The sequence below is a fragment of the uncultured Roseovarius sp. genome (assembly GCF_913057115.1).
In the GTDB taxonomy this organism is placed as follows: Bacteria; Pseudomonadota; Alphaproteobacteria; order Rhodobacterales; family Rhodobacteraceae; genus Roseovarius.
This window is the reverse complement of sequence record NZ_CAJXNN010000001.1, coordinates 1-224,438: the sequence shown is the minus strand read 5'-3', so window position 1 is coordinate 224,438 and position 224,438 is coordinate 1. Positions and strand designations below refer to the sequence as shown.

At 59.7% G+C, this 224,438-nt stretch carries 222 protein-coding genes, 1 tRNA gene, 1 rRNA gene and 1 riboswitch; of the genes, 119 read left to right on the top strand and 105 right to left on the bottom strand.

Features of this window, described 5'->3' with window-relative positions:
• Positions 1-108: 108 nt before the first annotated feature.
• Positions 109-510: a Cu(I)-responsive transcriptional regulator gene (gene cueR / locus QZ498_RS01120; protein ID WP_294619357.1), complete on the bottom strand. Its 402-nt coding sequence runs from the start codon at positions 508-510 to the stop codon at positions 109-111.
• Positions 511-520: 10 nt separating this feature from the next.
• Complete coding sequence (locus QZ498_RS01115) at positions 521-3,028, bottom strand: heavy metal translocating P-type ATPase (protein ID WP_294619355.1); 2,508 nt, start codon at positions 3,026-3,028, stop codon at positions 521-523.
• Between the two features lie 272 nt (positions 3,029-3,300).
• Here QZ498_RS01115 and QZ498_RS01110 point away from each other — a divergent pair, with 272 nt between their 5' ends.
• From QZ498_RS01110 to QZ498_RS01085, 6 genes are all read left to right on the top strand, one after another.
• Positions 3,301-3,915: a ribonuclease D gene (locus QZ498_RS01110; RefSeq protein ID WP_294619352.1), complete on the top strand. Its 615-nt coding sequence runs from the start codon at positions 3,301-3,303 to the stop codon at positions 3,913-3,915.
• A 41-nt stretch (positions 3,916-3,956) separates the two neighbouring features.
• Complete coding sequence (gene lptC, locus QZ498_RS01105) at positions 3,957-4,529, top strand: LPS export ABC transporter periplasmic protein LptC (RefSeq protein WP_294619350.1); 573 nt, start codon at positions 3,957-3,959, stop codon at positions 4,527-4,529.
• 5 nt (positions 4,530-4,534) lie between these two features.
• Positions 4,535-5,026 (top strand): lipopolysaccharide transport periplasmic protein LptA, encoded by a 492-nt coding sequence (gene lptA / locus QZ498_RS01100; RefSeq protein ID WP_294619348.1) that lies wholly within the window; start codon positions 4,535-4,537, stop codon positions 5,024-5,026.
• Between the two features lie 3 nt (positions 5,027-5,029).
• Complete coding sequence (gene lptB, locus QZ498_RS01095) at positions 5,030-5,788, top strand: LPS export ABC transporter ATP-binding protein (protein WP_294619347.1); 759 nt, start codon at positions 5,030-5,032, stop codon at positions 5,786-5,788.
• A gap of 232 nt (positions 5,789-6,020) precedes the next feature.
• Positions 6,021-6,584: a ribosome-associated translation inhibitor RaiA gene (gene raiA, locus QZ498_RS01090; RefSeq protein ID WP_294619346.1), complete on the top strand. Its 564-nt coding sequence runs from the start codon at positions 6,021-6,023 to the stop codon at positions 6,582-6,584.
• Positions 6,585-6,635: 51 nt separating this feature from the next.
• On the top strand, positions 6,636-7,100 hold the full coding sequence (locus tag QZ498_RS01085; protein ID WP_294619344.1) for a PTS sugar transporter subunit IIA: 465 nt from the start codon (positions 6,636-6,638) through the stop codon (positions 7,098-7,100).
• Positions 7,101-7,111: 11 nt separating this feature from the next.
• Here QZ498_RS01085 and QZ498_RS01080 read toward each other — a convergent pair whose 3' ends face one another.
• The 7 genes from QZ498_RS01080 to cysQ form a co-directional block, all read right to left on the bottom strand.
• Positions 7,112-8,542 (bottom strand): sulfotransferase family 2 domain-containing protein, encoded by a 1,431-nt coding sequence (locus QZ498_RS01080; RefSeq protein ID WP_294619342.1) that lies wholly within the window; start codon positions 8,540-8,542, stop codon positions 7,112-7,114.
• A 6-nt stretch (positions 8,543-8,548) separates the two neighbouring features.
• Positions 8,549-10,249, bottom strand: coding sequence for a beta-1,6-N-acetylglucosaminyltransferase (locus QZ498_RS01075; protein ID WP_294619340.1), 1,701 nt, complete (start codon positions 10,247-10,249; stop codon positions 8,549-8,551).
• 17 nt (positions 10,250-10,266) lie between these two features.
• Positions 10,267-11,253, bottom strand: a complete 987-nt coding sequence (locus QZ498_RS01070; protein WP_294619338.1) for a glycosyltransferase family 2 protein — start codon at positions 11,251-11,253, stop codon at positions 10,267-10,269.
• A gap of 158 nt (positions 11,254-11,411) precedes the next feature.
• Positions 11,412-12,434, bottom strand: a complete 1,023-nt coding sequence (locus QZ498_RS01065; RefSeq protein WP_294619337.1) for a glycosyltransferase family 2 protein — start codon at positions 12,432-12,434, stop codon at positions 11,412-11,414.
• A gap of 82 nt (positions 12,435-12,516) precedes the next feature.
• Complete coding sequence (galU, locus tag QZ498_RS01060; RefSeq protein ID WP_294619336.1) at positions 12,517-13,410, bottom strand: UTP--glucose-1-phosphate uridylyltransferase GalU; 894 nt, start codon at positions 13,408-13,410, stop codon at positions 12,517-12,519.
• A gap of 143 nt (positions 13,411-13,553) precedes the next feature.
• Entirely contained in the window at positions 13,554-14,354 is an 801-nt protein-coding gene (locus QZ498_RS01055; protein WP_294619335.1) for a 3-deoxy-manno-octulosonate cytidylyltransferase, read from the bottom strand.
• Positions 14,354-15,151, bottom strand: coding sequence for a 3'(2'),5'-bisphosphate nucleotidase CysQ (gene cysQ / locus QZ498_RS01050; protein WP_294619334.1), 798 nt, complete (start codon positions 15,149-15,151; stop codon positions 14,354-14,356). Before cysQ ends, QZ498_RS01055 begins: the two co-directional genes overlap by 1 nt.
• Before the next feature lie 137 nt (positions 15,152-15,288).
• Here cysQ and QZ498_RS01045 point away from each other — a divergent pair, with 137 nt between their 5' ends.
• Complete coding sequence (locus tag QZ498_RS01045) at positions 15,289-16,110, top strand: ABC transporter permease (protein WP_294619333.1); 822 nt, start codon at positions 15,289-15,291, stop codon at positions 16,108-16,110.
• Positions 16,111-16,170: 60 nt separating this feature from the next.
• Here QZ498_RS01045 and QZ498_RS01040 read toward each other — a convergent pair whose 3' ends face one another.
• Positions 16,171-16,779 (bottom strand): alpha-ketoglutarate-dependent dioxygenase AlkB, encoded by a 609-nt coding sequence (locus QZ498_RS01040; protein ID WP_294619381.1) that lies wholly within the window; start codon positions 16,777-16,779, stop codon positions 16,171-16,173.
• A gap of 211 nt (positions 16,780-16,990) precedes the next feature.
• On the opposite strand from QZ498_RS01040, the gene dnaK reads away from it, so the two are divergent.
• The 9 genes from dnaK (at position 16,991) to gyrB (ending at position 28,654) form a co-directional block, all read left to right on the top strand.
• Positions 16,991-18,910 carry a molecular chaperone DnaK gene (gene dnaK, locus QZ498_RS01035; protein ID WP_294619332.1) on the top strand — a complete coding sequence of 640 codons (1,920 nt, stop codon included), beginning with the start codon at positions 16,991-16,993 and terminating at the stop codon, positions 18,908-18,910.
• 75 nt (positions 18,911-18,985) lie between these two features.
• A complete protein-coding gene (dnaJ, locus tag QZ498_RS01030) occupies positions 18,986-20,146 on the top strand; it encodes a molecular chaperone DnaJ (protein ID WP_294619331.1) in 1,161 nt (386 codons plus the stop codon).
• 240 nt (positions 20,147-20,386) lie between these two features.
• Positions 20,387-20,650: a 30S ribosomal protein S20 gene (gene rpsT / locus QZ498_RS01025; RefSeq protein WP_294619329.1), complete on the top strand. Its 264-nt coding sequence runs from the start codon at positions 20,387-20,389 to the stop codon at positions 20,648-20,650.
• A gap of 474 nt (positions 20,651-21,124) precedes the next feature.
• On the top strand, positions 21,125-22,516 hold the full coding sequence (dnaA, locus tag QZ498_RS01020) for a chromosomal replication initiator protein DnaA (RefSeq protein WP_294619327.1): 1,392 nt from the start codon (positions 21,125-21,127) through the stop codon (positions 22,514-22,516).
• 166 nt (positions 22,517-22,682) lie between these two features.
• Positions 22,683-23,801 carry a DNA polymerase III subunit beta gene (gene dnaN / locus QZ498_RS01015; protein WP_294619324.1) on the top strand — a complete coding sequence of 373 codons (1,119 nt, stop codon included), beginning with the start codon at positions 22,683-22,685 and terminating at the stop codon, positions 23,799-23,801.
• A 53-nt stretch (positions 23,802-23,854) separates the two neighbouring features.
• Complete coding sequence (gene recF, locus QZ498_RS01010; protein ID WP_294619322.1) at positions 23,855-24,967, top strand: DNA replication/repair protein RecF; 1,113 nt, start codon at positions 23,855-23,857, stop codon at positions 24,965-24,967.
• Positions 24,964-25,398: a VOC family protein gene (locus QZ498_RS01005; protein ID WP_294619320.1), complete on the top strand. Its 435-nt coding sequence runs from the start codon at positions 24,964-24,966 to the stop codon at positions 25,396-25,398. Before recF ends, QZ498_RS01005 begins: the two co-directional genes overlap by 4 nt.
• A complete protein-coding gene (locus QZ498_RS01000; RefSeq protein ID WP_294619318.1) occupies positions 25,395-26,015 on the top strand; it encodes a LysE family translocator in 621 nt (206 codons plus the stop codon). Before QZ498_RS01005 ends, QZ498_RS01000 begins: the two co-directional genes overlap by 4 nt.
• Positions 26,016-26,236: 221 nt before the next feature.
• Positions 26,237-28,654, top strand: a complete 2,418-nt coding sequence (gene gyrB, locus QZ498_RS00995; RefSeq protein ID WP_294619316.1) for a DNA topoisomerase (ATP-hydrolyzing) subunit B — start codon at positions 26,237-26,239, stop codon at positions 28,652-28,654.
• Between the two features lie 34 nt (positions 28,655-28,688).
• On the opposite strand, the gene QZ498_RS00990 is transcribed toward gyrB, so the two are convergent.
• The 7 genes from QZ498_RS00990 to QZ498_RS00960 form a co-directional block, all read right to left on the bottom strand.
• A complete protein-coding gene (locus QZ498_RS00990) occupies positions 28,689-30,002 on the bottom strand; it encodes a pitrilysin family protein (protein ID WP_294619379.1) in 1,314 nt (437 codons plus the stop codon).
• Positions 29,999-31,330: a pitrilysin family protein gene (locus QZ498_RS00985; RefSeq protein ID WP_294619314.1), complete on the bottom strand. Its 1,332-nt coding sequence runs from the start codon at positions 31,328-31,330 to the stop codon at positions 29,999-30,001. Before QZ498_RS00985 ends, QZ498_RS00990 begins: the two co-directional genes overlap by 4 nt.
• A gap of 88 nt (positions 31,331-31,418) precedes the next feature.
• The gene (locus QZ498_RS00980; RefSeq protein WP_294619312.1) at positions 31,419-31,946 is read right to left on the bottom strand and encodes a DUF3035 domain-containing protein; all 528 of its coding nucleotides are present in this window, start codon (positions 31,944-31,946) and stop codon (positions 31,419-31,421) included.
• Between the two features lie 52 nt (positions 31,947-31,998).
• Complete coding sequence (lspA, locus tag QZ498_RS00975) at positions 31,999-32,472, bottom strand: signal peptidase II (RefSeq protein ID WP_294619309.1); 474 nt, start codon at positions 32,470-32,472, stop codon at positions 31,999-32,001.
• A 57-nt stretch (positions 32,473-32,529) separates the two neighbouring features.
• On the bottom strand, positions 32,530-34,119 hold the full coding sequence (gene purH, locus QZ498_RS00970) for a bifunctional phosphoribosylaminoimidazolecarboxamide formyltransferase/IMP cyclohydrolase (protein WP_294619307.1): 1,590 nt from the start codon (positions 34,117-34,119) through the stop codon (positions 32,530-32,532).
• A gap of 31 nt (positions 34,120-34,150) precedes the next feature.
• The gene (locus QZ498_RS00965) at positions 34,151-35,902 is read right to left on the bottom strand and encodes a heparinase II/III family protein (RefSeq protein ID WP_294619305.1); all 1,752 of its coding nucleotides are present in this window, start codon (positions 35,900-35,902) and stop codon (positions 34,151-34,153) included.
• A 202-nt stretch (positions 35,903-36,104) separates the two neighbouring features.
• A complete protein-coding gene (locus QZ498_RS00960) occupies positions 36,105-37,373 on the bottom strand; it encodes an RsmB/NOP family class I SAM-dependent RNA methyltransferase (protein WP_294619303.1) in 1,269 nt (422 codons plus the stop codon).
• Between the two features lie 65 nt (positions 37,374-37,438).
• Here QZ498_RS00960 and QZ498_RS00955 point away from each other — a divergent pair, with 65 nt between their 5' ends.
• The 4 genes from QZ498_RS00955 to thiD all read left to right on the top strand — a co-directional run bounded on the left by QZ498_RS00955 (position 37,439) and on the right by thiD (position 40,018).
• Complete coding sequence (locus QZ498_RS00955; protein WP_294619301.1) at positions 37,439-37,624, top strand: DUF1674 domain-containing protein; 186 nt, start codon at positions 37,439-37,441, stop codon at positions 37,622-37,624.
• Positions 37,625-37,669: 45 nt separating this feature from the next.
• Positions 37,670-37,762, top strand: a riboswitch (TPP riboswitch).
• A 59-nt stretch (positions 37,763-37,821) separates the two neighbouring features.
• A complete protein-coding gene (thiM, locus tag QZ498_RS00950) occupies positions 37,822-38,610 on the top strand; it encodes a hydroxyethylthiazole kinase (RefSeq protein ID WP_294619299.1) in 789 nt (262 codons plus the stop codon).
• Entirely contained in the window at positions 38,607-39,218 is a 612-nt protein-coding gene (gene thiE / locus QZ498_RS00945) for a thiamine phosphate synthase (RefSeq protein WP_294619297.1), read from the top strand. Before thiM ends, thiE begins: the two co-directional genes overlap by 4 nt.
• The gene (gene thiD, locus QZ498_RS00940; RefSeq protein WP_294619295.1) at positions 39,215-40,018 is read left to right on the top strand and encodes a bifunctional hydroxymethylpyrimidine kinase/phosphomethylpyrimidine kinase; all 804 of its coding nucleotides are present in this window, start codon (positions 39,215-39,217) and stop codon (positions 40,016-40,018) included. The genes thiE and thiD overlap by 4 nt, the downstream gene beginning before the upstream one ends.
• A gap of 38 nt (positions 40,019-40,056) precedes the next feature.
• On the opposite strand, the gene QZ498_RS00935 is transcribed toward thiD, so the two are convergent.
• From QZ498_RS00935 to QZ498_RS00925, 3 genes are all read right to left on the bottom strand, one after another.
• Positions 40,057-40,911, bottom strand: a complete 855-nt coding sequence (locus tag QZ498_RS00935) for an SDR family oxidoreductase (protein WP_294619377.1) — start codon at positions 40,909-40,911, stop codon at positions 40,057-40,059.
• A gap of 243 nt (positions 40,912-41,154) precedes the next feature.
• Entirely contained in the window at positions 41,155-41,910 is a 756-nt protein-coding gene (locus QZ498_RS00930; RefSeq protein ID WP_294619293.1) for a class II aldolase and adducin N-terminal domain-containing protein, read from the bottom strand.
• A 72-nt stretch (positions 41,911-41,982) separates the two neighbouring features.
• The gene (locus tag QZ498_RS00925; protein WP_294619291.1) at positions 41,983-42,405 is read right to left on the bottom strand and encodes a VOC family protein; all 423 of its coding nucleotides are present in this window, start codon (positions 42,403-42,405) and stop codon (positions 41,983-41,985) included.
• A 96-nt stretch (positions 42,406-42,501) separates the two neighbouring features.
• Here QZ498_RS00925 and QZ498_RS00920 point away from each other — a divergent pair, with 96 nt between their 5' ends.
• The 3 genes from QZ498_RS00920 to QZ498_RS00910 all read left to right on the top strand — a co-directional run bounded on the left by QZ498_RS00920 (position 42,502) and on the right by QZ498_RS00910 (position 45,359).
• Positions 42,502-43,977, top strand: a complete 1,476-nt coding sequence (locus QZ498_RS00920) for an AMP nucleosidase (RefSeq protein ID WP_294619289.1) — start codon at positions 42,502-42,504, stop codon at positions 43,975-43,977.
• Between the two features lie 138 nt (positions 43,978-44,115).
• On the top strand, positions 44,116-44,403 hold the full coding sequence (locus QZ498_RS00915; protein ID WP_294619287.1) for an HU family DNA-binding protein: 288 nt from the start codon (positions 44,116-44,118) through the stop codon (positions 44,401-44,403).
• Positions 44,404-44,486: 83 nt separating this feature from the next.
• Complete coding sequence (locus QZ498_RS00910; protein WP_294619285.1) at positions 44,487-45,359, top strand: DMT family transporter; 873 nt, start codon at positions 44,487-44,489, stop codon at positions 45,357-45,359.
• On the opposite strand, the gene QZ498_RS00905 is transcribed toward QZ498_RS00910, so the two are convergent.
• The gene (locus QZ498_RS00905) at positions 45,356-46,036 is read right to left on the bottom strand and encodes a UTRA domain-containing protein (protein ID WP_294619283.1); all 681 of its coding nucleotides are present in this window, start codon (positions 46,034-46,036) and stop codon (positions 45,356-45,358) included. The genes QZ498_RS00910 and QZ498_RS00905 overlap by 4 nt on opposite strands.
• A complete protein-coding gene (locus QZ498_RS00900) occupies positions 46,033-47,394 on the bottom strand; it encodes a formimidoylglutamate deiminase (protein ID WP_294619281.1) in 1,362 nt (453 codons plus the stop codon). Before QZ498_RS00900 ends, QZ498_RS00905 begins: the two co-directional genes overlap by 4 nt.
• 79 nt (positions 47,395-47,473) lie before the next feature.
• Here QZ498_RS00900 and hutI point away from each other — a divergent pair, with 79 nt between their 5' ends.
• Genes hutI through QZ498_RS00870 form a run of 6 tightly spaced genes read left to right on the top strand, consistent with a single transcriptional unit; the run spans position 47,474 to position 53,722 of the window.
• Positions 47,474-48,664, top strand: coding sequence for an imidazolonepropionase (gene hutI, locus QZ498_RS00895; RefSeq protein WP_294619279.1), 1,191 nt, complete (start codon positions 47,474-47,476; stop codon positions 48,662-48,664).
• Complete coding sequence (hutH, locus tag QZ498_RS00890; protein ID WP_294619277.1) at positions 48,661-50,196, top strand: histidine ammonia-lyase; 1,536 nt, start codon at positions 48,661-48,663, stop codon at positions 50,194-50,196. Before hutI ends, hutH begins: the two co-directional genes overlap by 4 nt.
• Positions 50,196-50,990: an N-formylglutamate deformylase gene (gene hutG, locus QZ498_RS00885; RefSeq protein WP_294619275.1), complete on the top strand. Its 795-nt coding sequence runs from the start codon at positions 50,196-50,198 to the stop codon at positions 50,988-50,990. The genes hutH and hutG overlap by 1 nt, the downstream gene beginning before the upstream one ends.
• Positions 50,987-52,657: a urocanate hydratase gene (hutU, locus tag QZ498_RS00880; protein ID WP_294619272.1), complete on the top strand. Its 1,671-nt coding sequence runs from the start codon at positions 50,987-50,989 to the stop codon at positions 52,655-52,657. The genes hutG and hutU overlap by 4 nt, the downstream gene beginning before the upstream one ends.
• The gene (locus QZ498_RS00875) at positions 52,612-53,067 is read left to right on the top strand and encodes a DUF1810 domain-containing protein (RefSeq protein ID WP_367117608.1); all 456 of its coding nucleotides are present in this window, start codon (positions 52,612-52,614) and stop codon (positions 53,065-53,067) included. The genes hutU and QZ498_RS00875 overlap by 46 nt, the downstream gene beginning before the upstream one ends.
• A 1-nt stretch (position 53,068) precedes the next feature.
• Positions 53,069-53,722 carry a flavin reductase family protein gene (locus tag QZ498_RS00870; RefSeq protein ID WP_294619268.1) on the top strand — a complete coding sequence of 218 codons (654 nt, stop codon included), beginning with the start codon at positions 53,069-53,071 and terminating at the stop codon, positions 53,720-53,722.
• Between the two features lie 4 nt (positions 53,723-53,726).
• Here QZ498_RS00870 and QZ498_RS00865 read toward each other — a convergent pair whose 3' ends face one another.
• Entirely contained in the window at positions 53,727-54,095 is a 369-nt protein-coding gene (locus QZ498_RS00865; RefSeq protein WP_294619266.1) for a histidine triad nucleotide-binding protein, read from the bottom strand.
• Between the two features lie 10 nt (positions 54,096-54,105).
• Complete coding sequence (locus tag QZ498_RS00860) at positions 54,106-55,683, bottom strand: DUF5928 domain-containing protein (RefSeq protein ID WP_294619264.1); 1,578 nt, start codon at positions 55,681-55,683, stop codon at positions 54,106-54,108.
• Positions 55,684-55,828: 145 nt separating this feature from the next.
• Here QZ498_RS00860 and QZ498_RS00855 point away from each other — a divergent pair, with 145 nt between their 5' ends.
• Together QZ498_RS00855 and QZ498_RS00850 are read left to right on the top strand one after the other, a co-directional pair.
• Positions 55,829-56,647 (top strand): sulfotransferase family protein, encoded by an 819-nt coding sequence (locus QZ498_RS00855; RefSeq protein ID WP_294619262.1) that lies wholly within the window; start codon positions 55,829-55,831, stop codon positions 56,645-56,647.
• Positions 56,648-56,819: 172 nt separating this feature from the next.
• Complete coding sequence (locus tag QZ498_RS00850; RefSeq protein ID WP_294619374.1) at positions 56,820-57,575, top strand: phosphate ABC transporter ATP-binding protein; 756 nt, start codon at positions 56,820-56,822, stop codon at positions 57,573-57,575.
• Positions 57,576-57,579: 4 nt separating this feature from the next.
• Here the strand turns inward: QZ498_RS00850 and QZ498_RS00845 are convergent, their stop codons facing one another.
• Both QZ498_RS00845 and nth read right to left on the bottom strand, forming a co-directional pair.
• A complete protein-coding gene (locus QZ498_RS00845; protein ID WP_294619260.1) occupies positions 57,580-58,566 on the bottom strand; it encodes an adenosine kinase in 987 nt (328 codons plus the stop codon).
• Positions 58,563-59,207 carry an endonuclease III gene (nth, locus tag QZ498_RS00840; RefSeq protein WP_294619258.1) on the bottom strand — a complete coding sequence of 215 codons (645 nt, stop codon included), beginning with the start codon at positions 59,205-59,207 and terminating at the stop codon, positions 58,563-58,565. Before nth ends, QZ498_RS00845 begins: the two co-directional genes overlap by 4 nt.
• Before the next feature lie 100 nt (positions 59,208-59,307).
• Here nth and QZ498_RS00835 point away from each other — a divergent pair, with 100 nt between their 5' ends.
• Both QZ498_RS00835 and QZ498_RS00830 read left to right on the top strand, forming a co-directional pair.
• A complete protein-coding gene (locus QZ498_RS00835) occupies positions 59,308-60,147 on the top strand; it encodes a bifunctional helix-turn-helix domain-containing protein/methylated-DNA--[protein]-cysteine S-methyltransferase (protein ID WP_294619256.1) in 840 nt (279 codons plus the stop codon).
• 123 nt (positions 60,148-60,270) lie between these two features.
• A complete protein-coding gene (locus QZ498_RS00830; protein ID WP_294619254.1) occupies positions 60,271-60,930 on the top strand; it encodes an OmpA family protein in 660 nt (219 codons plus the stop codon).
• 73 nt (positions 60,931-61,003) lie between these two features.
• On the opposite strand, the gene QZ498_RS00825 is transcribed toward QZ498_RS00830, so the two are convergent.
• Positions 61,004-61,963, bottom strand: coding sequence for an L-malyl-CoA/beta-methylmalyl-CoA lyase (locus tag QZ498_RS00825; RefSeq protein WP_294619252.1), 960 nt, complete (start codon positions 61,961-61,963; stop codon positions 61,004-61,006).
• A gap of 350 nt (positions 61,964-62,313) precedes the next feature.
• On the opposite strand from QZ498_RS00825, the gene QZ498_RS00820 reads away from it, so the two are divergent.
• From QZ498_RS00820 to QZ498_RS00805, 4 genes are all read left to right on the top strand, one after another.
• Entirely contained in the window at positions 62,314-63,543 is a 1,230-nt protein-coding gene (locus QZ498_RS00820; protein WP_294619250.1) for an MFS transporter, read from the top strand.
• A gap of 127 nt (positions 63,544-63,670) precedes the next feature.
• Complete coding sequence (gene dgcN, locus QZ498_RS00815) at positions 63,671-64,672, top strand: N-acetyltransferase DgcN (RefSeq protein WP_294619373.1); 1,002 nt, start codon at positions 63,671-63,673, stop codon at positions 64,670-64,672.
• A 75-nt stretch (positions 64,673-64,747) separates the two neighbouring features.
• Complete coding sequence (dgcA, locus tag QZ498_RS00810) at positions 64,748-65,713, top strand: N-acetyl-D-Glu racemase DgcA (protein ID WP_294619248.1); 966 nt, start codon at positions 64,748-64,750, stop codon at positions 65,711-65,713.
• Between the two features lie 10 nt (positions 65,714-65,723).
• Positions 65,724-66,587, top strand: a complete 864-nt coding sequence (locus QZ498_RS00805; RefSeq protein WP_294619246.1) for a D-amino-acid transaminase — start codon at positions 65,724-65,726, stop codon at positions 66,585-66,587.
• Positions 66,588-66,671: 84 nt separating this feature from the next.
• Here the strand turns inward: QZ498_RS00805 and QZ498_RS00800 are convergent, their stop codons facing one another.
• Positions 66,672-67,340 (bottom strand): SGNH/GDSL hydrolase family protein, encoded by a 669-nt coding sequence (locus tag QZ498_RS00800; protein ID WP_294619244.1) that lies wholly within the window; start codon positions 67,338-67,340, stop codon positions 66,672-66,674.
• 114 nt (positions 67,341-67,454) lie between these two features.
• Between QZ498_RS00800 and QZ498_RS00795 the strand changes: the two genes are divergently transcribed.
• From QZ498_RS00795 to QZ498_RS00780, 4 genes are all read left to right on the top strand, one after another.
• Positions 67,455-67,769: a DUF1244 domain-containing protein gene (locus tag QZ498_RS00795; RefSeq protein ID WP_294619242.1), complete on the top strand. Its 315-nt coding sequence runs from the start codon at positions 67,455-67,457 to the stop codon at positions 67,767-67,769.
• A gap of 60 nt (positions 67,770-67,829) precedes the next feature.
• Positions 67,830-68,279: a peptide-methionine (R)-S-oxide reductase MsrB gene (msrB, locus tag QZ498_RS00790; RefSeq protein WP_294619240.1), complete on the top strand. Its 450-nt coding sequence runs from the start codon at positions 67,830-67,832 to the stop codon at positions 68,277-68,279.
• Positions 68,276-68,782: a peptide-methionine (S)-S-oxide reductase MsrA gene (gene msrA / locus QZ498_RS00785; protein ID WP_294619238.1), complete on the top strand. Its 507-nt coding sequence runs from the start codon at positions 68,276-68,278 to the stop codon at positions 68,780-68,782. The genes msrB and msrA overlap by 4 nt, the downstream gene beginning before the upstream one ends.
• 180 nt (positions 68,783-68,962) lie before the next feature.
• Complete coding sequence (locus QZ498_RS00780; protein ID WP_294619236.1) at positions 68,963-69,886, top strand: DMT family transporter; 924 nt, start codon at positions 68,963-68,965, stop codon at positions 69,884-69,886.
• Positions 69,887-69,986: 100 nt separating this feature from the next.
• On the opposite strand, the gene QZ498_RS00775 is transcribed toward QZ498_RS00780, so the two are convergent.
• From QZ498_RS00775 to QZ498_RS00755, 5 genes are all read right to left on the bottom strand, one after another.
• Positions 69,987-71,312 (bottom strand): FAD-binding oxidoreductase, encoded by a 1,326-nt coding sequence (locus QZ498_RS00775; protein WP_294619234.1) that lies wholly within the window; start codon positions 71,310-71,312, stop codon positions 69,987-69,989.
• The gene (locus QZ498_RS00770) at positions 71,309-72,124 is read right to left on the bottom strand and encodes an ABC transporter permease (RefSeq protein WP_294619232.1); all 816 of its coding nucleotides are present in this window, start codon (positions 72,122-72,124) and stop codon (positions 71,309-71,311) included. The genes QZ498_RS00775 and QZ498_RS00770 overlap by 4 nt, the downstream gene beginning before the upstream one ends.
• 79 nt (positions 72,125-72,203) lie before the next feature.
• Positions 72,204-73,094: an ABC transporter permease subunit gene (locus tag QZ498_RS00765; RefSeq protein ID WP_294619230.1), complete on the bottom strand. Its 891-nt coding sequence runs from the start codon at positions 73,092-73,094 to the stop codon at positions 72,204-72,206.
• A 3-nt stretch (positions 73,095-73,097) separates the two neighbouring features.
• Entirely contained in the window at positions 73,098-74,222 is a 1,125-nt protein-coding gene (locus tag QZ498_RS00760; protein WP_294619228.1) for an ABC transporter ATP-binding protein, read from the bottom strand.
• A 64-nt stretch (positions 74,223-74,286) separates the two neighbouring features.
• Complete coding sequence (locus QZ498_RS00755; protein ID WP_294619226.1) at positions 74,287-75,372, bottom strand: polyamine ABC transporter substrate-binding protein; 1,086 nt, start codon at positions 75,370-75,372, stop codon at positions 74,287-74,289.
• 149 nt (positions 75,373-75,521) lie between these two features.
• Here QZ498_RS00755 and QZ498_RS00750 point away from each other — a divergent pair, with 149 nt between their 5' ends.
• The 3 genes from QZ498_RS00750 (at position 75,522) to radC (ending at position 78,520) form a co-directional block, all read left to right on the top strand.
• Positions 75,522-76,211, top strand: a complete 690-nt coding sequence (locus tag QZ498_RS00750; protein ID WP_294619224.1) for a GntR family transcriptional regulator — start codon at positions 75,522-75,524, stop codon at positions 76,209-76,211.
• A 100-nt stretch (positions 76,212-76,311) separates the two neighbouring features.
• Entirely contained in the window at positions 76,312-77,709 is a 1,398-nt protein-coding gene (locus QZ498_RS00745; protein WP_294619222.1) for an aspartate aminotransferase family protein, read from the top strand.
• A gap of 46 nt (positions 77,710-77,755) precedes the next feature.
• Positions 77,756-78,520, top strand: a complete 765-nt coding sequence (gene radC, locus QZ498_RS00740) for a DNA repair protein RadC (RefSeq protein WP_294619220.1) — start codon at positions 77,756-77,758, stop codon at positions 78,518-78,520.
• A gap of 63 nt (positions 78,521-78,583) precedes the next feature.
• On the opposite strand, the gene QZ498_RS00735 is transcribed toward radC, so the two are convergent.
• From QZ498_RS00735 to QZ498_RS00725, 3 genes are all read right to left on the bottom strand, one after another.
• On the bottom strand, positions 78,584-80,143 hold the full coding sequence (locus QZ498_RS00735; protein ID WP_294619218.1) for a phosphate ABC transporter substrate-binding/OmpA family protein: 1,560 nt from the start codon (positions 80,141-80,143) through the stop codon (positions 78,584-78,586).
• A 24-nt stretch (positions 80,144-80,167) separates the two neighbouring features.
• On the bottom strand, positions 80,168-81,202 hold the full coding sequence (locus tag QZ498_RS00730; RefSeq protein WP_294619216.1) for a hypothetical protein: 1,035 nt from the start codon (positions 81,200-81,202) through the stop codon (positions 80,168-80,170).
• A 255-nt stretch (positions 81,203-81,457) separates the two neighbouring features.
• Positions 81,458-81,889: a DUF6641 family protein gene (locus QZ498_RS00725; protein ID WP_294619214.1), complete on the bottom strand. Its 432-nt coding sequence runs from the start codon at positions 81,887-81,889 to the stop codon at positions 81,458-81,460.
• Between the two features lie 190 nt (positions 81,890-82,079).
• On the opposite strand from QZ498_RS00725, the gene QZ498_RS00720 reads away from it, so the two are divergent.
• Positions 82,080-82,553 (top strand): hypothetical protein, encoded by a 474-nt coding sequence (locus tag QZ498_RS00720; RefSeq protein ID WP_294619212.1) that lies wholly within the window; start codon positions 82,080-82,082, stop codon positions 82,551-82,553.
• Positions 82,554-82,746: 193 nt separating this feature from the next.
• Here QZ498_RS00720 and QZ498_RS00715 read toward each other — a convergent pair whose 3' ends face one another.
• Positions 82,747-83,070: a hypothetical protein gene (locus QZ498_RS00715; RefSeq protein ID WP_294619210.1), complete on the bottom strand. Its 324-nt coding sequence runs from the start codon at positions 83,068-83,070 to the stop codon at positions 82,747-82,749.
• A gap of 10 nt (positions 83,071-83,080) precedes the next feature.
• Entirely contained in the window at positions 83,081-83,368 is a 288-nt protein-coding gene (locus QZ498_RS00710) for a hypothetical protein (protein WP_294619208.1), read from the bottom strand.
• A 251-nt stretch (positions 83,369-83,619) separates the two neighbouring features.
• On the opposite strand from QZ498_RS00710, the gene QZ498_RS00705 reads away from it, so the two are divergent.
• From QZ498_RS00705 to QZ498_RS00695, 3 genes are read left to right on the top strand one after another with little or no spacing between them, the layout of a single operon-like run.
• A complete protein-coding gene (locus tag QZ498_RS00705) occupies positions 83,620-84,195 on the top strand; it encodes a site-specific integrase (protein WP_294619206.1) in 576 nt (191 codons plus the stop codon).
• A 42-nt stretch (positions 84,196-84,237) separates the two neighbouring features.
• On the top strand, positions 84,238-85,920 hold the full coding sequence (locus tag QZ498_RS00700) for a hypothetical protein (protein ID WP_294619204.1): 1,683 nt from the start codon (positions 84,238-84,240) through the stop codon (positions 85,918-85,920).
• On the top strand, positions 85,920-87,200 hold the full coding sequence (locus tag QZ498_RS00695) for a hypothetical protein (protein WP_294619202.1): 1,281 nt from the start codon (positions 85,920-85,922) through the stop codon (positions 87,198-87,200). Before QZ498_RS00700 ends, QZ498_RS00695 begins: the two co-directional genes overlap by 1 nt.
• Positions 87,201-87,270: 70 nt before the next feature.
• Here QZ498_RS00695 and QZ498_RS00690 read toward each other — a convergent pair whose 3' ends face one another.
• The 4 genes from QZ498_RS00690 to secA form a co-directional block, all read right to left on the bottom strand.
• On the bottom strand, positions 87,271-88,110 hold the full coding sequence (locus tag QZ498_RS00690) for a BsaWI family type II restriction enzyme (RefSeq protein WP_294619200.1): 840 nt from the start codon (positions 88,108-88,110) through the stop codon (positions 87,271-87,273).
• Positions 88,055-89,251 carry a DNA cytosine methyltransferase gene (locus QZ498_RS00685; RefSeq protein WP_294619198.1) on the bottom strand — a complete coding sequence of 399 codons (1,197 nt, stop codon included), beginning with the start codon at positions 89,249-89,251 and terminating at the stop codon, positions 88,055-88,057. The genes QZ498_RS00690 and QZ498_RS00685 overlap by 56 nt, the downstream gene beginning before the upstream one ends.
• 153 nt (positions 89,252-89,404) lie before the next feature.
• Positions 89,405-90,694 carry a site-specific integrase gene (locus QZ498_RS00680; RefSeq protein WP_294619196.1) on the bottom strand — a complete coding sequence of 430 codons (1,290 nt, stop codon included), beginning with the start codon at positions 90,692-90,694 and terminating at the stop codon, positions 89,405-89,407.
• A 93-nt stretch (positions 90,695-90,787) separates the two neighbouring features.
• A complete protein-coding gene (gene secA, locus QZ498_RS00675; protein WP_294619194.1) occupies positions 90,788-93,499 on the bottom strand; it encodes a preprotein translocase subunit SecA in 2,712 nt (903 codons plus the stop codon).
• Positions 93,500-93,627: 128 nt separating this feature from the next.
• On the opposite strand from secA, the gene QZ498_RS00670 reads away from it, so the two are divergent.
• The 5 genes from QZ498_RS00670 to QZ498_RS00650 all read left to right on the top strand — a co-directional run bounded on the left by QZ498_RS00670 (position 93,628) and on the right by QZ498_RS00650 (position 97,284).
• Positions 93,628-94,548, top strand: a complete 921-nt coding sequence (locus QZ498_RS00670) for a peptidylprolyl isomerase (RefSeq protein ID WP_367117607.1) — start codon at positions 93,628-93,630, stop codon at positions 94,546-94,548.
• A 3-nt stretch (positions 94,549-94,551) separates the two neighbouring features.
• The gene (gene argJ / locus QZ498_RS00665; RefSeq protein WP_294619192.1) at positions 94,552-95,781 is read left to right on the top strand and encodes a bifunctional glutamate N-acetyltransferase/amino-acid acetyltransferase ArgJ; all 1,230 of its coding nucleotides are present in this window, start codon (positions 94,552-94,554) and stop codon (positions 95,779-95,781) included.
• Positions 95,778-96,176 (top strand): 8-oxo-dGTP diphosphatase MutT, encoded by a 399-nt coding sequence (mutT, locus tag QZ498_RS00660; RefSeq protein WP_294619190.1) that lies wholly within the window; start codon positions 95,778-95,780, stop codon positions 96,174-96,176. The genes argJ and mutT overlap by 4 nt, the downstream gene beginning before the upstream one ends.
• 90 nt (positions 96,177-96,266) lie before the next feature.
• Positions 96,267-96,905, top strand: coding sequence for a DUF5671 domain-containing protein (locus QZ498_RS00655; protein ID WP_294619188.1), 639 nt, complete (start codon positions 96,267-96,269; stop codon positions 96,903-96,905).
• Positions 96,895-97,284 carry a hypothetical protein gene (locus tag QZ498_RS00650; protein WP_294619186.1) on the top strand — a complete coding sequence of 130 codons (390 nt, stop codon included), beginning with the start codon at positions 96,895-96,897 and terminating at the stop codon, positions 97,282-97,284. Before QZ498_RS00655 ends, QZ498_RS00650 begins: the two co-directional genes overlap by 11 nt.
• 1 nt (position 97,285) lies before the next feature.
• Here QZ498_RS00650 and QZ498_RS00645 read toward each other — a convergent pair whose 3' ends face one another.
• The gene (locus QZ498_RS00645) at positions 97,286-98,026 is read right to left on the bottom strand and encodes an N-formylglutamate amidohydrolase (protein ID WP_294619184.1); all 741 of its coding nucleotides are present in this window, start codon (positions 98,024-98,026) and stop codon (positions 97,286-97,288) included.
• Positions 98,027-98,216: 190 nt separating this feature from the next.
• On the opposite strand from QZ498_RS00645, the gene pyk reads away from it, so the two are divergent.
• The 9 genes from pyk (at position 98,217) to pheT (ending at position 106,452) form a co-directional block, all read left to right on the top strand.
• Positions 98,217-99,662, top strand: a complete 1,446-nt coding sequence (gene pyk / locus QZ498_RS00640) for a pyruvate kinase (RefSeq protein WP_294619182.1) — start codon at positions 98,217-98,219, stop codon at positions 99,660-99,662.
• Positions 99,663-99,703: 41 nt separating this feature from the next.
• Positions 99,704-99,928 carry a hypothetical protein gene (locus QZ498_RS00635; protein ID WP_294619162.1) on the top strand — a complete coding sequence of 75 codons (225 nt, stop codon included), beginning with the start codon at positions 99,704-99,706 and terminating at the stop codon, positions 99,926-99,928.
• A gap of 253 nt (positions 99,929-100,181) precedes the next feature.
• Positions 100,182-100,382 (top strand): 50S ribosomal protein L35, encoded by a 201-nt coding sequence (gene rpmI / locus QZ498_RS00630; protein WP_073036992.1) that lies wholly within the window; start codon positions 100,182-100,184, stop codon positions 100,380-100,382.
• Between the two features lie 19 nt (positions 100,383-100,401).
• The gene (gene rplT / locus QZ498_RS00625; RefSeq protein WP_294619160.1) at positions 100,402-100,767 is read left to right on the top strand and encodes a 50S ribosomal protein L20; all 366 of its coding nucleotides are present in this window, start codon (positions 100,402-100,404) and stop codon (positions 100,765-100,767) included.
• Between the two features lie 200 nt (positions 100,768-100,967).
• Positions 100,968-101,129 carry a hypothetical protein gene (locus QZ498_RS00620; protein WP_294619158.1) on the top strand — a complete coding sequence of 54 codons (162 nt, stop codon included), beginning with the start codon at positions 100,968-100,970 and terminating at the stop codon, positions 101,127-101,129.
• Positions 101,130-101,164: 35 nt separating this feature from the next.
• On the top strand, positions 101,165-102,049 hold the full coding sequence (locus QZ498_RS00615; RefSeq protein WP_294619156.1) for a fatty acid desaturase: 885 nt from the start codon (positions 101,165-101,167) through the stop codon (positions 102,047-102,049).
• A gap of 67 nt (positions 102,050-102,116) precedes the next feature.
• On the top strand, positions 102,117-103,190 hold the full coding sequence (gene pheS, locus QZ498_RS00610; RefSeq protein WP_294619154.1) for a phenylalanine--tRNA ligase subunit alpha: 1,074 nt from the start codon (positions 102,117-102,119) through the stop codon (positions 103,188-103,190).
• A 257-nt stretch (positions 103,191-103,447) separates the two neighbouring features.
• On the top strand, positions 103,448-103,729 hold the full coding sequence (locus QZ498_RS00605; protein ID WP_294619152.1) for a YrhK family protein: 282 nt from the start codon (positions 103,448-103,450) through the stop codon (positions 103,727-103,729).
• Positions 103,730-104,052: 323 nt separating this feature from the next.
• Entirely contained in the window at positions 104,053-106,452 is a 2,400-nt protein-coding gene (gene pheT, locus QZ498_RS00600; RefSeq protein WP_294619150.1) for a phenylalanine--tRNA ligase subunit beta, read from the top strand.
• Positions 106,453-106,455: 3 nt separating this feature from the next.
• Here pheT and QZ498_RS00595 read toward each other — a convergent pair whose 3' ends face one another.
• Entirely contained in the window at positions 106,456-106,911 is a 456-nt protein-coding gene (locus QZ498_RS00595; protein ID WP_294619148.1) for a hypothetical protein, read from the bottom strand.
• 142 nt (positions 106,912-107,053) lie between these two features.
• On the opposite strand from QZ498_RS00595, the gene QZ498_RS00590 reads away from it, so the two are divergent.
• The 4 genes from QZ498_RS00590 to QZ498_RS00575 all read left to right on the top strand — a co-directional run bounded on the left by QZ498_RS00590 (position 107,054) and on the right by QZ498_RS00575 (position 110,052).
• Complete coding sequence (locus QZ498_RS00590) at positions 107,054-107,503, top strand: YtoQ family protein (RefSeq protein ID WP_294619146.1); 450 nt, start codon at positions 107,054-107,056, stop codon at positions 107,501-107,503.
• Between the two features lie 124 nt (positions 107,504-107,627).
• Positions 107,628-108,434: a mechanosensitive ion channel domain-containing protein gene (locus QZ498_RS00585; RefSeq protein WP_294619144.1), complete on the top strand. Its 807-nt coding sequence runs from the start codon at positions 107,628-107,630 to the stop codon at positions 108,432-108,434.
• Between the two features lie 135 nt (positions 108,435-108,569).
• Positions 108,570-109,355, top strand: a complete 786-nt coding sequence (locus QZ498_RS00580) for an ion transporter (protein WP_294619142.1) — start codon at positions 108,570-108,572, stop codon at positions 109,353-109,355.
• Positions 109,356-109,494: 139 nt separating this feature from the next.
• Positions 109,495-110,052: a hypothetical protein gene (locus QZ498_RS00575; protein ID WP_294619140.1), complete on the top strand. Its 558-nt coding sequence runs from the start codon at positions 109,495-109,497 to the stop codon at positions 110,050-110,052.
• A gap of 5 nt (positions 110,053-110,057) precedes the next feature.
• Here QZ498_RS00575 and QZ498_RS00570 read toward each other — a convergent pair whose 3' ends face one another.
• Positions 110,058-110,987: an ABC transporter ATP-binding protein gene (locus QZ498_RS00570; protein ID WP_294619365.1), complete on the bottom strand. Its 930-nt coding sequence runs from the start codon at positions 110,985-110,987 to the stop codon at positions 110,058-110,060.
• Positions 110,988-111,061: 74 nt separating this feature from the next.
• On the opposite strand from QZ498_RS00570, the gene QZ498_RS00565 reads away from it, so the two are divergent.
• The 3 genes from QZ498_RS00565 to QZ498_RS00555 are packed head-to-tail and all read left to right on the top strand — an operon-like array spanning position 111,062 to position 114,795.
• Complete coding sequence (locus QZ498_RS00565) at positions 111,062-111,250, top strand: zinc-finger domain-containing protein (protein WP_294619138.1); 189 nt, start codon at positions 111,062-111,064, stop codon at positions 111,248-111,250.
• A gap of 53 nt (positions 111,251-111,303) precedes the next feature.
• On the top strand, positions 111,304-114,108 hold the full coding sequence (gene polA / locus QZ498_RS00560; protein ID WP_294619136.1) for a DNA polymerase I: 2,805 nt from the start codon (positions 111,304-111,306) through the stop codon (positions 114,106-114,108).
• A gap of 24 nt (positions 114,109-114,132) precedes the next feature.
• On the top strand, positions 114,133-114,795 hold the full coding sequence (locus QZ498_RS00555) for a hypothetical protein (RefSeq protein ID WP_294619134.1): 663 nt from the start codon (positions 114,133-114,135) through the stop codon (positions 114,793-114,795).
• A 52-nt stretch (positions 114,796-114,847) separates the two neighbouring features.
• On the opposite strand, the gene QZ498_RS00550 is transcribed toward QZ498_RS00555, so the two are convergent.
• The 10 genes from QZ498_RS00550 to QZ498_RS00505 form a co-directional block, all read right to left on the bottom strand.
• Positions 114,848-115,621: a 5-oxoprolinase subunit PxpA gene (locus QZ498_RS00550; RefSeq protein ID WP_294619132.1), complete on the bottom strand. Its 774-nt coding sequence runs from the start codon at positions 115,619-115,621 to the stop codon at positions 114,848-114,850.
• Positions 115,622-115,765: 144 nt separating this feature from the next.
• Complete coding sequence (locus QZ498_RS00545) at positions 115,766-117,049, bottom strand: TRAP transporter large permease (RefSeq protein ID WP_294619130.1); 1,284 nt, start codon at positions 117,047-117,049, stop codon at positions 115,766-115,768.
• On the bottom strand, positions 117,049-117,594 hold the full coding sequence (locus tag QZ498_RS00540) for a TRAP transporter small permease subunit (RefSeq protein ID WP_294619127.1): 546 nt from the start codon (positions 117,592-117,594) through the stop codon (positions 117,049-117,051). Before QZ498_RS00540 ends, QZ498_RS00545 begins: the two co-directional genes overlap by 1 nt.
• A gap of 27 nt (positions 117,595-117,621) precedes the next feature.
• Positions 117,622-118,653 (bottom strand): TRAP transporter substrate-binding protein, encoded by a 1,032-nt coding sequence (locus QZ498_RS00535; protein ID WP_294619125.1) that lies wholly within the window; start codon positions 118,651-118,653, stop codon positions 117,622-117,624.
• 35 nt (positions 118,654-118,688) lie between these two features.
• Entirely contained in the window at positions 118,689-119,507 is an 819-nt protein-coding gene (locus QZ498_RS00530; RefSeq protein ID WP_294619123.1) for a putative hydro-lyase, read from the bottom strand.
• A gap of 73 nt (positions 119,508-119,580) precedes the next feature.
• Entirely contained in the window at positions 119,581-120,477 is an 897-nt protein-coding gene (locus QZ498_RS00525) for a LysR family transcriptional regulator (protein WP_294619121.1), read from the bottom strand.
• Positions 120,478-120,541: 64 nt separating this feature from the next.
• A complete protein-coding gene (locus QZ498_RS00520; protein ID WP_294619119.1) occupies positions 120,542-120,988 on the bottom strand; it encodes a cytochrome c in 447 nt (148 codons plus the stop codon).
• Positions 120,985-121,899 carry a cytochrome c gene (locus QZ498_RS00515; RefSeq protein ID WP_294619117.1) on the bottom strand — a complete coding sequence of 305 codons (915 nt, stop codon included), beginning with the start codon at positions 121,897-121,899 and terminating at the stop codon, positions 120,985-120,987. Before QZ498_RS00515 ends, QZ498_RS00520 begins: the two co-directional genes overlap by 4 nt.
• A gap of 2 nt (positions 121,900-121,901) precedes the next feature.
• Entirely contained in the window at positions 121,902-122,519 is a 618-nt protein-coding gene (locus QZ498_RS00510; protein ID WP_294619115.1) for a cytochrome c, read from the bottom strand.
• A gap of 56 nt (positions 122,520-122,575) precedes the next feature.
• Positions 122,576-122,869: a hypothetical protein gene (locus QZ498_RS00505; RefSeq protein WP_294619113.1), complete on the bottom strand. Its 294-nt coding sequence runs from the start codon at positions 122,867-122,869 to the stop codon at positions 122,576-122,578.
• A gap of 208 nt (positions 122,870-123,077) precedes the next feature.
• On the opposite strand from QZ498_RS00505, the gene QZ498_RS00500 reads away from it, so the two are divergent.
• Positions 123,078-123,491, top strand: a complete 414-nt coding sequence (locus QZ498_RS00500) for a universal stress protein (protein WP_294619111.1) — start codon at positions 123,078-123,080, stop codon at positions 123,489-123,491.
• 176 nt (positions 123,492-123,667) lie between these two features.
• On the opposite strand, the gene QZ498_RS00495 is transcribed toward QZ498_RS00500, so the two are convergent.
• The 6 genes from QZ498_RS00495 to QZ498_RS00470 form a co-directional block, all read right to left on the bottom strand.
• A complete protein-coding gene (locus tag QZ498_RS00495) occupies positions 123,668-124,135 on the bottom strand; it encodes an Hsp20 family protein (protein WP_294619110.1) in 468 nt (155 codons plus the stop codon).
• Between the two features lie 136 nt (positions 124,136-124,271).
• Positions 124,272-125,078 (bottom strand): trypsin-like serine protease, encoded by an 807-nt coding sequence (locus tag QZ498_RS00490; RefSeq protein ID WP_294619108.1) that lies wholly within the window; start codon positions 125,076-125,078, stop codon positions 124,272-124,274.
• Positions 125,079-125,135: 57 nt separating this feature from the next.
• Entirely contained in the window at positions 125,136-126,467 is a 1,332-nt protein-coding gene (gene glcF, locus QZ498_RS00485) for a glycolate oxidase subunit GlcF (RefSeq protein ID WP_294619106.1), read from the bottom strand.
• Positions 126,468-126,833 carry a hypothetical protein gene (locus QZ498_RS00480; RefSeq protein ID WP_294619104.1) on the bottom strand — a complete coding sequence of 122 codons (366 nt, stop codon included), beginning with the start codon at positions 126,831-126,833 and terminating at the stop codon, positions 126,468-126,470.
• Positions 126,830-127,990, bottom strand: coding sequence for an FAD-binding protein (locus QZ498_RS00475; protein ID WP_294619363.1), 1,161 nt, complete (start codon positions 127,988-127,990; stop codon positions 126,830-126,832). The genes QZ498_RS00480 and QZ498_RS00475 overlap by 4 nt, the downstream gene beginning before the upstream one ends.
• A 33-nt stretch (positions 127,991-128,023) precedes the next feature.
• A complete protein-coding gene (locus QZ498_RS00470) occupies positions 128,024-129,463 on the bottom strand; it encodes an FAD-linked oxidase C-terminal domain-containing protein (RefSeq protein WP_294619102.1) in 1,440 nt (479 codons plus the stop codon).
• Positions 129,464-129,545: 82 nt separating this feature from the next.
• Between QZ498_RS00470 and QZ498_RS00465 the strand changes: the two genes are divergently transcribed.
• Both QZ498_RS00465 and QZ498_RS00460 read left to right on the top strand, forming a co-directional pair.
• Positions 129,546-130,253 carry a DUF599 domain-containing protein gene (locus QZ498_RS00465; RefSeq protein ID WP_294619361.1) on the top strand — a complete coding sequence of 236 codons (708 nt, stop codon included), beginning with the start codon at positions 129,546-129,548 and terminating at the stop codon, positions 130,251-130,253.
• A gap of 37 nt (positions 130,254-130,290) precedes the next feature.
• Positions 130,291-130,650, top strand: a complete 360-nt coding sequence (locus tag QZ498_RS00460; RefSeq protein WP_294619100.1) for a hypothetical protein — start codon at positions 130,291-130,293, stop codon at positions 130,648-130,650.
• Positions 130,651-131,027: 377 nt separating this feature from the next.
• Here the strand turns inward: QZ498_RS00460 and QZ498_RS00455 are convergent, their stop codons facing one another.
• From QZ498_RS00455 to QZ498_RS00440, 4 genes are read right to left on the bottom strand one after another with little or no spacing between them, the layout of a single operon-like run.
• Positions 131,028-133,079: a hypothetical protein gene (locus QZ498_RS00455; RefSeq protein ID WP_294619098.1), complete on the bottom strand. Its 2,052-nt coding sequence runs from the start codon at positions 133,077-133,079 to the stop codon at positions 131,028-131,030.
• Positions 133,076-135,826, bottom strand: coding sequence for a DUF4159 domain-containing protein (locus QZ498_RS00450; protein ID WP_294619096.1), 2,751 nt, complete (start codon positions 135,824-135,826; stop codon positions 133,076-133,078). Before QZ498_RS00450 ends, QZ498_RS00455 begins: the two co-directional genes overlap by 4 nt.
• Positions 135,823-136,707: a DUF58 domain-containing protein gene (locus tag QZ498_RS00445; protein WP_294619094.1), complete on the bottom strand. Its 885-nt coding sequence runs from the start codon at positions 136,705-136,707 to the stop codon at positions 135,823-135,825. Before QZ498_RS00445 ends, QZ498_RS00450 begins: the two co-directional genes overlap by 4 nt.
• Positions 136,704-137,711, bottom strand: a complete 1,008-nt coding sequence (locus QZ498_RS00440) for a MoxR family ATPase (RefSeq protein ID WP_294619092.1) — start codon at positions 137,709-137,711, stop codon at positions 136,704-136,706. The genes QZ498_RS00445 and QZ498_RS00440 overlap by 4 nt, the downstream gene beginning before the upstream one ends.
• A gap of 69 nt (positions 137,712-137,780) precedes the next feature.
• Between QZ498_RS00440 and QZ498_RS00435 the strand changes: the two genes are divergently transcribed.
• Entirely contained in the window at positions 137,781-138,359 is a 579-nt protein-coding gene (locus QZ498_RS00435; protein ID WP_294619090.1) for a DUF1285 domain-containing protein, read from the top strand.
• 6 nt (positions 138,360-138,365) lie between these two features.
• Positions 138,366-139,109, top strand: coding sequence for a TIM barrel protein (locus QZ498_RS00430; RefSeq protein ID WP_294619088.1), 744 nt, complete (start codon positions 138,366-138,368; stop codon positions 139,107-139,109).
• Between the two features lie 64 nt (positions 139,110-139,173).
• On the opposite strand, the gene QZ498_RS00425 is transcribed toward QZ498_RS00430, so the two are convergent.
• The gene (locus QZ498_RS00425; RefSeq protein ID WP_294619086.1) at positions 139,174-139,884 is read right to left on the bottom strand and encodes an META domain-containing protein; all 711 of its coding nucleotides are present in this window, start codon (positions 139,882-139,884) and stop codon (positions 139,174-139,176) included.
• Between the two features lie 298 nt (positions 139,885-140,182).
• A complete protein-coding gene (locus QZ498_RS00420; RefSeq protein WP_294619084.1) occupies positions 140,183-141,655 on the bottom strand; it encodes an NAD-dependent succinate-semialdehyde dehydrogenase in 1,473 nt (490 codons plus the stop codon).
• Between the two features lie 100 nt (positions 141,656-141,755).
• Between QZ498_RS00420 and QZ498_RS00415 the strand changes: the two genes are divergently transcribed.
• Positions 141,756-142,547 (top strand): alpha/beta hydrolase, encoded by a 792-nt coding sequence (locus tag QZ498_RS00415; protein WP_294619082.1) that lies wholly within the window; start codon positions 141,756-141,758, stop codon positions 142,545-142,547.
• On the opposite strand, the gene QZ498_RS00410 is transcribed toward QZ498_RS00415, so the two are convergent.
• Genes QZ498_RS00410 through QZ498_RS00395 form a run of 4 tightly spaced genes read right to left on the bottom strand, consistent with a single transcriptional unit; the run spans position 142,544 to position 146,427 of the window.
• Positions 142,544-143,473, bottom strand: a complete 930-nt coding sequence (locus tag QZ498_RS00410; protein WP_294619081.1) for a metal ABC transporter permease — start codon at positions 143,471-143,473, stop codon at positions 142,544-142,546. The two genes, QZ498_RS00415 and QZ498_RS00410, sit on opposite strands and share 4 nt — an antisense overlap.
• The gene (locus QZ498_RS00405; protein WP_294619079.1) at positions 143,470-144,669 is read right to left on the bottom strand and encodes a metal ABC transporter permease; all 1,200 of its coding nucleotides are present in this window, start codon (positions 144,667-144,669) and stop codon (positions 143,470-143,472) included. The genes QZ498_RS00410 and QZ498_RS00405 overlap by 4 nt, the downstream gene beginning before the upstream one ends.
• A 3-nt stretch (positions 144,670-144,672) precedes the next feature.
• The gene (locus QZ498_RS00400) at positions 144,673-145,467 is read right to left on the bottom strand and encodes a metal ABC transporter ATP-binding protein (RefSeq protein ID WP_294619077.1); all 795 of its coding nucleotides are present in this window, start codon (positions 145,465-145,467) and stop codon (positions 144,673-144,675) included.
• 3 nt (positions 145,468-145,470) lie between these two features.
• Entirely contained in the window at positions 145,471-146,427 is a 957-nt protein-coding gene (locus QZ498_RS00395) for a zinc ABC transporter substrate-binding protein (protein WP_294619075.1), read from the bottom strand.
• Positions 146,428-146,631: 204 nt separating this feature from the next.
• Between QZ498_RS00395 and deoC the strand changes: the two genes are divergently transcribed.
• Together deoC and pncB are read left to right on the top strand one after the other, a co-directional pair.
• Positions 146,632-147,579 (top strand): deoxyribose-phosphate aldolase, encoded by a 948-nt coding sequence (gene deoC, locus QZ498_RS00390; protein ID WP_294619073.1) that lies wholly within the window; start codon positions 146,632-146,634, stop codon positions 147,577-147,579.
• A gap of 60 nt (positions 147,580-147,639) precedes the next feature.
• Entirely contained in the window at positions 147,640-148,932 is a 1,293-nt protein-coding gene (gene pncB, locus QZ498_RS00385) for a nicotinate phosphoribosyltransferase (RefSeq protein ID WP_294619071.1), read from the top strand.
• Positions 148,933-149,077: 145 nt separating this feature from the next.
• Here the strand turns inward: pncB and QZ498_RS00380 are convergent, their stop codons facing one another.
• From QZ498_RS00380 to QZ498_RS00350, 7 genes are all read right to left on the bottom strand, one after another.
• On the bottom strand, positions 149,078-149,791 hold the full coding sequence (locus QZ498_RS00380) for a DUF3800 domain-containing protein (protein WP_294619069.1): 714 nt from the start codon (positions 149,789-149,791) through the stop codon (positions 149,078-149,080).
• Between the two features lie 141 nt (positions 149,792-149,932).
• Complete coding sequence (locus tag QZ498_RS00375; RefSeq protein WP_294619067.1) at positions 149,933-150,223, bottom strand: type II toxin-antitoxin system RelE/ParE family toxin; 291 nt, start codon at positions 150,221-150,223, stop codon at positions 149,933-149,935.
• Positions 150,220-150,465, bottom strand: a complete 246-nt coding sequence (locus QZ498_RS00370; RefSeq protein ID WP_294619065.1) for a type II toxin-antitoxin system ParD family antitoxin — start codon at positions 150,463-150,465, stop codon at positions 150,220-150,222. The genes QZ498_RS00375 and QZ498_RS00370 overlap by 4 nt, the downstream gene beginning before the upstream one ends.
• Positions 150,466-150,520: 55 nt before the next feature.
• Positions 150,521-150,940 (bottom strand): alternative ribosome rescue aminoacyl-tRNA hydrolase ArfB, encoded by a 420-nt coding sequence (arfB, locus tag QZ498_RS00365; RefSeq protein WP_294619063.1) that lies wholly within the window; start codon positions 150,938-150,940, stop codon positions 150,521-150,523.
• Between the two features lie 368 nt (positions 150,941-151,308).
• On the bottom strand, positions 151,309-152,235 hold the full coding sequence (gene mepA / locus QZ498_RS00360; protein WP_294619061.1) for a penicillin-insensitive murein endopeptidase: 927 nt from the start codon (positions 152,233-152,235) through the stop codon (positions 151,309-151,311).
• Complete coding sequence (locus QZ498_RS00355) at positions 152,214-153,599, bottom strand: MFS transporter (RefSeq protein WP_294619059.1); 1,386 nt, start codon at positions 153,597-153,599, stop codon at positions 152,214-152,216. The genes mepA and QZ498_RS00355 overlap by 22 nt, the downstream gene beginning before the upstream one ends.
• Before the next feature lie 57 nt (positions 153,600-153,656).
• Entirely contained in the window at positions 153,657-154,193 is a 537-nt protein-coding gene (locus QZ498_RS00350) for an acyl-CoA thioesterase (protein ID WP_294619057.1), read from the bottom strand.
• A gap of 131 nt (positions 154,194-154,324) precedes the next feature.
• Between QZ498_RS00350 and QZ498_RS00345 the strand changes: the two genes are divergently transcribed.
• From QZ498_RS00345 to yaaA, 3 genes are all read left to right on the top strand, one after another.
• A complete protein-coding gene (locus QZ498_RS00345; RefSeq protein ID WP_294619055.1) occupies positions 154,325-154,612 on the top strand; it encodes a YggT family protein in 288 nt (95 codons plus the stop codon).
• A gap of 78 nt (positions 154,613-154,690) precedes the next feature.
• Positions 154,691-156,730 (top strand): DNA helicase RecQ, encoded by a 2,040-nt coding sequence (gene recQ, locus QZ498_RS00340; RefSeq protein ID WP_294619053.1) that lies wholly within the window; start codon positions 154,691-154,693, stop codon positions 156,728-156,730.
• Between the two features lie 33 nt (positions 156,731-156,763).
• A complete protein-coding gene (gene yaaA / locus QZ498_RS00335) occupies positions 156,764-157,525 on the top strand; it encodes a peroxide stress protein YaaA (RefSeq protein WP_294619051.1) in 762 nt (253 codons plus the stop codon).
• Here the strand turns inward: yaaA and QZ498_RS00330 are convergent, their stop codons facing one another.
• From QZ498_RS00330 to QZ498_RS00310, 5 genes are all read right to left on the bottom strand, one after another.
• A complete protein-coding gene (locus QZ498_RS00330; RefSeq protein ID WP_294619049.1) occupies positions 157,526-159,715 on the bottom strand; it encodes a response regulator in 2,190 nt (729 codons plus the stop codon).
• Positions 159,716-159,867: 152 nt separating this feature from the next.
• Entirely contained in the window at positions 159,868-161,043 is a 1,176-nt protein-coding gene (locus tag QZ498_RS00325; RefSeq protein WP_294619048.1) for an acetyl-CoA C-acyltransferase family protein, read from the bottom strand.
• Between the two features lie 106 nt (positions 161,044-161,149).
• Positions 161,150-161,881: a metallophosphoesterase family protein gene (locus QZ498_RS00320; RefSeq protein WP_294619047.1), complete on the bottom strand. Its 732-nt coding sequence runs from the start codon at positions 161,879-161,881 to the stop codon at positions 161,150-161,152.
• Between the two features lie 105 nt (positions 161,882-161,986).
• Positions 161,987-163,582 (bottom strand): phosphoglycerate dehydrogenase, encoded by a 1,596-nt coding sequence (gene serA, locus QZ498_RS00315; RefSeq protein WP_294619045.1) that lies wholly within the window; start codon positions 163,580-163,582, stop codon positions 161,987-161,989.
• An 85-nt stretch (positions 163,583-163,667) separates the two neighbouring features.
• Positions 163,668-164,822, bottom strand: a complete 1,155-nt coding sequence (locus QZ498_RS00310; protein WP_294619043.1) for a phosphoserine transaminase — start codon at positions 164,820-164,822, stop codon at positions 163,668-163,670.
• 258 nt (positions 164,823-165,080) lie between these two features.
• On the opposite strand from QZ498_RS00310, the gene serB reads away from it, so the two are divergent.
• The 11 genes from serB (at position 165,081) to QZ498_RS00255 (ending at position 173,719) form a co-directional block, all read left to right on the top strand.
• Positions 165,081-165,953: a phosphoserine phosphatase SerB gene (serB, locus tag QZ498_RS00305; RefSeq protein ID WP_294619041.1), complete on the top strand. Its 873-nt coding sequence runs from the start codon at positions 165,081-165,083 to the stop codon at positions 165,951-165,953.
• A 113-nt stretch (positions 165,954-166,066) separates the two neighbouring features.
• A complete protein-coding gene (locus tag QZ498_RS00300; protein ID WP_294619039.1) occupies positions 166,067-167,278 on the top strand; it encodes a hypothetical protein in 1,212 nt (403 codons plus the stop codon).
• A 90-nt stretch (positions 167,279-167,368) separates the two neighbouring features.
• Positions 167,369-167,728: a CidA/LrgA family protein gene (locus QZ498_RS00295; RefSeq protein WP_294619038.1), complete on the top strand. Its 360-nt coding sequence runs from the start codon at positions 167,369-167,371 to the stop codon at positions 167,726-167,728.
• The gene (locus tag QZ498_RS00290) at positions 167,725-168,441 is read left to right on the top strand and encodes an LrgB family protein (RefSeq protein ID WP_294619037.1); all 717 of its coding nucleotides are present in this window, start codon (positions 167,725-167,727) and stop codon (positions 168,439-168,441) included. Before QZ498_RS00295 ends, QZ498_RS00290 begins: the two co-directional genes overlap by 4 nt.
• A gap of 15 nt (positions 168,442-168,456) precedes the next feature.
• Positions 168,457-169,065 carry a cob(I)yrinic acid a,c-diamide adenosyltransferase gene (gene cobO, locus QZ498_RS00285; protein WP_294619036.1) on the top strand — a complete coding sequence of 203 codons (609 nt, stop codon included), beginning with the start codon at positions 168,457-168,459 and terminating at the stop codon, positions 169,063-169,065.
• A 132-nt stretch (positions 169,066-169,197) separates the two neighbouring features.
• Positions 169,198-169,788 (top strand): PRC-barrel domain-containing protein, encoded by a 591-nt coding sequence (locus QZ498_RS00280; RefSeq protein WP_294619035.1) that lies wholly within the window; start codon positions 169,198-169,200, stop codon positions 169,786-169,788.
• Positions 169,789-169,969: 181 nt separating this feature from the next.
• Positions 169,970-171,370 (top strand): selenium-binding protein SBP56-related protein, encoded by a 1,401-nt coding sequence (locus QZ498_RS00275; protein WP_294619034.1) that lies wholly within the window; start codon positions 169,970-169,972, stop codon positions 171,368-171,370.
• A 92-nt stretch (positions 171,371-171,462) separates the two neighbouring features.
• Positions 171,463-172,125, top strand: a complete 663-nt coding sequence (locus QZ498_RS00270; RefSeq protein WP_294619033.1) for a hypothetical protein — start codon at positions 171,463-171,465, stop codon at positions 172,123-172,125.
• 51 nt (positions 172,126-172,176) lie between these two features.
• On the top strand, positions 172,177-172,530 hold the full coding sequence (locus QZ498_RS00265; RefSeq protein ID WP_294619032.1) for a Lin0512 family protein: 354 nt from the start codon (positions 172,177-172,179) through the stop codon (positions 172,528-172,530).
• Positions 172,527-172,892, top strand: coding sequence for a Lin0512 family protein (locus QZ498_RS00260; protein WP_294619031.1), 366 nt, complete (start codon positions 172,527-172,529; stop codon positions 172,890-172,892). Before QZ498_RS00265 ends, QZ498_RS00260 begins: the two co-directional genes overlap by 4 nt.
• A gap of 59 nt (positions 172,893-172,951) precedes the next feature.
• Entirely contained in the window at positions 172,952-173,719 is a 768-nt protein-coding gene (locus QZ498_RS00255; protein WP_294619030.1) for a FadR/GntR family transcriptional regulator, read from the top strand.
• A gap of 78 nt (positions 173,720-173,797) precedes the next feature.
• On the opposite strand, the gene QZ498_RS00250 is transcribed toward QZ498_RS00255, so the two are convergent.
• Entirely contained in the window at positions 173,798-175,006 is a 1,209-nt protein-coding gene (locus tag QZ498_RS00250) for a glycerophosphodiester phosphodiesterase family protein (RefSeq protein WP_294619029.1), read from the bottom strand.
• A gap of 170 nt (positions 175,007-175,176) precedes the next feature.
• Here QZ498_RS00250 and dddP point away from each other — a divergent pair, with 170 nt between their 5' ends.
• On the top strand, positions 175,177-176,517 hold the full coding sequence (gene dddP / locus QZ498_RS00245; protein ID WP_294619028.1) for a dimethylsulfonioproprionate lyase DddP: 1,341 nt from the start codon (positions 175,177-175,179) through the stop codon (positions 176,515-176,517).
• A gap of 10 nt (positions 176,518-176,527) precedes the next feature.
• On the opposite strand, the gene QZ498_RS00240 is transcribed toward dddP, so the two are convergent.
• Positions 176,528-177,262, bottom strand: a complete 735-nt coding sequence (locus tag QZ498_RS00240; RefSeq protein WP_294619027.1) for a GGDEF domain-containing protein — start codon at positions 177,260-177,262, stop codon at positions 176,528-176,530.
• 213 nt (positions 177,263-177,475) lie between these two features.
• On the opposite strand from QZ498_RS00240, the gene QZ498_RS00235 reads away from it, so the two are divergent.
• Positions 177,476-178,687: a bifunctional alpha/beta hydrolase/OsmC family protein gene (locus QZ498_RS00235; protein ID WP_294619026.1), complete on the top strand. Its 1,212-nt coding sequence runs from the start codon at positions 177,476-177,478 to the stop codon at positions 178,685-178,687.
• A 96-nt stretch (positions 178,688-178,783) separates the two neighbouring features.
• Here the strand turns inward: QZ498_RS00235 and pyrF are convergent, their stop codons facing one another.
• The 3 genes from pyrF to QZ498_RS00220 form a co-directional block, all read right to left on the bottom strand.
• Positions 178,784-179,485 carry an orotidine-5'-phosphate decarboxylase gene (gene pyrF / locus QZ498_RS00230; protein ID WP_294619025.1) on the bottom strand — a complete coding sequence of 234 codons (702 nt, stop codon included), beginning with the start codon at positions 179,483-179,485 and terminating at the stop codon, positions 178,784-178,786.
• A gap of 60 nt (positions 179,486-179,545) precedes the next feature.
• Positions 179,546-179,719, bottom strand: a complete 174-nt coding sequence (locus tag QZ498_RS00225; protein ID WP_294619024.1) for a hypothetical protein — start codon at positions 179,717-179,719, stop codon at positions 179,546-179,548.
• A 224-nt stretch (positions 179,720-179,943) separates the two neighbouring features.
• Positions 179,944-180,222, bottom strand: a complete 279-nt coding sequence (locus QZ498_RS00220; RefSeq protein ID WP_294619023.1) for a hypothetical protein — start codon at positions 180,220-180,222, stop codon at positions 179,944-179,946.
• 236 nt (positions 180,223-180,458) lie between these two features.
• Between QZ498_RS00220 and clpB the strand changes: the two genes are divergently transcribed.
• The gene (gene clpB / locus QZ498_RS00215) at positions 180,459-183,077 is read left to right on the top strand and encodes an ATP-dependent chaperone ClpB (protein ID WP_294619022.1); all 2,619 of its coding nucleotides are present in this window, start codon (positions 180,459-180,461) and stop codon (positions 183,075-183,077) included.
• Between the two features lie 209 nt (positions 183,078-183,286).
• Here the strand turns inward: clpB and QZ498_RS00210 are convergent, their stop codons facing one another.
• Together QZ498_RS00210 and hemE are read right to left on the bottom strand one after the other, a co-directional pair.
• A complete protein-coding gene (locus QZ498_RS00210; RefSeq protein ID WP_294619021.1) occupies positions 183,287-183,526 on the bottom strand; it encodes a type II toxin-antitoxin system Phd/YefM family antitoxin in 240 nt (79 codons plus the stop codon).
• A gap of 162 nt (positions 183,527-183,688) precedes the next feature.
• Positions 183,689-184,723 (bottom strand): uroporphyrinogen decarboxylase, encoded by a 1,035-nt coding sequence (gene hemE, locus QZ498_RS00205; RefSeq protein ID WP_294619020.1) that lies wholly within the window; start codon positions 184,721-184,723, stop codon positions 183,689-183,691.
• 96 nt (positions 184,724-184,819) lie between these two features.
• Here hemE and hemC point away from each other — a divergent pair, with 96 nt between their 5' ends.
• The gene (hemC, locus tag QZ498_RS00200; protein ID WP_294619019.1) at positions 184,820-185,767 is read left to right on the top strand and encodes a hydroxymethylbilane synthase; all 948 of its coding nucleotides are present in this window, start codon (positions 184,820-184,822) and stop codon (positions 185,765-185,767) included.
• On the opposite strand, the gene QZ498_RS00195 is transcribed toward hemC, so the two are convergent.
• On the bottom strand, positions 185,764-187,197 hold the full coding sequence (locus QZ498_RS00195; protein WP_294619018.1) for an FAD-binding oxidoreductase: 1,434 nt from the start codon (positions 187,195-187,197) through the stop codon (positions 185,764-185,766). The genes hemC and QZ498_RS00195 overlap by 4 nt on opposite strands.
• Before the next feature lie 108 nt (positions 187,198-187,305).
• Here QZ498_RS00195 and QZ498_RS00190 point away from each other — a divergent pair, with 108 nt between their 5' ends.
• From QZ498_RS00190 to QZ498_RS00180, 3 genes are all read left to right on the top strand, one after another.
• Positions 187,306-187,848, top strand: a complete 543-nt coding sequence (locus QZ498_RS00190; RefSeq protein ID WP_294619359.1) for a glutathione peroxidase — start codon at positions 187,306-187,308, stop codon at positions 187,846-187,848.
• A 71-nt stretch (positions 187,849-187,919) separates the two neighbouring features.
• Positions 187,920-187,996, top strand: a tRNA-Met gene (locus QZ498_RS00185).
• Between the two features lie 227 nt (positions 187,997-188,223).
• Positions 188,224-188,508, top strand: a complete 285-nt coding sequence (locus QZ498_RS00180) for a cupin domain-containing protein (protein WP_294619017.1) — start codon at positions 188,224-188,226, stop codon at positions 188,506-188,508.
• 2 nt (positions 188,509-188,510) lie between these two features.
• Here the strand turns inward: QZ498_RS00180 and QZ498_RS00175 are convergent, their stop codons facing one another.
• Positions 188,511-189,077, bottom strand: coding sequence for a YqgE/AlgH family protein (locus QZ498_RS00175; protein WP_294619015.1), 567 nt, complete (start codon positions 189,075-189,077; stop codon positions 188,511-188,513).
• A gap of 138 nt (positions 189,078-189,215) precedes the next feature.
• On the opposite strand from QZ498_RS00175, the gene QZ498_RS00170 reads away from it, so the two are divergent.
• Positions 189,216-190,025: a protein-disulfide reductase DsbD domain-containing protein gene (locus QZ498_RS00170; RefSeq protein WP_294619013.1), complete on the top strand. Its 810-nt coding sequence runs from the start codon at positions 189,216-189,218 to the stop codon at positions 190,023-190,025.
• On the opposite strand, the gene QZ498_RS00165 is transcribed toward QZ498_RS00170, so the two are convergent.
• The 7 genes from QZ498_RS00165 to QZ498_RS00135 form a co-directional block, all read right to left on the bottom strand.
• Positions 190,004-193,411: an efflux RND transporter permease subunit gene (locus QZ498_RS00165; RefSeq protein WP_294619011.1), complete on the bottom strand. Its 3,408-nt coding sequence runs from the start codon at positions 193,409-193,411 to the stop codon at positions 190,004-190,006. The two genes, QZ498_RS00170 and QZ498_RS00165, sit on opposite strands and share 22 nt — an antisense overlap.
• A gap of 3 nt (positions 193,412-193,414) precedes the next feature.
• On the bottom strand, positions 193,415-194,866 hold the full coding sequence (locus QZ498_RS00160; RefSeq protein WP_294619009.1) for an HlyD family efflux transporter periplasmic adaptor subunit: 1,452 nt from the start codon (positions 194,864-194,866) through the stop codon (positions 193,415-193,417).
• A 96-nt stretch (positions 194,867-194,962) separates the two neighbouring features.
• Complete coding sequence (gene moaB / locus QZ498_RS00155; protein WP_294619007.1) at positions 194,963-195,505, bottom strand: molybdenum cofactor biosynthesis protein B; 543 nt, start codon at positions 195,503-195,505, stop codon at positions 194,963-194,965.
• A gap of 15 nt (positions 195,506-195,520) precedes the next feature.
• Entirely contained in the window at positions 195,521-196,120 is a 600-nt protein-coding gene (locus tag QZ498_RS00150) for a metallophosphoesterase family protein (protein WP_294619005.1), read from the bottom strand.
• A complete protein-coding gene (locus tag QZ498_RS00145) occupies positions 196,117-196,893 on the bottom strand; it encodes a uracil-DNA glycosylase (RefSeq protein ID WP_294619003.1) in 777 nt (258 codons plus the stop codon). Before QZ498_RS00145 ends, QZ498_RS00150 begins: the two co-directional genes overlap by 4 nt.
• Positions 196,894-197,019: 126 nt before the next feature.
• Positions 197,020-197,535: an HNH endonuclease family protein gene (locus QZ498_RS00140; RefSeq protein WP_294619001.1), complete on the bottom strand. Its 516-nt coding sequence runs from the start codon at positions 197,533-197,535 to the stop codon at positions 197,020-197,022.
• Between the two features lie 77 nt (positions 197,536-197,612).
• Complete coding sequence (locus QZ498_RS00135; protein WP_294618999.1) at positions 197,613-198,665, bottom strand: DUF262 domain-containing protein; 1,053 nt, start codon at positions 198,663-198,665, stop codon at positions 197,613-197,615.
• Positions 198,666-198,843: 178 nt separating this feature from the next.
• On the opposite strand from QZ498_RS00135, the gene QZ498_RS00130 reads away from it, so the two are divergent.
• The 9 genes from QZ498_RS00130 to QZ498_RS00090 are packed head-to-tail and all read left to right on the top strand — an operon-like array spanning position 198,844 to position 204,350.
• Positions 198,844-199,794 carry an aspartate carbamoyltransferase catalytic subunit gene (locus tag QZ498_RS00130; RefSeq protein WP_294618997.1) on the top strand — a complete coding sequence of 317 codons (951 nt, stop codon included), beginning with the start codon at positions 198,844-198,846 and terminating at the stop codon, positions 199,792-199,794.
• The gene (locus QZ498_RS00125) at positions 199,791-200,330 is read left to right on the top strand and encodes a hypothetical protein (protein ID WP_294618995.1); all 540 of its coding nucleotides are present in this window, start codon (positions 199,791-199,793) and stop codon (positions 200,328-200,330) included. The genes QZ498_RS00130 and QZ498_RS00125 overlap by 4 nt, the downstream gene beginning before the upstream one ends.
• Positions 200,327-200,779: a hypothetical protein gene (locus QZ498_RS00120; protein WP_294618993.1), complete on the top strand. Its 453-nt coding sequence runs from the start codon at positions 200,327-200,329 to the stop codon at positions 200,777-200,779. The genes QZ498_RS00125 and QZ498_RS00120 overlap by 4 nt, the downstream gene beginning before the upstream one ends.
• Positions 200,776-202,053: a dihydroorotase gene (gene pyrC / locus QZ498_RS00115; protein ID WP_294618991.1), complete on the top strand. Its 1,278-nt coding sequence runs from the start codon at positions 200,776-200,778 to the stop codon at positions 202,051-202,053. The genes QZ498_RS00120 and pyrC overlap by 4 nt, the downstream gene beginning before the upstream one ends.
• Entirely contained in the window at positions 202,054-202,659 is a 606-nt protein-coding gene (gene plsY / locus QZ498_RS00110; protein WP_294618988.1) for a glycerol-3-phosphate 1-O-acyltransferase PlsY, read from the top strand.
• Entirely contained in the window at positions 202,656-202,919 is a 264-nt protein-coding gene (locus QZ498_RS00105; RefSeq protein ID WP_294618986.1) for a hypothetical protein, read from the top strand. Before plsY ends, QZ498_RS00105 begins: the two co-directional genes overlap by 4 nt.
• 55 nt (positions 202,920-202,974) lie before the next feature.
• Positions 202,975-203,508, top strand: coding sequence for a MarR family transcriptional regulator (locus QZ498_RS00100; RefSeq protein WP_294618984.1), 534 nt, complete (start codon positions 202,975-202,977; stop codon positions 203,506-203,508).
• Positions 203,509-203,532: 24 nt separating this feature from the next.
• A complete protein-coding gene (locus QZ498_RS00095) occupies positions 203,533-203,994 on the top strand; it encodes a hypothetical protein (protein ID WP_294618983.1) in 462 nt (153 codons plus the stop codon).
• A 14-nt stretch (positions 203,995-204,008) separates the two neighbouring features.
• Positions 204,009-204,350: a hypothetical protein gene (locus QZ498_RS00090; RefSeq protein WP_294618981.1), complete on the top strand. Its 342-nt coding sequence runs from the start codon at positions 204,009-204,011 to the stop codon at positions 204,348-204,350.
• 61 nt (positions 204,351-204,411) lie between these two features.
• Here QZ498_RS00090 and QZ498_RS00085 read toward each other — a convergent pair whose 3' ends face one another.
• From QZ498_RS00085 to QZ498_RS00070, 4 genes are all read right to left on the bottom strand, one after another.
• Positions 204,412-205,782 (bottom strand): glutamate--cysteine ligase, encoded by a 1,371-nt coding sequence (locus QZ498_RS00085; RefSeq protein ID WP_294618979.1) that lies wholly within the window; start codon positions 205,780-205,782, stop codon positions 204,412-204,414.
• Positions 205,783-205,845: 63 nt separating this feature from the next.
• The gene (locus tag QZ498_RS00080) at positions 205,846-206,361 is read right to left on the bottom strand and encodes a hypothetical protein (protein WP_294618977.1); all 516 of its coding nucleotides are present in this window, start codon (positions 206,359-206,361) and stop codon (positions 205,846-205,848) included.
• A complete protein-coding gene (locus tag QZ498_RS00075) occupies positions 206,358-207,155 on the bottom strand; it encodes a hypothetical protein (RefSeq protein WP_294618975.1) in 798 nt (265 codons plus the stop codon). Before QZ498_RS00075 ends, QZ498_RS00080 begins: the two co-directional genes overlap by 4 nt.
• Positions 207,152-207,907, bottom strand: coding sequence for a 16S rRNA (uracil(1498)-N(3))-methyltransferase (locus QZ498_RS00070; protein ID WP_294618973.1), 756 nt, complete (start codon positions 207,905-207,907; stop codon positions 207,152-207,154). The genes QZ498_RS00075 and QZ498_RS00070 overlap by 4 nt, the downstream gene beginning before the upstream one ends.
• Before the next feature lie 11 nt (positions 207,908-207,918).
• Between QZ498_RS00070 and ubiA the strand changes: the two genes are divergently transcribed.
• The 7 genes from ubiA to QZ498_RS00035 all read left to right on the top strand — a co-directional run bounded on the left by ubiA (position 207,919) and on the right by QZ498_RS00035 (position 218,404).
• Positions 207,919-208,884, top strand: coding sequence for a 4-hydroxybenzoate octaprenyltransferase (gene ubiA / locus QZ498_RS00065; protein ID WP_294618971.1), 966 nt, complete (start codon positions 207,919-207,921; stop codon positions 208,882-208,884).
• A 62-nt stretch (positions 208,885-208,946) separates the two neighbouring features.
• Entirely contained in the window at positions 208,947-210,863 is a 1,917-nt protein-coding gene (locus QZ498_RS00060) for an OmpA family protein (protein WP_294618969.1), read from the top strand.
• A complete protein-coding gene (locus QZ498_RS00055; RefSeq protein WP_294618967.1) occupies positions 210,850-211,176 on the top strand; it encodes a hypothetical protein in 327 nt (108 codons plus the stop codon). Before QZ498_RS00060 ends, QZ498_RS00055 begins: the two co-directional genes overlap by 14 nt.
• A gap of 228 nt (positions 211,177-211,404) precedes the next feature.
• The gene (locus tag QZ498_RS00050; RefSeq protein WP_294618965.1) at positions 211,405-213,618 is read left to right on the top strand and encodes a hypothetical protein; all 2,214 of its coding nucleotides are present in this window, start codon (positions 211,405-211,407) and stop codon (positions 213,616-213,618) included.
• Between the two features lie 114 nt (positions 213,619-213,732).
• Entirely contained in the window at positions 213,733-214,740 is a 1,008-nt protein-coding gene (locus QZ498_RS00045) for a glycosyltransferase family 2 protein (RefSeq protein WP_294618963.1), read from the top strand.
• 356 nt (positions 214,741-215,096) lie between these two features.
• Positions 215,097-216,146 carry a glycosyltransferase family 2 protein gene (locus tag QZ498_RS00040; protein WP_294618961.1) on the top strand — a complete coding sequence of 350 codons (1,050 nt, stop codon included), beginning with the start codon at positions 215,097-215,099 and terminating at the stop codon, positions 216,144-216,146.
• A gap of 8 nt (positions 216,147-216,154) precedes the next feature.
• Positions 216,155-218,404, top strand: a complete 2,250-nt coding sequence (locus QZ498_RS00035; protein WP_294618959.1) for a glycosyltransferase family 2 protein — start codon at positions 216,155-216,157, stop codon at positions 218,402-218,404.
• Positions 218,405-218,776: 372 nt separating this feature from the next.
• On the opposite strand, the gene QZ498_RS00030 is transcribed toward QZ498_RS00035, so the two are convergent.
• Positions 218,777-219,262 (bottom strand): fasciclin domain-containing protein, encoded by a 486-nt coding sequence (locus tag QZ498_RS00030; protein WP_294618956.1) that lies wholly within the window; start codon positions 219,260-219,262, stop codon positions 218,777-218,779.
• 408 nt (positions 219,263-219,670) lie between these two features.
• Entirely contained in the window at positions 219,671-220,114 is a 444-nt protein-coding gene (locus QZ498_RS00025) for a DUF302 domain-containing protein (protein WP_294618954.1), read from the bottom strand.
• A 111-nt stretch (positions 220,115-220,225) separates the two neighbouring features.
• On the opposite strand from QZ498_RS00025, the gene QZ498_RS00020 reads away from it, so the two are divergent.
• From QZ498_RS00020 to QZ498_RS00005, 4 genes are all read left to right on the top strand, one after another.
• Entirely contained in the window at positions 220,226-221,719 is a 1,494-nt protein-coding gene (locus QZ498_RS00020) for an FMN-binding glutamate synthase family protein (protein ID WP_294618952.1), read from the top strand.
• Between the two features lie 78 nt (positions 221,720-221,797).
• Positions 221,798-222,706 (top strand): protein-methionine-sulfoxide reductase catalytic subunit MsrP, encoded by a 909-nt coding sequence (gene msrP / locus QZ498_RS00015; RefSeq protein ID WP_294618950.1) that lies wholly within the window; start codon positions 221,798-221,800, stop codon positions 222,704-222,706.
• The gene (msrQ, locus tag QZ498_RS00010) at positions 222,706-223,308 is read left to right on the top strand and encodes a protein-methionine-sulfoxide reductase heme-binding subunit MsrQ (protein ID WP_294618948.1); all 603 of its coding nucleotides are present in this window, start codon (positions 222,706-222,708) and stop codon (positions 223,306-223,308) included. Before msrP ends, msrQ begins: the two co-directional genes overlap by 1 nt.
• A 789-nt stretch (positions 223,309-224,097) precedes the next feature.
• A 16S ribosomal RNA gene (locus QZ498_RS00005) occupies positions 224,098-224,438 on the top strand; the annotation flags it as partial.

Sequence of the window (224,438 nt, the reverse complement as noted above, 5' to 3'; positions counted from 1 at the left end):
CGGAATTGGTAGACGCGCTAGCTTCAGGTGCTAGTGTCCGTATGGACGTGGAGGTTCGAGTCCTCTCCTGGGCACCATTTCCCTGACATCAACATAAGTCAAAGCCGTTCAGGACGTATCGCTGCGCGCCGTGGCGAGATCGGCCAGAATGGGGCAGTCGGGGCGGTCATCCCCGGCACAGGCTTTGACGAGGTGCGCCAGCGTATGCCGCATGGCCTGAAGTTCAGCGATCTTGGCGTCGATCTTTGCAAGGTGCTCTTCTGCAATATGTTTCACGTCGGCGCTGGCGCGGTCCTTGTCTTCGTAAAGCGCAAGCAATCCGCGACAATCTTCGATGGAAAAGCCAAGTGAGCGCGCGTGTCCAAGAAAACGCAGCTTGTGCAGATCGTTATCGGAAAAATCACGATAGCCATTCGCGCTGCGGTTCGGCTCAATCAGGCCGATATCCTCGTAATACCGAATGGTCTTGGCCGGAAGGCCCGCGTGCTTGGCAACATCTCCAATGTTCATATTTTTCCTCCTATTCCGCAGGCGCGTGTTTGATGGCGGTTGCCGGTTTTCTGGATTTGGCCGGCGGCTGCGCGACAGCCTTCATGCCCTTCAATCGCAAGGCATTGGACAACACGAAAACCGACGACAGGGCCATGGCCCCGGCTGCCAGCATCGGGGAAAGCAAAAGGCCAAACGCCGGATAAAGCACCCCGGCGGCCACCGGGATAAGCGCCACGTTATAGCCAAAGGCCCAAAACAGGTTCTGTTTGATGTTGCGCATGGTCTGGCGTGATACCTCGACCGCGTTGACGATCCCCTGAAGATCGCCAGACATCAAAACCACGTCGGCGCTTTCGATGGCAACATCTGTACCTGTGCCGATGGCAACGCCGATATCGGCATGCGCCAGCGCAGGGGCGTCATTGATCCCGTCGCCCACGAAGGCAATACGCCGTCCGCCCTCACGCAAGCGGTCAAGGGCTGACACCTTGCCATCAGGCAGTACGTCGGCGACCACCTCATCAATGCCGATATCCTCGGCGATTGCCTTGGCCGTGCTTTCCTTGTCGCCAGTGATCATGGTCACATGCAGCCCGCGCGCGTGCAGTGCCTTGATCGCGGCGGCACTGCTGGGTTTGACCGGATCGGAGACCGCAAGAAGCGCCGCCAATCGACCATCGATGGCGGCAAAAAGCGCGGTGCGCCCCCTGTTCGAGAGGTTGGATTCGGCATCCGACAAGGGCGAGGTGTCAATCCCCTCTCGCTCCATCAAACGGCGAGCTCCGACCAGAACGTCCCGCCCGGCGACCGTGGCACGGACGCCGTAACCGGTGATTGACTCGAAGTCTTCCACTCTTGGCATGTCTACGCCCTCTGCCTGCGCGGCGCGCGTGATCGCCTGTGCGATGGGGTGTTCCGATTGCCCTTCAACCGCGCCCACAAGGCGCAAGACTTCGGCGCGATCGACTCCGCTGGCCAACTCAAGGTCAGTCAGATCAGGGCGTCCTTCGGTGACGGTCCCGGTCTTGTCCAGGGCGATGACATCGACTGATGACAATTGTTGCAGGGCATCGCCTTTGCGGAACAAGACGCCCAGTTCCGCTGCACGACCTGTGCCGACCATGATTGATGTCGGGGTGGCAAGGCCCATTGCGCAAGGGCAGGCGATAATCAGCACAGAAACTCCGGCGACCAATGCCAACGTCATTGCGGGATCAGGGCCAAGCACCAGCCAAGTGACAACCGTCAGCGCGGCCAATATCAAAACCGCAGGCACGAACCAAAGCGTGATCTTATCCACCAAGCCCTGAATCGGTAGTTTCGCGCCCTGCGCCTCTTCGACCATTCGGATGATCTGGGCCAGCGTGGTATCGTGCCCCACGCGCGTTGCGCGGACTTGCAGGCTACCCGCACCGTTCACGGTGCCGCCCGTTACTTCGTCACCGGGGGATTTTTCCACCGGGATAGGTTCTCCAGTGATCATGCTTTCATCCACATGGGCGCTTCCTTCGGTGACCTCACCATCAACGGCGATCCGTTCGCCGGGCCTGACCAGAACGATGTCGCCCACCGAAAGCTCGGCAATATCCACGTCTTGCGCTGTGCCATCCCGGATCACCCGGGCATGGCGCGCCTGAAGACCCATGAGTTTGCGGATGGCCGCGCCCGTACGCCCTTTGGCGCGCGCCTCAAGCGACCGGCCCAGAAGGATCAGCACCACGATGACAGCCGCCGCCTCGAAATAGACCGCCCGCACGCCCTCCGGCAGCAAGGCCGGCAGGAAGGTGGCGACACAGGAATAGAGATAGGCCGCAGATGTGCCGACGGCGACAAGGCTGTTCATATCCGGTGCGCCTTTCACAAGCGCGGGAAAACCCTTGGTGTAAAAGGTGCGCCCGGGGCCGATCAGGACAAGCGTGACAAGCACGAACTGCAAGATCCAACTCGACTGTTGGCCGATCGCATGGTGGAGGAACTCCTTGAAGGCGGGGAAGACATGCCCGCCCATTTCGATGACAAAGACCGGCAGCGTCAGGGATGCCGCGATGATTGTTTTGCGAAACAGGTCCTGTGCTTCGGCGGTTTTCCGGTCTCCGGCATCTTCGGCCACCGTATCGGTTTTGGCCGGGGTTGCCGGGTAACCTGCATCGCGTGCCACTGCCATGAGATCTGCAACCGTGGTCACACCTTCCACAAAGCGCACCGTCGCCGTTTCCGATGCGAGGTTCACGTTGACATCAAGAACGCCGTCAACGGCGGCCAGTGCCTTGTCGACGCGTCCGACGCAGGACGCACAGGACATTGATTCAACATTGAAAACGACCGTTTCGGTCCGTGCCGGATAGCCGGCCTTTTCCAAGGCGGCCAAGGGGTCGGACAAAGTTGCGTTATCGGCCAAATCGAAATTCGCTTTTTCGTTGGCGAGGTTGACCGACACATTCTGCACCCCCGGCGACGCGGCCAAGGCGCGTTCGGCCCGGCCTTTGCAACCTGCGCAGGACATGCCTTGAATGGTGAGAGTCAGGTGGCGTGACATTGGAAGTACTCCTATTCTTCCTCACTCAGATAGGGCTTCCAGTCACGGGAAGGTCAAGGTGCATGCCCAAGGTTTCGCGAGTTTTTGCAAGGATCACTTGGCGAATTGCCCCGTGCCGTTCGAGATTCCCCTTCATTTGCCCGCCGTAGTGCCGCAGAAAGCAGTTGAACCCCGAATCGCACGTCATACGTGCCAAAATGTGACAGGCTCTAAGGGGCATGACGAAATGACAATTGTGGCCTGTAGCCGATGGCCCGACAAGGAAGCGAAGCATGGCAAATCACCTTTACAAGAACGACCTGCCCGATGGGCTTGACCTTGGACCTGTCGTGGCAATCGACTGTGAGACAATGGGCCTTAATCCGCATCGTGACCGCCTTTGCGTTATCCAGATGTCCGGCGGGGATGGCGACGCCCATCTCGTGCAGGTCGAACAGGGCCAGACGGAGGCCCCGAATCTGGCTGCCATGCTTGAAAACCCAGATGTGCTGAAGCTCTTTCACTTCGGGCGCTTCGATATCGCGGCGATGTACAATGCCTTCGGTGCGCTTACGGCGCCGGTCTATTGTACCAAGATCGCCAGCAAACTGGTGCGCACCTATACCGACCGGCATGGCCTCAAGAACCTGCTTCAGGAATTGCTGAGCGTTGATATCTCGAAGCAACAGCAATCTTCCGACTGGGGCGCGCCGGACCTCACCGAAGCGCAGCTTGACTATGCGGCTTCGGATGTCCTTTACCTGCATCGTTTGCGCGATGAGCTTGACCGAATGCTGGCACGCGAAGGACGGGCCGACATGGCGCAGGCCTGTTTCGATTTCCTGCCGATGCGCGCCAAGCTCGATCTGGCGGGGTGGCCCGAGACCGACATTTTTGCGCATTCATGATGCTCGGTGCGGACAACTTTCACTCGCGCTTGGTGGCATGGATGAAAATCATCCTGCCCCTTCTGGCGCTTGGTTTGTTGTCCACGCTGTTCCTGATTTCGCGAAATGTCGACCCGACCAAGAATATTCCAATCACCAATATCGACCTTGAGCAGCGCGCCGATGACCTCGGCGCGACAAACCCCTCTTTTGCCGGCATGACAAACCGCGGGGACCGGGTTTCGGTCCGGGCTGAACAGGCCAAACCGGATGCCCGCGACCCCGAGCAGCTTTTGGCCGAGGTTGTCGAAGCGCGGTTGCAGCTTATTTCCGGAACCGTCATCGACATCACGTCGAACCATGCGGAAATGAACCAAGGCGAGTTCACCGCGAATCTGCAGGGCGATGTGAATGTCGTCACGACCAACGGGTATGACCTGAATACCGAACGATTGAACGCGCGGTTGGACCGGCTTTATGCCGAGACGCCCGGCCCGGTCCATGGAAGCGCGCCTGTCGGCACATTCAGCGCTGGGCGCATGGTCTTGGATACCGATCAAAAGACCGGCGCCGCACATTTACTTTTCACCGATGGCGTCAAGCTGTTATACACTCCGCAAACACCTGAGGAATGATTTTCGTGTCCCGAATTTTGCGGCTTGCCGTTTGTCTGTTCATCGCCATACAGCCCATGCATTTGCTGGCCCAAGGGGCGCAGGTGGCTTTTGGGAACACGCAACAGGATTCGAGCCTTCCGGTGGAAGTGACGGCGGATAATCTCAACGTCAACCAAGACGATGGCACCGCGATTTTCACTGGCAATGTCCTGATTGGGCAAGGTGAGATGCGCCTTTCGGCCCCGCGCGTTCTTGTGGTCTACAACCAAGACCAAAGCCGTATCAAACGGCTTGAGGCGACGGGCGGTGTGACCTTGGTCAGCGGTGAGGATGCGGCAGAAGCCAAGCAAGCCGACTACAACATGGACAATGGCGTTATCGAAATGGAAGGCGATGTTCTGTTGGTGCAAGGGCCTCAGGCGTTGACCGGGGATCGCATGTATGTGGATACACGGGCCGGAACGGCGCGTGTCAGCGGCCGCGTCAAAACGATCTTGCAGCCATCCGAGGAATAAGCGATGGCCAAGCCCAAACTTCATCTCGCCCACGAAAATTCCGGGCTTCAGGTCAAGAACCTGCGCAAAAGCTATAACAAGCGCGTGGTCATCCGCGACGTTTCGCTCGATTTGCAGCAGGGTGAGGTCGTGGCCCTTCTTGGCCCAAACGGTTCGGGTAAGACCACGACATTCTATGCCATCGCCGGATTGATCTATCCCGAGGGGGGGCATGTCCTTTTGGACGGGCGCGACGTTACCACGTTGCCGATGTACCGGCGGGCCAAAATGGGTGTCGGCTACTTGCCGCAGGAAATGTCGATTTTCCGCGGTATGTCTGTCGAAGACAACATCATGTCGATCCTCGATATCTCACAGCCTGACCGCCACAAGCGACGTGAACGCCTTGAAGAACTGCTTTCGGAGTTCTCGATCGAGCATCTTCGCCGCGCTCCCGCGCTTGCCCTTTCAGGGGGTGAGCGGCGGCGTGTGGAAATCGCGCGCTGTTTGGCGGCCGATCCCAAATATCTCCTTCTGGACGAGCCTTTTGCCGGGGTTGATCCGATTTCCGTTGGGGATATCCGGCATCTTGTCGCCGACCTGAAAAAGCGCGGAATCGGTGTTCTCATCACCGACCACAATGTGCGTGAAACGCTCGAAATCGTTGACCGGGCCTATATTCTGCACGATGGCAAAGTACTTATGTCCGGTAGCCCCGAAGAAGTGGTCGAGAACGAAAACGTGCGCCGTGTCTATCTCGGCGATAGTTTTCGCATTTCGTAAACGCGTGGGCAAAACTGTCATTCGAATGTCATTGACAAGAGGCCGTCAAAGGGCCTCAAATAGGGTATGACATTCGATCACCCCGCGCTGTTCCCGCATGTGGCCCTCTTGTCAGGGCCGGGCCAGCGACAAACTGCAAGAATGTCATTTTTCCGCATCCGAGGCTGATATTTGCATTGGTGCTTTTGCGCCCTGCAAGCCGGTTTTGGAGTGTTTAAACGAAGGAGATAAGATGCGTTACCAAATCAGTGGAAAACAGATCGATGTTGGCGAAGCCCTCCAGACTCACGTCAAGACGGAACTGGGTGAAGCCGTGGCCAAATATGCCGAAAGGCCCACTGACGCGCATGTCATCTTTTCCAAAAGCGCCAGTGAATACGTTTGCGAATCCATCGTGCATTTGTCCACTGGCCTGACAGCGCAAGCCAAGGCCCATGCGCATGAGATCTATGCAGCCTTCGACAAATGCTGCGAGAAAATGGAAAAACAACTAAGGCGGTACAAGCGGCGCCTGAAAGACCACCATCGCGAACGTGCGCAGCCGGTTGAACTCTTGGGCGCGTCCTCTTATATCCTCGCCTCAGAAAGCGAGGATGAGGATTCGGAGCCTGAAAACCTGCAGCCCGTGATCGTGGCCGAGATGGAAACGCAAATCCCATCCCTATCGGTCGGCGAAGCGGTCATGCAGATGGAACTGGCCGAGGCCCCGGTGCTTGTGTTTCGGAACGAGAAAAATGACGGGTTGAATGTGGTGTACCGCCGCGAAGACGGCAACATCGGCTGGATCGACCCGTAAACCACGAAGCGAGGCGCTGATGCGCCAGCCTGTCGGAGCGACGCTGAACAGATGGAAATGTCTATGATCCTCAAACCTGAGGCAGTCCGCGTGTTGTCTTCTGCATCGAGCAAGAAGCGTTTGCTCCACGAGCTGGGCGATCTCGCCGAGTCAGCCTATGGGATTGATCAACCCAGTGCCGTTGAAGCGCTTCAGGAACGTGAAAGCCTTGGGCCCACCGGTGTTGGACATGGGGTGGCGCTTCCGCATGCAAGAATCGACGGAGTCGAAGAGGTTCTGGGTGTTTTTGTCCTGTTGGAAAAACCCGTGGATTTCGATGCCGTGGACCGGCAGCCTGTCGATGTGGTTTTTGCGTTGTTCGCGCCGCTCGACGCGGGTGTCGAGCATCTCAAGGCACTGGCTCTTGTCTCGCGTACGCTGCGTGATCCGTCGGTTTGTGCCAAGTTGCGGTCCAACAGTGACCCCGCGACTCTGCACACCATCGTAACAGAAGCTCAGGCCGTTCAGGCGGCCTGACCTTCAGGGCGTTACGCCCGCCATTTGCCGAAGCCAAACATCATGTAATCGCGCTGATAGACTGACCTTGCCAGGTCTTCGAGATCGTCGTCATAGATCTCGGCCAAGGCAAAGGGAGTGTCCTCTTTCGCCTTGGCCGGGCGTGGCGGCTTGGAATAGCCGACCTGCTTGGCGATGATTGGCAGCAGCGTGCTCATTTCATCTTCGCGGATGATCATGTCTGGCAGGGAAAACTCGCTCATCCCCTGCATAACCGAGGTTTGGGTTGCCCAATGCGCATCATTGCGGATGCCCGTCTGTCCGGCAAGGTTGGCCTTGAGGAACGTCAGGAACGCGCCAAAGGCTTCGCGGTGGGCGCGGCGGTCGTAATCGTCCTCAGGGTTGCCTCCGGGAATGGGCAGTTTGTAGAAATTGCGCAGGGTCTTGCGAATGTCCGAAAAGGTACCTGGCCCGCGCATCAATATCCGCGTGCAAAACACATGATGCGCCCGCGCCAAGGGATGCCGAAGCACGGTAAAACTGCGGTGTTTTCGGTTGCGCCGCTTCCACTGCCGCAAACCCTTCTGTTGCATTTTGGTGGGCAACGTGTCTTCAGGCACGCCATCCAGTGCGGCCAGCCATGCGTGCACCTCGTGCTCGGGGCCAGCACGCATCGGCATGTATAAAAGCGGTGCCTTGGCCCCGGTGACATAACCCGGCACGCCCGGCCCGCGACGTGGCTCGAAATTGGGCGTCCGTGTCAGGTTGAAAGGGTCCAACCCCGACAGCGCGCGTTCCATTTCATCATAGTTGGAAACCTTGTCCTCAAGGCCGCTCGGGTTTTGTTTCTTGAGCGAGGCATCCAAAGCCTCAAGTTGTTCGTCACTCCCCAAGAACTTCGCCAGCCCATTGATGACATCAAGGTTCTGCAAATCTTCATAGGCCACGTAAAACCCTGTCTGCCCCGTGGTTTGCAAACGATTCAGCAACATCACCTGAAATTCCTGCAGGCGGGCGACGTGCTTTTCAAACTCCGGCCCGTCAAAGGCGATCTTGCTGTCTTTGCGGCGCTTCACGTTGGTCAGTTTCCATTGCCCGGTTGCCTGGGCAATCTTCCAGCTGACATAGCTGTCCACCGGATTGCGCGTCAGGATGATCTTGGCGCAGCGCGGATCGTCCAGACAGATATCGAGGACCCGTTGATCGTGGTCGTTGAAAAACCGAAAGCCGCCCAAGCCATCCGAATGTTCCTTGATTGTATTGATCAAGCGCGCCGGGTCCGCATCGCGCATGTCCTGCGTGACGCCTAGAATCTCGCTCTTATTGGGATAACCGATGAAATGCGGATTGAACGCCTCGCCATGGCACTGGAAGCTGTCGAAAGCGTTGAGATTGCTTTCCAGAAAGTTCGATCCGGTGCGCATCTCGGCGAACACCACGAAGTAATCAAAAGGGCCAGACATGTGGGGTTACTGCACCAGATAGGGTTTGGGTTTGTTGTGCGGTGGTTCATGCGGGTCATGCGCCACCGGGAAATCCCCCATCAGGTAGGGGTGCATCCCTTGGTTTTTGAGGTTCTGGAGGAACTGCCCAAAACCGCTGAGGTCAGACATCCGTGGCACCTCGGACAGCCCGCGCAGGTTTTGCTGCCCGATCTCGTCTATGATGGTCTGCAATGGTTCCATCGGTGCCTCGATGAACTCGGCCATTGTCCAGATACGCACACGGGCTTTCGTCCAGGGTGACCGAAGCACGTCCAAATGCTTGCTTTCCACTTGCTGAAGGCGCGCGGCCTCCTTGCGGATGTCCGAGAAATTGGCGTTGGACTTGAATAACGGCACGGCCCATGCCCCGGTAATGACCGAGATCTGCGCATTGGGGTCCTTGGCCAGATCCCATTCCAGGTTCTTGATGTGGTCGCGCGGGCCCATTTGAAAGCACTGCCGCTCTCCGCGTGTGTTCCAGATCAGGCTGGCAAGGAAGGCCCGCGGGTTATAATCCCGCAGTGTCGCGCTGTCGCTCAAAGCGCCGTTCATGACCGTCTGTCCATCCGAAAACTCGGCGCGCTCGGGGGCAAAAAGATGGCCATGCACCCGCGTGCCAGTGATCTTGGCCAGCCATGTCTCGAAATTCTCAAAGAGGTCGCTGAACCCTTCGAACACTGAGTACTGCGCACAGGTCAGGCCATTTTCACGCCCTTCCACCGGAAAGCGGCTTTGCATCAATAGCCCCGGCCTCCCGCGCGTTCGGCGCTCCACAGCCTTGGCGAAAATGCGGTCAATCTTGCCAGGGTTGGGCTCGGTCCGCTTCATGGCCCCGGCGTTATCGCTCAGGAAGGCATTGTAAAGACGATCGGCAAAAGGCCATATCTTGCGCGCCACGAAACAATCCGAGCGGCGCAGAAGCTGTAGGTGATCGTCGTAGAATATATGGGGCTTTCCCTGATAATCGAACTTCGACAGGGTCAGGGAACGGCTTTCGATTTGCCGCGAATACTGTCGTACAAGCGTTTGGAAATAGCTTTCGTCCGGAATCCAGACGCTCTTGAAATACCTGTCATAGGCGCTGCGCTCGGGGTCTGACAGGATCGCCGACAGGGTTTGCCGCGTCAGGCACCACCATTGGCTGCCCATATGCGGCACGATGCCATTGGGAATGCGCCGCCTATAGCCGACGGCTCGCTGCAGGGCGACATAGCGATCGAACAGGTACCGGTGTTTGCGCCAAGAAAACGGAAAGCGCAGGGTGAACCGTTCATGGTCCAAGCCGCCGATTGTCCAAGGCACATCCGCTGTCGTGGCGGACTCGATGAAATCGGTCTGCGGACGATCTGCCAGATAGTCGATCAATTCCTGTACAGGCCGCAGCGGAAGGCACGACCCCGAGGCGAGATAGACATGCCGCACGTCCGGAAAGTCATTCAACATCAACTCCGCTGCGCCTTGCGTCGCCGCCACAAGGCCCCAAGTTCCCCACTCGCAGCGATGGCGCTTGGAAAACCGCACAGCCGGCAAATCCGACAGGGATTTCTTGAAGGCGTCATAGGCGGGTTTCGGAACGCCTTTGTCGGCATGGATCACCAGCGGACAACCGGCCGCCGCCCAATGGCGTGCAACCTGCTCGGCCCTGTCAAAGGCCGTATGCACCAGCATGATGATCCCGACACTCACCCGTATCTGCCCTTTCCTCAGGCCCAGTTTCCCTTGGACATCAGCCCAAGAATTTCCAACTGGCGCCAGTTTATATATTTCTCCGACCATTTGCACCAAAGGTCGGGATTATCGCGCAGGCTATCGGCATAGGCCTTGTATTCCAAGCTTGCCGAATAATGTTGTCCGCGCTGCAATTCCTCTTCGGCCTTGGCGGTGAAGGTATCCAGAAACTTGGCGTGAAGCAGGATACCGCTGGCTTTCTCACCGCCCCATTGGTCATAGGTCAGGTTCAGGCCACGCGGCAAAAGCATGTGGGTCGAACTGACATAGGCATTGCGCTTGTCCCATTTGACCAAGGGCGTCTTGTTCAACGCGGGGGCCTTTTTCGGGTTGTCGCGAAAGAACACCCTTGCCCTGGGCCCACCTTGAATCCACAGATTGCCGAAGGCCTTGTTTTTCTCGATCACGTAGTTGCCCGGGTCGAACCAGGATGCAATCTCAAGCGGGTCTTGCCCAAGCTGATAGGGGACCGCATCAATCCGACCTTTTGGATACATATCCAAGAGCATCGCGCCGAAGGACCGTACTTGCGAGGTGTCCAACCAATCCGTCAGCGCCCGGATCGGCCGCGTGTCGCAGAAGGGATAGATGAAGAATTCGTCCGGGTCGACAACAAGAGTCCAGTGACCATGGCCATACTTTCCCTGCAACCAGTTCAGCCAATCAACCCCGAACCGGGCGTTCTTGTAGCTTGCCTTGGTGGTCCAGAGTGAAACATCCTCCTGTGCAGCCAGATACTCACGCCCGCCATCTTGGCTATCGTTGTCGACCATGATGAAATGCGACACGCCAAGGTCGCGGTAATACTTCATGAAATATGGCAGGCGCACATATTCGTCGCGAAAGGTGGAAAACAGCAGCACGTCACCGGGGCGTATGCGCGCCGTGCGGTCCTTGACTGGCAGCAACGAGAAATGCTTGCGCCAAGCCCGCAGCTTGGCGCGCTTGCGCTTGAGCCGCATGCGATATGATTGCAACGGCCGCACCGGTTAATTCCTTTTTCGTTTATCGTTTGGCATGCTCGACTTTACCCGCTTGGACCTTAACACATTCTTGTGCTTGTCAGAAAACAAACCGGCCTCAAGGTTGATATTGTTTATCGTTTTGAAACGCCCGATGGTCAAATCCAATTTCCTTTTGACATCAAACCCATGGCCTCAAGTTGTCGCCAGCTTATGAATTTGGTGGAGGTACGGGACCACAAGTCGGGGTCGTCGATCAGGCGGTCGTAGTACGCCTCGTAAAGATCGCTATTGGCGAAATGCTCACGCCGTGATTTTTCCTCGGCGGATTTGTCGACGATCACATTCAGGAACTTGCTGTGCAGCAGAATGCCCGAGGCGATCTCGCCCCCGTCATCGGCGTAGACATGGTTCAAGCGCCGCGGCAGCAATGAATGCGTGGAGCTCACATATGCGAACCGCCGGTTCCATTTGACCAGCGGGATCTTCCCCATGGTCGGGGCGCGGCGCGGCTGATCTGCGAAAAAGCACCGGGCCCGCACGCCGCCTTGAATCCACAGGTTCTGCAAATCCGGTTTTCGCTGGATCATGTAGTTGCCGCCATCGAACCAACACAGTTGGTGGAATGGGTCGTCCCCGGGCTGATAGGGATGCGTGCTCAACCGGCCTTTGGGATACATATCCAGCATCAGAGCACCGAACGACCCGCGCTCATTCCGTTCCAACCACTCGGTCAGGGCGGGCAGGGGGCGTGTATCATGATGCGGATAGATGAAGATTTCATCGGCATCCAATGTCAGGCACCAATGCCCATGGGCATATCGCGCCTGCAGCGCGGTCAGCCAATCCATGCCAAATCGTGACAGCTTGTAACTGTGGCGCGTGGTCCAAAGCGATACGTCGGGCTGATCGGACAGGTATTCGCGTGTGCCGTCATCGCTGGCGTTATCCACGAACAGAAAATGCGCCACACCCAATCGCCTGTGGTGATCCAAGAAATGTGGCAGCCGCACAATTTCGTTGCGAACGGTCACGGCCCCCAGAATATCGCCCTTGGCAATCTGATCCGTTCTATTGACCACACCACGCAACTGCTGGCGTTTGCGCAAGGCCCTGAACAACAGGCGGCGGCGTTTCCACCGCAGCCTGTAAGCCATTATCGCATCGTTAAGCTGGTTCATGGGCGCCCGCGTTCAGCCATCCGCCGTGTCACGGTTCAATTCCTAACGCACGGCGGGCGATGCACCAAGCACCTGACGGCGCTTATTGCGCTGCCTTGCGGGCATGCACCACGTCATTGAGGTAGGACCAAAGGTCATCCCGCAGGTCATCGCGGCCCAAGGCAAAAGAAACCGTGGCCTGAAGGAAGCCCGCTTTCGAGCCGCAATCAAAGCGCTGCCCCTCGAAGCGATAACCATAGACTTCCTCGCCGCTTTCGCGGGCTTCGTCGATGGCGTCGGTCAATTGGATTTCACCGCCTGCGCCGGTCTTTTTCTTGTTGAGGTTCCGCAGGATTTGCGGCGTCAGGATATACCGCCCGATGACCGCAAGGTTGGAGGGAGCCGATCCGGCTTGGGGCTTTTCCACCATGCCCTTGGTCGACACGATCCGCCCCATGTCTTCCTTGATGTCCAGAATGCCATAGGCCGATGCCTTGTCCTCGGGCACCTCCATGGCGGCCACCATGTTGCTTTGGGTGTCTTCGAAAGCCTCGACCATCTGCGCAAGGCAGGATTTCTCGGCCGCGATCACATCGTCCGGCAGGATCACCGCGAAGGGTTCATTCGCGATCAAGCGCCGCGCGCACCACACCGCGTGCCCAAGCCCAAGCGGTTTGTGTTGCCGCATATAGGCGACCTCACCACTATCCATGTTGGTGTTTTTCAAAACCTCAAGAAGGTCATCCTTACCTTTCTTGCGAAGCTCTTGTTCAAGCTGAGGAGCGTTGTCGAAATAATCCTCAAGCGCGCCCTTGCCGCGCGAGGTGACGAAGATGAATTCCTTGATGCCTGCCTCACGCGCTTCGTCAATGGCGTATTGCACCAATGGGCGGTCGACCAGCGTCATGATTTCCTTGGGCACAGATTTGGTCGCCGGCAAAAACCGGGTCCCCAACCCTGCGACGGGAAAGATCGCTTTCGTGACCTTGTTTCTCATTTACCTGCTCCTCACAACTTCACGGTTACCAGTGAACTTTTTTATCCACTTTTACCGATTAGCCGGAAAAGGTGAAGAAAATTGGGCCAACGTGGCCACATTTTTAAGAACACTTGCCCTTTCGCCACGAAATTTGACGGCGCTCAGGGCATTCCCATCTCTGACATCATGTCTTCCAGCCGCGGTACATCCTCTGGGTTGTTCAACTCCCAGAACTGTCGCCCGCGCGATTGTACTTCGACGCAGAGAATGCGCCGTCCGCTTTCGAGAAACCGCAACTGTTCCAAGCCTTCTAGAGTTTCCAGCGGCCCGGCATCCCACGAAGGATAGGTGGCGAGTGCCTCGGGGCGATAGGCATAAACACCCACATGGTGAAAGACGGGTGTATCGTCGGAGTCCTCATACCGCGATCCGGTATAGGGGATGACCTCTTTCGAGAAATATAGCGCATGGCCCCCGGTCCCGAACACGGCTGTCGTTCCGCCAACACGACCATTGGCACGATCATCCAAAAACCCGTTCAGGGCTCGCCCGTCACAACGCAAAACAGGCGTGGCGACGTCCGCTTGCGCATCAGCGCGCAGGCCCTTGACCAAATCTTCGATAAACCAATGCGGCGTCAAAGGTGCATCGCCCTGAAGGTTCACCACGATCTCGTAGCCACCGCCCAGCGCCTCATGCGCCTCCGCGCAGCGTTCCGTGCCATTGGCGCAGGTCTCCGAGGTCATCACAACATCGGCACCAAAGGCCTCGCATGCGGTTTTGATGCGGTCATCATCCGTGGCCACAACCACCCGATCCACACCCTCGACACCCTGCGCTGCCTCCCATGAACGGCGGATCAGGCTCTTTGACTCACCGGTGGCACCCCGCAGTTCCGCCAAGGGTTTGCCGGGATAGCGCGACGACGCGAAGCGGGCGGGTATGACAACCAGAACCGACATCACGCGGACTTCAACTCGACCGAGGGTGAATAGGCAATAAAGAATGGGTTGGCATAGCCCTCCTTGCCATAGGTCAGCGGTGCATGATCGTCGAAACGCACGACCTGCCCTCCGGCACCATGCAATACGGCATGGCCAGCGGCGGTATCCCATTCCATCGTCCGGCCAACACGCGGGTACACATCCGCCTCTCCGGTCGCGATCAAACAGAACTTGAGCGATGACCCCGCGCTTTTCATGTCCTTCACGGCATATTTGTTGATGTAGTCCTCGGTGGCTTGATCGCGGTGCGATTTGCTCGCCACCACCATGAGCGCGCTGTTGTCAGCCTGGGACACCTTGATCGGTGTGACCTCACCCATGGTTTCGGCGATAAAGGGGGCCACCTCTTCTGCGGCACGACCATCCGCCAAGGTCATGAACATCCGGTCACGTGCCGGGGCATAGACCACGCCACGCGTCGGCACGCCGTTTTCCACGTATGCGATGTTGACGGTGAAATCGCCACGCCGGTTGATGAACTCCTTGGTGCCATCCAGCGGATCAACAATCAGAAAGGTATCGCCGGTCATGCTGTGCGAACTGGCCTGCTCCTCGGTGATCAGCAGGACATCGGGAAACGCCTCGCGAAGACCTGCCGAGATCAGGGCATCGGCGGCTTCATCGGCTTCGGTCACCGGACTGTCGTCAGATTTTGTTTTCACGTCGAAATCATCTGCATTGTAGATTTCCATGATCCTTTCGCCTGCCCCAAGGGCCAAACGGCGCATCACGGTCACCAGTTTCTCGTAGTCCAATGTCACTCTCCGAATTAGGTGCGCCTGTTGTTGCCGCACGTATTGCGAGATTAGTCGCCGCCCCTTATGCTACTTGGGTAACGGGACAGCAAGAAATCCGTGCAACAAATCCAACAGGCAGCCGGGCAGAAACGGACATGTTCCAGAACCTAAGGCCGAGATCCAAGATCCACTCCGCCGTCGCGATGATCGAATTGGTTTATCACGCGACAGTGCGGAGCGTGCGCAAATCTCATGGCAACGCGCTTTGGGCCCTCGGAAGCAACATGATGCAGGCGATCATTTTCGTCTTGGCCTTCTACGTCATGTTCTCGGTGCTTGGCCTCAAGGGTGCGCGACTGCGTGGTGATTTCCTGCTTTACCTGATGTCAGGCATCTTCCTTTTCTTGACGCACGTAAAATGCCTCAGCGCGGTCGTCGGGGCAGAAGGGCCATCATCGGCGATGATGCAACATGCACCGATGAACACCATAATCTCCATTGCGTCAGCCGCCCTTGGATCGCTCTATATCCAGGTTTTGTCCCTTTTCGTGATTTTGTTCGTCTACCACGTGGCTTTCACGCCCTTTGAGGTGGACCAACCCATTGCCGCCTTTTCGATGTTGTTGCTTGGCTGGTTCACGGGGTTGGCGATCGGCCTTTGCCTCTTGGCGATCAAACCATGGTTCCCGACCTTCGTTGAGATTTTCACAACTGTCTATCAACGGGCCAACATGATTGCATCAGGCAAGATGTTCGTGGCCAATTCTCTGCCCCCGACGATGTTGGCCATGTTTGACTGGAACCCGCTTTTCCATGCGATTGACCAATGCCGTGGATTCGCCTTCGTCAATTACTTCCCGCGCAATTCCTCTTGGGAATATCCGCTATATGTCGGGATCGCATTGCTAATGCTGGGGCTCATGGGAGAGTTCTATACCCGCCAATATGCCTCGAACAGCTGGAACGCGCGCCGATAATCCCATGCGTGATCGATTGGCAAGAATACATGCCATGCAGTCATCGGCGGACGGGGTGATTCAATCGACAACACGGCATGTCAGGTTGATCCGGCCACCTTTTTCCAGAAGAGAGGAAGACCCGAACCTTATCTTGTCCACACCATGGTAAGTCAGCCGGGCCGCCCCACCCATCAGCACAACATCACCCGACAAAAGCCAGATCGACTCGGTCTTGCCGCCGCGCGTCGTGTTTCCAATGCGGAACAACCCCTCGTCACCCAATGAAATCGACAATACGGGCCAAGAAAAATCCGCCTCGTCACGGTCTTGGTGCAGGCCCATCTTCGCACCCTCGCCATAGTAGTTCACAAGGCAGCAATCCGGCCCACGCTCGGCGCTGACCAGCTCTTGCCAGATTTCCAAGACCCGTCCGGGAATGGCGGGCCAAGGTCGGCCATCGGGGTGTTCAGTTACATAGCGATAGCCGCGCTTGTCCGACATCCAGCCATACTTGCCCGCCGATGTCATCCTGACCCGCATCGGTTTGCCATATGGCGTCATCGGCGAAAACATCGGTGCCTGCGCCACGACTCCACGCAAATCTTCTACCAGGGCGGCCTGCTCTGTTGTGTCCAGCAACCCACGATAAATGCGAAATCCGCGAATATTGAGGTAATCCCTAGTCATGATTCCCGCAGATTCGCTGAAAATCCGCCCGCGATTAACCCCAAAATTGCGAAATCTGAGTTCTCCAAGCGCTTGCAGGCCCGTAGCCCCCTGCCTATATACGCCACGAAGCGCGGTACGGGCGATGCCCTCCGCCTCGAAACCGGGGGCCTGATGCCGAAACGGGTCGGGCGTCCGCACAATCGCCTTGAGATAGAAGGGATCGAAAAACATGTCCAAAGTCATTGGTATTGACCTCGGCACCACCAACTCCTGCGTCGCTATCATGGATGGTAGCCAAGCACGGGTGATCGAAAACTCCGAAGGGGCGCGCACCACGCCGTCCATCGTCGCGTTCACCGAAGATGAACGCCTCGTCGGCCAATCTGCCAAGCGGCAGGCCGTGACCAACCCCGAAAACACCGTCTTTGGCGTCAAGCGCCTGATCGGTCGTCGTTTCGACGACAGCGATCTTGCCAAGGACAAGAAGAACATGCCGTTCAACGTCATCGATGGCGGCAACGGCGATGCATGGGTCGAAGCCCGCGGCGAGAAATATTCGCCCAGCCAAATCTCGGCCTTCATCCTCGGCAAGATGAAAGAAACTGCTGAGTCCTACCTTGGCGAAGAGGTGACGCAGGCCGTCATCACCGTGCCCGCCTACTTCAACGACGCACAGCGTCAGGCCACTAAAGACGCCGGCAAAATCGCTGGCCTCGAAGTGCTGCGCATCATCAACGAGCCGACCGCGGCCGCGCTGGCCTATGGCCTCGACAAGGAAGATACCCACACCATCGCGGTCTATGACCTTGGCGGCGGTACCTTCGACGTGACCATCCTTGAGATCGACGATGGCCTCTTCGAGGTCAAATCGACCAACGGCGACACCTTCCTCGGCGGTGAAGACTTTGACATGCGCATCGTCAACTACCTCGCCGATGAGTTCAAAAAGGAGAACGGCGTCGACCTGACCAAGGACAAGATGGCCCTCCAGCGTCTGAAAGAAGCCGCCGAGAAAGCCAAGATCGAACTGTCCAGCAGCTCGCAAACCGAAATCAACCAGCCCTTCATCTCGATGGGCTCGGACGGTCAGCCGCTGCACATGGTCATCAAACTGACTCGCGCCAAGTTGGAAAGCCTTGTGGGCGACCTGATAAAATCCTCGATGAAACCTTGCCAAGCCGCATTGAAGGACGCGGGCCTCGCGGCCAATGAAATCGACGAAATCGTTCTCGTCGGTGGTATGACCCGTATGCCCAAAGTGGTCGAAGAGGTGACCAAGTTCTTCGGCAAAGAGCCGCACAAAGGCGTGAACCCCGATGAGGTCGTCGCCATGGGTGCCGCCATTCAGGCCGGCGTTCTGCAAGGTGACGTCAAAGACGTTGTCCTGCTCGACGTCACGCCGCTGTCGCTTGGTATCGAAACGCTTGGCGGTGTCTTCACCCGCCTGATCGACCGCAACACCACGATCCCGACGAACAAAAGCCAGATCTTCTCGACCGCCGAAGACAACCAAGGCGCCGTGACGATCCGCGTGTTCCAGGGTGAGCGTGAGATGGCTGCCGACAACAAGCTACTGGGTCAGTTCAACCTTGAAGACATCCCACCGGCACCGCGCGGTATGCCCCAGATTGAGGTGACCTTCGACATCGACGCCAACGGCATCGTGTCGGTCTCCGCCAAGGACAAAGGCACCAACAAGGAGCAGAAGATCACGATCCAAGCCTCCGGTGGCCTGTCCGACGAGGACATCGAAAAGATGGTCAAGGAAGCCGAGGAAAACGCCGAGGCCGACAAGGAACGCCGCGAACTGGTGGAATCCCGCAACCAGGCCGAAAGCCTCATCAACTCGACCGAGAAATCGCTTGAGGAACACAGCGACAAGGTTGACCCGACCACTGTCGAGGCGATCGAGCTTGCGGTTTCCGCCCTCAAGGAAGACCTCGAAAAAGACGATGTCACGGCCGAGAAAATCAAAGGCGGTATCCAGAACGTGACCGAGGCTGCCATGAAACTCGGCGAGGCGATCTACAAGGCCCAAGCCGAAGAGGCTGAAGATGGCCCCGCTGCCGCTGATGAAGCGGGTGGTGCCGGCGACGACGATATCGTCGACGCCGACTTCGAGGACCTCGACGACGACAAGCGCTCGTAACGCGCCTGACGGGACCAATGGGGCCGGTCCGATCCTTGGGCCGGCCCCGCGTGTTCCACAAAAAGGAGATCCCCGATGGCCAAACGTGATTATTACGAAGTGCTTGGGCTTTCCAAGGGCGCCTCGGCGGACGAGATCAAGAAGGCCTACCGGAAAAAGGCCAAGGAACTTCACCCCGACCGCAACAAGGACAACCCCGAGTCCGAGAAACAGTTCAAGGAAGCGGGAGAAGCCTACGACGTTTTGAAAGACCCCGAAAAGAAAGCCGCCTACGACCGTTTCGGGCATGCGGCCTTTGAGGGTGGCAACGGTGCGGGTGCACGTCCGGGTGGCGGTTTCGGTGGTCACCCCGGACAGGGTGATTTTGCCTCGGCCTTCTCGGATGTCTTCGACGATCTCTTCGGCGACTTCATGGGCGGTGGGCGCGGTCCCGGCGGGCGTCAACGCGCCGCGCGAGGGTCGGACCTGCGCTACAATCTGCGTGTGACCTTGGAAGAAGCCTATAACGGGCTGCAAAAAACCATCAACGTGCCGACGTCGGTGCAATGCGATGCCTGCGATGGCTCGGGCGCCGAGGGCGGGGCCGAACCTACCACATGTCCCACCTGTTCGGGTATGGGTAAGGTCCGTGCGCAACAAGGGTTCTTTACCGTTGAACGTACCTGCCCCACTTGCTCGGGCCTGGGCCAGATCATCAAGAACCCCTGCAACACTTGCCACGGGCAAGGTCGCGTTGAAAAAGATCGCGCGCTGAGCGTGAACATCCCCGCAGGCGTCGAAACCGGCACCCGCATTCGCCTTGCAGGCGAGGGTGAGGCCGGGATGCGCGGCGGCCCGCCGGGTGACCTTTATATTTTCATCGAGGTCGCCCCGCATGAGTTGTTCGAGCGCGAGGAAAGCAATCTTTTCTGCCGTGTGCCTGTCTCGATGACGACGGCGTCGCTTGGTGGCGATATCGAAGTGCCCACCATAGACGGTGGTCGCAGCCGGGTGAAGATTCCCGCAGGTTCCCAATCGGGCCGCCAGATGCGCCTGCGCAACAAGGGCATGCCCGCCCTGCGTGGCGGCAGCGCGGGGGATATGTTCATCGAACTGGCCGTGGAAACCCCGGTGAACCTGACCAGCCGCCAAAAAGAGCTTCTGCGCGAGTTCGAGGAGCTGTCAGAAGACAATAACCCCGAAAGCAAAAGTTTCTTTTCCTCGGTCAAGAGCTTTTGGGATTCGATGAAGTCCTGATCTTTCATCGAATCAACAGACCAAAAGGCGCGCAAACTCTGCGCGCCTTTTTTACATCCAACGATCTGTATCGACCTGATTCTCGTTTGCAATCGCGGCAAACTGCTGTATAGGCGGGCGTCATACATGCGCGTGCGGCCCGCTCTGGCCAGAATCACCCCGGTTGATCAATTGCCGGTTCGGGTTGTCCACGTGCACCACAGTTAACAGACAGAACCCGAAACAAAGGTTTGATTCAAAATGGCAAATACGCCCCAGTCCAAAAAGCGCGCCCGTCAGAACGAACGCCGCTTCGCCGTCAACAAAGCCCGTCGTTCGCGCATCCGCACTTACCTGCGTAATGTTGAAGAAGCGATCGCTTCGGGTGACAAAGATGCCGCACAAAAGGCCCTGCGCGCCGCCCAGCCCGAGCTGATGCGCGGTGTCACCAAGGGTGTTTTTCACAAGAACACCGCATCGCGCAAAATTTCTCGCCTCGCGGCTCGCGTAAAGGCGCTCGGCTAAGGCGCGACCTAAGCTATTGTTTTCTAAAGGCGCCCAATCTGCGGCGCCTTTTTGTTTGCGCCGGCTATGCGAAGGGATAGAGATTCTTTTTCACCAAACACAGAGTCAAGCGCTAAGAACAGTTGCCGCAGCACCCTGCAAATTGCTAGCTTCAGACCTGCGATTCACGCTTGGGGGGACAGGCAGTTGCAGCGTCGCAAAAAGGTCAAATAGGCCAGACAGGCGATGTTGTTTCCGGAGCCAGCGTTCCGGACGTCCGACAAGTAGACATGTAGCAGGTTAAAGCGTTTACGCAGTCATGGGGATTTCTGCGCCAACGGGCCAGCTGCCGCATTGAGAGTGATGTTTTGGCTAGGGCCCCTCCTCCGTTGATCCGTCAGCGGGACCAAGAGGCTTTGCCAACGACCTCCCGGCATGTGTCGCATTCGCCGCACTTCGCGGTTGGGGAATGTGGATTTTGTGGAACGGGATAGCATGACACAAGAACAATGGGGCAAGGTCAAACAACAACTCCTGAAAACGGTCGGCAGCAACAATTACAAGACCTGGATTGAGCCGCTCGAACTGCAGGAGGTCTCCGACGGGGTCGCCACCCTCGCAGTACCTACCAGCTTTCTGGGCAATTACGTTTCGCAGAATTTCGGCGATTTGATCCTTTACCAGATGGGCAACATCAATTCCGATGTCCGCCGGATCAGCTTTCAGGTCGCCGCCAACAGCGCGGCGCGCCCGCCGCGCCAAGCCCAAAACACCACCGACGCGCACTCCGAAATGTCGCCCGCTGCGCCTGCTGCCAGTAAATCCGCCATGATGAGCGAGAGCCTTTTTCCGACCGCTCCACTGGATGACCGTTTCACCTTCGACAGCTTCATCGTCGGCAAACCCAACGAATTGGCCCATGCCGCGGCCAAACGTGTGGCCGAAGGTGGCCCCGTCACCTTCAACCCATTGTTTCTCTATGGCGGTGTGGGTCTTGGTAAAACGCACCTTATGCACGCCATTGCATGGGAGCTGCAAAACCAACGCCCCGATCTCAGAGTGATCTACCTCTCCGCCGAACAATTCATGTACCGTTTTGTCCAAGCCTTGCGCGACCGCAAGACCATGGACTTCAAGGAAATGTTCCGCTCGGTCGATGTGCTGATGGTCGACGACGTGCAATTCATCGCCGGCAAGGAAAGCACGCAGGAGGAGTTTTTCCATACCTTCAACGCGCTTATCGACCAGAAGAAGCAAATCATCATCTCGGCCGACCGCGCCCCGGGTGAAATCGCCAATCTTGAGGAGCGCATCCAGTCGCGCCTGCAATGCGGCCTCGTCGTGGATCTGCATCCTACGGATTACGAATTGCGCCTCGGCATCCTGCAATCGAAAACCGAGCAATACAGCGCCCAGTATCCGGGCCTGAAAATCGCCGATGGCGTGCTGGAATTCCTCGCGCACCGTATCTCGACCAACGTGCGCGTCCTCGAAGGGGCGTTGACCCGGCTTTTCGCCTTCGCCTCGCTCGTGGGCCACGAAATCACACTGGAACTGACGCAGGATTGCCTTGCTGATGTGCTGCGCGCCTCCGAGCGCAAAGTGTCGGTCGAAGAAATCCAACGCAAGGTTTCGGATCACTACAACATCCGCCTCAGCGACATGATCGGCCCCAAGCGCCTGCGCAGCTTCGCGCGCCCGCGTCAGGTTGCCATGTATCTCTGCAAACAACTGACCAGCCGCTCCCTGCCGGAAATCGGCCGCCGTTTTGGCGGTCGGGATCATACAACTGTAATGCACGGCGTTAAGCGGATTGACGAGTTGCGTCAGCAAGATGCCCAGATCGCCGAAGATCTGGAAATGCTGCGCCGCACGCTCGAAGGCTGAGCGCCTTTCGCGCCACAGAATGTCAGAGCGACCCGCAACCGCGGGGCCGCTCTTGACGTGCCTGTGAATAAACCCGAAAACACAACAAAAGGCTTGAGGCCAAAGGGGAAGTTGCTAACGTGCTCCCCCGGCCAGAGGGTCGGCACCTGACTAGGGAGCGAGGGTTATGAAACTCAGCATCGAACGCGGAACGCTGCTCAAGGCCGTGGCACAGGCTCAATCGGTCGTGGAGCGCCGCAATACCATCCCGATCCTCGCCAACGTGCTGATCGAAGCCGAAGGCGACGCCGTGCATTTCCGCGCCACCGACCTTGATATCGAAGTGGTCGACAAGGCCCCGGCCCAAGTCGAACGCGCCGGTGCCACCACCGTTTCCGCGGTCACCCTGCACGAAATCGTCCGCAAACTGCCCGATGGCGCGCTTGTCACCCTCACCGACGATGGCGCATCCGGGCGCCTGACGGTCGAGGCGGGGAGGTCCAACTTCAACCTCGCGACCTTGCCGAAAGAAGATTTTCCGGTCATGGCCTCGTCGGAATATAGCGCCAATTTCTCGGCCCCCGCGCCGACCCTGCGCCGCCTTTTCGACAAGTCGAAATTCGCCATCTCGACCGAGGAAACCCGCTATTACCTCAACGGCGTCTATATGCATGTCTCCGAGGCCGAAGGTGGCAAGGTTCTGCGCTGTGTGGCCACCGATGGTCACCGCCTTGCCCGGATCGACGCGGAGCTGCCGGAAGGTGCGGAGGATATGCCCGGTGTCATCGTGCCGCGCAAAACCGTGGGTGAGCTGCGTAAGCTCTTGGATGACGACGATATGAAAATCGCCGTGTCGGTATCAGAAACCAAGGTCCGCTTTGCCACGCCTGACATCACGCTCACCTCCAAGGTGATCGACGGCACCTTCCCCGACTACACCCGCGTCATCCCGCAGGGAAACACCCGGAAGATGGAAGTGGACGCCGCCGAATTCGCCCAAGCGGTCGATCGTGTGGCCACCGTCAGTTCCGAACGCTCCCGCGCGGTGAAACTCACCCTCGACGAAGACCGCCTTGTTCTGTCGGTCAACGCGCCCGACAGCGGCGCCGCCGAAGAAGAATTGGCCGTGGCCTATGGCGACGAACGCTTGGAAATCGGTTTCAACGCCAAATACCTGCTGGAAATCGCCAGTCAGGTCGACCGCGAAAACGCCGTGTTCCTCTTCAACTCCTCGGGCGATCCCACCCTGATGCGCGAAGGCAATGACACAAGCGCCGTCTATGTGGTCATGCCGATGCGCGTGTGACGCGGGCAGGACGCCTCCGGCGGGAGTATTTTTGGAAAGATGAAAGGGCGTGAATGCCCGGTCTCTATCTCTCGACTCTGACACTATCGCATTTCCGCTCCCACAAGGGCGCGCGACTGTCATTGGATGCCCGCCCCGTGGCGATCTACGGGCCCAATGGCGCGGGCAAGACAAATATCATCGAGGCGGTCTCGCTCATTTCCCCCGGGCGCGGGTTGCGCCGCGCCGCGGCCCAAGACATGGCGCGCCGCCCCGAGGCCTTAGGTTGGAAGGTCACCGGCCATTTGCATTCGCTGCATCAGGTGCACGAGGTTGAAACATGGTCCGAGGAAGGCACCGCCCGCCAAACCCGGATCGACGGCAAGACCGCCAGCCAAACGGCGCTTGGCCGCATCGCTCGTGTGCTCTGGCTAATCCCTTCCATGGATCGGCTTTGGATCGAAGGCACCGAAGGACGCCGCCGCTTCCTTGACCGCATGACGCTTAGCTTCCGGCCTGATCATGCCGATGTGACGCTGGCGTATGAAAAGGCCATGCGCGAGCGGAATCGCCTGCTCAAGGATCAGGTGCGCGATGGCCATTGGTACATCGCCCTTGAACGGCAAATGGCCGAGGCGGGCGCGGCGATCCATGCCAACCGCCTCTTTGCCCTTGAGCAGTTGCAAGCGGCCCAAGCGCAGGCCGAAACCGCCTTCCCGGCGGCGGAACTGGAACTGACCTCCACAGAAGGCGAGATGCCCGACACGGTTTCAGACCTGCGCGATGCGCTGTCGGAAAGCCGGTTTCGCGATCTGGCCGCCGGGCGGACGCTTGTTGGGCCGCACCGCTCGGACCTTTACGGCGTCTATGCCGCCAAGGGCGTGCCCGCGCGCGATTGTTCCACCGGTGAGCAAAAGGCCCTTCTTGTCTCGCTCATCCTCGCCAATGCCCGGGCGCTGACACAGGATTTCGGCGCGCCGCCCCTGCTGTTGCTGGATGAGGTCGCCGCCCACCTCGATGCCACCCGTCGCGCCGCCCTTTATGATGAGATCTGCGCGCTGGGCGCACAGGCGTGGATGACAGGCACGGGCCCTGAACTATTCGCCGAATTGGGTGAAAGCGCTCAATACCTCGAAGTGACTGAGGTCGATGGCATTAGCACCACCCACGAAAGGCCCGCCCCATGACCCCACAGCGCGTTACCCTCATCACCCTGGGCGTCGCCGACCTGACCCGCGCCAAGGCCTTCTACGCCGCCCTTGGCTGGACCCCAGCCGAGGAAACCGACAGCATCGCCTTTTACCAGCTTAACGGTCTGGTTCTTGGCCTCTTCGGGCGCGCGGCCCTTGCCGCCGACCAAGGCCGCTCTGACGCTACGCTTGGCACGGGTGCCATCACCCTTGCCCAGAATTTCGCAACCGAGGCTGAGGTTGACGACGCCTATGCCAAGGCCCTTGCTGCCGGGGCAACAAAACTCAAGGCCCCGGAAAAGGTCTTCTGGGGTGGCTACTCGGGCTACTATGCCGACCCGGATGGGCATGTCTGGGAAGTTGCCATGAATCCTTTTTGGCCTTTGGCCGAAGATGGCAGCCTTATCTTGCCCGAGAGCCCGCAATGAGCCTTACCCCATTCGACCTCTGGCTCTATGCCGGGGCGATGCTGGTGCTGTTCTTTACGCCCGGTCCGGTCTGGCTTGCCCTAATGGCGCGGGGGATGAGCGGCGGATTTGCCGCTGCCTGGCCCTTGGCCCTTGGCGTGGCCGTGGGGGATGTCCTTTGGCCGCTTCTGGCGGTGCTTGGGGTGACTTGGGTCGCCTCCACCTTCGATGGCCTCATGGTGGCGTTGAAATATGTGGCCGTGGTGATGTTCGCCGTGATGGGGTTTTTGCTTATCCGTCACGCCGACCGCACCATCGCCGCCGATAGCCGCCTGACCCGCCCGGGCGCTTGGGCGGGCTTCATGGCAGGGCTGGCGGTGATCCTTGGCAACCCCAAGGCGATCCTGTTTTACATGGGGATGCTCCCGGGGTTCTTCGATTTGACCGTGGTCACCCCGCTCGACATCGCGGCCATCGTCACGATTTCCTTCTTGGTGCCTCTCGGCGGCAATCTGACCATGGCGCTCTTCATTGATCGCGTGCGCCGCCTTCTGGCGTCGCCCGCCGCATTGCGCCGGACAAACATCGTGTCGGGCGTTTTGCTGATCTTTGTGGCGGGTCTTATCGCGCTCAGTTAGCGAAGTTTCGTACGACTTGTACGAAACCTTTTCCAGCCCCCCGGAATTTCGTACGAAAACGGCAGGTGTTGCGTACGACTCGTACGTTCGAACCCCCTGTTAACCCCTTGATTTGCGGGGACGAGTCACTTCGGCATAAAACCACAATCTATTGTGGTGATTGCGTGACATTGCCACAAGAAAAGCGTATAAAATCGCAAACGTGATAGGGATAAAAAAGCATGGCCGAAGCAGTACCATCACCCGAAGAGTATGGCGCCGATTCTATCAAGGTTCTCAAGGGGTTAGAGGCTGTTCGCAAGCGGCCCGGCATGTACATCGGCGACACCGATGACGGCTCTGGTCTGCACCACATGGTCTATGAGGTTGTCGACAACGGCATCGACGAAGCGCTTGCCGGACACGCCGACGCCGTAACTGTCTCAATCCACAAGGATTCTTCCGTTTCGGTCAGTGATAACGGCCGCGGTATTCCGGTCGATATGCACGAGGAAGAAGGCGTTTCCGCGGCCGAGGTCATCATGACCCAACTGCACGCCGGCGGAAAGTTTGACCAGAATTCTTATAAGGTTTCCGGGGGCTTACACGGTGTTGGCGTTTCGGTTGTGAACGCCCTTTCCGATTGGCTGGAACTGCGTATCTGGCGAAATGGCAAAGAACACTATGCCAAGTTCGAACGGGGTGAGACCGCCGAGCACCTCAAAGTCGTGGGCGATGCCAATGGCAAAAAGGGTACCGAGGTGCGGTTTCTTGCCTCGACAGACACTTTTTCCAATCTCGACTATAGTTTCGAAATTCTCGAAAAACGCCTGCGCGAACTGGCCTTTCTGAATTCCGGCGTGCGCATCATTCTGCGCGACGAACGCCCCGAAGAACCGCTTGAAACCGAGTTGCATTACGAGGGCGGTGTTAAGGAATTCGTCAAGTACCTCGATCGCCATAAAGCCCCGATGATCGAAGAGCCGATTTTCGTGACTGGCGAGCGTGACGACATCGGTATCGAAGTCGCGATGTGGTGGAATGACAGCTATCACGAGACGGTTCTGCCCTTCACCAACAACATTCCCCAGCGAGATGGCGGCACGCATATGGCGGGCTTCCGTGGGGCGCTGACACGGACGATTCAGAAGTACGCGCAGGAAAGCGGGATCGCGAAGAAGGAAAAGGTTAATTTCACTGGTGATGACGCGCGTGAAGGTCTGACCTGCGTGCTGTCCGTAAAGGTGCCCGACCCCAAATTCTCCAGCCAAACCAAGGACAAACTGGTCAGTTCCGAGGTGCGCCCAGCTGTTGAGAGTTTGGTAAACGAAAAGCTGTCCGAATGGTTCGAAGAGAACCCCAATGAGGCCAAGCAAATCGTTGGTAAAATTATCGAAGCGGCCTTGGCCCGTGAGGCCGCCCGCAAGGCGCGGGAATTGACCCGCCGCAAAACGGCGATGGACGTGAATTACCTCGCTGGCAAGCTCAAGGATTGTTCGGAAAAAGACCCTGCAAAAACCGAACTTTTCATCGTTGAGGGTGACAGCGCCGGGGGCTCGGCTCAGACCGGGCGCGACCGTGGAACACAGGCGATCCTACCGCTCAAGGGTAAAATTCTTAACGTTGAGCGCGCACGCTTTGACCGGATGCTATCCAGCCAAGAGATCGGCAATCTTGTCATGGCGCTTGGCACTGGGATTGGACGTGATGAGTTCGATATTTCCAAACTGCGCTATCACAAGATCGTTCTGATGACCGACGCTGACGTTGACGGCGCGCATATTCGGACGCTCTTGTTAACCTTTTTCTATCGCCAGATGCCTGAGTTGATCGAGGGTGGTTACCTTTATATCGCCCAACCGCCACTATACAAAGTTATGCGAGGAAAATCAGAGGTTTATCTCAAGGATGAACCCGCGCTTGAGGATTATCTGATCCAACAGGGGACTGTTGACGCGGTTCTACGCCTTGGCTCGGGCGAGGAAATCGTGGGTCAAGATCTGGTGCGCGTGGTCGAAGAAGCGCGGCAAGCCAAGAAAATTTTGGAAGCCTTTCCAACACATTACCCGCGTCACATCCTTGAACAGGCCGCGATTGCCGAGGCCTTCGTGCCGGGTCGAGCTGATGCCGATTTGCAGGGTGTCGCCAATGCGGTGGCCTCCCGCCTTGACCTGATCGCGCTTGAATACGAACGTGGCTGGCAAGGCCGCCCCACCCAAGACCAAGGCATGCGTTTGACCCGCATGCTTCGCGGTGTGGAAGAGGTCCGTACCCTTGATGGCCCTGTCCTGCGCGGTGGCGAAGCGCGGAAACTAGGGCAGATGACAGAAGGGCTACGAAGCATCTACAAAGAGCCTGCGACGCTTGTCCGCAAGGAGCGGGCACAGCAAATCTACGGCCCGCTTGACCTTTTGGATGCGATCTTGAAGGAGGGTGAAAAAGGCCTGACACTTCAACGCTATAAGGGGCTCGGCGAAATGAACCCGAACCAACTTTGGGAAACCACCCTCGACCCCGAAGCGCGCACTCTTTTGCAGGTGAAGGTGGATGACGTGGCCGAGGCCGATGACCTTTTCACCAAGCTCATGGGTGACGTGGTGGAGCCGCGTCGCGAATTTATTCAGCAAAACGCCCTAAGCGTCGAAAATCTTGACTTTTGAACGCTTGCGCCGCCGTCATGGGCGGCGCAGGTATCTAGTTGATCGTGCTTTGAAGCCCTTCAGGCTGTCCAGTGATAACAAAGGTCAGGCTTGAAGGGGCAAGCAGCTTTTGGGCCACGCGATTAACGTCTTCCAATGTCACGGCTTCAACCATTGCATTCCGATTCAAGATGTAATCCGTGGGCAGGTTTTCCATCTGCATGGCGACCGTGATATCCGCGATCGGTCCATTGCCATCAAACCTAAGGGGATAAGCCCCCGTGAGATAGGTCTTTGCATCCTGAAGTTCCTGTTCGCTTACGCCGTTTTCCCGGATGCGCGCCCACTCGTCACGGATCACTTGTACGGCCTCAGCGATCCGATCATTGGCTGACGAAACAGACCCCATCCAAAGTTGTGCACCATCTCGATCGGCAAGGTAGGAATACACGCCATAGGTAAGCCCGCGTTTCTCACGGACTTCTTGCATTAGGCGGCTTTCAAAAGACCCGCCGCCAAGGATGTGGTTTAGTATGTAGGCGGCGAAGAAATCGGGATCATCGCGATCAATGCCGGGCTGCGCGAACACGGCGACAGATTGCGGTGTTTCAAAATCGACAACCTTAACTCCCCCGGGAAGGTTAACCTCCGCGGGCCCGGGCAGGGGGGCACCGGTTTGGGGCAAATCCCCGAGCAGGTCATCCAAAAGGCGCTTCAATTCGTCTTCTGTTATGTCGCCAACGGCGCTGATGAATACACGATCTCGTGCAAGGGCCGCCTTATGTGCGTCCAAAAGGTCTTGCCGTTCAAGGCCGGAAACGCTTTCAACCGTGCCATTGAGTGGCGTGGAATAGGGGTGCTCACCATAGACCAGCTTATCGAACGCCATACCGGACAGATCCCGCGGATCCTTGAGGCTGGAGCGGATATTTGAGATGATCTGCGCACGAACTCTCTGGATGGCCTGTTCATCAAACCGCGGATTCACAAGGCTTTCACGGAGCAACGATACGGCGTCTTCCTTGTTCTCTGTCAGGAACCGGGCCGATATGCTGATGGCGTCGTCGCTGGTATCATATCTGAAAGACGCCGCGAGGCTTTCTGTCGCTCTGGCAAAAGCACGCGCGTCCATGTCGCCAGCCCCTTCTTCCAAGAGACCGACCATTAGGTTCGTTGCCCCGCGTTTGCCTCGAGCATCAAGCGATGCCCCACCACGGAAGCGTAATTCAAGCGATACGAAAGGAATATTGTGTTCTTCTACAAGCCACGCCTCCAGCCCATCCGGTGTCGTGATTTCCTTTACGTCGACATCGGCCTTGGCAGGTAGCGCGGCCAAGGTGAGGCATATGGCAAGAATGTAGCGGATCATTGTGTAACCTCCGGAGCGGTTAGCCACCCGGTAACAGATTTCTTTCGATCGAGGACCTCGGCGGCGGCCGCCATGATGTCTTCGGGCGTTATAGATTGAAGGATCTCGGGCCATGCTTGCACGTCCTCCACCGTTAGGCCCTGTGTCAAAGCTCGCCCATACCGATTGGCAAGCGCGCTTACATCGTCGCGTGCATAGATTTGCGACGCGCGGATTTGCATTTTAATGCGCTCCAGATGCTCGGTATCAACGCCGGTTTCCATGAATTCAAGCAGGACATTGTCCAAAGCGTCTTCGGCTTGTTGAAGCGTTACGCCAGGTGCCGGAACTACGAAGAAATTCAAAGTCGTGTCATCCAGCGATGTCGCGCGATAGTAGGCAGAGGTGTGAACCGCGGTCTGGCTCTCGAATTGCAGTTTCTCAGCCATTATTGAGGTGCTACCTCCGCCCAAGAGGTCGGCCAGAAGCGTCAGAGCTGCGGCCTTTTTCTGCGCTCCGCTGTCGCGTTCGGGCGCCAAGTAGCTACGGCTTACATAAGGTTGGGCGACGCGCGGGTCCTCAAAGGTCAAGCGGCGTTCGGCCATCTGAATCGGCTCTTTCGCGCGAACGCGTTCGGGTAATTCAGGGTTGGCGGGAAGGACTCCATAATAGGTTTCCGCCAATTCGCGCACCTCGTCCGGCTCCACATCTCCCGCAACGACGAGCACGGCGTTGTTGGGGGCGTAATATGTGTCGTAATAATCTAGGGCCGCTTCTAGGTCCAACTCCAGCATTTCGTGACGCCAACCGATAATCGGAATGCCATAGCTGTGGTTGAGATACTGAACGGCGGCCTTTTGCTCGCGGAACAGCGCGCTTGGGTTGTTTTCTACCCTTTGATTTCGTTCCTCGATAATGACGTCGCGCTCGGTGGCGATATCGCCCTCGTCCAGCTGCAAATTTACCATGCGATCACTTTCCATCCGCATCATCAATTCCAGCCGGTCTGCTGCGACGCGCTGAAAATACGCGGTGTAGTCATAGCTGGTAAAGGCATTGTCGCGACCACCATTTCTTGCGACCGTTGCCGACAACTCACCGGGTTCAAGGTTCTTTGTACCCTTGAAAAGAAGGTGTTCAAGAAAGTGCGCGACTCCCGAGACACCGGGTTTTTCGTCCGCCGACCCAGCCTTGTACCAGACCATGTGAACAACAACCGGCGCGCGGTGATCTTCGATGACAACGACTTCCATACCGTTGTCGAGAGTGAAGTTTGATACCTGTTCCTCGGCACGAAGCGGAAGAGCCGCAGTACCGATAACCGCCAAGCAGGCTAAAAGCAGACGCATGTACCTTCTCCGTAAATCCGACTACCTACGAAGATACGATGAGCGTGCTTCGTTTCAAGCGCGTTGACAAAGCCGTGAGGCCAAGTCCCTATTCCGGTTCCGGTGGAGCTGCGGGCGTTTCGATGCCAAGGCGACGCAAGCGGCGTTGCTCGGCATAGCTGTTCAACCACTGACGCTTGTAAGAATTGGTGTAATCATCGGTTGGCCCAATGCGCAGGATGTTCCGCCGACCATGGCGGCGGCGAACTTCAGCGTCTTCCACGGCTAGTGTTTGGCGGATTCCACTTTGGACACCGTAACGCGACGTGTGACGCACCAATCCCGCATCCCTTTGAGACGCGGCCCCGGTATTGAGCGCAGCTGGATTACCTCCCAAGGCGGCGACGCCGTCGGCCTTTGGATTTTGATCCGTAAGGTTTGCGGCGCCCGGTGTGGGGGCTGGAAGTGCTTGGTAGCTTTCTGGTGCCTGAAGCTCTTTACCGGGAAGAATCGAGAATTCGTCCGGGCCTTCACTTGGCTTTTCGATCCGCCTGAGTTGCACGTCCTCGCCACGGTTGGAGCAACCTGCGACAGTTGCAAGAAGAACGACCAAAAGTGTTACACGCGATAAGATCATCGCCCCTCTCCGAAAGGTTTCGACACAGGCTTATCGCATCCAGCCGCCAAGGTCACGAGGCGTTTTTCTTATCATTGCTGAAGATCACCATTCCGAAGGCTCCAACAAACACTGCGATATCCGCAACGTTGAAGGCGTAAGGGTTGTTGATCCCGCAGCACGACATGTTGATGAAATCGGCGACAGCGCCGTAGATGAGCCGGTCGATAACATTGCCAATCGCGCCGCCCACCAAAAGACCGGCGGCGATTTTTTGCCACCGGCCTGCAGGGTCGACGTGGACCCACCAGACAACGGCGGCAGAAATAACCAAGGCAACACCGATCAGTGTCCAACGTGTCAGGGGGCTGTCTTGCGCCATCAATCCGAAATTGATGCCGTAATTCCATGCCATGCGAAGGTTGAAATAGGGTGGCCAGACATCAATCGCCCCGACCCTAGGCAGACCAAGCAAGTGCACGACAATGTATTTCACAAACTGATCGACCAGGAATGTGCCGATCGCCACCCAGATGACGGTGCGCATTATGCTCTCCTGCCTCATGGCAAGGCTCAGATTTGGCCTCGCCTAGTCTACATTGCTCTAGTGACGGAAATGCCGCATTCCGGTCAAGACCATGGCAAGCCCTGCCTCGTCTGCTGCAGCAATAACTTCATCATCACGCATGGAACCGCCGGGGTGAATGACCGCAGTTGCGCCTGCTTCTGCTGCGGTCAGAAGGCCATCGGCAAAGGGGAAAAATGCATCCGACGCGACCACGCTGCCTTGGGTCAACGGTGCGGGCAGATCAAGCGTATCGGCCATGTCCTGTGATTTGCGCGCGGCGATGCGGCAACTGTCTACGCGGCTCATCTGGCCGGCCCCTACCCCCACTGTCGCACCGTCTTTGACATAGACAATGGCGTTTGACTTCACATGCTTGGCAACCTTCCATGCGAACAGCATGTCGTTCATTTCGGTCTCTGTCGGCGCGCGTTTCGTGACGACTTTCAAATCATCCTTGGTCAGGCGACCGTTGTCCTTGTCTTGCACCAGAAAACCACCCGAGACCTGTTTGAGCACAAGCGCCGCCTCGGAGGGGTCGGCGAGGCCTTCGGTGGTCAAAAGGCGCAGATTTTTCTTGGCAGCAAAAATCGCTTTGGCATCCGCATCTGCTCCTGGGGCGATGACAACCTCTGTAAAGATCTTCGAGATTTCTTCTGCGGTTGGCCCGTCCAGTGGCTGGTTCAGAGCGATGATCCCACCAAAGGCAGAGGTGCGATCACAGTCGAAGGCTTTGGTATAGGCCTCTTGCAGAGACTCGCCGCGTGCCACGCCGCAAGGGTTTGCGTGTTTGATGATCGCGCAAGCCGGACCATCCGCAGGGTCGAATTCGCTGATCAGCTCGAAAGCGGCGTCGGTATCATTGATGTTGTTGTAGCTGAGTGCTTTGCCCTGAAGCTGTTGGGCCGTGGCAACGCCGGGACGGTCTGAACCATCGGTATAGAATGCCGCGTTCTGATGTGGGTTTTCACCATACCGCAAGGTTTGTGCCAACTGGCCTGCCAAAGCCCGGCGGCGAGGCGCGGATTGATCCAAAGCGTCAGCCATCCATGTCGAAACAGCTGCGTCATAAGCACCGGTCCGGGCATAGGCTGTCAGGGCCAGACGTTGCCGGAACGCATAGGTGGTCTGCCCTTCGTTGGCGGCCAGTTCTTCAAGCAATACGGGGTAGTCTTCGACATCCACGACCACATTGACGAACGCGTGGTTCTTCGCAGCTGCCCGGATCATCGCAGGGCCGCCAATGTCGATGTTTTCAATGCAGGTGTCATAATCCGCGCCATTGGCAACGGTTTCCTCGAAGGGGTAAAGGTTGACTACCAACAGGTCGATACCGCCGATTCCGTGGTCTTGCATGGCCTTGACGTGATCATCGTTGTCACGCAGTGCCAGGAGACCTCCGTGTACCATCGGGTGAAGGGTCTTTACGCGGCCGTCCATCATCTCGGGAAAGCCCGTGACCTCCGCGACATCCCGCACCTCAAGTCCAGCATCACGAAGCGTTTTCGCGCTGCCGCCGGTGGACAGGAGTTCAACACCACGCTCGGCCAAGGCGCGGCCAAGGTCGACCAGTCCAGTCTTGTCGGAAACGGAAAGCAGGGCACGGCGCACGGGGGCGAGATCGGTCATTGGCAGCAGATCCTTGGGTCTTGTGTTTGGCTCATTCGTCTTCGGTTACTGGAGCAAACTCGGGCTCTTCCTGTGCGAGGTCGCGGATGCTGATCGGCGTGTCCTGAGCTTTGGCCAGTGACCATCTTATTCGGGTCGCATACTCCATTGTGCGGCCGGATAGAACGATCTGTTTGGTCGCACGCGGTTTCAGACGTGTTCTTTCGAGGTAAACACTTGATTGCAAGGACATATTGGTGCGGCCGTCGCATCGAAAAACCCAAATCTCGCCGCTCTTCAGGGCCATTGATACGGCGCTGCCCGCCATGTCGAGGGATGCGTCGACTTCGGGGTGAAGGTGAAAGCGGATTTCAAACGGAATGCCTGCCAACCGCTTGAGGTCCATTGCCTTGTCAAATTGCTTCTGATCCTTCGGAGCAAGTGCGGCAAGCATGTCTTCTCCGGCGACCGCGCGGCCATCGAAAGTGAGGTCGAGAATGCGGGCGTGGGTCACGCCGTAGGCCGGGACATAGCCATTGTGACCGCCTTCGAAGCGCAGTCCATCAGGTGCCTTGAGCATTTGAACGGGAACGTCCGTTGGTGTTTTTGTCAATAAATCCAAATCTTTGCGCCTATTTCCCAATTGCGCGCTAGAGCGCCCATCGAGCATCAGCGTGGAATGCGAGGGCGTCGCACGACCCGCGCGGCGCCAGTCTTGCCCGAAACTGGCCCCGGAACCGCAGTTAACGATGAGCGGGCGGCGGCCGGAGGTTAGTTCAAATGCGAGGGTCGAGGCATGTGCATCTGAGGATGCTGTGCCCTTCGGTGGCGGCGCGGCATCAATGATCAGGCTGGTGCGCCCCGCGCTGATGCGTGCATAACCCATTGATAGCCCGTTAGATTTTCGACCTTTAACACCGCTTGTGGCAAGGGCGGTGTCCAGACGTCCTTCGAGCCCACGCCCGCCGCCATGGAACCGGGCGAGACCGCCATCGGAGTGCCGGAGGGTACGCAAGGTGGGCGCGATGCGTTCGATCGCAGCCCAATGCGAATCGCTGGCAGGCTTTCCGGCTTCGCTAAGGGCCATGGCCGACCATGTCAGCAGGGTAAAAACTTCCAGCAATTCCTCGGGGTTGCGGGTCGGAATGCCGCCTTCCTCGTCGATCTGTGTTTTACATTCATGCGAGAGCGCGCGCAGCGCTGGCTCGACATGGGTTTCCATTCCGTCAAGAGAGAGACCGGCGTAGATAAGGCCGGTCAATGCTTCGAATCTGGGCAGGCCAGGATGCGCGCCCTTCCATCGGCGAGAAAGGAAAATTGTTTGTTGTGCCAAGGACTTATAGAAAGCGTCCGACGCATCGCGGTCACGGGTTTGCAACAAGAAAAGCGCATGTGAAATCCAGCGGATCAAGCGGCGGCCTGTGAGGTTGGGGGTCCAGCCTGGGCCGCGGCCGGGGCCGAAACGGGTGATCCAAGTCCAAAGCCAATCCTGTGCCCGGGTGCGGGCCGGAAGATCGCCCACGGCGGCCAGATCATCAAGCCAGCCAAAGCCGTGCAGGGCTTGGGCATAGTCGATATCGGGCGCGTTCAAATCCCAGATATTGGTCTCCGGCTCTTGCAGAAGATGACCGGAAAACAAGAAGTTACCGGCGCAAAGCTGTCTGCCTCGGGCAAAGCTGCCGATGGTGCGAGGATCGGGATTATAGGTAAACCCCGTGGCCGGGCGCGAGAGCGTGGCGCGCTTGGCTTCGATACGATCAAGGATGCGCGAGACCCGCGCAGACAGGTTTTCCGGGTGTGACATATGCCTTGCCTCTGAACGCTCTTTCCGGCGCCGTTTTGCCGGGACTATACCGCGAGGCAGGCGGCAAGTCACCGCTGGAATCTGTCCCTTTGCCTAGGGAGGCAGGATTTTCGTACGACTCGTACGCTTACCTGCCCATTTTCGTACGAAAATCAGGGGGTCGCCAAAACCCTTCGTACGAGTCGTACGAAACCCGGGCCGGTCAGCGCCGCAGACAGGCGATATAGAATCCGTCCATCCCGCCCAGATCGGGCCAGAGATCAGGGCGAAGGCGAAGGCCGCCTTCATCGGTGATCCAGTCGGGGTCGATGCCCGGACGGTCGAGCGCGGAACGATCGACGGTCAGGCCGGGGTGACCTGCGCACGCATCGTCAACCTGACATTCACCTTCGTCCGGCAAAAGCGAACAGGTGCAAAACACCAAACGCCCGCCGGGCTTGAGGAGGGTCAGGGCATGGGAGAGCATGGACGATTGCAGCGCGATAAGCTCGCCGAACTCAGAGCCGTCCTTGGCGAAGGGCAAGTCAGGGTGGCGGCGGATGGTGCCGGTGGCCGAACAGGGCGCATCGAGGAGGATGGCGTCATAGGGGCCGCCGGTATGTTCGAGCGCGTCGCCGGTAAGGCAGTTGGCCGTGAGGCCACAGCGGGCGAGGTTTTCGGTGACACGCTCCATCCGGCGCGGCGAAAGATCAAGCGCGGTGACATCGGCGCCGGCGGCGGCGAGTTGCAGGGTCTTGCCGCCCGGTGCGGCGCAAAGATCGAGGATTTTCTCGCCCGATTGGGGGGCGAGGATTTTCACCGGCAGGGCGGCGGCGGCATCCTGCACCCACCAATCGCCGGTATCGAAGCCGGGAAGGGTGGAGACTTGGGCTGCGTCGGTGAGGCGGATCGAGCCGGTGGGTAGCAATTGGCCGCCCAGTCTTTCGGCCCATAGGGCGGCGTCGGCCTTGGGCGTGATATCAAGCGGTGCGCCTTGGAAGTGCGCGAGTTCCATGGCATTGACCCGCCCCGCGCCCCATGCGGCCACAAGCGGATCGCGAAGCCATTTGCGCAGGCGGGGGATGCGCAGGTCATTCCATGAGCGCGCGCCATCCTCGGCGGCCTTGCGCAGCACGGCGTTTACCAGCCCCTTGAGGTTGCCATAACGTTTGTGGCGCCCGACAAGGCCCACCAGATCGTTGACCACGCCATGGGCATCGCCGCCCATGCACAGTTCGACCGTACCAAGCCGCAGTATGTTGAAGACATGCAGCGGCGGGGGTTTGCGCAGGTGACGATTGAGCAAGCGGTCGGCCCGGTCGATACCGCGCAGGGTGTCGTTGGCAAGGCGCTGGGCGCGGGCGCGGTCAGCGGGGTCGAGCCGGTCAAGTTTCCCGGCGGCGATGAGATCGGACATGAGCCGCCCTTCGCCGATCACCTGATCGAGAAGGTAAACCGCGCTTTGGCGGGCATTGGGCGCGGGATGCGGCATGGGTTCTCCTTGGACATGGGCGTGGCGCGGCGTATATCAGGGGTAGAAATGCAAAGGAAGAACCCATGACAGACCAGCAAAAGGACCTTCCAGAGGCGGCCAAGCGGGCCTTGGCCGAGGCCGAGGAGCGCCGGCGATTGGCCGAGGCCGAAGCGCAGGCATTGCCCAAGGAATTGGGTGGTCGGCGCGAAGGGCTGGAGCCGGTGCGCTATGGCGATTGGGAAAAGAAGGGCCTTGCGATTGATTTTTGATCGCGTGGCTTTGTGGTTGACGCCGCTGGCGTGACCCATAGGTTAAGGGTGCGACAGGGGCGCCCCGGACGGGGCTGAGACGGACCCTTTGAACCTGAACCGGATCATGCCGGCGGAGGAAGTCGCGGGGATGATCAGCCTTTTTCGCGCATCGCGTTCTGCTGCCCCGCCTTTTTCCGGCGGGAAGGAGAATGACGATGGAAAAGATTGGCACCTATCTTGAAGGCATGCGCGCCACGCCGCCGCTTGTGCAGAATATCACCAACTATGTTGCGATGAACGTGATGGCCAATGTGATGTTGGCCGCGGGCGCCTCGCCCGCGATGGTGCATGCGCGCGAGGAGGCGGCGGAATTTGCCGGGATCGCCAGTGCCTTGACCGTGAATATCGGCACGCTGGACCCTGAATGGGTGGCGGCGATGGAAGAGGCCGCGCAGGTGATGAACGAGGCGGGCAAGCCGTGGGTGTTGGACCCTGTGGCGGTGTTTGCGACCGGATTCCGGCGCGCGGCGGTGGAGCGGCTGGTGGCGCTGAAGCCGACGGTTATTCGTGGCAATGCCTCGGAGATCATGGCGATTGCAGGTGTGCAAGCCTCGGGCCAAGGGGCCGATGCCGGTGATGCGGTTGAGGCCGCCGAGGAGGCTGCGCGCGGATTGGCCAAGGCGACGGGCGGTGTTGTGGCCGTGACCGGCGAGGTGGATTTCGTGACCGATGGGGCGCGGGCCTATCGCGTGGAGAATGGCCATGCGGTGATGCCGAAGGTGACTGCGTTGGGCTGTTCTTTGACGGGAGTTGTGGGCGCTTTTGCGTCTGGACAGCCCGCTTTGGAGGGTACGGTTGCGGCGCTGGCCTATTACGGGTTGGCCGGCGAGCGTGCCGGTGCGCGCACGGATGGCCCGGGCAGTTTTGCCGTGGCGTTTCTGGATGAGTTGCACGGGATGACGCCCGAGGGCTTGAGCGCCGGGGCGCGGGTGCGCGCGGCATGATCGGGCCGGTCTATTTCATCACCGACCCCGGTGCGCCTTTGTCGGTTGAGGAACAGGCCATGGCGGCGGCCCGGGGAGGGGCCGCCGTGGTGCAGTTGCGTGATAAACATGCCAGTGACGACGAGATGCTGGAACTGGCGCGGCGTTTGCGCGGGGCTTTGCCGGGGGATGTGAAACTGGTGATCAACGACCGGGTCGATGTGGCGGTTTGGTCGGGCTGTGATGGGCTGCATATCGGTCAGGGCGATGGCGATGTGGTGGCCATTCGCAAACGGCTGGGGCCGGATCGGATTTTGGGGCTGTCGATTGAGACCGAGAGCCAAGTTGCGTCCATCCCGACGGGCTATGTGGATTACATTGGTGTGGGGCCGGTGCGGGCGACGGCGACGAAGCCGGATCATGCCGCCCCTATCGGGTTTGACGGGTTGGCGCGGATCATTGGCGCGGCGGGATTGCCCGCCGTGGCGATTGGTGGGATCGGGCCGGGCGATGCGGGGCAGGTGAAACTGGCCGGGGCCGAGGGGGTGGCTGTGGTGTCGGCCATTTCGCGAGCCGAGGATCCGGAGGCGGCGGCGCATGGGTTGTTGGAAGAATGGGGGCAAGCATGAGTGAGCGTGTGGCAAATATCCTGTCGATTGCCGGGTCGGACCCGTCGGGGGGTGCGGGCATTCAGGCGGATTTGAAGGCGATTTCGGCCAATGGCGGTTATGGAATGGCTGCTTTGACGGGGCTGACGGCGCAGAACACCCGAGGGGTGCAGGGGGTTGAGCTTGTATCGCCTGAGTTTGTTCAGGCGCAGGTCAAGTCGATTCGCGATGACATCCGGGTGGATGCGGTGAAGATCGGGATGCTGGGCACCGCCGAGATTATCGAGGCGGTGGCCGGGGCCTTGGAGGGTTTGGAGGCGCCTGTGGTGCTGGACCCGGTGATGGTGGCCAAGGGCGGGGACAGGTTGTTGCAGGCGCAGGCGGTGGCCGCGTTGCGCGATGTGCTGTTGCCGCGGGCGGCGGTGATTACCCCGAACCTGCCGGAAGCGGCGGATTTGCTTGGGGAAGACGAGGCGCCGGATTTGGAGGCGATGGAAGGCCAAGCGCGGGCGCTTTTGGATTTGGGCGCGCGGGCGGTTTTGTTGAAGGGTGGCCATATGGGCGAGGCGGAGGCCGTGGATTTGCTGTGTGAAGGGGAGGGGATGACCCGTTTGCGCGCGCCCCGGCATGAGACCCGCAATACTCATGGCACGGGCTGTACCCTGTCGTCGGGTTTGGCGACGTGGTTGGGGCGGGGCGATGACCTGCGGCAAGCGGCGACCAAGGCCAAGGATTACATCAGCGGTGCGATTGGTGCGGCGGATGATCTGGAGGTGGGGCAGGGCCACGGGCCGGTGCATCATTTCCACGCGCTTTGGTGAGGCGCGCTCGGCAGCCCTGACGGGCTTTCTCGCTGAGGTCAGTCGGATTCGGCGAGGAGCGCCTTTAGCCCTCTGCGATAGTCAGGGTAGATGAGGTCAACGCCCAGTTCGTCTTTCATCCGGGTGTTATCGACGCGTTTTGACTCGGCATAGAAGCTGCGGGCCATGGGTGTCATCTCGGCGGTCTCGAAGTCTTCTTTGGGGGGGAGTGGTGCGCCGAGGAGCTTGGCGGCGTAGCCGATGACATCCTGTGGCGGCGCCGGGTCATTATCGCAGACGTTATAGGCGGCACCGGGGTTGGGCCGGTTGATCGAGGCCTCAAGCACCTGCGCGATGTCATCCACATGGATGCGGCTAAAGACCTGCCCCTCTTTGACGATGCGGCGCGCGGTGCCTTGGCGGACCTTGGCGAAGGGTCCGCGACCGGGGCCGTAGATGCCCGCCAGCCGGAAGATGTGCAGCGGCAGGTCAGGGATGGTTTGCCAATCGGCTTCGGCCTGCACGCGCAGGTGGCCGCGTTTGGTGGAGGGGGTGAGGGGGGTATCCTCTGTCACCCACCCGCCTTGGTGATCGCCATAGACGCCGGTGGTGGAGAGGTAGCCCGCCCAGTCGAGCCGGGGGGCGATTTCGGTGATCTCGTCGCGGTAGTGATTCAGCGTCGGATCGCCCTCGTCATTGGGGCCGGCGGAAATGAGCAGGTGTGTGGCCTCGGCGAAGGCTTGGGTCAGGTCGCCATCGGGCCAGAGCACCGGGATCACGCCTTCGGCGCGCAGGGCCTCGGCCTTATCTGCGCTGCGGGTGGTGCCATAGATGCGCCAGCCTTGTGGGACAAGGCGGCGGGCAAGGGCGCGGGCGGAATAGCCATGGCCGAAGGAGAGAAGTGTTTTGGTCATGTGGGATGAATTGGGCAGTTGGCGGCGAAAGGCAAGGGGGAATGAAAGGCGCGGGATCAAGGCGCGCAGCGCCGCCGCGCCATCGGCGGGCCGCACCCACGGCCCGGCGATTGGGACAGTTTCGCGCACTGCCTGTCAGTCACGCGCCAGTTACTGGGATAAAGTGCTATATGACTTTCGTTGGGTCGCCGCGCCGCGGCCCGCCGATGGCGCGGCTTTCCACCTTGATGGCGATGTCTTGTTTCAACTGGCGTATTTATCGCCTTCCTCGTCCAGGATCGCCTTGAGTTCAGCCAAATGGCGTTCGTCCTGTTCGGGGTAGCCTTCCAGCTCTTGTGCGGTTTTCTCGGCCACGTCATCCGACAGAACGCGCAGGGGCTGCCCGGTTTGCAGGGCGCGGATGTAGGTTTCGGCGGCGCGTTCGAAGTAATAGAGGCGGTTGAAGGTTTCGGCGACGGTATCGCCGATGACCATGACGCCGTGGTTGCCCATGATCATCACCTTTTTCTTGGGGTCATTGAAAAGCTGGGCGCAGCGTTCGCCCTCATCCTCGAAGGCCAACCCGCCGTAGTGGTCGTCAATCACGTAGCGATTGAAGAAGGTGGCGCAGTTCTGGTCGATGGGGGGCAGGTTGCTATCGGCCAATGTGGCCAGAACCGTGGCGTGGATGGAATGCACATGCATGGCGCAGCGGGCGTGCGGGCAATGGCGATGCAGCCCGCCGTGCAACCCCCAAGCGGTGGGATCGGGGGCGCCGGGGTTGTTGAGGGTGTCGGGGTCGTTGGCGTCGACCTCGATCAGGTCGGAGGCCTTGATGCGGGAAAAATGCATCTGGTTGGGGTTCATCAGGAACCGCGTGCCATCGTCGTTGATCGACAGGCTGAAGTGGTTGGCCACACCTTCGTGCATGTTGAGGCGTGCCGTCCAGCGGAAGGCGGCAGCCAGATCGACCCGTTCTTGCCAATGCGTGAGATTGGCGGTTTGTTTCGGTGCGTTCATGGGTGTTTCCTTTCACGGTTTGACGAAAGGGTCAGCGAGGGTGGTGCCGAAGTCAATGGGTTGAGGCGCAGTTCAGGCCTTTGGCCTTGACGGAACCCAGCAATAACCATCGGGACACAGGATATAGCATTCGCGCAACCCGTGTGGTTTGTCACTGGGAGCTTGGAGGATTGTGCCGCCGGCCTCTTCGGCACGGGCGGCGGCCATCTCGGGGTCGCAATCATATAGCCGAATTTCGATGCCTGCGCCGCGCGGTGGGTTTTCGGGCAGCAGGCTCAGCAGCGGGTTCTCGGCATATGTGCCATCGGCATGCAGTTGCAGGATGCTCCTACCTTGGGACATGATTGCGAAATCCTTGCTCAGGCGATGGGCTGTCATGCCGAAGACAGCCTCCAGGAACCGGGCGGTGCGCGGCACGTCGGTGACGAGGATATTGAAGCCAAAGCCGCGAAGCGAGGCACCGAAGTCTTCCGGGCTGACGGTTTCGAAATCCATGGTTGCCTCGCGTAGATAAAGGATGCGGTCAGGTTGATTGCGCCTCTGGCCCGTGTCAACGTGCCCAAGCGACAGGTGTCGAAAGGAAAGCGAATGGTGAGCGATGATCCTCAGGTTTCGGTGCCCGAGGTGCCCCCGCGCGAGGGGTTTACCGACGCGGCGGCAGCCGTGGAGCGATTGGAATTGCTCTATGACCGGGCGGTTGCGTATCTGTGCGATGCCTTTCGAGGGGCCATGGCGGGGGATGTACCGCAGGCCCGAATGCGGGCCTACTATCCTGAAATCCGCATTACCACGCAAAGCCATGCTCAGGTGGACAGCCGCTTGAGCTTTGGCCATGTGGCCAACCCCGGCACCCATGCGGCGACGGTGACGCGGCCCGCTTTGTTTCGCAATTATCTTGAGCAGCAGATCGGGCTGTTGCTGACCAATCATGAGGTGCCGGTGGAAATCGGCGTGTCCGACACGCCGATGCCGGTGCATTTCGCGGTGGCCAATGACCCGGGCATGACCGTGCCGCAGGAGGGGGCGGCGCAATTCACGCTGCGCGATGTCTTTGACGTGCCCGATCTGGCGACGACGAATGATGACATCGTGAACGGGATTTTCCAGTCGGGGCCGGATGGTGTGGGGCCTTTGGCACCCTTTACCGCGCAGCGGGTGGATTATTCGCTGGCGCGGTTGGAGCATTACACGGCCACTGACCCCGGTCATTTTCAGAACCATGTGTTGTTCACCAACTACCAGTTTTACGTCAGCGAGTTCGAAGCCTTTGCGCGCCGGGCGCTGGGCGATCCGCAGAGTGGCTATACCGCCTTTGTGGGCACCGGGAATGCCGAGATCACTGGGCCGGATGAGGATTTGCAGGTGCCTGCCAAGCTGCCGCAAATGCCGACCTATCACCTCAAGCGCGCCGATGGGTCGGGGATTACCTTGGTCAATATTGGGGTGGGGCCGTCGAATGCGAAGACGGCGACGGATCATATCGCCGTGTTGCGGCCGCATGCCTGGGTTATGGTGGGGCATTGCGCGGGGTTGCGCAATTCGCAGCAGTTGGGCGATTTCGTGCTGGCGCATGCCTATTTGCGGGAGGACCGGGTGTTGGACGCGGACCTGCCCGCGTGGGTGCCGATCCCGGCCTTGGCGGAAATCCAGATCGCGTTGGAGCAGGCGGTGGCGCATGAAACCGAGCTTGAAGGCTATGACCTGAAGCGGGTGATGCGGACCGGTACGGTGGCCAGTTTCGACAACCGCAATTGGGAACTGCGCGAACATACCGGCCCGGTGCAGCGATTAAGCCAAAGCCGGGCGATTGCCTTGGACATGGAAAGTGCCACGATCGCGGCCAACGGGTTTCGGTTTCGTGTGCCTTACGGGACGCTGTTGTGTGTGAGTGACAAGCCGCTTCATGGGGAATTGAAACTGCCCGGCATGGCGAGCGATTTTTACAAGGCGCAGGTGGCGCGGCATCTGATGATCGGAATCCGCGCCATGGAGACCCTGGCGACCATGCCATTGGAGCGGATTCACAGCCGGAAACTGCGGAGTTTCGAGGAAACCGCGTTTTTATAGGGGAAAATCCGAAGAAAATCGTGACAAAATGCAGGAAATCGGCTTGCCTTTGCCCACTATTCATTGTGTTTAATCGCTATATACAGTTAAATCACGCGCATGAGGCCCAAGAGACGGGCAGACACAGGAGACCAGAAAATGGCAAAACCGATGACCAAAACCCAGCTTGTTGCGGCACTGGCCGAAGAAATGGGCACCGACAAGAAATCCGCCAGCGGCGCGCTGGACTCGATCATCAACATTATCACCCGGGAAGTTTCGAACGGCGGCGCCGTGACCCTGCCGGGCGTCGGCAAAATTTATTGCCGCGAGCGCCCCGAGCGCATGGTACGCAACCCTGCCACCGGTGAGCAGATCAAGAAAGACGCCGACAAGGTGGTGAAGATGACCATCGCCAAGGCGCTGAAAGACAGCGTCAACGGCTGATCTTGCATCTACTGTAAGTTTCAGGGAAGGGTCGCCCATAAGGCGGCCCTTTTCATTTGGGGTCATGAGAATCGAGGGCAGGCATGGATATTCGCGCAATCGTCATGGGGGTCGCCTTTGCGGTGATGTGGTCCAGCGCCTTTACCTCGGCGCGGATCATCGTGGCCGCGGCCCCGCCTTTGACGGCGCTGAGCCTGCGGTTTTTGATCTCGGGGCTTTTGGGGGTGCTGATCGCCCGGATGCTTGGGCAAAGCTGGCACCTGACGCGCGGGCAATGGCGTGCGACGATCATCTTCGGGATTTGCCAGAACGCGCTTTATCTGGGGCTGAACTTTGTGGCCATGCAGACGATCGAGGCCAGTTTGGCGGCGATCATCGCCTCGACCATGCCCTTGTTGGTGGGCTTGGCCGGGTGGTTGATTTTCGGGGAACGGATTGGCGCGCTGGGCCTGATCGGCCTTTTGGCCGGGGTCGCCGGTGTGGTGATTATCATGGGCGCGCGTTTGAGTGGTGGCGTGGATATGTACGGCCTTGGCCTTTGCGTGGCCGGGGTGATTGCCCTGACCTTCGCCACCTTGGCGGTGCGCGGGGCCACGTCGGGCGGGAACTTCCTGATGATCGTGGGGTTGCAGATGTTGGTCGGCAGCGTGGTTCTGGGTGGTGCGGCACTGGGCCTTGAGACAATCGAGGTCGATTGGAGTTGGACGCTGATCGCGGCCTTTGCCTATACCACGCTTGTGCCCGGCTTGGCGGCAACGCTGGTTTGGTTTTTGCTGGTCAACCGGATCGGGGCGGTCAAGGCGGCAACCTTCCACTTCCTGAACCCCTTTTTGGGTGTGGCGATTGCCGCGATAATCCTTGGGGAGCAATTGGGCCTGCGCGAAGGCTTGGGCGTTGCGGTGATCATGGGCGGCATTCTGGCGGTACAACTGTCCAAACAGAAGCGCGTGGCTTAAGGCCGTTCGCCAATCGTTGTGCGGATGCTGTAGCCCGGTGCATAGAACAGGCGGACGACGGTGACCGGCCTGTCGTGATCCCAAGTGGTACGGTCTGTGATGAAGAGCGGCGCACCGGGGGTTGTTTTCAGGTGTTCGGCCTCCGACGCTTTGGCGGGTTGGGCCGAGAAGGTGATATCGCCGTGGGTGTAGGGAACATGTGCCAAGAGCCATTCGTTGGCGCTGTGGGTTGCGAAGGGTTGTGACGTGGCCTGTGGCACGGTGGCAAGGCTGATCCAGCGATCTTCGAGCGCGAAAGGCGCGCCGTCGGCGCGATGCAGCGCGGTGATATGCAGGGCCTTGCCGCAAATCGGATGATCCCCTGTGACACGCGATAGAAGGGTATAGTCATGCGTCTTGCCCTGCGCTTCGATCTCCTGCCGGATGATGGGGATGTCCAGTGTTGCGCGGCTTACGGGGTGCAGGGCCACGCGCGTTCCGGCCTTGCGGCGGCGTTCGAGAATGCCATCCTCGGCCAAGGCGCGCAGGGCGCGGTTGACGGTGGCGCGGGCGCAGCCGAATTCGGCGGCAAGGTCAACTTCGTTCGGGAGAGGGTGACCGGGAGGCCAATCGCGGGCGTGAATACGGCGCAGCACTTCTCCCTGGATGGCTTGCCATGTGTTGAATTGGTCGGTCATAGCGCCTCGCGCAGGGGGGTGATGGCCTTGCGGTAGGCTTGAACGATACTGTCGCGGGCGATGTGGCGGCCGTTTTGCACCATGTGGCGGCCAGCGGACCAGACATCTCGCACCATTCGGTCGGAGCCAGCGAAGATGTAGCTATCGAGCAGGCTGTCGCCAGTTTGCCCCAAGAGGTCAATATGTTCACCGTCAAGCGCCAAGAGGTCGGCCCAGAGACCGGGGGCGATTTGGCCGGTGGCGCGGCCTGCGGCCTTTGCGCCGCCCGTGCAGGCGGCCTCGAACAAGCTGCGGCCGGTGGAATGGTTCGCCGTGGCGAGCGCGGCGCGCGAGTGATCGCGCAGGCGTTGGGAATACTCCAGCGTGCGGAGTTCTTCGGACAGGGAAATGCGGATGTTGGAATCCGAGCCTATGGCGATGTGCCCGTCATGGTTCATCCAGTTCACGCCGTCGAATATCCCGTCGCCCAAGCTGCTTTCGGTGATCGGGCAGAGGCCCGCCACGGCCCCGGCTTGGGCCAGCCCCTTGGTTTCATGCGGTTGCATTTGGGTGCAGTGGATGAGGCACCATTGATCGGTGATATCGGCATTGGCCAAAAGCCATTCCACGGGGCGTGCGCCGAGGGCGGATTGCACCTCGTCCACCTCGGCCTGTTGCTCGGCGATGTGCATGTGGATTGGGCCGGTTTGGGCAATATCAGAGACTGTTTTCAGATCCTCCGGCGCAATGGCGCGCAGGCTGTGTGGCGCGATGCCTAGGTTGGCATCTGGGTGGTTTGCAACGCTTTGGTTGAGATCCTCAATCAGTTGGGCGAATTGATCTGGCGTATTGCCGAAGCGGTCTTGGCCAGTGGTCAGTGCGCGTCCGTCGCAGCCGCCGAAGCGGTAAAGCACGGGTAGGATCGTGAGGCCAATGCCGGATTGGTCGGAGGCGGCGATGATGCGATCGGCCATTTCGGTGAGGATGGTATAGGGTTGGCCGCCCGGTGCGTGATGGAGGTAGTGAAACTCCGCGTTGGTGGCATAGCCCGCTTCCAGCATTTCCATTTGGACGAGGGCCGCGATGGCCTGCACATGATCAGGGGTGAGCCGATCAAGAAAGCGGTACATCAGGCGGCGCCACGACCAGAAGCTATCTTGACCTTCGGGGCCACGGTACTCGGTCAGGCCAGCCATGGCGCGTTGGAAGGCATGGGAATGCACGTTCACCGGCGCGGGCACGAGCGGGCCGGTGCGTTGGCCTTTTTCCGGTTGGTTGGTCGTGACCGATGCGATGCGTCCGGTGTTGTCGATCTCGACCGCGACGTTGTTGGCCCAACCGTGGGGCAGAAGGGCCATGGGGGACCAGAGGGTTGTCATCGGCAGGTCTCGTGTTGACGGAATTAATATGTATATACATAATGACATCAAACGAGTCGGAATTCAACAGGCGGCGCGAATGATCCTGAGCAATGCAACAGTGGCGACGATGACCGGGCGTGAGCCCTATGGTTTGATCCGGGAGGCCGCCGTCGTGGTGCGTGACGGGCGCATCGCATGGGTCGGGCCGGAAGCTGATTTGCCGGCTGACCAAGATGGGCCGCGTGAGGATTTGGGGGGTCGTCTCGTCACGCCTGGTTTGATTGATTGCCACACGCATATTGTGCATGGCGGCGACCGGGCCGGTGAGTTCGAGATGCGACTTGAAGGCGCAAGTTACGAGGAGGTCGCCCGCGCCGGGGGCGGGATCGTTTCGACCGTCAAGGCGACGCGGGCGGCAAGCGAGGAGGCCTTACTGTCTGGTGCGCTTCGGTTCGCGGATGCTCTGATTTCCGAGGGTGTCACCGCCATTGAAGTCAAATCCGGCTATGGTTTGGATGTCGAGACCGAGCTTCGGATGTTGCGGGCGGCGCGGGCGATTGAGCGGCTGCGGCCTGTTCGGGTGAAAACCAGCTTCCTTGGTGCGCATGCGGTGCCTGCGGAGTATGCGGGACGTAACGCCGCGTATATCGAAGAGGTGTGTTTGCCTGCCTTGCGCCAAGCTGCCGCCGAGCGTTTGGTTGATGCTGTCGACGGGTTTTGCGAGGGCATTGCCTTTTCTGCCGCAGAGCTGGAGCCGCTTTTTGCCGCGGCGCGCGATTTGAGCCTGCCGGTTAAACTTCATGCCGAGCAGTTGTCGCATCAGGGTGGTGTGCAACTGGCCACGAGATACGGGGCCTTGTCGGCGGATCACGTGGAGTACGCCACAGAGGCAGATGCCCGCGCCATGGCCGAGGCGGGCAGCGTGGCGGTGATCTTGCCCGGCGCGTTCTATACCCTGCGCGAGACCCAGGCACCGCCGATCGAGGCGTTTCGCGCGCATGGCGTGGCGATGGCTTTGGCGACCGATTGCAATCCGGGGTCTTCGCCCATGGCGTCGCTGCTTCTGACGATGAACATGGGCTGCACGCTGTTTCGGATGACGCCCGAGGAGGCCTTGGCCGGGGTGACGCGACATGCCGCGCGCGCCTTGGGTTTGCAAGACACGGGCGCCATCGCGCCGGGCCAGCGGGCCGATCTTGCGATCTGGGATGTCGGGAAGCCTGCCGAGCTGGCCTATCGGATTGGGTATAACCCGCTCTACCGGCGGATTTTTGGAGGTGAGGGATGAGCGCGGTCTTGCAACCCGGCGCAGTGCGTCTGGCAGAGCTTGAGGCGATCTGGCGCGGGGGTTTGCCTGCGCGGTTGGATCCATCGGTGAAGCCGCAGGTTGAGGCCGCCTGCGATCTGGTGCGTCGCGCCGCCGAGGGGGAGGCGGCGGTGTATGGCGTGAACACCGGTTTTGGCAAACTGGCAAGCGTCAAGATTCCGCCTGAACAGACCGAAGCGCTTCAGCGGAACCTGATCCTGTCGCATTGTTGTGGCGTGGGACAGCCCTTGGATGCCCCGACCGTGCGGTTGATGATGGTGCTCAAGCTCATGTCACTGGGGCGCGGTGCCTCGGGTGTGGCGTGGGGCACGGTACGTTTGATCGAAGACATGCTTGAGGCCGATGTTGTGCCGGTTGTGCCGGATCAGGGATCGGTCGGGGCCTCTGGTGATCTGGCGCCTTTGGCACATTTGGCGGCCGTGATGATTGGTGAGGGTGAAGCATGGTTCGATGGTGCGCGCTTGAGCGGTGCGGAGGCTCTGGAGCGTGCTGGGCTAAGGCCCATCGTGCTTGGCCCCAAGGAGGGGCTGGCCCTGATTAACGGGACGCAGTTTTCGACGGCTTGCGCGCTTGTCGGGTTATGGGGTGCGTGGCGCAATGCTGCCGGGTGTATCGTGACCGCGGGGTTGTCAACGGATGCGATCATGGGATCGACCGCACCCTTGGTGGAGGCCATTCACACACTGCGCGGGCATCCCGGGCAAATCGCCGCTGCGCGGGCGCAACGCGATTTGATGGCGGGCAGCGAAATTCGCGAAAGCCATCGCGAGGGGGACAGCCGCGTGCAGGACCCTTACTGCATCCGCTGTCAGGCGCAGGTGAGCGGGGCCGCGATTGACCTGTTGCGCCGGGCCGGTGAGGTGCTTGAGATCGAAGCCAATGCGGTGACGGACAATCCGCTGGTTCTGGTGGAGGAAGGCCGCATCGTTTCGGGCGGGAATTTCCATGCCGAGCCGGTGGGCTTTGCCGCCGATCAGATCGCCATGGCGATTGCCGAACTGGGCGCGATTGCACAGCGGCGCGTGGCCTTGATGGTGGACCCGTCGTTGAGTTTCGATCTGCCGCCCTTCCTGACGCCGGAGCCGGGGTTGAACTCGGGCCTGATGATCGCCGAGGTGACGACCGCCGCCTTGATGAGCGAGAACAAGCATCTGGCCAATCCGTGCACCACGGACAGCACGCCGACCAGCGCCAACCAAGAGGACCATGTGAGTATGGCCGCCCATGCCGCACGGCGGTTGATGCGGATGAATGCCAACCTCAACACCATTCTGGGGGTCGAGGCGATTTGTGGCGCGCAGGGCATCGGATTTCGTGCGCCTTTGAAGACAAGTGTGCCTTTGCAAAAGGTCATTGACCGGTTGCGGCAAGCCGTGCCGGCCTTGGAGGCCGACCGCTATCTTGCCCCGGATTTGCAGGCGGCGGCGGATTTGATTGCCGGGGGTGATCTGGTGCGTGCGGCGGATGTGGATTTGCAGTTGGAGGCGCTGTGATGGAGCCGGTTGAGGTGATCCGGGGTGATGGCCCGGTGGTTCTGGGCATGCCGCATACGGGGGTTTTCGTGCCACCCGAGATACGGGCCAAGCTGAACGACCGGGGGCGCGGTTTGGCCGATACTGATTGGAACATTCACAAGCTGTACAACGGTCTTTTGCCGGGGGCGACGGTGGTGCGGGCCACCTTTCACCGGTACGTGATCGACGCAAATCGCGACCCATCGGGTCAGAGCCTTTATCCGGGGCAGAACACGACCGGCTTGGTCCCACTGACGGATTTCGAGGGGGAGCCGATCTGGGATGTGCCGCCCTCGGGGGGCGAGGTAGAGCATCGGCGTGAGGTTTACCACGCGCGCTATCATACGGCACTTGAGGCAGAATTGCGCCGGGTCAGAGACACATACGGTGCGGCGATCCTTTATGATTGCCATTCGATCCGGTCAGAGATTCCGTATCTTTTTGAGGGCCGTTTGCCCACCTTCAACATCGGCACCAACGACGGGGCGACCTGTGCGCCTGCTGTGGCGGAGGCTGTGGAGGCGGTGTGCCGTGCGGCACAGGGCTATGACACGGTGCTGAACGGCCGGTTCAAGGGCGGATGGACAACGCGGCATTATGGCCGGCCCGAGGCGGGGCTGCATGCGATCCAGATGGAACTGGCGCAGCGCTGTTACATGGAAGAGGCCGCCCCTTGGCCGTATCTGCACGAGCGGGCCGAGGCTTTGCGCCCGCATTTGAAAGCTATCCTTGAAGCCCTGGACCGACTGGCACGCGAAGGAGAATTGGCATGACCGACCCACGTCACAACACCCGCGATATCTATCCCGACACCGGCACCGAGATCAGCGCCAAGCATTGGGTGACAGAGGCGCCGATGCGGATGCTGATGAACAACCTGCACCCGGATGTGGCCGAGAACCCGCATGAGTTGGTGGTTTATGGCGGTATCGGGCGGGCGGCGCGCACCTGGGACGATTTCGACCGGATCGTTTCGACGCTGAAGGGGCTGGAGGAGGATGAAACCCTTCTGGTGCAGTCGGGCAAACCGGTGGGGGTGTTCCAGACCCACAAAGACGCACCCCGCGTTTTGATCGCCAATTCAAATCTCGTACCACATTGGGCCAATTGGGATCATTTCAGTGAACTCGATAAGAAGGGCCTGATGATGTACGGTCAGATGACCGCCGGGTCGTGGATTTACATCGGCACGCAGGGTATCGTGCAGGGCACATATGAGACTTTCGCCGAGGCCGGGCGGCAGCATTACGACGGTGACCTGAAAGGCCGGTGGATCCTGACCGGTGGTCTTGGTGGTATGGGCGGGGCGCAGCCTTTGGCGGCGGTCTTTGCCGGGGCGTGTTGTTTGGCGGTGGAGTGCGACGAAGAGCGCGCAAGGTTCCGGCAGCGCACGCGGTATCTGGATGAAATCACCCATGACCTGGACGCGGCGCTTGAGATGATAGAGCGCTGGACCAAGGCGGGCGAGGCGAAATCGGTGGGTCTGATCGGCAATGCGGCGGATGTTTTTGCCGAATTGGTCAAGCGCGGCGTGCGCCCGGATATCGTTACTGACCAGACAAGCGCGCATGATCCGGTGCATGGATACCTGCCGCAGGGCTGGAGCGTGGCCGAGTGGCGCGCCAAGCAGGAGAGTGACCCCAAGGCGGTGGAAGCGGCTGCACGTGCCTCCATGCGGGTGCAGGTGCAGGCGATGGTGGATTTCTGGAACATGGGCGTGCCGACGCTGGATTATGGCAACAACATCCGGCAGGTGGCGCAGGAGGAGGGGCTGGAGAACGCCTTTGCCTTCCCGGGGTTCGTCCCGGCCTACATCCGGCCGCTGTTCTGCCGTGGGATCGGGCCGTTCCGGTGGTGTGCGCTGTCGGGTGATCCGGAGGATATCTATCGCACCGACGAAAAGATGAAGGAACTGTTCCCCGAGCATGCCGATTTGCATCGCTGGCTGGATATGGCGAGAGAGCGGATCGCCTTTCAGGGCTTGCCGGCGCGGATTTGCTGGATCGGGTTGGGCGAGCGGCACAAGGCCGGTCTGGCGTTCAACGAGATGGTCCGCAAGGGCGAGTTGAAGGCGCCGGTGGTGATTGGGCGGGACCATCTGGACTCGGGCTCGGTTGCGAGCCCGAACCGTGAAACCGAGGCGATGAAGGATGGATCGGACGCGGTTTCGGATTGGCCGCTTTTGAATGCCTTGCTCAACACCGCGAGTGGGGCCACTTGGGTGAGCCTGCATCACGGTGGCGGGGTTGGCATGGGGTTCAGCCAGCATTCGGGCATGGTTGTCTGTGCCGATGGGACGGAAGATGCCGCGCGGCGTTTGGAACGTGTGCTTTGGAACGATCCGGCGACTGGCGTGATGCGCCATGCCGATGCCGGCTATGACATCGCCAAGGAGTGCGCGCGGGACCACGGGTTGCGCCTGCCCGGCATTCTGGGGTGAGCCTTGAGCGGTTCATGGAGGCGCAAGCGCGCGTCTGGCCCGGCCCGTTGGAGGAGATTCAAGCGGGCTCGAAAAAAGGCCATTGGATGTGGTTCATCTTTCCGCAGTTGCGCGGGCTTGGCCAATCGGCGATGGCGCAGCGCTATGGCATTGCCGATCTGGAGGAGGCGCGGGCCTATTTGGCGCATCCCGTGCTGGGGCCGCGATTGATTGAGATCACGCGCGCCATGCTGAGCCATGCTGACAAGACGCCCGAGGCGGTGCTTGGGCCGGTGGATGCGATGAAGCTGCGCTCTTGCCTGACCTTGTTTGAAACGGCGGACGGCGATGCGGTTTTTGGTGAGGGGCTGCGCGTGTTCTATGAGGGACGCCCCTGTGAGGCGACATTGACGATGATCGAGGAGACCTGAGATGGACTATGCACCGGGGCGAGAGGATTGTCCGCTTCCGTTTTCGCCGTTCAAGTCTTGTACCGTGCCACGGCCCATCGGCTGGCTTTCCACGATCAGTCGTGACGGGGTGCACAACCTTGCCCCCTACAGCCAATGGCAGAACCTGACATTCGACCCGCCGCTGGTGATGTTCGCCGCCAACCAGTACCCGGACGGGCGGCGCAAGGATACTGTCGTGAATGCCGAGCAAACCGGGTGGTTCGTGTGGAACATGGCCACTTGGGACTTGCGCGAGGCGGTGAACCGTTCCGCCATGGCCGTGGCTAGGGAGGTGGATGAATTCGAAACCGCGAGCGTTACGAAAGCAGCTTGCATGGAGGCCCCTTGTGCGCGGGTGGCGGAAAGCCCCGCGCAGTTCGAATGCCGTTACCTGTCCACGCACCGCCTACCGGGGGATTCAGACGTGGGAACGGTGGATGTCGTCTATGGCCGGGTCGAACGTATCCGCGTGGACGATGGCGTTATCACGCCTGACGGCAAGCTGGACATTCCCAAGATCCAGCCAATCGCGCGCATGGGTTATTACGACTATACCGTGGTGCGGGACACCTTCGAGATGCGTATCCCCGGCGCAAGCGCCGCCGCAGCGGATGGATTGGAGGGAAAGGCCTGAGCGGTCAGGCCTTTTGCAGCATTCGACCCAAGGGGCGCCCGCCAAGGATATGCACGTGCAGGTGCGGAACCTCTTGCACGCCGGCCTCTCCCGCGTTCGAGATCAGGCGGAAGCCGTCATCCTCGACACCCTTGAGTTTGCAGACCTCGCCAATGGCGCGAGTGTAATCGAGAATCTCGGCATCCGACGCGGTTTGCGCGAAGTGATCGTAGCAAACGTAGGGGCCTTTCGGGATCACCAGAACATGCACAGGGGCCTGTGGTTGGATATCGTTGAAGGCAAGGCTGTGCTCGGTTTCCAGTACTGTGTCGTTCGGAATCTCACCGCGCAGGATTTTGGCGAAGATGTTCTGATCGTCGTAGCTATGGGGCATGTGAACGTCCTTAATCGGCAAAGAGATGATCGGTCTGCGCAATCTCTAGCGCCTTGTCATGGGGAACATCAAGAAAGGGGGCGATCGCGCTTGCGTGCTGGTCGGTGTGGTCACCCTCACGCAGAATATTGTGATTTTCGAATTCGGCATCGCGAATGCGGTCGGATTCGAAGACCATGTCGGCGCGGATCGTGGGCAGCAGGCGTTCAAGCGTTTCGTCCGGTGTCTGCTCGCCGGCAAGGCCGACGCGCATGGCGTGTCCGATGAGATATTCGTCGGAAAACTTGGTTTGGATTTCCAAAAGCTTTGTGGTCGACCGATCACCGCAGAAATCTTGCAGAAGGTCGAGGTTGCCCGGATCCATGCAGACGATCAGGCGGTCGGTGTCGTAGTAGTCGAACAGCATACGCATCAGTGCGCGCCGATGGCGGGTACGTTTGCCAAGGGTGGCCTGAATACCGCCGAGATCGGGAAGCGGGGTCGATTCCTCGTTGAACAGGTATTCGACGGTGGGAATGTTGGTCAGTTGCCGGATCTTGTCGAGCAGGCGCTTGCCAACGTGCCACTTCTTGCAGACCACGATCATCAGCTCACGATCGCGGCCTAGAGTGCTTTCGGTTTCCCAAAAGCGGGTGGCGAAGCGACGGCCGATGCGGCCCCGGCCACTGAGAAACCTGAACAGGCTGCGGCCTTCGTTGGATATCTGAAACTCCGCGTCGTCATCGGCATAAAGCGCGCCCAGCCGGGTTTTGAGTTCGGTTGCCTCGGGGCTGATCTTGCGGGCAAAAAGAAAATCCTGACTGAGTAGCAGGTCGTAGTGATCGTTGTAAAAGGTCACCGGCATGCCGTAGTCGGTGAACATCAGGAAAGTCAGGGTTCGGGTGCGGATTTCTTTTTCCGGCACGAGGTGGCGCACCAAGGTCTGGAAAAAGGTTTCATCGGGAATCCATGTGGTGCGGAAAAAGCGCATAACGTCGCGGCGGCGGCGGGTGAAGTCGATGATCCATTCGATGGTTCGGCGGCGCAGGCACCACCATTGGCTGCCGATCTGGACCTGTATATCGCTTGGGATCTTGCGGGTGAGGCCCAGGCGCTTTTGCAGATTGAACGTGGCATAGAAGCGCCATTTCTGGGAGCGTTCGTTGAAGAAGTGGCGGTAGATCAGCCGTTCTTCCTTCATGCCGGTCTTGATCCAGTCGCTTTCGAAATAATCAAAACTTTCGATGTAATCGACATCGTTGGCATCAAGGAATTCATGCGCATAGTGGGCCGATTTGATCGCCGCGCAATCCCCGGACAGCATGTAGAAATGCGTTGCGCGCGGGAATTGATCGACCGCGGCCTCGACCGCGTAAAGCGTGGCCTGCACCAAGGACCATTCGCCCCAGCCGCATTTGATACGGCGTTTGGCGAAGGTGACGTTGGGGTTTTCTGCAAGGGCTTCGCGGATTTTGGTGAAGTGTTCGGGATTGGCGCGGGCGTCGAAGTGGATCGACATATAGTCACCGGCTGCGGTGAGCATATTGGCCTGTTTGATGATCGCGTCCGGATCCTTGTGGCACAGAAGTATGAACGCAATTTTTGCCATGCTCGAAACAGTTTACCTTCTTTCGTATTGTTGTTTACATTGATAGTCCTGAACAGCCCCTGAATAAACAGGGTTTCTTTGTATTTTTTAAAGGTTTAAATACCTAATAACCCGAAAAAGGGATTTTACAGCGGAGGCTGCGAGCATGGGATTTCCCGGAACATGGATGACCGAAAGCGAAAGCGTGGTCTATCGCGTGGTGCCGAAATGCGCCTGTTCGACCATTGGTCAGATCATGTATTATTCTGATCATGGCGAGTTCTTTGATGGTGACATACACGATGCCGAAACCGGCCTGCACAAATGGGCGCGGGAAGACAGCCAGCCTTTGATCAAGGCGAATGTGAAAACCCATACTTCTTATGCTTTTACCTGTGTGCGGAACCCTTACACGCGCATCCTGTCGTCGTTTTTCGACAAGATTTGCGGCATTCAGCGCAACGGCAAACGCTATCGCGGGAAGCTGGTGCCGCTTTTGATCCAGAAATACGGGATTGAAGTGGGCGGCGAGGATGGCAAGCAGGAGTTCGACCAGATCCAGAGCTTCCGCCGGTTTCTGTTGTTCGCCCGCGACACCATCCGCTGGCGGCGGCCGATGGACCCGGATATCCACTGGTCGGCGATGTCGGGGCATGTGTCGACGTTCATCATAAATGGCGGTACCTACGACAAGATTTTCTGGACCGAGTCCTTCAACGACGGGATGGGCGAGGTATTGGGTGCGATCAAAACGCAACATGACGTGGACTTGCAGACGATCCCGCGCTTCAACGAAAGTGAAGGCCATGGGCCGAAGCGGGCACATCCGGTGGAAGATTATTTCGACGATCTTTCGATGCATCTGGTGAAAGAGATTTATCATCGCGATTTCGCCTTGTTCAAATACGACTTTGACGATCCTTCGAACAAGATGCCCATTGGTGAGATCGACCTTGATGAGGTGCATGCCAAGCTGGGCGAGTGACGGCGCGATCTGTGAAGTTTTTGTGAAGAATCCGATTCCTTGATCTAGATCGAATGCAGTCTTCCAAGGCTGTCGGACAATAAGGCCAAACCCGAGATGGAGAGGTCTGATGTTCGACACCCAACACAACGAGATTCAACAGCCGCTAGCACGCAGCAACCAGCCGCCCCTCATGACGCTGCAAAACGTCAATTTGTGGTACGGCGACGGCGAGAAGCATGCTTTGATCGACGTGAGTTTCGATCTTTTTCCCAATGAGATACTGGCCTTCATAGGGCCATCAGGCTGTGGCAAATCCACCGCCCTCAAGTGCCTGAACCGGATGCATGACAGCACGCGGGGTGTTGTGATTGATGGTCGGATCGAGATGAGTGGTCAGGACATCCATGATCCGGGCATCGACCCGCCAATGCACCGGCGGCGGTTCGGCTGGGTCGCGCAAAAGCCCAATCCGTTTCCCGCGAGCATTTGGAAAAACGTGGCCTATGGCGCGCAAATTCATGGGTTGATGCGCAACAAGGCCGATCTGGAGGTGCATGTGGAGGATTGCCTGCGCCGGGCGCATCTTTGGGACGAGGTGAAGGACCACCTGCATGATATGGATGGGGCTGACCTTTCGGGCGGTCAACAGCAGCGGTTGTGCATCGCCCGCGCGCTCAGTACGCAGCCCGAGGTCTTGTTGATGGATGAGCCGACCGGGTCGATTGACCCGATCGCGACCGCCAAGGTCGAGGAGTTGATGGTCGATCTGAAGCCCGATCATGCCATCGTGGTGGTCACCCACTCGATGATGGAGGCGCGCCGCGTCGCCGACCGCGTGGCATATTTCCACTTGGGGCGCCTATTGGAGGTCGGGCCGACTGAGCAGATATTTACCGCCGCGCGCAGTGACGAGGCCCGGCGGTTCATCGAAGGCAAGTTCGGCTAGGTCCTCAGATCAGGCCTTCGGCGGCAAAAAGTGCCTTCACATCCGCTTGTGGCCTTGCGCCGTAGTGGGTGATGACCTCACCCGCGGCGATGCAGCCCATGCGCCCGGCTACGTCCAATGGCGCGCCGCTGGCCATGCCAAACAGGAACCCGGCGGCGAATTGATCGCCCGCGCCGGTGGTGTCGAGCGGGGCGATGGGGCTGACCGGGACACTGATACTGTCGTCACCTTCGGTGATCACCACGTCGTGGCCAGACCGCGTGCAGACGATGAGGCCGCTTTCGCTGGCGGCTTGTTCGAGTGCTGCGCCCAGATCATCGGTTTCAAAGAGCGATTTCCATTCGTGTTCGTTGCCCAAGACGAAATCCAGCTCGCCTAGCAGCTTGCGGAAATCGCCGCGATGGCGATCAACGCAGAAGGGGTCAGACAGGGAAATCCCCGCTTTGCCGCCACCTGCGCGGCAGGCACGCGCGGCGGCTTGGAAGGCGTCTTTGCCCTTGGGTTTGTCGAAGAGGTAGCCTTCGAGGAACAGCAGTTCCGCCGCACCGGCCACATCATCGTCGACGTCATCCGGGCCAAGCTCTGACGAAATACCGAGGTAGGTGTTCATCGAGCGTTCGCCATCGGGCGACACGAAGATCATGCAGCGCGAGGTGGGCAGTTCGCCGTTGGGCACGGGCGAATTGACAAAATCAATACCCTCGTCGGTCATGGCATTGGCGTAGTAATGACCCAGTTCATCATCATGCACGCGGCCGATAAAGCCTGTTTTAAGGCCCAAGGCCCCCAGCCCCGCGATGGTATTGGCGACCGAGCCGCCGGGCATCTGGGTGCGGTCTTGCATTTGGTCGAACAGGAACTCACCGCGTTCTTGTTCGACCAATTGCATGACGCCCTTGTCGATACCCATGCGGGTCAGGAAATGGTCGTCGGCTTGGGAGATCACGTCGACCACGGCGTTGCCGATGCCGACGGCTTGGTATTTCGTCATATGGTTTTTTCCTCGAATTGGCAGAACTCGCGGATGATGCAGGTAGGGCACATCGGTTTGCGGGCCTTACAGTGATAGCGCCCGTGCAGGATAAGCCAATGGTGGGCGTGTTGTTGGAAATCCACCGGCACATTGTCTTCGATGGCGCGTTCCACCGCATCGACGTTCTTGCCGGGGCAGATGCCGGTGCGGTTGCCGACGCGGAAGATATGGGTATCGACTGCCTGCGCCGGGTAGTGCCACCACATGTTCAGCACCACATTGGCGGTTTTCCGGCCGACGCCGGGAAGCGATTGCAGGGCGGCGCGAGAGTTGGGAACGATGCCGTCGTATTCCTCGACAAGGATCCTCGACAGCTTCATCACGTTCTTGGCCTTGTTGCGGTAAAGGCCGATGGTTTTGATATGCTCGATCAGGCCGTCCTCGCCCAAATCCAGCATTTTCTGCGGGGTATCAGCGACTTTGAACAGCTCGCGCGTGGCGCGGTTGACGCCAGCATCGGTGGCCTGTGCCGATAGGGCAACGGCCACGACAAGCGTATAGGCGTTGACGTGCTCCAACTCGCCTTTGGGTTCGGGTTCGGCCGCGTGAAAGCGGGTGAAGATCTCGCGGATCGTGTGGTAATCAAGCTGCTTTGCCATGGCGACCCATATGCCCCGAAAGGTGAGGATGCGCAACATTCGGGTCGCAGTGGGGGCGTGGGGCGCTTAATCTGATGGTCAACAGACATGAGGACCCGCGATGTCAGAAGCTGGATCAGAGCAAACCTATCATTATAACGTCATGCGCCGGGCGCTTGATCTGATGGATGAGGCGGAGGCGCCGCTGTCGCTTGAGGCGTTGTCGGCACGGATGGATATGAGCCCGGCGCATTTCCAGCGGGTGTTTTCGGCTTGGGTGGGTGTTTCGCCCAAGCGGTATCAGCAATATCTGCGGCTTGGTCATGCCAAGGCGTTGTTGGCCGAACGGCACACGGTTCTCGAGGCGGCGCATGAGGCGGGGCTGTCGGGGACCGGGCGATTGCATGACCTGTTCCTGCGGTGGGAGGCGATGAGCCCCGGCGAGTATGCCCGGGGCGGTGCGGGCCTGACCATTCGCTATGGTTGGTTCGACAGTCCTTTTGGCGAGGCATTGGCCATGGGGACAGATCGCGGGTTGTGTGGCCTTGCCTTTACGGGCGAATTCGGCCGCGATTGGACATGGGAGGATATGTCCGGACGCTGGCCCGGGGCGCGGTTCGAAGAGCTGCCCGAGGCAATTGCCCCATGGGTCGAGGCCGCCTTTGCGGGCCGCGGCGAAGCGGTGCTGCACATGATCGGTGCGCCCTTCCAGATCAAGGTGTGGGAAGCCTTGCTGCAAATCCCATCGGGGCATGTGACCACCTACTCCGATATCGCGCAGGCTATCGGCAACCCGCGCGCTGTGCGCGCCGTGGGCACCGCCGTTGGGCGCAATCCGGTCAGCTTCCTGATCCCGTGCCACCGGGCCCTGCGCAAGTCGGGGGCCTTGGGCGGCTATCATTGGGGTTTGCCGGTCAAACGGGCCATATTGGCTTGGGAAAGTGCCCGGGCTGAGGCCTAGGCCGGGTCAGTATGCGCGAAATGCCGCCGATTTCCCCGTTGATTCAGCTTGGGGAATGCGCGGCGGTTGCTTATTTTGCCCTTAAGCCCGAGCGTTTGGGCATCATTTCACGAGGCAAATACGATGCGAGCGAAAAAGACTATTCTGGCCCTTTCGGGTCTGTCCCTTCTGGCGGTGACGGCTTGTACTGATCCGGCGCGGGTGGGCGACGATCCGCGCCAGAACACGAAAGGTGGTGCGGTGCTTGGTGGTGTGATCGGGGCAGGGCTTGGCGCCTTGGTCAGCGATGACAAGGCCAAGGGCGCGGTGATTGGTGGCGCTGTGGGCGCTGCGGGTGGCGCGGCCGTCGGCAATGCGCTGGACCGGCAAGAGGCCGAGCTGCGCCAACAGTTGGACAACGACGATGTGCAGATCACCAACACGGGTGACCGCCTGATCGTCACCATGCCGCAGGATATCCTGTTCGACGTGGACAGCTCCACGGTTTATCCGGGGCTGCGGTCTGATCTGCTGACGGTGGCGGATAATCTGCGGTCTTATCCGGATTCTACGGTGCAGGTGGTTGGCCATACCGACAACACGGGCTCGGCCAACTATAACCAAGCGCTTTCCGAGCGGCGGGCGAATGCCGTGGCGGATGTGCTGATGGATGGTGGTGTGGCCTTTGAGCGCATCCAGACTTATGGCAGGGGTGAGAACCAGCCGGTGGCCTCCAACCTGACCGAGGAAGGCAAGCGCCAGAACCGCCGGGTCGAGATCGTGATCCTGCCGACGGCGGCTTGATCTGGGCGATAGAGAAAAGAAAACCCCGGTGAGCCTTGGGCCGCCGGGGTTTTTCATGTGCTATTGCAGCGGCTTACATGGCCTCTATCATCTCGGCCTGTTTGACGATCACCTCGGCCTGCTTGATCGAGGCGATATCGACAAGGCGGCCTTTGTAGGTGGTTGCCCCTTCGCCACGGGCCTTGGCCTCTTCCATGGCTTGCAGGATTTCGCGAGCCTCTTGCACGGCCTCGGTGGTGGGGGTGAAGACCTCGTTCGCAAGGGCGATCTGCTTGGGGTGGATGGCCCATTTGCCAACCATTCCGAGGGTGGCGGAGCGCAGCGCCTGGGCGCGGAAACCGTCATCGTCCGAGAAGTCGCCGAAAGGGCCATCGACCGGTAGCAGTCCATGGGTGCGGCAGGCGGCGACGATGGCGGTTTGCGCCCAGTGCCACGGGTCGGACCAGTATTTCTCGCCCTCGCGGATCATGTAGTAGTTTTCCTGCGTGCCGCCGATTCCAGTAGTGGACATGCCCATGGAGGCGGCGAAATCCGCCGCACCGAGGCTCAAGGCCTGCATCCGGGGGCTGGCGGCGGCGATGGCTTCGACGTGGGCAATGCCAGCGGCGGATTCGATGATCGCCTCGAAGCTGATCCGCTTGGAGCGGCCTTTTGCGGCCTCAATCGCGGTCACCAGTGCGTCGACGGCATAAATGTCTTCGGCGCAGCCGGCTTTGGGGATCATGATCTGATCAAGGCGGTCGCCAGCTTTTTCAAGCAGGTCAACCACATCGCGGTACCAGAACGGGGTATCGAGGCCGTTGATCCGGACGCTGAGGTACTTGTTGCCCCAGTCGACATCGTTGATGGCCTGAATGGTGTTTTCGCGGGCCACGTCCTTGTCGGAAGGGGCGACGGAATCTTCGAGGTCGATGTTGATCACATCGGCGGCGCTGGCGGCCATTTTCTCGAACAGCTTGGTGTTCGAGCCCGGGCCGAACAACTGACAGCGGTTGGGGCGTGCGGGGGCGGGGGGTTGGAGGCGGAAGCTCATCTCGGACACCTTTTCAAAAGTTTCAAGAACGGTCGCGTCAGCGGTATATAATTGCATACCTACCTGCAACCCGGTTTTGTGACGCAGTGCAGCATCGTGTCAGTTGGCACTCTGTGCCGAATCGCGGTTAACGCCCTGAAATCACGAAAGAACCCCGGTCGGCAAAACGTCGGTATTGCGTCGGTATTCCGTCGGTGCCGAATGCGGCAGTGCAGCGGATTAACAGGCCGCGCGCTCATCAGGCCTTGCGGCCTTCTTTGCGCAAACTGGTTTCGATGCGACCATTTTTCGTCGGGAACAGAAGCGCGCGGCCTTTCCAAGCGTGGCAGCCATGGGGTATGCGACGTGCTTTGATTGACAATTGGCCCCTGTTTCTGGGGATGCTGATGCTGATGGTGGCCAACGGGCTGTTGGTGACGCTGTTGACGATCCGGGCCAGCACCCTTGGCTTTTCCGAATTGTCGATTTCGATCATGCAGGCCTGTTACCCATTGGGGGCCTTGGCGGGCACCATCCTGACGCCAAGGTTGATCGAGAAGGTGGGGCATATCCGGGTGTTTTCGGCGCTGGCCTCGATGGTGTCGGTGGCGGCGATTGCCCACCTTCTGACCAGTGACCCTTACAGTTGGAGCGCGATGCGCCTTTTGGCGGGGTTCTGTTTTCCGGGGCTTTACGTGATTAGCGAGTCTTGGCTGAACGCCAAGGCGGAGAACCGCATCCGGGCGCAGGTCTTGTCGGTCTATTTCATCATTCAATCGGCGGGTCCGGCCCTAGGGACGGCCATGGTGGGTATTCCCGACCCGTCGGGGACGCTGTTGTTTGGGTTGTCGTCGATCCTGTTGTCGGTGGCGATTGTGCCGCTGCTTTTGTCGGGCGTGCGCGCACCGGATTACACGGTGCCCGACAGGATGCCGGTGAAGCGGCTTTACAAGGTTTCGCCGGTGGCGGTGTTGGGCATCGTGGTGATGGCGACGGGGGTTTCGGCGTGGTTCATCGCCTTGCCGCTTTACGCTTTGCAGGCGGGCTTCAGTGAGGCACAGGCCTCGGGCGTTTTGGTGGTGGCGATGATCGCGGCGGCGGTGGTGCAGTACCCGGTGGGTTGGATCTCGGACCAGATGGACCGACGTTACGTGGTGATCGGCCTTGCCGGGGTGAGTGCCTTGGCGGCCATGTGGATGGTTTTGGACAGCGCGCCGGGGCATATCGTGGTGGGTTTTGCCGTGATCGGGGCGGCGACCCTGCCGGTTTATTCGATTCTTGCCGCCCACGCCAATGACCAGTTGAGTGCCGGGCAGATCGTGCCAGCCAGCGGCACGATGGCGTTTTTGATGCAGCTTGGGCAGGTGGCAGGCATCCTGATCGGGCCGAACGTGGTGCCCATGGCGGGCGGCAAGGGCTTGCCCATGGTCGTGGTGGCGGTTGGGCTTGTTGTGGCCCTGATTGCGCTGGCGCGGCGTGTGCGCAGCGAGGCGCCGGAAGAAACCGGCGAGGTGGTGCCGACTGGTGTGATCGGCATGGCGCAACCGGGGATGTTGCAAGCCGAGGTTTTGGCCGAAGAAATGGAAGAAACTTCGCAATGAGCCAAAACTTTTAGCAGATATTTGCGCCATTCTTGCGCCTGTGTGGGATTTCCGTAGGATTTCGCAGCATTTGCATCGCAAACTGCCATGAAACATTGATTCCCCTGCGAGAGGTGCTGCCATGTCGATGATCGAGACCCCTTATCTGCTGTTCTTGGGTGATGCGCCCGATATGCTGGCCGCTAAAGTGGCCATCGGTATCCGGGATTGGCGACCCGAGAATGCCGTGGGGCAGTTGCGGCTTGAGGGCTGTGGCGCCGATCTGGGCTTGACGGATATGACCTTGGCCGAGGCCAAGGCCGCGGGGGCCAAGACGCTGGTGATTGGCGTGGCCAACCGGGGCGGTGTGATTTCCAAGGAGTGGAAGAAGGTTCTGGTCACCGCGCTGGAGGAAGGCTTTGACCTTGCCGCGGGCCTGCACAACCTGTTGCGCGACGAGCCGGACCTTGTGGCGGTGGCCGAGGCGACGGGCCGCTCTTTGCATGACGTGCGGGTGCCGGAAGTGGAGTACCCGATTGCCGATGGCAAGAAGCGGCGCGGCAAGCGGTGCCTGCCAGTGGGGACCGATTGTTCGGTGGGCAAGATGTATACCGCCATGGCGATGGAGCGCGACATGAAGGAGCGCGGCATGAAGGCCACCTTCCGCGCCACCGGGCAGACGGGCATTTTGATCACCGGGGATGGTGTGCCGTTGGACGCGGTGATTGCCGATTTCATGGCCGGCTCGGTCGAATGGCTAAGCCCGGACAATGACGAGGATCACTGGGACTTGATCGAAGGGCAAGGGAGCCTGTTTCATGTCTCGTTCTCGGGCGTGACCATGGCGCTTATTCATGGCGGTCAGCCCGATGCGCTGATCCTGTGCCATGAGCCGACGCGCGCGCATATGCGGGGCCTGCCCGATTACACCCTGCCCACGCTGGAAGAGCTGCGCGACACCGCGCTGCCCTTGGCACGGATTGCCAACCCGGGTTGTGAAGTGGTTGGGGTTTCGGTGAACACCCAACATATGGGCGAGGATGAGGCCAAGGCCTATTTGGCCGAGGTCGAGGAGCGCATGGGCCTGCCGGCCACCGACCCCTATCGCTTTGGGTCGGGCAAACTGGTGGATGCGCTGGCTGCCCTGTGATCTGACCTTGGTGCTATTGGTTGCCGTCGGATGCCTCCGGCGGGAGTATTTTGGCCAAGAAGAAAGGGCAGGGGCATGGATATTTCAGTGACGCGCGATGTGTTTCGGCTGGCGCAGGTGTTTACCATCAGCCGAGGCTCGCGCACGCAGGCCGAGGTTTTGACCGTTCGGGTGAGTGACAATGGCGTGACGGGCTGGGGCGAATGTGTGCCCTATGCGCGGTATGACGAGACCTTGGACAGTGTGACGGCAGAGATCGAAGGGTTGCCCGAGGTCTTTGACCGGGCGGCGTTGCAGGGTTTGTTGCCCGCTGGGGCCGCACGTAATGCGGTGGATTGCGCTCTGTGGGATCTGGAGGCCAAGCGCGCGGGCAAGCGGGTTTGGGACTTGGCCGGGTTACCCGCGCCGGGGCCGGAGGTGACGGCCTATACCCTGTCTTTGGATGAGCCTGAGGCGATGCGCGCGCAGGCGGCGGAGCATGGGCATCGGCCCTTGCTCAAGATCAAGCTGGGCACGCCGGATGACATGCCGCGCTTGGAAGCGGTGCGCGCGGGCGCGCCCGAGGCGCGGATTATCGTCGATGCCAATGAAGGCTGGTCGGCGGAAGTTTACGCCGATCTGGCGCCGCATCTGGTGCGGTTGGGGGTGAGCCTTGTGGAGCAACCCTTGCCCGCAGGGGACGACGAGGCCCTGATCGGGATGGAGCGGCCCGTGCCGGTTTGTGCCGACGAGTCCTGCCATGACCGCGAGAGCCTGCCGCACCTCAAGGGCAAATATGATGTGGTCAACATCAAGCTGGACAAGACCGGGGGGCTGACCGAGGCGCTTGCCCTGCGCGAGGCCGCTTTGGCCGAAGGATACAAGGTGATGGTGGGCTGCATGGTGGGCAGTTCTTTGGCGATGGCGCCTGCGACATTGGTGGCGCAGGGGGCCATGGTCACAGACCTTGACGGGCCGCTTCTTCTGGCCGAAGACCGGGACAACGCTTTGACATTTGATGAGGCCGGGGTGCATCCGCCCGATGCGGCGCTCTGGGGCTGAGGAGACTGACATGACCCGAACCGTTTACGTGAATGGCGAGTACCTGCCGGAAGGGGAGGCGACGGTTTCGATTTTTGACCGTGGGTTCCTGATGGCCGATGGGGTTTACGAGGTGACCAGCGTGCTGGGTGGCAAGCTGATTGATTTCGCGGGTCATGCAAAGCGGTTGGAACGCTCGCTCAATGAGCTGGACATGAAGCAGCCGCCGGAATTTGATGATCTGCTGGAGATCCACCGCGAATTGGTGACGCGGAACGGGATCGACGATGGCTTGATTTATCTTCAGGTCACGCGCGGCAGCGATGGCGACCGGGATTTCGTTTTCCCCGATGCCGAGACCACCCGACCCACCGTGGTCTTGTTCACCCAATCAAAGCCCGGCCTTGCCAATAGCCCGCAGGCCGAGACGGGGCTGAAGATCATCAGTATCGACGATGTGCGTTGGGGTCGTCGGGATATCAAGACGGTGCAATTGTTGTACCCGTCGATGGGCAAGATGATGGCCAAGGCCGCCGGGTGCGATGATGCCTGGATGATCGAGGATGGCTTTGTTACCGAGGGCACCAGCAACAACGCCTATATCGTGAAGGGTGGCAAGATCATCACCCGTCATCTTTCGAATGATATTCTGCACGGGATCACCCGCGCCGCTGTGCTGCGCTTTGCCCGAGAGGCGCAGATGGAGGTGGAAGAGCGGTCTTTCACCATCGACGAGGCGAAAGAGGCCGACGAGGGCTTCGTCACCTCGGCCAGTGCCTTTGTTATGCCAGTGGTGGAGATTGACGGCACACCCGTTGGCGATGGGGTGCCGGGGCCGGTGGCCAAGCGGCTGCGCGAGATTTACCTAGATGAAAGCCTGAAGGCGGCGATCTAAAGCGTTTCGCGAAACGCAGTGCTCCGTTCAATCGTTGCCCGCGTTCCGCCTTTCGCTGATGCCGCAGGTTAAAGGCGGAACGCTTCAATTCGCCTTGATCGTTTGCGCGAGGTATTGGCCGATCACCGCTGATCCCTTGGGCGAGGGGTGCGTTGCGTCGGCGGCGTAGAGCGATGGGTCGCGCGGCGCGATGACATCTTCGGAGTCCACAAAGAAGACGCCGGAGCTTGTGCGGGCGAGCCTTGCGACACGGCGTTCGATTTCGACAAGACCGGGGCGGCAGCCTTGGAAGCTGCCGGAGTTGGGGGCGCGGTAGTAGCCCATCCAAAGCACCTTGGCCCCGGTGGACCGGGCGCGGTTGATCAGGGTGGGGATATCCCCGGTCGTCCCATCGCGGGAGATCAGCGCCTCGATCACCCCGTCGCAACGGGTACAGCCGCAGGTAAAGCCGAGGTCATTGGCCCCGCCGTTCATCACCACCCAGTTCCACGGTCGCATGACCAGTTGGTCGGGGATGCCAAGCCCAAGGGCGGAGGCAAAGCCACGCTTGCGGATCTGTGCGCCGGGGGTGGCGCGATTGGTGACGGTGCGATCAAGGCTTGCGCCAAGGGCGGTTCCCACATCACGGCCTGATGTACGGTTCCAAGCCAAAACGGAATCGCCGATCATCAGGATATCCCCGCCCGAGCGTGGCGCGCCGGGGGTGCAGGCCGAGAGCGTGGTGATAAGGATCAGGGTCGCAAATAAGCGCATCAAGCCTCCGGTCAGTGGGAGTCAAGATGCGGCGGCTTGTGCTGAAGTCAATCAAGACGGCTTGAACCCGCTCGCGCCCAAGCGCATGTTGTGACCAAAGACAGGAGGAAACCCATGGACGACCAGACTCGTATCGAATTGGAAGCCGCTGCATTCCGCACGCTGCGTGAGCATTTGATGGAAAAGCGCACCGATGTGCAGAACATTGACCTGATGAACCTTGGCGGGTTTTGCCGCAACTGCCTGTCGCGCTGGTATCAAGAGGCCGCGAATGAGCGCGGCATCGAGATGTCCAAGGACGAGGCGCGCGAGATTTTCTATGGCATGCCCTATGACGAGTGGAAGGACAAATATCAAACCGAGGCGAGCGCCGATCAGCAGCAGGCCTTCAAGAAATCCTTTGCAGAGAATGTGGGCGAGAGTGGGTGAACCCTTTCATATTTGGCCCTCAGCCCCATCTTTATAAGTGAACAGGGCATGGAGGGCCGAATGCCGAAATACGAGAAGAACCCCGATGTCATCGCGGCGCTGGACCCCGAAGAGTATTGGGTGACGCAAGAGAATGGCACCGAGCGTCCCGGCACCGGCAAGTACCTTGGGAACAAGGAGCCGGGGATTTACGTGGATGTGGTCTCGGGTGAGCCTTTGTTCGCCTCGTCCGACAAATACGAGTCGGGCTGTGGTTGGCCGAGCTTTACCAAGCCGATCGAGCCCGCGCATGTAAATGAGCTGACCGATACCAGCCACGGGATGGTGCGAACCGAGGTGCGCAGCACCCATGGCGACAGCCACCTTGGGCATGTCTTTCCCGATGGGCCGCAAGACCGGGGCGGGCTACGCTATTGCATCAATTCCGCCGCCTTGCGGTTCATCCATCGCGACGAGATGGAGGCCGAAGGCTACGGCGATTATCTGGATCAAGTGGAGGACGTGAGATGAGCGAACGTGCAGTTCTGGCCGGTGGCTGTTTCTGGGGGATGCAAGACCTGATCCGCGATATGGATGGGGTGATTTCCACCCGTGTGGGATACACTGGGGGGGATGTGCCCAATGCCACCTATCGCAACCACGGCACCCATGCCGAGGGGATTGAGGTGATGTTCGACCCCGACCGGATGAGTTACCGGAGGTTGCTGGAGTTCTTTTTCCAGATCCATGATCCGACGACCCTGAACCGGCAGGGGAACGATGTGGGGCTAAGCTATCGCTCGGCCATCTATTATTGCAATGACGCGCAAAAGGCGGTGGCGCTGGATACGATTGCCGATGTGGAGGCCAGTGGCATCTGGCCCGGCAAGGTGGTGACCGAGGTGGAGCCGGTGGGCGATTTCTGGGAAGCGGAGCCTGAGCATCAGGATTATCTTGAGCGGTTCCCCAATGGCTATACCTGCCATTTCCCGCGCCCCGATTGGGTGTTGCCCAAGCGGGATGCGGCGGAATAGAGCCGCTTTTCACGCCTGACGGCGTTCAGCGCGACGAAGGCCCCGTGAGGGCTGAGAAGCGCTTGGCCAATAGCCCTGCGTGATCGTCACGCAGGGCTTTTCTTTGTGTATTGGATGCCGCGCGGGTGATTGACCTTTTGCGCAGGCAGGCGCATGGATTGGGCACTAGGAGATGTGCCAATGAGTCCCTTCAAGGGCATTGCCCTGAAACTCTGTTCCGTGATGCTGTTTGTCGTGATGTCGGCCCTGATCAAGGCCGCATCAGACACTGTTCCGCCCGGTGAGGCGGTCTTCTTTCGCTCGTTCTTTGCCATTCCCGTGATCCTGACATGGCTGGCCCTGCGCGGGGATCTGCGCACCGGGCTGAAGGTGAAATCGCCCATGGGGCATTTCTGGCGCGGGGTGGTGGGGACCACGGCGATGGGGTTGATGTTTGCCGGCTTGGGCCTCTTGCCGTTGCCCGAGGTCACGGCGCTGGGCTATACCGCGCCGCTGTTGACGGTGGTTTTCGCCGCGATGTTCTTGGATGAGCGCGTTGGGCTCTTCCGGATCGGTGCCGTGGGGTTGGGCCTTGTTGGGGTCTTGATCGTTCTGTCGCCGCGATTGAGCACACTTTCCGGCCCGACGGTGGAAACCGCGCAGGCGGTGGGTGCGGTTCTTGTACTATTGGGCGCGGTCTGTGCCGCCTTGGCGCAGATCTACATTCGCAAGCTGGTGGCGACCGAAGAAACCAGCGCGATCGTCTTTTATTTCTCGCTGACCTCGACCCTCTTGTCGTTGCTGACCATTCCCTTTGGATGGGCGCTTCCGGGTGGGTTAGAGACTGTTTACTTGATTTTGGCCGGGGTTTTGGGCGGCACGGCACAGATTTTCCTGACTTCGGCCTATCGGTTCTCGGATGCCAGCGTGATTGCGCCGTTTGACTATGCTTCGATGCTGTTTGCCCTCGTCATCGGCTATGTGATTTTCGACGAGGTGCCGACCGGGCCGATGCTGCTTGGGGCCGGTTTGGTGATCCTTGCGGGGATCATCATTATCCTGCGGGAGCGGCACTTGGGGCTGAAGCGCGATAAGGCGCGGGCGATCCGCACGCCGCAGGGTTAGAGCGTTTCCAGTTATTGTTGCATCACCAATACCCTGCCAGGCCTACGGCCTTCTCGCGACATTGGTGATGCACTTTGAGTCAAGGTAAACTGGAAACGCTTTAATTTCCTGTCAGATGAGCCAGCGCATAGGGCGGCCAGAGCCACGCGCGGCGGAACTGGCCCAGAGGGAAGCGGCGGGGCGCTTTGCGCATGATGTCGGGGTACATGGCGCTAGGGGCTTTTTCTTGGGCCAGATCGGCAAGGATGGCCCCTGCGTGGCTGGCCATGGCGACGCCGTTGCCCTGAAAGCTAAGCGCGGTGAAGGCGCCGGGCATTTCGGGGATCGGGCCGCAATAAGGGGTCATGTCACGCGACAGGCTCAGGAGGCCATTCCAACTGTAGGGTGTGTCGATATGCGCCCATGCGGGGAACATGCGGTCGAAATGCTGCCGGATGGTGCGGTGCATCCGCCTGTCCCATTTGGGCGAGGAGAAAAGCCCGCCGCGCATGCCGAACAGGAACCGGCGGTTTGGCATCAGGCGGAAGTAATGCAGGAAGAACCGTTCGTCATAGGCCATTTGATCGGTGGACCAGCCTTGGGCGGCGATTTCCTCGTCACTCATGGTGCGGGTGACCAGCACGTTGGATTGCGCGGGCAGGTAGCGTGCGCGCATCCACTTGGGCAGGTCGTCGGAGGAATAGCCGTTGGTCGCCACGATCAGGCGCTTGGCGGTGATTTGGGCGGCGTCGGTATGTAGGGTGAAACCCGGCCCGTGGTCGATACGCTGCACGGGGCTATGGGCGAAGATGCGGGCGCCTGCATCGCTGGCGGTTTCGGCAAGGCCAAGGGCGTATTTCGCCGGGTTGAGGCCAAAGCCCACCGGGGTGGTCATGCCGCAGTGGAAGGGGCCGGACATGCCAAGCCCGGCCAGATCGTCGTTTTGGTGAATCGCGGGGGCAATGCCGAGGTCGGAGTGGATGCGCTCTGCTTCGCGCTCGAACTCATGCAGCGACTTTTCGGTGAAGCCCATGACGGTTTCGCCTTTGGAATGGCGATCAACGTCGAGGGCAAGCCGCGTGGTGAGGGCATCCACGGTGCCAACTGCGGCCATCTCGGTCTGACGGGCCTCGACCCGGGCCGCTTCGCCATGCAGGCGGGCGATGACGCCATCGGGTGCGCCAAATCCACCCAAGCAACAAAAGCCGCCATTGCGCCCCGAAGCGCCCCAAGCGGGGTGTTCGGCCTCAAGAACAACCACATCCGCGCCCCCCTCGGCCAGATGCAGGGCCGCCGATAATCCGGTAAACCCCGCGCCGATCACCGCCACGTCGCAGGTGAGGCGGCCATTGGCCTTGGAATAGGCTATATCAGAGACTGTTTCAGCCCAAAAACACCCGGTGCGGGGGGCCTCGGAATAGGCATGGGCTGGAAAAACCCGCCTCATGCGCGGATGGCGGCGCGTTCCTCGGCCTCTTGCCTTAGGGCCGCGCGCTTGGTGATCAGCGAGGCGGTGATCACCCCCACGGCGACAATCGCAATGAGCAGCGTCGAGAGCGCGTTGATCTCGGGGCTGACCCCAAGGCGGATCGAGGACCAGATCTTGATTGGCAGGGTGGTGGCCGAGGGGCCTGCGGTGAAGGACGCGATCACCAGATCGTCAAGCGACAGGGTGAAGGCCAGAAGCCAGCCCGAGATCACGGCGGGGGCGATGATCGGCAGGGTGACAAGGCGGAAGGCCTCCATCGCGGTGCACCCAAGGTCGAGGGCGGCCTCCTCCAAAGAGCGGTCGAAACTGACCAGCCGCGAGGAGACCACGACCGAGACATAGCACATGGAAAATGTCGTATGGGCGAGGATGATGGTCAGCACCCCACGGTCCAGCCCGATGCCGATGAAGAGCAGCAGAAGCGACAGGCCGGTGATCACCTCGGGCATGACAAGCGGCGCATAGATCATGCCGGAAAACAGCGTGCGCCCCGCAAAGCGCCCGGCCCGGACCAGCACATAGGCCGCCATGGTGCCAAGGACTGTGGCGATGGTGGAGCTTATGACCGCGACCTGAAGCGTGACCCAAGCGGCGTCGAGGAAAGCCTCGTTTTGCAGAAGCTCACCATACCATTTTGTGGAGAACCCCGCCCAGACAGTGACCAGTTCAGAGGCGTTGAAGCTGTAGACGATTAGGATCACCATCGGCAGGTAGAGAAAGGCGAAGCCCAGCGTAAGGGAGGTTGCGTTGAACCATGTGAAGCGTCTCATGCGATGGCCTCCGGCGTGCCGATTTCTTGAAAAGTAATCGGTCCGAAATCTTTTGAAGATTTCGGCTGTGACGTGATCCTCATCCTTCGGCCTCCCGCTGTTTTTGTTCATTGCGCTGGAACAGGATGATCGGGATGATCAGGATCAGCAGCAGGATCACCGCCACAGCGCTTGCCACCGGCCAGTCGCGGTTGTTGAAGAATTCCTCCCATAGGACCTTGCCGATCATCAGGGTGTCGGACCCGCCCAGAAGCGCAGGGATCACGAACTCGCCAATTGTCGGGATGAAGACCAGAAAGCAGCCCGCGATGATGCCGTTGCGCGACAGGGGAAGGGTGACAAGCCAAAAGGCCTGAATCCGCGAACAGCCCAAGTCTTCGGCGGCTTCCAGAAGGGAGGCGTCCATCCGCTCAAGCGTGGCATAGATGGGCAGGATCATGAAGGGCAGGTAAGTATAGACGATGCCGATATAGACCGCCGTATTGGTGTTGAGGATCGTCAGCGGCTCGGAAATCAGCCCCATGCCGATGAGAAGCTGATTGAGGTAGCCTTCGGTCGAAAGAATCCCCATCCACGAATATACCCGGATCAGGAAACTGGTCCAGAACGGCAGGATCACCAGCATCATCAGGGTCGGTCGCCAGTGATCGGGGGCATTGGCCATGCCATAGGCGATGGGATAGCCTACCAGCAGCGTGCAGAGCGTGGCGATTGCGGCGATTTGCACCGAGGACAGATAGGCCTTCCAGTACAAATCATCGGTGGTCAGGAAGGTGAAATTTTCGAAATCCAGCGCGCTGAAGAAGGCTTTGATCCCTTCCCACCCCGCGGCGAAATCCAGCTTGGGCGTATAGGGCGGAATCGACAGGGCATAGTCGCTGAGCGAGATCTTCAGGACGATGATGAAGGGCACTAGGAACAGTGCCAGAAGCCACAGGTAGGGCACCGCGATGAGGACAACGCGACGCATCGCTCAGGCCTCCAGCAAGACGGCCGCGGTATCCGTCCAGGATATCCAGACCTCGTCTTCCCAAGTGAAGGACCGGCGCGACAGGCGGCGGGTATTGGCGGCTTGCGCCTTGACGATCTGCCCGGTGGGCAGTTCGACGTGATAGGTCGAAAGGTTCCCCAGATAGGCGATATCGAGGATTTTACCCTGTAGGGCATTGCGTGTGTTTTCCGGCTTTTCCGCAGAAATAGAGACTTTTTCGGGCCGGATGGCGAGGGCTGCGCGGCTGCCGTCGGTCAGGTCGATCTCGCTTTCGGCATGAAGGCTGGGCTGCCCTTCGGCGAAAGCGATGTCGTAGCCGTTGCCGTTGCGGGTGGCGGTGCCTTCGATGATGGTCACATCGCCGATGAAATCTGCGACATAGACTGAATTGGGCATCTCGTAGATATTGGCGGGGGTGTCGGCCTGCATGATGCGGCCATCGTCCATCACCGCCACGCGGCTGGCCACGGTCATCGCCTCTTCCTGATCGTGGGTGACGATGACGAAGGTGGTGCCGGTGGTTTCTTGAATATCCATCAGTTCAAACTGCGTATCTTGGCGCAGCTTGGCATCGAGTGCGCCAAGGGGTTCGTCCAACAGCAATAGCTTTGGCGCCTTGGCAAGGCTGCGGGCCAGCGCCACGCGCTGTCTCTGACCGCCGGAAATCTGATGCGGTTTGCGTTTGGCGAATTTCTCGAGCCGGGTGAGTTTGAGCATTTCGCCCACCCGGTCGCCGATGGCATCAGGCGGCAAGCCATCGCGTTTCAGCCCAAAGGCGATATTGTCCCAGACCGACAGATGCGGAAACAGCGCGTAGCTTTGGAACATCATGTTCACCGCGCGCTTGTTAGGGGGGATCGGGGCAATATCCTGCCCGTCCAGCCAGATTTGCCCTTCGGTGGGGGCTTCGAACCCGGCAAGCATGCGCATCATGGTGGTCTTGCCACAGCCCGAGGGGCCCAGCAGGGCAAAGAATTCTTTCTCGTAGATGTCGAATGTCTGGTTGTCGATCGCGGTGAATTCACCGAACCGCTTGGTCACGCCCTTGAACTGGATCAATGGCTTGGCGTTTGGGTCGTTCCAGGGTTCGAAAACGGATTGGTTCATACCTGCCCCACCTCAAGAGGAAAGCGGCCCGCGCGAGGTGTGTCGCGCGGGCCGGGAAATGGGCTTAGGTGCCCGATTTGATCTTGGTCCAGAGGCGGGTGACAACCCGCTGAACCTTGGCCGGATAGGGTGTGGTGGTGAACAGGTTGTCCAGCGTTTCCCGATCCGGATAGATCGCCGGATCGTTGATCACGTCGTCCACAAGGTATTCCTGCGAGGCCTTGTTGCCGTTGGCGTAGTACACATAGTTCGACGCCGCCGCCATGTTCTGCGCATCCATGATGAAGTTCAGGAAGGTATGCGCGCCCTCGGGGTTGGGGGCATCGGCGGGGATCGCCATCATGTCGAACCACATCTGCGCGCCCTCTTTCGGCGCGTGATAGGCCACTTCGACACCGTTGTCGGCCTCGGCCGCGCGGTCACGGGCCTGAAGGATATCACCCGACCAGCCCACGGCGACACAGATATCGCCATTGGCCAGTGCATTGATGTACTCCGAGCTGTGGAATTTCTGGATATGCGGGCGGATGCCCATGTAGATTTCTTCGGTCTTGGCGATGACATCCGGATCGTGGCTATCGGGGTCTTCCCCGATATAGTTCAGCGCCGCGGGGATCATCTCGGCCGGGGCGTCAAGAAAGTGTACGCCACAGTCTGCCAGCTTTTCCATGTTCGACGGCTCGAACACGAGGCTCCAGCTGTTGATCGGGGCGTCTTCGCCAAGGATTTCCTTCACCTTGCCGACGTTCACGCCGATTCCGGTGGTTCCCCACATGTAGTTGATCGAATACTCATGGCCGGGGTCATAGGCGGCGGTGCGCTCTTGCACCACGTCCCACATGTTGTCGAGGTTCGGAAGCTGCGACTTGTCCAGCTTCTGGAACGCACCTGCCGTGATCTGACGTTGCAGGAAGGTGCCGGACGGCACCACGACGTCATAGCCCGAGCCACCGGCCAGCATCTTGGTTTCCAGCAACTCGTTGCTGTCGAAGACGTCGTAGATAAGATCGAGGCCGGTTTCTTCCTCGAACTTGGTCAGCAGGTCTTCGTCGATATAGTCGGACCAGTTGTACACGCGCACCTCTTCGGCCTGCGCGGTCATTGCGCCAAGGGCCAGGGTGGCGGTTGCGGTCAGAATCAGGTTTCTCATACTTGGTCTCCCGTTGGATGGCATCTTTGTGATACCTTGATGGCAGATTTGATCAAAAATATCCGCCGATGGCAATATGGTAATGTTTTCATGCAGTGGATAAACTCGCAAGCAATGACAGTTTCGCAATGCGCGCAAAGGCCCGGACAATGACCAAAGTTGCACAGAATTTAACCGCTGATCCTGCGCCGGGAAGGCGGCTGCCCGCGCATGAGGTCATTTACCGGCAATTGCGAGGTTTGGTGCTGTTCGGTGATCTTGCGCCCGGGCAGGCGGTGACCATTCAGGGCCTGACCGATCAAACGGGGGCTGGCATGACCCCGGTACGCGAGGCGATCCGCCGTCTGACGGCTGAGGGCGCACTGGAGTTCCAGGGCAACAGACGGGTTTGCGTGCCGTTTTTGACAGCCGATCATGTGAGCGAATTAATACTTGCACGTCAATGGCTTGACCCGCATCTGGCCCTGCGCGCGACCGAGCGTGCATCGCCTGAAGACCTTGACCATCTGGAAGAGTTGGACGCCGCTCTTGATACGGCGATCACGCGGGGCGATTTGCGCGGCTATCTGGAATCGAACTACCGCTTCCACAAGCGGCTCTATGACCTCGCGGCGGCACCTATTCTGGCGGATATGGCAGATGGTCTTTGGTTGCGGTTCGGGCCGTCACTCCGGGTGGTTTGCGGGCGGATGGGAACGCAAAATTTACCCGACAAACACAAGGAGCTGATGGCAGCGATGCGCGCCCGCGATGCCGAGGGTGCGGCCAGGGCGATCCGCGAAGATGTGATCCAGGGAATGGAGCAAGTGCGCCAGTCACTCGATGATCCCGAGGTATGACGCTGATTCGATTGACAGGGATTAATTTGATCATATTCTGGGGCAAAAGGGCCGCGCATGGCCCGTTTACCGCGAAACCCTGATCCCGAAAGGCCCGGTCATGACCCTGATCACCAACCATATGCCCACCGCCGAACTTCAGGCGCTGGATGCCGCGCACCACATGCACCCCTTCACCCATGGTGATGAGTTGAACGCGAAAGGCGCGCGTGTCATCACCCGCGCCAAGGGCGTCACCCTGACCGACAGCGACGGCAACGAAATCCTTGATGCCATGGCCGGGCTGTGGTGCGTGAACATCGGCTATGGCCGCGAAGAACTGGCCGAAGCCGCCGCCCGGCAGATGAAGGAACTGCCCTATTACAACACCTTCTTCCAGACGACCCATGTACCGGTGATCGCGCTTTCGGAACGCTTGGCGCAACTTGCCCCGGGTGATCTGAACCACGTGTTCTATGCCGGGTCTGGGTCCGAGGCGAATGACACCAATATCCGCCTTGTGCGCACCTATTGGGCGCAGAAGGGCAAGCCCGACAAGAACATCATCATTAGCCGCAAGAACGCCTACCACGGGTCCTCTGTCGGCAGCGCCAGCCTTGGCGGGATGCAGGGGATGCATGCGCAAGGCGGGCTGCCGATCCCTGATATTCACCACATCAACCAACCCAACTGGTGGGCCGAGGCAGGCGAAATGACCCCCGAGGAATTCGGCCTTGCCCGGGCGCAGGAATTGGAAGAGGCGATTCTGGAATTGGGCGAAGACCGCGTTGCCGGATTTATCGCCGAGCCGATTCAAGGGGCGGGCGGTGTGATCGTGCCGCCCGAGACCTACTGGCCCGAGATCCAGCGGATTTGCGACAAATACGGTATCCTGCTGATCGCGGACGAGGTGATCTGCGGCTTTGGCCGGACCGGACAGTGGTTCGGCTCGCAAACCTACGGCATCCGCCCGCATATCATGACCATCGCCAAGGGGCTAAGCTCGGGCTACGCGCCAATCGGTGGCTCGATCGTCTGTGACGAGGTGGCCGAGGTGATGAACGCCTGCGAGTTTGCGCATGGTTACACTTATTCCGGTCATCCCGTGGCTTGTGCCGTGGCGTTGGAAAACCTGCGTATTCTGGACGAGGAAGGCATTGTCGAGCGGGCCGGATCGGACACCGCGCCGTACCTGAAAGAAAAATGGGAAGGTCTGGTCGATCACCCGCTGGTGGGCGAGGCCGAGATTGTCGGGCTCATGGGCTCTATCGCCCTGACGCCGGACAAGGCCAGCCGCGCCAAGTTCGCCGCCGATGTGGGAACCGCCGGGTTGATCTGCCGCGAGGCGTGTTTCGCCAACAATCTGGTGATGCGTCATGTGGGCGACCGCATGGTGATTTCGCCGCCTTTGGTGATCACCAAGCCCGAGATCGACACGCTGATCGAACGCGCCACCAAGGCGCTGGATGCCGCGCATGCGCGGTTGCAGGATGAGGGGCTGATGAAAGCCGCCAGTTAAGCCCTGCGTTAACCCTTCGTTCATCTCGCTGCGGCAGGGTTTTCCCATGTCGCAGCAAAACGCCTTTTCCGAGATGCCCCTGCCGCTTTTCGAAAGCGACGAAGCCCCCGCCGCGCCGGTCATGGGTGGCGGGGCGCTGCCCTCCTATATCAAGGATCATCGCAAAAGGTTGCGCGCGCGGTTTCTGGACGGCGGCGCACAGGCCATGCCGGATTACGAACTTTTGGAGCTTGTCCTGTTTCGCGCCATCCCCAGGCGGGATGTAAAGCCACTGGCGCGCACGCTTCTGGATCAGTTCGGGGATTTCAACGGCGTGCTCTCGGCCCCGAAGGAACGCTTGGCACAGGTGTCTGGCGTGGGCGAGGCGGTGATTTGCGAATTGAAGGTCATCGAGGCCGCTGCGCACCGCCTGTCGCGGGCGCGGGTCTTGCAGCGGCAGGTGATCTCAAGCTGGGATGCCCTGCTGGATTACTGCCACACCACCATGGCGCATCGTGAGACCGAGCAGTTTCGTGTTTTTTACCTTGATCGCAAGAACGTCCTTATCGCCGATGAGGAACAGGCGCAGGGTACGGTGGATCATGTGCCGGTTTATCCGCGCGAGGTGGTCAAACGCGCCCTTCATCTCAATGCCAGCGCGCTGATCTTGGTGCATAATCACCCCTCCGGCGACCCGACGCCGTCAGAGGCTGACATCGCCATGACGGCGCAAATCGGCGCCGCCGCCGAGGCGCTGGGCCTGACGCTGCACGATCACATCATCATCGGCAAATCCTGCGAGTTGAGCTTTCGCGCCGAAGGTTTTTTGTGAGGGCCGGCAAGCGGTTTGGAAACCGCTTGCAAGGATTTTGCAAAATCCTTGGCCCTTGGCCGGTCAGCGCACCCAGACCTCGACCCGGCGGTTGACTTGGCGGCCCCATGCGCTGTCGTCGCAGGCCATGGGCATCGCCTCGCCAAAGGCTTCGACCTCAAGCTGTATGCGCGCAAGGTTGGCGGTTTCGGCGGCTGTGGTCACGGCATCGCGCACCGTTTGTGCGCGGCGCATGGCAATATCGCGATTGGCGGCGGCGGGGCCTTCGCCATCGCTGAACCCTACGAAGACGAGGCGCCGCGCATCGTAAAGCCCCACCTCAAGTGCGCGGGCCAGTTGCCGCACGTTGGAGCGCGATTGCGCATCCAACCGGGCAGACCCCGCCTCAAACCGGAAGGTTGTGGTCAACCGTCGCAGAGGGGCCAGTGTTTTGACCATGCGTTGCAACTCGCGCAGGCCAACCTCACTTCCGGCGCGGGCGATGGCATTAGCGAAACGATCCCCTTGGGCGTTGATCTCGATCTCTTCGGGGGATTGATCAACAAAGCCCGCCCGCCGGATCACCAATTGCGCCGAAGGGTCTCGCATGTAGGACAGGAATTCGCGCACCAGCTTGGGAAAGCGCCGCGCGGGCATGTATAGAAACAGCGGCGCGGTCAGTGGGTAATCCTCGGTCTTTACCGCACGTCGCGTGGCCCGCAGCGCGAATCCGCAATCCCCCTTCAGAGCCAGCTCCCATGTGTTTCCGGTTTCCGAATGGCTGGTCACACCAATTGCAAACGGGTCCTCTGTGACCGCGCGGATGAGGCTGGGGGTATCGTCGTGCCGGATGGCACTCTGGACAAGAGGTTTGCGCAGCGGCCCAAGCAGGCGGTTGACAGTCGCCTGCCCCAGGCCCGAGCGCGCATCGCGTAGATGCACGGCAATCGGCGCGTTCTGGCCACCCAGATCGCGCCAGTTGTCGATTTCCCCGGCCAGAACGCGCGCCAGATCGGGCACGGTGATCGCCTGTACCGGGTTGCTGGGCGCCACCACGGGAACCAAGGCGTCAAGCGCCAGAACCCGGCTGCGACCTCGGGCCTCAAGGTTTCCCAAGCCGGCGTCGCGGGCGCGGCGCACTTCGTTCCGGCGCGCCTCGCGGAGTGACATCACCATGTCTGCCTCATTCGCGAGAAGATCGGCGAAACCCTCGTCGGTGTTGGTCAGGCGAAAGGTGAACTCCCCGATCAGGCGACCGGATTTGCCATCGCTCAGGGCATATGTGATGCCTCGGTCCTCATCCGAAATCCGCTCCAGCCCATAGTCGTTGCGGATGGCGAAGGCCTCAAGCAGCGCGGGCATGAGAACCCGGCCAATCACCGGCGCCCCGGACAGGGTCACCCGTGCGACATAGTTCTCGAGGTTCGGGCATCCCGGCCCGTCGCACAGGACGCCCGAGCCATCCACGGTCAATTCGCCATAAACCGTGTCAACGCGATAGAACTCGCCATCAAAGCCAAGAAGGTTACCGGAGATCTCGACATCGCCATCCCGCGAGGTCAGCGTCACATCCTGTGCAAGCCCGGCTGTCGCCATGCAAAAAAGAAAAAGTGCGGCGCGAAACGCCGCACGTACCAATGACATCTGGGTGCCCCCGAATACTGCGGATCAGTTGCGGGCGATCTTCAGGTCATTGAACATGTTTTTCAACACCAGATAATCACCAACAGCGTCACATTCGGGCATGGCGAGCGTCAAATCGCTGGCGACAGGGGCCTGCGTGCCGGAAATATGCAGGCTTTGCGCCTCGATATCGCGGCCACAGTTTGCGCGCGTCACCGCCGCTTCGAGCCTCAGGTCGATTTCGCCCGGCTTTTGCGCCGTGAGCGTCGGGAAGGTATAGACTTCAGCCATGCGTGCGTTTTCCATGTCCCGCGCGCCGAGCCGCATGATGAAGCCGCCCTCGCCGCGCGCGGCGATGCCCATGTCACGTTTGGCATCGGCCCAGACATGGCCGTCCTCGCCATAGGTTGCACCATATTCAAGGGCGTGCACCTGAAGGCCGGACTGCCCCTGCCATTGCACGATATAGCGGTCGTAATACTCTACCGACGACACCTCGGCGTTGGCCACCGCGCCGTCGCCATTGGCGAAGGCCACGATAAAGACAGCATGCTTGGACAGCGCAGGAACGGTCATTCGGCTCATGCCGTCCTGATCGGTCGCTGCCGTGAACATCAGGCCGTTATGATGCAGGGTGAAGCGCTCGTTGACCATGCAGGGGGCTTCAAGGTCAAGGGTCACCATGGCGGCGGCAGCGGGCGTCGCTGTCAGGTTGAACTCACAGGAAAATTCCGGTGCGGGTTCTTCCTTGGGAAGGTCGCCAACGGGTGTTTCAGCTCCGGTCGCGGGATCAAAGGCCGCGCGGGTGATCGCGATCTCGGGAAGGGTCTTTGGTTGAGGCGCGGCCTTGGGCGGGGTCACCCCGGTCGCCGCTGTCAGTTGGATATCGGAAATCTCCACATGATCGCTGCCCGAGGGGTCAGCCGGGCTGACCTCGTCCTGCAACAGGCTGGCTTCCACCGGTTCGGGTGCGAGGGTGGCTTCTTTGTCTTGCTTGGCATTGGTCTGCATCAAAAAGCCGATGCCGAGGGCGCAAAACAGGGTGCCGCCAGCGGTGATAAAACGCCGTACCTTGGACATAACATTCCTCCACACCTGGAATAGGTCAGCAGGAACCTACCCCCGGAAAGAGGCCGCTATGTGGCAGCCCCGCGGAGTCTTTAGGGCTTGTAATGTCGGGTCAGAAGGCCGCCGCCCGTCGGCTCACGCTAGGCGAGCCGCCCGTGGCAGTGCTTGAAATCAAACGGATTGCGATTTATTCAATAATAACAATGCATTATCATACACATGCAGCTGTGCATAACAATTGCATAACATTTAACTCATTGTTTTTGCTCAGCTTTTATTTGCTTCTATCGGTTTCTTTTTGACTATGTGCTTTTCAAGCAGAGCATCAAATTCACCAGCCAAAACAGCCAGTTTTATTTTACGCAACGTTCCTTCCACGTCTTCTTTACTCAACACTTCAACAGCATTCTTACCCTTAGCTAATTCCAAAGCTTTACTGCCGTAGCGCAATGTCAAAAGCACAGTTCCGTCCGGACTTTGACTCCACCATGGTTTAATACGTTTTGGCATTTCAACGCGCGTCCTATTACCGTGTGCATCTTCACGCCAGATTAGCTTTTTAGGCTGATAATCTGGATCAACAGCAAGCTTAATTTGCTCGTCAATCTTTGCTGCGAACTTGTGCCGACGATTAGAAACGGGGTTTGAGAATGCGCCCGGCTCGTATGTTGTGAGCTTGAGTTCGTCTAATAAAGCCATTTTGTCCTCCAAATTTCAGCGGCTCAAAAAATATTAAGCTCTAGCAGTAGCTTGGACGATCAAAATCAAAAAACTTCACTTTAGCGCGCTAAGGATAAATAAATAAAAGCAAGCGGAGTAAACGGTGTTAGCGTGCAATCAAGACATACAAAATCAATACATAAACTGGATACGAAATTCTGACGTAGACGTGTTTGCCACGCTCAAATTTGCGAATGGCTACGACATTAGCGATGCACAAGCAGAGCAAGTTTTGCGGGTATTCTTGAACAAAGCAGACAGGACGTTTTTGGGGAAAACAGAATGCAAGCTTGGAAGGCGTATTGAACGCTTTGTGTTTAAGCACTACGGAAAGAGTGGTTTTAACACACACTTTCACGTTGCCTTCAAAAGCTTTGGCGGCACTACAACTTTCTGCAATACACTTAAGACGCTTTGGAGCAGCTTTGACGAAAGCTGTGCAACATCAAGAGTTGAGCTTATACGCAACAAACACGCGGCTAGCGTGTATTGCCTGCATGAATATGGACAGCTTAAACAAGACACATTTAACCCGCAGCTTAGCTACACAAATACAGTGTCGATGAATGCATCCGATTTTGATCAAATGCGATATTTGCGACGGCTCGTTAAAGCAAACTATGGCACTAAGCCCATTTCTTAAGCACGAGTGATTGTCTTCACACGGTGCGACGCGGCGATGCTGACGGCACTAGAGGGCTATAACTTGAGATATATTAGAAGTGACGCCGTTAGGCTGTTGCTAATCTTTAGTATACTCAAATCACAGCCTAAGCGTTCAAAAGACTTTTGAGCCTTTAAATAAAAGAACGGATAAACTGATTCCAGATACCAATTCAAACAAGCTCGTGCTTTTCATCAACCAAAACAGCTGAGATGCTGTGATGCTCAAGCAGATAGCGCTGCACTAAATCACGTGCTGCTTCAAGTGCTTCAACTTCATCATCAAGCACAGCGCCGATACGAAGTCTGCTTTTGCGCACTTGCTCAAGTTTATGGTGAATAGCGCGATAGCACGCTGTAGCAGCTGCAACGCCAAAATCGCGCCTAGCGTGTTTACGCTCCGCATACCAGCTCTTGCATTTGCCGCACCAATTCACACCAAAGTCTTCAGCTGTATGCACTAACTCGTTTTGGGACAGCACGTCATAAACACGCACTACTGCGCACTTAGTCATCTCTGTGCTTGCCTTTGTATTTCATCGGTTTTGGCTTATGCGGCTCAGCAACAGTTACTGGCGAAACAGGTTTGTTCGCATCCAGCTTGGTTTCCCGTCCTTGCAGCTTGCGTCGGCGCGAAGCTGTTGTGCCACCTTTGTCGTCTTCCCGCAGCCAATTTATTGCCGTCGAAGCAATTTGCAGGAGTTTTTCAGCCAGCTCAATTTTTTCTGCTTTCGGCAATCGCCTGATGTGTTGGCGCATTTCTTTAAGCAATGCGTCAGTTGTTCGCTTGTTCATACTCGTTACCCCTTCAGCAATATTTAGCATTAGTCGGTTAACGAGTTTATTTTGCGCGGCTATGTACGAACTGTGGCTTACATCGAAAAACGATGTAAGCAATAATGTTAGCTAATATGTAATCCCTAACATTTCGCTCCAAGCCTCAATTAAAACAGCGACTTAGCAAAAATGTAAATTCCGATCGTCCGCGAAAATGTGTGACTTTATAATAACTTAAAGCAAATCCACACATTACTGAGGACTTCAAAATGAAACAAGCAAAACTACTCAACAAAGTAGAGTTCAAACGCCTGTCAGCCGTGATTAACAGTCGGCGCTATCCAACACGTAATCATACAGCCGTAGCGCTGAGCTTTTATGCTGGTATGCGCGCATGTGAGATAGCAGCTTTGCGCGTTGGTGACGTATTTGAAAGCACAGGCGCTGTGCGTGAGTTCGTGCTGCTGCAAGCGACACAAACCAAAGGCAGCTGCACCAGCACAGTTTTAATCAACCGCCGCACCGCGCAAGCTTTGACTCGGTATGCTAAACAATACCCGCGCCGCCTACAGCAGCCTGAGGCACCGCTGATTTTTAGTGCAAAAGGTGGCGGCTTTAGCGCGCAGACGATGGTGAACCTATTTTACACGCTTTACACTGCTGCTGGCATTGATGGGGCGAGCAGTCACAGCGGCAGGCGGCAGTTTGTGACTGAGTTGGCAGACAAGGGGTTGAATGCGCGTGTTGTACAGGCGCTCGCGCGCCACAAGCACCTCAACACCACACAACGCTATATTGAATTAAACGATAAAAAGTTGCGGGCAGCTGTGGAGCTTGTAGGATAACTCTTGCATCACCTTTCGATGTAAAATTTTTCGGGCTCCCTAATGACAAATAACAACGATTTGGATCGACAGCTTCAGCAACTTGAAGCAGCTGCGCAGTCGCAAACAGCTGCGTATGAAAGCAGCAGAAATCAGCTGTACCAAAACATAGTCGATGCATACTTGTGGTGGCGGGCTGCGGAGCAGCAGGGCGATTATTTAAAACAGCTTTACGACGAACGCGGTATTCGCACGCGGCGAAAGCCGAGCAACCAGCCAAACTTTTACCCTTTGGTACGTATGATTTGGCAAATGGACGTAAAAAAGCACGCAAGCACCATAAGCAACTGGTCCAAATCCCTACTAGCGTTGCACGAGACTTATGCTGAAAAACCACATCTTTTTAGCAACGATGCCCGCACAGCACTGATCAATCACATACACGACATGGGTGGATTGGGCGAGCTGCGCGGTGAAAGGCGTATGACAGCGCAAGAGCTGGCTGACGAGGAAGAAGCTGCTGATTTTGAAGAACAAGATGGACGCGGACGCAAAACTGGAAGCACTGGCAACGCTGCAGTTTTCAACAACAAAGTGGAGCATGCCAAAAGCGTAAAACCCAAGGCAAGCCTCCCTGCCTTTGCTTCCGCCGTCACCAACAGCGATGACTTTGTTGTAATGCTGGCGCGGCGAAACAACGAAACAGGCGAGCTGGAAGTTGTGGGCAGTAACTACACTGATGATTTGATTGATACCGCGCTGCTTGCTTGCACAGATATTGACAGAGCTGGCGTTACGCCCAGCTTGCGCTTAATTGCAGAGGCACTGCAGCCACATACTGTACCTGCACCTCTAGAAAAATATCGCAAGCGTTTCTTTGACTTGAGTAGCACAGTTACGCGCACGGATAGACACGGCAAAACCGTGCATGTCCCTTGCAATACCACATTATTAGTGCGCCCAGCCCAAAAAGACATCGTGGTTACAAAAACGCCTTACAAAACCACTGCTGTCACTCATGTAATTCCCAAGCGCATGCAGCTGCACGACGGCAATTCACTTGTATTGCGGGGCTCTGATCGCAGCTGGATTGAACGGGAATTGATAAACAGCCAAAAGCTCTCGCTTTATACTGCTGAGCCCAAAGATAGGCTGATTGAGAATTCAACAGATCGACTCACCCGATACAGTTTGCACCTCAACAGCGAAGCGACACATCACAAGCGCAGCATTTACTTTTACGACTGCGAGGAAATGCCAGAGGAAAGCATAGTGGGTATGATGATTGATCCAGAAACACGCTTTAAAAGCAGTTGGCGCGTTACAGCAAATGCTCAATGGTTTGCGGAATTTGACGCAAATTGCGTACAACACTGGATCACGCGTATACGCAGCTTTTTCAACAAACCACAAAGCCGCAAAATCGCTCTGCATTTCAGTGAAAGTAGTGTGCGATTTGATTACTGGTGGGATGCCAAAAACAAAAGCTTTTCAGAGCAAAAACAGTTTGAATTGGGCAAAGCGGCGCAAGCAAAAATCAGCACCAGCACTCCCACCATCAATCTTTACCCCAAAGACGCCATGCTGTTGTTTAGCGCAATAGCGACACTGCCACTAGACAAGCATGACATCGTTATGCGCGGGAACGCTAGTGGGATGATGTTGGAATACGAAACAGACTTGGCTCGCTATCAAAGCTATTTGCCTGCTTATGAGCAATACACAGATTTGCCTGAGCAAGCATAATGCCTGTGCATTCAATCGGTGAAAATCTAACTGCTCAGTACGAAGGGTATGCAATCTATTTGCCGTCACTCCAACGCGGTTATGCCAACTTACCCTACAGCGATGTCGCGTCTGTGCGCGATGGTAATTTACCCCAAGGATGCAATCTTGCTGATTTGGATTTTTTGAATCCCAACAACAATCTGTGGCACTGCAAATATGTGCTCTATAGCGCCGGGCAGTTCGAAAAAGCTACATTGCCTGCCACAGACATGGTTGCACGGCGCAGCAAAGACACTGTTGTTTTAGGAGACAGTGGCGGCTTCCAAATTGGCATGGGAAGCCTGAAAGCTGTCAGCGATTTGCAAAAGTATAGCAAACAGCCTAACGCTGTGTACCACCAATGGCTTGCACGGCGAAGCGTACGCGACAATATTTTACGCTGGCTTGATACAAACAGTGACTATGCGATGACACTGGATATGCCGCTTTGGGTGCATACAAATCCACAGGCAAAGTCTTCACCGTTTATTAACCTCAACACCGAACAGCTGATTGAACTAAGTGTGGAAAACTTACGTTACTTTGCTGACAACAGAGGCAAGGCAACAGGTGCCAAAGCAAAATACCTCAATGTCTTGCAAGACGCTGGAAACGGCACAGGTGAAGCTTGGTACCACGCTGTTAAAGACTTTGATTTTGAAGGATGGGCTTTTGGTGGCGACACAAAAAGCGGGCTTGATCCTATCTTGAAATGGATACGACGTTTGCTGGACGATCAAAAACTTGATCACGCAGAATGGTTGCACATACTGATGCTATCTCCCGCAGAACATGCGGTTTATTGCACGGCAATTCAGAAACAACTTCGCCGGCTGCTCGGCACAGAAATCACAGTCAGCTACGACAGCAGCTCACCGTTTCAAACAGCAGGTAAATACGAAAAAATTTGTCAAATGCCCGCCTTAACGAGTGATATTAAAACCTGGCGCATCCCAAGCATGCCATTCCCACAGCATCCCAAATACAAAAAACAAGACGATGTTCGCTATTTGGAGGATATTCAGTCACCGATTAGTAAGCGCTTTAGCATCAATGATTTGCATGTGGAGCGCGGGCTGTTTGCACAGACTTTTTTCGACAAGCTCAGCGCCTGCTTGCTTACCAATCACAACATATACGTTTACCATCGTGCAGCTATAATAGCCTGCAACCAAGTGTTCGCCGACAACGCAGATTGGGACAAACTGCCAACACGCATACGAGAAAATCTCAACAAAATTCAGGCTGTGCTAAGCTAATCAAAAACTACAGTTCCAAGCGTTCGTTTAGACGCTGAAAAAAGATAACTGTAAATTGACAACGACACACTTAAGGGCGCCAATCAGCATCTAGCCATTGACGCTCTGAATTGAAAGCTCGGTACGCTTTTTTAGAGTGTTCTATTAAAGGTTCCAATCCGTCTTCTAGCAGAAAAACTCTGTCAACATTCGAGCAGTTGCTAAAAGCGTACATGCCGTGCCAGCCATTATTCGGATAGTCGTTACTTCCACCGTTAACCATGTGCTCAAATTTTGGTAGCTTTAGAAAATGCCCATCAATAACCACAGCTATGGACCAAAAAAAAGAATTCATTGCTTGAGTACTTGGCTCGCGATCTCTTGTTACCCGATCCCGAATGCTGGTTTTACATTGAACGCATCCAAAAACTTCAAAGAGCTCTTCATTTGGTTCTTTTTGGGCGACAAACACATCGAAGACACTTGACGCATTCCAGCCATTTATTGAGGCAAGATCACGCTCCTTATTAAGAAGACACTGATTTTTGATTAAAGCGGAAATTTCTCTTTGTAGCAAAAATCGCATATTGGTATTGTGCAATTTTTCATTCATTACCGAACAAAAACTTTGCTCGAAAGCATGCCCACTAGATTTATTCCAGCTTTGACTGGCAGCTCGCACACCATCAATTACTTCAGGTTCAATGAGCGCTCCAGATTTTCTTTTTACATGAGCGCTGTCTATTGCGCGCCATATAAAGCTCGCATCCTTTACGCCAAATTCACCGACTGCAAGTTCAAAGCTTTTCGATATTGCGTGACGTTGTGCGTCTGTTTCAGATTCACCAGCACGCTCACACGCAGCAAACTCGCTATCATAAAGCTCCACACATCGAGCTATAATTTGCTCTTGGCGCTCCTCTTCCGGCATTAAGCAACTCCTTCAATTTGACAGCCCAAGAATAAGCCATCAGAGGAGGAACTGCATCACCAATTTGCTCGTATTTGTCTTGTGTTTCATAGACATGCGGGCAAATTTCGGGTCCACCAATAAAATCGTAAGAGTCTGGAAAGCTTTGCAGTCTCGCAGCTTCACGTACAGTTATTGCTCTGTTGAGTGTTGGATGAAGAAGTTCATCTATACAATGTGATGTAACCGTCGGGCTAACATCCGCGGGGTTTAAACGCCTATTACGTTGAATATACCACTTTTTAGGAAGAATCCGCTCACTTTGCAGTCTTTCAACTTCATGTTGCGGCAACCGATCAAAAAGGGATTTGAGCCCTTCACCCGTTTGAATCAGTTCGAATCGTTTGATGGTATGGGGGCGATGCTTAGGAGACTTTTGGTAAGTGCACTTGGAACCATTCGGCATATTCCAAAACTTATGGTTAGCCAATAATGAAAGATAATCGTTTGTAACTGGAAGAAATTCATCAGAAATGATTGGTCCAGCTGTGTCGACATGTGGCAAATTAGCAAAAGCTTCGCCAACCGTAACACGATTATTTGATGCATGCGGTGCGGTTAATTGAACGTTTTCTCTAGACGCCAATACAAAAAGTCGCTGTCGGCTTTGAGGGACACCATAGTCCTTGGCGTTCAATACGATTTCGATTTTGTTGTTATAGCCGTGTTCTTGCAAACTTTTACGCAATAAGTCGATAACAAGCTCTGAAGAGTCTTTTGCAACTTTTTTGTTCGCGAAGCCTGGCACATTCTCAAAAAGGATAAATTTTGAATTAACTGTATCAGCTATTCTAATAGCCTCTTCAAAAAGAGTTTGACGATGATCGTAGAAACTGCGGCTTGACGAGCCTGCAGTGCTGAAAGTTTCACACGGCATGCCCGCAGTAACAACATCAACGTCACCTTCGACATGCTGCCGAATCTCAGCATCACGGACATCTCTGATATCACCTTTTATCAAGGGGGTATTGGGATGGTTTGCAGAATATGTCTCTGCGCATGTGTCCACTTTCTCGATCGCTAGACAAGTTGAGATGCCAGCAGCATGAAATCCAGTGGCGACTCCGCCTACTCCAGCGAAACAATCAATATGTTTTAACATCTCTCTTCTCACCCGCTGAATATTGTGTTCAGCAACATTAGCATCTGCACAAGCGGTGTCAGTAAAATTCTGTTTAGCAGAGCATAAATTTCCTACGGATTATTAATTTATTTCTGGATTGGATCACTTGGTCCAAGCCTTGGCTTCCCGAGCCTAGCCACCCAATCGTGTGGCTAGCAACCTACTGGTTGCGTGCTTTCCGTAATAACTTTCAATAATTTGCACGCTGGTACCCATGTTTCTTGCAATGTCAAACACGTTTACCTTACCAGTCCTAAGCATCTGCACTGCGTAAAAATGCCTTAAACTGTATAGCGTGTACTTTTCACCGTCTGGATTGTAAGTAATGCCTTCGCGCTCAAGCACTTTGTTAAACTGATCTATAAGCGTGATGATTTTGTTCCCATCAGCCATTTTAAAAAGCCAATCACCACGATCAGCATTACGTCGATTATGCTGCTTTACATCATTTTTTGATGCTAATTCCCAGTTGTCAGCCCACTTCTTATTGCGTTCTAAAACCCTGTCTACATAGCGTTTTCCGTTGGAACGCAGCACGACAAAACGCTTGCCTGTTTTGCCGTCAACATTGAAGCCATATAACGTGCGTCCGTTATCATCTGTAATTTCCACCAAATCGCTTTCGCGCAAATTGTTAGCTTCACCTACGCGCATTCCACTGTTTGACAGTATCAGCACATAATCGCGCAATAGCTCGCGCGCATACCGCTTTTTTGCGTTGTTCTTCTCTTCATGTATCCAGCGCCGCAACCCTTTATAAAGCTTGCGATACTCGTCTAGTGTAAAAGCCGGACGCGTTTTATTACGACTGGCTTTGTAACGATATTTTGGCAGCGGTTTATTGCCTCGATAGCCCCGCTCATGGGCATATTTTAACAAAGTTAGCGCAAATGTCGTTTCCCATTCCAATGTCTTGTCGGCTGGGTTGAGCTTTGCATTTTTAGGCATTTCATGTGTAGGCATGCGTCTGTAGTAATCGCGCCGCCAGTTAACATAGTCGCGCAGCAAGGCGTCGTCGATTGTGTCGACTTGCTTTCCACCACAATATTCACGCCAAAATTTGCTCACACGCTTTATTTGCCGGAGCATATCAGCGCCTCTGTGTTGTTGATTTTGTTTGTTGCTTTGCTTGTGGGTGCCTCGCTCATATTGGCTTTGACGCATCGCAATGTATTCGTCGATTACATCGTTGAATCGCTTTTGCCGTGTTGGCAGCTTTTGCTCTTTGCGAAACTCTAGCTCGTAGTAAGCACGCACAGCTTTTTCACGTGCTTCGTCTAAGTTTCGTGTTTTTAGTGATTTGTAAATGTAGCGCCGATTGCCTGCGTATAAGCGCACTTGAAAGATGCTATTGCGCGTCCACAACAGCACCTTTCCATCCATTAGCTTTTCAGCATATTCAGGGTTTTCTTTGCCTAACAAATGCCTGACACCACAGCAAAAATCCTATTTTGCCTAACAAGTGTACAACACTTTTATTTGCAATTCAATCTGCTAAGTTCTTGATTTCATTGACTAAGCCAAACGCCCGTGGCAATGCTTGAATTTCTTGCCCGATCCGCAGGGGCAGGGCTCGTTCCGGCCGGGGTTGCCCCATGTCGAAGGATCGTTTTCATCGAAGCCTTGCGCAGCCGCTTCGCCGCCGGGTTCGGCCACCTTGCTGCCCGGGTGGCGGGCCTTGGCGGCTTCCTCCATCTGGGCGCGCTGTTCTTGCATCTGGGCCAACATGGCCTGTTGTTCTTCCTCGGTCATGGGCCGGATTTGCGACAGGCGTTGGGTCACGTCCTGGCGCAGGCTGTCCAGCATCGATTCGAACAGTTGGAAGGCCTCGTTCTTGTATTCGTTCAGCGGATCGCGCTGCGCGTATCCCCGGAAACCCACGACGCTGCGCAAATGCTCCAGCGTCAGAAGGTGCTCGCGCCATTTCTGATCTATCGTTTGCAGCAGGATCTGCTTTTCGATGGAGCGCATGTTGTCCGGGCCGAAGGCGACGGCCTTTTGCGCCATCATGTCATCGGCGGCGCTTTCAATACGGTCGGCGATGTCGTCGTCATCCACGCCTTCTTCCTCGGCCCACTCCTGAATCGGCAGATCCATGTTCATCTGTTCCATGATCGCCGCGTGCAGGCCCTCGGTATCCCACTGGTCGGCATAGGTCTTGGGGGGCATGTATTGTTCGACCAGATCGTCGATCACCTCGCCGCGCATGTCCTGCACGATTTCGGAAAGATCTTCGGCTTTCATGATGTCCAGACGCTGGGTGAAGATCACCTTGCGCTGCTCGTTCATCACGTCGTCGAACTTCAGAAGCTGCTTGCGGATGTCGAAGTTGCGCCCTTCCACCTTGGCCTGTGCGCGCTCAAGCGATTTATTCACCCAAGGATGAACGATCGCCTCGCCCTCTTTCATGCCCAGCGTGGACAGCACCTTTTCCAAGCGTTCCGAGCCGAAGATGCGCATCAGGTCATCATCCAGCGACAGGAAGAAGGCCGAGCGCCCCGGGTCGCCCTGACGGCCCGACCGGCCGCGCAGCTGGTTGTCGATGCGGCGGCTTTCGTGGCGTTCGGTGGCCAGAACGAACAGGCCCCCGGCCTCGATAACCGCCTGTTCATCGGCGGCGTGTTCGGCCTCGATCTTTTCGCGGATTGCCTCGGGGTCGCCCTCGGGGTCGGCCTCCAGCGCCTGCATGATCTTGAAATCGACGTTCCCGCCCAGTTTGATGTCGGTGCCGCGTCCGGCCATGTTGGTGGCGATGGTCACCGCGCCCAGCTTCCCGGCGTCGGCGACGATCTGCGCCTCCTGCTCATGCTGGCGGGCGTTCAACACGTTGTGCGTGATTTTCGCCTGCGTCAAAAGCTGGCTCAACACCTCAGACTTTTCAATCGAGGTGGTCCCCACAAGGATCGGCTGGCCCTTTTCATGCGCCTTGCGGATCGAGTCGACGATGGCGTCGAATTTCTCCTGCGCGGTGCGATAAACCGCGTCGTCTTCGTCAATTCGGGCGATGGGCTTGTTGGTGGGCACTTCGACCACGCCAAGGCCATAAATCTCGGCGAATTCCTCGGCTTCGGTCGAGGCAGTGCCGGTCATGCCCGACAGTTTTTCGTAAAGGCGGAAATAGTTCTGGAAGGTCACCTGCGCCAGCGTGACGTTCTCGGGCTTGATCTCGCAGCCTTCCTTGGCCTCGATGGCCTGATGCAGGCCTTCTGACAAACGCCGCCCGGCCATCATCCGGCCGGTGAATTCGTCGATCAGCATCACCTCGCCATCGCGGACGATGTAATCACGGTCCTTCAGGAACATCTTGTGCGCCCGAAGCCCTTGGTTGACGTGGTGCACGATGGTGGTGCTTTCGGGGTCGTAAAGCGACTGTCCCTCGTCCAGCAGACCCTTGGAATGCAAAAGCTCTTCAAGGAATTCGTTGCCCTCGTCGGTGAAGGTCACGGTCTTGGATTTTTCTTCGATGCTGTAATGCTCGTCGGTCAGTTCGGGAATCAGTGCGTCGATGGCGACATAGAGATCGCTGCGGTCCTGCGCCGGGCCGGAAATGATCAACGGGGTCCGTGCTTCGTCGATCAGGATGCTGTCCACCTCGTCGACGATAGCAAAATGGTGGCCGCGCTGACTCATTTCCTCAAGCGAGGATTTCATGTTGTCGCGCAGGTAATCAAAGCCCAGCTCGTTGTTGGTCGCATAGGTGATGTCGGCGGCATAGGCCTGCTGTTTTTCATCGTCGGGCTGCTGCGGATAAACCACCCCGGTGGTCATGCCCAAGGCGCCATAGACCTTGCTCATCCAGTCGGCGTCACGGCGGGCAAGGTAATCGTTGACCGTGACGATATGCACGCCCTTGCCGGTCAGGGCATTGAGGTAGGCGGGGAAGGTGGCGACAAGGGTTTTGCCCTCGCCAGTCTTCATTTCGGAAATATTGCCTTGGTGCAGGAAGATACCGCCCATCAACTGCACATCGAAGGCCCGCAGGCCCAAGGCGCGTCGCGCGCCCTCGCGGCAGTTGGCAAAGGCTTCGGGCAGGATGGAATCAAGGCTCTCGCCGTTCTCGACCCGCGCCTTGAATTCGGCGGTTTTTTCGATCAGCCCTTCATCGCTCAGGGCCTCGAATTCGGGTTCCAATGCGTTGATCTTGGCGACCAGAGGGCGTGTCGCCTTGATCTTGCGGTCATTCGCGGTGCCGAAGATCTTCTTGGCGACGGTTCCAATACCCAACATGTGCTATCCGTTCCGGTCTTTTGCTTGTGCGTGAAAGGCAATTGCTTGCCCCGTCTGTCCTGCCACCCTAGAACGGGCAGGGAATGGCGGCTTTGCCTTGGCTTCAAGGCGATGTAAGGGGCCGCCGAATGAGTGTCAACGTCACGCAAAGCCGCGTGGCGGTCAGCCTCGAACGCAAGGAAAGGTCTTTCATGCTTATCCGCACCCCGTTTTTCTCCGCAATGGCACTGGCCGCGGGCCTTCTGACAGCCGCGCCCGCCGCCGCACAGGACACCCCCGACCCCGAAACAGTGGTTGCCACTGTGAACGGTACCGATATCACGCTGGGCCATATGATTGCCCTGCGCTCGGGCCTGCCGCAACAATACGCACAATTGCCCCCCGAGGTGCTGTTCAACGGCATCCTTGAACAATTGGTTCAACAAACCCTTCTGATGCAGGATTTCGAAGGCGAGCTTTCGCGCCAGAGCGAACTGCTTATCGAAAACGAGCGGCGTGCCGTGGTCGCCGGCGAGGTCATCACCGAGGTGATGGGCGCCGATCCGGACGCCGAGGCCGTTCAGGCCGCCTATGACGAAAAATACGGCAACGCCGAAGACGAAACCGAATACAGCGCCGCGCATATCCTTGTCGAATCCGAGGACGAGGCCAAGGCCCTGATAGAAGAGCTTGAGGGCGGTGCGGACTTCGCAACGCTCGCGCAGGAAAACTCGGTCGGACCCTCGGGCGCCAATGGCGGCGATCTGGGTTGGTTCGGCGAGGGCACGATGGTCGAAGAATTTTTCAACGCGGTCACCGCGCTTGAGGCGGGCGAGGTCTCGGCGCCCGTGCAAACGCAATTCGGCTGGCATGTGATCAAGCTCAACGAAACCCGGATCAAGGACCAGCCCTCGCTTCAGGACGTGCGCGCCGAGTTGGAAGAGGAACTGCGCCAGGCCGCCTTCGAGGATTACGTCAAGACACTCGAAGCGCGCGGCGACGTGGACCGCGCCGATACCTCGGGCATTGATCCTGCCGCCATCAACGACATGACCCTTTTGGAGGATTGATCCATGGGTGCCACGCCGCCGCGTTCCCCCTTGGCCCCTGCGGCCTTTCCGGTATTGCCCGAGGTCGGCGGCGTCAGGCTTGCCACCATCGAGGCCGGTGTTCGTTACGAAGGCCGTACCGATGTGATGCTGGCGCGGCTGGCACCGGGAAGCGTGATGGCAGGGGCCTTTACCCGCTCGGCCACTCGCTCGGCCAATGTGCTGGATTGTCAGGCCAAGATCGGCGGGCAATCGGATGAGGGCGCGGCGATCATCGTCAATTCGGGCAACTCGAATGCCTTCACCGGCAAGGCGGGCGAAGGCTCGGTCGCGGCAATCTGCGAGGCTGTGGCAAAAGCCACGGGCCTGCCTGCGTCGCGCGTGTTCACTTCCTCCACCGGGGTGATTGGCGAGCGTCTGCCGCATGACAAGATCACCGAGAAGGTCGAGGATTTGACCGCAGCGCTCGGCACCGCCACGATGGAGGATGCCGCCCGCGCCATCATGACGACCGATACCTTCCCCAAGGGCGCAGGCACCACCGTGCATATCGACGGGCAACCCGTCCATATCGCCGGTATCGCCAAGGGATCGGGCATGATCGCGCCGGATATGGCCACCATGCTGGTCTATATCTTCACCGATGCCGCGATTGATCAGCCGACCCTGCAAACCATGGTCTCGGCCCTGAATGACAAGACCTTCAACTGCATCACGGTTGATAGCGATACCTCCACCTCCGACACGCTTCTGGTGGGGGCGACCGGGGCCTCGGGTATCCGGGTGACCGACACCAGCGTCGGGTTCATGGAAGGGCTGCGCAGCGTGATGTTGGACCTCGCGCACCAAGTGGTGCGCGACGGCGAAGGGGCGACAAAGTTCGTCGAGGTTTCGGTTACCGGTGCCGCCAGCGATGAAGATGCCCGCACCCATGCGCTTGCCATCGCCAACTCGCCGCTCGTGAAAACCGCCATCGCCGGTGAAGACCCCAACTGGGGCCGGGTGGTCATGGCTGTCGGCAAATCCGGCGCCAAGGCCGACCGCGATACCCTGTCGATCTGGTTCGGGAATACATTGGTCGCCAAGGACGGCTGGGTCAGCCCGGACTACAGCGAGGACGAGGCCGCCGCCTACATGAAAAACCAAGAACTGGTGATCCATGTGGACCTTGGTCTTGGCGGCGGCACTGCGCATGTCTGGACCTGCGATCTGACCCATGGGTATATCGAGATCAACGCGGATTACCGGTCATGAAAACCGTTCTTGTCTCGGCTGTGGCCTTGATTGACGTCGAGGGCCGCATCCTTCTGACCCAACGCCCCGAAGGCAAATCCATGGCGGGCTTGTGGGAGTTTCCGGGCGGCAAGGTCGAACCCGGCGAAACCCCCGAGCACGCCCTCATTCGGGAGTTGCAGGAAGAGTTGGGCATCGACACATGGGAAAGCTGTCTTGCCCCTTTGACCTTCGCCAGCCACTCCTACGAGGATTTTCACCTGCTCATGCCGCTCTATGCCTGCCGCAAGTGGCAGGGCTTCCCGCAAGGCCGCGAGGGGCAAACCCTCAAGTGGGCGCGGGTGAACGAACTGCGCAACTACCCCATGCCGCCAGCGGATATCCCACTCATCCCGATCCTGCGCGACTGGCTGTGATCTGCGGCAAACCCTGACTTGACCGCTGTCATGGCGTGCCGTCCGGTATTCGTGTGATCTGTTACAGCCAGATGGCCGGAAAGGGGATCCATGAAGAACTCCGATCAAATCGCCGCCTTCGTGCATGAGGCGCTGAACGCGGGCCGCTCGCGCACCGAGATTCAGCAAGCCCTGCATCAGGCCGGTTGGACCAACAGCGAAATCGACACCGGCCTCAGGGCATGGGACGATACCGCCTTCCTGCCGCCGGTGCCGCGCCCCCGCCCCTTTGTTTCTGCGCGCGAGGCGTTTCTCTATGGCCTGATTTTCATCGCGCTGGGCATGACCGCGTGGCATCTGGTGATGCTGGGAATCCACCTGATCGACTATGCATGGCCCGACCCGGATGGAGCGGGCGGCGGGGTCTATCGCCTGTCCTCCATTCGTTGGTCCATGGCGACGCTTATCGTCTTTTTCCCGCTTTTTGCATGGCTCAACCGCCGGGCGGAACGTGCGACCATGGCCGACAAGGGCGCGCGCCGCTCGGTGGTGCGCAAATGGGTGGGCTATATCGTTCTGTTCCTCGCCGCGCTGTCGCTTCTGGGAACCCTCGTTTTCGTGCTTTTCACCTTTCTGGACGGCGAGGCAACGCTTCAATTCCTCGCCAAGTCCGCCGTCGTCGCGGCGGTGTCAGGCGTGATCTTCCTTTATTACCGGGCGCAACTGGCGGAGGATGACGATGGCGAATAAGGCGCTTCCCCAATTCCTGCTTGGCGCCGGTGTCGTGGCGGCCTTGGCTGCCGGGTTCTGGCTTATCGGCGGGCCCGAGGCCGCCCGCATGGAAAACCGCGATCAAAAGCGGATGTCCGACCTGCACAGCCTTCAGGCTCATGTGACCTGCCTTGCCAGAACCAAGGGCAACACCTTGCCGCAGGTTTTGGACGAGACCCGGGATTGCCCCGCGCCGCAACTGACGGACCGTTTCACCGATGCCCCCTATCGCTATGCGCGCCTGTCCGATACGGCCTATGAAATATGCGCCCAGTTCGAGTTATCCGACCGGCTGCATACCTCGCCGAGGTTCGATGCCGAAAGTGGCTGCTTGCACGGCACATACACAGCGGATTGACTTAAACTCCTGCGCGGTCCGCCGCCTCTTCCAGAAGCGGGGCCAGCCTTTCGGCCCATGCTGCTTGGTCCGCCTCCGCCCTGATCAGGTCATTGCGCAATTCTATCAGGACATTGGGCCGCTGATAGGCAATCGCATGACGCGCGATGGCGTCACCCGGAAGGTGCCCGCCATAGGGCTGGTTTTCCCCGATGCACAGGTCATGCTCCTGATGCAACCGGTTGATCAAGGGTCGGCTCAACCGCTCGTCGGCGGCATACAGAACCCCCACATGCCAAGGCCGGGGCGGGCGGCCTTGCAACTGCGGTGTAAAGCTGTGGATCGAGACAATGATCGTATCGTCGCGCCGCGCGGCCAATTCGGCCAAGGCCGTGTGATAAGGCCGGTAACAGCGGTTCAGCCGCAACTCCAGTTCCTCGGCCCCGGCATGCCGGTTGGCCGGGATGATCGTCCCGTCATAGAGCTTCATCAAAAGCGTCGGGTCATCTTCGCCGCGGTTCGGGTCAATCACGAGCCGCGAGAAATTCGTCTCGATCACCGGCGCATCCAAGGCCGCGCCCAAGCCCCGCGCCAAGCCCTTGGCGCCCACGTCATAGGCGATATGCCGGGTCATATCGGCCTCGGACAACCCAAGGCTTCCGCCGCCCACGAAGGGCGGCACGGTATTGGCCGCGTGGTCACAGGTAATCAGCCAACGCGCGGGGCGGTCGGCCCCTTCGATGAAAAACGGGGTGTACGTCATGTGCCTGTCATGTCCTTTGCGCAGGGTTTATGACAGTTGCATGGGGATGTGAAATGCGTAATAAGGACTTTGAAGTGTGTTAGCGCTAACGGACAGGGTGTTCCCCCGCCTTTCCCTTATGCGCCATTGACAGTCACCGCCCGGCGCGTGACACCGCAAAGACAACAAGACGACAAGGACACCCTACCGCATGAGACGCCACCGCAACGTCAAGATCGTGGCCACGCTTGGCCCCGCGTCCTCCGATTACGAGACCATCCGCGCGCTGCACGAGGCCGGGGCAGATGTTTTTCGTCTGAACATGAGCCACGGCATCCATGACGAGATTGCCGAGAAACACCGCATCATCCGGCAGGTCGAGGAAGACCTGAAAAGCCCCATTGCAATTCTTGCCGACCTGCAAGGCCCCAAGCTGCGCGTTGGCACCTTTGCCAATGGCGAAGAAGAGCTTGAGGAAGGGGCGTCGTTCCGTCTTGATCTTGATGAGGCCGAAGGCGACGCCACCCGCGTTTGCCTGCCCCATCCCGAGATTTTCGAGGCGCTTGAAGTGGGGGCGAGCCTGCTGGTCAATGACGGCAAGATTCGCCTGCGCGTCACCGACTGCGGCAAGGATTTCGCCCAGACCGAAGTCGTCACCGGCGGTACAATCTCCAACCGCAAGGGCGTCAACGTGCCGGATGTCGTGCTTCCGGTGGCTGCCCTGTCCGAAAAGGACCGCAAGGATCTTGAATTCGTCTGTGACCTCGGTATCGACTGGCTCGCGCTCAGCTTCGTACAACGCGCAGAAGACGTGACCGAGGCCCGCGACCTGGCCAAGGGCCGCGCCGCGATCCTGTCCAAGATCGAAAAGCCCGCCGCGGTGGCCCGCTTCGATGCGATTCTCGACGCCTCCGACGGTATCATGGTGGCCCGCGGTGATCTGGGCGTGGAACTGCCCGTGCAGAACGTGCCGCCGATCCAGAAACGTCTTGTGCGCAAGTGCCGGTCGATGGCCAAGCCGGTGATCGTCGCCACCCAGATGCTCGAATCGATGATCGAGTCGCCCATGCCCACCCGGGCCGAGGTCTCGGACGTGGCCACCGCCATCTACGAAGGCTCCGATGCCATCATGCTGTCGGCGGAATCGGCGGCGGGCGACTATCCGGTCGAAGCCGTGACCACGATGGACAACGTCGCCCGCGAGGTCGAGGACGACCCGACCTATCGCGAGGTGATCGAAGCCTCGCGCCGGGCCGAGCGTACAACCGTGGCCGACGGGATCGTCGCCGCCGCTCGTGAAATTGCGGAAACCACCGACATCAAGGCGATCTGCTGTTTCACCCAATCGGGCACCACCGCGCTTCTGACAGCGCGCGAACGCCCCCGCGTGCCGATCATCGCCATGACCAACATGCGTGGTACCGCGCGGCGTCTGGCCCTGACATGGGGCGTGAACTGCGTGATGACAGGCGAGCTTGAACGCTTCAAACAAGCGGTGCTCAGCGCCGCGCGCGCCGCCCGCGAACACGGTTACGCCGAAGCGCTGGATCAGATCGTCGTCACCGCCGGTGTCCCGTTCAACGTGCCGGGCACCACGAACATCCTGCGTGTGGCGCCCTGTCAGGAAAGTTTGATTTATTCGACCGAACCGGGGTAACCTCGGGTAATCCTCTTTTGAGAGGTTACCGGAGGTTTACAATGGATCCCGATCTGGCCTTCATCATTGGCATCATCCTGACGGTGTTTTCCATTCCCTCGATCATGTCCGCGATTACCGAAGGTCGCGCCCCGCGCGTCGCCGCCTTCGCGATTATCGCGGGTGGCGCATTGATGGTCTGGTCCATCAGCGAAAAACCGGGTGGCTACCCGATCGAGGATATCCCCGACACCTTCGTGCGCGTGGTGGCGAAGTATCTGACGTGAAGGCGCAGCATTCCGCAGCCGGTTGCGCAGGGCGTCAGGAGTGCTGATTTCGTCGCGGCGGGCTGTTGCCGCGGGATCAGATAGGTGGCAATGACAGGATTGTACCATCGTCAGCACGCCCCCCGTGCGCGCCTCCGATTTTCCCTTGCCATCAGACCAAAGCGGGCGTATATGGCCCCCCTGTCCGCGGGACCGGCCTAAGTGGCATGCCGAGTCGCGCATAATGACCGACCCGAAGGAAAAGGAGCCGGAAATGCCCAAGATGAAGACGAAGTCGAGCTGCAAAAAGCGGTTCAAGGTCACGGCCAATGGCAAAATCAAAACCGGCCAAGCCGGTAAGCGCCACGGCATGATCAAACGTACCAACAAGTTCATCCGCGATGCCCGTGGCACCACGGTCATGTCCGAGGCAGACGCCAAGATCGTCCGCCCGATGATGCCCTATTCCCGCTAAGGCCAAGGAGAACTGACATATGGCACGCGTTAAAGGTGGGACAGTAACCCACGCCCGTCACAAGAAAATCACCAAGGCCGCCAAAGGCTACTATGGCCGCCGCAAGAACACCTTCAAGGTGGCCACTCAGGCCGTCGACAAGGCCAACCAGTACGCCACACGCGACCGCAAGAACCGCAAGCGCAATTTCCGCGCGCTGTGGATTCAGCGGATCAACGCCGCTGTGCGCGCACATGACGAAGCACTGACTTACTCGCGCTTCATCAATGGCCTCAACCTGGCCGGCATCGAAGTGGACCGTAAGGTTCTGGCCGATCTCGCCGTGCGCGAACCGGCCGCTTTCGGCGCCATCGTCGATCAGGCAAAAAGCGCCCTGGCCCAATAAGCCAGTCGCACGAGGGACAACAAAAAGCGCCGTCGGGACAAACCCGGCGGCGTTTTTCGTTGTGCGGTTCATGGCCGGATTGTGGCGGCAATCGCTACGGAAATCACCTTTCGGCCCTAATGCCTCCCGAATCGCCTGCCATCTTCTGCATCAAGGCCAGAAGGCCGAAGAGATGCAGAAGCAGAGCGAAGGAACGCATCATGCCCTTTGACGCAAGCCACGAGCAGCCCCCCTTTCTGAGTGAGAAGGCCCGCCGCCTTCTGGAGGCCCACGACCGTGAAGTTGGTCGCAATAAGGGTGAAAAGGCCTCGAAAGTCGAATTCGCGCGCCGCGATCACGCGCCCTACTCAGAAGTCGCGTGACACGATCCTCGGCGGCGGCCTAAACTGCCGCCACCATGGATCACAAAGCCCTTATAGCCACCCTTCCAAAAGATGAGTTGGCACGGCTCAATGCCTTGTCTGATGCCCCCGGCCTGCGTCACCTCGCGGGTCATTTGGCGTTAATCGTGGGCTTTGGTCTCTGGATCGCCCAAGGCTGGCCGCTCTGGCAACTGGCGCTTGTCGGGCAGGGCATCTCGATCTGCTTTCTCTTCACGCTGGAACATGAAGCAACCCATAAAAGCCCCTTCGCCACGCCGTGGCTCAATGAATGGGCGGGCCGCATCACCGGTTTCCTGATCCTCAATCCGTTCGAATGGTTCCGCTATTTCCACCTCGCCCACCACCGCCACACCAATATCCCCGACAAAGACCCCGAACTGCTCTCGGGGGCCAAGCCCGAAACATGGCCCGCTTACCTCATTCACATCAGCGGGGTGCCCTATTGGTGGGGCATGGCGCGGCAAACCATCGGCAATGCGCTGGGCCGCGACCCCGGCGAATACGTGCCCGCGCGCGCCCACACCCGTATCCGCCAAGAGGCCCGTATCATGCTGGCAGGCTACGCCCTTTGCGCCCTCAGCATCACGGTCACACCGCTGCTGTTCTGGGTCTGGCTCCTGCCCTGCCTCATCGGCCAACCCTTCCTGCGCCTCTACCTACTTGCTGAACATGGTCGCTGCGCCTTTGTCGCCAATATGCTGGAAAACACCCGCACCACTTTCACCAACCGCGCGGTGCGCTTTCTGGCGTGGAACATGCCCTACCATGTCGAACACCACAGCCTGCCACAGGTGCCCTTTCACCAGCTTCCCGCGCTGCATGAGCACATGAAAGGCCAGCACCGCGTCACCGCCCACGGCTACGCCCGCTTCACCGCCGAATATGTCCGCGACCTCTAGCCCCAAGCACCTTGTCTCACGCGCCCCAAAGGTATAGCAGAGCGGCCAAGACCAAAGGGATAGGCTCATGGACGACCTCAGAGACAAGTACCTTGCCGCCATCGCAAACGCAGGCGACGAATCCACCCTCGAAGACCTGCGCGTGCAGGCCGTCGGCAAAAAGGGCGAGATCAGCCTCAAGATGCGCGAGTTGGGCAAGATGACCCCCGAGGAACGGCAGATCATGGGGCCGAAACTCAACGCCCTCAAGGACGAAATCAATTCGGCCCTTGCCGCCAAGAAACAGGCGCTTTCGGATGCCGCACTCGATGAACGCCTGCGCGCCGAATGGCTGGATGTCACGCTGCCCGCGCGGGGCCGCCGCATGGGTACGATCCACCCGGTGTCCCAAGTTACCGAAGAGGTCACCGCGATCTTCGCCGACATGGGCTTTGCCGTGGCCGAAGGCCCGCAGGTGGAAAGCGATTGGCACAATTTCGATGCGCTCAACATCCCCGGCCACCATCCCGCAAGGGCCGAGATGGATACCTTCTACATGCACCGCGCCGCAGATGACGACCGCCCGCCGCATGTGCTGCGCACCCATACCTCGCCGGTGCAAATCCGCTCGATGGAGGCCCAAGGCGCCCCCATCCGCGTGATCTGTCCGGGCCGTGTGTACCGTGCCGATTATGACCAGACCCACACGCCGATGTTCCATCAGGTCGAGGGGCTGGCGATTGATAAAGACATCTCCATGGCCAACCTGAAATGGGTGCTGGAGGAGTTCTGCCGCGCGTTCTTCGAGGTGGACGGGGTAGAGCTGCGCTTCCGCGCCTCGCACTTCCCCTTCACCGAACCCTCGGCCGAGGTCGACATTCGTTGCTCATGGGCCGATGGCACCCTGAAAATCGGCGAAGGCGACGACTGGCTTGAGATTCTGGGCTCCGGCATGGTGCACCCCAAGGTGCTGATGGCAGGCGACATAGACCCGGCGGCATGGCAGGGCTTTGCCTTCGGGATGGGCATCGACCGGATCGCCATGCTGAAATACGGCATCCCCGACCTGCGCGCCTTCTTCGATTCCGACCTCCGCTGGCTGCGCCACTACGGGTTTGCGAGTTTGGATCAGCCGACGTTGCACGGTGGGTTGAGTCGCTAAGTCAAATCCTGACCAATGCCCGTAGGGTGCGCATTCATGCGCACGACTGCTCTGGCACCGCTCATCACTTGCGTTCTTCGCGATGAAGCCCGTAAGGGCTGATGAGCGGCAGGGCGCGGCTTGTTCCGGCGAATGACCGGAATTTTCAAAAATTCCGGGCCGTTTTCTTTTCAAGAAAACGCCTCGCCGCCGCTCTTGCCTCTCCAAGGTCAACCCGCCACCCTCCAGGTAAACCCGATGCAAGCCGGAGGCCCGTCATGCGCCTGTTTACCCACGAAGCCCGTCAGCGCAGCGCTGATACCCGCCGCGTTTACGCCGCCTATGAAATTGCCCATACCGTGGCCGATTTCATCGCGGCGATTTCCTTTCTCGTCGGCTCGATCTTGTTTTTCTGGCCCTCGGTGGAAACGACAGCGATCTGGCTGTTCGTCATCGGCTCGGTCTTCTTCTGCCTCAAACCCAGCTTGCGCCTTGCGCGCGAGGTGCAGCTTTGGCGCATGGGCAACCTTGATCAACTGGCACAACGCGCCCGAGATTGAGCGGCGGGGCTGCGTACGAAAGTCACGTAGGTTTTGTACGTTTTGCGCCGCGCGCCTTGTTAAACTGCGGGTTTGAGAGGCATCGCACCGACGCAATACCGACGTTTTGCCGACGCAATGCTGATAAGTATTTTGTTTGTTTACCAAGGGCTTAGGTGTGATTCGCGGGGATGGGGCAGGGGGCGTTGCCCCCTCTTGGCCTTCGGCCAATTCACCCCCAGGATATTTAAGGCCAGAAGAAAGGGATTTGGCTTGGGGTTTTCCCGGTCATTCATATGGGCTAAACGCGCGTGAAACCCTTGTTTATCCGTGGATGAAAGCCGATGAAATTCACCCTGTCGTGGCTGAAAGACCATCTTGAGACCGAGGCCAGCGTGGCCGAGATTGCCGAGGCCCTGACCGATCTGGGCCTTGAGGTGGAAGAGATTTCCAACCCCGCCGAGCGACTTTCTGAGTTTACCATCGGCAAGGTGGTCTCCGCCGAGAAGCACCCCGATGCGGACAAGCTGAAGGTCTGTCAGGTCGAGACCGACGAGGGGCAGACACAGATCATCTGCGGCGCGCCGAATGCACGCGAAGGGATCACCGTGGTGGTGGCCAAGCCGGGCGTCTATGTCCCTGGAATTGATACAACAATTGGCGTTGGCAAGATCCGTGGCATCGAAAGCTACGGGATGATGGCCTCCGAGCGCGAGATGGAATTGTCGGAAGAACACGACGGCATCATAGAGTTGCCCTCGGGCGAGGTGGGCGAGCGGTTCACCGACTGGCTGGCGGTCCATGACCCCGCCAAGGTGGACCCGGTGATCGAGATCGCCATCACCCCCAACCGCCCCGATGCTTTGGGCGTGCGCGGTATCGCGCTTGATCTGGCTGCGCGCGGCCTTGGCACGATGAAGCCCGCCCCCGAGGCGCAGGTGGAGGGGCAATTCCCTTGCCCGATCGCCGTGACGATTGACGAAGATACCCGTGAAGGTGGCTGCGAGGTTTTCGCCGGGCGTCTGATCCGCGGTATCAAGAACGGCCCATCGCCCGAATGGCTGCAAGACCGCCTGCGCGCCATCGGCCTGCGCCCCATCTCGGCGCTGGTGGATGTGACCAACTTCTTCACCTTCGACCGCAACCGCCCCTTGCATGTTTTCGATGCCGACAAGGTCACCGGTGACCTGCGGGTGCACCGCACCACGGGCGGCGAAACCCTGATGGGCTTGGACGAAAAGGAATACACCTTCGGCCCCGGCCAAGTGGTGATATCCGATGACACCGGCGTGGAAAGCATCGGCGGAATTATGGGTGGCCTTTCAACGGGTTGCACCGATGAGACCACCAATGTCTTCCTTGAGGCCGCGGTTTGGGACCACGTGCAAATCGCCACTACGGGTCGCGCCCTCAAGATCAATTCCGACGCGCGCTATCGCAACGAACGCGGCATTGATCCGGCCTTCAACATGCAGGCGATCGAGCTGGCCACCCAGATGATCCTGGACCTTTGCGGCGGCGAGCCGTCCGAGGTGATCATCGCCGGTGAAGTCCCCGATGTCAGCCGCGCCTACCGGCTTGATCCCGCCCGCGTGCAATCGCTTGTGGGCATGGACATCCCCGAGGCCGAGCAACGCCAGACCCTGACCGCCCTAGGCTTCCGCCTTGAGGGCGACATGGCCCATGTGCCAAGCTGGCGCCCCGACGTGATGGGCGAGGCCGATCTGGTGGAAGAGGTGGCGCGGGTGGCCTCCCTGACCAAGCTGGAAGGCAAGCCCTTGGCGCGGGGTCAGGTGGGTGTGCCGAAACCGATCCTCAGCCCCATGCAGCGCCGCGAACAGGCCGCCCGCCGCACCACGGCGGCCTTGGGCTATAACGAATGTGTCACCTATAGCTTCATTGACCAAGCCAGTGCCGCGCGCTTTGGCGGCGGCGGCGATGCCACCATGCTGGCCAACCCGATCAGCTCGGAAATGAGCCATATGCGCCCCGATCTGCTACCCGGTCTGCTACAAGCCGCCGCCCGCAATCAGGCCCGCGGCATGAGCGATTTGGCGCTTTTCGAAGTGGGCCACGCTTTTGAAGGCGGTGAGCCTGAACAACAGCATGTGCAGGTCACCGGCCTTTTGGTCGGGCGCAACGGGCCGAAGGATGTGCACGGTGCCTCCCGGCCCGTGGATCTTTACGATGCCAAGGCCGATGCCGAGGCGATCCTGTCGGCCATGGGCGCGCCTGTGAAGGTGCAAATCCTGCGCGACGGGCCGGAATGGTTCCACCCCGGTCGCCACGGGCGTATCTGCCTTGGCCCCAAGAAGGTGCTGGGCATCTTCGGTGAATTGCACCCCCGCGTGCTGGAGCAGATGGACGTCAAAGGCCCCGCCGTGGCCTTTACCCTGTTCCCCGCCGAAATCCCCCTGCCACGCAAGAAAAGCGCCTCACGCGGGGCAATGACGGTCAGCGATTTGCAGGCAGTCGAACGTGACTTTGCCTTTGTCGTGGATACGCAGGTTGAGGCGCTGACGCTGGTCAATGCCGCCGCCGGGGCCGACAAGGCGCTGATCGAAGATGTGCGCGTCTTTGATGAGTTCATCGGCGGCAGCCTTGGTGAGGGCAAGAAATCCCTCGCTGTCACGGTGCGCCTGCAACCCACCGACACAACCCTGAAAGAAGCCGATATCGACGAGGTCTCGAAAAAGATCGTCGAGAAGGTCGAAAAGGCCACAGGCGGCACCCTGCGGGGCTAAGCACTATTGCGGCGGCGGCATGACGGTCAGCATGTCGCCGTTGCTCCATGTCACGGACTCATAGCACAGCTGCGCCCCCGCGCCGCCGCACCACCCCCCATCCCGTGCGATCAACAGGATGGGGCGGTCGTGCCATTCGATCATGCGCCAGCCTTCGGCCTGAAATCGCCAGCTTTCATCACCCACGACGGCATGCAACATGCAACCGCCGCTACCGCAATACATCGAGGCGGCTGAGCTGCAGGAAAACTGACTTTCATCGACCAGGGTATCGGTCTCGCCATTGCCGGTCAGGTCGACCGCAACGATGGCATCGTCATGCGCGAATTGCCCGTTTTCGAAGCTGGCACAGGCCTGTTCGGCAGCCTGCAAAATCTCGGCCACCTTGTCGGCGGCAAAGGCGGGCGCGGCAAGCAAACCACAAACGACCGTTCCGATTGATAAGGCGCGTAAATGCATGTGTGTTCTCCTGGGGCGTGCTGTGGAACAGCACGAGCAGGCTAACACCTCCCGGTCCGCATCCAAAGCCCTGCAAAGGGTGACGCGGCAGGGCAGGCGCGCTATGTATCCACCAATCAAACCCAACTGATCCGAGGACCAAATGACCCTGAATGTCTATCTTTCCGGCGAAATCCATACCGACTGGCGCGAGCAGATCATCGAAGGGGCCAAGGGGCTCGATGTCACCTTCAACAGCCCGGTCACCGATCATGGCGCATCGGATGATTGCGGTGTGGCGATCCTTGGGGCTGAGGATGACAAGTATTGGCACGATCACAAGGGCGCCATGGTCAACGCCATACGCACCCGCAAGGGCATTGCCGATGCCGATGTCGTGGTTGTCCGTTTTGGCGAGAAGTACAAACAATGGAATGCCGCCTTTGACGCGGGTTATGCGGCGGCCCTTGGCAAGTCATTGATCATTCTGCAACAGCCCGAGCACGACCACGCCTTGAAAGAGGTCGACGCCGCCGCCCTCGCCATGGCGCGTGAACCTGCGCAAGTGGTGCAAATCCTGCGCTATGTTCTGGAAGGCAGCCTTCCCGTCTAAACACGCCTGTTTGCGGGGAAATCCTTGACAAAAAACCCCTAGAGGTCAGGGTTTGCCGTGATGTATTTGCGCATCTGGTAAAGGGCGGCATTGGGTCGCCTTATTGTGAATTCTGGGGGCTTTCATGGAAGCATTTATGGACTCAATGGGTGCCTACGCGCCTTTGGTGATGAACGCGGTCAAGGCGCTTGTCGTCCTGATCATCGGCTGGATGGTCGCCGGTATGGTCAGCGGCCTTGTCCGCCGCAAAGTCAACGCCAATGAAAACGTCGACAACACGCTTGGGAACTTTGTGGCCTCTGTCGTGAAGTGGGTCATCCTGCTCATGGTGCTGGTCGCGGTGCTTGGTATTTTCGGGATCGAGGCCACCTCGCTTGTCGCGGTTCTGGGTGCGGCTACCCTGGCCATCGGTCTGGCGCTGCAAGGTACGCTCAGCGATCTGGCCGCAGGCTTCATGTTGATCCTCTTCCGGCCATATAAACTCGGCCAATACGTGGATATCGGCGGCACAGCGGGGACGGTCAAAGACCTTAACCTTTTCATCACCGAACTGGTCACCCCCGACAACGTGCAAATTATCGTGCCAAATGGTCAGGCATGGGGCGCGATCATCACCAACTTCTCGCATCACGACACCCGTCGCGTCGATATGACCTTTGGCATCGACTATGGCGATGATGCCGACAAGGCCATGGGCATCATCCTTGATCTGGCCAAGGCCGACGCCCGTGTTCACGATGACCCCGCCCCTTGGGTGCGCGTCACCAACCTTGGCGACAGCAGCGTGGATTTGACCGCGCGCATCTGGTGCGACGCCGCCGATTACTGGGACGTGAAGTTCGAGATGACCAAAGCCGTAAAGGAAGCCTTCGACAAGTCGGGCGTTTCGATCCCCTATCCCCATTCGGTTGAAATTCAAAAAGCGGGCTAAACCGCGTATCGGCACTGGCGGTTCCGATTAAAAAAGCGGCCCGGCGCAATCTGCGTCGGGCCGTTTGCCGTTCATCGGCTTGCAGGGCCGCCCCTTTCGCCCCATATCCTTGCGAAGTATTTACAGGGCCGAAACATGACATTTCGAGACAAGATAGGCGCGGTCGTCGATCGACCGGCAGTACAGAATTTCATCCTTGGCGTGATCTTGTTCAACGCCGCGATTCTAGGTTTGGAAACCTCCAAACCCGCGATGGAGATGGCCGGGCCGCTCATCGTGACCCTTGATCAAATCTGCCTCGCAATTTTCGTGGTCGAAATTGCCGCCAAGCTCACGGCGCGGGGTTTCGGTTTTTTCAAGCGCGGCTGGAACATCTTTGATTTCATAATTGTCGGTATCTCCCTCATCCCGGCGGCACAGGGGCTTTCGGTGCTCCGCGCGTTGCGCATCCTGCGTTTGTTGCGCGTGCTGTCTGTCACGCCCTCCCTGCGCCGCGTGGTCGAAGGGTTGATGAGCGCACTGCCCGGCATGGGGTCGGTCTTCCTGCTGACCGGGCTGATCTTCTACATTGCCGCCGTGATGGCCACCAAGCTCTTCGGCGAGACCTTCCCCGAATGGTTCGGAACGTTAGGCCTCTCGGCCTATTCGCTGTTCCAGATCATGACACTTGAATCGTGGTCCATGGGCATCGTGCGCCCGGTAATGGAGGTCTACCCCTACGCATGGGCCTTCTTCGTGCCCTTCATTCTGGTCACGACCTTCGCGGTGGTGAACCTTGTCGTCGGCCTGATCGTCAATTCGATGCAGGATGCCCACCATGAAGAAGACGTCGAGAAAACCGACAGCTACCGGGATGAAGTCATGGCCCGGCTGGACCGGATCGAGGCGGCGATAAACGAGCAGGCGCGAACAGGTCGTTAGGCGATCAATTTCCCCATCAGCGCCGTAAATCCGCCATGTGCGCCGGTAGTCTGGCGCTATGAACACGTTTCGTCGCATATCGCTTGTTTTGTGGGTATTGTTACGCTCATTGCCGCTAATCACTTGGGGGCGGCTGCTCATGCCTGCCGTCTTCGCAGGGAGTTGGACGCTCCTGCGCGCCGTTGGGGTAGAGCCGCCCACGGCCTTCGTCTGGTCGGCGGTTCTGGCGCAGGCCGCGCATCTCTATGCGGTCCTGCCCATATCCGTTAGGCGGCAACGCCGCCTGTTCGGACGTGCCAAAGGCGGATTATCGTGGGCCCTGCCGGTCTATCTTGCGCTTTTTGCCTTGCAAATCTGGATGGCGGATCCGGTTGTCACGCAACGGATCGTCTCAGCGGCCTGCGCAGTCTATGTTGGGATTATTGTCATAGGCCTGTGTGGGGACCGTATGGTTCTCGACCGGTTCGCACCGGTGCGGGCAGACTCAGATGTCCCGCTAGAGTTTCGCTATCACCTACTTCGGCTCTATACACTCACCGCCGTGTTGGTGCTTGTCGTCAATGAAAGCCTGCTGGCGGCGGGCACCACGCTTCAGATGCGCGTTGTCGTCTTTTCGGCACTGCCCATCGTGCTGTTTTACATGTTCGAAATCATGCTGCGCCTGACCGCTCCGCTTACGGACGAAACCCCAAGCTGACGGTGTTACCGGCTTCGCGTCAGCTCTAGGAAGACATCCTGCAAATCGGCCTGTTCGGTCTTTACATCGCGGATGCGAATCCCCGCAGCGCGCACTGCTTCCAGCACCGCCTCGGCCGAGGTTTCCCGCGCTTGGTAACTCAGCGCAAGTGACCCATCGGGCCTGGTTTCCACCTCGATCCCCGGTGCCTCGGGCAGGGTTTTGGGTGTCTCGTCGGGCTGGATCACCATGCATTTGCCGTCCAGACGGCTGAGCAGGTTCTCGGTGCTGTCCCGCGCCACCATGTCGCCGTGGTTGATGATCGCGATCTCGTCACACATCTCCTCGGCCTCTTCGAGGTAATGGGTGGTCAGGATCACGGTCATGCCGTCGCGGTTCAAACGGCGCACGTTTTCCCACAGCATCTGGCGCAATTCGATGTCCACGCCCGCCGTTGGCTCATCCAGCACCAGAACATGCGGCGTATGCACAAGCGCCTTGGCCAGCAAAAGACGCCGCCGCATGCCCCCCGAAAGCGTCCGGGCATAGGCCTCGGCCTTGTCCTCAAGCCCCACAAGCCGCAGGATTTCATCGCTGCGCCGCTGTTTTTTCGGCACGCCATAAAGCCCCGCCTGTACCTCCAAGGCCCCACGTGGAGTAAAGAAGGGATCAAGGTTCAATTCCTGCGGCATTACCCCGATCGAGGCGCGGCTTTGCCGGGGATTCACGTCTTGATCAAAGCCCCAGATCGTCACTTGGCCGGCAGTTTTCACCACCAAACCGGCAAGGATATTGATCAGCGTCGACTTGCCCGCCCCATTCGGCCCCAGAAGCCCGAAAACCGACCCCTGCGGGATGTCCAGATCGACGCCTTTCAGCGCCTCTTTGTCCGGTGCGCCCTTGCTTGCGGCATAGGTCTTGCGCAAGCCGCGTATTTCAATGGCGTTCTGGCCCATGGTCCCCTTGCCCCTGCCTTTCGGATCGCTCATATTCGGACCTAGTGGAAAGATCGGCAAAAGGAAACGCCCCGATGGTAACAAAGGCTCCGGAAAGCAAGCTCGTAGACAGCTATCGCGTCGCCTGTGACGGGGGCGAAGGGGCATTGGGCCATCCGCGCGTCTGGCTGCAAATCCCGCATGAAACCGGATATGTGGAATGCCCCTATTGCGATTGCAAATACATCCACCGCGATTTCGAGGGTAAGGTCAGCACAAGCTGATGTGCGCCAATCGCACGACGACTCAATAATTCAAGCCTGACGGGGGGCGGTCCATGTCTTTTGGAAAAGGATGCCACCTGCATCTGATTGATGGCTCGGCGTTCATCTTCCGCGCCTATCACGCACTGCCGCCACTGACGCGCAAATCAGATGGCTTGCCCATCGGTGCGGTCTCGGGCTTTTGCAACATGTTGCAGCGTTACATTGACGGCAACAGCACCGGCAATGATGCCCCCACCCATATCGCGGTGATTTTTGATAAGGGCAGCCACACCTTCCGCAATGATCTTTACGATCAATACAAGGCCAACCGCGATGAAATGCCCGAGGATTTGCGCCCGCAAATCCCGCTGACCCGCCGCGCGACCGAGGCCTTCAACATCGCCTGCAAGGAAATCGAAGGCTACGAGGCCGACGACATCATCGCGACGCTTTCCTGTCAGGCGCGCGAGGCTGGCGGGCGGGTGACGATTGTGTCCTCCGACAAAGACCTGATGCAACTGGTCGGCGATGGCGTGGAAATGTTCGACGCCATGAAAAACCGCCGCATCGACGTGGAAGGTGTGGAAGAGAAATTCGGCGTCACCCCCGACAAGGTCGTCGATGTGCAGGCCTTGGCGGGCGATAGCGTTGATAACGTGCCGGGTGCACCTGGCATCGGGGTGAAAACCGCCGCCCTTCTGATCAACGAATTCGGCTCGCTTGAGGACCTTTTGGACCGCGCCGAAGAGATCAAGCAGCCCAAGCGCCGCGAAACCCTGATCGAGAAGCGCGAGCAAATTGAACTGTCCAAGAAGCTGGTGCAGCTTGATTGCGACACCCCACTTGATTTCACATTGGATGATCTGGACCTGCGCGACCCTGACCCCGACACCCTTCTGGGGTTCCTTGCGGAAATGGAATTCCGCACGCTGTCAAAACGCATCGCCGAAACCCTTGGGGCCGAAGCGCCGGTCATCCCCGATACCAACCCCGCCGGGGCCGACCCTGTGGAGGAAGCCCCCGATTGGCCCGCCATCGACCCCGAAAAATACGAGCGTGTCTCGGACATGAAATCGCTTGAGGCGTGGATTGAGCGGATCAAGGCGCGCGGCTATGTGGCCGTCGACACCGAAACCACCTCGCTCAATGAAATGCAGGCGCTTTTGGTGGGTATCTCGCTCAGCGTTGAACCGGGGCAGGCCTGCTATATCCCGCTTGGCCATCGCGACGGCGCGGCAGATGACCTCTTTAGCTCCGAGGCCTTGGCCGACGGGCAATTGGCCATGGAGGACGCCCTCAAAGCGCTGAAACCCGTGCTTGAGGATGATTCCATCCTCAAGATCGGGCAGAACATGAAATACGACGCCAAGATTTTCGCCCGCCACGAGATTGAGATCGCGCCGATTGATGACACGATGCTGATGTCCTACGCGCTCAATTCCGGCATCCACGGGCATGGGATGGACACCCTGTCCGAACGCTACCTCAGCCACACGCCCATTCCGATCAAGGAGCTTCTGGGCACCGGCAAATCCGCCATCACCTTTGACCGGGTGCCGATTGACGACGCAGTGAAATACGCCGCCGAAGACGCCGATATCACCCTGCGCCTTTGGATGACCTTCAAACCGCAACTGCATCAGGAAAAGGTCACGACGGTCTACGAGACGCTTGAGCGCCCCCTGTCGCCCATCTTGGCCAAGATGGAGCGGAACGGGATCAAGGTGGACCGCGAAACTCTCTCGCGCATGTCCGGCAAGTTCGCTCAGAAGATGGCGCAGCTTGAGGAAGAGATTCACGAGTTGGCCGGTCGCAAGTTCAACGTCGGCTCGCCCAAGCAATTGGGCGAAATCCTGTTTGACGAGATGGGCCTCGAAGGTGGCAAGAAGGGTAAAACCGGGGCCTATGCCACAGGTGCCGACGTGCTGGAAGACTTGGCCACCGAACATGACCTGCCCGCGCGGGTGCTGGATTGGCGGGCGCTGTCCAAACTCAAATCCACCTACACCGACGCGCTTCAGGATCATATCGACCCCGAGACAGGCCGCGTGCATACATCCTATGTGCAAACCGGGGCCAGTACCGGGCGCTTGGCCTCGACCGATCCCAACCTGCAAAACATCCCCGTCCGAAGTGAGGAAGGCCGCCGCATCCGCGAGGCCTTCGTGGCCGAAGAGGGCAACCGCCTTGTCAGCCTCGATTACTCACAAATCGAGCTGCGGATTCTGGCCCATGTCGCAGGCATCGACGCGCTGAAACAAGCCTTCCGCGAGGGGCAGGATATTCACGCCATGACCGCCTCGGAAATGTTCGACGTGCCGATGGACGAGATGACGCCCGAGATTCGCCGTCAGGCCAAGGCCATCAACTTCGGCGTGATATACGGTATTTCCGGCTTTGGCCTTGCCCGCAACCTGCGCATCCCTCGCAAGGACGCCCAAGGCTTCATCGACCGCTATTTCGAACGCTTCCCCGGCATCAAGGCCTACATGGACGACACCGTGGGTTTTGCCAAGGACCACGGCTTTGTGCAAACCCTCTTTGGCCGCAAAATCCACACGCCCGAGATCACGGCGAAAGGCCCGCGCGCCGGTTTTGCCAAGCGCGCCGCGATCAACGCGCCGATCCAGGGCACCGCCGCCGATATCATCCGCCGCGCCATGATCCGCATGCCCTCAGCTATCGAAGGCCAGCCCGCCAAGATGCTTTTGCAGGTGCATGACGAATTGATTTTCGAGGTGGCAAATGACGGGGTCGATAAACTGATCGACACCGCCCGCGACGTGATGGAAGGGGCGGCTACCCCGGCCGTCAAGATTGACGTGCCGCTGGTGGTCGATGCAGGCCAAGGCGACAACTGGGCCGAGGCGCATTAAGCCATGGTGACAACCGGAGCTGACATGGCTTTTCTTCCTGACGAGATAGAAGAAAGCGGTGAGGCGCTCTCGGAAACCACTGATTCAGTAGAATTATTGGTCATGGGCTTGAACCGTCAGGGTCCGATTTGCGGTGCATCGGTCTGGGGCATGTCCTCCGGAACCGGCGCAACCTACCTCGGGGCAACGGACAACACTGGCCGTATCGAAATTTCCCCGATGCACCAAGGGATGAGGATCATGGCACGTGGCTACGCCCATGTAGACGTGAAGCCCCGCCAGCGGCACGTCCTCGTGACACCGCGTTGGCTGCATCCCGGTGCCTACAGTGGTTACCTCACAGGCCATGATGACGCCCTTTGGGTGGCCGACGGGGCAACCGGGCCGTGCTATCATTTCACGGCTTTCGGACTAATGCGGGATGCCAGGGATATGGAAACGCTCGAAGCCTCTAAATTCCGGCAATACAGCATGATGGCCGGCGTGTTCTGGATGCCGGGTGCGGATCCGATGCCTCGGCGGCGGGAGTGGACAAGTCTCGCGACCCGCAGCTACAGCTTTCCTGCCAATGGTCGATGGGTGCAGACAATAGACGGCCTGAACGAATTCCGGTTCCCCGAGCCAGCACTTATGATCGCGCGGAATTCATCCACCAAGCGTGAGGTCCGCTTTCGCGTTTGGAATTGAACGCAAGTTTGCCTGAGCCAGTCTTCCTTGATTTGACCATTTTGACGATCTGTCAAAGTGGAGCGCCATCGAAAACCTTGAGGGTCACACCATCCGCCTCAAGCGCGCCGCGCACTTGCGCGGCAATTTGCACCGCTTCGGCGGTATCACCATGCAGGCAAATCGTGTCGATCCGCGTCGGGATATGCTTGCCGCTTTCGGTGATGATGGCCCCCGCCTTCACCATGTCTACCATCCGCTTGGCCGCCGCCTCGGCGTCGTGGATCACCGCTCCCGGCTGGCTTCGGTCCACCAGCGTGGCGTCGTCATTATAGGCGCGGTCGGCGAAAATTTCGCAGGCGGCATTGCACCCCAGTTCGCTGACGGCTGCCTGCTGCGCCGTACCGGCCAGAACCATGATGATAATCTCGGGATCGACGGACAATGCCGCCTCATAGCAAGCCCGTGCCATGGGTTTGTCTTCCGAGGCCATGTTCGCCAAGGCCCCATGCAACTTCAGGTGTCGTACCTCGGCGCCCTGCGCCCGGGCCATGCCGAGCGCCGCGCCAAGCTGATAACGTACCAGATTGCCAAGGCTCTCAAGCGGCACATGCATCCGCCGCCGCCCGAAGCCCTGCAAATCGGCAAAGCCAGGGTGTGCTCCGATGCCAACGCTATTCGCCTTCGCGGCCTGCATGGTCCGCGCGATCACGTCCCAATCGCCCGCGTGCATCCCACAGGCGATATTGGCCGAGGTCACAATCCGCAAAAGCGCGGCATCGTCGCCCATGTCCCAATCACCAAAGCTTTCGCCCATATCGGCATTCAGATCGACAGTACGGGTCATCGGACCTCCCTCGAGTTTCATTATCGTTGGTTGCACCGTTCAATCGTTGATAGGTCAGCAGAGCGTCCATGTCATGTGCATCAGGCATCACGGGCAGGTGTCGTCGGCTTGTTGTCCTATAGGTCAAGGCGGGGAACGGGCTGTCTAGTTCAAAGCCCCCGGCAGATAGAGCGCGATTTGCGGGAAAGCGATCAGGGCCATGGCCATCAAAAGCATGGCAATCACATAGGGAATAGCGCCCAGCATCACCTCGCTCATGGTACCCGACTGTCGCGCCCCCTGCACCACGTAAAGGTTCAGGCCCACGGGTGGCGTGATCAGCGCCATCTCGATCAGCACGATCATCAGGATACCGAACCAGATCGGATCATAGCCCATTTCCACCACCAAGGGCACGATGATCGGGATCGTCACAACCATGAGCGACAGGGTTTCGATAAAGAACCCAAGCACGATGTAGATTCCCACGATCACCAAAATCGTCATCAGCGGCGTCAGGCCAAGCCCATCAAGGAACTGCCGAAGTTCATTGCCCAAGCCCGCCGAAGCCAGCGTGAAGTTGAGGAACGAGGCCCCAAGCACCACCAGCATGATCATCGAGGTGATCTTTACCGTCCCAAGGATGCTTTCATAGAACATCTTGGTTGAGACCCCGCCAAACACCGCCGCAATCACCACGGCCCCGGCCACGCCCACGGCGGCGGCCTCGGTCGGGGTGGCCCAGCCTTTGTAGATCGTGCCGATGATGACGGTGAACAGCAGGATAATGGGGATCAGATGCACCAGCGCCCGCAGCATTTCCGGCAGCGGGAACATCCGCCGTTCCCCACCCAACTCGGGGCGGGCGGCACAAATCAGCGCGGTAATCACGATAAAGCCCACGGCAAGCCCGATCCCCGGAACCAGCCCCGCCAGAAACAACTGCGGTATCGAGGTTTGCGTCAAAAACCCATAGACAATCAGGTTGATCGACGGCGGGATCATGATGCCAAGCGTCCCGCCCGCGGCGATCGCCCCGGAAAACAGCTTGGGGTCATAGCCCAGCTTTTCGGCCTGCGGCATTGCCACCGTGGCCACCGTCGCCGCAGTTGCCACCGAACTGCCCGAGGTGGCCGAAAACATCGTCGCCGTGGCAACATTGGCATGCACCAAGCCACCGGGCAGCCATGAAATCCACTTATCAAGCGCGGCATAGGTCCGCGCGGCCACGCCGCTCCGCACAAGGATTTCGCCCAACATCACGAAGAAGGGGATAGCGATCAGCGTGGCATTGTTCGAGGTCGACCAGACCATGTTGCCAAGGCCCCGGATCAACGGGAAGGGGCTGAAAAACGTATCGACACCAAATCCAAGCAGGAACAGCACGATCCCCACCGGAATCGACAGGCTCAGAAGCGCCAGAAGGCCGATTGAGACATAACCAATCATTACACCGCCTCCTCTTCGCCAAAGGCCCCGATGGCGGCTTCGCTGGCACCGAATTTGCCCTGCGCCACCAATATCAGCGCGGCAATGAACGTCAGCCACGACATGGCGGCAAACCAGACCCAGCCCGTGAACCATGGCATGTGCACCGTCCAAAGCAGGGTCTCAAGCGGCGTGTTGGCGCGCGACCCCATGGAAAGCGAGCGGTCCAGCACCGGCCATGCTTTCACCGCGATCAGGGTCACCATCCCGCTCAGCACCAGCATGGAAAACAGATCGAACGCCGCCCGGCCCTTGGGGCCGGTGCGACTGCGTAAAATATCAATGCGGACGTGGCCCAATTCCATCAACGCAAAACCCATGCCCCACGATGTGGCAATCGCCATGGCATAGCCGCTGATTTCATCGGTCCCCCCGAAGGAGGACCCCACCTGCCGCAGAACGATATCGGCCAGCACGACAGCGGCACAGGCCAGCAACATGATGCCAACCAAAACCGCCACACCGCGATTAAGCCGCTTGAGACTGTTCAAAAGACGTTCCGGCATGATGGGGCCCTCATCCAATTGGTTGGGTTATTCGATGGTTACACCAACGACCTCACCAACCGAGGCATTCCAACGCTCGGCCCAGTCACCGCCTGCGCGCTCGGCCCAATCGGGCAGCACTTCACCGATAAGGATGTTGCGCGCCTTCTCGAAATCGGCGTCCGACACTTCGACCAAGGTCATGTCGCGCGCATCGCCCGCCGGGCACTCACCATTGCCGGTCAGGCAGGCAATATCGTTGACAAGCGCATCTTGCGCGGCGGCCCAAGCAGGCTCTTCGAATTCGGCTTTGATTTGGGTGGTGATCAACTCTTGGGTCGCGGCATCAAGGCTGTTCCATTTGTCCATGTTCATCGCCGTGACAACCGAATCCCAACCACCCAGCGGGATCGCCATCAGGTGCGTGGAAACCTCCCACCACCCGGCGCTATAGCCCGAACCGGCCCCGGTCACGGCACAATCCACAACGCCCTTCTGCAGCGCCCCCGGCACTTCCGAGAAGCCGACGTTGACGCCTTCCGCGCCCAATGCCTCAAGGAACTTGGCCGTCATCCGGCCCGAGGCGCGCACCTTTTTGCCTTCCAGATCGGCCAACTCGCTGACCTCGGCGTTACAGAACACCACCTGCGGCGGATAGGGCGCAATGGCCAGAACCTTGCTGTTGAAGGTATCGCGGTAGATGTCATCCACCATCGGACGCGCGGCATCGACCATGGCGCGCGCCTCATCCGCCGTCAGCGCCAGCAGCGGCACGTCGAGGCCTTCAAGCGCAGGTTCATCGGCCACGGCATAATCGGCCACGGTCATCGCCACGTCATAAACCCCATCACCCAACAGGCGGAACACATCGGCCACACCAAGGTTCATCTGGCCATGGGTGGTCAGCGATACATTAAGCTCACCACCCGAGGCTTCGGGCAGCGTCTCGGTCCAGAAGGGCGCCTCATATTGCTTATGAAGCGGCAGGCTTGACCAGCTTCCCACAACCGACAGGTCTTCGGCGGCCACGGGGGCGGCCATCAGGGCAGCAACGGCTGCGGTTCCAAGAATATGTTTCATGTCATCTCTCCTTGTTGGATTTCTCTTTTTGGTCTTCACTTTTGGGGCCGGATCACCGGCACCTCGGCATCCTCGGCCACATCCGCAATCAGCATGTGACCGGGCTTATGGGTAATGCAAAGCGGCAGCTTTGCTGTCTCAACGGCCACCTGCGGGGTCACCCCACAGGCCCAGAACACGGGCACCTCACCGGGGCCAATCGGGGCCGGGTCGCCCCAATCCGGGCGGGCGATATCGGCAATCCCGATCTTGCCCGGATCACCGACATGCACAGGCGCACCATGCGCCAAGGGATAAAGCCGCGAAATGCGGGTCACCTCATCCACCCGACCCTCGGGGATGGCGCGCATACTCACCACCATCGGCCCCGAGAACCGCCCGGCAGGTACGGTATCAATCGACGTGCGGAACATCGGCACGGTGGTGTTGTTCTGAATATGCCAAAGCGAAATGCCCGCCGCCTGCACCGCATGCTCAAAGGTGAACGAACACCCCAAGGCAAAGGCCACCATATCCTCTTGCCACAGGCTGGCAATATCAGTGACCGACTCGGACAGCGCCCCGTCGCGATAGATATTATAGGCGGGCACATCCCGGCGAATGTCGATGTCGTGTCCCATGGTCTGCATCATCGGATTGCCCGTGTCCGACACCCCCGTCAGGGGGCAGGGCTTGGGGTTCCGCTGACAAAACCGCATGAAATCGAGGGCATGGGCCTCGGGCATGATCACCACATTGGCTTGCAGGCATCCCGCACCCAGCCCGGCGGTATGCCCTGCGTAATCCCCGCTGCGAATGGCCGCGCGCACCTGCGCGGCGCTTAATCCTTTGAGCTCTAGATATGTGGTGCCCAAATCCTTGGCCCTCCTGAGTCGTAAGGATTGCCCGGCGCTAACATAAATACAAATCGAATAGTATTACCCTAGGTCATAAGGGAATTTTATGCGCCTCGAACTGCTCCGCCACGTCCTGTGCCATCTGGGCGGCTTCGGCCACCATATGGCTGCGCGGCTCCCCCATATAAGACACCGAAAAGCGCAGGGGTGACGGCGTCCAGCCGGGATCAAACTCCACGATCTTGCCCTGCGCGACATACCCCGCCCCAAGCGCCCGCGGCAGGGCCGCCACACCAAGCCCGGCCTCCACCAGACGGAAACACGCCGACAAGGACGACGATGGGAAAAGCGGTATCCCCGGCCCCTCGCGCTGAAACAGCTCCGCCTTCAATTCCCGGTAAGGCCGCGTGTTGCGGGCATAGGTGATCACAGGGCGGTCGAAAAACCCCGCCTCGCTGCTCACCTGATCCACCGCCCGATACCACGCCAGATCAAACCCCGGCAGATCCAGATTATCGACCGAATATTCCGAGATCGGCCCCAAGAGAACCGCAAGGTCAATCTCCCGATCCAACAGCGCTGCGCGCAGGTTCGTCGAGATATCGACGTTGATCTCGATCTCCAGCTTCGGAAAGGTCTCATGCAGGCGGGAAATGAACTCGGGCAACCAGCATTGTGCAATCGTCTCTGACACCCCAAGGCGCAAATGCCCCTCGGTGCCGCCCGGATCAATCACATCGCGCGCCACCAGCTCGCCCAGTTGCTCGAACTGTTCGGCATGGCGCAACAAAAGCTCCCCGCGCTTGGTCAAACGAAGGCCCGTGCCCGTCCGGTCGAACAGGTCCGCCGCAAGGCTTTGTTCAAGGTTGCGAATGCGCGTCGTCACCGCCGGCTGCGTCAGGTTCAGCGCCTGCGCTGCCTTGCCGACACCGCCCATGCGCACAACCGACAAAAAGGTGCGCAGCTGTTCAAGATTGATTCGTGACATGGACCAAAGCCTATAGCAGTCCCGCGGCAGAGGAAGCGCCGAAAGCCGCGGAACTGCGCCAAGATCATTTGATCCCGTTTTCCTGCTGCAACTCCCGCACATAGGCCACGATGGCCGACACATCCGCCTTGGTCAGGCCATCCTGCGGGGGCATATTGCCGAATGACCAATGATGCGCCCGCACCCCGTTTTGCACCGCAAGGTGAAACGACATATCGCCATGATGCGAGGGTTCGTAGATCTTGTGCACCAAGGGCGGCCCGATGCCTTGCCGTCCGGCGGCATTCGTCCCGTGACACTCGGCACAGACCCCATTGAAGGCACGCTCACCAAGTTGCGCACGCTCCGACAAACTCTCGGGCAGGCGCACCTGCGCCAGGGCCGCCCCTTGTGGCACCGGCGCATTCGTCGCGCTGTCACCGTCAAACCCGCCACTGGAATTGCCCCAATTCCAAAGCGCCACACCAAAAAGCAAAAGGGCGACAGCCGTCAAGCCAAGTTTCTTGTTCATTCCGTTGTCTCCTCTGACACTGGGCCATCTTGATCCAGCAAGTACAAGGCCATTGCCCGGCGGTCTTGCGCGCTCAACCACGCCGTGCCGTCGCGCACCACTTCGCCCATGCCGCCGCCGAAGGTATCGCCATCAAGCGACACACCGGATTTCAGCGCAAAGGCCAGATCGGAAACGCTCCAACCCGCTTCTTGCAGGGCCGAGGCGGTGATCGCCGGGGCCTTGCCGCCATCGGGCAGGTCGTCATTTCCTGCCAAGGGGTGCGTCACATCCCGCCCCCCAAAAAGGTTCCGGTCTGTATGGCACGCACCACAATGCGCCAAACCATTCACCAACCACCGTCCTTGGTTCCACATCTCGGATCGGTCCGTGTCAGGCGCGGTCGCCGGCGCTTTGGCATAAGCCGCCCGCCACAGCTTCAACCCGAACCGCAAATTGAAAGGAAAGGCGATGTCATGCGCGCCCGGCGCAGCCTGCTGTGGGGCAACCGTCTGGAACGCCGCCCAGAGGTCGGCGATATCCTGATCGCTCAAATCTGCGTAGAAAGCATAGGGGAACGCCGGATAGTAAGGGCGCCCATCCGGTGCGATCCCTTGCCGGATCGCGCGGGCGAAATCCTTGACGCTCCACGCCCCGATCCCCACCGTTTCATCTTGGGTCAGGTTCGGCGGCACGAAGTGCCCGAACCCCGTTTCGATAGGCGCGCCCCCCGTCAGCGCAGGCCGCCCCGACGCGGCGTCGGAATGACAGGCAATGCATCCCCCCGCCCGCGCAAGATAGGCCCCACGCTGCGGATCGCCCTGCCTTTCTGACAAAGTGACCGCCTCGCCAATCGGCCACAGCGCCAAGGCGCCGCTTGCCGCCGTGATCGTCACAACCACGGCGGCTCCAACCACCAATATACGTCGCATGATCAGTCGTCTTTCTCGCGGAACCGATCATGGCAGGCCGAGCAGACCTGCGTCATCATGATAAAGGCCCCATCGGCAGGCATCTGCCCAATGTGATCGGCGCTCATCATACCCGCTTGGCCACCCATCATGCCGGATTGCCCCATCATACCACCTTGGCCCATCATACCGGACTGGCCGCCCATCATGCCGCCTTGGCCCATCATGCCCGACTGACCACCCATCATGCCGGATTGCCCCGCATGCAGGCCATTGTCGGCCGCTTGCTCAAGCCCAAGCGCCGCCTGTTCAAGCGCATCGGCCAAGTATTCAAACCGCTCACGATCTGTCCAAACCGTGGGCAAAACCTCCGATGGGGCATCATCCGACCCATGCGGAAACAGCGCCGTCATGTTGTCGCCAGACTGCGCCGCGATCTCACGCGCTGCCTTGCGCACGGCCTCCACATCATAAGCGGCTTCACCGCTCATCATCGGTTTCAGCGCCTTCACCGCCGCGCCCATGGATTTCATGGCCTCCATGCGTTCCTTGACAACGCCTGTCGCGCCCGAATGCGCCCATGCCCCCACAGCCAATACAGCGGTCATTGCACCGCCCAACATCAGTTTTCGAATGGTCATCATATGTCTCCTTTGATCCCGAAATTTCAGCCCTCGAACCCGAGGTAATTCAGGGATCAGGCGCGCGGAGGCGGCGGATCAGCCGTATCCTGACGCGAGCCGCGCCGCATGGCCCCGTCCGGTTTGACCAGCACAAGGCGCATCATACCCACACGCGGTGACATCGGCACAGCAACCATCGCGAAGCTGGTGCAACTGCCATCAACATGACAGCAATCTGGCACGGCCCCCTCAGATGCCACATGCATGTCAGCATCCACCACAGAGGATGTCACGACAACGCCGTGATTGCGTCCATGCGCCTCGGCAGAACCCGGTGCAAACAGGACAAGGCAGACCGCAACCAGCATAAGCAGCGGCCAACATCTCGCAACACCACGTTTCATAGCGCAAAGCATGCCCAAGGATGGTCAGGGTCACCCGCCAAAGTCAACTGATCCCACGGATCAAATTCTTGTGGGTGGCGGTTTTTGCCCATGCTGTGCCGCTGTGGGTCATCAGGTATGACAATTATGATATACCGCATGCATCCTGACCCCGCCCAAACAAAGGTGCCCCATGTCCCGCGAAACCAAGCTGATCCTCTGCCCCGTCAACCTGCGCCACGTCAAAGTGGAATACAACGCCTATGCCGAGGCCGTGGAAATGGCCCAGCGGCGCGGGGCGAAACTGATCGTCGCAACCGTCGCGCCCGAAATCGAGCGGAACCTCAATATCTACGATTCCGATAAGTACTGGGGTGATGAACTGAAAAAATTCGTCGCAGCCCATCCCGCTGAGGGCGTCGATGTCGAATGCGTCGTGCGCAAAGGGGCCACGCACCGCCAGATCGTCAAACTGGCTGATGAGCGAAAGGTCGATGTCATCATCATGGAATCCGCCAACCCCAAAGTAACGGATTATCTGCTTGGCACCACGGCCAGCCACGTCGTCACCCACGCCGAATGCTCGGTCTACGTGGTGCGCGCCTGAGCGCTTGAAGCACAAAGCCCGGCCGACTGTCGGCCGGGCCATCAGGCTCGGAAAAGCAGTGGTTAAAGCGTTCCGCCTTTAACCTGAGATATCAGCCAAAGACGGAACGTGTGCAACAATTGTGCGGAGCACGGCATTTCGCAAAAATCTGTTAGTCAGGTTTTTTGCGAAACGCTTTAGTTGACAGCCTTCGCGTCAACCACATCCTTTTCAACCGCCTCGCCGCTGGCAATCTCGATGCGGCGCGGCTTCAGGGCCTCCGGCACCTCGCGCACCAGATCAATGTGCAGCATGCCATCGGCATGGGTGGCACCGGTCACGCGCACATGGTCGGCGAGTTGGAATTTCCGCTCGAACGCGCGGGTGGCGATGCCGCGATGCAGGAAGCTGCGCTCGCTATCGTCCTCCGCCTTCTGTGCAGACACGACAAGCGCGCCGTCCTTCACTTCGACCGACAGGTCGCTTTCGGCAAAGCCAGCCACCGCAATCGAGATGCGATAGGCGTCGTCGGCGGTCTTTTCGATGTTGTAAGGTGGATAGGTGGGCTGTGCCATGTCATTGGACAGCACCCGGTCCATCATGTCGGCGATTTGGTCAAAGCCGACGGTTGCGCGATACAAGGGCGCAAGATCAAAGTTTCGCATTGGTCATCCTCCATTGAGCGATACCGATGTTGAGCCTTCCCTGATGGGACAGGCGGGTTGTGTCCGGCCCAATGAGGCGCCGGAACGAGGTTGATTTGGGATCGAGGATTGGGCTTTTCAAGGCCTGACCGACGGGTCAGGGCTTGGCAAATTTCGCGCCTGTTTGCCGGTTCTCTCCGGATGTGAAGCGGCTGGTGCCTGTCTTGGGTGTCACCACGCGCGTGTTGTCCAACTGCGCACGAAGAAGGTCCAACGGTCGCTGAAGCTGGGTCCCGAGTGACACCTTCCGACCGTCCACCTCGGCCATGGCCGACACCACCGAAACGACACGCGGTTCACCCGCGTCAAAGCTGAAGATCGGCGCACCGGAGGACCCGAAATTCACGTCGCAGGACATCACCAGCACACCGTCCTGCCGTCCCATCACATCGCACACCTCCTGAAGCGAAGGGGCCTCGGCCCGATCTGCGGCATAGGAAACAACGCCGATCCGCTGGCCCTTGCGCGGGCGAATATCGGTCTTGAAAGGAACCACCCGCGTGTTACGGATCGGGTGGTGCAGTTCCAGCAATGCAACATCGTTGCGAACACGGTCTGCCGCGACTTGGTTTTTATATTCATACTCAGGGTGGGTGACCGCCCGCTTGACCCAACGATAGGCCTCGGCCCGACCGTTGCGCCACCCGGCCAGAAACTCGATCTTCTCGATGTCGACCGCCTGACCGGTGCGCTTGTCATAAAGGCAATGCGCAGCCGTCAGAACCAGCTTGGGCGAGATCAGCGCGCCGGTGCAAAACCCGCGACCGTCGATATCAAGCCGGCCAACGGCTTGCCACATGCGGCTGTCGTCCCCCGTGTCCAACCGTTGCAGGCGGCTGTCTTGTGCCTTCGCGGCAAACCCCAGACACACCACCGGAAGGATCAGGAACAAGAACCGCAGCATGACGCCTCCGAACGATTGAAAGTTACCGAAACGAGCTAGCAGCGATTTGGGGCAAAATTAGGGCGCGGCCCGAAGGTTTGGCACCTGTGGTCCCGCTTGGCGTTCCGGCGTCAGGGCAGGCGGCTTCGGCCCTCCCGTCGCCCAATCCAGCAACTCGACGGTATGCACGACCGGCACCCCGGTGCCCGATCCGATCTGCATCATGCAGCCAATGTTGCCCGCAGCGATGATATCGGGGCCTTGCGCCTCAAGCGTTTCGATCTTGCGCGCCTTGAGTTGCTTGGAAATCTCCGGCTGCATCAAGTTGTAAGTGCCTGCACTACCACAGCAAAGGTGACTATCCTTCGGTTCCACCACAGCAAACCCGGCCCGCTTGAGCAAATCCTTGGGATAGGTCTTGATCTGCTGGCCATGCTGGAGCGAACAGGCCGCGTGATAGGCAATGACCTCGTCCTTCGGCGAACCTTCCGGCAGGTCAAGCTGCATGAGCAATTCGCTCACATCCATTGCAATCTCCGAGACACGCTTGGCATCCTCGGCCAAGGCCTCATTGCGGAACATATGGCCGTAATCCTTGACGGTCGTGCCACAACCCGAGGTGTTGATCACGATGGCATCCAAGCCGTCGCCATCCATTTCCGCCGCCCAAGCGCGGATATTCTTTGCCGCCGTGCCATGGCTTTCCTGCGTCTTGCCCATGTGATGGGTCAACGCCCCGCAACAGCCCGCGCCCTCGGCCACCACCACCTCACAACCCAAACGCGTCAGCAGGCGAATGGTGGCATCGTTTATATCGGTGTTGAGGGCCTTTTGCGCACAGCCTGTCATCAGGGCCACGCGCTTGCGCCGCTCGCCTTTTGGCGCAAAAGCCTGCGGATCGTCATTGCGCGAAACAGGAGGCACCTGCTTCGGGGCCATCTCCAACATCGCTTTCAACCGCGCATCCGGCATCAGAAACGCAAAAGGCCGCCCGATCTTGGCCCCCAGAAGCGCCAGCCGGAACCGCCCCGGATAGGGCAGGATCTTGGACAGAATCCACCTTAGCGCGCGCTCGCCCAGCGGCCGCTTGTAGTGCTCTTCAATGTACTCCCGCGCATGATCGACCAAATGCATGTAATGCACGCCCGAGGGGCAGGTCGTCATGCAGGCAAGGCACGACAGGCAGCGGTCGATATGCTTGACCGTCTTGGCATCGGGCACCCGGTCATTTTCCAGCATATCCTTGATCAGGTAAATCCGGCCCCGGGGGCTGTCCAACTCGTCGCCCAGCACCTGATAGGTGGGACAGGTCGCGGTGCAGAACCCGCAATGCACACAGGTGCGCAAAATCTGGTTGGACCGCGCGATGCCGGGGTCCTGAAGCTGCTCTGCGGTGAATTCCGTTTTCATCTATTCCGCCAACATTCTTGCTGCATATAGCCCGAACCAGGGCAGGGTGGTCGCAATCGCGCCAATCGCAAAGGCCACACGGCGCACAGCGGTTGACGCGACCTGCCGTTTGACCGCCAACATGATCAGCGACAGCATGCCAATCCACGACAGCCAGAACGCCACAAGCACGATCAGCCCCGTGTGAAATGCCCCAAGGCTTAGGTTTATCCCGTAGGTTCCGACGCCATAGGCTCCTGCCAACAGGCCAACCGTGGCCACCCAGAGAACTATGAAGTATCGCCGTGTTGCGTCTTGTTTGGACAACACCCAGAAGGCTGCCGGCCCTGCCACGAAAATAACCGCGAATGTCAATTCCAGGATCATGCCGCTTGCCCCATAAGGCCAGGGTTGAACAGGCTCTTGGGGTCGAACTTCTGGCGCAACCCGGCCTCTATCGCCGCCACCGCGGGCTTGGATGGCTGGAAGGTCGGCAGCCCTTGGCGCAGGACCTCCGGGGCCTTCAAAAGTGTGCTATGGCCGCCTGTCCGTGCCATCGCCTGATGCATGGCGGTGACAAGGGCGCGCGCGCCCTCTTCCGGTGCCGCTTCCGCCGCAGACCAGATCAATCCGCCGCCCCAGTCGAAATAATGCTGCGCCGATTGCAGTTCGCCGACAAATCCCGGCGCGTCACTGGGCTTGATCGAGGACCGCAGGATCACCGGCTTATCAGCCAGATAGGTCATATCCCTGATCCCGGCCCAAAGCTCACGACAGGCCTCGGCGTCGGTTTCCACCTTTGCCTCGCCATAGGGGGCAAGGCATTTCGCCAATTCCGCCGCCCGGTATTTCACCGAGGTCAAAGCCCCCTCAACCCGGATATGCATGACCCCGGCACTCTCGCCATACGGCCCGTAAAACGCGCCGTTCACCTCGAACGGCGTGCCAAGGGCCGCGGCCATCGCAGGCACGGCACGATCCGGCGAGACATCCGAAAGCGTCAAGGTCGCGGTGGCGGCCGGGCGCGGCAGCACCTTCAAGGCCACTTCGCTCAGCACCCCAAGCGTGCCCCATGATCCGCACATCAGTTTGTTGAGGTCATAGCCGGTGACGTTCTTCATCACCCGCCCGCCGTTCTTCAGGATACGGCCCATGCCATCGACAAAGCGCACCCCCAAAAGGCTATCCCGGCACGCCCCCACCGACGAAACCCGCCGCGGTCCCGAGATATTGCCCGCCACCACGCCGCCGATCGTCGGCGTGCCGCTCGTGCCAAGCAACTGGCGATGATCCATCGGCTCAAAGGCCAGCATCTGGCCTTCCTCGGCCAAGGCCGCCTCGATCTCGGCCACAGGCGTACCCGCCTTCGCCACGATGGTCAGGGCGCCGGGTTCATACAGGCTGATCCCGCTCAGCCCCGCAGTCGAAAGAACCTCACCCGCCTTGGGTGTTCCGATGGGCCGTGTACCGCCCCCGATGATGCGCAAGGGGGCATCGGCCCCGGCCACGATCTCGGCCAATTCGGCTTCGCTTTGGGGTGTCAACATCGTCACTTATCCAAACCTGTCAGTAGGGCATCATTCGGCGGCAATACGGCGTGCCTCGCTGTTGCTCAAAGGGAAAACCTTGGCCGGGTTCAAGAGCCACTTGGGGTCGAACACATCCTTGACCGCCATCTGGATATCCAAGTCCTCGGGCGCGTATTGATCCAGCATCAGATCGCGTTTCTCGATGCCCACGCCATGCTCTCCGGTCAGGCACCCGCCCGCCTCGACGCAGAGCTTGAGGATTTCCGCGCCAAGCGCCTCGCATTTCTCAAGGTCGCCCGGCGTATTGGCATTGTAGAGGATCAAGGGGTGCATGTTGCCGTCGCCCGCGTGGAACACGTTGGCCACATCAAGGCCAAACTCCTTCGACATCTCGCCAATCCGGCGCAGCACGAAAGGCAGTTGGCTCACCGGGATCGTACCATCAAGACACATGTAATCATTGATCTGCCCCATCGCCCCGAAGGCCGATTTCCGGCCCAGCCAGATACGCGCGCTTTCCTCGGCGCTGGTGCTTTGGCGCAGGTCCACGGGTTTATGGGTCTGGGCGATCCCGATGATCGTTTCCAACTGCTCGTCAATCTCGGCCTCGCTGCCTTCAACCTCGACGATCAGCAAGGCCTCGCAATCGGGATACCCCGCCTTGGCAAAGGCCTCGCAGGCGCGGATACAGGGGCGGTCCATGAACTCGATCGCCACCGGCAGCACACCTGCCTTGATGATGTCCGAGACAACCTGCCCGGCCACCTCGTTGCTGTCATAGCCCATCAAAACCGGCCGCGCGCCTTCGGGTTTGGGCAGAATGCGCAGGGTGGCCTCTGTCACGACACCAAGCTGCCCTTCCGACCCGCAGACAACACCCAACAGGTCATAACCACCCGCATCCATATGCGCGCCGCCCAATTCCACAACGGTGCCATCCATCTGAACCAGCGTGACCCCCATCAGGTTGTTGGTTGTCACACCATACTTCAGGCAATGCGCCCCGCCCGAGTTCATCGCGATGTTGCCTGCGATGGCACAGGCCAACTGGCTGGAGGGGTCTGGCGCGTAAAAGAATCCGTTGTCCTCGACCGCGCCCGTAACCGACAGGTTGGTGCGCCCCGATTGGACCCGGATGAACCGGTCGTCATAATTGGTTTCCAGAACATCCGTAAGGCGCGACACGCCCAAGATCACGCTGTCCTGGGTCGGCAACACGCCTCCGGCAAGCGATGTTCCCGCACCACGCGGCACCACCGGAACCCCCATCGCGTGACAGATACGCAATGCCGCCGATACCTCCTCGGTCGAGCCGGGCAAAACCACCGCCATGGGCGCACATTTGTAAGCTGTCAGCGCATCGCATTCATAGGCGCGGGTTTCCATCGGATCGGAAATCACCGCATCCGTGGGCATAGCGTCACGCAGCTTGTCGATCAGGTCGGCTTTGCGCGACAAGATCGCCGGGTTTGGCTGGGGCATTTCCATGGGCGAACACTCCTTATTGGTAAATAAATATAACCAATTGCCCCTTCTGGCAAGTTCCGTTGCATGGCGCTATCGTCACAGCATGGACTGGATGGAACGCCTGACCCTCTTTTCGAATACCGATGCTGTTGCGGTCGCGCTTTTGCTGACCGCGTGGATTGTAATCGGTTTGCTGGTTGAAAATCCACCGCAAAGCTACCCTTCGGTGTCGGTCCTCATGGCGCAATACCGGCGCGAATGGATGGTGCAGATGGTCTCGCGCGAGCCACGTATATTCGATGCGCAAATCCTCAGTTCACTCCGCCAAGGCACCGCCTTTTTCGCCTCGGCCACGATGATCGCCATCGGTGGTTGCCTTGCCCTTCTGGGAAACATGGAACGCTTCATGGGTGTTGCGTCAGACCTCACACTGGAGAACGACCCCATAATCGTGTGGGAGGTCAAGATTCTGGTTCTGTTGATTTTTCTGACCAACGCCTTTCTCAAATTCGTCTGGTCGAACCGCCTGTTTGGCTATTGCGCGGTTCTGATGTCCGCTGTCCCCAACGACCCCGCCCACCCCAAGGCCCTGCCGCGCGCGCGCAAGGCGGGGGAGATCAATATCACCGCCGCCAAAGGCTTTAACCGTGGCCTGCGGTCAACCTACTTCGCCTTGACGACGGCGGTTTGGCTATTGGGGCCCGAGGCCTTGATCGGCGCGGTGATCTTCACCTGCCTCGTGCTGCTGCGGCGTGAGTTTGCCTCGCATTCCCGTGCCGTTCTGATGTTGGCTGAAGACACCGAAACGTGAAGGCCAGCCGCGCGCAATCTAAGTTAAGCTGCATCCCATGAAACGCTTTTTCTTTGTCTGCCTCATCACGCTTTGCCCCCTTCCCGCCGTGGCGGACGATCCGCAAGTCGTTGATGTTGACCTGCAAAACCGTGGGCAGACATGGACAGTGCATGTCACATTGGCGCATCCCGATACAGGCTGGGACCATTACGCAGACGGCTGGGAGGTGCGCGACGAGGCGGGCAATTCCCTTGGTTTGCGCGTCCTGCATCATCCGCATATCGAGGAGCAGCCCTTCACACGCGCGCTTTCAGGGGTCGAAATACCCGACGGCATGCAGGCCGTTTTCATCGTGCCGCGCTGTTCCGTCGATGGCTGGGCCAAGACGGCAACGCGGGTCGATGTGCCACGATAGGGCCTCGTCAAAAGGCGAGCCGTATCGGGAAACCTCGAATTAACTTTTTGAGCGCAGTCTCACCGCAGGCCTCAACCAAAGACAGGAGCGGCAGAATGCTGCGTTTTCTTCTTCGCGCTCTCCTCGGGCCCATCAAAGCCCCACGGAACATCGAGGATCAGGGCGGTGAGTCCCGGTCCTGCAATGTCGTGGGCGGTTGCGGGGCGGGGTGCATCTGCGTTCCGGATCAATCCGAGCGTTCGGCGGGTCCACAGGCTTCGGCCAAACCCGCGCGGAGCAGGACCACGCGTCCTCGTAACCCGTCACGCGCACTCTAGGACAAATCGCGCAAATAGGCGTGGATGCCTTGGGACTCCTGCGGCGCGTTCGGTCCCGTGTCAGGTGCGCCGCCCCTCACGCAGCCAACCGCCGGTGATCAACCCTGCCGCCAAAAGCAACACCAGCCACGCGGGCAACAAGGCGGTTTGCGTCACGCTTTGGGTCTCATAAGCCCCCCTCGGCGTAATCCCGATCCAGCCGCGCCCCGATGCGGGACGCCCCGGATTCACCTCGCGGATACGGGGCAGGCCATCGGCCACCGGTTTCACGCCGCCATTCGTGGCCTCCAGGATGCTGGCAATCGGCTCGGCGCTGGCAATCGTTTCCTCGAACTCCACAGGGGAGGCCGGGCCAAGCCCGATCACGGCCATGTGCTCATCGTTTTGCAGCCGGTAAAGCCCGATTTCCGGCCCATCATAAAGTGCCTCGAAACGCCCCGGGCTGACCTCTTCCAACTCGCGGACAACCTCTTCACCCGAGGGTGTGGTGATGGTGACAGGGCCAACCTCTTCCGACAGGGACCGCCGTATGATGCGCATCTGCTGGCCCGTGGCCTCGGCCCAAAGCGCTTCTTCCTCAAGCTCGGGCTCTTTCATCATCCAATGGGCCAGCCGACGCAGCAATTCCAACTGCGGCCCACCGCCTTCGAACCCGCGGTTCCACAGCCACGCATGATCCGAGGCCAGAAGCGCCACGCGCCCTTCGCCCACCCGGTCCAGCACCAGAAGCGGACGGTCGTCCTGCCCCGTCATCACCACATCGCCCGAGGTCTGGCTGACCTCGATCTGCCGCATCCAACGGCCCCATTCTCCCTCGAATACCCGGTCCAATCCAGCAGTGACCGGATGCCGCTCTCCGAGGTCGGTCACCTCCGGACGGAAACGCTCTTCCAATACCCGCGCCGTGGGCCGGGCCGGAACAATCGATTCAATCGGTGTGCGATAGAGGCTGTCAGCACTGGCAAAATCAGGCCCCGCGGCGATCAGCACCGCGCCCCCGGTTTCCACGTAGTTGCGCACGTTATCCAGATAGAGCGACGGCAGAATGCCGCGCCGCTTGTAGCGGTCAAAAATGATCAGGTCGAAATCCTCGATCTTCTCAAGGAACAACTCCCGCGTCGGAAAGGCGATCAACGACAGCTCCCGCACCGGAACGCCATCCTGTTTCTCCGGGGGGCGCAGAATTGTGAAATGCACCAAATCCACCGAACTGTCGGACTTGAGCAAGTTGCGCCACGTGCGCCCGCCGGGATGCGGCTCGCCCGAAACCAACAATACGGAAAGCCGGTCGCGTACGCCGTTGATCTGCACCAACGCGGTGTTGTTGCGGTCGGTCAACTCACCCTCGGCCATGGGCGTGGTGAACTGCAAAACATTGCGCCCACCATGCGGCAGGGTGATCGGCAGGTCGATCTCACGGCCAAGCGGCACGTTGAAGCGCTGCGGCTCTTCCCCGTCGATGGCGATATCCAGCGGCACATCCCGCACGCCGTCGGGGGATGCGCCATCGTCGCTGATCGTCAGGGTCATGGTCACCTCCTCGCCCAGAATGGCGAAGGCGGGGGCGTTCTCGATGGTCAACTTTCGGTCCCAGTCACCCTCGCGCCCGGTGTGCAACAGATGCAGCGGCGCGGGCAAGTCCGGCGCGCGCTCCGCGTCATGCACCCGCCCGTCCGACAGCAGGATCGCCCCGGCGATCCGCCCGCGCGGCTCTTCGGCCAAGGCTTGGGCAAGGGCGGTCATGGCCTGCGTGCCGGTGTTGTCCTGACCGTCGGGTACGGTAATCCGGCGCACTTCGGTATTGGGCCGCGCGCTCAAACGATCCTCAAGGTCTTGGGCGGCCTGCGCCGTCAGCGCGGCGCGGTCCGACAGCCCCTGACTGGCGCTTTCATCCTCCAAAAGCAGCACGATATCCGACAGCGGCGCGCGATCTTCCTGCTGATACACCGGCCCCGCCAAGGCGGCGAGGACCACAAGCGCCGCCAGCCCCCGAAGCGCCCAGCCCGACAAGCCACGCCACAGCGCAAGCGCCAGCCCCGCCATCATCATGCCGCCCAAGGCGGCAATCAGCCACCAAGGCAGAAGCGGGTCGAATACGATGGTCGAGGTCATTGGCCCAGCCTGTCCAGTAGTGCCGGAACGTGCACCTGATCGGATTTGTAATTGCCAGTCAGCACATGCATCACAAGGTTCACCCCAAAGCGATACGACAACTCGCGCTGCCGTTCTCCGGCATAGCCACGGCCAACCGGGAACAAGGCGTTGCCCCGTTCATCAATCGCCCATGCCGAAGCCCAATCATTGCCCCCGATCACCACCGGCGTCACGTTGTCGTTGAGATTGCGGAACGGCATGCCCTCGACCTGTTCGGCATCGGGTGGTGCGGCCTCCACCCAGATGGGGCGCCCCGTGTGCCGCCCGGGAAAATCCTGCAAAAGGTAAAAGGTCCGCGTCAGAACATGATCGTCCGGAACCGGCTCCAGCGGCGGAATATCAAGCGGCTGCGCCAGCCGTTGCAGCATCTGACCATTGGGCGAAGAGGCCCCGAAGCCCGCCACGTTGGCATCGCGCGTGTCGAACAGGATCATTCCCCCGGTGCGCAAATATGTATTCAGCTTGGCATAGGCCTCATCCGACGGGATCGGCTGATCTCGCGTGATCGGCCAATAAAGCAGCGGGTAAACCGCCAGTTCATCGGTTTCGAGGTTAACCCCAATCGGGTCGGCAGGCTCGACCGAGGTGCGGAAAAACAGGGTCTCGGACAGACCAAAAAGCCCGGCATTCGCGGTCTCGTCAAGCTCTTGATTCCCGGTCAAGACATGCGCCAGCACCACCTCTGTTGCGGCTTCAAGCGGCTTGTCCGTGCCTTGCTGCGCCTGCGCCATCGGAGCATCGCTCAACATCAGGCCCGCCACCAGAACCGCCGTGGCGCGGGGGGGCATCAACCGCCCCGACAAGGCGAGCGAGGCAATGATATCCGCCATCAAAAGCAGCATCGCCAATCCCAAAAGCCATCCACCCAGTGGCGCCTCGGCCGGGCGTGCCAGCCCCTCCACCGGCACCCGCGCGGGCCACGCCATGGGGGTCAGCGTCGTGTCCGGTGTTGTCACGTTCAGGGCAAGCCGACGATCCGGGCCGTCATAGAGACCCGGGCGCAACCCTGGCCCCAAGACCGGCTCAATCAGGGTTTCCCCGGCAACCCCGGGCAGCGTTCCGGCATCATCCAGCCGCCCGAACCCATCCAGAACCTGCACCGGTTGCCACGTCGTCCCCTCAAGTTCGGCAGCGTCGGGTTTCGCCACCACCGAGGACACCGCCAACCGCTCCAGCATCTGGACGAACAGACCCGACAAGGGCAGGCTCGACCATTCGGCATTGGCCGTGACGTGGAACAGGACAACCTGCCCCGAACCCACCTGTTTGCGGGTCACCAGCGGGGTGCCATCGGTCAGCTGCGCGATCACCCGATTGGCCAGCGTCGGGTCGGGCTGCGCCATGACCTGCGCCGTGACCGTGACGTCATCCGGGACCGAAAGGCCGAAAAACGGGCTGTCCTCGGTGAAGGGGGCCAGCGCCTTGGGTTCGCCCCACGACATCGCCCCGCCCACGCTGCGCCCTCCGGCCCGAAGGCGCACGGGCATCAAGGGGGCCTCGGTCTCGCGGGAAATATCCGAGGCCGCAAGGCGCGGCCCGGCAAAGCGCAACAGCATCCCGCCGTCTTCGGTCCACTCCAAAAGCGCCTCCTGCTCGGCAGCGGCCAGCGTGGCCACATCGGCCAGTGCGATCACATCAGGGTTGGCTGGCAGGATATCCATCAACGCGCCATCCAGCATATCCGCCGACGGCTCCAGAGCCTGCTCAAGGTAATGCAGCGGCGACAAAAGCTCCAATCCCTCGCGGTCCTCACGCCCGGCAATCAAGGCCACCTCGCGCCGCTTCAGGCTATCGTCGGTCAGGCTCACGGCCCCGGCCTGCGGCTGTCCGGCAATTTCGAACCGGGTCAGGCGGGCGCGCAACTCCGCAGGCAGGGAAAGCTCACCTGTGGCCTGAACCTCCCCTTCGGCAAATGTCAGTGGCAGGCTGGCCAAGAGCCGCGCAATCCCTTGCGGGTCACGGCCATGCGCCTCGACGGTCACTTCGCGTTCCCCACCGGGCCGCGCGCGCAGGGCGGTCAGTTCGACAATACCATCGGCCATCACTGCAGGGCGCAGGGCAAAGGTGGGCGCGGGGCTTTCATGCACCGTCACCGCACCGCGCGCCTCAAGCGCCGCAAGCAAATCCTCGCGCCCCTCGCGTGCCAACCCGTCCGAGAACCAGCGGGTTTCAAAATCACCCTCCGGCAAAAACTCGGCCGCGCCCTGCATCTCTGGCGCCCAAGGATTGGGGGCCAACCCGGTCAGCCGCGTGCGCCACGCCTCCGCTGCCTGAAAGGCCGCAGGCTCAGGGTCCGACAGCCGCAAAAGGGCCACGGGCCGCGCCGCGCGCCCCGCCTCGGCCAGCATCGACTCCAGCAAATCCGCCTGCGCCGGCCAATCGCGCCCACTGGCCCATGAGGCATCCAGCACGATCAAAAGCGGCCCGGTGCGGGCCTCTTCCCCTTCGCCGCGCGGGTTCAAGACCGGCCCGGCCAGCCCGATAATTATCGCCGCCACTGCCAGCATCCTCAGCAGTAACAGCCACCAAGGCGTCCGGTCCGTGACGCTGTCATCATCCCGCAGGCCCAGCAAAAGCGCCACGCCGGGAAAGCGGCGGCGAATGGGTGCGGGCGGCACCGCCCGCAGGATCAGCCACAGGATCGGCAGCGCCGCCAGCGCCACCAAAAGCCAAGGCACGGTAAATCCGATGGGGCCAAGCATCATCGCGCAGTCCCCCGTTCAAAGGCGGAATAGAGCCACAAAAGCGCCGATTGCGCCGACTCCGAAGTATGGTGCAACCCATAGTGCCAGCCGGTCGCGGCACAAAGATCCTGCAACTCGGCCTTGCGTTCCGCCAAACGCTCCAAATACCGATCGCGCAGTTCCGAGGCCTTCAGCGTTTCATGGGTCAGGCTACCACCGATGGATTCGAAAATCGTCCGCCCACGGTAGGGAAAATGCTCCTCCGCCGGGTCCAGCACTTGCAGAACGACCCCGCGAATCCCCCGGTCGGCGGCCTTGGTCAGCGCTGCGCGCACGCCCTCCACCGGCCCCATGAAATCCGACAGGAACAGCGCCCGGGAATGCGGCAGCATCCCCCGCAATTCCGGCGCGCCATAATCGGGGGCCTCGCCCTCTTCGCGGGTCAAGGCCTCGGTTAGCCGGGTTATCTGCACCTGCCCGCGCCGCGGCGGCAGGTCACTTCCCGCGAGCCCCACACGCTCCCCCGCACGGTTCAGCAAAATCGCCGTGGCCAGCGCCAGAAGGCGCGCGCGATCGGCTTTTTGCGGCAACCCGTCGTCCGAGGCAAAGCGCATCGAGGCGGCATGATCCACCCAAAGCATCACGCTTTGCGCAATCTGCCATTCGCGTTGCTTGATGAACTGCGTGTCGCTCTTGGCCGAGCGCCGCCAATCAATCATCCGGCGCGAATCCCCCGGTTGCATCGGGCGGTATTGCCAGAAATCATCGCCCACCCCCGCGCGCCTGCGGCCATGCTCGCCCAGCAAGACAGCCCCCGCCAAATGCTCGGCCCGGGCCAGCAGAGGGGGAAGGGCGGCGGCTTCTGCCTCGGCCCTTGGGCGTAGGGGGGCGGTTTGGGTCACGCGGCGGCCTCGCTCCGAGTGATCTGCCCCACGGTATCGGCAATCAGCGCATCAAGGCTTTCACCCCGCGCCCGCGCCGCGAAACTCAGCGCCATCCGGTGCACCAGCACCGGCTGCGCCATGGCGGCCACGTCATCAATGTCGGGCGCCAAGCGCCCCTGCAACATCGCCCGCGCCCGACAGGTCAGCATCAGCGCCTGCGCCGCCCGCGGCCCCGGCCCCCACGCCACCGAGGCGCGCACGTTTTCCGGCGCGCTCGGGTCCTCGGGCCGGAAGGCGCGGACCAAATCCAAAATCGCCTCCATCACGCCCTCACCCACCGGCATCCGGCGCAGCATCCCCTGCGCCGCGATCAATTCCTCCGGCGTGAAAACCTGATGCGCCTCCTCTTCCTCGGCCCCGGTGGTGGCGAGCAAAATTTCCCTCTCGGTATCGCGATCGGGGTAGGGTACGTCAATCTGCACCAAGAAGCGGTCCAATTGCGCTTCCGGCAAGGGGTAGGTGCCTTCCTGCTCAATCGGGTTTTGCGTGGCCAGCACATGGAAGGGCGGGGTCAGCGGGCGGTCTTGCCCGGCGACCGTCACCTGCCGTTCCTGCATCGCCTGCAACAGTGCCGATTGCGTCCGCGGTGAGGCGCGGTTGATCTCATCAGCCATCAAAAGCTGGCAAAAAATCGGCCCCGGAATGAACTTGAACTCCCGCGTGCCATCGGCCCCGGTTTCCAAAACCTCTGAGCCCAGAATATCCGCTGGCATCAAATCGGGCGTAAACTGCACCCGGTTGGCATCAAGGCCCATCACCTTCGACAGGGTTTCAACCAGCCGCGTCTTGCCCAAGCCCGGCAAACCGATCAGCAACCCATGCCCGCCCGACAAAAGCGCCGACAACGACAGGTCCACCACCCGCTCCTGCCCGATGAACCGGCGGGTGATCGAGGCGCGCGCCTGTGCCAGCTTTCCTTCAAGCGCCTCAAGCCCGGCCAAAAGATCGGCATCATCGGACATGGCAAAACCCTCCTGTGATCTATATCCTTACCTATGAGTGTATCGCGCGAGATGGAAATGGCAAAAGCAATGAGCAAAGACACGATCACGACCCCGTCAGCCGAAAGCCTCGCCGAGGCCGCCCGCGCCGCCCAAGGCAAGGGCCTGCCGCCTGTGCATCAGTGGAATCCGCCGTTTTGCGGCGATTTGGACATGCGCATCGCCCGTGACGGCACATGGTTCTACCTTGGCACACCGATTGGGCGGCCCGAGCTTGTTCGGCTGTTTTCTACCATTCTGCGGAAAGACGATGACAAGTATTTCCTCGTCACCCCGGTGGAAAAAGTGGGAATCACCGTCGATGACGCGCCTTTTGTTGCCGTCGATTTCGAGGCCGAGGGTGAGGGTGAATCGCAAGAGCTGGTGTTCGAAACCAATGTCGGCGACCGCATGGTCGCCGGGCCGGAAAACCCGATTCGCGTAGAACGCGACGCTGACACCGGTGAACCCTCACCCTACGTCCTCATCCGCGACAATCTTGAGGCGCTCATTGACCGCAAAAGCTTCTACCGGCTGGTCGATATCGGCGCGCATGTGGATGGCTGGTTCGGCCTCTGGTCGGGGGGCGAATTTTTCCGCATCATCCCCTCGTCGGACCTGCCCGACTGACGCCCGGTGCCCCGCTTCGCCGCCAACCTGACGCTGCTTTTCACCGAGTGGCCAGTGGCCGAACGCGCCATGGCCGCGCGAAAGGCCGGGTTTGAGGGGGTCGAGGTTCTGTTTCCCTACACCTCGCCCGACTGGCCCAAGGCCTTGGCCGATGCTGACCTGCCCGTGGCCCTCATCAACACCCCCGCACCGGATTGGGACAGCGGCGGGCGCGGCGTGGCCGCCGTTCCTGGGCAAAAGGCGCGCTTTCGGGCCGAATTCGACCAAGCGCTTGAGATGGCTCACAACGTGAACGCCGCCCGCATCCACATTATGGCCGGGCTGGCCGAGGGGCCGCGCGCCAATGACACTTTCCTCGAAAATCTGCGCTGGGCCACCGAGGAGGCAGGCAACATCCCCCTGACGATCGAACCGATCAACCCCATCGAAATCCCCGGCTATTTCCTCAACGATTTCGATCAGGCGGCGGGCATCCTTGATGCGCTCAACGCCCCCACCCTCGCCCTGCAATTCGATGCCTACCACGCCCACCGCATCACCGGCGATGTCATGGGTACATGGGCCAAACACGGGGCCCGCGCCGCACATGTGCAAGTGGCCGGCCACCCCGGCAGGCACGAACCCATGAGTGGCGAAATCGACTATCCGGGATTTTTCGCGAGACTGGACTCCGAGGGCTACCAGGGCTGGGTCAGCGGCGAATACCACCCCAAGGCCCGCACCGAAGACGGGCTAAGCTGGATCATTTGAGCAACCGGGCGCTCATCACTGCCGTTCTTCGCGAGGAAGGCCGCAAGGCCTGATGAGCGCGCCCTCACCGCCGCGCAGTCAAAAGCGCCTCACCCTCAGGCCCACCAATCAACAACAGCGCTTCGGTCTCATCGAAATCAAACCGCCGCACTTGGCCGAGGGCCGCCAGCGTCTTGCGCTCCAGATCCATCAGCGATTCGGCACAGGCCATCTGGGTCGAAGCCAACTGCCCGAAAGATACCCCTTCGCCGGTCAAATCATACCCCCCGAAATACCGGTTGCAGGCGGCCCGCCCGCTGACGCGGCCCTCGACATCGAAGGCGATCGTCACCTCGGCGCCGTCGATCACGCCACCACCCGAGACATTCTCGACCTGCCATTCCGCGCCTGTCAAAAGGTCTTGGGGATCACCCGCACAGCCGCGATACTCCTGACCGTCCAGTGACAGCACCGCGCGCTGCGGATAGGGCATCCCGCTCATGTCATCCCGGCACAGCTGATCCTCCACCTCCAGCCGCGCATTGATCTGCGGCATCTCAAGGGTCTGGCCCATATCCGTCACCTGCGTCGCGCTACGCGGGGTGCTCCGGGTGTCCTCCCCATAGGCCGCCACGATCTCAACCGCATCGCCCCCCACCGTCACGCGCCACCCCGGCTCGTTGCCGCGCGCCACGAATTCAGCCTCAAGACTGTCCAGCGGTCCCGCCCCTTTCTGGGCGCAGGCGGGAAGGGCGGCAAGGCAAAGGCTTGCAAGAACGGTACTCAAACGCAGCATCGGAAAATCCTCCTTGGTGTCACGCAGATCTAAGCACGCCTCACACCAATTGCGAAATCACCCGATCAAAGCGCGCGAAAAACCGCGACCGGGTGCGACTACCCCTCGCGAAGAAGCCCGCAAGGGCTGATGAGCGGCGGCGCAAAAAAACGTACAAAACTCCCGTAGGTTTCTCACCGCACGCCCTGTCAATCCGCCGGGCGTCGGTAAAAAGCACCGACGCAATACCGACGCAATACCGACGTGATGCAGACAGCGGTTTTTCCCGTTAACCCAAGGGGTTCCCCCCGCTTCGAACTCACACGCTCATGCAGACGTATTTCATCTCGATGAATTCCTCGATGCCATGGTGGCTGCCCTCCCGGCCAAGCCCCGATTGCTTGATCCCGCCAAAGGGGGCCACTTCGGTCGAGATGATGCCGGTGTTCACGCCCACGATCCCGTATTCCAAAGCCTCGGCCACCTTGTAAACGCGGCTCAGGTCCTTGGCATAGAAATAGCTGGCCAAGCCAAAGATCGTGTCATTGGCCAGTTCGATCACCTCGTCCTCATCCTCGAACTTGAAGAGCGGTGCCAAGGGGCCAAAGGTTTCCTCGGTCGAGAACTCCATCTCCTTGGTGGCGCCGGTGACGATGGTGGGGGGCAGGAAATACCCCGGCCCCTGTGGGGCCTCACTATCCCCAAGGATCACATTCGCGCCTTTGGCCTTGGCATCAGCGATATGGTTTTGAACCTTTTCAACCGCCTGCGCGTTGATCAGCGGGCCAAGCGCCACGCCGTCTTCCATGCCGTCGCCCATCTTCAACTTCTCAACCGCCGCCTTCAGTTTCTCGGCAAAGGCATCATAAACGCCGGCCTGCACATAGATCCGGTTGGCACAAACACAGGTCTGCCCGTTGTTGCGGAACTTGCACATGATGGCGCCTTCCACGGCGGCATCCAGATCGGCATCGTCAAACACGATGAAGGGCGCATTGCCGCCCAGTTCCATCGAGCATTTCATCACCTGATCGGCAGCTTGCCGCAGCAGGATGCGGCCCACGTTCGTGGACCCGGTAAAGGTCAGTTTCCGCACGATGGGGTTTTCGCAGAACTCCTTGCCGGTCTCGGATGCATTGGAGGATGTGACCACCGAAAAGACCCCCTTGGGAATACCCGCCCGCTCGGCCAGAACACCCATGGCCGTCGCCGAAAGCGGCGTCAGTTCCGCAGGCCGCGCCACAAAGGCACAGCCCGCCGCCAGCGCCGGGGCGGCCTTGCGGGTGATCATCGCATTGGGGAAGTTCCATGGCGTGATCGACGCGGCGACCCCGATGGGCTGTTTCATCACGGTAATGCGCTTGTCGCGCTGGTGGCCGGGGATGGTTTCGCCGTAAACGCGCTTGGCCTCTTCAGCGAAAAACTCGACGAAACTGGCGCCATAGGCAATCTCGCCCTTGGCCTCGGTCAGCGGCTTGCCCTGCTCGGCGGTCAGGATGGTGCCAAGGTCATCCTGGTTTTCCATCATCAGATCGAACCATTTGCGCAGCACCGCAGCACGTTCCTTGCCAGTCCACTTGGCCCAGTCCTTCTGTGCGACCTCAGCCTCGGCAATCGCCTTGGACACCTGCGCACGGCTCAGGTCGGCCACATGGGCAATAACGTCACCACGGGCCGGGTTCGTGACCTCGAAGGTCCCCTCGTCGCCATCCACCCAGTCACCGGCCAGATAGGCCTGTTCGGCCAAAAGGCTGGGGTCTTTCAAAAGCGATTTCAGATCGGTCTTGGTCATGGCGTCTCTCCCTTTGGTCTGAATGCGCGATGGCATGGCACCTTGCGCGTGTCTTGCCAAGAGACCTAGGGTATTGCGCAAGGCAATGGAAGGGATGACCATGAAACCGCTGGATGACGCCTACGCCAATGCCGCGCATATCCCAGATGCGGATGACTATCCGCCGCGCTGGGCGCGATTGGCGGCAGAGTTTCGCAAAGGGCTTGAGGAGGAGGGCCGCGCCAGACTGGGCCTTGCCTATGGCGACAGCCTCCGGCAGGTCATGGACATCTTTCTGCCTGATGGCGCGCCCGAGGGCCTTTGTGTCTTTGTTCATGGGGGCTACTGGCTACGGTTCGACAAGTCCTATTGGTCGCAATTCGCCGCCGGTCCCTTGGCCCGGGGTTGGGCCGTGGCGATGCCCTCCTATGACCTCTGCCCCGATGTCAGCATCGCCCAGATCACCGATCAGATCGAACAGGCCGTGACCTTTGCAGCAACCCAGGTCGATGGTCCAATTGCCCTCACCGGCCATTCCGCCGGGGGCCATCTGGTCTCACGGATGGCGGTCCCGGGGGTCTTGCCCGATGATCTGGCCGCGCGCCTTTCCTCGGTCGTACCGATTTCCCCCGTGGCCGACCTACGCCCGCTGCTGGAAACCTCCATGAACGATCAATTCAGGATGAACATCGCCACCGCCGAGGCCGAAAGCCCGGTATTGATGACGCCGGTGGATGTCCCGGTAAAAATCTGGGTCGGGGCCAATGAACGTCCCGTGTTTCTGGATCAAGCGCGATGGCTCTCCGAGGCATGGGACGCCCCGCTGCACATCGCCCCCGGCACCCATCATTTCGATGTCATCGAGGCGCTGAAAGACCCCGAAAGCGCCATGGTGCGCCACATCTGCGGTTAGCCTTCCGCCGCGGCCCCAACCGGCGCCCGATGCGGCCCGAAAACCGCGGCCAGCCCAAGGATCACGCCCGACACCGTGGCGATCATCCCCGCCGCGCTCACCGCATCGTCAAAGCCCAGCCATAGCGGGCCGTATCCGGCCAGAACATAGCCCAGCACCGCCGAGATCACGGCAAAAACAACGCTCCAGGCCACCTGTACCTCCAACCGGTTGGTCATCAACCGTGCGGCAGCGGGCGGGCAGATGAACATCGCGATCACGATGATCGACCCCACCGCATCAAAGGCCGCGACCGCCGCAATCGCCGCGACGATGACCAACGACAGGCCCAAGGCCCCGGTCGGCAGGCCCACCGTCCGGGCAAACCCCTCGTCAAAACTGCTGATCTTCAACGGCCGCCAGAAAACCCATGTGAAGGCACTGACAAACAGCATGGTCGCCAGCATACGGGGCAGCTCGGGTGGCAGCCCCTTCAAAGCCTCCCATTCGAATAGCGACGACCAGCCAAAGGCATCCAGCCAGATCAGGCTTTCCAGATTGCCATAAAGCGCGTGCTGCACGTCCAGATGCACATCCGATGTATCCGACTGCTCCAACAGCAGCACACCCCCGGCAAACATCGCGGTAAAGACCACGCCCATCGCCGCCCCCGGCTCGATCTTGCCCAAGCGGCGGATCACCTCGATCAATGCCACCGCGACAAGGGCCGCCACCCCCGCGCCCAGCATCATCGGCAGCGCGGCAATCACGCCGGTCACCAGAAAGGCCGCCACGATCCCCGGCAAAACGACATGCGAGATTGCATCGCCAATCAACGCCTGCCGCCGCAGCAACAGGAAGTTCCCGGGCAGGGCACAGGCCACGGCGGCACAGGTGCCAATCACCATCGGCGGCAAAGACAGGGCCACGAATTCCTCACCCATCATGTGATCCCCTCTGGCCGCAACTGCCGATCCAATTCCGCGATCTGATCCGGGGTCAAAACCCGCTCCAACGGGGTCAACCCGTCGTACCGCGCCGCCGCTGCCTCGTGCCGCGGATCGCTGCGCAGCAGGTGCCAGCGGCGCTCATCCAACAGCGCACGAGCGGCCTGCGCGCGCCCCGCCTCGGTCGCCACACCATCGGGCCGCAAATGCCCCGCCGCCCGCATCAGGCGCAGGGTCAGGCCCTCGTAAATCGGCTGGCCCTGCGCCAGTGCCAGCAAGCCTTGCCGCAAATGCACCCGGCGCTGAAACCGCCGGTGTCGCAGAGCGGCGGCCAAAACCCCGCGCCCCGGCGCCAGCAGAAGCGACACCAAAAACAGCGCAAAGGCCACCAGCACGATAATCGGTCCGGTGGGCAGGTTCGGCGCCGTCGCCGACCACGCCGCGCCAATCCACCCCGAGGCCCCGCCAAGCGCCCCGGCACTCGTCACGACACGGCCCACCCGTTCGCTCCAGAACCGCGCCGCGACGGCGGGAATGATCAACAGCGCCACGATCAGGATCAGACCGACAACCTTCAACCCCACCACCGTAATCGCCATGGCCAAGCCCATCATCGCCAATTCGATCCGCCGCACATCGCCACCGCTGGCGGCGACATACTCGGGGTCAAAGGCCACCGCCGCCATCGGCCGGCGCAACAGCATCACCAGCGCCAGAACCACCGCACCGCCCAGCGCGATCACCACCGCATCATCCCACAGCATCCCGGCGGTCGATCCCAAAAGGAAGGTTTCCAACCCGGCCTGCCGCCCGGCGGTCATCGATTGGATCACCGTCAACAACACGATCCCGAACCCGAAGAACACCGACAGCACCGCGCCAATCGCCGCGTCCTCGCTCAACCGCGTCGCCCGGGTCAGCCAACTGACACACAAAAGGCCCACCCCAGCCGACAGGGCCGAGCCCAGCAAAAGCCCCAAAAGCGCCCGGCCATCGCCGCCCAACGCCACCATGACGATAAAGGCCAGCCCGACACCGGGTAGGGTGGCATGGCTGATCGCATCGCTCACCAAGGCGCGTTTGCCAAGAAACAGGAAAACCCCGGTTGCACCCGCCGCCATGCCCAAAAGCGCCGCGCCGATGGTGACCAGCGTGGCGTTATAGCCAAGTTGCAGGAACATTGCCTCCCAAAGCATGGCTTAGCCCACCGCGCCCTTGGGCAGGTTCGCCAACCGCCCGCCATAGGCCGATTGAAGGGTCTCTTCGGTAAAACTGCTCTCTACCGGCCCCTCGGCCACCTTGTGGGTATTGATCAGGAACACACGGTCGAAATAATCGCGCACCGTCGACAGGTCGTGATGCACGGCCACCACGGTTTTGCCCTTGGCCTTGAGGTCTTTCAGCACGGCGATAATCGCCTTTTCCGTGGCCGCATCGACCCCCGCGAAAGGCTCATCCAACAGGTACAGGTCCGCCTCCTGCGCCAAGGCGCGGGCAAGGAACACCCGCTGCTGCTGTCCGCCGGAAAGCTGGCCAATCTGACGGTCGGCAAAGCCCTCCATGCCAACCCGCGACAGACACGACACCGCCCGCTCAAGATGCTTGGTGCGCACCCGGCCCAAAAGGCCCAATTCGCGCTGCATCCCCATCAGGACAACGTCGATCACCCGCGTCGGGAAATCCCAATCGACGCTGGCGCGCTGCGGCATATAGGCAATGCGCGCCCGCATCTTGCCCAAAGGCGCACCCCAACAGGTGACATTGCCCGACAGCGGTTTGACCACGCCCAAAGCAGCCTTGAGAAGCGTTGATTTGCCCGCGCCATTCGGCCCGATGATCGCCGTCATCGCGCCGGGCTCCACCGTCATATCGACCGAAAAGATTGCCGGTTTCTCACCATAACTAACCGTCAGGCCGCGAATGGCCATCGGGCTGTGGCTTTGGTCGGCTTGTGGCTGCGGGTGACCGCTCTCACGGGCCAGTTTCAACGCCATCACTTACATCCCCGCCTTGAGCTTGCCATCCATGCCGCGCTCGGGCACCTGCCCGCCAAGGGCGGCGGCGATCACCGTGGCGTTATGGTCGATCATCCCCAGATAAGTGCCTTCATAGGTGCCCGGTTCCCCCATCGCGTCCGAGAACAGCTCGCCCCCGATGCGCACCTCGTGCCCCTTGGCGGCGGCCCCTTCGACAAGCGCGCGAATGTTGCGATCCGACACCGAGGTTTCAACGAAAACCGCGCCGATGTCGCGCTCCACCAGCATATCAACCAGCGTCCGAATACGGTTCAACCCCGCCTCGGATTCCGTGGAAATCCCCTGGATGCCCAAAACCTCATAGCCATAGGCGCGCCCGAAATAGCCAAAGGCGTCATGCGCGGTCAGCAGCACGCGCGCGGGCTCCGGCACGGTTTGCAAAACACCCCGCGCATAGTCACCCAGCCGTGTGATCTCTGCGATATAGGTTTCGGCATTGGCGGCGAAGACCTCGGCGCTGTCCGGCGCAACATCGCTCAGCGCATCGCGCACCGCGCGCACCACAGGCACCCAAAGCTCCGGCACCATCCAGACATGCGGGTCAAACTTGCCGCTGTAATCTTCATGCCCGATCAACTCGGCCTGCGGCACCGCCTCGCCCACGGCCACCACGTTGCGGCGGCGGCCCAGCTTGAGAAGGAATTCCTCCATCTGTGCTTCCAGATAAAGCCCATGCCAAAGTACCAGATCGGCGCGCGTCATGGCCACGATATCACTGCGCGTCTGGCGGTAGGAATGCGGGTCAACCCCCGGGCCCATCAGGGCCTTTACCTCAACCGCGCTGCCACCAACGCGCCGCGCGGCATCGGCGATCATCCCGGTTGATGCAACAACCGTCAGGCGTTCCTGTGCGAAGGAGGGGCGGGCGACAAGGCTCGCGGCGGCAAAGGCCAGAAGGTCACGACGGGTCAAAGACATGGAATCATTCTCTCGCGTTTTCTGCACTGCGGAGAATATGAGAGTGACTCGCAACTAAGTCAAATGAATTGCGAATGATTTGCAAAAACAACTTCTAACGCCACTCCAGGCGTGGCGCTTCCGTGCAATTGCCGGGCCGAGCTTGGGTTGCCAAGCCCGGGGGGGCGTGCAACAGCTTGGGCAATTGTCCATCAGGGATTTGCAATGCGCTGCTTCACCGATATCGCCCCGCCGCCGCTTGCCACCGATTATCCGCCCCGCAATCCGGGCCAGGCGCTTGATCTGGGCTGGCTGGACAGCGTGCAGGTGGATGACGCGGCGATGGAGGCCGAGACCGCCGAGATCGACGCAAGCTGCAACAACGCGGGCACCCATCACGCCGCATGGCTCCTCCGTGCGATCCAATGCATGGACCTCACCACGCTTTCGGGCGATGACACCCCCGAACGGGTCGAGGCCCTGTGCCAGACCGCCCGCGCACCCTTGCCCGCCGAACTGGCTGAAAAGCATGGGGCAGGGGGCCTCACCGTCGGCGCGGTCTGTGTCTATCACGCCATGATCCCCACCGCCCTTGCCGCGCTTGACGGCACCGGCATCCCCGTCGCCGCGGTATCCGCCGGGTTCCCGGCGGGCCTATCCTCGCCCCGCGCCCGGGTGGCCGAAGTCGAAGACAGCACCGCCGCCGGGGCCACGGAAATCGACATCGTCATCCCCCGCTACCTCGCCCTCTCCGGCGATTGGCCCGCGCTTTACGAGGATATCCGCGCCCTGCGCAGGGCCTGCGGTGATGCACACCTCAAATGCATCCTTTCCGTGGGCGAACTGGGCGACCTTACCACCGTCGCCCGCACCTCCCTCACCGCCATGATGGCCGGGGCGGATGTGGTCAAAACCTCAACGGGGAAGGAGGCCACCAACGCCACGCTCCCCGCCGCCCTGACCATGCTCGACACGATCGAGGCCTACCATCAGGCAACCGGCCACCAAATCGGCTTCAAACCCGCCGGCGGCATTTCCACCGCCCGCGCGGCCTTGCCCTACATGGCCGCCACCCACGCCCGCCTCGGCCCCGACTGGCTCCAGCCCACGCTCTTCCGCTTCGGGGCCTCCTCGCTTCTCAAGGACATCCGCGCCACCCTCGCCGCGTCCTGACCTTGCCACCCCCCGCCCGCTTTGCTTTAACCGGGCGGAATTGTTCCCCGGAGGCCCGCCATGGTCGATATCGCCACCCGCGTCTACAACCACCGCTGGAAGATGGACCCCATCGTGCGGTCCCTCATCGACACGGATTTCTACAAGCTGCTGATGTGCCAATCGGTCTTCCGCAACAAGCCCGACACCGATGTGACCTTCTCGCTCATCAACCGCAGCACCTCCATCCGCCTCGCCGATATCATCGACGAAGGCGAGCTGCGCGAACAGCTTGACCATATCCGCTCCCTCTCCCTCTCACGGGGCGAGAGCACATGGCTCCGCGGCAACATGTTCTACGGCAAACGCCAGATGTTCACCCCCGCCTTCATGGAGTGGTTCGAGAACCTGCAACTCCCTCCCTACCACCTCGAAAAACGCGACGGGCAATACGAACTCACATTTGAGGGCAAATGGCCCGAGGTCATGCTCTGGGAAATCCCCGCCCTCGCCGTGCTGATGGAACTGCGCTCCCGCGCGGTCCTGCACGACATGAAGAAGTTCGAACTGCAAGTCCTCTACGCCCGCGCCATGACCAAGCTCTGGGGCAAGATCGAACGCCTGCGCGGCCTCCCCGGCCTGCGCATCGCCGATTTCGGCACCCGCCGCCGCCACTCCTTCATGTGGCAGGATTGGTGCGTGCAAGCCATGGGCGAAGGGCTGGGCGCGGGCTTCGTCGGCACCTCCAACTGCCTCATCGCCAAGAACCGCGATCTTGAGGCGATCGGCACCAACGCCCACGAGTTGCCCATGGTCTACGCCGCCCTGGCCGAGGATGACGAGGCCCTGCGCCAAGCCCCCTACAAGGTCCTCGCCGACTGGCATGAGGAGCACGAGGGCAACCTGCGCATCATCCTGCCCGACACCTACGGCACCCAGGGCTTCCTCGATCACGCCCCCGATTGGCTGGCCGGCTGGACAGGCATCCGCATCGACTCCGGCGATCCGGCGACGGGGGCCGAGACCGCCATCCGCTGGTGGCAAGACCGCGGCGAAGACCCGCGCGAGAAACTGATCATCTTCTCCGACGGGTTGGACGAAGAGAAAATCATCGACCTGCACAAACGCTTCTACGGCCGCGTGAAATTCAGCTTCGGCTGGGGCACACTCCTGACCAACGATTTCCGAGGGCTCACCGAAGGCGACGCCCTCGCCCCCTTCTCCCTGGTCTGCAAAGCCGTGGCGGCCAACGGGCGGCCCACGGTGAAATTGTCGGATAATCCCAGGAAGGCCATGGGGCCGGAGGACGAGATCACCCGGTATAAACGGGTGTTTGGGGTGGGTGAGCAGGAGGAGATGGAGGTGGTTGTTTAGGCGAAAATTTACCTAGACAGGCAAATTTGATCTATTAAGTGGGTTGAAGTTTTCTAGACTTCGTATAGTTAGTGGTGCCGAAGACCGGCAGATCCATTGACACCCGTCTTGGCAGCCTTCGGGCGCCGGTCATCACCTTCTCCTATCATCGAAGTGACGGATAATCCTTGTATTTCTTGGGGAATCTTTTTGCAGAATACTTGCGGATTATTTCGACAAGGGCTTTTCGCGAATTTGTTTCGTTCTTCTGGCACATGAATTGGCGACAGTACAAATCTACATCTGCAAGCTGGATAAGACGACTGTGATGAGATTTAGCAAAATGCACTGTGTCAACGAGTTGCTTGATTTCTCGACCATAACTGAACTTTGTCCCATCATCGCGAAATTTGGATAAATTTGCGACCGAAGGGCCGATGTTGGGCTCGTCATAATCACCAATCAACATGCCGTACGATCGTTTGCGTTTTAAGAATTCGTCAGTTTTTTCGATGAAATACATAAAAGCTAGTTCTTCGCCCTCGGCTTTGGTTGAGATGAAATGTACTTTTTCCAGTTCAACGCGAGCGTAAATTGAGCTAACCTCGTCTAAGGCTGTGAAAGATACCAATCTTTCAAAAACTGCTAGCCTTTCCTCGAATGGCATGCCCTTAAAATTATTCTTGCCGTGAAAAATGTCCTTGGCGTGGAATTCAGTCTCCAGATTCAGAACAGACTGACCAAAGATTTCTTTCGCCAGCTGATTTAGCTCCGCCTCAATTGTACCAATTTCATCGACATGGACAGCTATACCACCAAACCAATGCGCAGGTTGAACGCCTCTTTCAAACTTAACCTCATCATAATAGATCAAAAACATCAATTAACCTCAGTTTTCGCACAACCTATGGTGACTATACTTGGCGCGCAACACCATTGAGGGATGTGGGCCTTACATGGAAAATAGTGTAGGTTTTGATGACTTAATGTGTACCTCTTTACTAAAAAGTTGTTACCAACCTCAAACCCACCGCCCTGCATCCATCCGCTGATGCAGCACCCGGATCACCTCAACGGCATCCATATCTTCTCGGAAATATACAACATGCCGCCCGCAGGTCACCCTACGGCATCCGGGCAAAACATCCTCGGCGCTGCGGGAGACTGTGGTGCCATCCGCTAACCCCGTAATCGCGGCGCGGATTGCATCCAAGTATCTGTTGGCCTGTTGTGGGCCCCATGTCTCCGCAGAATATATCCATATCCCGCGCAGGTCTTCCCGGGCCTCATGCGAAAGGCGCAAGTGCATCATGCGCGGTGTTTACTGTTCATATCAGCCAAGAACTCATCGAAATCGAAATCTTCGATGAAACCGCTGTCGATTCCCTTTTGCAATTCCTCTCTCAGGCGTTGCAGTTTTTCTTCTTCCGCTTCCAACATCCGCAATCCCGCGCGTACCACGTCACTGGCCGAGTTATAGCGGCCAGATTCCACGGCCTTCGTTATGAAATCGTTAAAGTGATCGCTCAGGACGACCGAGGTGTTGCGCGGCATGGGCTGTCTCCTTTGCCCACAATGTACCAATTCTTGGTACTCGCTTCAATCGCCCTCACTCCTCCCCATCCACTTTCCCCCTAAGCGCCTTCACCTCCCCGCGCACCTTCTTCGCCTTCAACCGGCGTTTCTTTGACCCCAAGGTGGGGCGTGTCGGGATGCGGCGTTTGGGTTTTTCGCAGGCTTTGCGGATCAACTCGGCCAGACGGTCCCGCGCGATCTCGCGGTTGCGGGCCTGACTGCGGGTTTCCTCCACCTGGATCACCACTGCGCCGTCCTTGGTCCACCGTCGCCCCGCCACACGGCGCAGGCCTCGTTTCACCGCATCGGGCAGGTTGGGGGACCGCTCCGCCTCGAACCGTAGTTCCACCGCCGTCGACACCTTGTTGACGTTCTGCCCGCCGGGGCCCGAGGCGCGGATGAACTGTTCGGTCAGTTCCCAGTCTTCGATGGTGATCTGGTCGTTAACTTTCATGGGCTCTTTTTGCGGCGTTTCGTACGACTCGTACGATGCCCTCTGGCTGGGTGCGGATTTTCGTACGAAACTCGGGGGGTCAGCGTACGACTCGTACGAAATTCAAAGGGCCGTTTCGGTGAACGAAACGGCCCTCTAAAGGTTAACGGAGGCGGGGCGGTTAGGCCATGCCAATCCGGGTGGTCATACGCCCGAGGGCTGCCTCAGACGGTGCCTCCCCTGACTGTTCCGACACCTCTCTCCAATCCCTTTATAGACACTGGACCACCTCCTTTCAGTTGTTGAACTTATCCACAGCCTGCCACAGATTTCGTAGTTGTCAAAACAAAATACAGTGGAAGGCGCAATTTTTTTCTCCAGATATGGGTTCACTCTGATTGCAGGACCGCAACGCATTGGCCCGGCAGGTCCGCCATGGTCAGCTCGCGGCGCGGCTTCGGCTTGGGCGCATTGGGGTCGGGCGGCGGCGGGTTGAGGATGTTTTTCACCCACTGCTGCGCATCGGCACAGCCATCCCCGGCAGGCGGCGGGCTCTGATTCACGCAACCCCTTGCATTATCAGGACATTTCAGCCGCACATGGAAATGATAATGGTGCCCCCACCATGGTCTGATCTTTCTCAGCCACGCGCGATCGCCCTTCTCGTCATTGCACATCTGCACCTTGGCCCCCGGAAACACGAAAATGCGCGCCGTGCGCGAATCCTTGGCGGCGGCCTTGATGATTTCGTGATGCGCCCGCGTCCATTTATCGTTTGTATACGCACCCTTAGCCCGCCTCATCGAGATCGACGAGATGCCCTCACGCTCGGACCTGCTCAGGTTCAACCGATCCGCAGGCCGCATCCAGATGTCGATATCCATCCCAATCTGATGGCTGCGATGCCCCGAAAGCATCGGCCCCCCGCGCGGCTGGCTGATGTCCCCGATATAAAGCCCGTTCCAACCCGGTTGCGTGGCCGCGAAGCGCGAGAGTTTCTGAATGAAATCAATGGTTTCCGGATGGCCCCAGTTCCGGTTCCGGCTCAGGCGCATGGCCTGCCACGTCGGCCCGGTTTCGGCCAATTGCACGCCCCCGGCCATGCAGCCCTTGGCATAGCCGCCAAACGGTGCCGCGCTTTGGCGGGAAGAATTTTTATGGCTTCCAAACAATTGCTTGGCATGCACCCCGCGCATGGATGCCGGAATATTCTGCGTTGAAACGACTTCTTGCGCGGTACTGTTAACCTCTGGCGCCGAGCTGCCACAGGCCGACAAACCCAAGGTTAATGCGATTACTGTGAGGGTACGGCCCATGTCTCACGATCTCCTTCTGCCTTGACCCAGCGTAGCAGCAGCAAGCCAATCAGGAAAAGAATAATCAATGGCGACACCCCAATTCGCGCGCTGCCGCTCATCGTCGTGGCAACCCCGATCAGTGCCGGCGCGATAAAGGCCGTGGCACGCCCCGACAGGCCGTAGAGGCCAAAACTTTCGGTCGGGGCCTTGGGGTCGGTATGGCGCACCATGAGGGATCGGCTGGCCGCTTGCAGCGTGCCACCGAAACCTCCGATAAGCACCCCGCAGCCAAAGAAAATTGCATCCGGCAGGGCAGACCCATCTGGCAGGGCAATGCCCCAAATCTGCTCACGGTCCATACCCACGACCGTTACGCAAACCAGCATCAAACCCCATATGGCCACAAGGACTACAGGCTTGGGCCCAAAGCGCTTGTCCGCTTTGCCCCCCAGCCAGCTGAAGAGCGCGGCGGAGATACCGCCGACAATGCCGAAGATACCAATCGACACAATGCTCCACCCAAGAACCAGGTTCGCGTAGAACCCACCGAAGGTATAAAGCCCATTGAGAGCGTCACGATAGAACATCGACGACACAAGGTAGGAGGTCAGGCTGACCCGCCGCTTCAAGGCTTTCACGGATCGGCCCAAAAGGCGTAGGGCATCGCCCACACCGCGCCCCTGGGCGGGCGGGCCAATGTCGCGCACCCAAAGGAAGTAGGGTACCATGAAGACAGCGTACCATAGGCCCACGAATGGCCCGACAAAGCGGGTGCCCTCATTTTGCGCTGCATCCAGACCAAGGGCCGGGTCCAGCCCGATCAGGGTTTTGCCACTGGGCTGTTCGGTGAAAAACAGAAGCATGATCGCAAGAGCCACCAGACCGCCGATATAGCCAATGGCAAAACCCGAGCCGGAAAGCTGCCCCACTTCATCGGTTTGTCCAAGCGATGGCAGTTGCGAGTTGATAAATATCAACGCGTATTCAGCCCCGATGAACCCGATCCCGAACATCACAAGGCCCCACATCAGGTTGGAGCCATCGGGCAGCATGAACCATATCCCCGACGCCCCGATCACATAGAGCGCCGAGAAACCCACGATCCAGGGCAGGCGCTTGCCGGCCGTATCCGCAAGCGCACCAAAAAACGGCGCACCAAAACCGATGATCAATCCGGTAATGGTCAACCCCAAGGACCACAGGCTTTGAGCACTCGCCTTGGCGGCCTCCGTATCCTGACCGAGCGACAGGTAATGCTCTTTCGCCACAAGGGCGAAAAAAGGGCCGAAAACAAAGGTGACCAGCAGGGTGTGATAAGGCTGACTGGCCCAATCGAAGGCATACCAGCCCCAGATGCGTTTTTTTGCAGAAATCTCGGACATGCTCACCCGCCCCTTGGTCTTGGGCCGATAAGACAGGCTATCCCCGGCAGAGGCAAGTCATTCCTGCATCGGGGGCCAAGGGCGCTTGGCCTCGGCGGCGGTCCAAGCGCTGACCCATTCCGGCGCATCGGGGCGTGTCACGTTTTGCCCTACTTCGGCCATCACCTCCTCAGGCGGAACAATCCCCGATTTGCCCGTCACCGCCGTGCGCAGCAGGATGTGATTGGCGCATTCGCCCGATGTCTTCCACATGGATTGTTCGATATAGACGAACTTGTCGTCCCACCACACGGCGCGCGACCGCATTTCGATCGTTTCAAACATACGGATGCGGCGGCGATAGCGCACCGAGACCCCGGCCACCGTCAGCCCCCATTTGCGGCGCTTGAGCGCGGCAATCAGGCCAACCCGATGGGCCAGCGGAATACGCCCCATATCAAACAGCGTGAGGGTGCGCCCATTGTTGAGTTCCATCCAAAGATCAATGTCCCAAGGCAGGCACATATGCCGCGACACATGTGTATCGGTCACGCCAAGCAGCGTGTCCTTGCGATGCTTGAACATCTGCCAAATCAGACGAACGACAGGGTACATGGGTGGCCCTCCTTTGGGCGGGGTTGTCGGGGCTGCATGCCCGAAGGTCAACCACAACCCCGCGTCAGGCTTGCGCTTTGCAGAGCCTGCGCTTAGGTCTTGGGCTGTTTGAACACCAGAGGACGATGCCAATGCAGTCGCTTTTCCAGATCCTGATGCTTTTGCTTGATGTGCTGTGGTTCTTCATCATCGCGCATGTGATCATGAGTTGGCTGATCAATTTTCAGGTGCTCAACCTGCATCAACAGTTCGTTGCGCAAATCTGGTATGGCTTGAACCGAATTCTTGAGCCGATCTATGCCCCCATACGGCGCATCCTGCCGCCCATGTCCGGTATAGACCTTGCCCCTCTGGTGGCCTTGATCGCGGTTTACGCGGTGCGCATCATTCTGATGAACAATGCGGCTGCCTTTTACTGACCGGGGCCTTGTTTACCGAATCTTAGTGTGAAAAAGTCACCCGTAAGAGCAGACAAATAAAATCTTACGGGCTTTCTCATGCAGAGCGCTGCCACGCTATTGCGCGACGTTTTCGGCTACGAATCCTTCCGCCCCGGGCAGGAAGAGATCGTGCACACCATCCACCAAGGCTGTAACACGCTGGCGATCATGCCGACGGGCGGCGGAAAATCTCTTTGCTTCCAGCTTCCCGCCTTGATGCGCGATGGGGTGACCGTGGTCATTTCACCCTTGATTGCCTTGATGCGGGATCAGGTGCGCGCCTTGCGCGAAGCCGGCGTCGAGGCTGGCGCCCTGACATCGGGCAATACCGATGAAGAGACCCAGGCGGTCTGGTCCTCGCTTGAAGGCGGGCGATTGAAGCTGCTCTATATCGCGCCAGAACGTCTGGCAGCAGGATCCGCCATCGGAATGTTGCGCCGCATCGGCGTTTCGCTCATTGCCGTGGACGAGGCCCATTGCGTCAGCCAATGGGGCCATGATTTCCGGCCCGATTACCTGCGCATCGGGGAGTTGCGGCGCGCGCTGAATGTGCCCTTGGCAGCCTTCACCGCCACGGCGGATGCCGAGACTCGTGACGAGATCGTCGAGAAACTTTTTGATGGAGTCGCGCCTCCAACGTTTCTTGAAGGGTTTGACCGCCCCAATATTCACCTTGCCTTTGCCCCCAAGGACAGCCCCCGTCGGCAAATTCTCGAATTTTTGGCGGCGCGCAAAGGGCAGTCGGGGATCGTTTATTGCGGCACCCGTGCCAAGACCGAAAGCCTTGCCGCCGCCCTGCGTGAGGCAGGGCATAACGCCTGCCACTACCACGGCGGGATGGAGGCCGATGACCGCCGCCATGTCGAAGGGCGGTTTAGCACCGAGGACGGGTTGATCGTGGTGGCCACCGTGGCCTTTGGCATGGGTGTGGACAAGCCCGATATCCGCTGGGTGGCGCATGCCGATTTGCCCAAGTCGATCGAGGCCTATTATCAGGAAATCGGCCGCGCGGGGCGGGATGGCGCGCCGGCCGAAACCCTCACGCTTTTCGGCCCAGACGACATCCGCCTTCGCCGTAGCCAGATTGACGAAGGCCTCGCCCCACCCGAACGGCGTATGGCAGATCACGGGCGATTGAACGCTTTGCTGGGTCTGGCCGAGGCGCTTGAATGTCGCCGCGCCACCCTTTTGCGGTATTTCGGGGAGGAGGCTGCGCCCTGCGGCAATTGTGACCTCTGCGATACCCCGCCGGAAACCTTCGACGGCACCCAAGCCGTGCGCAAGGCCCTCTCGGCGATCCTACGGACCGAGGAGCGGTTTGGCGCGGGGCATCTCATCGATATCCTCATCGGTAACGCCACCGAGAAGGTGCAGGCGCGCGGGCACGATCAATTGCCTACCTTCGGCGTGGGCCGTGAGTTGGAGCGGCGCAACTGGCAAGGGGTATTCCGGCAGATGATGGGGCATGACCTTGTGCGCCCCGATCCCGAAAGGCATGGCGCCCTGCGGATGACCGACAAGGCCCTGCCGATCCTGCGCGATCAGGAGGCGATCACCCTGCGCCGTGACACACTTGTTCCCAAAACCCGCCGCCCCGCCGCCAAGGCGCTTGTCTCGGATGAAGACGCGCCGCTGCTTTCCGCGCTCAAGGCCAAACGCCGCGCCTTGGCCGAGGCCGCCAAGGTGCCGGCCTATGTGGTCTTCAATGACCGCACGCTGATCGAAATGGCCGAGAAACGCCCCAATAGCCTTGATGACATGGCCCGCATTGGCGGTGTAGGGGCCAAGAAACTTGAGAAATACGGCGATGATTTTCTGTCGGTCATCAATGGCGAGGCCGAGGCCATGCACCCCACCCGCCGCAAGCTGGCGGGCCGAGCGGCCGGCTCACTCTACGATCAACTGCTTGAGGTGCAGGCCGATCTGGCACGCGGCGAAGGTGGGATCGACAAACCGCTCAGCTGTTCTGCGTCGCTTCTGGCCAAGGTGGCCAGTAGCCGCCCCGGCGATCTGGACAGCCTGACGCGTATCCTTGGCGAACGCCGCGCCGAACGCTTTGGCCCGGCGTTTCTGGACGTTTTGCAAGCGGCGGACTAAATCACCCGCAACGCTGAATTTGGGGATATCGGAATGCTTGTTGTTGTCTCACCTGCCAAGAAAATGAACATGGACCCGATCGAGGGGATTGAGGCCACTCGCCCCGCCTTTCAGGCTGAGGCCAATGATCTGGCCCAAGTGGCGCAGGGCCTATCGGTGGACGACCTGCAAAAGCTGATGAAGATCAGTGAAAATCTGGCCAAGCTGAACCGCGAACGGTTCAACGAATTTGGCGAGATGGAGGAAAAACCCGCCGCACTTGCCTTTGCCGGGGACACCTACCAAGGGCTTGAAGCGGCCTCGCTTGATGCTGATGAAATGGCTTGGGCGCAGGAGCATTTTCGTATTCTGTCAGGACTTTACGGCGTCTTGCGCCCGCTGGACGCGATCCAGCCCTACCGCCTTGAAATGGGCAGCCGCCTCAAAACCGAAAAGGGTAAAACGCTCTATGACTTTTGGGGCGACAAGATTGCAAAGGCACTCAAGGCGCAGGCCGAAGAGCTCAACACCGACACCCTCGTCAATTGCGCCAGTCAGGAATATTTCGGGGCCGTGGACCTCGAGGCGTTAGGCCTGCGGGTGATCACGCCGGTGTTCATGGAAGAAAAACCCGGCGGCCCCAAGATCGTCAGCTTCTATGCCAAGAAGGCCCGCGGGGCGATGGCGCGCTATATCATTCAGCACCGTCTGACCGATGCGCAGGCCCTGACCGAGTTCGACACTGGCGGTTATCAGTACCGTCCGGACATGTCCGAGGCCGACAAACCCGTTTTCGTCCGCGCCGCAGACGACTGATCAAGCCACGGGGTCGCGCGTGCCTTCGGGCTGCGCACCGGAAATGTGCTCAACCAGATCGGCCTTGCGCAGCGGTTTGGTCAGATAATGATCCAGCCCTGCGGCCAGTATCTCGTCATCGTCGCCATTCATGGCATGGGCTGTCATGGCAATGATCGGCACATGGCTTTCACCCCCTGCTTCCATTGTCCGGATGGCTTGCGTTGCTTGCTTACCATCCATGCCCGGCATGGAGATATCCATGAAGATCACATCCGGAGTGAAACTCTGGAATAGCTGCACGGCCTCTTCGCCGTTCTCAGCGAACTTCAGCTCAATATCGAGCGCTTGCACCATCTTGGAAAAGACCAGCCTGTTGGTCTTGTTGTCCTCTGCGGCCAAAACCCTTACGGCGCGCGCAGCCTCAGGCGCCGGGGTTTCGTCTTGGGGCGGGGTGCAAGGCCTTTCCGAGGGGCTGTTCAATTTGGGCGCGTTCACTTTGATCTCATGCAACGCATTGAGAAGTTCCTGTCGCGCGACCGGCTTTTGCAGAACGGCCGAAAGATGCCGTCGCGCCGGATCGTTCGCCGCGATGCCGGCATTCGGGGTAAGCACGATGACCGGGGTTTCATGTCCCCTGGATCGCAGGGTTTCGGTCAGTTCCATACCGTCCATATCGGCCATGTGGTGATCGGTCAGGATAAGGTCAGTTGTTTCTGTCACCGTTTCGAGGGCGTCCTTGGCAGTGGCGCAGCTTGTCACCATCAAGCCAAGCGCCGAAAGCTGCTTTTCCAGAATTCCACGGCACAAGTCATGCGGCTCAACAATCATGCAATTCCGCAGCCCTTCCGGGGCCACCGGATCAGATACATCAACACCTGCCGCCAAGGGCAGCGTGACCGTAAAGCCAAAACAGCTTCCCGCGCCCTCTTGCGATTCAACCCAGATATTTCCGCCCATCAGGTGAATGAGCTTTTTGGAGATGGCAAGGCCTAGCCCTGTGCCTTCGAATTTGCGGTTGCGTTCATCATCAACCTGATTGAATTCCCCAAAGACATGTTCGATCTTATCGGCTGGAATGCCGATGCCTGTATCTTCAACCGTGATATGCAGACGGCATGTCCCATCTTCTGTGACCCCGGTTACCCGCACAATCACATGGCCTTTTTCAGTGAACTTCACGGCGTTGCCGATCAGGTTGGTCAGTACCTGCCGCAAACGCCCCGGATCACCAATCAGCTCGGTGGGCAGGAACATGTCGTAATCCACCAGAAGGTCCAAGCCTTTGTCGCGGGCATTGGCCTGCAACAGCAAACCAAGCTCGTGAATGGACCGTTCCAGATCGAAGGTATCGGCATGAAGCGTCAGCTTGTCGGCCTCGATTTTTGAGTAATCCAACACGTCGTTGATGATGACCAATAGCGCTTCGCCCGAGTTGCGGATGGTATCGGCGTAGAGCAGCTGTTCCTCACTCAACGCGGTTTCTTTGAGCAAGTCGGCCATGCCCACCACGCCATTCATTGGTGTGCGGATTTCATGGCTCATATTGGCGAGGAAGGTGGATTTTGCTCGGTTTGCAGCCTCGGCGGTGCGACGCGCCTCTTGAAGGCGCTGCTCGTACCGGATGGTGTCGGTGATGTTGAGCGCAAGGTTCACCACATCGCCACCGTGCCCGCGCTGATCAATGAGCTTGATGTATTCGCCGCTCCAAAGGCGGATGACACGCGGCTCGGGGTTGGGGCTTTGCCATCTATCCAGCATCTCTTCGCGCCAAGCTGCCGGGGTCATGTCGCCGATATCGATGATTCCTTCCTCGGTCGCGAACTGGAGGATTTCGACATAGGAAATCCCGGGTTGAACCGCCTCCAACCCGTCGAACACCGATAGCCATGCATGGTTCGCGGCGATCATGCGGCTGTCGGCATCGAAAAAGGCGAACCCGTCTTGAATGGCCTCGATCGAATGCCAAAGACGGCGCTCTGCCACTTCGACCTTTTGATTGGCAACTGTCAGGTCGGATTTCACCCGACGATTCTCATCGCGGACGTTTTCCACCTCGGCCCGGGTTTCCACGATCTCGTCCGAAAGCTGGCGCGCATGATGCCCGAGTTTACGGTTGGCGGCATGCAATTCCGCCTGTTTTTGCTCCAGCAGTCGCTCGGCAGCAAGACGCGCGCGCCTCTCCTGGGATAGTTTGTTGGCAAGGCTCATGCCCTGTCCTCCGCCGTGCCTTACTTGGTCATCGGGAAGGACAATCCGCCATTATGGTGAATAACCATTTAAACGGAATGCGGTTGTCGGGGTCTTGGGCGTCGTGCGGCCCCGGGAGCCGGAGCCGCAAGTCATCTATTGGTACGGATGCGCTACATCCGCTCGAGGGCCAATGCGATGCCCTGACCGCCACCGATGCACATGGTTACAAGCGCCCGCTTGCCGCCCGTGCGCTCAAGTTCATAAAGCGCTTTGAGGGTGATTATCGCACCAGTGGCCCCAACAGGATGGCCAAGGGCGATGGCCCCGCCATTGGGATTGACGCGCGCCGGATCAAGGCCGAGTTCCTTGTTCACGGCAAGGGCTTGTGCGGCGAAGGCCTCGTTGCTTTCGATCACATCGAAATCGCTTGCCGATAGCCCGGTTTTGGCCAGCAGGTTTTGCACGGCAGGCACCGGACCGATGCCCATCACCTCGGGGCGCACACCGGCGTGCGCATAGCCCAGAATTCGGGCCTTGGGCTTGAGGCCTGCGGCCTCGGCCGCCTCGGCACGGGCCAGCACCATGGCCGCTGCGCCATCGTTGATTCCGCTTGCGTTTCCGGCGGTTACGCTGCCGTCCTTCTGGAAGGCGGGGCGCAACCCGGCAAGGGTTTCGACCGTGGTGGGCTTGGGGTGCTCATCCGTGTCGAAAGGCACCATATCGCGTTTGACACGCACCTCGATCGGCGCGATCTGGTCCGTGAAGTGGCCTGCCTCTATCGCTTTGGCCGCACGGGCTTGGCTTTCGGCGGCAAAGGCGTCCTGGGCTTCTCGTGAAATCTCGTGCTCTGTTGCCACGTTTTCGGCAGTCACCCCCATGTGGCCGGTGCCAAAGGGGCAGTTCAAAGCACCCAGCATCATATCGAGCGTTTTGACATCGCCCATCTTCGCCCCCCAGCGTTGATCGGGGATGATGAAGGGCGAGCGGGACATCGACTCGGCGCCACCCGCCACGGCGTAATCCGCATCCCCCAGCATCAGGGATTGTGTTGCCGAAACAATTGCCTGCGCGCCGGACCCGCAGAGGCGATTGACGTTCATGGCAGGCACCATATCGGGGATGCCCGCATCCATCGCTGAAACCCGCGACAGGTACATGTCGCGCGGTTCGGTGTTGATGACATGGCCAAAGACCACGTGGCCGACTTGCGCCGGTTCGACCCCGGACCGCTCCATGGCGGCCTTTGCGACATGGGCGCCCAATTGACTTGGTGGGGTCCCGGCGAGGCTACCGCCGAAAGTGCCAATTGCGGTGCGCGCACCGTCCAGAATCACGATATCGGTCATGGGTCATTCCCTGTTGCTGAGCTTCGAGCCAAGCCTATCCGCAGGGCGCGTGGGAAGGCAAACGGAACGCACCGTCAGTCACAGAAATCCGGCGTGTCTCCCCGGGTCAACCGACAGGATCGAGTGGTTGCCGTCCGGCGGCGGTAAGCATCCAGAATTTGCCATCTTCGATAACAGCAGGATGGAGTGGGCGGCCCCAACCGGTTCCGCCGTCAAGGTTGACCCGATTGCCATGGTGGCAGGGGGCGTCGATCGCGGTGTGACCATGAACGACGATCGCCCCATGATCGCGCGGGTCCGAAAGAAAGGGCTCGCGTATCCACATCAGATCTTCTTCGGACTGCTTTTCCGGTGGCAGACCCGGGCGCAGGCCGGCATGAACGAAAATCAAGCCCGGCTCGCGGTGGTACAATGGGCATGCGGCCAGGAAGTCGCGATGCGCAGGCGGAACCTTGGCACGGGTTTCCTTCAATATCGCGGTGTCGGTCTTGCCCTCGATCTCGATCCCGTAACTGGCCAAGGTCGCATCGCCGCCAAGCCGCTCGGCCCACCACGGCAGGTCCGGGTGGCCTTTGCTGGTATAGGCCTCACCCGCATCGAAAAAGCGCGGAAGATAGGTGTCGTGATTGCCCCGCAGGCAAATCCAATCGCGCCCGCTCGCTTGACCTTCGATCAAGGTGTCAATCACCCCGCGGCTATCGGGGCCTCGGTCAATGTAGTCGCCCAGAAAAACAACGCGCGCCTCGCGACCGGCGTCGGACTCGATCAGGGCAAGGGCATGGTCAAGCAGGGCCTTTTGGCCGTGGATGTCGCCAATGGCGTAAATTGGTTGGGTCATGGGGGAGTGATCGCAGGTCGCGGGGTGATTGGAAAGGGGCAAGCCCAAAAAGCAAAACGCCGCCCCAAAGCGGAGCGGCGTTTCGGTCTTCTCGCGGGGTTCGGCCTAGGCCACGTCGAATTCCAGGGCGCGGACCTGTTGGAACTTGCCGGTCGCTTCAAGGTTCTTGATCGCCTCGGGCGAAACCTTGTGATCAATGTAAAGCAGGGCAATGGCCTCACCCCCCGCCGCCGAGCGGCCAAGGGTAAAGTTGGCGATGTTGACGCCGTTCTCGCCCATGGTCTGACCCAAGGTGCCGATGATGCCCGGCTCATCGTTGTTGGTGGTGTAAAGCATATGCGCGCCGATCTCGGCGTCGATGTTGATGCCCTTGATCTGGATGAAACGCGGCTTGCCATCCGAGAACACTGTCCCGCCGATGGAGCGTTCACGCTTATCGGTGACCACGGTCAGTTTGATATAGCCCTCGAACGCACCCGACTTGTCCTGCTTGGTGGTCGAGATCTTGACGCCGCGTTCCTTGGCCACCACCGGAGCGGAAACCATGTTCACCTCGGGGTTCACCGATTTCATGATACCCGCGACAGCCGAGCATGTCAGCGCCTCAAGGTTCATTTCCGAGACCACACCATCGTAAAGGATGTTGATCGCCTTGATCGGCTCATCGGTCATCTGGCCGATGAAGTTGCCCAAGTGATCCGACAGTTTGATCCACGGGCCCATGACCTTGGCTTCTTCAGCGGTCACCGACGGCATGTTGAGCGCGTTGGTCACGGCGCCGGTCAGCAGATAGTCCGACATTTGCTCAGCCACTTGCAGCGCCACGTTTTCCTGCGCCTCGGTGGTGGCGGCCCCAAGGTGCGGGGTGCAGACCACGTTGGGCAGGTTGAACAGCGGGTTTTCCTTGGCGGGTTCCTCGGCGAAAACGTCAAAACCCGCGCCCGCAACATGGCCGGATTTCAGCAGGTCGGCCAAAGCCTCTTCATCCACAAGGCCACCACGGGCACAGTTGATGATGCGCACGCCCTTCTTGGTCTTCTCAAGGTTTTCCTTGGACAGGATGTTGCGCGTCTGATCGGTCAGCGGCACGTGCAGGGTGATGAAATCGGCGCGAGCCAGAAGCTCATCCAGTTCCACCTTTTCCACGCCCATCTTGTCGGCCTTTTCCTGACCCAGGAAGGGGTCATAGGCCACGACCTTCATCTTCAGGCCACGGGCCCGGTCACAAACGATGCCACCAATGTTGCCCGCGCCGATGACGCCAAGGGTCTTGCCGGTCAGTTCGGTGCCCATGAACTTGGATTTTTCCCATTTGCCCGCATGGGTCGAGGCCGAGGCCTCGGGGATTTGACGGGCCACGGCGAACATCATCGCAATGGCATGTTCGGCGGTGGTGATCATGTTGCCGAAGGGCGTGTTCATCACGATCACACCCTTTTTCGACGCGGCCTCTTTATCGACGTTGTCGGTGCCGATCCCGGCACGGCCCACGACCTTGAGATTGGTGGCCGCGTCAAGGATCGTCGGGGTGACCTTGGTGGCCGAGCGAATGGCAAGGCCATCGTATTGGCCGATCACCTCGGCCAGTTTTTCCTTGTCCTTGCCGAGGTCGGGCATGAAATCAACGTCGATGCCTCGGTCGCGGAAGATTTGAACGGCGGTTTCCGAGAGCTTGTCGGAGACGAGTACTTTGGGAGCCATGTTTCTGGTCCTTATGAGAAAATGTTGGGGCGTGGCCCGGACTTTTGAAAAAAGTCCGGACCGATTTCTTTTCAAGAAATCGGGATCAGGCGGCTTCGCTCAGCGCGTCGATCTCGGCCTCAAAGGCCCATTTGATCCAGGGCATGAGGGTCGCGACGTCGGCTGCTTCGACTGTGCCGCCACACCAGATGCGCAGGCCCGCCGGCGCATCGCGATAAGCGCCGATGTCATAAGCCACGCCTTCGGTATCCAGCCGCTTGACGATAGCCTTGGCGAAAGCCGCGCCGTCGGTGATGCGCTCATCGGTGAACTTCAGGCAGACCGAGGTGTTCGAGCGGATTGCCGGATCATCGACCAAGAAGGCCAGCCAATCGTTTTCGGCAACGAAGCTTTGCACCGCGGCAAGGTTGGCATAGGCGCGTTCGCGCAACCCTTCGAGGCCCCCGACCGAGCGCGCCCAGTCAAGCGCCAGCAGGTAATCCTCCACGGCCAGCATCGAAGGTGTGTTGATGGTCGCGCCTTCGAAAATACCGTCGATCAGCTTGCCGCCTTTGGTCAGGCGAAAGATCTTGGGCAGGGGCCAGGCGGGGGTGTAGCTTTCCAGGCGCTCCACGGCGCGGGGGCTGAGGATGATCATGCCATGCGCAGCCTCACCGCCCAGAACCTTCTGCCAAGAGAAGGTGGTGACATCCAGTTTGTCCCACGGCAGGCGCTGGGCAAAGGCCGCTGAGGTGGCATCACAGATGGTCAGGCCTTGGCGGTCGGCTTTGATCCAATCGCCGTTCGGGACACGCGCGCCCGAGGTGGTGCCGTTCCAGGTGAAGACCACGTCATTGTCGGTATCGACCGTGGAAAGGTCCACGATCTCGCCATAGGGGGCTTCTTTGACCTCGGCATCCAGCTTGAGCTGTTTCACCGCGTCGGTAACCCAACCCGCGCCAAAGCTTTCCCAGGCCAGCATTTCGACCTTACGTTCGCCCAAGAGGTTCCACATCGCCATTTCCACGGCGCCGGTGTCCGAGGCGGGGACGATGCCGATTTTATAGTCGGCGGGGATGCCCAGCACCTCGCGGGTGCCTTCGATGGCGGCCTTCAGCTTGGCCTTGCCCACGGCGGCACGGTGACTGCGGCCCAAGGGCGCGTCACTTAGTTTATCCAGCGAAAATGCGGGGGGTTTGGCACAGGGGCCAGAGGAAAAACGCGGATTGGCCGGCCGCGTTGCCGGTTGTTCAATAGCCATTTCTGCTACCCTTCCAGATAAGCGCCCCTCGTTGGGGAGGGGTGTCCCACCGAATGGGATACGGCCCGTCCGGCAATTTCGCAAGTGCAGAAATGACATTCAGCGGCGTTTCGGTGGCAAAATACGACGCATGGTGGCTACGATCGGAAACTTGCGGGACAGATGTGGCCCGGCGTGGGCCCTGTTTGCGCGCCGCCCACTGGAACCCTTGGCTGACCTGCGCTATGCCGCAGGTGCATTACAAACCCGAGGTTTTTCATGTTCACCGCCACCCTGATTGCGCCGAAGGGCGCGCTTGAGCCTGCTCTTGTCGAAACCCTGCGCAATGCTTGGGGCGGGGCTCAGGCGATTTGGCTGTCGCCTGACGAGGCAGCGGAGTTTCATTTGCAGGCTTTGCCTGAAAACCTGTGGCAGGTCTGGGAGGATCTTCAGGGAATGCGCGTCGATCTGGTCGTGCAACCCACCGAGGGACGGCGCAAACGAATGCTTCTGGCCGATATGGACAGCACCATGATCCAGCAGGAGTGTATCGATGAGTTGGCGGATGTGGCTGGGGTCGGGGACCACGTGAAAAAGATCACCGCGCGGGCCATGAACGGTGAGTTGGATTTCGAAGGTGCATTACTTGAACGCGTGGCGCTTTTGAAAGGGTTGGATGAGGCCGTGATAGACCAAGTTCTGGCCGAGCGGATCAGCTATATGCCCGGTGGCAAAACCCTTTTGGCAACGATGCGGGCCAATGGCGGGCATTGCGTGCTGGTCTCGGGTGGGTTCACGGCCTTTACTGAAAAGGTGGCGGCCGATCTCGGCTTTCATGAGAATCGCGCCAATACCCTGTTGATAGAGAGCGGAACCCTCACTGGCGACGTTTCCCGCCCAATCCTTGGTCGCGAGGCCAAGGTGGCCGCACTTGAAGAGGTCACGGAACAGTTGGGTATCACCGAGGCGGATGTAATCGCCGTGGGCGATGGCGCGAATGATCTTGGCATGCTGGGGCGCGCGGGAACCGGCGTGGCGCTACACGCCAAGCCAAGCGTTGCCGCGCAATGTGATGTGCGGGTGAACCACGGTGATCTGACCGCTCTGCTTTTTGTGCAGGGCTATGCGCTTCAAGACTTCGTCTTGGTTTGACATGTAACGGCCTTCCAGCCCTCTTCAGTTTCAGGCAGCGACATTCCGCCCCATACACATTCCAATTTTAGAATGTAATATATTCCGAAATTGGAATGTGAAAGGAGGCGACCATGCCCGCACAAACCCGCCCCGCCGATACCTATTCACCGCTCTACTTCCTTGCCTCGCTTGGGGCAGGGGGGCTTGTGGTCACCTTCTTCATGTACCTGATGTTCTGGGTGCCGCATCCGGGCCGCCCCGTGCCGGTGTTCGAGGATGTGATGGCGGCCTTCAGCGGCGGAAACCCTGCATTGCAAGCGGCCATCGTCACAGCGTGGCTGGGTATCGCCGCGATGGCCATTCTCAATATCAAATCATTGATCTGGAATATCGCTGCCCTGCGTCGCTTCATGAAGACCCAAGCGTACAACGATTTGCGAAAAACCAATGGCGAAACCACCCTTCTGGCCGCGCCCTTGGCATCCGCCATGACAATCAACGTCGGCTTCATCCTTGGTCTGGTCTTCGTGCCGGGGCTTTGGGGAATCGTCGAATACCTCTTCCCGCTGGCGCTTGTGGCCTTCTTAGGTTTGGGGGTCTGGGCCTTCCGCCTGATCGGCCATTTTCTTGGCCGGGTTCTGACCCAAGGCGGGGTGTTCGACGTCACCGCTCATAACTCCTTTGCCCAACTCTTGCCCGCCTTCGCGATCTCGATGGTTGGCGTGGGCCTCGCCGCACCTGCCGCCATGAGCACCAACACCATTACAGTCGGGGTCAGCCTTGTGCTTTCCACCTTCTTCGGGATCACCGCTATCATCTACACGCTGGTCGCCGCGATCACCGGCTTCAACTCCATGCTCCACCACGGCACCGCGAAAGAGGCCGCGCCGACCCTGATGGTCGTCGTGCCGATTGTCACCGTTCTGGGTATTCTTTTCATGCGGCAGAACCATGGGTTGCACGTGGCCTTTGACGCCCACGGCACACCGGGTGAAACGCTGGTGTTTCTCGCCCGCCTGCTGACCATCGAGGTGCTGTTCCTGCTGCTTGGCCTCCTGGTCCTGAAGCGTCAGGGGTACATGTCCGAGTTCGTCACCGGTGAGAAAACCTCGCCCGGCTCATATGCCCTGATCTGCCCCGGTGTGGCCTTCGCGGTGATGATGCATTTCTTCGTCAACAAGGGGCTGGTAGAAGCCGGTGTGATCGACAAGTTCGGGCTGGCCTTCTGGGCGCTGACCGCCATCGCGCTGGCCTCGCAATTCGCGATGATCTGGCTGATGCTGCATCTCAACAAGCGGCATTTCGGGCGGCCTGCCGCCCCACGCGCCACAGCCCACGCTTAGAACCAAAGGGCCGCGTCCCCCGGGCGCGGTCTTTCCTTTCGCTGCGCGGTCCATATGCTGACCCAGAGCATGACGCGAAAGGCCAATCCCATGATCCTCAACATCGCCATTATCCTCGTTGCCCAACTGGTGGGGGAGGTGCTGGCTCGCCTGCTGGCGCTGCCCATCCCCGGCCCGGTGATCGGCATGGCGCTTTTGCTGGTGAGTTTCCTGGCAAGCAAGCCGCTTGCCGAACGCATCCTGCCAACCTCGCAAGGCATCCTTGCGCATCTGTCGCTGCTCTTCGTGCCCGCTGGGGTCGGTGTCATCAGCCATGTCGAGGTCTTGGGCACTTCGGGCCTTGCCCTCATAGCGGCGCTGGTGGCCAGCACTCTTATCGCGCTTGTCGCAGGCGCACTGACTTTCGTGGCCCTCGCCCGCCTGACCGGCAGTACGGAGGGCGCGGAATGACTGACCTGCCCGACATCTGGTCCTACCTGCGCGAAGGGCCGCTTTTGTGGCTGACGGCCACGCTGATCGCTTACCTCATCGGCGATGCCCTGTTCCGCGCCTCGGGCCGCAACCCACTGGTCAACCCGGTGCTGCTGGCCATGGTGATCCTCGGCGTGGTGCTCTGGGCCACGCGAACCCCCTATGCCACCTATTTCGAGGGCGCGCAGTTCGTGCATTTCATGCTTGGCCCGGCCACTGTGGCGCTTGCTGGTCCGCTCTACAGCAACCTGCACCACGTCCGGCGTACGCTCCTTCCCATGGCGGGCGCGTTGATCGTGGGCTCGGTCACTGCTGTTGCGTCTGCGCTCTGGATTGCCAAAGCCCTGGGCGTCGAAGGTGCAACGCTGGCCTCGCTCGCGCCGAAATCCACCACCGCGCCCGTCGCCATCGGTATCGCCGAGAAACTGGGCGGTTTGCCCACACTCACCGCGGCCCTTGTCATCATCACCGGGATTATCGGTGCGGTCGTGGTCACGCCGCTGATGAACGCCCTGCGCATCACCGATTGGCGCGCGCGCGGCTTTTCGGTGGGGGTCGCCGCCCACGGCATCGGCACCGCCCGCGCCTTTCAGGTCAATCAAACCGCCGGTGCCTTCGCAGGTATCGGCATGGGCCTCAATGCCTTGCTAACCGCCCTGATTGCGCCTTATGTTTTGGGTCTATTCCAGTGAAAGGAAACCGCGCTCATGTCTGACGACCCCGACCGCCACGCGATGAAAATGGCCAAGAAAAAGGCCGCCCGCGACAAGATCATGGCCACCAAGACCGATGAGAAAGGCCTGATCATCGTCCACACCGGCAAGGGCAAGGGCAAATCCTCGGCCGCCTTCGGGATGATCTTCCGCTGCATCGCCCATGACATGAAATGCGCCGTGGTGCAGTTCATCAAGGGCGGGATGAGCACGGGCGAACGCGACATGATCCTGTCCAAGTTTTCCGACACCTGTTCGTTCCACACCATGGGCGAGGGCTTCACCTGGGAAACCCAGGATCGCGAGCGCGATACCGAAATGGCCCAAGCCGCATGGGAAAAGGCCAAGGAGTTGATCCGGGATGAGGCCAACAAGATGGTCCTGCTGGACGAAATCAACATCGCCCTGCGCTACGACTACCTTGATATCGACGAGGTGGTTCAATTCCTCGCCGAGGAAAAACCGCACATGACCCACGTCGTCCTGACAGGCCGCAACGCCAAGGATGACCTAATCGAAATCGCCGACTTGGTAACCGAAATGGAACTGGTGAAGCATCCCTTCCGCTCAGGCATCAAGGCGCAAATCGGGGTGGAGTTCTAAGCCGCGCGCATAACGCAATCCGGCGGCCTTCGTTCCATCGCAAATCATGAGTCTTTTCGCCCTCCGGTCTGGAACAGGATCGGGGGGCGATTGCGTTCTGATTGCACAAGCCAAACGAAAAGGAGGCATGTCATGAAACTCTTTGGAACGACAGCGATTGCAATGGCGCTGGCCGCCACCACAGCCTTTGCCGACAACCATTCCACAAGCGAAGACCACAACAAATCCGACAAGGCCCAAGTCGAATCCAACGCCGAGATGAACGCCTCGGGCGATTACGGTGAACAATCCAAAAAGATGGATCAAGCCAATGCCGAAAAAGGCATGGACAAAGAAGCAAGCGGTGACTGGACAGTCTCAACCGCCGAAATGAGCGATATGCAGGGCGAGTTGATCCGCACCCGCGATATCACCGGCGGCGCGATCTACACCACCGATGAAGCCAATGACGAAGGTTGGGACAATGCCAACTTTGACGGTGTGAATTCAGACTGGAACCAAATCGGTGAGATTGAAGATGTGGTCCTGTCGAAGAACGGCAAGATGACAGGTATCGTCGCCGAAGTGGGTGGTTTTTTGGGTCTGGCCGACAAACACGTTGTCCTGTCCGTGGATGATGCAAAACTCGTCCCCGTCGACGACGTCAGCTATGCCTTCGTGACCCAGTTCAATGAAGAAGAATTGGAAGAGATGAAGGGCGTCGACGAAGGGTTCTGGAATTAATACCTGTCCGTTCCATTCACGCTTGGGCCGTCACCCCGCAAAGGGTGGCGGCCTTTTCACCTTAAGAGGCCCAGCAACTTAAGAGCGATTTCATTTGTCAGACATTTGATTATGTGCGACCCTCTGCCGCAGGGTGCTGTCGGTATTTCAAAAAAGGCACCCGCACAGGGAGGAATTTCACATGAATCTAAGACCGGACCCAACCTTTCACGCGACCCCGAAAATGGCCATGGAGGCCCCCGCCGAAACGCTGGCCTTCACCTTGATGCTCAGCCCCGATGGCAGCCAACCCGACGGTCTGGCCGTGGTCGATGTTGACCCCAAGTCGAAAACCTTTGGCGAAATCCTGCATCAGGTGATCATGCCCCATAAAGGCGATGAGTTTCACCATTTCGGCTGGAACGCCTGTTCCTCGGCGCTCTCGCCGCTGACTGGCCATGCTTTCCTTGAACGCCGCTACCTGATCATTCCCGGCATCCGTTCCAGCCGGATTTACATCATCGACGTGAAAGAGCCGCTCAAGGCCAAGATTCACAAGGTTATCGAACCTGAAGAGGTGTTCGAGAAAACCGGCTATTCCCGCCCGCATACCATCCACTGCGGCCCCGAAGGCATCTATGTCTCCACCCTTGGTGGTGGCGGCGAGGATGGCATGGATGGCCCGCCGGGCATCTTCATCATGGATTGCGAAACCTTCGAAATCCTTGGCCGCTATGAAATGGACCGTGGGGCACAGGACAAACACTATGATTTCTGGTGGAACCTGCCGCGCAACTACATGGTCAGTTCCGAATGGGGCCTGCCGCCGCAGTTTGAAAACGGCATCGTACCTGAGGATCTTCTGTCCAACAAATATGGCCACGCGATCCACTTCTGGGATCTGCGCGCGCGCAAGAACGTCCAAACCATCGACCTGGGCGAAAACCACCAGATGGCGTTGGAGATTCGTCCCGCCCACGACCCGGCCAAGGATTACGGCTTCTGCGGCGTGGTGGTGGATACCACAAACCTCGAAGGCTCCATCTGGACATGGTGGCGCAAGGATGACGGCACATTCGAGGCCAAGAAAACCATCACCATCCCGCCGCAACCCGCCGCCGCCGATGATCTGCCCGAGCTTCTCAAAGGGTTCGAGGCGGTGCCGCCGCTGGTTACCGATATCGACCTCTCGCTTGACGACAAATACCTCTACGTCGCCTGCTGGGGCACTGGTGAGATGCATCAATACGATGTCTCCGACCCGATGAACCCCACGCTGGCCGGTAAGGTCGAACTGGGCGGCATCGTGGCCGATAAAAAACACCCCAACGGTCAGGATTTCGCCTATGGCCCGCAGATGGTGGAAATCAGCCGCGATGGTAAACGCGTCTATTGGACCAACTCGCTCTATTCCTCGTGGGACGATCAATTCTATCCCGACGATGAAGGCGGGCAGATGGTCATGGCCCATGTGGGCGAAAACGGCGGCCTGACCTTGGACAAGGATTTCTACGTGAACTTCCCCAAGGGCTACCGCGCGCACCAAATCCGGCTTGAGGGGGGCGATTGTTCCACCGATAGCTTCTGCTACCCCTCTGTCTGAACCATGCTGAACGGCGTCCCGGGCGTAACCCGGGACTTCTCGGCCAACCATGAGGCCCCGGGATGCGCCCGGGGCGGGCGGGCAGAACATATATGACAGGCGATATTTCGACGACGGCAGCCCTGTGGTGGGCCGTGGCCGCGTCAGGCATCTACCATGGGATCAACCCCGGCATGGGCTGGCCGCTGGCGGTGTCGGCGGCACTGATGGAAAGCCGGGCAGGGGCCCTGTACCGCGCGCTTCTGGCGCTGGCGGTGGGGCACATGCTGGCCATGGTGGTGGTGCTTTTGCCCTTCTCGCTCATGGTCACGCTGGTCGAATGGCAGCGTGAATTGCGCATTGCTGCTGCCTGTCTGGTGATTGGCCTCGGGATTTACCTTCTGATCAACCGCCGCCACCCAAGGTTTCTGGCCCGTGTGCCGCCCACAAGGCTGGCGCTTTGGTCCTTCCTTGCGGCCATGGCGCATGGGGCGGGGCTGATGCTGGTGCCGATCTACCTTGGCATCTGCGCCACGATTGACCAAAACGCAGGCCACAGCGCCGCTGCCGCCCTCATGGCGACGGATACAACCCGCGCGTTGATGGTGGCCCTGCTGCACACCCTTGCCATGGCCGCCTCGGGCGGGGCGGTGGCCATGGGCGTCTACTATTGGCTGGGCCTCAAGTTCCTCAAGAAAAGCTGGTTCAACCTTGATGTGGTCTGGGCGCTGAGCCTGATCATCGTCGGTGTCATCGCCCTGCTGATCCCGCATTGAACCCGCGCGCCGATCCCGGCAAACTGCGCAGAAAACCGAAGGAACCCCACGATGCCCAAACACCGCGTCCTGACCGAATTCGGCATGGGCACCTCGCTGCGCCGCCGCGACTATACCCAAGCCGCCAAGCGCGCCGTGCAAGATGCCCTCTGGCACAACTCCATCAACATTGCCGAGCTTTTCGGCTTCGATAAATCCGCCATGCTGATCGACGTCGAAGTGGCCGTGCAAGACCCCGACGCCGTGGATTGTGCAGCCGTGGCCGAGGTCTTCCCCTATGGCCAAGTCACCGTCACCGCCACCCACGGTGGCCTCGACATCCCCCGCCCGGAAGGTGAGGGCAACCCCACCGTCATCGCCAATGCCGCCATTTCCGTGGCCTTTGACATGGAGCGCCTGCAATGATCCGCCGCCGTGTGATTATCGAAATGGGCATGGGCAACGACCTGCACGGGATGGATTACCAAAAGGCCGCCACCCGCGCCATTCAGGATGCCATCCGCCATTCCACCCTGCCCATCTTCGGGGCCATCGGCATCAGCCACAGCCAAATGGAGGTGCAGGTGACCATCGGCGTGCAAGACCCCGAGGCGCTGGATTGCGCGGCACTGGCCAAAACCCTGCCGCGCGGACAAGCCAAGGTCACGGCGGTCAAAGGCGGGCAAAACGTGACCAACCCCGACAACGGCGAAACCTTGGTGATCGCCACGGCGGCGGTTGAGGCCTTCTTGCCTGAACAGTTTGGCAAGTGGCGGCAAAGCGGCTGAACTTGCCCGAGGTCGCAGTTGCCCCTATCATCCCGGCCACCCCGTTCAGGACCGCGCCAATGCCATTTCAAAAAGTCACGCCCGAGAAACTCTCGACGGCTGTCACCCGCCAGATCGAAAAGCTGATCCTCCGGGGCATCCTGCGCCCCGGCGAACGCCTGCCGTCCGAACGTGAACTGGCCGAAAAGCTGGGGGTCTCCCGCCCCTCCCTGCGCGAGGCTGTGGCCGACCTGCAAGACAAGGGCCTGCTTTCCAGCCGCGCGGGTGCAGGTATCTTCGTGGCCGATGTCCTGGGCAGCGCCTTTTCCCCCGCCCTGATCCGGCTTTTCGCCGACCACGACGAGGCCGTGTTCGATTACATCGCCTTCCGCCGTGATCTGGAAGGGCTGGCCGCCGAGCGCGCCGCGCGCTTGGCCTCGGACACCGACCTGCGCGTGGTGCAGACCGTCTTCGAAAAGATGGAAGCGGCCCACACCAAGCGCAGTCCCAAGACCGAGGCGCAGCTGGATGCCGAGTTTCACATGGCCATCATCGAGGCCAGCCATAACGTGGTCATGCTGCACATGATGCGCTCGATGTTCCAGCTTTTGCAGGAAGGCGTGTTCTACAACCGCCAAGTCATGTTCAAACAGCGCACCACGCGCGGCGCGCTTCTGGACCAACACCGCGCCATAAATGCAGCACTTCAAGCCCGCGATGGCAAAGCTGCCCGCGCCGCTGTCATCGCGCATCTTGACTATGTCGAGGCGTGCCTCACCGATCAGCAAAAGGCCGACCGCAACGAGGCCATCGCGCGCCAAAGGTTCGAACACGAACAATCACGCTAAGGGGCGAAAAAGGGGGCGCTCATCGCTTGCGCTCCTCGCGAGGAAGGCCGCAAGGCCTGATGAGCGCGCCCCCAAACTTTACTCGATGCCCATGCAATTGGCGTAATAGGTCACCGTCGCCGGCCAATCGCTGAAGATACCTTCGATGCCAACCTGTTTATGCAGGGTATCCAGCAGGGTGAAGTAATCGGCGTCCGTATCGGTGGTGTCCTTGACCGACTGGAAATACCACCCACCGCCATTGGTCAGCGGGCCAGACCGTTCCAGCGTCCAGGTGATCAGCTTCAAACCGGCCTCTTTCGCCGCCTTGGCATAGGCCGAGGGCACCATTTCCTCGCCTTCGGTGGTCACCAGCATCCACATCGGCGGCGCAATGTATTGCACGCCCATATCGGCAAGGTCCTGCATGCTGGGTTCAAAGGTCGCCGGGTCCATCGGATCGAACCCTTCGACACTATACCGCCCGTCCAGATAAACCGCCTGCTTGCCGAACTCCGGTTCGTTCTCGATCCAATAGAGCACATCATCAAGGTTAAAGCTCTGCGCCCAGACATCGGATGCCGGCACGCCCGCCGCCTTGTACTCGTCAATCAGCTTCTGGGCATAATCGGCCTGCGAAAACCCATCATGCGGCATCTCGACCGATGGGCTTTTCAGCTCAGGCGTGAATTTCGCGCCCAAATCCCGGAAGAGTTCGATCGACTCCGCATGGGTCATCAAGGTGCCCCCCTCGACCGAATAAAGATCGGTCCGCCAGCCGGCGGTGCCGTCCATGTAACCTTCGACCGTGGTGGCACTCTTGTCGGCGGCATCCATCTTGCCGGTCAGGGTCTTGAACTCGGCCAGCGTGATTTCCGATGTCCGGCACTCCGCCTTGGCCGGTTCATCACCCGAAGCAGGCGTAAAGGGCACAACACAGGTCTCGGCCAGATCGCTGGCCAGAATGTCGGTGGTTGTGTGCAGGTCGTTCTGCGCATGGCGGCAGACCAGTTCGTGGTCCTTGGTGAAGGTCACGTCACATTCCAGAATGCCCGCGCCCATCCGGGCGGCTGCGCGGTTCGATTCAACGGTATGCTCGGGGAACATCAAGGGCGCGCCCCGGTGCCCGATGGAAAAATCCGACCGCTTGGGGCTTTGGCCCAAACAGGCGCTCAGGCTGTCTTTCAACGCGCCCTCGGCCATACGGTCAATCAGGTAGGCAGGCCGCGGCCCATAGGTCAGTTGTTCGGCGGTGGCCGCCCCGGCCACGACCGAAAGCGCCAATACAGATGTCGTCACGAAACGCATGGAATCATCCCTCTTGTTGGTGTGTTGGCGCACCAAACAAGGGCTTCCCAAAACCCGCGTGACGCTTTTCCAAAACTTACGTGACAGGCAAAATGCGACGTGGAAATGCGTCGCATTCCGGCAAGCGGCGCGGCAAAACCCGGTGCAGCCTTCTTGAAAGGAGGCTGCCGATGAACACCCATTTCCGTGATCGCCGCAAGATTGACCCCACCCGTGGTGCCACGCTGGGCGATAACACCCCCAACGATGCTGACCGCGTGGAAATCGGGCCAACGCAACTGGCCTATGCGGAATGGGCGTCGGCGGGCCTGCAACTGCCCGACTTGCAGGCAATGCGCCGCTATCGCTGGCAACGTCTGACCCAACATATCGTTGACCGCGACTATGCGGGCCTGTTGATGTTCGACCCGCTCAACATCCGCTACGCCACCGACAGCACAAACATGCAGCTTTGGAACACCCATAACCCCTTCCGCGCGGTCCTGCTCTGTGCCGATGGCTACATGGTGATCTGGGATTACAAGAATTCGCCCTTCCTGTCCGAATTCAACCCGCTGGTCCGCGAACAACGCTCGGGCGCGGACCTGTTTTATTTCGACCGGGGCGATAAGGTCGATGTGGCCGCCGATACGCTGTCGAATGAAATCCGCGTGCTTCTGGAAGAACACGCGCCGGGCAACAAGCGCCTCGCCGTGGACAAGATCATGCTGCACGGGTTGCGCGCGCTGGAGGCGCAGGGGCTTGAGATCATGGAAGGTGAGGAAGTCACCGAAAAATCCCGCTCCGTCAAAGGCCCCGATGAAATCCTCGCCATGCGCTGCGCCTCGCATGCCTGCGAAGTGGCGGTGCATGAGATGGAGAAATTCGCCCGCGAGAACGTGCCCCTTGGTGGAACGTCCGAGGATGACATCTGGGCCGTGCTGCACGCCGAAAACATCCGCCGTGGCGGCGAATGGATCGAAACCCGCCTGCTCACCTCCGGGCCGCGCACCAACCCGTGGTTTCAGGAATGCGGCGGGCGCATCACCCAGAACAACGAGATCATCGCCTTCGATACCGACCTTGTCGGCAGCTACGGCATCTGCGTCGACATCTCGCGCACATGGTGGATCGGCGATCAAAAGCCGCGCCCCGATATGATCTATGCCATGCAACACGCGGTCGAACATATCCAGACCAACATGCAAATGCTCAAACCCGGCGTGAATATTCAGGATCTCAGCCGCAACACCCATGTTCTGGACGCCAAGTACCAACGCCAGAAATATGGCTGCCTGATGCACGGCGTGGGGCTGTGTGATGAATGGCCCCTCGTGGCCTACCCTGACCACATGGTCGAAGGCGCCTTCGATTATGAGCTTGAACCGGGCATGACCCTCTGTGTCGAGGCCTTGGTGGGCGAAGAAGGCGGTGATTTCTCGATCAAGCTGGAAGACCAGGTGCTGATCACCGAAGACGGCTTCGAGAACCTCACGAAATACCCGTTCGATCCCGAACTCATGGGCGGATAAGGCCTTTGCCTCAAGAGGCTTCGCTGAATGGCGGAGCCTTGGTATCGCTTGTGAACACCCTGTCGCGGCCGGCACTCTTGGCACGGTAGAGCGCCGCATCCGCCTGTGCCAAGGCGTCATCTAGCTCGCGCGCATTGACCAATGGCGCAACCCCGAAGCTCGCCGTCAGGCGATGAGCCTGACCATTCAAGATGATCGGAGCCTCGCGCAGTTTGGCGCAAAGCCGCTCGGCGGCGGCCTGGGCGTCGGCAAGGCTCACGTTGTGCAGCAGCACGACGAATTCCTCACCGCCGAAGCGCGCGATGATATCATCCTCGCGGCAGTTCCGTTTGAGACGCAGGGCAAACTGGCACAGGGCGCTATCGCCCGCCTGATGACCAAAGCGGTCGTTCACCGTTTTGAAGTGGTCGATGTCCACCACCATGATGGCCTTCGGCCCGGACGGAAGCTGCGCCACCTGCGCTTCGAAACTGGCACGGGTCGAGGCGCCGGTCAGGCTGTCGTGATTGACGGCATGCTCCAACGCCTGCGTCAGACGCTGCGTATCCAGCATCTGCAACCCGATGTAATAGGCAATCGGCGCAGCCAGCATCGCCGCCACGGCCGAGCCTGACACAAGCGTTCGCGCATAAACATCCGCAGGCTGTAACAGGCCGCGCAGCGCAAGGCTGCCCAATACCGCAAGCAGGCTGATCGCCAAGGCGAAAAGGGTGACATCCCTTCGTGTTCTGAGGCGTATCTTCATGGCCCCTCCAATCTCCACGAGGAGAAGGATGCCGGCCCTTGCGTTAACAAATCCCTGCCGGACGCGGTTAAACTGCGGTCAATTCCGCTCAAGTTTTCACCGGTTTCAAGCCCTCTCGGAGATCACCTTGCCGTGACGCGACTGACACATCGCTGGCACCAAAAGGTCCGAACCCATACCCTTGGATGCACAAGCGACCCAAGGAAAGGGCCCATGCCAACCGAACGTTTCACCTTCACAGGCCATTCCGGCCATACTCTCGCCGCACGTTTGGACATGCCGGACGGCCCGCATCTTGCCACGGCGCTGTTTGCCCATTGCTTTACCTGCTCCAAAGATATTCCCGCCGTGCGCCGCATCGCGGCGCGCCTCGCGGGAGCGGGGATCGCGGTTTTGCGCTTCGATTTCACCGGGCTGGGCCATAGCGAAGGGGAGTTCGCCAATACCTCCTTCACCTCGAATATCGAGGATTTGCAGCACGCCGCCACGGCCCTCGCCAACCGCAACATGGCCCCCAGCCTTTTGATCGGGCATTCGCTGGGTGGGGCCGCCGTTTTGGCGGCGGCCAAACGCATCGACAGCGCCAAGGCCATCGTCACCATCGGGGCGCCGTCGGACCCGGAACATGTGACCCATAATTTCGATGAGGCCCTCGACCAGATCGAAGAACAGGGCCGCGCCGAAGTTCACCTTGGCGGGCGGCCCGTGACCATCGGCAAGGGCTTTGTTGAAAGCGTGAAGGGCGAAACCCTGCATGACGACATCGCCAACCTCCGCCGCGCGCTTCTGGTGCTGCACGCCCCGCGCGACGAGATCGTCGGTATCGAGAACGCCGCCGAGATTTTCAAGGCCGCCAAACACCCCAAGAGCTTTGTCACACTGGACGAGGCGGACCACCTGATCTCGGATCCTTCCGATGCCGAATACGCCGCCGAGGTCATCGCCGCATGGGCCACGCGTTACCTCGACCTTGCACCGCCTGCGCCGCCCCCCGGCGCGCCCGAGGGCATCGTGCGCGTGTCCGAGGCCGACCCAAAGGGCTTCCTGCAAGATGTCAACGCGGGGTCAGAGCATCACCTTCTTGCTGATGAACCCGAGGCCTATGGCGGCACTGATCGCGGCCTGTCGCCCTACGGCTTCCTGTCGGCGGGGTTGGGGGCCTGCACTTCGATGACCATCCGCATGTACGCCCGCCGCAAGGGCTGGCCCCTGCGCCACGTCAGCGTCGATGTGAGCCATGACAAGGTCCATGCTCAGGATGCGAATTCGCGTTCTGATGCCAAGGCCGACAAGTTTACCCGCGTGGTGCGCCTTGAGGGCGACCTGTCCGAGGATCAACGCGCAAAACTGATGGAAATCGCTGACAAGTGCCCGGTGCACCGGACATTGGAACGCAGTTCGACCGTTGTGACCGAGGAGGGGTAAGGGGGCCGTTTTCTTGCAAAGAAAACGGATCGAAATCTTTTCAAGATTTCGTATGCGCCCCCGGCAGTCGTGGTGTCCAAACCCGTCCGAAGCGCCTTACCTCGAAATCTCCGACAGAATATCCCGGGCTGCCTTTGCCGGGTCCGGTGCAGCCCAGACCGGACGCCCCACGACGATATGATCGGCCCCGTCATGCAACGCCTGCGCGGGTGTCGCCACCCGCTTCTGATCGCCCAGTGCCGCGCCCGCCGGGCGCACACCCGGGGTCACGATCAAGCGGCCATCGGCCTCGGGCAGGGCGCGGATCATCGCCGCCTCTTGCGGGCTGGCGATCACGCCATCGGCCCCTGCCTCGAAGGCGCGGCCCGCGCGTTCGGCCACCAGATCGCGAATATCCCCGGGTTTGATCAGACCTGCATCCAGATCGCCGCGGTCCAAAGAGGTCAGAATGGTCACAGCCAGAATCTTGGTTTGGCTGCCGCTTGCGCCTTCCTGCGCGGCGCGTACCACATGCGGGTCGCCATGGACCGTGAGAAAATCCAGATCGAACTGCGCCAGACCGCGCACTGCTGCCTCGACAGTGGCCCCGATATCGAACAGTTTCATATCGAGGAAAATGCGCTTGCCGTGATCTTGCTTGAGTTCATTGGCAAGCGCGAGGCCCCCACCAGTCAGCATCCCCAAGCCGATTTTGTAGAAGCTCACCGCATCGCCCAAACTCTCGGCCAGTTGCAGCCCCTCAAGGGCGTTCGGCACATCAAGGGCAACGATCAGACGGTCGTCAGGGGCATGGGACATGGGCAAGGGCCTTCTCGCGGGTGGATTGCGCGGCCCTTGTCGCGGCCTGCCCGGCCCGCGTCAAGCCTGTTGCATCGCGCGGTCAAGCGCATCCGGTGCAAGGGTGACCCGTGTCTGGCCGCTTCGCACCTCGGGCATGAAGCGGATTTGGCGCATGACATCCTGCATCAACGTTTCGATAAAGCCGCGCCTGTCGCCGTCCCGATCATCCGAGGCCGTGGCCTCGATGGTCATACTGCCCGCGTCTGTCCTCAAGGTCACGGTCGCGTTGACTCGCCCGGTTTCAGGGCAATTTCGAAGCGCTGCCAGCTCGACATCCAATATGTGCATATAACCCCTTGATGACCTGCATGGTCATCGCATCACTCACTACAAACACGCATGTCTTAAACGCGGTGGCTCTTGGAAACGAGGTGAATTCCAAAAGCGCTTTCCCCGCTCCGGAAAGATGTCAGGCCTTAGGCGGCGACACCGTTTTTCACACCAAGACCGGGATCAAGCCGTGTCAGATCGGGCCTCACCATGCGCAAACAATCCGCCTTGGCGTTCTGGTGCGCGGAAAGGCCCCGCCGGGTCAGGGCGCGGCTGATCGTGTCGAATTCCTCCGTCAGCGGGGCGGCCATTTGCACCGGGTAGGTATAGTCCATCCCGCCGTCACACACATGAACGAGCGCGGTGAAGCCGGGCACCTCGGGAGCGTATTGAACGCGGCTCAGGATCACTTTCGGCATGGTCATTGGTCTGTCCTCGCGGGCCTGTGGATAACATTGTGGATAGGTGGTGCGGCCTGGCGCGGCTTTCAGGGGGAATCACGAAAAAGTTTTCGCAAAACCACATCGGTGGCGGGATTTGGCCAAGCAATCCTTGAAGATCACGCGCCCGTTACCCATTTCAATGGTCGAGGTCCCCGACCGTCCCATGCCTAATACTGGGTGGGCAACCCGGGGGAACGCTTGGAAAAAGGAGAACTACCATGGACTTCGAAAAGTTCACGGAACGGTCGCGCGGTTTCATTCAGGCCGCCCAGACCATCGCGATGCGCGAAAGCCATCAGAAACTCGCCCCCGAACACCTGCTCAAGGCCCTGCTCGATGACCCCGAAGGTCTGACCAGCAACCTGATAAAACGCGCCGGCGGCAAGCCCGAGCGCGTGACCCAAGTGCTTGATCTGGCGCTGGGCAAAATCCCGCAAGTCACCGGCGATGCGGGCCAAACCTACATGGATCAACAAACCGGCAAGGTGCTCTCTGAGGCACAAAAACTGGCCGAAAAGGCCGGTGACAGCTTTGTGCCCGTCGAACGCATCCTGACCGCCCTCGCGGTGGTCAAATCCCCGGCCAAGGACGCGCTGGACCAAGGCGGCGTCTCGGCGCAATCGCTGAACGAGGCGATCAACGATATCCGCAAGGGCCGCACCGCCGATAGCGCCTCGGCCGAAGATACCTATGAAGCACTGGAAAAATACGCCCACGACCTGACCCGCGCCGCCGAAGAAGGCAAGATCGACCCGATCATCGGCCGCGACGATGAGATTCGCCGCGCCATGCAGGTCCTGTCGCGCCGCACCAAGAACAACCCGGTGCTCATCGGCGAACCGGGCGTCGGTAAAACCGCCATTGCCGAGGGCCTCGCCCTGCGCATCGTCAACGGCGACGTGCCCGAATCCCTGCAAAACAAGAAACTCCTGGCGCTCGACATGGGCGCGCTCATCGCCGGGGCCAAATACCGCGGCGAATTCGAAGAGCGCCTGAAATCCGTCCTCAACGAGGTGACCGCCGCCGCCGGTGAAATCATCCTCTTCATCGACGAAATGCACACCCTCGTCGGCGCCGGTAAAACCGATGGCGCGATGGATGCCGCCAACCTCATCAAACCCGCCCTTGCGCGAGGGGAGTTGCACTGCATCGGCGCCACCACCCTCGATGAATACCGCAAGCACGTCGAAAAAGACGCGGCCCTCGCCCGCCGCTTCCAACCGCTTGTGGTCGAGGAACCCACCGTCGAAGACACCATCTCGATCCTGCGCGGCATCAAGGAGAAATATGAGCTTCACCACGGCGTGCGCATCTCCGACTCGGCGCTGGTGACAGCGGCGCAACTCTCGCACCGCTACATCACCGACCGCTTCCTGCCCGACAAGGCCATTGACCTTGTGGACGAGGCCGCCTCGCGCCTGCGTATGGAAGTGGACAGCAAACCCGAAGAACTCGACGCGCTCGATCGCGATATCCTGCAAAAGCAGATCGAGGCCGAAGCCCTGCGCAAGGAAGACGATGCTGCCTCCAAGGACCGGCTGGACAAGCTGGAAAAGGAACTGGCCGACCTACAGGACAAATCCGCCCAGATGACCGCGCAATGGCAGGCCGAACGCGATAAGCTCGCCTCCGCCCGCGACATCAAGGAACAGTTGGATCGCGCCCGCATCGACCTTGAAAACGCCAAACGCGCCGGCGACCTCGCCAAAGCGGGGGAGCTGTCCTATGGCGTCATCCCGCAGCTTGAAAAGCAACTCTCCGAGGCCGAAGAGGCCGAGGACAGCGATGTCATGGTCGAAGAGGCCGTGCGCCCCGAACAGATCGCAAGCGTGGTGGAACGCTGGACAGGTATCCCCACCGCCAAGATGCTGGAAGGCGAGCGCGAAAAATTGCTCGGCATGGAAGACAACCTGCACCGCCGGGTGATCGGACAGGACGCCGCCGTCAAGGCCGTGGCCAACGCCGTGCGGCGGGCGCGCGCGGGGCTCAATGACGAAAACCGCCCGCTGGGGTCGTTCCTCTTCCTCGGGCCGACAGGCGTGGGTAAGACCGAGCTGACCAAGGCCGTGGCCGAATTCCTCTTTGACGACGACAGCGCCATGGTCCGCATCGATATGTCGGAGTTCATGGAGAAACACTCGGTCGCCCGCCTGATCGGTGCGCCCCCGGGCTACGTGGGCTACGACGAAGGCGGTGTGCTCACCGAGGCCGTGCGCCGCCGCCCCTACCAGGTGGTGCTTTTCGACGAGGTGGAAAAAGCGCATCCGGAAGTCTTCAACGTGCTTCTGCAAGTGCTGGATGACGGCGTGCTGACCGACGGGCAAGGCCGCACCGTGGACTTCAAGCAGACGCTGATCATCCTGACGTCGAACCTCGGCTCACAGGCGCTTAGCCAACTGCCCGACGGCTCGGATGCGGCAGACGCCAAGCGCGACGTGATGGATGCGGTCCGCTCGCACTTCCGGCCCGAGTTCCTCAACCGGCTGGACGAGATCGTGGTCTTCGACCGCCTCACGCGCGACCAGATGGACGGCATCGTCGATATCCAGATGGCCCGCCTGCTCAAACGCCTGGCCAGCCGCAAGATCACGCTGGAGCTGGACGACGCCGCGCGCAAATGGCTGGCCGATGAAGGCTATGACCCGGTCTATGGCGCAAGGCCGCTGAAACGGGTGATCCAGAAGGCCCTGCAAGACCCGCTGGCCGAGTCGCTTCTGGCCGGGGATATCCTCGACGGGGCGACCGTCCCGGTCACCGCCGGAGCCGAGGGCCTGATCATCGGCGACCGCGTCGGGTCAACCAAGCAGGACCCGCCGCAAGACGCCGTGGTCCACTAAACCTTTGAGCCCCCGCCCCGCGCGGGGGTTTTCATATTGTGCGCGCTGCGCGCGCGCTTGATATCTCGTCATCGGCCTCCGGCCTCTTCCTCGGGTGCCTCCGGCGGGGATATTTGGGGCCAGAAGAAGACATGAACGCATCAATCTTCTTCTGTTCTAAAATATCCTGGGGGAGTCGCCCGAAGGGCGGCGGGGGCAAAGCCCCCTATCTACATCTGCTCATAACGTAACATGCGATAGTCGCGCATCCGCTGTTGGTGCTGGTGTTCCAGAAATTCTTCTCGGCTGTTGTCGGCCTCTTCCAGCCGTTTGAAATCCCGGTGACTCACCCAAGCGCCCACAGGTTCGCCGTGGCGGGTGACGAGGATGCGATCGCCTGTGGTGAGGTGGTGATCCATATATGCCCGAAACCGGGTGCGGAATTCGTTGCTAAGAACTTCGATGAACATGGCTTTGCCTCTTGTCGTGCTGAGGTAGCATGTCTGGAAAAGGTTAATATGGGCCATGTGCACCGTACGGTTGGCCTGTTTCGTACGACTCGTACGGTGCATTTTGGAAAGGGGCCGGTTTTCGTACGAAAATGGCCCCTTGAGCGTACGACTCGTACGAAATTATCCGCCGCGCACCGTGTCGATCATCAGTTGCACGTTGTCGGGGTCGGCATCGGGGGTGATCCCGTGGCCAAGGTTGAAGATATGCGGGCCATTTTTGAAGGCGTCCACGATGTGGCGGGTTTCGCGCACAAGGTCGTCACCACCCGTAACCATATGTCTTGACGCAAGATTTCCCTGTACGCAGCCCGAGGTTTGCACATTCGCGGCCCCCCATTCGGGGCTCACCGAATCGTCCAGCGCAACACAGTCCGCCCCAGTTTTTTCGTGGAATCCTATGTACTTATCCCCGGCCTGCCTTGGGAAGGCGATGATCGGAATATCGCCGTGGCGGGCCTTGAGTTCGGCAATGATGCGTTTCGCCGGGGCGGTCGCGTAATTGTCGAAATCTTCACCTTTCAGTGACCCGGCCCAGCTGTCGAAAAGCTTGACGCATTCGGCACCTGCCTCAATCTGGGCCGAGAGGTATTCGATGGTGGCTTCGGTCAGACGCTCCAGCAGCGCTTCGAAAAGGTCTTTGTTTTCAGCCTTCAGCGCATGGGCTGGGCCTTGATCGGGGGTGCCTTGCCCGGCGATCATATAGGTAGCCACCGTCCAGGGCGCGCCGGCGAATCCGATGAGCGTGGTTTCCTTGGGAAGTGCTGCGGCAAGGTTACGCACGGTTTGGTAAATCGGATTTAGGGTTTCGTGGATATCGGACGCCGGTTTCAGGGCCTTGAACCCCGCCTCATTGGTGATTGTCGAAAGCCGTGGGCCTTCGCCGGTGACAAACCACAGATCCGCGCCCAAGGCCTGCGGCACAAGCAAGATGTCGGCAAAAAGAATGGCCGCGTCAAATCCATAACGGCGGATCGGTTGCAGGGTGACTTCAGTGGCTAAGTCACTGTTATAACACAAGGAAAGGAAGTCGCCCGCTTCCGCGCGCGTGGCCTTGTACTCGGGCAGATACCGCCCTGCCTGCCGCATCATCCAGATGGGCGGTGTCTCAAGCGTTTCGCCCGCGAGGGCCCTCAGGATCGTCTTATGCGCGGTCATGGTGTTCCTCCGTTTGGCAAGGTGGTCACCCCATGGCGACACAATGTCAAGCATCCGCCGCTTGTCAGGGCGCTGGGACATGGCTAGACCCATGCCATGACACGCGATTTACCGACCCCCGATACCCCGATGAAGCTGGGCACCCGTGGTTCTCCGCTGGCTCTTGCGCAGGCCTATGAGACCCGTGACAGGCTGTCCGCCGCTTTCGACCTTCCTCAAGAAGCCTTTGAAATCGTTGTGATAAAAACAACGGGCGACAAGGTGATTGACCGTCCGTTGAAAGAGATCGGCGGCAAGGGTCTGTTCACCCGCGAGATTGAAGATGCGATGCTCAAGGGGGATATCGACATTGCGATTCACTCGATGAAGGATATGCCGGTCTTGCAGCCCGAGGGGTTGGTTCTGGATACCTATCTGCCACGTGAAGACGTGCGCGATGCTTTTGTCTCGCCGCATGTCACATCACTGGCCGAGCTTGAGGAGGGGGCCAAGGTGGGCACCTCATCCTTACGGCGCAAGGCGCAGGTTTTGGTGAAGTATCCCCATTTGAATGTGGTTGAATTTCGCGGTAACGTACAGACACGATTGAAGAAATTGGATGATGGCGTGGCCGCCTGTACCTTTCTTGCCATGGCCGGCCTCAATCGTCTGGATCGTGCCGATGTGGCCACTGCCGCGGTTGAGCCTGACGTGATGCTGCCCGCCGTGGCCCAAGGAGCCATCGGGATCGAACGGCGGATGGATGACACCCGTACCGCCGATATGCTGGCGGCAATTCACGACAAGGTCACGGGCCAACGGCTCGCCGCCGAACGGGCCTTCCTCGCCGCACTTGATGGGTCGTGTGAAACGCCCATTGCAGGCTTGGCGGAACTGGATGGTGGCACGCTGCGCCTTCGTGGTGAGGTGCTGCGCCCGGACGGGTCGGAAGCGCTTTCCGATGACCAGTCCGCGCCGATCGAAGATGGTCCCGACCTTGGCCGCGAGATGGCTGTAAAGCTATTGGAACAGGGTGGACCCGGATTCTTCGACTGGCGCGACTAATCGTCAGGCAGTACTTTCCCGGGGTTCATGATGCCCTGAGGGTCAAGAGCCTGTTTGATCGCGCGCATCGCCTTGAGGGCCGTCGGGTTCTTGTGCCGGGACATGGCGGGCTTCTTGGTCAAGCCAACGCCATGTTCGGCGGAGAAACTCCCGCCCAAGGCAATCGCGGTGTCATCCACCATATCCTTGATTTTCTTTAAGGTTTCAGGGTCATCCGTGCTGGGCCATGCGGCGAAGTGCAGGTTGCCGTCGCCAAGGTGTGCCACGCACATCGGAAGGAGGTCAGGATCAAGTGACAGCGCGTTTTCGGTGATCTGCTCAAGCAGCTCCTGCATCTTGTCCAGTGGCACGGCGATATCGTTGTCGACCAAGGGTTGCCTTAAACGCGCCACCTCGGCCGAGGCTTCGCGCCGCGCCCACATTTCTTGGCGTTGCGCATCTGATTGGGCGACGGCGGCATCCAGAATGGCACCCTGCTCGAACAAGCGGCCCAAGACCTCCTCGAGGTGGGCGGTGACGGGCACCTGACCATCCGGGCCGGGGGTGGCCTCGCGCGGGGAAAGGGCACCGACCTCAACCAGAATGTTGATGTCGTACGCCTCATCGAAGGGCGCGCGTGCCTCGGGGAAGCGCTCAAGATAGGCCTGCATGTAAACCTGCGGCATGAATTCAAAGGCTTCGACCGCGCCGCCGGTTTCCTGTTGTAAAATGTTGAGCAGGGTCAGCGCATCTTTGAGTGACGGGGCGGCGACCATGGCTGTGGCATAGGCTTTGGGCTTGGGGTGCAGCTTGAGCACAGCCGCCGTGATGATGCCCAATGTCCCCTCGGCTCCGATCAGCAGATCGCGAAGGTCATAGCCGGAATTGTCCTTGTGCAACTCACTCATCAAATCCACGACTTCGCCGGTGGGCAGGACGGCCTCGATACCAAGGCAGAGGTGCCGCGTATTGCCATAGCGCACCACGTTCGATCCGCCCGCATTGGTCGACAATGCTCCGCCGATCATGGCGGAGCCCCGGGCGCCAAAGGTCAGGGGAAAGATCAAATCATGCTCTTCGGCTGCGCTGTGGATATTGGACAGGACAGCGCCCGCTTCGACAATCGCCACCTTCGCCTCTGGACGGATTTCACGAATCGCCGACAGGCGATCCAGGGACAGCATGAGTGCCCCTTCGGCGCTGCTCCCTTCGACAAGGCCGGTATTCCCTGAAACCGGCACAACGGGAGTCGCGGTATGATTGGCCCATTGGACCACTTTGGCGACTTCTTGGGTGTTTGCGGGCCTTACGACGGCAAGCGGCGTCCAATGTGCGTGACCCGGCCAGTCGCGTGACCATGGCGCGGCCTCTTCGCCTGTCTTTACGTAGTCCGGGCCAAGAATGTCGCGAAGATCGTCAAGGTTTCTGGACGTGTCTGTGTGATGTGTCATAGGTGGAAAATGCTTGAGCTTGGCGCAGGACACAAGCTGCATTGGACGAAGGCATTGCCCGGTCTACATATCGAGCGACGGAATTTCATTCTGGAGTGACCCATGCCGATGCATTCTCGCCGCCGATTTCTGGGCACCGCCTGCCTGTGGGCCGGACTCTCGACCATACCGGCTGTAGCGGCTGACCGATCTTGGCGCTTCGACTCGATTGATGGCGGGGTACTTTCGTTTTCCGATTGGGCTGGCCAGCCTGTGCTTGTCGTGAACACGGCTTCACGTTGTGGGTTCACCAAGCAATACGATGGGCTTCAGGCTCTTTATGACGAGTACCGCGATCAAGGGTTGGTCGTATTGGCTGTCCCCTCACAGGACTTCAAGCAAGAGTTTGCCAGCGATGAACAAGTCGCTGAGTTTTGTGAGGTGAATTTCAATCTGACCTTACCGATGACGACAATTACCCGCGTACGCGGCCCCGAAGCACATCCGTTTTACAAGTGGCTTGCAGAGGCAGAGGGGTTCACTCCAAGCTGGAACTTCACCAAGGTTCTGATTGGTCCAGATGGCAAGGTCGTTAATGTCTGGGGGTCGGCAACTCGGCCCCGCGCCCAAGCGATTACACGCGCGATCGAGCCGCTGCTGAACAGAAGCTGAGCCGCCTGGCGAAAACCACGATTTTGGCACTTGACCTGACGCGCGCCCTGTCTTACCTACCGCCACGGTTTGGCGGAGTAGCTCAGGTGGTTAGAGCAGCGGAATCATAATCCGCGTGTCGGGGGTTCAAGTCCCTCCTCCGCTACCAAAATCCCGAGATTGCTAGGTTTCAGCGCCCAAGGAATATTTGGGCGCTCAGGTCCGTTCACAGCAGCAACCCAATAGGGTCAGCCAATGCTTTGGTCCGGACTTGTCGTAAAACTCCAGCCGCGAACGGGCACCAATAATTTCGTGTGCTTTCACAAGGAATAGCTTTGCAATGCAATCGTGCAACGGCATGATGTGGACGGGCATTCTTTGAAAGAAAGGTTATCCATGTCCGACAAGTGTTCTTCGACGGCCATGCTCGACGACGATCGCGTACGTGTAACGCGGTTCGATTTTGAGCCCGGGCAAGAGACCGGCTGGCACCGGCATGAATACGATTATGTCATCACGGCGCTCACGGATTGTCATATGCGGCTGGAGTTGCCGGGAGGAGAGTGGCAGGACGTGACCGTCCGTGCCGGAGACGCTTACCGTCGAAGCGAAGGCGTCGAGCACAATGTCATTAACGCAGGCACGGCCGCCATGGCCTTTGTCGAGATCGAATTGAAATAGGTTCAGGCGTGTCCTGCGTCCGACGATAACGCCAAGGCGCTAATGCCCAGTTTCTTGAGCGATGCTTCCCATTTCTGGGTGTCACTGGTTTGAAAAACCAAGGCATGGTCGGCCTCGCAGGTGAGCCAACCGTTCTGGGCGATTTCGGCTTCCACTTGTCCGGGCCCCCAACCCGCATAGCCAAGCGCCATGATGGCCTTTCCCGGGCCACGCCCCTCGGCGAGGTCCTCAAGAATATCCAGCGTGGCGGTCATCGCGAACTCTTCGTTCACGTCCAGTGTGGAAATCGAGGAGTGATAGCCATAGTCATGTAAGACAAAGCCGCGGCCGTGTTCGACCGGACCGCCGAAATGCACTTGGATGTCACGCGTGTCCGGGGTTGGCTTGATTGACAACTGCTCCAGCAAATCGCGAAGGTGCAAATCGCCTGTTGGCTTGTTGATGACCAATCCCATGGCGCCTTCTTCGGAATGCGCACAGACGTAAATCACCGCATGGGCGAATCGCGGGTCGCCCATGCCGGGCATGGCGATCAGTAGCTTTCCTGTCAGGTCAATCTGGTCAGTCACGGGATGCTCTGTTCTCTGGCTTACCTCCTAAAGAATGGGGGTAGCGTGGCTACAGTGCAAGCATGCGATGCGACATACTCGCGACTTCTCGCCGGAAAGTGAGTTGGCATTTCAATGGGAATCCCCCATTTGAAAGGCATGATTAGAAAACTCTCTGCTATTTGCGTGGCTCTTGCAGGTGCCTTTGCGCCCCCTGTGCATGCCAATCCTGCCGCCGATCTGGTTGAGGCCAGTATCCTGACAGGATGGCGTGCTACGGATGGGCGCCATGTCGCTGCCCTTCATCTGGAACTTCAGGACGGTTGGAAAACCTATTGGCGCGCGCCCGGCGATGCGGGCATTCCGCCGCGCTTCAACTGGTCAGGGTCGCGCAATTTGTCGGATGTGGCGATCACATGGCCAACACCCCGTACTCTGTCCCAAAACGGGGTGCGCACTATCGGATATGCCGATTCCCTGACGTTGCCGATACATTTTACGCCAAAGCAGGCAGGGCAGGCGATCAATCTGGATGGCACGCTTGAACTGGGGCTGTGCAAAGATGTGTGCCTGCCTTTGACCCTGAGCATCTCGCAAGATCTTCCTCAGGCAGGCGGTAAGCGTGATCCGCGCATCGTGGCGGCGCTTGCGGCGCGACCGTACTCGGCCCGGGAAGCAGGCGTTGGACGCGTTGTTTGTTCCGTATCGCCGATAGAAGATGGGATGCGCCTGCGCGCCGAGATTGACGTCAAGCGCCAAGGCCGTGACGAGATCGCCGTCATTGAGACGGACAACCCGCAAATCTGGGTGGCACAGGCCAGAACGACCCGGCAGAATGGGCGGCTTGTGGCTGAAACGGAACTTTATCACGTCGAAGGCGACAGCTTCGCACTCAATCGGGATGGTCTACGGATAACCGTTCTTGGCGGTGGTCAGGCCGTTGATATTCAGGGTTGTCCGGCACGCTGATCGGCCCGGCTCCGGCCGGTCAGGGACAGCCCCGCGTAAAGCCCCAGAACGATCAGCGCCGCACCGGTGATGAATATTGCCAAGGCGGCGGGCATCGCGGGCAATTCCTCAAGCATTGGGGCGAGCGAGGTCAGGACCGCCGGCAGGGTGCCTGACACAAGGGTGGTGCCCATGGTCGCGACCAGCCAAGCCATGATCGCCACCCCACCCAAGGCGACTGTTCTGCGAACCGCCGGTACCGGCGCGCGCAGACTACGCTTCAGGGCGTTTGTCTGGCGTGCCACGTCCTGCTGCATCGCAATGAGGGCAGGCACCACCAACAGGACCACGACAACCCCGAACCCAAGACCGTAAACCAATGTGATCACGGTGGGTTTCAGGAACTGCGCCTGTTGCGAGCCTTCGAAAAGCAAGGGCATCAAACCAAGAACAGTTGTCGCTGTCGTCAGGAAAACGGGCCTGAGCCGGTCAACCGCCCCGTCGATGATCCCGGGGAAAAGCCCACGGTCCCGGGCGTGTTCGTCGATTGTCGTGACCAGAACGATCGAGTCGTTGATGATAATACCTGTCATACCCAACAGTCCCACAACCGTGAACATGCTCAGCGGCACATCCCATGCATTATGCCCATAGATCGTGCCAACCAAGCCGAAGGGAATGATCGCCATCACCACAATGGGCCGTGTCCAGCTTGAAAAGACCCATGCCAGAACAAGGTAAATGCCGGTCAGGGTCAGGATCAGGCCAAGACGCGCATCAGCCAGAAATTCACTCTCCTGCTCGCTCAGGCCCGACAGCCGCCATTCGACCTGCTGTTCGCTGGCAATCCGGGGCAGTATCTCGGTTTCGAGGGCTTCGTTGATTTCACTCGCGCGGGCCGGATCATCTTCCGAGATGTCCCCGGTCACATTGATCAAGCGGATGCCGTTTTCTCGCCGCACGGTGGAAAACCCGGTGCGCTGCTCCACGCTTACCAAATCGGCAAGTGGCACATAGGCGCCTTGCGGCGTGCGCAACTGCATGCGTTCAAGGAAATCGGCGGTGAGCTCATCTTCGGGCAATTCCACACGAATCTCGGCGCTGCGTGGGCCAAGCGGGTATGTCGCCGCCTCGATACCGTTCAGACGGTGGCGCATCACACGGCCCAAGCCATCTATGGTAAAGCCAAGCGCTTGACCCTGTGGCGTCAGCTCAAGGATAAGCTCCTGTTTGTCGTAGGCCAGATTGTCTTGGACGCCCGACACCTCCGGATAGCGCGACAAAGCCTCTTTCAAGGCTTCGGATGCGGCCTTGAGGGTCTCGGCGCTTGCCCCGTAAAACTCCACGTCCAAGGCATCCCCCCCGGGCCCTGAGCGCCACCCTCGGAAGCTGACGGTTTCGGCCAGCGGATGATGCTGCACGCGTTCCTGCAACTCGCCGACAAAGGCAAAGCTGGAATAAGGCCGCAGGTCGGCATCAATCAATTCTATCGCAATGCCGCCCAGTTGATCGGGTTCCTTGGTGTCGGCACCTGCCAGACCATAACCCGTATTCCCGCCGACCTGCGCCATCACGTAGTCCAATGGATTGCGGCCATGGCGTTCTTCGTACTCGGCGCCCAATTCCTCGGTTGCGCGTTGCAATTCGCGCATCATCTCAAGCGAGTCTTCGCGCGTGGCACCCGGCGCCATGGCAAAATTTCCGGTGACGCTACCGCGCTCGGGTGCGTTGAAGAAACGCCATTGCACGTCGCCCTGCACGAAAACGGCGACCTGCGAGGCGAGAATGGCAATCACGCCGGCCATGACGGGGTATCGCAGGCGGATCACCCACGCCATGAAAGGCCGGAACAAGGCCTCGCGGACCCAGACGAATCCGTGGTTCACCACGCGGCTTGGGGCGTCGTACCAGTGCCGCTTGTGCGCATGGCTCAGGGAATGGGACATATGATGCGGCAGGATGAGGAAGCATTCCACCAGTGATGCGGTCAAAACGGCGATCACGGTGAACGGAATGTCGATGATCAAATCGCCAAAGCGGCCACCAACGGCGGTCAGCCCGAAAAACGCAATCAGTGTTGTCAGCGTGGCAGAAAACACCGGAAGGGCCATCCGCTGTGCCGCGCGTTCAGCGGCAACCACCGGAGCTTCCCCGAACTTTCGATAGCGCGCGTCGGCATGTTCGCCCACCACGATGGCGTCATCCACCACGATGCCAAGGGTAATGATAAGGGCAAAAAGCGAAACCATGTTGATCGTCAGCCCACCGATATACATCAGGGCAATCGCCGCCAGCATCGCCACCGGAATACCCGCCGCCACCCAAAAGGCCGTTCGGGCGTTGAGAAACATGAACAAAAGCGCCACGACAAGCGCCAGCCCCGTGATCCCGTTGTCCAAGAGCGTATCCAGCCGCCCGGAAATCGCCTCTGAGCGGGTGCGGATCAATTCGATATTGACCCCCTCCGGCAGGGTCCGCTCCATCGCCGCGGCAATTTTGGCCACTTCCTCCTGGATGGCGATGGCATCGCCGCGCGCCGACCGGTCTACCCGGATCGACATGGCGGGGTCATCGCCCACGAAATAGCTCAGGTCCCGTGTGATCCCTTCGACTCGCACGTCGGCCACATCGCCAATGGTCAGCGAAGACCCATCCGGGTTCGAGCGTAGGACAATCGCCGCAATCTGATCGGGTTGGCGCTTTTCGACGCCCGTTCGCACCCGCGTATTGGCGCCTTTTACATCGCCTGCGGGGTCGGCATCCACTTCGCCGGCAATGACTTCGGCGATCTCGGCCATGGTGACGTCGTGCGACATAAGTTCGGTCGAGGTGACTTCAACAATCGTCTTCGGTGCGGCAACCCCTCTTACCGTTGTCCGTGTGACGCCTGCATTGAAAAGCCGCGTGACGAGTTCATCGGCAAAAAGGCCAAGCTGCTCGGGCGCGACTGGCCCGGTAATGACGATATCTGTCACCCTGTCCCGCCACGCCCCACGGCGAACCTGCGGTTCTTCGGCTTCTTCGGGCAGCGTGGTGATGGCATCGACCGCTGCTTGCACTTCGTCCGCGGCGCGGCCCATGTCCCAGCCGGGCTCGAATTCAAGCTCGACGCTGGCGCGGTTTTCGCGGCTGGTGGCGCTACTGCTTTCGACGCCTTCCACGGCAAGAAGCGCGGGCTCCAATACCTGCACAATGGCAGCATCCACATCTTCGGCGCTTGCCCCGTCCCAGATGACCGAAACACTCACGCTGTCAACGATTACGTCAGGGAAAAACTGCGCCCGCATCTTGGGGGCGGCCGCAAGGCCCAGCACCACCAGGACCACCAACAAAAGGTTTGCCACGGTCCTGTGGCGCGTGAAGTAAGACAATAGCCCACCGGCGCGGGCCGGGATCTGGCGTGCCATGGCTTAGCCCCCCATGCGGGTTTCAAGCCGCGTGACCATGCCGGCAGGGACCTTGGCCTGTTCCAGCTGAGCCAGCAGGCGGGACTTTTCCTCGCGCCCCATGTCAGTGCTGTCGCGCACGAACTCGATCAGGCGGGCGCGGCGCTCATCGCTGAGGTCCATCAAATCGTTGCTGTCGGCCTCGGATTGCTGCCGCAGCGGTCGCACCTTGATGCCCGCTCCCAGAAGCGGAGATCGTTGCGCGACAACTTCGCGGCCGGAAAGGCCATCGGCCCGGACAAGGATATCATCGCCCTGCCGTCGCAGAAGTTTCACCGGCATGGATTCAAGCCTGTCTTCCGAGGTCAGAACCAATACGTTGCCTTCCGGGCCGAGCGCCGTGGCAGGTAGGCGTATCGCGTTGGCAACCGGTGGTTCTTCGATCTCGACAGTGACGAAGTCGCCGGGCTTCAAGCCGCCGGGCTTGTCGAGTTTTGCAAATATCATGCGCCCGGTTTGACCCTCTTCGACAGCGCCGCTGTCACGGATGATCCGGCCAGTGGCGCGAAGATCCAGCCCCTGTGTCGCCAAGGCCACCGAAACGGGCGCGCGAATGAGCTGCCCCTCATCGTCGAGCAGACGCACATACTGCGCTGTCGAGACCCGGAAAGCGACTTCCAGTGAATTGGCATCAATCAAGTTGGCGAGCCGCTCATTGAGTGACACGAAACCACCCGCGACAGCGTTCACTGCGTCAAGGGTGCCGGCGAATTCAGCAGTGATCGTGGTATCCTCAAGGCGCCGTTGCGCGTCATCGCGAGCGATCTTTGACCGGGACAAACGTGTACGGGCTTGATCGACCCGAGCCTCGGCATTGGCAAGGGCCTGACGGCTGGCTAGTTCCGCCTGTCGGGCCTGTGCGGCAGATAGTTCAGCGGTTTCCACCGCCGCAGCGGTGCCCACCCCACGCTCTTCCAGATCAAGCTGACGCCGATAGGCCCGCTCGCGCAGCGCGGCCTGTTCGCGCGCGGCGGCCAGTTCATCTTGGGCGATTTCAAGCGCACGTTCTGCATCGCGCACCTCGGCCTGCGCATCCAGTAGGTCGCTTTCGGCAAGGTTCAGGGCCGATTGCGCGTTGGACGGGTCGATCTGGGCCAGCAGCTGGCCTTGTTCGACCATACCGCCTTCTTCGAAATCCTCGGATAGTTCGGTCAGGGTTCCACTGGTCTTGGCGCGAATTTCCAAAGTCCGCAGGCTTTGTATTTCGCCATATGCGGTCAATACCGGTGTGATGGTCTGTTCCTCGGCCATGACAAGGTTGACGGCAAAAACGCGTTCCTGCCGTTCTGGCACGCGTGGTTCGCTGGCCATGCGCTCTTGCAAGGCACTGAAAACCAGTTGGCCTGCATAGACCAGCAGGGCCAAAGTCAGTGAAACCAAAAACAAGCCAGTCAGGCTTTGACGCAAAAACCGCATGCACACCGTGTCCTTTGCTTGGCCCAAGGGCCCGATGGTTAAATGTAAGCGTCGGGCGGAAAAAGCCAAGCGCCGGAGGTTCAACGCGGCGGGTCGCTATTTCCGTCGCTGATGCTCGTCCAGCCGGGGCATGATTTCCACGAAATTGCAGGGCAGGTGCCGGTAGTCCAACTGCCACTTGAGAATCTCGTCCCATGCATCCTTGCAGGCCCCCGGGCTGCCGGGCAGGGCAAACAGGTAAGTGCCGCCCGCAACGCCCCCGGTTGCGCGGGATTGTACCGCGCTTGTGCCGATCTTCTGCATCGAAACCATGGTGAAAATCGTGCCGAAGGCGTCGATTTCCTTTTCATAAACATCACGATGCGCCTCAACCGTCACGTCGCGCCCGGTCAAGCCCGTGCCGCCGGTCGAGATCACGACATCGACATCATCCGAAGCGACCCATTCGCGCAACTGATCGGCGATCTGGTCGCGCTCGTCGCGCACGATCATCCGATCGGCAAGGATATGACCCGCCGCTTCGATCCGGGTGACCAGAGCCTCGCCCGAGCGGTCCTCGGAGATATCGCGGCTATCGCTGACCGTGAGGATGGCGATACGAACAGGGATGAAGTCTTTGCTCTCGTCGATACGGCTCATGCCTAAATTTATCCTTTATGCGTCGATCTTGAACCAATTTGGCGTGGGGCCAAGGTTGACCACTTGGGTCGCGCCAATCTGGCCGGTTTGGCCCCAACTGTCGTGGATATGGCCACAAAGGGCCAGTTGCGGTTGCAGGGTCTCGATGGCCGCGCGGATGGCGGTGGAGCCGACCGAAATCCCCTGCGATGTCACATCTGCAACACCCTTGGGCGGCGAATGGGTGATCAGAATATCCACGCCCTTGCAACGGTTTAGCAGGCTCTCGGCGTCTGCTTCTGACATATCGCACGACCACGCGCCAAAAGGCGTCGGCGGTACGCCATATCCCACACCAAAAAGGCGCAGACCACCGATGTCACAGGCTTCACCATGCAAGACGTGGATGCCTTTGCGCGCAGCTTTTTTAAGTTCCTTATCGCTTTCGGCATTGCCCGGCACCACCACCATCGGCGCGGTGATGCCATCGAGCAGGGCCATAGCCTCGGGCAGGCCGCGGCGGGCGTTACAGAAATCCCCGGCGCCGATGACAAGATCGGCCTCTTGCGCGGCCTCGACCAGAATTTCGGCACGAGAGGCGGAATGGTGCAGATCGGAAAACGCCAGTATTTTCATTGGCTTGCCCCAAGCCGCGCCTTTAGTTCAAGCAGGTCGGCCCAAGCCTCACGCTTGGCGTGTGGGTTGCGCAGAAGGTAGGCGGGGTGGAACATCGGCAGGGCGGGGCGGCCATAGGCCTCGGCCCAGTTGCCGCGCAGACGGGTGATGCCGCGCCGCCCAAGCCCCGCCTGACAACTGATATTGCCCATCAAAACAATGACTTGCGGATCAATCAGCTCCACATGCCGCTGTAGAAACGGCAGCAGCATGGCGATTTCTTCGGGCTTGGGGTCGCGGTTCTGGGGCGGTCGCCACGGCAGGACGTTGGTGATATAGACAGCGTTTTCAATGGCTTGCGCCTCGCGGCCCAGATCAATCGCCGCCAACATCCGATCCAGCAATTGCCCGGCCCGGCCAACAAAGGGCCGCCCCTCGCGATCCTCATCTCGGCCCGGGGCCTCGCCAATGATCATCACGCGGGCCTGCGGGGTGCCATCGGCAAAGACCAGATTGCGCGCGCCGCGCTTCAATTCGCAGTGCTCAAACGCGGCCATGGCCGCGCGCAAGGCATTGAGATCATTGCAGGATTTCGCCGCTGCCTTGGCCTCGGCCACAGAATCGGTTTTTTCCTCAACCACCGGCGCAGGGGCCGCTGCGGGGGTTGGTTTGGCCTGTTTTTCCGGCACCTCGTAGCGGTTGACCGGGGCATCGCAAATCGCCTCGGTCGCGCCGAGTTCGATCTGCCAATCCAGCAGCGCCTTTGCGGTGTGAAAATCCAAAGCCGATTCCATTTCGCCCTTAAGGTAGCCCTGTGAGGGGGGAGGGGAAAGGGCCTGAAAGACCGCAAAAAACCCACGTCGGTAAAACGTCGGTATTCTGTCGGTATCGCGTCGGTGCAGTTTGCCCAGTCTTTTGAACTAGTCTTCGGTGATATTGAGGCGCTTTTTAAAGCGCGATAGCATCGCTTGCTCGCGCTCCTCAATATCTTCCATTGTCCAGTCTTCTCTTTGCAAAGCATCTTGGGTCCATATCCAAGAGCTACCTCCCTTTTGCTCGACGTATTTCATTTTCTCTTTGAACGGCTTTCTCGCCATTTTCGTGTTAGAGCGTCCTGAAACGAGTAGAAGATTTCCTAGCCGGTTCGAATGTTCTTTCCATAATTGCTCGGAGAACCGATCAAGCCAGAAATCTTCCGTGCCAACAGCTCTTGGCAAAACGTGCTCAATCGTAATTTCAGAGCTTTCAACTGATCTATCATCGTCGCCTGAGATGCACTCTAACCAGAGTAGACCAGCCCGTAAGCCTCTGATTCCATATGCGTTACCTTTCAATGCGGTTTCAAAGGCCGCCCATTCAGCCTTGCTGATTTTTAGGCTGTCCACTTCTTGGAGTTTTTTCTTCTTTTGAAGGATTTGTTCAAGGTCTCCAATCATTTTGCCAAACCGCCCTGCACGTTGGCCGTCTGGAGCTTTTGTGATCGCGAGGAAGACTACAATGCCCGTAATTTCCCTTACGATTTGTTTGTAATTCGAGACTTCTGATTTTTTCTTGTCAAAAACAGTGCTGGTGCTTCCCAGTCCTTGAAGCCAGCACGTCTGCCGATTTCAACAAGGTTTCGGACGTCAATATCTTCTGAGTTGTGTAGCGCTTCGAATGCCTTGGCAAAGCTTGGCAACTCGGTTTTTAAGAATTCTTCGGATTGTTTAGCCGTTTTGAGCCTATCTAAAATGTCATCGTGCAAGGGATTTTGGGTTCGAGCGCGGATGTAAGTCATTCGAATGTGGCCGATAAGGTCTTGAAAGCGTTTCCGCTCGAAATCTTCTTCGTATTCTTCCCAGTGTTCCGCATACTTGCTTTTCTGGTCCTCGGATAGATTTGTCCTTTCCAGAATGTTTGCTTTGAGAATGTCCACAGGGTGTAGATCTATGCCTCGGTCATTTAGGATCGCGAAAATCCTCAGAGCTCGAAGCTGATCCTCGGCACGTAGTACCGCAATAAATGATTTTTGTAGAATGAACTTACCAAAGTCGGCAATTTCATCTTGATTAAGGTCGTCGCAATGGTTTCGGAAAATCTGATAGTTCTCCAGAAATCTCTTCCCGACGATTGTATCGTGCTCTTCTGGCGATTGGTTGTTTAGGATGCGCTCATAGGCTGACTGATACCTTGTGCCAGGCTGTAAGACTAATTCAGCTTTGGTTCCGGCAAATTCATCTTCCTCTGAAATGAAATAGCCGGTTAGTTTTCTGCGTTTGTCAGCGCTATTTAGGCTATGAGAAAGTGCGCATAGTAGAAGTTGTAGGGTGATAAATCTTTGCTGACCGTCGACCACCTCGTCGCGACCAGATTTCGGATTATTTACCAAAACTACGCTACCAAGAAAATACCCAGAACCGTCCATTCCACCTTCTTGCCATGTTGAGAATAGATCGTCCCACAAGCTCTCCGCGTTGTCTTTAAGCCAAGAATAGGGCCTTTGATAATAAGGTATTGAGTACCGCTTTTCCTTGAATATCTGATGAATTGACTCCTCACGTGCGCTGAACATCTTTTGTTCCGACATAAACAACCCTCGGTGTGCTTTTCTATCGCTGCCTATAGTTGAGTGAAAAGGAGCAAAGCGTCAAAGCGTTTTCAGTGAAGCTGGCCCATCTTTGAACTAATGCCTTCGGCCATCACCCACCTTGCCCCGCGCCGCCACCCTTCCTATAAGCGGGAAGGATCACGGAACGGAGCGGCGGATGACCTTTGCACAGTCCCATCTTCTGGGGATCGAACCCCTCAGCCCCCCCGAGATCACCACCATTTTGGATTTGGCCGATCAATACGTCGATCTGAACCGCCGCGATGTGAAGCATTCCGATGCGCTGGCGGGCCTCACGCAGATCAACATGTTCTTTGAGAACTCCACCCGCACGCAGGCCAGTTTCGAAATCGCGGGCAAGCGTCTGGGCGCGGATGTGATGAACATGGCCATGCAGGCCAGCAGCATCAAAAAGGGCGAGACCCTGATTGATACGGCCATGACACTCAATGCGATGCACCCCGATTTGCTGGTGGTGCGGCACCCGCATTCGGGCGCGGTGGACCTTCTGTCGCAAAAGGTGAATTGCGCGGTTCTGAACGCCGGTGACGGGCGGCATGAACACCCCACGCAGGCGCTTCTGGATGCGCTGACCATTCGGCGGGCAAAGGGGCGGCTGCATCGCCTGAACATCGCGATTTGCGGCGATATCGCCCATAGCCGCGTGGCACGCTCGAACATCCTTTTGCTGGGCAAGATGGAGAACCGTATCCGCCTCATTGGCCCGCCCACCCTGATGCCCTCGGGGATCGCGGACTTTGGCGTCGAGGTTTACGATGATATGGAAGAGGGCCTGCGCGATGTCGACGTGGTGATGATGCTGCGGCTTCAGCGCGAGCGGATGGACGGCGGGTTCATCCCCTCGGAACGCGAATATTACTTCCGCTACGGGTTGGATGCCGAAAAGCTGGCCTTCGCCAAGGAGGATGCCATCGTCATGCACCCCGGCCCGATGAATCGGGGCGTCGAGATTGATGGCGAGATCGCTGACGACATCAACCGCAGCGTCATTCAGGAACAGGTGGAAATGGGTGTGGCCGTGCGCATGGCGGCGATGGATTTGCTGGCCCGCAACCTGCGCGCCAAGCCGCGCGAGGTTCTGGCATGAGCGAGCGGTTCGAGATCAAGGAGAACGAGCACGGGGTCGTGCGGCTGTTCACCGTCGACCTGCCGGAGGCTGAACTGGATGAATTCGCGGATGACTCGGATGTGCCCTCGGCCCTGCAAGAGGCGCTGGGCGTGGACCGTTTGAACATGGAATTCGTGGAGCTTTTCCCGGTCAGCACCCTCGAAGGTGTGGGCCTTGCCGGGTATATGGTCGATGGTCTTGGTGTGTCGGAGGCCGAGGTCGAGGAGGATCGCGCCCGGCTTGAAGCGCTCAGCGGAACGGTTCTGGTGCTGCTCTCCAGTGCCTTTGGCGGGCATGCCGCGACCCTGACGCCGAAGCCCCCCCTGCGTTGGGTCGGCACCTATACCGAGGAACGCGCCCCGGTGAGTTTCAAGCCACTGCCCTCGGAAAGCGCCAGGGGCACCACAGGTGGCAAAACCCCACCCAGTGACGCGGCAATGTCAGGCCGGGTGGCGAGCATTGCGCTTTTGGTCTTGTTCGCTCTGGTGGCGCTGATTGTCTGGGTGGCCGCATGATGGAATCGTCGGTTCATTCGCTGGTGCCCACGACGCCCTTGGGTGAGGGGGAGCAGGTGATCGAAAGTTTCTACCCCGACAAGCAGGCCTACCTTTGGGCGCATGTCTGGCTGGCCGTGGTGGCCATGGGTGCGGGCATGGCGATTCTATGGATGATCGGCAACCCGCATGTCTGGACGGGCGGCGTGGGCGGTTTGGCTGCCGTGGGCCTGCGCGCGTGGTATGTCGCCTCGGACGAGTTGAACGTGCGCTGGGATTTGACCAATCGGCGGGTTTTGGGGCCGCAGACCCGCGCCGCGCGTCTGAGTGAGATCGACAAGGTCCGAACATTGGGCTCGGCGGTGCAGATCGTCACCATGGGCGGCGACAAGCACCTTTTGAAGTTCCAATCCGACCCGGCCCAAACCAAGGCCCGGATCGAGGCCCAGATGGGGAGAGCGACGGGATGACCACAACCCTTTTCACCAATGCCCGGTTGATCGACCCCGAGGCAGGCACCGACGCGCCCGGTTGGCTTTTGATCGAGGGGGGCGCGATCAAGGCTACGGGTGCGGGCGAGGCCCCCAAGGCCGATGCGACGGTAGACTGTGGCGGCAAATGCCTTGCGCCGGGCATCGTCGATATCGGCGTGAAGGTTTGTGAGCCGGGCGAGCGGCACAAGGAAAGCTATCGCTCGGCGGGTTTGGCGGCGGCGGCGGGTGGCGTGACCACCATGGTCACCCGGCCCGATACCCTGCCCTCGATTGACAGCCCTGAAACCCTGGAATTCGTGGGGCGCCGGGCCAATGCGGCCGGGCCGGTGAACGTGCGGCCCATGGCGGCGCTGACCAAGGGCCGCGAAGGGCGCGAGATGACCGAGATCGGCTTCTTGATGGATGCAGGCGCGGTGGCCTTTACCGATTGCGACAACGTCATCAGCAATACCAAGGTCTTTCAACGGGCGCTGACCTATGCGCGCGGGCTTGGGGCCTTGGTCATTGCCCACCCGCAGGAGCCGGGGCTATCTGCAGGGGCGGCCGCGACCAGTGGCAAGTTTGCCTCGCTGCGCGGTATTCCCGCCGTGTCGCCCATGGCCGAGCGGATGGGGATCGACCGGGATATCGCCCTGCTGGAAATGACCGGCGCGCGCTATCACGCCGATCAGATCACCACCGCCCGCGCCTTGCCCGCCTTGGAACGGGCCAAGCGCAACGGGCTGGACATCACCGCCGGGACAAGCATCCATCACCTGACGCTGAACGAATTGGACGTGGCCGATTACCGGACCTTCTTCAAGGTCAAGCCGCCGCTGCGGTCCGAAGAAGACCGGCAGGCTGTGGTCGAGGCGCTGCGCACCGGGCTGATTGATACGCTGAGTTCCATGCACACCCCGCAGGACGAGGAAAGCAAACGCTTGCCGTTCGAAGAAGCGGCCAGCGGCGCGGTGGCGCTGGAAACCCTGTTGCCAGCGGCGATGCGGCTTTACCATGCGGGGGATCTGGACATGCCGACGCTGTTCCGTGCGATGGCTTTGAATCCGGCCAAACGCCTCGGGCTGCCCGGTGGGCGGCTGGCCGAAGGCGCGCCTGCCGATCTGGTGCTCTTTGATCCAGACAAGCCCTTTGTCATGGATCGCGCCACTCTACGCTCAAAATCCAAGAATACCCCCTTTGATGGCCAACGCATGCAGGGCCGTGTGCTGGCCACCTATGTGGGCGGTGCCCAAGTTTACGAGGCCGAATAAATGCCTGTGATCGAGTCGACCGCCACCATCCTGATCCTCTGGGCCGTGATCGGCTATGTGATGGGGTCGATCCCTTTTGGCATGGTGCTTGCCAAGCTGATGAACCTTGGCAACCTGCGCGAGATCGGCTCGGGCAATATCGGGGCGACCAATGTTTTGCGCACGGGCAACAAGGCCGCCGCGCTGGGCACGCTGATCCTTGATGGCGGTAAGGGCGCCGTTGCGGTGCTTTTGGCGCGGGCCTTGGCGGGGGAAGATGCCGCGCAACTGGCGGGACTGATGGCGTTCTTGGGGCATTGCTACCCCGTCTGGCTGGGCTTCAAGGGCGGCAAGGGCGTGGCCACCTTCCTTGGGTTGATGCTGGCGCTGGCCTTTCCGGTGGGCGCGCTGTGTTGCCTGGCATGGCTGGTCACGGCGGCGATTTCGCGAATTTCCTCGCTTTCAGCCATTGTCGCGGCGGCCTCCTCGACCTTCTGGGTGGCCTTCATCGGGCCGGGGGCGATTTTCCTGCTTAGTGCTTTGCTGACCCTGCTGGTCTTTTGGCGGCACCGTGAAAACATCGCCCGCCTGCGCGCCGGGACCGAGCCGAAGATCGGCAAAAAGTGAATGATGCCTTTCTAAAGGCCTTTCACGCGCTGCCCTTGGGGGCCTTTACAGGGCAGGCCCACGGGCGGCGCTATCAGGTGACGCGCCGAACCTATGCGGGTGGCCGCAGTCACGAGTTGGTCGCCCGCGAGTTGGGCGGCGCAGATTACATCAGCATGAACCTTTATGACTTGCAGACAGGCGCGCGCCTGAAACCCTGCGAGATGCCCGAGGCCAAGGTGGTGGCCTTCGTTTTGGCGTTCATTCCGGATACGGCTTGACTTTGCGCGCATTTCTGATATTTCTGTCTATACAGAAATTAGCGGAGTCACGAGAATGCACCTGACCCAAGCCATGCAGGATTTCATCCTTCACTGGGGGGATATGGGCGCGAAATGGGGGGTCAACCGCTCGGTCGCGCAGATCCACGCGCTGTTGCACATCGCGCCAGAGCCGCTGACCGCAGAAGAGATCAGCGAAACCTTGGGCCTTGCGCGCTCCAATGTCTCGAACGGTCTCAAGGAATTGCAGGCTTGGAAGCTGGTCAGTTCCAGCCGACAGTTGGGCGACCGGCGTGATCACTTCACCTCGATCCGCGATATGTTCGATCTGGTGAACGCGGTGGTCGAAGGGCGGCGCGAACGCGAATACGCGCCGACACTGTCCGCCCTGCATCGGGTCGCCGAAGAGGCCGAGGAAGATGACACGCCCCCCAAGATCAAGGCGCGCATTGCTGAGACTCTGGAAACCATGCAGATGTTTGACGATTGGTATCGCGATGTGTCGCGCCTGCCGCGTGGGGTGCAACTGAGCGTTCTGAAACTGGGCGCGCGGATCGCGCGGTTCCTGCCGAAGGGGCGTGACGGGTAAAAATTTTGGACAGGAGTTTCACTCATGACAGAAATAACTGGAAATATCAGATCGCCGTTTTGGCCGCAACTCAAGGGCACCGGCCATGTCATTGATCCGGTGGCCTTCGTTTTGGCCCTGCTGGGTGCGCCTTTGGTGGTAACAATATTCACCTTCTGGGCTGTTGTCCCGATCTTCGCCTTGATCTTTGGCGCGCCTGCCTACCTGATTTGCGGCACGCCGGCCTTGCTGTGGTACTTGCGCCGCTATGAGGCCAAGCCGATCCCCATTGGCGTTCTGGCTGTAGCTGTCAACACAGCCACCCTGCCGATCCTGCTTTGGACAGATATCCTGCCGGGGCGGCAGGACGTGAACGACATGCTCATCATGTTCGGTGCTTTCGGCGGGGTCTTCGCTTTCCTCTGGGGCTTGGCCTTTGGATGGCTCTACCCCCAATTCCGGCGCGGGTTCCTCGCGCCGATCACCCCCAATGCAATTCCTGAGTAAAAAGGAGACTGACCATGCTCATTCACGCATCCATCTACTTCATCGGTGCCGCGTCCCTTCTGGCGGTGCTCACGGGCATGATCCTGCGCATCGGCGCGATGATGGCGGATTGTCCAAAGAACGGCCCGGCGATCAAAACCGCCTCGGTCACCATCGCCACCGGCTTTGCCGCCATCGGCGTGGGTGGGATCATCCTGATCGTGGCGCTTCTGGGCGCGTTCCAGATGGAACCGATGCTGGCCCTGCTTCTGGCCCTTGGCCTTGCCGCGCTCTGCCTTGGCCTTGGATTTACCCACGCGGTCGGCACCTTGCGGCTTGTCGCGGTTGGCGGGCCGGATCAAATCGCTAAGGCGTAACGAAAAAGCCCCGGCTTTCGAGCCGGGGCTTTTTGAACTGAGGCCCGGGGCCGGTTTCGCTTTAATACGAATACTCCGCGTAAATCCGGGTCAGATCGCCGTTCCAATCACCATTGTAGTGCTCAAGCAATTCATCTGCGGGCACCCGGCCGCTTTCGATGCTTTCCTTCAGGGCATTCAGGAAATGGGTTTCATCGGCGATCATGCCGCCCGCGCCGGGGCGCGCGCGGGCCTTCAAACCGGCCTCGGAAATCGCCACGGCCTCGCGCGCGATTTCATGCATGGAAATCCCGTCGACGCGGGCATCAAGCGCCTGTTCACTGGCCGCAATGCGCAGCGCCTCGCGCGTCGGCGCGTCCCAGCCTTTGACCAGATCCCAGGCCGCATCCAAGGCGGCCTGGTCGTACATCAACCCCACCCAGAAGGCGGGCAGCGCGCAGAGCCTGCGCCAGGGGCCGCCATCGGCGCCGCGCATTTCGATGAATTTCTTGATCCGTGCCTCTGGGAAAATGGTGGTCAGGTGATCCGCCCAATCGGAAAGGGCGGGCTTTTCACCGGGCAGGGCGGGCAATTCACCTTTCAGAAAATCGCGGAACGATTGCCCCAAGGCATCGTGATAGACCCCGTCGCGATAAACGAAATACATCGGCACATCGAGGGCATATTGCACCCACGCCTCGAAGCCGAAGCCTTCGTCAAAGACGAAGGGCAACATGCCTGTCCGGTCCGCATCCAGATCACGCCAGACACGGCTGCGCCATGACTTGTGGCCGTTGGGTTTGCCTTCGAAAAACGGTGAATTGGCGAACAGTGCCGTGGCCACAGGCTGCAGGGCAAGTGCCACGCGCAGCTTTTGCACCATGTCCGCCTCGGACCCGAAATCAAGGTTCACCTGCACGGTGCAGGTTCGGTACATCATGGATTTACCCATGGTGCCGACGCGATCCATGTAATCGGTCATCAGCTTGTACCGCCCCTTGGGCATTCGCGGCATTTGTTCATGCGTCCAGATCGGCGCGGCTCCAAGCCCGATGAAGCCCACGCCGACCTTGTCGGCGATGTCCTTCACGTCGGCCAGATGGTCATTCACCTCGTCACAGGTCTGGTGGATGTTTTCCAAGGGCGCGCCCGAGAGTTCCAACTGCCCACCCGGCTCAAGGCTGACGTTCGCGCCATCCTTTTCCAAGCCAATCAGCTTGCCGCCTTCTTCCAGCGGGGCCCAGCCATGACCGTCGCGCAGGCCCTCAAGTACCGCCAGAACGCTGCGCTCCCCTTCATAGGGGATGGGCTTGAGCGTGTCCTTGCAATAGCCGAACTTCTCGTGCTCGGTGCCGATGCGCCAGTCGTCGCGCGGTTTGCAGCCGTCTGCCAGGTATTCGGCCAGTTGTTCGTGCCGCTCGATCGGGCCGCCACCGGATTGGGGTATGGACATGGGCGCTTCTCCTGCCTTGCCGCGCGCTTTGACGTTCAGAAGTGGCGCTAATCGTCAGGGGTGTCAATGCAGCATCATTGTGCGTTTTTGCCAGATGACCGTAGGTTGGTCGCCCGGCGCTTTCATCCGGGCCAGCATGTATTCTGTGCGCAGGCCGGGCAGCGCGGCGAAGGCATCGAACAGTTCATCGGCGCCTTCAGCGTTGACCGGGATATGAAGGTCGGGCTGGTCTGGTTGACGAAGGATCCAGTGCGCCGGGTGTCCTGAAGGGTCGATCAGAACGGCGGTCATTTCGCTGCGCGCCACGGCGCCGCCGGTCAGGGGGCCGAAATAGGCGATCTGCCCTTCGTCCACCTGTACCACGCCCGCACCACCACGCGCCCCACGAAAGCGGGCGCGCTGAACCCCGGCTGCGATGAGGGCAAGGCCAGCCGCGGCCACCACATAGCCGATCCAATGCAGCAAACCACTGGTGCCCAGAACCCACCACACGCCAAGCGCCAAGGCCCCGGTGCCGATCAGCACCTCGCGCCAGCGGGCAAGGCTTTGCATGGCTTCGGGCCGAATGAAGCCGCTCATGTGCCAACCCCCTCGTAAGGCGCTTCGCGAAGCTCGATTTCCATGTCGTTGAAGTCCTGTATCGGGCTAGGTCGGCCCGGCCCCGCCTGCGTCAAAGGTACCTGCCAAAGCGCGCCCCGGGCGGCAACCTGAAGCCCCTCGCCCCAGGGCTCGGCCCATTCCCAATCGGGCTGGTCCAGGGTCGCTCCCTTGGCGCTCCGCAGCGCATAGCGGTTGGAGATCAACGCCCGGTTCCGTCGCCGCAGCGCAACGCCCAGCTCCAGCGTCCAGCCCTGCCCGGCGGGTTTTTCCAGTACCGTCTCGTAGCCTTCGCCGCCCGTCTGGCGCCAGCCCCGCGCCTGCATCATCATCGGATAGAGCCCGCCCATGTGAAACCCATCGGTGCCATGCGGGTAGGCCGTGGGCTCGGCAGGCTGTAGACCGTCGGGCAGGTTGTCAGGTGGCCGCGCGCCGTTGAAGAACACCCGGCCCTCGGGCGTGAAGGCCCCACCGCCATACCACGTGCCCTCTTGCGGGAGCAGGGTCAGCGCGGTCAGCCAAGGCGCCCGGCTGATCGCCGTCCAGCCATGGGTCCGCTCGTCGAACCGCGCCGCGAAATAAATCATGTGCCGCCCATCCGGCGACAGGTCTGCACGGTGCTCGTACAGCCGGGCATGAAGCCACTGGCCAAGCTCGACCGTGCCGGTCGCCCGGTCCCAGATCAGGCTTGCCACCCAATCTTTCGGCCCGCGCCTGAGAACCACGGCCTGATCGCAGCCCTTGGCGGTCAGAACATGCAGACGGGGCGCTGTCATGCCCAATCTCCAAGCGCTTGCTGCCAGACCGTCAGCGCCGCCACGGCGGCGGTATCGGCGCGCAGGATGCGCGGGCCAAGACTGACCGCATGGGCAAAGGGCAGGGCGTGAAGCCGGGCGCGCTCACCCTCGGAAAACCCGCCTTCGGGGCCGATCAGGATCGCCCAAGGTTCGCTCAGCCGGGCCTTTCGGCCCTCTTCGCGGGCGATGAAGCCCGTCAGGGCTGAAGAGCCGCCGGCCAATCCTTCGTCGCAGAACATCAACTGCCGATCCTCGGGCCAATCTGCCAAGACGCGATCCAGTTTTTGCAAATCGCTGACTTCTGGCACAAATGTTCCGCCGCATTGTTCGGCAGCCTCAACGGCGTGGGCTTGCAGGCGGTCCTGCCGGATGCGTTCGGAATTGGTGAACTCGGTCTGCACCGGCATGATCCGCGCCGCGCCCATCTCGGCGGCTTTTTCGACGATGAAATCGGTGCGCGCCTTCTTGATCGGCGCAAACAGTAGCCACAGGTCGGGCGGATCGCGCTGCGGCGCGGTCTGCTCAACCACCTCCAGCGTGCCGCCACGCTTGCCTGCTTCGCGCGCGACTGCGCGCCATTCGCCGTCGCGCCCGTTGAACACCGCCAAAGCATCGCCCACGCCGCGTCGCATCACCCCGAAAAGGTAATGCGCCTGGTCGCGGCTCAGAGGAATGGTTTGCCCTTCCCCCAAGGGCTGCTCTACATAAAGCCTGATCTTCGTATCTGCCATGGGGGCACCATATGACCGGCACAAACGAGACGCCAGAGGACAAGGGCCAAGTCGCCGATGCCTATCGCGGCAATTGGGTGGACAGGCTGGCCCCCGCCGCCACGCGCCCCTATCTGCGGCTGTCGCGGGCGGACCGGCCGATTGGCACTTGGCTTTTGCTACTGCCCTGCTGGTGGGGTCTTTTGCTGGCCATGCTGCACGATGGCCGGGCGACATGGCACGACCTTTGGATTTTCGCGGGCTGTGGCATCGGGGCCTTCCTGATGCGCGGGGCGGGTTGCACGTGGAACGACATCACCGACCGGCATATCGACGGCAGCGTGGCGCGCACCGCCTCGCGGCCCATTCCTTCGGGGCAAGTCACCGTGAAAGGCGCGCTGGCGTGGCTGGTGGCACAGGCGCTGGTGGCCTTTGCCATTCTGCTGACCTTCAACATCGCGGCCATCGGCCTTGGCGTGCTGTCGCTTTTGCCGGTGGCGATCTATCCTTTTGCCAAGCGGTTCACATGGTGGCCCCAGGTCTTCCTTGGGTTGGCCTTCAACTGGGGCGCTTTGCTGGCCTGGACGGCGCATACCGGGCGGTTGGAATGGCCCGCCGTGGTGCTTTACATGGCGGGCATCGCCTGGACGCTGTTTTACGACACCATCTATGCCCACCAAGACAAGGAAGATGACGCTCTCATTGGCGTGAAATCCACGGCGCGCCTGTTTGGCGATGCCACGCCCAAATGGCTGTCTTGGTTCTTGGTGATCACGGTGTCCCTTATGGCCATGGCGGTGATTCTCGCGGCCATCGCAGGAAGCATTCCCGCCCTTCTCGTGGCGCTTCTGGGGCCATGGGCGATGGGCTGGCACATGTTCTGGCAGATGCGCAAGCTGAACCTTGGCGACCATGACCGCCTGCTGCACCTTTTCAGGTCGAACCGGGATGCCGGGTTGCTGCCCTTGCCGTTTTTCGCCGTCGCGCTTCTGCTGTGATTGCACTTGCCCCTTGCAGGGCATAGATACGAGCCGACCACTTAGCAAATGGCCTTCTGTTCATGCGCCTGTCTTCACTCTTTTCCATAGTCGCCGTGTTCTTCTTCGCCGGAGTCGTGTGCTTGTTGGCGGCGCGCTTTGCCGTCACGGCCATAGAAGACGGCTCGCGCACTGCGGTGCTTGAGCAGTTGGATAGTGAAAACCTGACCTGGACCGAGGTTGATGCCAACGGTTTGCAGGTATTTCTTGCAGGAACCGCGCCCAGTGAAGCCCTGCGTTTCAAGGCCTTGACAGTGGCGGGCAAGGTCGTCGACGCGGCCCGGGTGATCGACCAAATGCTCGTCGAAGATACCAGCAAAATCGCGCCGCCACGGTTTTCCGTCGAGATGCTGCGCAACGGCAGTGGCATTTCGCTTATCGGTCTTGTTCCGGCCAACACCGACCGGGAAGACCTTGTTGCCGGGATTGCCGAGCAGACCGACGAAGGCGAGGTGATCGACCTGTTGGAAGCCGCTGATTACCCGCAGCCTGAAACATGGCAAGCGGCTCTGGATTATGCGGTGCGGTCCCTGGCGCAGTTGCAACGGGCGAAAATTTCCGTCGATGCCGAGCGGGTGATGATCACCGCCATGGCCGATTCTGAAAAAGACAAGCGGCGTATCGAAACCGAACTGGCGCGCCGGGTGCCGGATGATGTGCGCCTTGGCCTGGATATCTCGTCGCCGCGTCCGGTGATCACGCCCTTTACCCTGCGCTTCCTGATCGAGGGCGGCACCCCTCGGTTCGATGCCTGCTCGGCCGATACCGAAGAGGCGCGCAACCGCATTCTGCGCGCGGCGAGCGAGGTGGGCCTGACAGAAAAGACAGCCTGTACAATCGGCCTTGGCGTCCCCTCGCCCAAATGGGCGCGTGCGGTGGAACAATCCATCGCCGCCCTGGGCAAATTGGGCGGCGGAAGTGTGACGTTTTCGGATGCGGATATTTCACTTGTCGCCGCCGAAGGCACGCCGCAGGCGGCTTTCGACGATATCGTGGGGCAGCTTGAGACCTCTTTGCCCGAAGTCTTCGCATTGCACGCCGTCCTGCCCAAGCCCGAGGATGACACGCAGGTGACGCCGGAATTCGTGGCGACGCTTTCGCCCGAGGGTCTGGTTCAGATCCGCGGTCGTGTGGATAGCGAAGTGACCCGCGAAACCGTCAACAGCTTTGCCAAGGCGCGGTTCACCTCGGACGCGGTACACAGCACGGCGCGCGTGGCCGAGGACTTGCCCGACAACTGGTCCCTGCGGGTGCTGACCGGGCTAGAGACCTTGTCTTACCTGTCGAACGGCGCGGTCATCGTCCGGCCCGAGGAGCTTTCGGTGTCGGGCAACACCGGCCAGTTGGACGCCAAGGCAAAGATCGCCGGGTTCCTGTCGGACAAGCTGGGTGAACGCAACCAGTTTTCGATCGACGTGACTTACAAGGAAGAACTCGATCCGGTGGCCAGCATTCCGACGCCCGAGGAATGCGAGGCGCGCATCGCCGAGGTGCAGGCCGACGACAAGATCAATTTCGAGCCGGGTTCGGCCAATATCGATGCCAATGGCGCGGCCATCATGGACCGTATCGCCGACATCCTGAACGAGTGTGGCGAGATACGGATGGAAATCCAAGGTCACACCGACAGCCAGGGCCGCGAAGTCATGAACGAACGATTGAGCCAAGCGCGGGCGCGCGCGGTTCTCAATGAATTGCGCCTGCGGCGTGTGCTGACCTCATCCTTTACCGCCAAGGGCTATGGCGAAAGCGACCCGATTGCCGACAATGGCACCGAGGAAGGCCGTGAGGCCAACCGCCGGATCGAATTCAAACTGATCCGCCCCGAACCGATCAAGCCACAGGAAACAACCCTTGAAAGCCTTGAGAAACCTATCGAAAATATAGACGAGGCAGGCGAAGCCGGGGATCAGGAAGGCACCGAAGATGAACAGAACTGAATTTATTATCGCCACGGCCATCGTTCTGTTCGTGGCCTTTTGCATGGGCTGGTTTGCGAACTGGCTCGTGCATCGGTTTATCCGCGTATCCGGCTCCGACGTGGAAGAGCTTGAGAAAATGGCGCAGGAACTGCACGAGGCCGAAGAAACCCGCGATCAGGCGATCACCTACCTGCAACAGCGCGAGGCCGAGCTGACCAACCAGATTTCGCAGACCGAGGCCGAGCTTTCGGCCACCATGGACGGCCTTCGCGAAGCCCGCCACGAGGCCGAGCAACTGCGCGCGGAGCTGGAGCGCAACCGCGCGGGATAACCTGCGCGTGGCCTGAAACCCACGCTTTGCGCCGCCTGCCATATTACATGGTGACGAAACGGCAAGTTTTTGCCACTATGCCAACAAACAACAAAACGGGTCATCGAACCCGACAGGCAAAACGTGGGCAGGCATCTATGAGATATTCGGGTCGGGGGAATTCCATCCTTTGCACCGCCTGTTGCACGCGCTTGTGCGGGCACAGGTGGCAAGCATCGAGGATCGAGTATGGCGCGAGAGCGTGAGGTAGGTACCCTTTGGATCGGCGGTCCACTCAGTTGGCTGGAACAGCTTTGCCTGAAATCCTTTGTCGACAAGGGCCAAAAGATCACCCTGTTCAGCTATGAGGACATCCCCAATGTCCCCGAAGGCGTGATCCGCCGCGACGGGCGCGAGATCATAGATACCGACGATTTCATCAAGTACGAGCAAAAGAACAGTTTCGCGCTCTTTGCCGATTGGTTCCGCCTGCACATGATCCACCAATGCCCCGGCATGATCTGGATCGATACCGATGTCTATTGCCACCGGCCCATGGACTATGACAGCGACTATGTCATGGGCTACGAACTGCCGGGCGAACATCGCGTCAACAACGCCGTGCTCGGCCTGCCACATGACAGCGAGATGCTCTCGCAAATGCTGGATTTCACCTCCGATCGCTACTCCATCGCGCCCTTCCTGCCGAAATCGAAGCAAAAGGAATTCGAGAGAAAGGCCAAGGCCGGCAAGCCCGTCCATATCACCGGGCAGCCTTGGGGCGTCTGGGGGCCGATGATGGTGACCCACTATGCCCATGCGCTGGGGCTTGAGGATAAGGTGCAGCCGCTTGATGCCTTCTATCCCATCACCTTCCGGGATCGAACGAAATTCCTGCGCCGTGCGTCGATCGCCGAGGGGCTGATCACCGATGAAACCACCGCCCTGCACCTTTGGGCCTCGAACAAGAAGCAGCTTGGAAACAAGCATCACGGGTTGGCGCCGCAAGGGTCGTACCTTGACAAGCTGGTGCAAGAGCACGGCATCGAACCCGCGCTTGCGCCGATCAAGGGCCGTGGCAATGCGACGTTCGATGGTGCGCTGGTCGATCACCTTGATCTGGATGAAGTGACCACCGTCGCCGACATGACCGGGGCGGCGGGCAGTTTCATTCTGTCCCTGCACCACCAACACGACTGTGACGTTCAACTGTTTGACGTGGACAGGTCCGGCGAATTCGGCAACGACCCGCAGCCTTGGATCGCCGATTACTGTGCCTTTCTTCAAAGCAACGGGGTTGAGTCCGACCGCATTCGCGTGATCCGAAACGAAAAAGACCTGCGCCCGGTGGATGTGCTGTGCAATCTCGATGGGTTTGGCTGCAACTATCGCATCCGCCGGTTGAACAGGATTTACGACCGCTGCCTGCATTCCGACAGCCGGGTGTTCATGGACATCAAGAAAGGCTCGGGCGGTTTTCCCCTCCTGAAGAACTACGGGACCAACGAACAGCTTTCGACGCGCGAAGAAGACGGCAAACCCGTCATCCGTGTCATGGTCACCCCCAAACCGCCCGAAGGCGGCGATGATGCCGCGTGGGATGACATCGCCACTCGGCTTGCGGGCGACGACGGGTTCTATCGCCCCGGTCCCGAAGGCCATTCTTTCCTGTTCATGCCGCGTAGCGACGACACGCTTGTGGTGACTTTCGATAACCTCGATATCACCATGAACAAACGCGATGACAGGCGGCCCTGGGGCTATTCTTTTATCAAGGAACAGGGGTGGTCGATGCTGGGCGTGCTGGCCGGCGGCTGGACGTGGTATCGCAATCCTTGGGTCTCCGAACAATTTGATGAGTTACGCGACAGCGGCTTTTTCAACCGCTTCAAACGGGTGGTGTTTTACGGCGCGTCCATGGGCGGCTATGCGGCCTGCGCCTTTTCCGCCGCCGCGCCGGGGGCGGATGTGGTGGCCATCAGTCCGCAAACCACGCTGGATAAATCCATCGTGCCTTGGGAGACCCGCTACAAGGTGGCATGGGATCGCGACTTTACCGGCCCCTATGGCGATGCCGCGCAAGCCTCCGCTGCCGCCAACAAGGTCTACATCCTCTATGATCCCTACGAGCCGTTGGATTCCGGCCATGTCGCGCGGTTCGAGCATGACAATGTCGAACGCCTGCGCGCACCGCTTCTGGGGCATCGGCTTGGCTCTTCTCTCAACCAGATGGGAATCCTTACTCCCATCATCCTTGGGGCGCTGTCAGGCACACTGACCTCGCAGGACTACTACCAGATGCTGCGCACCCGTAAGACCTTCCCGCGGTACCAACGCGAGCTTTTTTCGCGTGCCGTGGACAAGGATCATACCCAACTCGCCAAACGTCTGGGCGAATACATCCTCGCCCATAATGACAACCGCAAGGTCCGCCTTGGTCTGCAAGCCTTGCAAAACAAGTAGATCACCGCCACGCCGGGCACGAATGAAGTCAAGTCTTGGCAAAACCTCGACAACCATGCCGTTGTCAAAATGAGAAACACCGGCCGAAGATGCCGCCAAACCTAGGGCACACAAATGGATAAAGAGACCTATACCGTTGTATCAACGATGAAGAACGAAGGCCCCTATATCATTGATTGGGTGGCTCATTATAAAACCCTTGGGTTCGACCATATTCTGGTCTGCACCAACGACTGCACCGATCCCACGGTCGAAATCCTTCTGAGATTGCAGGAATTGGGGCTTGTCACTCAGCACAATACGATTGTCCGTGGGGGCGGCATTCACCGCTCTGCCCTGAGACAGGCCTCCCGGCGCTATGACATCGTGATGGACGCGAAATGGGTCTTTGTCTGTGATGTGGACGAATACCTCAACATCCATATGGGTGACGGATCGGTTCAGGCGCTTGTCGAAGGCTCCGGTGCGGATGCCGATGTGATCTCGGTGCCGTGGCGCATTTTCGGCCCTGACGGAATCGAGAAATTCACCGATACGCCAGTGACCCGACAATTCACCATGGGAGAATTTGAATGGGACGCCGAGGAGCGCCCCAAGACCGGCAAATTCGTAAAATCCCTTTATACCAATCAACACAAGTTCCAGCGCATGGGATTGCATGCGCCGGTGTCCCTCGAGGACCATATCGAAACCACAAAACGCGTCCTGCCGGGCGGCGATGACTATATCGTAAACGGTGAACGCACCGACAACCCTCCGCTTTTCACTGGCGCACAGGTCAACCACTATGCGCTGCGCTCGATGGAAAGCTACCTTGTCAAACGCGCCCGTGGCCGGGCCAACCATTCCCACCATGTGCTGGGCATGGACTATTGGGACAGGTTCAATTTGAACGATGAAAAAGACACCTCCATCGAACGTTACCAAAGCGCCAGCGAAAAACTCGCCGCTGACCTGAAATCCGACCCGGTGCTTGGCGAGTTGCATCAGAGGGCCGTCGAATGGCACCAGCGCAAGGCCGCGTCGATCCTGATGGACCCCGAACTCGACGAACTGACAAATGCCCTGCGCGCCAGCCTCGAACAGGGCGTTCCGGCCGTGCAACTGGCGAAATCGGCGTAATCGGTCAAAGCGACCTGAAAAAGCCTTGGTGCCATACTGTTACGATCAACGGGTGTGCAAAGCCTTTTGCGGATATCAGTTTGCGGCCCCCGGTCAGCCGGTAAGCCACACCTGTTCCGCCCTGGGGCGGCTTGCAAGGCGATTGCTTTCTTCATGGTGATCTGCCCTGTTTTGGCTGCCCGATTGCCTTCTTTGCAAGCTCATGACATGCACGCCGCCCAGTGTGGTGCCTGACTTCGTGCAACAGCGGCGGGTTATGTTGCCCCCGTGTCAGTGACCGGCTCTTGCGTGAAGATGGCCAGGGCATGATAGTCATGGTAATCCGGGCATAATCAAAAGGCGGTATCGGGCAGGGTATGACAGTTCTGGGTGTCACATGTTTACGCGATGACGGCCCCTATGCGGTGGAATGGGTGGCGCATCATCTGGCGGCGGGGTTGGATCATATTCTCGTGCTCACCCACGATTGCACCGATGGCAGCGATGCGCTTTTGGATGCCTTGCAGGCCTCGGGGCGTGTGACCCATCTGCGCTTTGCGCCGAAGGGGCGCAAATCCGTGCAATGGCAGGCGCTCAGGCTGGCGGGCGATCATCCGCTCGTGGCCGGGGCCGATTGGGTCATGGTCTTCGACTGTGATGAATTCCTGTCACTCGATCCCGCCTTTGGCGACCTTCCGGGGGTCATGGAGCAAGTGCAAGGGCAGGGCGGCAAGGCCGATGCCGTGGCCATCCCGTGGCGGCTTTTCGGCTCGGACGGGCAGGCAGGCTATGATCCGGCCCTCACGCCTGAACGGTTCCGCCGCGCCGCCCCCCGCGATTTGCAATTTCCCATGGCGCATCTTTTCAAATCGCTGATGCGCCCCAAGGCCTTCCAGAAACTCGGGGTCCACCGGCCCCGCCGCAAACCGCGCCGCGATGCGGTCTGGCTCAGTGCCTGGGGCGAGCGCCTGCCCGACAGCTTCGTACAAAACGACGAGATGATCACGCTTTACAACCACGCGAAGGCCCATGCCCCTTTGGCCGAGTTGAACCATTATTCCCTGCGCTCGCGCGATGAATTCATGGTCAAGCGCCACCGCGGCCTGCCCAATCACATGCAAAAACCCATCGACGTGGGCTACTGGGTGGAAAGGAACTGGAACACGGTCGAGGAAACCCGCATCGACGCCATGCTGCCCGCCACCCGTGCCATGCTGGAAGACCTGATGACCCTGCCGGATGTCCGCGCCTGCCACGAGGCCACCGTGGCCGCGCATCAACGCCGCTTGGCCGACATCATGCAGGATGTTGAAGAAACCCGCTTTCACTGGCAATTGGGCCTGACAATCAACAGCACCCCACCCAGCCCGGAGGCGCTGCGCAGTTACCTGCGCAGCATGGCGGCGGCACGGGGCAACAAGGGCTGACCGGGCAGATGGCAGGGCAGGTACACTTTCGCGAAATGGCCGGGGCCACGGCCAATGGCATCACCCTGTTGGAGGCCGTGGCGCATGACGCCGAAGGCGGGCAGGTGGCCACCCTCTATTTCCAACCCGGCACCGACCCCAAGCAGATAGGCTTCCCGAAACGGGCCGAAGTCCTGTCAATCTTCACCATCGGCGGTGCGCCGGTGGTGCGCCTTTCATTGACACGCAAGGGGGCTTTCGCCCTCTCCTTCGACGGTGCCAAGGTCGAGGTGACGCCCTCGGCCCCCGAATTGCATGACTTCGAGGGGCTCGATGCCGCCGCCGCCCTTTCCAATGGCGAGGACGCCGACACCATCCTGCAATGGCTGGCCTTCAACGCAGACCACCACGGCATGAACGCCGCCGTCATCCTCGACCGGGCCCGCCCCGGCGAGCGCCCCGACTTTGACGCGGCCCTGACCCAAGGCGTCGTGGCCATGGAGCGGCCCATGCAGGTTACCGTCCTGCGGTCTCACCACCCCTTGGGCAAACAGGACCTTCCCGCCGAGGCGCACCCCTTCTGCGCTCCCGCCGCCCCGGGCAAGGATCGCATGGAAGTTCCACCGCCGGCACCATGGTCCTCGCCCATCGGCGCGCTGCATTGCTATGAGGTCATGCGCGACCGGTTCTTGGCCGAGGCGCGCGCCGTGGCCAATATCGAGGTTCACGACCTGATCATCGATGATGGCGACGATACGATCTTTGACCGTGCCGTTGCCGCCAATGGCGGGGTGATCCAGCTTCTGGGGCAAACCTGTTACCCATGGCGCGTCCGCAACAATGACCCGATTCAATTCGCCGATCATATCTGCGTGCAATTCGACGCGGGCAAACCCAAGACCCGTTGGTGCATCGCCCCGGCCAAGGCGCCTGAAAAAGCCATCTGGCGGCTGACCCGTATCGGCAACGCCGAACCTGACCTGACCAAACCGGGCCGCTCTTACCGCTTCATGAATCTGCGCCACCCGGCCGATGCGGTCTCGCTCATCGTGCCGAAAACCGCGCTGATCGAAGATGACCGCCTGCTGAAGCTGTCAAAAAAGACTTTCGGCCACAAACCCGTCCGCGTGCCCGATGTCGCGCCCAAAAAGGTGCACAAGGGCCGGGGCCGCCGCGCCATCGTTACCACGATGAAAAACGAAGGTCCCTTCATCCTTGAATGGCTGGCCTATCACCGCGCCATCGGATTTGACGATTTCCTGATCTACACCAACGATTGTAGCGACGGCACCGACGATATGTTCGATCTCTTGCAGGCCAAGGGATACATCCAACACCGCGACAACCCGTTTCGCGAAATGAACCTCAAACCGCAGCACGCCGCCCTTGCCGCCGCGGGCGATGAGCCGTTGATCAAGGATGCCAAATGGGCCACCTGCATCGACGTGGACGAGTTCATCAACATCAAAGTGGGCGATGGCACGCTCGATGATCTCTTCGAGGCCGTCCCCGATGCCAACATGATCGCCATGACTTGGCGGCTTTTCGGCAATGCCGATATCGCCGATTTCCACGATGACCTGATCATCCGGCAATTCACCCGCTGCGCGCCCGAATATGCCCGCAAGCCGCATCAGGCTTGGGGATTCAAGACCCTGTTTCAGAACATCGGCATCTTCAAGAAACTGGGGGTGCACCGGCCCAAGGGCCTCAACCCGCAACTGGTGGATGAAATCATGTGGGTCAACGGCTCGGGCATCCCGCTGCCGGAATCCATGTATCGCAACGGCTGGCGTTCAACGGTCACGACCTACGGTTATGACTTGGTGCAGCTGAACCATTACGCCGTGCGCTCTGCCGAAAGTTTCCTTGTGAAACGCGACCGGGGCCGGGTGAACCACGTCGACCGCGACCAAGGCCTCGCCTACTGGTTCCGCATGAACAACAACGCCGAGGAAGACACCTCGATCCAACGGATGATCCCTCGGGTCGAAGAAGAGCTGGCCAAATTCATGGCCGACCCCGAAATTGCCGCGATGCACGCCCACTGCGTGAAAATGCACCGCGCCAAGATTGATGAGCTACGCGCGACCGAGAACTATTCGAACTTCTTTGCCGAGCTGAATGGGCAGCGGATGCGCAAGCTGGCGCATATGCATGTGCATTTCGGCTCCAACGTCTTTTTGTCCGGCCCCGAATGTGTGCCCGACGAGGTGCTGGCCCGCGACCCGGAAGAGGATTTCTTCTTCACCGTCGAAAAGGGCGAAACACAGCATTAGTGGCAAAGGGTGGGGCAGATGCCTCCGCGCGGAATCAAGGCGCGTAGCGCCGCCGCGCGATCGCCAGACCGCCCCCGGGGCTGGCGATTGGTTCGCGTATTCGCCCCGTGTTGAGGGTCTCCGATAGTGGCTAGGATAAATCGAGGGGCTCAAACGTTCGGTCGCCACCCCGCGGTCTGGCGTTCGCGCGGCTACTGGGCTTTGACAGAGCCTTGGTTTCAGAAATGGGAAGGGCGGCCGAAGCCGCCCAACTTCATATGGGAAACCCGGTGACCTTGCCGGGCTCACATCCAAAAACACCACCCCAAACGAAAAGGCCCCGGCAAAGCGCCGGGGCCAATCCTGCCCGTGAGTGGCGTAAGGCGCGTGGCCTTACTTCGGCATGATCACACCGTCGATGACGTGAATGACACCATTGCTCGCCTCGATATCGGCAGTGACGACGTTGGCGCCGTCAACAGTGACACCACCTTCGGTCATGATGGTCACTTCGCTGCCCTCGACGGTCCCGGCCATCATGTTGTTCGACAGGTCGCCCGACATCACTTTGCCCGGCACCACGTGGTAAGTCAGGATCGACGTCAGCTTGTCCTTGTTCTCAGGCTCCAGCAGGCTTTCCACGGTGCCTTCAGGCAGGGCAGCAAAAGCCTCATCGGTCGGTGCGAAAACAGTGAACGGGCCTTCGCCCTTCAGGGTGTCCACCAAGCCGGCGGCTTGCACGGCCGCGACCAGCGTTTCAAAGCTGCCCGCATCCACGGCGGTATCCACGATGTCCATTTTTCCATGTCCATCGGCAAGGGCGGGGCCAGCCATCAGAGCGGCGGCAGCGGTCAGTGCAAGATAAGTACGGCGAAACATGATTTGGTCTCCTTCGGTTGCTGAAGAATTCAATGCCGTCATTGGCATCGAACAGACCTACGCGATTGGGCCCGCGACGGTTCACCGGGGGTTTCCGCCGATGCCACTTGACCGATGTGCCGCTTGGCCTAAGCCACCGGGCAAAAAGATTTCCAGTCAAACTCTTGTGATCTGCGCTCACCGCCACGTGATCGGATCCGGAGTGCCAAGACGATTTCTTGAAAAGAAATCGGTCCGAAATCTTTGCAAGATTTCGGCGCCGCCGTGCGCAGATCCTGACAACTCAAGCTGTGGGGGCGTCGCGTTTCGTACGACTCGTACGAAGGCCAATAAGAAACCCCCGAATTTCGTACGAAAACCGGGGGTGAAACGTACAAGTCGTACGTTCGTTTGCCGTGGGTGCAGGGGTCACTCCATCCCGATCGCCGCGCGCACGATCCCGTCCAGAAGGTCCTGAATCTTCTGCATCTCGCCCTCGGGGAAACTACGGTACCCGATGATCACCTCGCCCTCGGCATCGGCCCGTTCGGCGATGAAGATATCATAAGGACAATAGGCGATGTTCATCGGGTCCGCTTCCATCACCTCGCGTGACAAGGTGGCCGAGCAAAAGCTGTAGGCGTCGGCTTCTTTGAACAGCTTGACGTCCGATCCGACATCGGCGCGGGTGCGCTCCAGCATCTCGCCTACGTGACTGACACTGTCAATGACCAGACCCCTGTCCAGAATGGCACTTTCCAATCCAAAGGCCACATCGCCGAAATTTTGGTCTGTGGTATAGGTTACCATCTCCTGCGCGGTTGCGGTCTGGGCGGCCAATCCCAGTGCGGCGGCCAGTATCCAGGTTTTCATGGCAAGTTCTCCCTAAGCTCTGGTTTCCGGTTGTCGCCGGGTATTCAAAGGCGCAGTCTACAGGCCAACCATGCCTTTACCTTTGATACACATCAACACCCGAGACCCCCAATGACCTACGCCGTGAACGCGCTTGAACTTCTTGCCTTGATCTTCGTGATCGCCCTTGGCCTTCTCACACTGGCCGTTCTAGTCCTCTTTATCCTCGACAAAACCCAAACGGGCGACGCCATCCGCCGCAACTACCCGGTCATAGGGCGTTTTCGCGGGCTCTTCACCAAACTGGGCGAGTTCTTTCGGCAGTATTTCTTCGCCATGGATCGTGAGGAAATGCCGTTTAACCGCGCGCAGCGCGATTGGGTTTACCATGCGGGGAAAGGCAAGGGGAACACGGTGGCCTTTGGCTCGACCCGCAGCTTGTCGATTGCCGGCACGCCGATTTTCGTCAACGCCTGCTTTCCGCCGCTGGACGATGAATTCGCCGCGACCGCGCCGATGGAGATCGGGCCGACAGCGGCGGTGCCTTACCGGGCTAAGTCGATCTACAATATTTCCGGGATGAGTTACGGTGCCATTTCCCGCCCTGCCGTCGAGGCCCTCAGCCGTGGTGCGGCGAAGGCGGGTATCTGGCTCAATACCGGGGAAGGGGGGCTATCGCCCTATCACCTCAAGGGCGGTTGCGACATCGTCTATCAAATCGGCACCGCGAAATATGGTGTGCGCGATGAAAACGGTAACCTTGACGACATCAAGCTGCGCGAAATGGGCAGCAATCCCCACGTCAAGATGTTCGAGCTGAAGCTGGCGCAGGGGGCCAAGCCCGGCAAGGGCGGCATCCTGCCCGGTGAAAAGATCAACGCCGAGATCGCCGCGATCCGCGGCGTGCCGGAAGGCCAGGACAGTATCTCGCCCAACCGTCACCGCGAGATCGACAGTTATAGTGAGCTTCTGGATATGGTCGCCCACATTCGGGAAGTCACGGGCAAGCCCTGCGGGTTCAAAACGGTGGTCGGTTCGTCGGATGCATGGGCCGAGTTCTTCGAGTTGATCAATGAGCGCGGGGCCGATTGTGCGCCCGACTTCATCACCATCGACGGCGGCGAGGGGGGCACCGGGGCCGCGCCCATGCCACTGATTGATCTTGTGGGCATGCCCATCCGTGAGGCCCTGCCACGGATGGTCGACATGCGCGACCGGTATGGTTTGAAAGAACGCATTCGTATTATCGCCAGCGGCAAACTTGTGAACCCTTCGGATGTGGCCTGGGCCCTGTGTGCGGGCGCCGATTTCGTCACCTCGGCGCGGGGCTTCATGTTTAGCCTTGGCTGTATCCAAGCACTCAAATGCAATCGCAACACATGCCCCACCGGGATCACCACCCATGCGCCTCATCTTCAGGCAGGCCTTGTGGTGGAGGATAAGTTCGAGAAAGTGGCCAACTACGCCAAGTCGGTCATCAAGGAGGTTGAGACAATCGCCCACTCCGTCGGCGTGGCCGAACCGCGCCTGATGCGGCGGCGGCATGTGCGCATCGTACAGGCCGATGGCACCTCGATTCCCTTCAACAAAATCCGGCCAAGTTACAACGCCCCCACCGAGATGTGAGGAGGGTTCATTTGCCCGATTATGGAGGGGCGCGTAGAGCCCCCTATATATACTGTGTGCAACAGACGGGAAAATGACATGGCAAATCGGTGGAAGAACGACCTGAGTGAGATGGCGGTCACGCCGGAACATATCTATATGAACCGCCGCCAATGGATCGCCGGGGCCGCCGCCGGGCTTGGCCTTGCCGGCATGGGTGGTGCTGCCCGCGCGGAAGGTGATGCGCTTGAGCCGAACGACTGGGACGATATCACCAGCTACAACAACTATTATGAGTTTGGCACCGGCAAGGATGACCCGGCCCGCTATGCCGACCGCCTGACCACCCAGCCCTGGACGGTGACAATCGACGGGATGGTGGACCGCCCCGCCGATTTCGCCTTTGAGGACATCATGGCGAAGATGACCATCGAGGAACGCCTGTACCGTTTCCGCTGTGTCGAGGCATGGTCGATGGTGGTGCCGTGGAACGGCTTTGAACTGGCCGACCTGCTGAATATGGCGGGCGTTCAATCGGGCGCGAAATACGTTGCCTTTGAAACCGCCCTGCGCCCCGATGAAATGCCGGGCGTGCAATTCCCGGTTCTGGACTGGCCCTATGTCGAGGGCCTGCGGCTGGACGAGGCGATGCATCCCCTCACTATAATGGCCACCGGAATCTATGGTCGCGACATTCCCAACCAGAACGGCGCACCCCTGCGTTTGGTGGTGCCGTGGAAGTATGGTTTCAAATCCATCAAGTCGATCGTGCGGATCACCCTGACGGATGAAGAACCCCCGACAAGCTGGAACAAGGCCAACCCGCGCGAATATGGCTTCTATAGTAATGTGAACCCTACCGTGGATCACCCGCGTTGGTCTCAGGCGACCGAACGGCAAATCGGCGGCGGGCTGTTTGCCCCGCGCATCCCCACCCAGATGTTCAACGGCTACGAGGCCGAGGTCGCCAGCCTTTATGACGGCATGGACCTGACCAAGAACTTCTGATGTTGGTCGACCGCTTCAATACCCTTGTCCGGGGCGTCCCCACAGCGGCCATATATATACTGTGTGCCGTTCCGGCGCCGTGGCTCTTTTATCTGGGGGTCACAGGTGGCTTGGGGGCGGAGCCGATCAAGGCGCTAGAGCGTGAACTGGGCGAGATCGCGCTACAGCTGGTGGTCGCCGGATTGGCGATCACGCCGCTACGACGCTTTCTGGGCCTCAACCTTTTGAAGTTCCGTCGCGCGCTTGGCCTTATGGCCTTCTTCTACGTGTCGCTCCATCTCGCGGTCTGGTTGCTTCTGGATGTGCAGATCGTGGCGCAGATTTGGGCCGACATTGTAAAGCGTCCCTATGTGACGATCGGGATGGCGGCATTCCTTGTGATGATTCCGCTGGCCGTGACCTCGAATAACTATTCGGTCCGCAAGTTGGGGCCGAAATGGCGGCAGCTTCATAAGCTCACTTATGTGATCGCGATTCTGGGGGTTGTTCACTTCATTTGGCTGTCCAAAGGCTTTCAATTGGAGCCGCTCATCTATCTGGCGGTGATTTTCGGGCTTCTGGCCCTTCGGATTCGCCCGCAGCGTAGGAAACAGGCGGCCTGATTCATCGCCTGATGCCGATTCAGGCAAAAAATGAATCGGCCAAATCCGCGATTCACCCCGATTCACGAAAAATCACCGGGTGAATCGCACCCCGATTCAGAAAAATCGCCCTCGAATCCGAAAAATGAATCGCCCGAACGCGCGATTCACCCCTCGAGTCGCCCAGATTCTGGCGATGACTCGGAAAGTTTGGCCCGAGTCTTGGGGATAAGCCTGTGGATAACCATATATATAGAGAATGGCCCCGCTGCGGCGCGGCAATAAAATTGCGTCACGCGGTGGGTTTGCGAAATTTCACCTATCCAACCCTATGTTTTTCCAAGGAAAATCGGTTTTTTAAAAAAAAGATGACGTTTCTCGAAAAAAGGGGTTGCGGGGTCAGGCGGTAATCCGTAAATACCCCCTCACCGGCGGCGCTGAGGCGCACAACGGAACGCCAGACGGAACGACGGAGCGACGCTCCAGAGGGAAGCGAGGCAACAAACACTGAGGTAACTGACGCAGGTTGCGCCAAAAAGATTTAGGCGCTTCGTGTTGATTTTGTCTCTACGCTCTTTGAAATCGCGAGTATCTGAAGAGATATGTGGGCGGTTTGGTTCTTTCGATGGATCAAATCCTGCATATCAACTACCTAGGGCTTCGGCCCGATGATGGATAGTCAGCTTCACTGTTTGAACGGACTTCGTTTCTTTGGAAACGATGTGCATCAAACAGAGAATTTATCGTCCCTGCCGGGACGATAAGATGTGCAGAGGTTCGAACGTCAAGGATAAGCTGGTAACAGCTTTTCAACTTGAGAGTTTGATCCTGGCTCAGAACGAACGCTGGCGGCAGGCCTAACACATGCAAGTCGAACGAAGCCTTCGGGCTTAGTGGCGGACGGGTTAGTAACGCGTGGGAATGTACCCTTCACTACGGAATAGTCCCGGGAAACTGGGTTTAATACCGTATACGCCCTTCGGGGGAAAGAATTTCGGTGAGGGATCAGCCCGCGTTAGATTAGGTAGTTGGTGGGGTAATGGCCTACCAAGCCTACGATCTATAGCTGGTTTGAGAGGATGATCAGCAACACTGGGACTGAGACACGGCCCAGACTCCTACGGGAGGCAGCAGTGGGGAATCTTGGACAA

What these genes read in the sequence shown, in the direction of transcription:
- cueR (WP_294619357.1), bottom strand. Translation starts at nt 510, where the DNA reads ATGAACATTGGAGATGTTGCCAAGCACGCGGGCCTTCCGGCCAAGACC.
- QZ498_RS01115 (WP_294619355.1), bottom strand. Translation starts at nt 3,028, where the DNA reads ATGTCACGCCACCTGACTCTCACCATTCAAGGCATGTCCTGCGCAGGT.
- QZ498_RS01110 (WP_294619352.1), top strand. Translation starts at nt 3,301, where the DNA reads ATGGCAAATCACCTTTACAAGAACGACCTGCCCGATGGGCTTGACCTT.
- lptC (WP_294619350.1), top strand. Translation starts at nt 3,957, where the DNA reads ATGAAAATCATCCTGCCCCTTCTGGCGCTTGGTTTGTTGTCCACGCTG.
- lptB (WP_294619347.1), top strand. Translation starts at nt 5,030, where the DNA reads ATGGCCAAGCCCAAACTTCATCTCGCCCACGAAAATTCCGGGCTTCAG.
- raiA (WP_294619346.1), top strand. Translation starts at nt 6,021, where the DNA reads ATGCGTTACCAAATCAGTGGAAAACAGATCGATGTTGGCGAAGCCCTC.
- QZ498_RS01085 (WP_294619344.1), top strand. Translation starts at nt 6,636, where the DNA reads ATGGAAATGTCTATGATCCTCAAACCTGAGGCAGTCCGCGTGTTGTCT.
- QZ498_RS01080 (WP_294619342.1), bottom strand. Translation starts at nt 8,542, where the DNA reads ATGTCTGGCCCTTTTGATTACTTCGTGGTGTTCGCCGAGATGCGCACC.
- QZ498_RS01070 (WP_294619338.1), bottom strand. Translation starts at nt 11,253, where the DNA reads ATGCGGCTCAAGCGCAAGCGCGCCAAGCTGCGGGCTTGGCGCAAGCAT.
- QZ498_RS01065 (WP_294619337.1), bottom strand. Translation starts at nt 12,434, where the DNA reads ATGAACCAGCTTAACGATGCGATAATGGCTTACAGGCTGCGGTGGAAA.
- galU (WP_294619336.1), bottom strand. Translation starts at nt 13,410, where the DNA reads ATGAGAAACAAGGTCACGAAAGCGATCTTTCCCGTCGCAGGGTTGGGG.
- QZ498_RS01055 (WP_294619335.1), bottom strand. Translation starts at nt 14,354, where the DNA reads ATGTCGGTTCTGGTTGTCATACCCGCCCGCTTCGCGTCGTCGCGCTAT.
- QZ498_RS01045 (WP_294619333.1), top strand. Translation starts at nt 15,289, where the DNA reads ATGTTCCAGAACCTAAGGCCGAGATCCAAGATCCACTCCGCCGTCGCG.
- QZ498_RS01040 (WP_294619381.1), bottom strand. Translation starts at nt 16,779, where the DNA reads ATGACTAGGGATTACCTCAATATTCGCGGATTTCGCATTTATCGTGGG.
- dnaK (WP_294619332.1), top strand. Translation starts at nt 16,991, where the DNA reads ATGTCCAAAGTCATTGGTATTGACCTCGGCACCACCAACTCCTGCGTC.
- dnaJ (WP_294619331.1), top strand. Translation starts at nt 18,986, where the DNA reads ATGGCCAAACGTGATTATTACGAAGTGCTTGGGCTTTCCAAGGGCGCC.
- rpsT (WP_294619329.1), top strand. Translation starts at nt 20,387, where the DNA reads ATGGCAAATACGCCCCAGTCCAAAAAGCGCGCCCGTCAGAACGAACGC.
- dnaA (WP_294619327.1), top strand. Translation starts at nt 21,125, where the DNA reads ATGACACAAGAACAATGGGGCAAGGTCAAACAACAACTCCTGAAAACG.
- dnaN (WP_294619324.1), top strand. Translation starts at nt 22,683, where the DNA reads ATGAAACTCAGCATCGAACGCGGAACGCTGCTCAAGGCCGTGGCACAG.
- recF (WP_294619322.1), top strand. Translation starts at nt 23,855, where the DNA reads ATGCCCGGTCTCTATCTCTCGACTCTGACACTATCGCATTTCCGCTCC.
- QZ498_RS01005 (WP_294619320.1), top strand. Translation starts at nt 24,964, where the DNA reads ATGACCCCACAGCGCGTTACCCTCATCACCCTGGGCGTCGCCGACCTG.
- QZ498_RS01000 (WP_294619318.1), top strand. Translation starts at nt 25,395, where the DNA reads ATGAGCCTTACCCCATTCGACCTCTGGCTCTATGCCGGGGCGATGCTG.
- gyrB (WP_294619316.1), top strand. Translation starts at nt 26,237, where the DNA reads ATGGCCGAAGCAGTACCATCACCCGAAGAGTATGGCGCCGATTCTATC.
- QZ498_RS00990 (WP_294619379.1), bottom strand. Translation starts at nt 30,002, where the DNA reads ATGATCCGCTACATTCTTGCCATATGCCTCACCTTGGCCGCGCTACCT.
- QZ498_RS00985 (WP_294619314.1), bottom strand. Translation starts at nt 31,330, where the DNA reads ATGCGTCTGCTTTTAGCCTGCTTGGCGGTTATCGGTACTGCGGCTCTT.
- QZ498_RS00980 (WP_294619312.1), bottom strand. Translation starts at nt 31,946, where the DNA reads ATGATCTTATCGCGTGTAACACTTTTGGTCGTTCTTCTTGCAACTGTC.
- lspA (WP_294619309.1), bottom strand. Translation starts at nt 32,472, where the DNA reads ATGCGCACCGTCATCTGGGTGGCGATCGGCACATTCCTGGTCGATCAG.
- purH (WP_294619307.1), bottom strand. Translation starts at nt 34,119, where the DNA reads ATGACCGATCTCGCCCCCGTGCGCCGTGCCCTGCTTTCCGTTTCCGAC.
- QZ498_RS00965 (WP_294619305.1), bottom strand. Translation starts at nt 35,902, where the DNA reads ATGTCACACCCGGAAAACCTGTCTGCGCGGGTCTCGCGCATCCTTGAT.
- QZ498_RS00960 (WP_294619303.1), bottom strand. Translation starts at nt 37,373, where the DNA reads ATGCCGCATCCCGCGCCCAATGCCCGCCAAAGCGCGGTTTACCTTCTC.
- QZ498_RS00955 (WP_294619301.1), top strand. Translation starts at nt 37,439, where the DNA reads ATGACAGACCAGCAAAAGGACCTTCCAGAGGCGGCCAAGCGGGCCTTG.
- thiM (WP_294619299.1), top strand. Translation starts at nt 37,822, where the DNA reads ATGGAAAAGATTGGCACCTATCTTGAAGGCATGCGCGCCACGCCGCCG.
- thiE (WP_294619297.1), top strand. Translation starts at nt 38,607, where the DNA reads ATGATCGGGCCGGTCTATTTCATCACCGACCCCGGTGCGCCTTTGTCG.
- thiD (WP_294619295.1), top strand. Translation starts at nt 39,215, where the DNA reads ATGAGTGAGCGTGTGGCAAATATCCTGTCGATTGCCGGGTCGGACCCG.
- QZ498_RS00935 (WP_294619377.1), bottom strand. Translation starts at nt 40,911, where the DNA reads ATGACCAAAACACTTCTCTCCTTCGGCCATGGCTATTCCGCCCGCGCC.
- QZ498_RS00930 (WP_294619293.1), bottom strand. Translation starts at nt 41,910, where the DNA reads ATGAACGCACCGAAACAAACCGCCAATCTCACGCATTGGCAAGAACGG.
- QZ498_RS00925 (WP_294619291.1), bottom strand. Translation starts at nt 42,405, where the DNA reads ATGGATTTCGAAACCGTCAGCCCGGAAGACTTCGGTGCCTCGCTTCGC.
- QZ498_RS00915 (WP_294619287.1), top strand. Translation starts at nt 44,116, where the DNA reads ATGGCAAAACCGATGACCAAAACCCAGCTTGTTGCGGCACTGGCCGAA.
- QZ498_RS00910 (WP_294619285.1), top strand. Translation starts at nt 44,487, where the DNA reads ATGGATATTCGCGCAATCGTCATGGGGGTCGCCTTTGCGGTGATGTGG.
- QZ498_RS00905 (WP_294619283.1), bottom strand. Translation starts at nt 46,036, where the DNA reads ATGACCGACCAATTCAACACATGGCAAGCCATCCAGGGAGAAGTGCTG.
- QZ498_RS00900 (WP_294619281.1), bottom strand. Translation starts at nt 47,394, where the DNA reads ATGACAACCCTCTGGTCCCCCATGGCCCTTCTGCCCCACGGTTGGGCC.
- hutI (WP_294619279.1), top strand. Translation starts at nt 47,474, where the DNA reads ATGATCCTGAGCAATGCAACAGTGGCGACGATGACCGGGCGTGAGCCC.
- hutH (WP_294619277.1), top strand. Translation starts at nt 48,661, where the DNA reads ATGAGCGCGGTCTTGCAACCCGGCGCAGTGCGTCTGGCAGAGCTTGAG.
- hutG (WP_294619275.1), top strand. Translation starts at nt 50,196, where the DNA reads ATGGAGCCGGTTGAGGTGATCCGGGGTGATGGCCCGGTGGTTCTGGGC.
- hutU (WP_294619272.1), top strand. Translation starts at nt 50,987, where the DNA reads ATGACCGACCCACGTCACAACACCCGCGATATCTATCCCGACACCGGC.
- QZ498_RS00870 (WP_294619268.1), top strand. Translation starts at nt 53,069, where the DNA reads ATGGACTATGCACCGGGGCGAGAGGATTGTCCGCTTCCGTTTTCGCCG.
- QZ498_RS00865 (WP_294619266.1), bottom strand. Translation starts at nt 54,095, where the DNA reads ATGCCCCATAGCTACGACGATCAGAACATCTTCGCCAAAATCCTGCGC.
- QZ498_RS00860 (WP_294619264.1), bottom strand. Translation starts at nt 55,683, where the DNA reads ATGGCAAAAATTGCGTTCATACTTCTGTGCCACAAGGATCCGGACGCG.
- QZ498_RS00855 (WP_294619262.1), top strand. Translation starts at nt 55,829, where the DNA reads ATGGGATTTCCCGGAACATGGATGACCGAAAGCGAAAGCGTGGTCTAT.
- QZ498_RS00850 (WP_294619374.1), top strand. Translation starts at nt 56,820, where the DNA reads ATGACGCTGCAAAACGTCAATTTGTGGTACGGCGACGGCGAGAAGCAT.
- QZ498_RS00845 (WP_294619260.1), bottom strand. Translation starts at nt 58,566, where the DNA reads ATGACGAAATACCAAGCCGTCGGCATCGGCAACGCCGTGGTCGACGTG.
- nth (WP_294619258.1), bottom strand. Translation starts at nt 59,207, where the DNA reads ATGGCAAAGCAGCTTGATTACCACACGATCCGCGAGATCTTCACCCGC.
- QZ498_RS00835 (WP_294619256.1), top strand. Translation starts at nt 59,308, where the DNA reads ATGTCAGAAGCTGGATCAGAGCAAACCTATCATTATAACGTCATGCGC.
- QZ498_RS00830 (WP_294619254.1), top strand. Translation starts at nt 60,271, where the DNA reads ATGCGAGCGAAAAAGACTATTCTGGCCCTTTCGGGTCTGTCCCTTCTG.
- QZ498_RS00825 (WP_294619252.1), bottom strand. Translation starts at nt 61,963, where the DNA reads ATGAGCTTCCGCCTCCAACCCCCCGCCCCCGCACGCCCCAACCGCTGT.
- dgcN (WP_294619373.1), top strand. Translation starts at nt 63,671, where the DNA reads ATGATCGAGACCCCTTATCTGCTGTTCTTGGGTGATGCGCCCGATATG.
- dgcA (WP_294619248.1), top strand. Translation starts at nt 64,748, where the DNA reads ATGGATATTTCAGTGACGCGCGATGTGTTTCGGCTGGCGCAGGTGTTT.
- QZ498_RS00805 (WP_294619246.1), top strand. Translation starts at nt 65,724, where the DNA reads ATGACCCGAACCGTTTACGTGAATGGCGAGTACCTGCCGGAAGGGGAG.
- QZ498_RS00800 (WP_294619244.1), bottom strand. Translation starts at nt 67,340, where the DNA reads ATGCGCTTATTTGCGACCCTGATCCTTATCACCACGCTCTCGGCCTGC.
- QZ498_RS00795 (WP_294619242.1), top strand. Translation starts at nt 67,455, where the DNA reads ATGGACGACCAGACTCGTATCGAATTGGAAGCCGCTGCATTCCGCACG.
- msrB (WP_294619240.1), top strand. Translation starts at nt 67,830, where the DNA reads ATGCCGAAATACGAGAAGAACCCCGATGTCATCGCGGCGCTGGACCCC.
- msrA (WP_294619238.1), top strand. Translation starts at nt 68,276, where the DNA reads ATGAGCGAACGTGCAGTTCTGGCCGGTGGCTGTTTCTGGGGGATGCAA.
- QZ498_RS00780 (WP_294619236.1), top strand. Translation starts at nt 68,963, where the DNA reads ATGAGTCCCTTCAAGGGCATTGCCCTGAAACTCTGTTCCGTGATGCTG.
- QZ498_RS00775 (WP_294619234.1), bottom strand. Translation starts at nt 71,312, where the DNA reads ATGAGGCGGGTTTTTCCAGCCCATGCCTATTCCGAGGCCCCCCGCACC.
- QZ498_RS00770 (WP_294619232.1), bottom strand. Translation starts at nt 72,124, where the DNA reads ATGAGACGCTTCACATGGTTCAACGCAACCTCCCTTACGCTGGGCTTC.
- QZ498_RS00765 (WP_294619230.1), bottom strand. Translation starts at nt 73,094, where the DNA reads ATGCGTCGCGTTGTCCTCATCGCGGTGCCCTACCTGTGGCTTCTGGCA.
- QZ498_RS00760 (WP_294619228.1), bottom strand. Translation starts at nt 74,222, where the DNA reads ATGAACCAATCCGTTTTCGAACCCTGGAACGACCCAAACGCCAAGCCA.
- QZ498_RS00755 (WP_294619226.1), bottom strand. Translation starts at nt 75,372, where the DNA reads ATGAGAAACCTGATTCTGACCGCAACCGCCACCCTGGCCCTTGGCGCA.
- QZ498_RS00750 (WP_294619224.1), top strand. Translation starts at nt 75,522, where the DNA reads ATGACCAAAGTTGCACAGAATTTAACCGCTGATCCTGCGCCGGGAAGG.
- QZ498_RS00745 (WP_294619222.1), top strand. Translation starts at nt 76,312, where the DNA reads ATGACCCTGATCACCAACCATATGCCCACCGCCGAACTTCAGGCGCTG.
- radC (WP_294619220.1), top strand. Translation starts at nt 77,756, where the DNA reads ATGTCGCAGCAAAACGCCTTTTCCGAGATGCCCCTGCCGCTTTTCGAA.
- QZ498_RS00735 (WP_294619218.1), bottom strand. Translation starts at nt 80,143, where the DNA reads ATGTCATTGGTACGTGCGGCGTTTCGCGCCGCACTTTTTCTTTTTTGC.
- QZ498_RS00730 (WP_294619216.1), bottom strand. Translation starts at nt 81,202, where the DNA reads ATGTCCAAGGTACGGCGTTTTATCACCGCTGGCGGCACCCTGTTTTGC.
- QZ498_RS00725 (WP_294619214.1), bottom strand. Translation starts at nt 81,889, where the DNA reads ATGGCTTTATTAGACGAACTCAAGCTCACAACATACGAGCCGGGCGCA.
- QZ498_RS00710 (WP_294619208.1), bottom strand. Translation starts at nt 83,368, where the DNA reads ATGAACAAGCGAACAACTGACGCATTGCTTAAAGAAATGCGCCAACAC.
- QZ498_RS00705 (WP_294619206.1), top strand. Translation starts at nt 83,620, where the DNA reads ATGAAACAAGCAAAACTACTCAACAAAGTAGAGTTCAAACGCCTGTCA.
- QZ498_RS00700 (WP_294619204.1), top strand. Translation starts at nt 84,238, where the DNA reads ATGACAAATAACAACGATTTGGATCGACAGCTTCAGCAACTTGAAGCA.
- QZ498_RS00695 (WP_294619202.1), top strand. Translation starts at nt 85,920, where the DNA reads ATGCCTGTGCATTCAATCGGTGAAAATCTAACTGCTCAGTACGAAGGG.
- QZ498_RS00690 (WP_294619200.1), bottom strand. Translation starts at nt 88,110, where the DNA reads ATGCCGGAAGAGGAGCGCCAAGAGCAAATTATAGCTCGATGTGTGGAG.
- QZ498_RS00685 (WP_294619198.1), bottom strand. Translation starts at nt 89,251, where the DNA reads ATGTTAAAACATATTGATTGTTTCGCTGGAGTAGGCGGAGTCGCCACT.
- secA (WP_294619194.1), bottom strand. Translation starts at nt 93,499, where the DNA reads ATGTTGGGTATTGGAACCGTCGCCAAGAAGATCTTCGGCACCGCGAAT.
- QZ498_RS00670 (WP_367117607.1), top strand. Translation starts at nt 93,628, where the DNA reads ATGAGTGTCAACGTCACGCAAAGCCGCGTGGCGGTCAGCCTCGAACGC.
- argJ (WP_294619192.1), top strand. Translation starts at nt 94,552, where the DNA reads ATGGGTGCCACGCCGCCGCGTTCCCCCTTGGCCCCTGCGGCCTTTCCG.
- mutT (WP_294619190.1), top strand. Translation starts at nt 95,778, where the DNA reads ATGAAAACCGTTCTTGTCTCGGCTGTGGCCTTGATTGACGTCGAGGGC.
- QZ498_RS00655 (WP_294619188.1), top strand. Translation starts at nt 96,267, where the DNA reads ATGAAGAACTCCGATCAAATCGCCGCCTTCGTGCATGAGGCGCTGAAC.
- QZ498_RS00650 (WP_294619186.1), top strand. Translation starts at nt 96,895, where the DNA reads ATGGCGAATAAGGCGCTTCCCCAATTCCTGCTTGGCGCCGGTGTCGTG.
- QZ498_RS00645 (WP_294619184.1), bottom strand. Translation starts at nt 98,026, where the DNA reads ATGACGTACACCCCGTTTTTCATCGAAGGGGCCGACCGCCCCGCGCGT.
- pyk (WP_294619182.1), top strand. Translation starts at nt 98,217, where the DNA reads ATGAGACGCCACCGCAACGTCAAGATCGTGGCCACGCTTGGCCCCGCG.
- QZ498_RS00635 (WP_294619162.1), top strand. Translation starts at nt 99,704, where the DNA reads ATGGATCCCGATCTGGCCTTCATCATTGGCATCATCCTGACGGTGTTT.
- rpmI (WP_073036992.1), top strand. Translation starts at nt 100,182, where the DNA reads ATGCCCAAGATGAAGACGAAGTCGAGCTGCAAAAAGCGGTTCAAGGTC.
- rplT (WP_294619160.1), top strand. Translation starts at nt 100,402, where the DNA reads ATGGCACGCGTTAAAGGTGGGACAGTAACCCACGCCCGTCACAAGAAA.
- QZ498_RS00620 (WP_294619158.1), top strand. Translation starts at nt 100,968, where the DNA reads ATGCCCTTTGACGCAAGCCACGAGCAGCCCCCCTTTCTGAGTGAGAAG.
- QZ498_RS00615 (WP_294619156.1), top strand. Translation starts at nt 101,165, where the DNA reads ATGGATCACAAAGCCCTTATAGCCACCCTTCCAAAAGATGAGTTGGCA.
- pheS (WP_294619154.1), top strand. Translation starts at nt 102,117, where the DNA reads ATGGACGACCTCAGAGACAAGTACCTTGCCGCCATCGCAAACGCAGGC.
- QZ498_RS00605 (WP_294619152.1), top strand. Translation starts at nt 103,448, where the DNA reads ATGCGCCTGTTTACCCACGAAGCCCGTCAGCGCAGCGCTGATACCCGC.
- pheT (WP_294619150.1), top strand. Translation starts at nt 104,053, where the DNA reads ATGAAATTCACCCTGTCGTGGCTGAAAGACCATCTTGAGACCGAGGCC.
- QZ498_RS00595 (WP_294619148.1), bottom strand. Translation starts at nt 106,911, where the DNA reads ATGCATTTACGCGCCTTATCAATCGGAACGGTCGTTTGTGGTTTGCTT.
- QZ498_RS00590 (WP_294619146.1), top strand. Translation starts at nt 107,054, where the DNA reads ATGACCCTGAATGTCTATCTTTCCGGCGAAATCCATACCGACTGGCGC.
- QZ498_RS00585 (WP_294619144.1), top strand. Translation starts at nt 107,628, where the DNA reads ATGGAAGCATTTATGGACTCAATGGGTGCCTACGCGCCTTTGGTGATG.
- QZ498_RS00580 (WP_294619142.1), top strand. Translation starts at nt 108,570, where the DNA reads ATGACATTTCGAGACAAGATAGGCGCGGTCGTCGATCGACCGGCAGTA.
- QZ498_RS00575 (WP_294619140.1), top strand. Translation starts at nt 109,495, where the DNA reads ATGCCTGCCGTCTTCGCAGGGAGTTGGACGCTCCTGCGCGCCGTTGGG.
- QZ498_RS00570 (WP_294619365.1), bottom strand. Translation starts at nt 110,987, where the DNA reads ATGGGCCAGAACGCCATTGAAATACGCGGCTTGCGCAAGACCTATGCC.
- QZ498_RS00565 (WP_294619138.1), top strand. Translation starts at nt 111,062, where the DNA reads ATGGTAACAAAGGCTCCGGAAAGCAAGCTCGTAGACAGCTATCGCGTC.
- polA (WP_294619136.1), top strand. Translation starts at nt 111,304, where the DNA reads ATGTCTTTTGGAAAAGGATGCCACCTGCATCTGATTGATGGCTCGGCG.
- QZ498_RS00555 (WP_294619134.1), top strand. Translation starts at nt 114,133, where the DNA reads ATGGCTTTTCTTCCTGACGAGATAGAAGAAAGCGGTGAGGCGCTCTCG.
- QZ498_RS00550 (WP_294619132.1), bottom strand. Translation starts at nt 115,621, where the DNA reads ATGACCCGTACTGTCGATCTGAATGCCGATATGGGCGAAAGCTTTGGT.
- QZ498_RS00545 (WP_294619130.1), bottom strand. Translation starts at nt 117,049, where the DNA reads ATGATTGGTTATGTCTCAATCGGCCTTCTGGCGCTTCTGAGCCTGTCG.
- QZ498_RS00540 (WP_294619127.1), bottom strand. Translation starts at nt 117,594, where the DNA reads ATGCCGGAACGTCTTTTGAACAGTCTCAAGCGGCTTAATCGCGGTGTG.
- QZ498_RS00535 (WP_294619125.1), bottom strand. Translation starts at nt 118,653, where the DNA reads ATGAAACATATTCTTGGAACCGCAGCCGTTGCTGCCCTGATGGCCGCC.
- QZ498_RS00525 (WP_294619121.1), bottom strand. Translation starts at nt 120,477, where the DNA reads ATGTCACGAATCAATCTTGAACAGCTGCGCACCTTTTTGTCGGTTGTG.
- QZ498_RS00520 (WP_294619119.1), bottom strand. Translation starts at nt 120,988, where the DNA reads ATGAACAAGAAACTTGGCTTGACGGCTGTCGCCCTTTTGCTTTTTGGT.
- QZ498_RS00515 (WP_294619117.1), bottom strand. Translation starts at nt 121,899, where the DNA reads ATGCGACGTATATTGGTGGTTGGAGCCGCCGTGGTTGTGACGATCACG.
- QZ498_RS00510 (WP_294619115.1), bottom strand. Translation starts at nt 122,519, where the DNA reads ATGACCATTCGAAAACTGATGTTGGGCGGTGCAATGACCGCTGTATTG.
- QZ498_RS00505 (WP_294619113.1), bottom strand. Translation starts at nt 122,869, where the DNA reads ATGCTGGTTGCGGTCTGCCTTGTCCTGTTTGCACCGGGTTCTGCCGAG.
- QZ498_RS00500 (WP_294619111.1), top strand. Translation starts at nt 123,078, where the DNA reads ATGTCCCGCGAAACCAAGCTGATCCTCTGCCCCGTCAACCTGCGCCAC.
- QZ498_RS00495 (WP_294619110.1), bottom strand. Translation starts at nt 124,135, where the DNA reads ATGCGAAACTTTGATCTTGCGCCCTTGTATCGCGCAACCGTCGGCTTT.
- QZ498_RS00490 (WP_294619108.1), bottom strand. Translation starts at nt 125,078, where the DNA reads ATGCTGCGGTTCTTGTTCCTGATCCTTCCGGTGGTGTGTCTGGGGTTT.
- glcF (WP_294619106.1), bottom strand. Translation starts at nt 126,467, where the DNA reads ATGAAAACGGAATTCACCGCAGAGCAGCTTCAGGACCCCGGCATCGCG.
- QZ498_RS00480 (WP_294619104.1), bottom strand. Translation starts at nt 126,833, where the DNA reads ATGATCCTGGAATTGACATTCGCGGTTATTTTCGTGGCAGGGCCGGCA.
- QZ498_RS00470 (WP_294619102.1), bottom strand. Translation starts at nt 129,463, where the DNA reads ATGGAAATGCCCCAGCCAAACCCGGCGATCTTGTCGCGCAAAGCCGAC.
- QZ498_RS00465 (WP_294619361.1), top strand. Translation starts at nt 129,546, where the DNA reads ATGGACTGGATGGAACGCCTGACCCTCTTTTCGAATACCGATGCTGTT.
- QZ498_RS00460 (WP_294619100.1), top strand. Translation starts at nt 130,291, where the DNA reads ATGAAACGCTTTTTCTTTGTCTGCCTCATCACGCTTTGCCCCCTTCCC.
- QZ498_RS00455 (WP_294619098.1), bottom strand. Translation starts at nt 133,079, where the DNA reads ATGACCTCGACCATCGTATTCGACCCGCTTCTGCCTTGGTGGCTGATT.
- QZ498_RS00450 (WP_294619096.1), bottom strand. Translation starts at nt 135,826, where the DNA reads ATGATGCTTGGCCCCATCGGATTTACCGTGCCTTGGCTTTTGGTGGCG.
- QZ498_RS00440 (WP_294619092.1), bottom strand. Translation starts at nt 137,711, where the DNA reads ATGTCCGATGATGCCGATCTTTTGGCCGGGCTTGAGGCGCTTGAAGGA.
- QZ498_RS00435 (WP_294619090.1), top strand. Translation starts at nt 137,781, where the DNA reads ATGAGCAAAGACACGATCACGACCCCGTCAGCCGAAAGCCTCGCCGAG.
- QZ498_RS00425 (WP_294619086.1), bottom strand. Translation starts at nt 139,884, where the DNA reads ATGCTGCGTTTGAGTACCGTTCTTGCAAGCCTTTGCCTTGCCGCCCTT.
- QZ498_RS00420 (WP_294619084.1), bottom strand. Translation starts at nt 141,655, where the DNA reads ATGACCAAGACCGATCTGAAATCGCTTTTGAAAGACCCCAGCCTTTTG.
- QZ498_RS00415 (WP_294619082.1), top strand. Translation starts at nt 141,756, where the DNA reads ATGAAACCGCTGGATGACGCCTACGCCAATGCCGCGCATATCCCAGAT.
- QZ498_RS00410 (WP_294619081.1), bottom strand. Translation starts at nt 143,473, where the DNA reads ATGATGGGTGAGGAATTCGTGGCCCTGTCTTTGCCGCCGATGGTGATT.
- QZ498_RS00405 (WP_294619079.1), bottom strand. Translation starts at nt 144,669, where the DNA reads ATGCTTTGGGAGGCAATGTTCCTGCAACTTGGCTATAACGCCACGCTG.
- QZ498_RS00400 (WP_294619077.1), bottom strand. Translation starts at nt 145,467, where the DNA reads ATGGCGTTGAAACTGGCCCGTGAGAGCGGTCACCCGCAGCCACAAGCC.
- QZ498_RS00395 (WP_294619075.1), bottom strand. Translation starts at nt 146,427, where the DNA reads ATGTCTTTGACCCGTCGTGACCTTCTGGCCTTTGCCGCCGCGAGCCTT.
- deoC (WP_294619073.1), top strand. Translation starts at nt 146,632, where the DNA reads ATGCGCTGCTTCACCGATATCGCCCCGCCGCCGCTTGCCACCGATTAT.
- pncB (WP_294619071.1), top strand. Translation starts at nt 147,640, where the DNA reads ATGGTCGATATCGCCACCCGCGTCTACAACCACCGCTGGAAGATGGAC.
- QZ498_RS00380 (WP_294619069.1), bottom strand. Translation starts at nt 149,791, where the DNA reads ATGTTTTTGATCTATTATGATGAGGTTAAGTTTGAAAGAGGCGTTCAA.
- QZ498_RS00375 (WP_294619067.1), bottom strand. Translation starts at nt 150,223, where the DNA reads ATGATGCACTTGCGCCTTTCGCATGAGGCCCGGGAAGACCTGCGCGGG.
- QZ498_RS00370 (WP_294619065.1), bottom strand. Translation starts at nt 150,465, where the DNA reads ATGCCGCGCAACACCTCGGTCGTCCTGAGCGATCACTTTAACGATTTC.
- arfB (WP_294619063.1), bottom strand. Translation starts at nt 150,940, where the DNA reads ATGAAAGTTAACGACCAGATCACCATCGAAGACTGGGAACTGACCGAA.
- mepA (WP_294619061.1), bottom strand. Translation starts at nt 152,235, where the DNA reads ATGGGCCGTACCCTCACAGTAATCGCATTAACCTTGGGTTTGTCGGCC.
- QZ498_RS00355 (WP_294619059.1), bottom strand. Translation starts at nt 153,599, where the DNA reads ATGTCCGAGATTTCTGCAAAAAAACGCATCTGGGGCTGGTATGCCTTC.
- QZ498_RS00350 (WP_294619057.1), bottom strand. Translation starts at nt 154,193, where the DNA reads ATGTACCCTGTCGTTCGTCTGATTTGGCAGATGTTCAAGCATCGCAAG.
- QZ498_RS00345 (WP_294619055.1), top strand. Translation starts at nt 154,325, where the DNA reads ATGCAGTCGCTTTTCCAGATCCTGATGCTTTTGCTTGATGTGCTGTGG.
- recQ (WP_294619053.1), top strand. Translation starts at nt 154,691, where the DNA reads ATGCAGAGCGCTGCCACGCTATTGCGCGACGTTTTCGGCTACGAATCC.
- yaaA (WP_294619051.1), top strand. Translation starts at nt 156,764, where the DNA reads ATGCTTGTTGTTGTCTCACCTGCCAAGAAAATGAACATGGACCCGATC.
- QZ498_RS00330 (WP_294619049.1), bottom strand. Translation starts at nt 159,715, where the DNA reads ATGAGCCTTGCCAACAAACTATCCCAGGAGAGGCGCGCGCGTCTTGCT.
- QZ498_RS00325 (WP_294619048.1), bottom strand. Translation starts at nt 161,043, where the DNA reads ATGACCGATATCGTGATTCTGGACGGTGCGCGCACCGCAATTGGCACT.
- QZ498_RS00320 (WP_294619047.1), bottom strand. Translation starts at nt 161,881, where the DNA reads ATGACCCAACCAATTTACGCCATTGGCGACATCCACGGCCAAAAGGCC.
- serA (WP_294619045.1), bottom strand. Translation starts at nt 163,582, where the DNA reads ATGGCTCCCAAAGTACTCGTCTCCGACAAGCTCTCGGAAACCGCCGTT.
- QZ498_RS00310 (WP_294619043.1), bottom strand. Translation starts at nt 164,822, where the DNA reads ATGGCTATTGAACAACCGGCAACGCGGCCGGCCAATCCGCGTTTTTCC.
- serB (WP_294619041.1), top strand. Translation starts at nt 165,081, where the DNA reads ATGTTCACCGCCACCCTGATTGCGCCGAAGGGCGCGCTTGAGCCTGCT.
- QZ498_RS00300 (WP_294619039.1), top strand. Translation starts at nt 166,067, where the DNA reads ATGCCCGCACAAACCCGCCCCGCCGATACCTATTCACCGCTCTACTTC.
- QZ498_RS00295 (WP_294619038.1), top strand. Translation starts at nt 167,369, where the DNA reads ATGATCCTCAACATCGCCATTATCCTCGTTGCCCAACTGGTGGGGGAG.
- QZ498_RS00290 (WP_294619037.1), top strand. Translation starts at nt 167,725, where the DNA reads ATGACTGACCTGCCCGACATCTGGTCCTACCTGCGCGAAGGGCCGCTT.
- cobO (WP_294619036.1), top strand. Translation starts at nt 168,457, where the DNA reads ATGTCTGACGACCCCGACCGCCACGCGATGAAAATGGCCAAGAAAAAG.
- QZ498_RS00280 (WP_294619035.1), top strand. Translation starts at nt 169,198, where the DNA reads ATGAAACTCTTTGGAACGACAGCGATTGCAATGGCGCTGGCCGCCACC.
- QZ498_RS00275 (WP_294619034.1), top strand. Translation starts at nt 169,970, where the DNA reads ATGAATCTAAGACCGGACCCAACCTTTCACGCGACCCCGAAAATGGCC.
- QZ498_RS00270 (WP_294619033.1), top strand. Translation starts at nt 171,463, where the DNA reads ATGACAGGCGATATTTCGACGACGGCAGCCCTGTGGTGGGCCGTGGCC.
- QZ498_RS00265 (WP_294619032.1), top strand. Translation starts at nt 172,177, where the DNA reads ATGCCCAAACACCGCGTCCTGACCGAATTCGGCATGGGCACCTCGCTG.
- QZ498_RS00260 (WP_294619031.1), top strand. Translation starts at nt 172,527, where the DNA reads ATGATCCGCCGCCGTGTGATTATCGAAATGGGCATGGGCAACGACCTG.
- QZ498_RS00255 (WP_294619030.1), top strand. Translation starts at nt 172,952, where the DNA reads ATGCCATTTCAAAAAGTCACGCCCGAGAAACTCTCGACGGCTGTCACC.
- QZ498_RS00250 (WP_294619029.1), bottom strand. Translation starts at nt 175,006, where the DNA reads ATGCGTTTCGTGACGACATCTGTATTGGCGCTTTCGGTCGTGGCCGGG.
- dddP (WP_294619028.1), top strand. Translation starts at nt 175,177, where the DNA reads ATGAACACCCATTTCCGTGATCGCCGCAAGATTGACCCCACCCGTGGT.
- QZ498_RS00240 (WP_294619027.1), bottom strand. Translation starts at nt 177,262, where the DNA reads ATGAAGATACGCCTCAGAACACGAAGGGATGTCACCCTTTTCGCCTTG.
- QZ498_RS00235 (WP_294619026.1), top strand. Translation starts at nt 177,476, where the DNA reads ATGCCAACCGAACGTTTCACCTTCACAGGCCATTCCGGCCATACTCTC.
- pyrF (WP_294619025.1), bottom strand. Translation starts at nt 179,485, where the DNA reads ATGTCCCATGCCCCTGACGACCGTCTGATCGTTGCCCTTGATGTGCCG.
- QZ498_RS00225 (WP_294619024.1), bottom strand. Translation starts at nt 179,719, where the DNA reads ATGACCATCGAGGCCACGGCCTCGGATGATCGGGACGGCGACAGGCGC.
- QZ498_RS00220 (WP_294619023.1), bottom strand. Translation starts at nt 180,222, where the DNA reads ATGACCATGCCGAAAGTGATCCTGAGCCGCGTTCAATACGCTCCCGAG.
- clpB (WP_294619022.1), top strand. Translation starts at nt 180,459, where the DNA reads ATGGACTTCGAAAAGTTCACGGAACGGTCGCGCGGTTTCATTCAGGCC.
- QZ498_RS00210 (WP_294619021.1), bottom strand. Translation starts at nt 183,526, where the DNA reads ATGTTCATCGAAGTTCTTAGCAACGAATTCCGCACCCGGTTTCGGGCA.
- hemE (WP_294619020.1), bottom strand. Translation starts at nt 184,723, where the DNA reads ATGACCGCGCATAAGACGATCCTGAGGGCCCTCGCGGGCGAAACGCTT.
- hemC (WP_294619019.1), top strand. Translation starts at nt 184,820, where the DNA reads ATGACACGCGATTTACCGACCCCCGATACCCCGATGAAGCTGGGCACC.
- QZ498_RS00195 (WP_294619018.1), bottom strand. Translation starts at nt 187,197, where the DNA reads ATGACACATCACACAGACACGTCCAGAAACCTTGACGATCTTCGCGAC.
- QZ498_RS00190 (WP_294619359.1), top strand. Translation starts at nt 187,306, where the DNA reads ATGCATTCTCGCCGCCGATTTCTGGGCACCGCCTGCCTGTGGGCCGGA.
- QZ498_RS00180 (WP_294619017.1), top strand. Translation starts at nt 188,224, where the DNA reads ATGTCCGACAAGTGTTCTTCGACGGCCATGCTCGACGACGATCGCGTA.
- QZ498_RS00170 (WP_294619013.1), top strand. Translation starts at nt 189,216, where the DNA reads ATGATTAGAAAACTCTCTGCTATTTGCGTGGCTCTTGCAGGTGCCTTT.
- QZ498_RS00165 (WP_294619011.1), bottom strand. Translation starts at nt 193,411, where the DNA reads ATGGCACGCCAGATCCCGGCCCGCGCCGGTGGGCTATTGTCTTACTTC.
- QZ498_RS00160 (WP_294619009.1), bottom strand. Translation starts at nt 194,866, where the DNA reads ATGCGGTTTTTGCGTCAAAGCCTGACTGGCTTGTTTTTGGTTTCACTG.
- moaB (WP_294619007.1), bottom strand. Translation starts at nt 195,505, where the DNA reads ATGAGCCGTATCGACGAGAGCAAAGACTTCATCCCTGTTCGTATCGCC.
- QZ498_RS00150 (WP_294619005.1), bottom strand. Translation starts at nt 196,120, where the DNA reads ATGAAAATACTGGCGTTTTCCGATCTGCACCATTCCGCCTCTCGTGCC.
- QZ498_RS00145 (WP_294619003.1), bottom strand. Translation starts at nt 196,893, where the DNA reads ATGGAATCGGCTTTGGATTTTCACACCGCAAAGGCGCTGCTGGATTGG.
- QZ498_RS00140 (WP_294619001.1), bottom strand. Translation starts at nt 197,535, where the DNA reads ATGATTGGAGACCTTGAACAAATCCTTCAAAAGAAGAAAAAACTCCAA.
- QZ498_RS00135 (WP_294618999.1), bottom strand. Translation starts at nt 198,665, where the DNA reads ATGTCGGAACAAAAGATGTTCAGCGCACGTGAGGAGTCAATTCATCAG.
- QZ498_RS00130 (WP_294618997.1), top strand. Translation starts at nt 198,844, where the DNA reads ATGACCTTTGCACAGTCCCATCTTCTGGGGATCGAACCCCTCAGCCCC.
- QZ498_RS00125 (WP_294618995.1), top strand. Translation starts at nt 199,791, where the DNA reads ATGAGCGAGCGGTTCGAGATCAAGGAGAACGAGCACGGGGTCGTGCGG.
- QZ498_RS00120 (WP_294618993.1), top strand. Translation starts at nt 200,327, where the DNA reads ATGATGGAATCGTCGGTTCATTCGCTGGTGCCCACGACGCCCTTGGGT.
- pyrC (WP_294618991.1), top strand. Translation starts at nt 200,776, where the DNA reads ATGACCACAACCCTTTTCACCAATGCCCGGTTGATCGACCCCGAGGCA.
- plsY (WP_294618988.1), top strand. Translation starts at nt 202,054, where the DNA reads ATGCCTGTGATCGAGTCGACCGCCACCATCCTGATCCTCTGGGCCGTG.
- QZ498_RS00100 (WP_294618984.1), top strand. Translation starts at nt 202,975, where the DNA reads ATGCACCTGACCCAAGCCATGCAGGATTTCATCCTTCACTGGGGGGAT.
- QZ498_RS00095 (WP_294618983.1), top strand. Translation starts at nt 203,533, where the DNA reads ATGACAGAAATAACTGGAAATATCAGATCGCCGTTTTGGCCGCAACTC.
- QZ498_RS00090 (WP_294618981.1), top strand. Translation starts at nt 204,009, where the DNA reads ATGCTCATTCACGCATCCATCTACTTCATCGGTGCCGCGTCCCTTCTG.
- QZ498_RS00085 (WP_294618979.1), bottom strand. Translation starts at nt 205,782, where the DNA reads ATGTCCATACCCCAATCCGGTGGCGGCCCGATCGAGCGGCACGAACAA.
- QZ498_RS00080 (WP_294618977.1), bottom strand. Translation starts at nt 206,361, where the DNA reads ATGAGCGGCTTCATTCGGCCCGAAGCCATGCAAAGCCTTGCCCGCTGG.
- QZ498_RS00075 (WP_294618975.1), bottom strand. Translation starts at nt 207,155, where the DNA reads ATGACAGCGCCCCGTCTGCATGTTCTGACCGCCAAGGGCTGCGATCAG.
- QZ498_RS00070 (WP_294618973.1), bottom strand. Translation starts at nt 207,907, where the DNA reads ATGGCAGATACGAAGATCAGGCTTTATGTAGAGCAGCCCTTGGGGGAA.
- ubiA (WP_294618971.1), top strand. Translation starts at nt 207,919, where the DNA reads ATGACCGGCACAAACGAGACGCCAGAGGACAAGGGCCAAGTCGCCGAT.
- QZ498_RS00060 (WP_294618969.1), top strand. Translation starts at nt 208,947, where the DNA reads ATGCGCCTGTCTTCACTCTTTTCCATAGTCGCCGTGTTCTTCTTCGCC.
- QZ498_RS00055 (WP_294618967.1), top strand. Translation starts at nt 210,850, where the DNA reads ATGAACAGAACTGAATTTATTATCGCCACGGCCATCGTTCTGTTCGTG.
- QZ498_RS00050 (WP_294618965.1), top strand. Translation starts at nt 211,405, where the DNA reads ATGGCGCGAGAGCGTGAGGTAGGTACCCTTTGGATCGGCGGTCCACTC.
- QZ498_RS00045 (WP_294618963.1), top strand. Translation starts at nt 213,733, where the DNA reads ATGGATAAAGAGACCTATACCGTTGTATCAACGATGAAGAACGAAGGC.
- QZ498_RS00040 (WP_294618961.1), top strand. Translation starts at nt 215,097, where the DNA reads ATGACAGTTCTGGGTGTCACATGTTTACGCGATGACGGCCCCTATGCG.
- QZ498_RS00035 (WP_294618959.1), top strand. Translation starts at nt 216,155, where the DNA reads ATGGCAGGGCAGGTACACTTTCGCGAAATGGCCGGGGCCACGGCCAAT.
- QZ498_RS00030 (WP_294618956.1), bottom strand. Translation starts at nt 219,262, where the DNA reads ATGTTTCGCCGTACTTATCTTGCACTGACCGCTGCCGCCGCTCTGATG.
- QZ498_RS00025 (WP_294618954.1), bottom strand. Translation starts at nt 220,114, where the DNA reads ATGAAAACCTGGATACTGGCCGCCGCACTGGGATTGGCCGCCCAGACC.
- QZ498_RS00020 (WP_294618952.1), top strand. Translation starts at nt 220,226, where the DNA reads ATGACCTACGCCGTGAACGCGCTTGAACTTCTTGCCTTGATCTTCGTG.
- msrP (WP_294618950.1), top strand. Translation starts at nt 221,798, where the DNA reads ATGGCAAATCGGTGGAAGAACGACCTGAGTGAGATGGCGGTCACGCCG.
- msrQ (WP_294618948.1), top strand. Translation starts at nt 222,706, where the DNA reads ATGTTGGTCGACCGCTTCAATACCCTTGTCCGGGGCGTCCCCACAGCG.